This window comes from Mesorhizobium sp. M0037 (assembly GCF_040323635.1).
GTDB lineage: Bacteria > Pseudomonadota > Alphaproteobacteria > Rhizobiales > Rhizobiaceae > Mesorhizobium.
Genome location: NZ_JAMYVB010000007.1, coordinates 57672 through 254126 on the forward strand (window position 1 = coordinate 57672; position 196455 = coordinate 254126).

At 64.0% G+C, this 196455-nt stretch carries 175 protein-coding genes and 3 pseudogenes (1 of these 178 cut by a window edge); 84 read left to right on the top strand and 94 right to left on the bottom strand.

The features are described 5' to 3' along the window. Nucleotides 1-1242, bottom strand: the 5' portion of a protein-coding gene (locus NKJ78_RS13120; RefSeq protein ID WP_023699870.1) for a phytoene desaturase family protein. The gene continues 330 nt to the left of window position 1, outside the view; 1242 of the gene's 1572 nt are visible here — the first part of the coding sequence; the start codon lies at nt 1240-1242; its stop codon lies off the left edge, out of view. A 16-nt stretch (nt 1243-1258) separates the two neighbouring features. Then, nucleotides 1259-2050, bottom strand: a complete 792-nt coding sequence (locus NKJ78_RS13125; protein WP_023708108.1) for a cyclase family protein — start codon at nt 2048-2050, stop codon at nt 1259-1261. Between the two features lie 119 nt (nt 2051-2169). On the opposite strand from NKJ78_RS13125, the gene NKJ78_RS13130 reads away from it, so the two are divergent. The 14 genes and pseudogenes from NKJ78_RS13130 to NKJ78_RS13190 all read left to right on the top strand — a co-directional run bounded on the left by NKJ78_RS13130 (nt 2170) and on the right by NKJ78_RS13190 (nt 15873). Further along, the gene (locus tag NKJ78_RS13130; RefSeq protein WP_023699869.1) at nt 2170-3744 is read left to right on the top strand and encodes a phytoene desaturase family protein; all 1575 of its coding nucleotides are present in this window, start codon (nt 2170-2172) and stop codon (nt 3742-3744) included. Nucleotides 3745-3856: 112 nt separating this feature from the next. Beyond that, nucleotides 3857-5386, top strand: coding sequence for an ABC transporter substrate-binding protein (locus tag NKJ78_RS13135; protein ID WP_023686913.1), 1530 nt, complete (start codon nt 3857-3859; stop codon nt 5384-5386). Nucleotides 5387-5419: 33 nt separating this feature from the next. Continuing rightward, nucleotides 5420-5532, top strand: a pseudogene (locus NKJ78_RS30810) (endonuclease domain-containing protein); the annotation flags it as partial. A 42-nt stretch (nt 5533-5574) separates the two neighbouring features. Continuing rightward, complete coding sequence (locus NKJ78_RS13140) at nt 5575-6582, top strand: ABC transporter permease (RefSeq protein ID WP_023699867.1); 1008 nt, start codon at nt 5575-5577, stop codon at nt 6580-6582. After that, nucleotides 6575-7423, top strand: a complete 849-nt coding sequence (locus NKJ78_RS13145) for an ABC transporter permease (protein WP_023738332.1) — start codon at nt 6575-6577, stop codon at nt 7421-7423. The genes NKJ78_RS13140 and NKJ78_RS13145 overlap by 8 nt, the downstream gene beginning before the upstream one ends. Next, nucleotides 7420-8298, top strand: a complete 879-nt coding sequence (locus NKJ78_RS13150) for an ABC transporter ATP-binding protein (RefSeq protein WP_023686914.1) — start codon at nt 7420-7422, stop codon at nt 8296-8298. Before NKJ78_RS13145 ends, NKJ78_RS13150 begins: the two co-directional genes overlap by 4 nt. Continuing rightward, on the top strand, nt 8291-9121 hold the full coding sequence (locus NKJ78_RS13155) for an ATP-binding cassette domain-containing protein (RefSeq protein ID WP_023738333.1): 831 nt from the start codon (nt 8291-8293) through the stop codon (nt 9119-9121). The genes NKJ78_RS13150 and NKJ78_RS13155 overlap by 8 nt, the downstream gene beginning before the upstream one ends. A 77-nt stretch (nt 9122-9198) precedes the next feature. After that, a complete protein-coding gene (locus tag NKJ78_RS13160) occupies nt 9199-9798 on the top strand; it encodes a VOC family protein (protein ID WP_352562471.1) in 600 nt (199 codons plus the stop codon). 139 nt (nt 9799-9937) lie between these two features. After that, nucleotides 9938-12232: a bifunctional salicylyl-CoA 5-hydroxylase/oxidoreductase gene (locus NKJ78_RS13165; protein WP_352460191.1), complete on the top strand. Its 2295-nt coding sequence runs from the start codon at nt 9938-9940 to the stop codon at nt 12230-12232. After that, a complete protein-coding gene (locus NKJ78_RS13170; RefSeq protein ID WP_352460190.1) occupies nt 12229-13002 on the top strand; it encodes an SDR family NAD(P)-dependent oxidoreductase in 774 nt (257 codons plus the stop codon). The genes NKJ78_RS13165 and NKJ78_RS13170 overlap by 4 nt, the downstream gene beginning before the upstream one ends. Then, nucleotides 12996-13466, top strand: coding sequence for a MarR family winged helix-turn-helix transcriptional regulator (locus NKJ78_RS13175; RefSeq protein WP_023667803.1), 471 nt, complete (start codon nt 12996-12998; stop codon nt 13464-13466). The genes NKJ78_RS13170 and NKJ78_RS13175 overlap by 7 nt, the downstream gene beginning before the upstream one ends. Continuing rightward, the gene (locus NKJ78_RS13180; protein ID WP_352460189.1) at nt 13463-14275 is read left to right on the top strand and encodes an enoyl-CoA hydratase family protein; all 813 of its coding nucleotides are present in this window, start codon (nt 13463-13465) and stop codon (nt 14273-14275) included. Before NKJ78_RS13175 ends, NKJ78_RS13180 begins: the two co-directional genes overlap by 4 nt. Next, nucleotides 14275-15423 carry an acyl-CoA dehydrogenase family protein gene (locus NKJ78_RS13185; protein WP_352460188.1) on the top strand — a complete coding sequence of 383 codons (1149 nt, stop codon included), beginning with the start codon at nt 14275-14277 and terminating at the stop codon, nt 15421-15423. The genes NKJ78_RS13180 and NKJ78_RS13185 overlap by 1 nt, the downstream gene beginning before the upstream one ends. Nucleotides 15424-15477: 54 nt before the next feature. After that, nucleotides 15478-15873 (top strand): RidA family protein, encoded by a 396-nt coding sequence (locus NKJ78_RS13190; protein WP_023667806.1) that lies wholly within the window; start codon nt 15478-15480, stop codon nt 15871-15873. Nucleotides 15874-15896: 23 nt separating this feature from the next. Here NKJ78_RS13190 and NKJ78_RS13195 read toward each other — a convergent pair whose 3' ends face one another. Further along, entirely contained in the window at nt 15897-16988 is a 1092-nt protein-coding gene (locus tag NKJ78_RS13195; protein WP_352460204.1) for an LLM class flavin-dependent oxidoreductase, read from the bottom strand. A gap of 124 nt (nt 16989-17112) precedes the next feature. Between NKJ78_RS13195 and NKJ78_RS13200 the strand changes: the two genes are divergently transcribed. The 5 genes from NKJ78_RS13200 to NKJ78_RS13220 all read left to right on the top strand — a co-directional run bounded on the left by NKJ78_RS13200 (nt 17113) and on the right by NKJ78_RS13220 (nt 22245). After that, nucleotides 17113-17874, top strand: a complete 762-nt coding sequence (locus tag NKJ78_RS13200; protein WP_352460187.1) for an HpcH/HpaI aldolase family protein — start codon at nt 17113-17115, stop codon at nt 17872-17874. Nucleotides 17875-18029: 155 nt separating this feature from the next. Continuing rightward, nucleotides 18030-19229 carry a pyridoxal phosphate-dependent aminotransferase gene (locus NKJ78_RS13205; RefSeq protein ID WP_023667810.1) on the top strand — a complete coding sequence of 400 codons (1200 nt, stop codon included), beginning with the start codon at nt 18030-18032 and terminating at the stop codon, nt 19227-19229. Between the two features lie 76 nt (nt 19230-19305). Continuing rightward, a complete protein-coding gene (locus NKJ78_RS13210) occupies nt 19306-20103 on the top strand; it encodes an ABC transporter substrate-binding protein (protein ID WP_023682726.1) in 798 nt (265 codons plus the stop codon). A gap of 150 nt (nt 20104-20253) precedes the next feature. Beyond that, nucleotides 20254-20928: an amino acid ABC transporter permease gene (locus tag NKJ78_RS13215; RefSeq protein ID WP_023667812.1), complete on the top strand. Its 675-nt coding sequence runs from the start codon at nt 20254-20256 to the stop codon at nt 20926-20928. Nucleotides 20929-20973: 45 nt separating this feature from the next. Then, entirely contained in the window at nt 20974-22245 is a 1272-nt protein-coding gene (locus NKJ78_RS13220; RefSeq protein ID WP_023738339.1) for a cysteine desulfurase-like protein, read from the top strand. A gap of 8 nt (nt 22246-22253) precedes the next feature. On the opposite strand, the gene NKJ78_RS13225 is transcribed toward NKJ78_RS13220, so the two are convergent. From NKJ78_RS13225 to NKJ78_RS13235, 3 genes and pseudogenes are all read right to left on the bottom strand, one after another. Further along, on the bottom strand, nt 22254-24215 hold the full coding sequence (locus NKJ78_RS13225; RefSeq protein ID WP_023738340.1) for a 3-hydroxyacyl-CoA dehydrogenase NAD-binding domain-containing protein: 1962 nt from the start codon (nt 24213-24215) through the stop codon (nt 22254-22256). 223 nt (nt 24216-24438) lie between these two features. After that, a pseudogene (locus NKJ78_RS13230) lies at nt 24439-25415 on the bottom strand (UDP-glucuronic acid decarboxylase family protein). Between the two features lie 179 nt (nt 25416-25594). Beyond that, nucleotides 25595-25777 (bottom strand): hypothetical protein, encoded by a 183-nt coding sequence (locus NKJ78_RS13235; protein ID WP_023667816.1) that lies wholly within the window; start codon nt 25775-25777, stop codon nt 25595-25597. Nucleotides 25778-25879: 102 nt separating this feature from the next. Between NKJ78_RS13235 and NKJ78_RS13240 the strand changes: the two genes are divergently transcribed. Together NKJ78_RS13240 and NKJ78_RS13245 are read left to right on the top strand one after the other, a co-directional pair. Beyond that, nucleotides 25880-27160, top strand: coding sequence for a nucleotide sugar dehydrogenase (locus NKJ78_RS13240; protein ID WP_023738341.1), 1281 nt, complete (start codon nt 25880-25882; stop codon nt 27158-27160). Nucleotides 27161-27191: 31 nt separating this feature from the next. Beyond that, a complete protein-coding gene (locus NKJ78_RS13245; protein ID WP_032923735.1) occupies nt 27192-28211 on the top strand; it encodes an NAD-dependent epimerase in 1020 nt (339 codons plus the stop codon). 70 nt (nt 28212-28281) lie between these two features. Here NKJ78_RS13245 and NKJ78_RS13250 read toward each other — a convergent pair whose 3' ends face one another. After that, nucleotides 28282-29178, bottom strand: coding sequence for an AraC family transcriptional regulator (locus tag NKJ78_RS13250; RefSeq protein WP_023738343.1), 897 nt, complete (start codon nt 29176-29178; stop codon nt 28282-28284). Nucleotides 29179-29325: 147 nt separating this feature from the next. On the opposite strand from NKJ78_RS13250, the gene NKJ78_RS13255 reads away from it, so the two are divergent. After that, entirely contained in the window at nt 29326-30051 is a 726-nt protein-coding gene (locus tag NKJ78_RS13255) for an SDR family oxidoreductase (RefSeq protein ID WP_023682721.1), read from the top strand. Nucleotides 30052-30135: 84 nt separating this feature from the next. Here NKJ78_RS13255 and NKJ78_RS13260 read toward each other — a convergent pair whose 3' ends face one another. From NKJ78_RS13260 to NKJ78_RS13270, 3 genes are all read right to left on the bottom strand, one after another. Further along, nucleotides 30136-30366 carry a helix-turn-helix domain-containing protein gene (locus NKJ78_RS13260; protein WP_084014283.1) on the bottom strand — a complete coding sequence of 77 codons (231 nt, stop codon included), beginning with the start codon at nt 30364-30366 and terminating at the stop codon, nt 30136-30138. 22 nt (nt 30367-30388) lie between these two features. After that, nucleotides 30389-31135, bottom strand: a complete 747-nt coding sequence (locus NKJ78_RS13265; protein ID WP_023738344.1) for an IclR family transcriptional regulator — start codon at nt 31133-31135, stop codon at nt 30389-30391. A gap of 268 nt (nt 31136-31403) precedes the next feature. Continuing rightward, complete coding sequence (locus NKJ78_RS13270) at nt 31404-32273, bottom strand: helix-turn-helix domain-containing protein (protein WP_023738345.1); 870 nt, start codon at nt 32271-32273, stop codon at nt 31404-31406. 92 nt (nt 32274-32365) lie between these two features. Between NKJ78_RS13270 and NKJ78_RS13275 the strand changes: the two genes are divergently transcribed. After that, nucleotides 32366-33910 (top strand): 4-hydroxyphenylacetate 3-hydroxylase N-terminal domain-containing protein, encoded by a 1545-nt coding sequence (locus tag NKJ78_RS13275; protein ID WP_352460186.1) that lies wholly within the window; start codon nt 32366-32368, stop codon nt 33908-33910. 6 nt (nt 33911-33916) lie between these two features. Further along, nucleotides 33917-34426, top strand: coding sequence for a flavin reductase (locus tag NKJ78_RS13280; protein ID WP_023682716.1), 510 nt, complete (start codon nt 33917-33919; stop codon nt 34424-34426). Nucleotides 34427-34436: 10 nt separating this feature from the next. Here NKJ78_RS13280 and hpaR read toward each other — a convergent pair whose 3' ends face one another. After that, the gene (gene hpaR, locus NKJ78_RS13285) at nt 34437-34832 is read right to left on the bottom strand and encodes a homoprotocatechuate degradation operon regulator HpaR (RefSeq protein WP_023704722.1); all 396 of its coding nucleotides are present in this window, start codon (nt 34830-34832) and stop codon (nt 34437-34439) included. A gap of 201 nt (nt 34833-35033) precedes the next feature. Between hpaR and NKJ78_RS13290 the strand changes: the two genes are divergently transcribed. Genes NKJ78_RS13290 through hpaH form a run of 5 tightly spaced genes read left to right on the top strand, consistent with a single transcriptional unit; the run spans nt 35034 to nt 39652 of the window. Then, complete coding sequence (locus NKJ78_RS13290) at nt 35034-35420, top strand: 5-carboxymethyl-2-hydroxymuconate Delta-isomerase (protein WP_023818594.1); 387 nt, start codon at nt 35034-35036, stop codon at nt 35418-35420. Between the two features lie 11 nt (nt 35421-35431). Beyond that, nucleotides 35432-36949, top strand: coding sequence for a 5-carboxymethyl-2-hydroxymuconate semialdehyde dehydrogenase (hpaE, locus tag NKJ78_RS13295; RefSeq protein WP_352460185.1), 1518 nt, complete (start codon nt 35432-35434; stop codon nt 36947-36949). Nucleotides 36950-36963: 14 nt separating this feature from the next. Beyond that, nucleotides 36964-37944: a 3,4-dihydroxyphenylacetate 2,3-dioxygenase gene (hpaD, locus tag NKJ78_RS13300; protein ID WP_352460184.1), complete on the top strand. Its 981-nt coding sequence runs from the start codon at nt 36964-36966 to the stop codon at nt 37942-37944. 29 nt (nt 37945-37973) lie between these two features. Beyond that, entirely contained in the window at nt 37974-38849 is an 876-nt protein-coding gene (locus NKJ78_RS13305) for a fumarylacetoacetate hydrolase family protein (RefSeq protein WP_023682711.1), read from the top strand. Next, entirely contained in the window at nt 38843-39652 is an 810-nt protein-coding gene (hpaH, locus tag NKJ78_RS13310) for a 2-oxo-hept-4-ene-1,7-dioate hydratase (RefSeq protein WP_352460203.1), read from the top strand. Before NKJ78_RS13305 ends, hpaH begins: the two co-directional genes overlap by 7 nt. Nucleotides 39653-39669: 17 nt before the next feature. Here the strand turns inward: hpaH and NKJ78_RS13315 are convergent, their stop codons facing one another. Genes NKJ78_RS13315 through NKJ78_RS13345 form a run of 7 tightly spaced genes read right to left on the bottom strand, consistent with a single transcriptional unit; the run spans nt 39670 to nt 46120 of the window. Beyond that, a complete protein-coding gene (locus NKJ78_RS13315; RefSeq protein ID WP_023682709.1) occupies nt 39670-40701 on the bottom strand; it encodes a phosphotransferase enzyme family protein in 1032 nt (343 codons plus the stop codon). Further along, complete coding sequence (locus NKJ78_RS13320) at nt 40698-42005, bottom strand: aminotransferase class III-fold pyridoxal phosphate-dependent enzyme (RefSeq protein ID WP_352460183.1); 1308 nt, start codon at nt 42003-42005, stop codon at nt 40698-40700. Before NKJ78_RS13320 ends, NKJ78_RS13315 begins: the two co-directional genes overlap by 4 nt. A gap of 33 nt (nt 42006-42038) precedes the next feature. After that, complete coding sequence (locus NKJ78_RS13325; RefSeq protein WP_352460182.1) at nt 42039-43388, bottom strand: aminotransferase class III-fold pyridoxal phosphate-dependent enzyme; 1350 nt, start codon at nt 43386-43388, stop codon at nt 42039-42041. A gap of 20 nt (nt 43389-43408) precedes the next feature. Beyond that, nucleotides 43409-44071: an HAD family hydrolase gene (locus tag NKJ78_RS13330; protein WP_352460181.1), complete on the bottom strand. Its 663-nt coding sequence runs from the start codon at nt 44069-44071 to the stop codon at nt 43409-43411. Next, complete coding sequence (locus NKJ78_RS13335; RefSeq protein ID WP_027050168.1) at nt 44068-45351, bottom strand: Tm-1-like ATP-binding domain-containing protein; 1284 nt, start codon at nt 45349-45351, stop codon at nt 44068-44070. Before NKJ78_RS13335 ends, NKJ78_RS13330 begins: the two co-directional genes overlap by 4 nt. Further along, nucleotides 45351-45677, bottom strand: a complete 327-nt coding sequence (locus NKJ78_RS13340; protein WP_352460180.1) for an IclR family transcriptional regulator domain-containing protein — start codon at nt 45675-45677, stop codon at nt 45351-45353. The genes NKJ78_RS13335 and NKJ78_RS13340 overlap by 1 nt, the downstream gene beginning before the upstream one ends. Next, nucleotides 45674-46120, bottom strand: a complete 447-nt coding sequence (locus tag NKJ78_RS13345) for an IclR family transcriptional regulator (RefSeq protein WP_352460179.1) — start codon at nt 46118-46120, stop codon at nt 45674-45676. The genes NKJ78_RS13340 and NKJ78_RS13345 overlap by 4 nt, the downstream gene beginning before the upstream one ends. A 166-nt stretch (nt 46121-46286) precedes the next feature. On the opposite strand from NKJ78_RS13345, the pseudogene NKJ78_RS13350 reads away from it, so the two are divergent. The 3 genes and pseudogenes from NKJ78_RS13350 to NKJ78_RS13360 all read left to right on the top strand — a co-directional run bounded on the left by NKJ78_RS13350 (nt 46287) and on the right by NKJ78_RS13360 (nt 50486). After that, nucleotides 46287-47744, top strand: a pseudogene (locus tag NKJ78_RS13350) (APC family permease). 43 nt (nt 47745-47787) lie between these two features. Further along, nucleotides 47788-49002: a cytochrome P450 gene (locus tag NKJ78_RS13355; protein ID WP_031204603.1), complete on the top strand. Its 1215-nt coding sequence runs from the start codon at nt 47788-47790 to the stop codon at nt 49000-49002. Beyond that, entirely contained in the window at nt 48999-50486 is a 1488-nt protein-coding gene (locus tag NKJ78_RS13360) for an aldehyde dehydrogenase (protein WP_352460178.1), read from the top strand. Before NKJ78_RS13355 ends, NKJ78_RS13360 begins: the two co-directional genes overlap by 4 nt. A gap of 175 nt (nt 50487-50661) precedes the next feature. Here the strand turns inward: NKJ78_RS13360 and NKJ78_RS13365 are convergent, their stop codons facing one another. Further along, nucleotides 50662-52950: a mechanosensitive ion channel family protein gene (locus tag NKJ78_RS13365; RefSeq protein ID WP_352460177.1), complete on the bottom strand. Its 2289-nt coding sequence runs from the start codon at nt 52948-52950 to the stop codon at nt 50662-50664. Nucleotides 52951-53232: 282 nt separating this feature from the next. On the opposite strand from NKJ78_RS13365, the gene NKJ78_RS13370 reads away from it, so the two are divergent. The 8 genes from NKJ78_RS13370 (at nt 53233) to NKJ78_RS13405 (ending at nt 64163) form a co-directional block, all read left to right on the top strand. Then, nucleotides 53233-53835, top strand: a complete 603-nt coding sequence (locus tag NKJ78_RS13370; protein ID WP_352460176.1) for an ANTAR domain-containing response regulator — start codon at nt 53233-53235, stop codon at nt 53833-53835. A gap of 2 nt (nt 53836-53837) precedes the next feature. Beyond that, nucleotides 53838-55073: a CmpA/NrtA family ABC transporter substrate-binding protein gene (locus NKJ78_RS13375; RefSeq protein ID WP_352460202.1), complete on the top strand. Its 1236-nt coding sequence runs from the start codon at nt 53838-53840 to the stop codon at nt 55071-55073. 338 nt (nt 55074-55411) lie between these two features. After that, the gene (locus NKJ78_RS13380) at nt 55412-56740 is read left to right on the top strand and encodes a CmpA/NrtA family ABC transporter substrate-binding protein (protein ID WP_352460175.1); all 1329 of its coding nucleotides are present in this window, start codon (nt 55412-55414) and stop codon (nt 56738-56740) included. A 93-nt stretch (nt 56741-56833) separates the two neighbouring features. Next, the gene (gene ntrB / locus NKJ78_RS13385; RefSeq protein WP_352460174.1) at nt 56834-57724 is read left to right on the top strand and encodes a nitrate ABC transporter permease; all 891 of its coding nucleotides are present in this window, start codon (nt 56834-56836) and stop codon (nt 57722-57724) included. Between the two features lie 10 nt (nt 57725-57734). Next, complete coding sequence (locus tag NKJ78_RS13390; protein WP_352460173.1) at nt 57735-58532, top strand: ABC transporter ATP-binding protein; 798 nt, start codon at nt 57735-57737, stop codon at nt 58530-58532. Between the two features lie 4 nt (nt 58533-58536). After that, nucleotides 58537-60987 carry a nitrite reductase large subunit NirB gene (gene nirB, locus NKJ78_RS13395; RefSeq protein ID WP_352460172.1) on the top strand — a complete coding sequence of 817 codons (2451 nt, stop codon included), beginning with the start codon at nt 58537-58539 and terminating at the stop codon, nt 60985-60987. 5 nt (nt 60988-60992) lie between these two features. Then, the gene (gene nirD / locus NKJ78_RS13400; RefSeq protein ID WP_023686954.1) at nt 60993-61322 is read left to right on the top strand and encodes a nitrite reductase small subunit NirD; all 330 of its coding nucleotides are present in this window, start codon (nt 60993-60995) and stop codon (nt 61320-61322) included. Between the two features lie 3 nt (nt 61323-61325). Next, a complete protein-coding gene (locus NKJ78_RS13405; RefSeq protein WP_352562472.1) occupies nt 61326-64163 on the top strand; it encodes a molybdopterin-dependent oxidoreductase in 2838 nt (945 codons plus the stop codon). A 131-nt stretch (nt 64164-64294) separates the two neighbouring features. On the opposite strand, the gene NKJ78_RS13410 is transcribed toward NKJ78_RS13405, so the two are convergent. The 5 genes from NKJ78_RS13410 to NKJ78_RS13430 are packed head-to-tail and all read right to left on the bottom strand — an operon-like array spanning nt 64295 to nt 69018. Then, complete coding sequence (locus NKJ78_RS13410; RefSeq protein ID WP_023682692.1) at nt 64295-65590, bottom strand: NAD(P)/FAD-dependent oxidoreductase; 1296 nt, start codon at nt 65588-65590, stop codon at nt 64295-64297. After that, a complete protein-coding gene (locus NKJ78_RS13415) occupies nt 65587-66570 on the bottom strand; it encodes a branched-chain amino acid ABC transporter permease (RefSeq protein WP_023682691.1) in 984 nt (327 codons plus the stop codon). The genes NKJ78_RS13410 and NKJ78_RS13415 overlap by 4 nt, the downstream gene beginning before the upstream one ends. After that, the gene (locus NKJ78_RS13420) at nt 66567-67475 is read right to left on the bottom strand and encodes a branched-chain amino acid ABC transporter permease (protein ID WP_023745643.1); all 909 of its coding nucleotides are present in this window, start codon (nt 67473-67475) and stop codon (nt 66567-66569) included. The genes NKJ78_RS13415 and NKJ78_RS13420 overlap by 4 nt, the downstream gene beginning before the upstream one ends. Beyond that, complete coding sequence (locus tag NKJ78_RS13425; protein WP_352460170.1) at nt 67472-68221, bottom strand: branched-chain amino acid ABC transporter ATP-binding protein; 750 nt, start codon at nt 68219-68221, stop codon at nt 67472-67474. Before NKJ78_RS13425 ends, NKJ78_RS13420 begins: the two co-directional genes overlap by 4 nt. Continuing rightward, complete coding sequence (locus NKJ78_RS13430; RefSeq protein WP_352460169.1) at nt 68218-69018, bottom strand: ABC transporter ATP-binding protein; 801 nt, start codon at nt 69016-69018, stop codon at nt 68218-68220. The genes NKJ78_RS13425 and NKJ78_RS13430 overlap by 4 nt, the downstream gene beginning before the upstream one ends. Before the next feature lie 123 nt (nt 69019-69141). Between NKJ78_RS13430 and NKJ78_RS13435 the strand changes: the two genes are divergently transcribed. From NKJ78_RS13435 to NKJ78_RS13460, 6 genes are read left to right on the top strand one after another with little or no spacing between them, the layout of a single operon-like run. Then, complete coding sequence (locus NKJ78_RS13435; RefSeq protein ID WP_023686960.1) at nt 69142-69864, top strand: GntR family transcriptional regulator; 723 nt, start codon at nt 69142-69144, stop codon at nt 69862-69864. Nucleotide 69865: 1 nt separating this feature from the next. Further along, nucleotides 69866-70354 carry a DUF3830 family protein gene (locus tag NKJ78_RS13440; RefSeq protein ID WP_023738365.1) on the top strand — a complete coding sequence of 163 codons (489 nt, stop codon included), beginning with the start codon at nt 69866-69868 and terminating at the stop codon, nt 70352-70354. Beyond that, nucleotides 70355-70708, top strand: a complete 354-nt coding sequence (locus NKJ78_RS13445; RefSeq protein ID WP_023738366.1) for a TIGR04076 family protein — start codon at nt 70355-70357, stop codon at nt 70706-70708. Then, nucleotides 70705-71760, top strand: coding sequence for an aldo/keto reductase (locus NKJ78_RS13450; protein ID WP_352460168.1), 1056 nt, complete (start codon nt 70705-70707; stop codon nt 71758-71760). The genes NKJ78_RS13445 and NKJ78_RS13450 overlap by 4 nt, the downstream gene beginning before the upstream one ends. Then, on the top strand, nt 71757-72185 hold the full coding sequence (locus tag NKJ78_RS13455; RefSeq protein WP_023667860.1) for a hypothetical protein: 429 nt from the start codon (nt 71757-71759) through the stop codon (nt 72183-72185). Before NKJ78_RS13450 ends, NKJ78_RS13455 begins: the two co-directional genes overlap by 4 nt. A gap of 36 nt (nt 72186-72221) precedes the next feature. After that, nucleotides 72222-73481 carry an ABC transporter substrate-binding protein gene (locus NKJ78_RS13460; RefSeq protein WP_023692246.1) on the top strand — a complete coding sequence of 420 codons (1260 nt, stop codon included), beginning with the start codon at nt 72222-72224 and terminating at the stop codon, nt 73479-73481. A gap of 81 nt (nt 73482-73562) precedes the next feature. Here NKJ78_RS13460 and NKJ78_RS13465 read toward each other — a convergent pair whose 3' ends face one another. From NKJ78_RS13465 to NKJ78_RS13510, 10 genes are all read right to left on the bottom strand, one after another. Continuing rightward, nucleotides 73563-74582 (bottom strand): LacI family DNA-binding transcriptional regulator, encoded by a 1020-nt coding sequence (locus NKJ78_RS13465; protein WP_352460200.1) that lies wholly within the window; start codon nt 74580-74582, stop codon nt 73563-73565. Next, nucleotides 74579-75370, bottom strand: a complete 792-nt coding sequence (locus NKJ78_RS13470; RefSeq protein WP_023726283.1) for a transporter substrate-binding domain-containing protein — start codon at nt 75368-75370, stop codon at nt 74579-74581. The genes NKJ78_RS13465 and NKJ78_RS13470 overlap by 4 nt, the downstream gene beginning before the upstream one ends. A gap of 17 nt (nt 75371-75387) precedes the next feature. Then, complete coding sequence (locus tag NKJ78_RS13475) at nt 75388-76308, bottom strand: isoaspartyl peptidase/L-asparaginase (protein WP_352460167.1); 921 nt, start codon at nt 76306-76308, stop codon at nt 75388-75390. 2 nt (nt 76309-76310) lie between these two features. After that, the gene (locus NKJ78_RS13480; protein ID WP_023710015.1) at nt 76311-77045 is read right to left on the bottom strand and encodes an amino acid ABC transporter ATP-binding protein; all 735 of its coding nucleotides are present in this window, start codon (nt 77043-77045) and stop codon (nt 76311-76313) included. A gap of 1 nt (nt 77046) precedes the next feature. Beyond that, nucleotides 77047-77718 (bottom strand): amino acid ABC transporter permease, encoded by a 672-nt coding sequence (locus tag NKJ78_RS13485; RefSeq protein WP_023825949.1) that lies wholly within the window; start codon nt 77716-77718, stop codon nt 77047-77049. Then, nucleotides 77718-78389 (bottom strand): amino acid ABC transporter permease, encoded by a 672-nt coding sequence (locus NKJ78_RS13490; protein WP_352460166.1) that lies wholly within the window; start codon nt 78387-78389, stop codon nt 77718-77720. Before NKJ78_RS13490 ends, NKJ78_RS13485 begins: the two co-directional genes overlap by 1 nt. A 357-nt stretch (nt 78390-78746) precedes the next feature. Then, nucleotides 78747-79856, bottom strand: coding sequence for an alcohol dehydrogenase family protein (locus tag NKJ78_RS13495; protein ID WP_352460165.1), 1110 nt, complete (start codon nt 79854-79856; stop codon nt 78747-78749). A gap of 9 nt (nt 79857-79865) precedes the next feature. Further along, complete coding sequence (locus tag NKJ78_RS13500) at nt 79866-81245, bottom strand: aspartate aminotransferase family protein (protein ID WP_352460164.1); 1380 nt, start codon at nt 81243-81245, stop codon at nt 79866-79868. Nucleotides 81246-81275: 30 nt separating this feature from the next. Continuing rightward, nucleotides 81276-82769, bottom strand: a complete 1494-nt coding sequence (locus tag NKJ78_RS13505) for an NAD-dependent succinate-semialdehyde dehydrogenase (protein WP_352562474.1) — start codon at nt 82767-82769, stop codon at nt 81276-81278. A gap of 129 nt (nt 82770-82898) precedes the next feature. Further along, nucleotides 82899-83387 (bottom strand): Lrp/AsnC family transcriptional regulator, encoded by a 489-nt coding sequence (locus NKJ78_RS13510; protein WP_023686966.1) that lies wholly within the window; start codon nt 83385-83387, stop codon nt 82899-82901. An 82-nt stretch (nt 83388-83469) separates the two neighbouring features. On the opposite strand from NKJ78_RS13510, the gene ehuR reads away from it, so the two are divergent. The 10 genes from ehuR (at nt 83470) to doeB (ending at nt 93436) form a co-directional block, all read left to right on the top strand. Then, the gene (gene ehuR / locus NKJ78_RS13515) at nt 83470-84855 is read left to right on the top strand and encodes a MocR-like ectoine utilization transcription factor EhuR (RefSeq protein WP_023682676.1); all 1386 of its coding nucleotides are present in this window, start codon (nt 83470-83472) and stop codon (nt 84853-84855) included. A 123-nt stretch (nt 84856-84978) separates the two neighbouring features. Then, nucleotides 84979-85764 carry an ectoine/hydroxyectoine ABC transporter ATP-binding protein EhuA gene (gene ehuA / locus NKJ78_RS13520; RefSeq protein WP_352460162.1) on the top strand — a complete coding sequence of 262 codons (786 nt, stop codon included), beginning with the start codon at nt 84979-84981 and terminating at the stop codon, nt 85762-85764. A gap of 63 nt (nt 85765-85827) precedes the next feature. Then, on the top strand, nt 85828-86679 hold the full coding sequence (ehuB, locus tag NKJ78_RS13525) for an ectoine/hydroxyectoine ABC transporter substrate-binding protein EhuB (protein ID WP_023682674.1): 852 nt from the start codon (nt 85828-85830) through the stop codon (nt 86677-86679). Between the two features lie 206 nt (nt 86680-86885). Continuing rightward, the gene (ehuC, locus tag NKJ78_RS13530; protein ID WP_023738378.1) at nt 86886-87545 is read left to right on the top strand and encodes an ectoine/hydroxyectoine ABC transporter permease subunit EhuC; all 660 of its coding nucleotides are present in this window, start codon (nt 86886-86888) and stop codon (nt 87543-87545) included. After that, a complete protein-coding gene (gene ehuD, locus NKJ78_RS13535) occupies nt 87545-88204 on the top strand; it encodes an ectoine/hydroxyectoine ABC transporter permease subunit EhuD (RefSeq protein WP_023729203.1) in 660 nt (219 codons plus the stop codon). Before ehuC ends, ehuD begins: the two co-directional genes overlap by 1 nt. An 8-nt stretch (nt 88205-88212) precedes the next feature. Continuing rightward, nucleotides 88213-88992, top strand: coding sequence for an ectoine utilization protein EutA (gene eutA / locus NKJ78_RS13540; protein WP_023686971.1), 780 nt, complete (start codon nt 88213-88215; stop codon nt 88990-88992). Nucleotides 88993-88997: 5 nt separating this feature from the next. After that, nucleotides 88998-89984, top strand: a complete 987-nt coding sequence (eutB, locus tag NKJ78_RS13545) for a hydroxyectoine utilization dehydratase EutB (protein WP_352460161.1) — start codon at nt 88998-89000, stop codon at nt 89982-89984. Between the two features lie 232 nt (nt 89985-90216). Continuing rightward, nucleotides 90217-91209 (top strand): cyclodeaminase, encoded by a 993-nt coding sequence (locus NKJ78_RS13550; protein ID WP_352460160.1) that lies wholly within the window; start codon nt 90217-90219, stop codon nt 91207-91209. A 38-nt stretch (nt 91210-91247) separates the two neighbouring features. Then, the gene (gene doeA / locus NKJ78_RS13555) at nt 91248-92426 is read left to right on the top strand and encodes an ectoine hydrolase DoeA (protein ID WP_352460159.1); all 1179 of its coding nucleotides are present in this window, start codon (nt 91248-91250) and stop codon (nt 92424-92426) included. A 5-nt stretch (nt 92427-92431) separates the two neighbouring features. Beyond that, on the top strand, nt 92432-93436 hold the full coding sequence (gene doeB / locus NKJ78_RS13560; RefSeq protein WP_352460158.1) for a N(2)-acetyl-L-2,4-diaminobutanoate deacetylase DoeB: 1005 nt from the start codon (nt 92432-92434) through the stop codon (nt 93434-93436). A gap of 25 nt (nt 93437-93461) precedes the next feature. Here the strand turns inward: doeB and NKJ78_RS13565 are convergent, their stop codons facing one another. Both NKJ78_RS13565 and NKJ78_RS13570 read right to left on the bottom strand, forming a co-directional pair. Then, nucleotides 93462-94958, bottom strand: coding sequence for an aldehyde dehydrogenase family protein (locus NKJ78_RS13565; protein WP_352460157.1), 1497 nt, complete (start codon nt 94956-94958; stop codon nt 93462-93464). A gap of 529 nt (nt 94959-95487) precedes the next feature. Next, on the bottom strand, nt 95488-97005 hold the full coding sequence (locus NKJ78_RS13570; protein ID WP_352562475.1) for a winged helix-turn-helix domain-containing tetratricopeptide repeat protein: 1518 nt from the start codon (nt 97003-97005) through the stop codon (nt 95488-95490). Between the two features lie 255 nt (nt 97006-97260). On the opposite strand from NKJ78_RS13570, the gene NKJ78_RS13575 reads away from it, so the two are divergent. Both NKJ78_RS13575 and NKJ78_RS13580 read left to right on the top strand, forming a co-directional pair. Beyond that, the gene (locus NKJ78_RS13575) at nt 97261-97488 is read left to right on the top strand and encodes a DUF1127 domain-containing protein (protein ID WP_352460155.1); all 228 of its coding nucleotides are present in this window, start codon (nt 97261-97263) and stop codon (nt 97486-97488) included. Between the two features lie 102 nt (nt 97489-97590). After that, on the top strand, nt 97591-98772 hold the full coding sequence (locus NKJ78_RS13580) for an MFS transporter (RefSeq protein ID WP_352460154.1): 1182 nt from the start codon (nt 97591-97593) through the stop codon (nt 98770-98772). On the opposite strand, the gene NKJ78_RS13585 is transcribed toward NKJ78_RS13580, so the two are convergent. The 5 genes from NKJ78_RS13585 to NKJ78_RS13605 all read right to left on the bottom strand — a co-directional run bounded on the left by NKJ78_RS13585 (nt 98763) and on the right by NKJ78_RS13605 (nt 104528). Beyond that, nucleotides 98763-98960, bottom strand: a complete 198-nt coding sequence (locus tag NKJ78_RS13585; protein WP_352460153.1) for a hypothetical protein — start codon at nt 98958-98960, stop codon at nt 98763-98765. The genes NKJ78_RS13580 and NKJ78_RS13585 overlap by 10 nt on opposite strands. A gap of 147 nt (nt 98961-99107) precedes the next feature. Next, complete coding sequence (locus NKJ78_RS13590; protein ID WP_023667887.1) at nt 99108-99272, bottom strand: DUF3309 family protein; 165 nt, start codon at nt 99270-99272, stop codon at nt 99108-99110. A gap of 364 nt (nt 99273-99636) precedes the next feature. Continuing rightward, nucleotides 99637-101523: an ABC transporter ATP-binding protein gene (locus NKJ78_RS13595; protein ID WP_352562476.1), complete on the bottom strand. Its 1887-nt coding sequence runs from the start codon at nt 101521-101523 to the stop codon at nt 99637-99639. After that, entirely contained in the window at nt 101523-103385 is a 1863-nt protein-coding gene (locus NKJ78_RS13600) for an ABC transporter ATP-binding protein (RefSeq protein WP_352460152.1), read from the bottom strand. The genes NKJ78_RS13595 and NKJ78_RS13600 overlap by 1 nt, the downstream gene beginning before the upstream one ends. A 228-nt stretch (nt 103386-103613) precedes the next feature. Next, the gene (locus NKJ78_RS13605; RefSeq protein WP_352460151.1) at nt 103614-104528 is read right to left on the bottom strand and encodes a dihydrodipicolinate synthase family protein; all 915 of its coding nucleotides are present in this window, start codon (nt 104526-104528) and stop codon (nt 103614-103616) included. Nucleotides 104529-104792: 264 nt separating this feature from the next. Between NKJ78_RS13605 and NKJ78_RS13610 the strand changes: the two genes are divergently transcribed. Further along, nucleotides 104793-105725, top strand: a complete 933-nt coding sequence (locus NKJ78_RS13610) for a LysR family transcriptional regulator (protein WP_352460150.1) — start codon at nt 104793-104795, stop codon at nt 105723-105725. On the opposite strand, the gene NKJ78_RS13615 is transcribed toward NKJ78_RS13610, so the two are convergent. The 3 genes from NKJ78_RS13615 to NKJ78_RS13625 all read right to left on the bottom strand — a co-directional run bounded on the left by NKJ78_RS13615 (nt 105676) and on the right by NKJ78_RS13625 (nt 107867). Further along, nucleotides 105676-106407 (bottom strand): SDR family oxidoreductase, encoded by a 732-nt coding sequence (locus NKJ78_RS13615; protein WP_352460149.1) that lies wholly within the window; start codon nt 106405-106407, stop codon nt 105676-105678. The genes NKJ78_RS13610 and NKJ78_RS13615 overlap by 50 nt on opposite strands. 163 nt (nt 106408-106570) lie before the next feature. After that, nucleotides 106571-107179, bottom strand: coding sequence for an NAD(P)-dependent oxidoreductase (locus NKJ78_RS13620; RefSeq protein ID WP_352460148.1), 609 nt, complete (start codon nt 107177-107179; stop codon nt 106571-106573). A gap of 52 nt (nt 107180-107231) precedes the next feature. Then, nucleotides 107232-107867: a DsbA family protein gene (locus tag NKJ78_RS13625; RefSeq protein ID WP_352460147.1), complete on the bottom strand. Its 636-nt coding sequence runs from the start codon at nt 107865-107867 to the stop codon at nt 107232-107234. 102 nt (nt 107868-107969) lie between these two features. On the opposite strand from NKJ78_RS13625, the gene NKJ78_RS13630 reads away from it, so the two are divergent. From NKJ78_RS13630 to frp, 3 genes are all read left to right on the top strand, one after another. Then, complete coding sequence (locus NKJ78_RS13630; protein ID WP_023699792.1) at nt 107970-108881, top strand: LysR substrate-binding domain-containing protein; 912 nt, start codon at nt 107970-107972, stop codon at nt 108879-108881. Nucleotides 108882-108977: 96 nt separating this feature from the next. Next, on the top strand, nt 108978-109253 hold the full coding sequence (locus NKJ78_RS13635) for a hypothetical protein (RefSeq protein WP_023729215.1): 276 nt from the start codon (nt 108978-108980) through the stop codon (nt 109251-109253). A gap of 78 nt (nt 109254-109331) precedes the next feature. After that, a complete protein-coding gene (gene frp / locus NKJ78_RS13640; RefSeq protein ID WP_023738388.1) occupies nt 109332-109667 on the top strand; it encodes a fluorescence recovery protein in 336 nt (111 codons plus the stop codon). 77 nt (nt 109668-109744) lie between these two features. Here frp and NKJ78_RS13645 read toward each other — a convergent pair whose 3' ends face one another. From NKJ78_RS13645 to NKJ78_RS13685, 9 genes are all read right to left on the bottom strand, one after another. Next, nucleotides 109745-110773 (bottom strand): ROK family protein, encoded by a 1029-nt coding sequence (locus NKJ78_RS13645; RefSeq protein ID WP_023738389.1) that lies wholly within the window; start codon nt 110771-110773, stop codon nt 109745-109747. Then, entirely contained in the window at nt 110773-111498 is a 726-nt protein-coding gene (locus NKJ78_RS13650) for a ribulose-phosphate 3-epimerase (RefSeq protein WP_023714874.1), read from the bottom strand. The genes NKJ78_RS13645 and NKJ78_RS13650 overlap by 1 nt, the downstream gene beginning before the upstream one ends. A gap of 4 nt (nt 111499-111502) precedes the next feature. Continuing rightward, on the bottom strand, nt 111503-112324 hold the full coding sequence (locus NKJ78_RS13655; RefSeq protein WP_023738390.1) for a sugar phosphate isomerase/epimerase family protein: 822 nt from the start codon (nt 112322-112324) through the stop codon (nt 111503-111505). Between the two features lie 38 nt (nt 112325-112362). Beyond that, entirely contained in the window at nt 112363-113205 is an 843-nt protein-coding gene (locus NKJ78_RS13660; RefSeq protein ID WP_023726308.1) for a carbohydrate ABC transporter permease, read from the bottom strand. A 4-nt stretch (nt 113206-113209) separates the two neighbouring features. Then, on the bottom strand, nt 113210-114106 hold the full coding sequence (locus NKJ78_RS13665) for a carbohydrate ABC transporter permease (protein WP_352562477.1): 897 nt from the start codon (nt 114104-114106) through the stop codon (nt 113210-113212). A 139-nt stretch (nt 114107-114245) separates the two neighbouring features. Next, nucleotides 114246-115493 (bottom strand): ABC transporter substrate-binding protein, encoded by a 1248-nt coding sequence (locus tag NKJ78_RS13670; protein ID WP_352460146.1) that lies wholly within the window; start codon nt 115491-115493, stop codon nt 114246-114248. A 115-nt stretch (nt 115494-115608) separates the two neighbouring features. Continuing rightward, the gene (locus NKJ78_RS13675) at nt 115609-116754 is read right to left on the bottom strand and encodes an ABC transporter ATP-binding protein (RefSeq protein WP_023686996.1); all 1146 of its coding nucleotides are present in this window, start codon (nt 116752-116754) and stop codon (nt 115609-115611) included. A gap of 89 nt (nt 116755-116843) precedes the next feature. Then, the gene (locus NKJ78_RS13680) at nt 116844-117794 is read right to left on the bottom strand and encodes a PfkB family carbohydrate kinase (protein WP_023738393.1); all 951 of its coding nucleotides are present in this window, start codon (nt 117792-117794) and stop codon (nt 116844-116846) included. Nucleotides 117795-117797: 3 nt separating this feature from the next. Beyond that, a complete protein-coding gene (locus NKJ78_RS13685) occupies nt 117798-118598 on the bottom strand; it encodes a beta/alpha barrel domain-containing protein (RefSeq protein ID WP_023682642.1) in 801 nt (266 codons plus the stop codon). A gap of 162 nt (nt 118599-118760) precedes the next feature. Between NKJ78_RS13685 and NKJ78_RS13690 the strand changes: the two genes are divergently transcribed. The 3 genes from NKJ78_RS13690 to NKJ78_RS13700 all read left to right on the top strand — a co-directional run bounded on the left by NKJ78_RS13690 (nt 118761) and on the right by NKJ78_RS13700 (nt 121920). Continuing rightward, nucleotides 118761-119522 carry a DeoR/GlpR family DNA-binding transcription regulator gene (locus NKJ78_RS13690; RefSeq protein ID WP_023724284.1) on the top strand — a complete coding sequence of 254 codons (762 nt, stop codon included), beginning with the start codon at nt 118761-118763 and terminating at the stop codon, nt 119520-119522. Between the two features lie 254 nt (nt 119523-119776). Next, nucleotides 119777-120925 (top strand): Gfo/Idh/MocA family protein, encoded by a 1149-nt coding sequence (locus NKJ78_RS13695; RefSeq protein WP_023738394.1) that lies wholly within the window; start codon nt 119777-119779, stop codon nt 120923-120925. Between the two features lie 14 nt (nt 120926-120939). Then, nucleotides 120940-121920, top strand: a complete 981-nt coding sequence (locus tag NKJ78_RS13700) for an alpha/beta hydrolase (RefSeq protein WP_352460144.1) — start codon at nt 120940-120942, stop codon at nt 121918-121920. On the opposite strand, the gene NKJ78_RS13705 is transcribed toward NKJ78_RS13700, so the two are convergent. Then, on the bottom strand, nt 121908-122993 hold the full coding sequence (locus NKJ78_RS13705; protein WP_352562478.1) for a LacI family DNA-binding transcriptional regulator: 1086 nt from the start codon (nt 122991-122993) through the stop codon (nt 121908-121910). The genes NKJ78_RS13700 and NKJ78_RS13705 overlap by 13 nt on opposite strands. Nucleotides 122994-123219: 226 nt before the next feature. Here NKJ78_RS13705 and NKJ78_RS13710 point away from each other — a divergent pair, with 226 nt between their 5' ends. Then, nucleotides 123220-124605, top strand: a complete 1386-nt coding sequence (locus tag NKJ78_RS13710; RefSeq protein WP_352460810.1) for an FAD-binding oxidoreductase — start codon at nt 123220-123222, stop codon at nt 124603-124605. Between the two features lie 13 nt (nt 124606-124618). Here the strand turns inward: NKJ78_RS13710 and NKJ78_RS13715 are convergent, their stop codons facing one another. Further along, on the bottom strand, nt 124619-125263 hold the full coding sequence (locus tag NKJ78_RS13715) for a YjbE family putative metal transport protein (RefSeq protein WP_352460809.1): 645 nt from the start codon (nt 125261-125263) through the stop codon (nt 124619-124621). 257 nt (nt 125264-125520) lie between these two features. Between NKJ78_RS13715 and NKJ78_RS13720 the strand changes: the two genes are divergently transcribed. The 3 genes from NKJ78_RS13720 to NKJ78_RS13730 all read left to right on the top strand — a co-directional run bounded on the left by NKJ78_RS13720 (nt 125521) and on the right by NKJ78_RS13730 (nt 128709). Further along, a complete protein-coding gene (locus tag NKJ78_RS13720; protein ID WP_352460808.1) occupies nt 125521-126162 on the top strand; it encodes a ThuA domain-containing protein in 642 nt (213 codons plus the stop codon). A gap of 139 nt (nt 126163-126301) precedes the next feature. Further along, a complete protein-coding gene (locus tag NKJ78_RS13725; RefSeq protein ID WP_352460807.1) occupies nt 126302-127408 on the top strand; it encodes an OmpA family protein in 1107 nt (368 codons plus the stop codon). Between the two features lie 56 nt (nt 127409-127464). Next, a complete protein-coding gene (locus NKJ78_RS13730) occupies nt 127465-128709 on the top strand; it encodes a caspase family protein (RefSeq protein WP_352460812.1) in 1245 nt (414 codons plus the stop codon). 58 nt (nt 128710-128767) lie between these two features. Here NKJ78_RS13730 and NKJ78_RS13735 read toward each other — a convergent pair whose 3' ends face one another. Then, nucleotides 128768-129331 (bottom strand): DUF6931 family protein, encoded by a 564-nt coding sequence (locus tag NKJ78_RS13735; protein WP_352460806.1) that lies wholly within the window; start codon nt 129329-129331, stop codon nt 128768-128770. Between the two features lie 229 nt (nt 129332-129560). Here NKJ78_RS13735 and NKJ78_RS13740 point away from each other — a divergent pair, with 229 nt between their 5' ends. Then, nucleotides 129561-130097: an OmpA family protein gene (locus tag NKJ78_RS13740; protein ID WP_352460805.1), complete on the top strand. Its 537-nt coding sequence runs from the start codon at nt 129561-129563 to the stop codon at nt 130095-130097. A gap of 88 nt (nt 130098-130185) precedes the next feature. Here the strand turns inward: NKJ78_RS13740 and NKJ78_RS13745 are convergent, their stop codons facing one another. The 8 genes from NKJ78_RS13745 to tagH (NKJ78_RS13780) all read right to left on the bottom strand — a co-directional run bounded on the left by NKJ78_RS13745 (nt 130186) and on the right by tagH (NKJ78_RS13780) (nt 144572). Continuing rightward, nucleotides 130186-131841: a caspase family protein gene (locus NKJ78_RS13745; RefSeq protein ID WP_352460804.1), complete on the bottom strand. Its 1656-nt coding sequence runs from the start codon at nt 131839-131841 to the stop codon at nt 130186-130188. A 223-nt stretch (nt 131842-132064) separates the two neighbouring features. After that, a complete protein-coding gene (locus NKJ78_RS13750) occupies nt 132065-134461 on the bottom strand; it encodes a M23 family metallopeptidase (protein WP_023738402.1) in 2397 nt (798 codons plus the stop codon). Then, nucleotides 134458-134871 (bottom strand): DUF1036 domain-containing protein, encoded by a 414-nt coding sequence (locus NKJ78_RS13755; protein ID WP_023738403.1) that lies wholly within the window; start codon nt 134869-134871, stop codon nt 134458-134460. The genes NKJ78_RS13750 and NKJ78_RS13755 overlap by 4 nt, the downstream gene beginning before the upstream one ends. Before the next feature lie 59 nt (nt 134872-134930). Beyond that, a complete protein-coding gene (locus tag NKJ78_RS13760; RefSeq protein WP_023738404.1) occupies nt 134931-137342 on the bottom strand; it encodes a serine/threonine-protein kinase in 2412 nt (803 codons plus the stop codon). Next, complete coding sequence (locus NKJ78_RS13765; RefSeq protein ID WP_023692196.1) at nt 137339-138097, bottom strand: PP2C family protein-serine/threonine phosphatase; 759 nt, start codon at nt 138095-138097, stop codon at nt 137339-137341. Before NKJ78_RS13765 ends, NKJ78_RS13760 begins: the two co-directional genes overlap by 4 nt. A gap of 157 nt (nt 138098-138254) precedes the next feature. Beyond that, nucleotides 138255-141776, bottom strand: a complete 3522-nt coding sequence (gene tssM / locus NKJ78_RS13770) for a type VI secretion system membrane subunit TssM (protein WP_352460803.1) — start codon at nt 141774-141776, stop codon at nt 138255-138257. Further along, nucleotides 141773-143299 (bottom strand): type VI secretion system protein TssL, long form, encoded by a 1527-nt coding sequence (tssL, locus tag NKJ78_RS13775; protein WP_352460802.1) that lies wholly within the window; start codon nt 143297-143299, stop codon nt 141773-141775. Before tssL ends, tssM (NKJ78_RS13770) begins: the two co-directional genes overlap by 4 nt. A 250-nt stretch (nt 143300-143549) precedes the next feature. Beyond that, complete coding sequence (gene tagH, locus NKJ78_RS13780) at nt 143550-144572, bottom strand: type VI secretion system-associated FHA domain protein TagH (protein WP_352460801.1); 1023 nt, start codon at nt 144570-144572, stop codon at nt 143550-143552. 271 nt (nt 144573-144843) lie between these two features. Here tagH (NKJ78_RS13780) and NKJ78_RS13785 point away from each other — a divergent pair, with 271 nt between their 5' ends. The 3 genes from NKJ78_RS13785 to NKJ78_RS13795 are packed head-to-tail and all read left to right on the top strand — an operon-like array spanning nt 144844 to nt 148784. Beyond that, entirely contained in the window at nt 144844-147177 is a 2334-nt protein-coding gene (locus NKJ78_RS13785) for a type VI secretion system Vgr family protein (protein WP_352460800.1), read from the top strand. 7 nt (nt 147178-147184) lie between these two features. Next, nucleotides 147185-147610: a DUF6484 domain-containing protein gene (locus tag NKJ78_RS13790; protein ID WP_023682625.1), complete on the top strand. Its 426-nt coding sequence runs from the start codon at nt 147185-147187 to the stop codon at nt 147608-147610. A gap of 10 nt (nt 147611-147620) precedes the next feature. Further along, the gene (locus NKJ78_RS13795; RefSeq protein WP_023704807.1) at nt 147621-148784 is read left to right on the top strand and encodes a hypothetical protein; all 1164 of its coding nucleotides are present in this window, start codon (nt 147621-147623) and stop codon (nt 148782-148784) included. 33 nt (nt 148785-148817) lie between these two features. Here NKJ78_RS13795 and NKJ78_RS13800 read toward each other — a convergent pair whose 3' ends face one another. Genes NKJ78_RS13800 through tssA form a run of 18 tightly spaced genes read right to left on the bottom strand, consistent with a single transcriptional unit; the run spans nt 148818 to nt 168839 of the window. Beyond that, nucleotides 148818-149864, bottom strand: coding sequence for a hypothetical protein (locus NKJ78_RS13800; protein ID WP_023815183.1), 1047 nt, complete (start codon nt 149862-149864; stop codon nt 148818-148820). Next, nucleotides 149852-150943: a DUF2169 family type VI secretion system accessory protein gene (locus tag NKJ78_RS13805; RefSeq protein ID WP_023682622.1), complete on the bottom strand. Its 1092-nt coding sequence runs from the start codon at nt 150941-150943 to the stop codon at nt 149852-149854. The genes NKJ78_RS13800 and NKJ78_RS13805 overlap by 13 nt, the downstream gene beginning before the upstream one ends. Before the next feature lie 3 nt (nt 150944-150946). Then, nucleotides 150947-151426: a hypothetical protein gene (locus NKJ78_RS13810; protein WP_023682621.1), complete on the bottom strand. Its 480-nt coding sequence runs from the start codon at nt 151424-151426 to the stop codon at nt 150947-150949. A gap of 18 nt (nt 151427-151444) precedes the next feature. Then, the gene (locus NKJ78_RS13815; protein ID WP_023682620.1) at nt 151445-151894 is read right to left on the bottom strand and encodes a hypothetical protein; all 450 of its coding nucleotides are present in this window, start codon (nt 151892-151894) and stop codon (nt 151445-151447) included. 3 nt (nt 151895-151897) lie between these two features. Beyond that, entirely contained in the window at nt 151898-152764 is an 867-nt protein-coding gene (locus NKJ78_RS13820) for a DUF4150 domain-containing protein (RefSeq protein WP_023682619.1), read from the bottom strand. Nucleotides 152765-152769: 5 nt separating this feature from the next. Then, the gene (gene tagF / locus NKJ78_RS13825; protein WP_023682618.1) at nt 152770-153306 is read right to left on the bottom strand and encodes a type VI secretion system-associated protein TagF; all 537 of its coding nucleotides are present in this window, start codon (nt 153304-153306) and stop codon (nt 152770-152772) included. Then, nucleotides 153288-156827, bottom strand: coding sequence for a type VI secretion system membrane subunit TssM (tssM, locus tag NKJ78_RS13830; protein WP_352460799.1), 3540 nt, complete (start codon nt 156825-156827; stop codon nt 153288-153290). The genes tagF and tssM (NKJ78_RS13830) overlap by 19 nt, the downstream gene beginning before the upstream one ends. A 1-nt stretch (nt 156828) precedes the next feature. Continuing rightward, nucleotides 156829-158154, bottom strand: a complete 1326-nt coding sequence (gene icmH, locus NKJ78_RS13835) for a type IVB secretion system protein IcmH/DotU (protein WP_023815185.1) — start codon at nt 158152-158154, stop codon at nt 156829-156831. A 4-nt stretch (nt 158155-158158) separates the two neighbouring features. Beyond that, a complete protein-coding gene (gene tssK / locus NKJ78_RS13840) occupies nt 158159-159493 on the bottom strand; it encodes a type VI secretion system baseplate subunit TssK (protein ID WP_023709959.1) in 1335 nt (444 codons plus the stop codon). A gap of 58 nt (nt 159494-159551) precedes the next feature. Continuing rightward, nucleotides 159552-160004: a type VI secretion system lipoprotein TssJ gene (gene tssJ / locus NKJ78_RS13845; RefSeq protein ID WP_023804375.1), complete on the bottom strand. Its 453-nt coding sequence runs from the start codon at nt 160002-160004 to the stop codon at nt 159552-159554. 3 nt (nt 160005-160007) lie between these two features. Further along, on the bottom strand, nt 160008-161483 hold the full coding sequence (gene tagH, locus NKJ78_RS13850; protein ID WP_352460798.1) for a type VI secretion system-associated FHA domain protein TagH: 1476 nt from the start codon (nt 161481-161483) through the stop codon (nt 160008-160010). Continuing rightward, nucleotides 161483-162523 carry a type VI secretion system baseplate subunit TssG gene (gene tssG / locus NKJ78_RS13855; RefSeq protein ID WP_352460797.1) on the bottom strand — a complete coding sequence of 347 codons (1041 nt, stop codon included), beginning with the start codon at nt 162521-162523 and terminating at the stop codon, nt 161483-161485. Before tssG ends, tagH (NKJ78_RS13850) begins: the two co-directional genes overlap by 1 nt. After that, entirely contained in the window at nt 162487-164361 is a 1875-nt protein-coding gene (gene tssF / locus NKJ78_RS13860; RefSeq protein WP_352460796.1) for a type VI secretion system baseplate subunit TssF, read from the bottom strand. The genes tssG and tssF overlap by 37 nt, the downstream gene beginning before the upstream one ends. 3 nt (nt 164362-164364) lie before the next feature. Continuing rightward, the gene (gene tssE / locus NKJ78_RS13865) at nt 164365-165120 is read right to left on the bottom strand and encodes a type VI secretion system baseplate subunit TssE (protein ID WP_352460811.1); all 756 of its coding nucleotides are present in this window, start codon (nt 165118-165120) and stop codon (nt 164365-164367) included. After that, nucleotides 165107-165556, bottom strand: a complete 450-nt coding sequence (locus tag NKJ78_RS13870) for an Hcp family type VI secretion system effector (RefSeq protein WP_023673716.1) — start codon at nt 165554-165556, stop codon at nt 165107-165109. The genes tssE and NKJ78_RS13870 overlap by 14 nt, the downstream gene beginning before the upstream one ends. Before the next feature lie 52 nt (nt 165557-165608). Beyond that, a complete protein-coding gene (gene tssC, locus NKJ78_RS13875) occupies nt 165609-167114 on the bottom strand; it encodes a type VI secretion system contractile sheath large subunit (protein WP_023682611.1) in 1506 nt (501 codons plus the stop codon). Nucleotides 167115-167117: 3 nt separating this feature from the next. Further along, nucleotides 167118-167654, bottom strand: coding sequence for a type VI secretion system contractile sheath small subunit (gene tssB / locus NKJ78_RS13880; protein WP_023673718.1), 537 nt, complete (start codon nt 167652-167654; stop codon nt 167118-167120). 6 nt (nt 167655-167660) lie between these two features. Beyond that, nucleotides 167661-168839, bottom strand: coding sequence for a type VI secretion system protein TssA (tssA, locus tag NKJ78_RS13885; RefSeq protein WP_352460795.1), 1179 nt, complete (start codon nt 168837-168839; stop codon nt 167661-167663). A 324-nt stretch (nt 168840-169163) separates the two neighbouring features. Here tssA and tssH point away from each other — a divergent pair, with 324 nt between their 5' ends. Further along, nucleotides 169164-171983: a type VI secretion system ATPase TssH gene (gene tssH, locus NKJ78_RS13890; protein WP_352460794.1), complete on the top strand. Its 2820-nt coding sequence runs from the start codon at nt 169164-169166 to the stop codon at nt 171981-171983. On the opposite strand, the gene NKJ78_RS13895 is transcribed toward tssH, so the two are convergent. The 6 genes from NKJ78_RS13895 to NKJ78_RS13920 all read right to left on the bottom strand — a co-directional run bounded on the left by NKJ78_RS13895 (nt 171984) and on the right by NKJ78_RS13920 (nt 180049). Next, nucleotides 171984-173219 carry a VWA domain-containing protein gene (locus tag NKJ78_RS13895; RefSeq protein ID WP_352460793.1) on the bottom strand — a complete coding sequence of 412 codons (1236 nt, stop codon included), beginning with the start codon at nt 173217-173219 and terminating at the stop codon, nt 171984-171986. A 2-nt stretch (nt 173220-173221) separates the two neighbouring features. After that, nucleotides 173222-175474 (bottom strand): DUF5682 family protein, encoded by a 2253-nt coding sequence (locus tag NKJ78_RS13900; protein ID WP_352460791.1) that lies wholly within the window; start codon nt 175472-175474, stop codon nt 173222-173224. Between the two features lie 4 nt (nt 175475-175478). Beyond that, the gene (locus NKJ78_RS13905; RefSeq protein ID WP_023701533.1) at nt 175479-176558 is read right to left on the bottom strand and encodes an ATP-binding protein; all 1080 of its coding nucleotides are present in this window, start codon (nt 176556-176558) and stop codon (nt 175479-175481) included. A gap of 19 nt (nt 176559-176577) precedes the next feature. Then, the gene (locus NKJ78_RS13910; protein ID WP_352460790.1) at nt 176578-178011 is read right to left on the bottom strand and encodes a DUF5691 domain-containing protein; all 1434 of its coding nucleotides are present in this window, start codon (nt 178009-178011) and stop codon (nt 176578-176580) included. After that, the gene (locus tag NKJ78_RS13915; RefSeq protein WP_023709952.1) at nt 178008-179411 is read right to left on the bottom strand and encodes an SWIM zinc finger family protein; all 1404 of its coding nucleotides are present in this window, start codon (nt 179409-179411) and stop codon (nt 178008-178010) included. The genes NKJ78_RS13910 and NKJ78_RS13915 overlap by 4 nt, the downstream gene beginning before the upstream one ends. Nucleotides 179412-179509: 98 nt before the next feature. After that, the gene (locus NKJ78_RS13920; RefSeq protein ID WP_023687041.1) at nt 179510-180049 is read right to left on the bottom strand and encodes an Lrp/AsnC family transcriptional regulator; all 540 of its coding nucleotides are present in this window, start codon (nt 180047-180049) and stop codon (nt 179510-179512) included. A 48-nt stretch (nt 180050-180097) separates the two neighbouring features. Here NKJ78_RS13920 and NKJ78_RS13925 point away from each other — a divergent pair, with 48 nt between their 5' ends. Together NKJ78_RS13925 and NKJ78_RS13930 are read left to right on the top strand one after the other, a co-directional pair. Further along, nucleotides 180098-181276, top strand: coding sequence for an MFS transporter (locus NKJ78_RS13925; RefSeq protein WP_352460789.1), 1179 nt, complete (start codon nt 180098-180100; stop codon nt 181274-181276). Between the two features lie 60 nt (nt 181277-181336). After that, on the top strand, nt 181337-181756 hold the full coding sequence (locus tag NKJ78_RS13930) for a GNAT family N-acetyltransferase (protein ID WP_023668583.1): 420 nt from the start codon (nt 181337-181339) through the stop codon (nt 181754-181756). Here the strand turns inward: NKJ78_RS13930 and NKJ78_RS13935 are convergent. Continuing rightward, complete coding sequence (locus NKJ78_RS13935; protein WP_352460788.1) at nt 181753-182868, bottom strand: anhydro-N-acetylmuramic acid kinase; 1116 nt, start codon at nt 182866-182868, stop codon at nt 181753-181755. The two genes, NKJ78_RS13930 and NKJ78_RS13935, sit on opposite strands and share 4 nt — an antisense overlap. Nucleotides 182869-183082: 214 nt before the next feature. Here NKJ78_RS13935 and NKJ78_RS13940 point away from each other — a divergent pair, with 214 nt between their 5' ends. The 5 genes from NKJ78_RS13940 to NKJ78_RS13960 all read left to right on the top strand — a co-directional run bounded on the left by NKJ78_RS13940 (nt 183083) and on the right by NKJ78_RS13960 (nt 187845). After that, a complete protein-coding gene (locus NKJ78_RS13940; protein WP_352460787.1) occupies nt 183083-183766 on the top strand; it encodes an SDR family NAD(P)-dependent oxidoreductase in 684 nt (227 codons plus the stop codon). Nucleotides 183767-183938: 172 nt separating this feature from the next. Then, nucleotides 183939-184793, top strand: a complete 855-nt coding sequence (locus tag NKJ78_RS13945) for a MetQ/NlpA family lipoprotein (RefSeq protein ID WP_352562479.1) — start codon at nt 183939-183941, stop codon at nt 184791-184793. Nucleotides 184794-184876: 83 nt separating this feature from the next. After that, nucleotides 184877-185965: a methionine ABC transporter ATP-binding protein gene (locus NKJ78_RS13950; protein ID WP_023687042.1), complete on the top strand. Its 1089-nt coding sequence runs from the start codon at nt 184877-184879 to the stop codon at nt 185963-185965. Next, nucleotides 185946-186602 (top strand): methionine ABC transporter permease, encoded by a 657-nt coding sequence (locus NKJ78_RS13955; protein ID WP_023668578.1) that lies wholly within the window; start codon nt 185946-185948, stop codon nt 186600-186602. The genes NKJ78_RS13950 and NKJ78_RS13955 overlap by 20 nt, the downstream gene beginning before the upstream one ends. 136 nt (nt 186603-186738) lie before the next feature. Further along, nucleotides 186739-187845 carry an isopenicillin N synthase family dioxygenase gene (locus NKJ78_RS13960; RefSeq protein ID WP_023704826.1) on the top strand — a complete coding sequence of 369 codons (1107 nt, stop codon included), beginning with the start codon at nt 186739-186741 and terminating at the stop codon, nt 187843-187845. 160 nt (nt 187846-188005) lie between these two features. Here the strand turns inward: NKJ78_RS13960 and fba are convergent, their stop codons facing one another. The 3 genes from fba to mtnK form a co-directional block, all read right to left on the bottom strand. Next, the gene (gene fba / locus NKJ78_RS13965) at nt 188006-189070 is read right to left on the bottom strand and encodes a class II fructose-bisphosphate aldolase (RefSeq protein ID WP_023687044.1); all 1065 of its coding nucleotides are present in this window, start codon (nt 189068-189070) and stop codon (nt 188006-188008) included. A gap of 315 nt (nt 189071-189385) precedes the next feature. Continuing rightward, the gene (gene mtnA, locus NKJ78_RS13970) at nt 189386-190480 is read right to left on the bottom strand and encodes an S-methyl-5-thioribose-1-phosphate isomerase (protein WP_023668575.1); all 1095 of its coding nucleotides are present in this window, start codon (nt 190478-190480) and stop codon (nt 189386-189388) included. Beyond that, nucleotides 190477-191745, bottom strand: a complete 1269-nt coding sequence (mtnK, locus tag NKJ78_RS13975; protein ID WP_023704828.1) for an S-methyl-5-thioribose kinase — start codon at nt 191743-191745, stop codon at nt 190477-190479. Before mtnK ends, mtnA begins: the two co-directional genes overlap by 4 nt. A gap of 136 nt (nt 191746-191881) precedes the next feature. On the opposite strand from mtnK, the gene NKJ78_RS13980 reads away from it, so the two are divergent. The 3 genes from NKJ78_RS13980 (at nt 191882) to NKJ78_RS13990 (ending at nt 195562) form a co-directional block, all read left to right on the top strand. Continuing rightward, a complete protein-coding gene (locus NKJ78_RS13980; RefSeq protein WP_023738420.1) occupies nt 191882-193393 on the top strand; it encodes a sugar ABC transporter ATP-binding protein in 1512 nt (503 codons plus the stop codon). 74 nt (nt 193394-193467) lie between these two features. Continuing rightward, nucleotides 193468-194463 carry an ABC transporter permease gene (locus NKJ78_RS13985; protein ID WP_023668572.1) on the top strand — a complete coding sequence of 332 codons (996 nt, stop codon included), beginning with the start codon at nt 193468-193470 and terminating at the stop codon, nt 194461-194463. 46 nt (nt 194464-194509) lie between these two features. Further along, on the top strand, nt 194510-195562 hold the full coding sequence (locus NKJ78_RS13990) for a substrate-binding domain-containing protein (RefSeq protein ID WP_023692173.1): 1053 nt from the start codon (nt 194510-194512) through the stop codon (nt 195560-195562). Between the two features lie 69 nt (nt 195563-195631). Here NKJ78_RS13990 and NKJ78_RS13995 read toward each other — a convergent pair whose 3' ends face one another. Together NKJ78_RS13995 and NKJ78_RS14000 are read right to left on the bottom strand one after the other, a co-directional pair. Then, nucleotides 195632-195820 carry a type II toxin-antitoxin system RelE/ParE family toxin gene (locus tag NKJ78_RS13995; protein ID WP_348524242.1) on the bottom strand — a complete coding sequence of 63 codons (189 nt, stop codon included), beginning with the start codon at nt 195818-195820 and terminating at the stop codon, nt 195632-195634. Nucleotides 195821-195910: 90 nt separating this feature from the next. Continuing rightward, nucleotides 195911-196171 carry a ribbon-helix-helix domain-containing protein gene (locus NKJ78_RS14000; protein WP_023738422.1) on the bottom strand — a complete coding sequence of 87 codons (261 nt, stop codon included), beginning with the start codon at nt 196169-196171 and terminating at the stop codon, nt 195911-195913. Between the last annotated feature and the right edge of the window lie 284 nt (nt 196172-196455).

A 196455-nucleotide genomic window follows, 5' to 3' on the forward strand; every position in this document is an offset into this window, starting at 1 on the left:
CGGTGCATGCAGCGTGCCTGCGGCGTCGCCCTTGATGTGCCTGGGCGCCTCGGGCAGTTGCAGCCACAGGATCGCCTTGCCCTCCGGGCAGCGCGACGGATCGAGCGCATGCGGCTGGCCGACGCAGATGGTCGGCACTTCGGGCAGCATGCCGCGCGCCGCCTCGTTGCAGGCTTTCGAGACGCCATCGAGCCCCGGCGTCAGGTGCAACAATGCCACCTGGTCCAGGCCAGCACCGCGCCATGCCGGCGGCTTGTTCAGCGCATAGTGAATCTGGAAATTGCCTTTGCCGTAGCGATATTTCTGTGTCGCTTCGACATCGGCCTTGGGAGCCTCGCTGCCGAGCAACCGGTGGTAAAGCTGCGTCGGCGTGACCGAACAGATGACGCTCTTGTTTGCTGTAATCGTTTCGCCCGAGGCGAGCCGTACGCCGGTCGCGCGGCCACCGCTCTGGACGATCGAGGCGACATCGGCGACGGTACGGATGTCGCCACCACGTTCCCTTATCAGAGCTTCGAAGGCGGTGAGCAGGGTCTTCGCTCCACCCTTGACGATCGGCGCCCCGGCCGCTTCCAGCGCGAAGGCAATGACCTTGGCGATCTGCCCTGAGAAGGCGTCTTCCGGTCCGAGCCCGGCGTGCAGCACCCAGGGCGCCCACAGCGCGCGGATTGTCTCGGACCGATAGGTGCTTTCCAGCCAGCTGCGCGCCGGCACCAGTGCTTCGCCGAGAAAGGCGGCAAGGCCGCGTGGGCTGCGCCGCCAGGCATCGCCGGCCAGCAGTTTCGCCGTCGGATAGGACCACAGGCTGCCGCCGAGCAGGCCGAACAACAGGCCGGCATTGCGCTCGATGCCGCTGACATCGTCCGCATGCCGGTCGCCATCGTCGGCGGCAATCGCATTGATTGCCGCGACATTGGCGGCGCGGTTGGTGGTGAGCACTGCATGACTGCCGTCCGGCCGCAGCACGCCAGTTGGCGTGCCGGTGTGGCAGAATTCCAGCCCGTGCCTGGCGAGATCGCCGCCCAACGCCGCAAAAGCCGGCGAGGTGATGAACAGCACGAAGGTGGTTGCCATCACGTCATGGATAAAGCCGGGAGCGGTGATCTCCTCGGTACGCACGCAGCCGCCGATGCGGTCATTGCGCTCGAGGACGAGCACACGCGCCCCTTTGCCGCCGAGCATCGCCGCGCAGACCAGCGCGTTGATGCCGCTGCCAACGATGATGTGATCCGGCTGGCTCACCTTGGCGTGCTTTCACCTAGCCGTTGGATACAAGCGCCAGCGCGCGGATAGGGCTGCCGGTGCCATGCTCGATCTTGAGCGGTGCGGCGATCAGGATGGCGCCCTTTGGAGGCAACTGGTCGAGGTTGCAGAGGCTGGCGAGGCCATAGCGGTTCGCCTTGTGCATCAGCGTGTGGGCTGGAAATGGCGGCTCCATCCCGCCTGCCTTGCCGGCATCGGTGCCGATCGTCTCTGAGCCCCAGCCCTTGATATCCTTGCTGATCAGGAACTGGATGGCTTCGGCTGTCGGACCTGGCGTATGTGGGCCGGTTTCGTTGGCGTTGAGGAATTCGGCTTCCGAGCCATTGCGCTTATACCAGTCGGTGCGCATCACCACCCACTCCCCGGCGTTGATGGCGCCATGCTTGGCTTCCCACGCCTTGATGTGGTCGACGGTGAGCAGGAAGTCGTGGTCAGCGGCGGCTTCCTTCGAGCAGTCGATGACATTGACCGGACCAATGAAATTCTGCGCCGGAATGGTGTCGGTGGCGCCGTCCGGATAGTCCTTGCCGCTGATCCAATGCTGCGGCGCATCGAAATGCGTGCCCGAATGCTCCCCAAGCTTCAGCCAGTTCCATGCCCACCACGGGCCGTTCTTGTCATAACGGGAGATGTTATGGATCTCGACCTTTGGCGTGTCGACGGCAAGCTCCGGCGGCAGCTTGATAAGAGGCGTGTCGGGTCCGAGTTGCGCAGAGAGGTCGACCACCCTGATGGCGCCTGAAAGCAGCTGGCCGGCGACTTCGCCGAGGAGTTTTTGCGTGTCCATGGTCTGAAGTTCCCTCTTTCTGGTGAAGATCAAGGCTCGTCTCGGCCCTTAATATCCTACTAGACGAAAACATATGCATCTGCAATTATCTTTAAGCATAAAGGAAATGGGAACGGGGCGTGAGCGAGTTCGACGCCATCTTTGTCGGGGCGGGCCACAACAGTCTGGCATGCGCCGCGCATCTGGCGCTGAAAGGCTGGAAAACCGGGATTTTCGAGCGCAGCGCAGCAATCGGCGGTGCCGTCCAGACCCACGAATACACCCTCCCAGGGTTCCGGCACGATTTCGGTGCAATGAATCTGAGCCTGTTTGCCGGCTCCGCCTTCCACCGGAAATATGCAAATGAATTGAAAGCGCAGGGTCTTGAGTTCGCGCCGGTCGCCGACTGTTTCGCCAGCGCCTTTCCGGACGGACGCTGGTTCGGCGTCAGCAATGACTTGGAAAGGACTGCCACGCGGCTGGCCGCGTTCTCCGCCGCCGATGCCGCGACGTGGCGCAAGCTCGTTGCCGCCTTTCCTGCTGAGGCCGAGCATCTGTTCCGGCTGCTGGGATCGCCGATGAGTGCCCGCGCGCTTGCCGGCACCGCCTGGAACCTGTGGCGCAAGAAGGGCATGTCAGGCGCGCTCGATACCGGCCGGCTTTTGCTGTCGTCACCTCGCGCCTGGCTGGAGGAGACCTTCGAGTCGCCTTATGTGCGGGCAACGCTTGCCACCTGGGGCATGCATCTCGATTTCGCACCCGACATCGCCGGCGGCGCCGTGTTCCCCTATCTGGAATCGATCGCCAACCAGAGCTTTGGCATGGTGCTAGGCAAGGGCGGCGCCGACACGATCATCCGGGCGCTGGCAGGTATGGTCACCTCGGCGGGCGGCACGATCGTCACCGGGGCGGAAGTTGCCGAGATCACCGTTGCCGGCGGCAAGGCATCGGGCGTGCGACTCGCTTCAGGTGAGACACATACGGCCACCAAGGCAGTGATTGCCGGCGTCGCGCCCAGGGCGCTGACCGGCAAGTTGCTGCCCAACGGTTCCGGCGACGCCGGCTTCGACACGGCGATGCAGAAATTCAGGCACGCGCCGGGCACGATGATGATCCATCTGGCGCTCGACGACCTGCCCGATTGGCGCGCCGGCGCGGAGCTTCGGCAGTTCGCTTATGTGCATCTGTCGCCGTCGCTCGACGCGATGTCGCGCACCTATCAGCAGGCGATGGCGGGCATGCTGCCGGACGAACCGGTGCTGGTCGTCGGCCAGCCGACCGCGATCGATCCGTCGCGCGCGCCTCAGGGCAAGCATGTGCTGTGGGTGCAGGTGCGCATGCTGCCTGCCGAAATCCTGGGCGATGCGGCAGGCAGGATCGCGCCCGCGCATTGGGATCAGGTCAAGGATGCCTACGCCGAGCGCGTGCTCGACATCATCGAGATATACGCACCCGGACTGCGCCCGAAAATCCTCGGCCGTGCAGTGTTCTCGCCAATCGACCTCGGGCGTGAGAACCCCAATCTCGTCGGTGGCGACCAGGTCTGCGGCAGCCATCATCTGGCACAGAATTTCCTGTTCCGCCCGGCGCGCGGTTATGCCGGCTGGAACACGCCGGTCGGCAATCTGCATCTCATAGGCGCCGCGACATGGCCCGGCGCCGGCACCGGCGCGGCCTCCGGCTTCATGCTCGCGCAACAGCTTGGCGGGAGGTAGCTCGCAAGATTTCATGAAGGCGACGAGAGGCAAGGCGCTGCTGCCCACGAAGCCCGGATCGATAAACTGATAGTGCCGCGCAAAGACAACAAAACCAACAAGGGGAACGACCATGACAATCAACAGACGAGAATTGCTGGGATACAGTGCCGCGGCACTTGGGGTGGCGGCGATCGGCCTGCCTGAGATCGCCAAGGCGGCAGCGGGCGAGCTGACCATCGCCTATAACGTCAACCTGCCGTCCTGGGATCCGACCACCGGACCCTCGGCCGTCAACCCGACGATCCAGGGCCTCTACCAGTCGGTGTTCGACCAGTTCATTCCGCAAAAGCCGGACCTGTCCTTTGCGCCTGGCCTGCTCACCGAATGGGGCTGGAACGAGGATCGCACCAAGGTGACGATGACGGTGCGCGAAGGCGTGACCTGGCATGACGGCTCGCCCTTCACGCCCGAGGACGTGGTCTGGTCGCTGCAGCGGGCGGGCGACGAAAAGACCGGCAATCCGATCCAGTTCGTCTGGAAGAACGTCAACAATTTCAAGATCGACGGCAACAAGATCACCGGCGACGTCGTGCAGTTCGATCCGGTCTACTTTAAATGGATGTCGTTCCTGACCGGCTACATCCTGCCGAAGGCCTATTATGAGAAGGTCGGCGCCGAAGGTTTCGAGAAGGCGCCGATCGGCACCGGCCCTTACATGGTGGAAAAATTCGAGCGAAATGCTTTCCTCCGACTGAAGGCCAACCCGCACTATTGGGGCGACAAGCCGGCCTTCGAGAATGTGACGATCAAGTTCGTCACTGATGCGGCGAGCCGCGTTGCCGAAATCGAATCCGGTTCCTCGCAGGTGACGCTGGAGGTCCCCTATGAAGAGTATGACCGGCTAATCGCCAAGGACGGGCTTGCCGGCTCGTGCAAGCCCGTTTCCGACATCGGCATGATCTTCTTCAACGACATCGAAGCGATGCTGGACAAGAACGTCCGCCAGGCCGCCGTCATGGCTGTGGACAAGGAGCTTCTGGTCAAGCGGCTGCTGCGCGGCTATGGCCAACCGATCGCTACGCTGGAGACCCCGGAGTACACGGCCTTCGACGCCTCGATCAAGGTCGAGCACAATCCGGAAAAGGCCAAGGAGCTGCTCGCGGCTTCCGGCTATTCGCCGGAAAAACCGGTCAAGTTCACCATCCAGACGACCAAGGGCTTCAAGCCCAAGGATTATGAGATGATCCAGGCAATCGTCGGCATGTGGCGTAAGGTCGGCATCGAGGCGACGATCGAGGTCTACGAGATCGCCAAGCACTATGAACTGCGCGCCGCCGACAAGCTGGCGCCGGCCGCCTTCTACAATTGGGGCAACGCCATCGGCGACCCGACGACGTCGACGGGTTTTGCCATGTATGGGCCGAGCCCGCACTCGGTGTGGGACAGCCAGGATCTGATCGACATGATCAATCCGCTCTGGGGCGAGAAGGACGAGGCCAAGCGCATCGCCGGCTGGAAGGCTGTCGACAAGTATATCGCCGAGCAGGCCTATGTGCTGCCGCTGATTCAGTATGCGCAACCTATCGTGCATGCCAAGGGCGTCAACGTGGTGCAGCATGTGTCCGGCGCGCTGCTGCCGGCGCTGATGACCCCGGCCTGATATCGGCTTGTGGGCGCCACCCTTCGCTGAGCGGCCCCCTCATCCGGCCCTTCGGGCCACCTTCTCCCCGCTGGGGAGAAGAGACCAGCTCAGCTGTCCGTGACCTCTTCTCCCCTCGGGGAGAAGGTGGCCGCGAAGCGGACGAATGAGGGGGCTCTTCGTTAGAAACGCACTGGGCCAACACCAGAATGCTCCTGCAACGATTCCTGATCCGTCTGCTGACGATGCTGATCACGCTGTTCGGCGTGGCTGTCGTCGTCTTCGTCGTGATCCGCGTCGCGCCTGGTGACCCGATCGCCATGATGCTGCCCCCCGGTGCGACAGATGCCGACATCGACCGGCTGCGTGCACTCTACGGGCTCGACAAGACCATCGTGCAGCAATTCTTCATCTGGCTGTCCGGCGTCGTCAGGGGCGATTTCGGCACCTCGATTTCGCTCAGGCAAGATGTGCTCAGCCTCGTCTTCAACCGCTTGCCGGCAACGCTGGAACTCGCCATCGTCGCGCTGATCATGGCGGTTGGGCTCGGCGGCACGACGGCGATCCTCGGCGCCCGCGAACGTGGCACGGCGGTCGAAGCCGGCATCGATATCGCCAGCGGTGCCGCCCTTTCCATTCCCGATTTCCTGTGGGGCCTCGTGCTGATCCTTTTGTTTGGCGTGCTGGTGCCGATCTTCGACATTTCCGGCCGCGTGTCGCCGCAGCTCGATCTGCCCTTCGTCACCCAGTTCTATTTCTTCGAGAGCTTGCTTCGGCTGCGCCTCGACCTGACCTGGGATCTCCTGAAGCACATGCTGATGCCGGCTGTGGCGCTGGCGCTGCCGCTGGCCGCAATCATCGCGCAGTTGCTGAAACAGTCGCTGAAGGAAGTGCTGGACCTCGACTATGTCGTGCTGGCGCGGGTGAAGGGGTTTTCGGAAACGCAGGTTATCTTACGCGAGGCGCTGAAGAACGCTGCCTTGCCGACACTGACTCTCGTCGGCGTCCAGTTCACCTTCCTCATCGGCGGCACGGTCATCGTCGAGCGGCTGTTTTCCTACGAAGGGCTCGGTAACATGGCGATCGATGCCGTCATCAACCGCGACCTGCCGCTGATCCAAGGCATCGTGCTGGTGTTCGCGCTGCTGTTCGTGCTGATCAATCTTGGCGTCGACATGATGTACGCGCTGCTCAATCCGAGGCTGCGCCATGGATGAGGCACGCATCGCCTGGCGCGGACTGGGCCCGAGGCTGTGGCTGGCCGGCGGCTGGCTGCTGCTGGCGCTGCTGGCCGCGATCTTCGCGCCGCTGGTCGCACCGCAGGACCCGCTGGCGCAAGACCTGATGCTGGAACGGCTGCCGCCATTCTGGATGAGTGGTGCGGAATCAGGCTATTGGCTGGGCACCGACAGCCTCGGCCGCGATCTCCTCTCCCGGCTGATCTTCGGCGCCCGTATCGCCTTCATCGTCGCTTTCGCGGCGGCGATCGCCGCCTGCCTTGTTGGCTCGACGCTCGGACTGGTCGCCGGCTATTTCGGCGGCTGGGCCGACCGCATCATTTCACGCATCGTCGACGTCTGGATGGCATTCCCGCCGGTGCTGTTCGCCATCCTGCTGGTCGCGGTGCTCGGCACCGGCCTCAGTTCCGTCATCCTCGCCATCGTCATAATCGACTGGACGCGCTTTTGCCGGGTGATCCGCGCCGAAGCGATGGGCCAGTCGCGCATGGACTATGTCGAGAACGCCCGCATCGCCGGCTATGGCCGCATCGGCATCATGCTGCGCGAGGTGCTGCCCAATGTGGTGCCGTCGATCGTGGCACTGCTGTCGCTGGAGATGGGCATCGCCGTCATCGTCGAGTCCATCCTGTCCTTCGTCAATCTGTCGATCTCGACCGACGATCCGACCTGGGGCGGCATCATCGCCGAGGGCCGGCTGTCGATCCATCAGGCCTGGTGGGTGCTGGTGTTTCCGCTTGTAACGCTGATCCTCACCGTGCTGTCGTTCAGCCAGTTCGGTGAGGCGCTGAAGACACGCTTCGATCCGGTGCTGCGATGAGCGCTTGCCTGGATATTGCCAATCTGAGCGCCGTGCTGCCGAACGGCCAGCGCGTGCTGCGCTCGGTGTCGCTCTCCGTGCAGCCGGGTGAGGTGCGTGCTCTTGTTGGCGAGAGCGGCGCCGGCAAGACGATGATCGGCAAGGCGGTGCTCGGTGTGCTGCCGTCAAGCGTGCGCATCGTCGAAGGCGCCATGCAGCTCGAAGGCGAAGACCTCGGCAGGCTGCAGCCCAAGGCAAGGCGCACGCTGATCGGCGCTCGCACCGCGCTGATCCCGCAAGATCCGTTGACTGCGCTCAACCCGTCGCGCCGCATCGGTCCGCAGATGACTGACCGGCTGGTGCGCATTCTCGGCTGGAACGGTGACAAGGCGGACAAGCGTATCCGGCAATTGCTGGATGAGGTGCAGATCCGCGATCCCGACCGGGTGCTGAAATGCTATCCGCACGAGCTGTCCGGCGGCATGCGCCAGCGCGTGCTGATCGCCGCCGCCTTCGCCGCCGAGCCACGGCTGATCGTGGCCGACGAGCCGACAACCGCGCTCGACGTTACCGTGCAAAAGCAGATCCTGCGACTGATCGCCGAGCTGCAGCGCGAGCATGGCACCGCGATCCTGTTCGTCACCCACGATCTCGGCGTCGTTGCAAAGATCAGCCAGCAAGTGTCTGTGCTCTACGCCGGCAAGGTGGTGGAAGAGGCTGACACAGCCGCTCTCTTCGCCGCGCCTGAGCATCCCTATACGCGGGCATTGATGGCCGCTACGCCGCGCTACACGGATCCCTTTGCCTCGCTGAAGCCGGTGGATGAGACGGTGCTGGCAGGACTCGCTGCGGAGATCGCCGCCTCCGACCAGGCGTGGAGAGGGCCGCATGGTTGAGCCGCTGTTTTCCGTGCGCGGGCTGAAGGTGGCGCTAGCCGACATGACCCGCAAGCCGCTGATCGGGCGCGCGCCGCTGGCCGAGATTTTGAGAGGCCTGGATTTCGATTTGCCGAGGGGCTTGGTGACCGGCATCGTCGGTGAATCCGGGTCCGGAAAATCGACGCTCGGCCGCACGCTTGTCAGACTTCTGGAGCCGAGCGTCGGCAGCATCCATTTCGAGGGCCGCGATATCGCCCATCTGCCGGATGCCGAGCTGCGACCTCTGCGCCGCCACCTGCAGATGATCTTCCAGGATCCGATGTCGTCGCTCAACCCGCGTCGCACCATCGCCGGCATCATTGCCGCGCCGCTCAAGCAGAATGGGCTTGGCGACAGGCTCAAGGAACGCGTCGCCGAGGCATTGCATCGCGTCGGCCTGCCGCAAAGCTTCGCTAGTCGCTATCGTCATGAACTGTCGGGCGGGCAGCGCCAGCGCGTCGGAATTGCGCGCGCGTTGGCGCTTTCGCCGAAATTCGTGCTGGCCGACGAGATCGTCTCCGGCCTCGACGTATCGACGCAGGCGCAGATCCTCACCCTTTTGGAGAGACTGGCCGCGGAGATGGGGCTGACGGTCGCCTTCATCAGCCACGACCTGTCGGTCATCCGGCGGCTGTGCCAACAAGTGATCGTCATGCGCGAGGGCAGGATCGTCGAGGCGAGCGCCACCGATGCGCTGTTCGACAACCCCAGGGAGACCTACACGCGCGACCTGCTTGCCGCCATCCCACTGCCTGAGATCGACGCGGACTGGTTGCGGCCAGCAACGAAAGCGCCGGCATAGGACTGTTCACCCACCACGCCGAACAGCGGGCTTCGGACGTGCATGAGGGCAAAATCAGCCCGCGAACGGAGGGTAATATGAATTACGCAGCCCGCGGCACGATGCTTGCCGCGATCCTGTTCTGCTCGATGGGAACGGCTTCGGCCGATGCGATCCCCGGCATGCGCGGCCACGACCACACCGGCATCACGGTGCCCGACATGAAGCAGGCAGTCGACTTCTTCACCGAAGTCGTCGGCTGCAAGAAGGCGATGTCGTTCGGTCCGTTCGCCGATGACAAGGGCACCTTCATGCAGGATCTTATGGGCGTCGATCCGAAGGCTGTCATCGAGCAGGTCACCATGGTGCGTTGCGGTTATGGATCGAACATCGAGCTGTTCAAGTACACCGCGCCTGACCAGAAGGATTTGACTCCGAAGAACAGCGATATCGGCGGCTTCCACATTGCCATGTATGTCGATGATGTCGCCGCGGCGAAAGCCTATCTCGACAGCAAGGGGGTGAAGACGCGGATGGGTCCGCTGCCGGTCAAGGAAGGTCCGGCGGCCGGCCAGACCATCCTCTATTTCCAGGCGCCATGGGGATTGCAGCTGGAGGCGATCAGCTATCCCGATGGGATGGCCTATGAGAAGGGTGCCGAGACTGTGCTGTGGAGCCCGAAGAACCCGGACAAGTGATTTCCAGAGCGCTTGCGGGGCCAGCCCGCAGGCGCGCCACCCGTGTCCAGCAATCGTTCCAACATGAAACTTTAAGCTTGAAATATTTTGTCTCCGGCGCGATACTTAATATGCAGCAAGCGAAGAGGAGATCGCACGGATGAAGGTTGCGGTTCTCGGTGGCGGACCAGCCGGCCTCTACTTTGCCATTTCAATGAAGCTGCGGGACGCCGCCCACGAGATCACGGTGTTCGAGCGCAATCGCGCCGACGATACGTTCGGCTGGGGCGTCGTGCTGTCGGCCGAAACACTCGACAACCTTGCCAAAAACGACCCGGTCAGCGCTGTCTGGATCAAGAAGCATTTCGCCTATTGGGACGACATCGCCGTCATCCATGACGGCGTGCGCACGGTCTCGTCGGGCCACGGTTTCTGTGGCATCGGCCGCAAGCGGCTTCTGGTCCTGCTGCAGCGACGCGCGCGCGAACTTGGCGTGAGGCTGATGTTCGAGAGCGATATCGCCGACCCTCAGCCCTATATGGAGACGCATGATCTGGTCGTCGCCGCCGATGGGCTGAACTCAAGGGCGCGCAACACCTTCGTCGAAGTCTTCAAGCCCGACATCGACACCCGCAAATGCAAATTCGTCTGGCTCGGCACCAACCAGAAATTCGACGACGCCTTCACCTTCATCTTCGAGAAGACCGAGCATGGCTGGGTGTGGGCGCACGCCTATCAATTCGACAGCGAGACAGCGACCTTCATTGTCGAGTGCAGCGAACAGACCTGGGCTGCCTTCGGCTTCGGCGCCATGTCGCAGCAGGAATCCATCGCCGTCTGCGAGCGCATCTTTGAGAAACATCTCGGCGGCCACGCGCTGATGACCAATGCCAATCACATCAGAGGTTCGGCCTGGATCAATTTCCCGCGCGTGCTGTGCGAACGCTGGTCCTACAAGAACCTGGCTCTGATGGGCGACGCGGCGGCCTCGGCACATTTCTCGATCGGCTCCGGCACCAAGCTCGCATTGGAAAGCGCGGTGGCGCTGGCCGAATATGTCAAAACCGAACCGGACCTCGACGCCGCCTTCCGCAAGTATGAGGATGCGCGCCGCACCGAGGTGCTGAAGCTGCAGTCGGCGGCGCGCAATTCGCTGGAGTGGTTCGAGGAGGTCGAGCGCTATCTCGGCCTTGATCCGGTGCAGTTCAATTATTCGCTGCTGACCCGCTCGCAGCGCATCAGCCACGAGAATTTGCGGCTGCGCGATGCCAAATGGCTTGAAAGCGCCGAGGAATGGTTCCAGCGCCAGGCGGGGGCAGGCGGCAACAGGCAGCGCCGGGCGCCGATGTTCGCGCCGTTCAAGCTGCGCGACATGCAGCTCAACAACCGGGTCGTCGTTTCGCCGATGGCGCAGTACAAGGCCGTCGACGGCTGCCCGACCGACTGGCATTTCGCCCACTATGCCGAGCGTGCGAAGGGCGGCGCCGGGCTTGTCTATATCGAGATGACCTGCGTCAGCCCGGAAGGACGCATCACGCCCGGTTGTCCCGGCTTCTATGCGTCCGAACATGAGGTGGCGTGGAAGCGGCTGGTCGATTTCGTCCACACCGAGACCGAGGCTAAAATCTGCGCCCAGATCGGGCATTCCGGGGCCAAGGGCTCGACCCGTGTCGGCTGGGAGGGCACCGACGTGCCGCTCTCCTCGGGCAATTGGCCGGTCATGGCGGCCTCGGCGATTGCATGGTCGCCGCAAAACCAGGTGCCGAAAGCCATGGACCGCGCCGATATGGATTTGGTGCGCGACCAGTTCGTGGCCTCCACCGAAATGGCCGATCGTTGCGGCTTCGACATGCTGGAGATCCACGCCGCGCACGGCTATCTCCTGTCGTCCTTCATCACGCCGGTCACCAACCAGCGCACGGATGAGTATGGCGGTTCGCTGGAAAATCGCATGCGCTATCCCCTGGAAGTCTTCCATGCGGTGCGCGCCGCCTGGCCGGCGCGAAAGCCGATTTCGGTGCGCATTTCGGCCAATGATTGGGTCGGCATCGAGGGTGTGACGCCGGCCGATGCGGTGGAGATCGCGCGCATGCTGCACGAAGCCGGCGTCGACATCTGCGACGTCTCGGCAGGTCAGACCTCGATTGCCGCCAAGCCTGTCTATGGCCGCATGTTCCAGACACCATTCTCGGACCGCATCCGCAACGAGGTCGGCATGGCGACGATGGCGGTCGGCAACATCTATGAGCCGGACCATGTCAATTCGATCCTGATGGCAGGCCGCGCCGACCTGGTGGCCCTGGCACGGCCGCATCTCGCCGATCCCTACTGGACGCTGCATGCGGCCGTGACGCTCGGTGATCGTGGTGTCAAATGGCCGGATCCCTATCTGCCCGGACGCGACCAGATCTACCGGCTGGCCGAGCGCGATGCGGCGGCGGGGTTGAAAGTATGACGACGGCCTCGGCGATCCCCGGCAAGCATGCTTTGGTCACCGGCGGCGGCTCCGGCGTCGGCCGGGTCATCGCACTCGTGCTGGCCGAAGCCGGTATCGAGGTGACCATATGCGGGCGGCGCGAGGCCGAGCTTGCCAAGTTGGCCGGCGAGAACGACCGCATCCACGCCATGTCAGCCGATGTCACCGACGAGGCGGCGATGATTTCGCTCTACGCGCAAGCGGAAGCCGTGCGCGGCCCGTTCGAAATCGTCGTCGCCAATGCCGGCATGGCCGGCAGCACGCCGGCGCACAGGACCTCGCTTGCCGACTGGCAGCGGACGCTCGACGTCAATCTGACCGGCGCCTTCCTGACGGTGAAGCCGGCGCTGGCCGGCATGGCCGCACGCAAGGCGGGCCGGATCGTCTTCGTCGCCTCGACCGCAGGGCTGAAAGGCTACGCCTATGTCGCACCCTATGTGGCGGCCAAGCACGGCGTCGTCGGGCTGATGCGGGCGCTGGCCGCCGAGACGGCGAAATCCGGCGTGACCGTCAACGCCGTTTGCCCGGGCTTCGTAGAGACCGGCATGCTGGAGGAGTCCATTCAGCGCGTCGTCGAAAAGACCGGCCGCTCAGTCGAGCAGGCGCGGGCGAGCCTTGCCTCGACCAACCCGCAAGGCCGTTTCATCCAGCCGCAGGAAGTTGCCGCGGCGGTGCTCTGGCTGTGCGGCGATGCGGCTGCGTCGATTACCGGACAAGCAATTTCGATCTCAGGAGGCGAAACATGGTAGCCGGCCCATTGCCCGCGCCGTCGGGACCCGGCAAGGACCGGCTGCGTCTCTGGATCAGGCTGCTGCGCGCCTCGCGCACGATCGAAGCGGAGCTGCGCGAGCGCCTGAAGAAGGAATTCGATACGACGCTGCCGCGTTTCGACGTCATGGCCGCCCTCTACCGCGCGCCGGAAGGCATGCTGATGAGCGATCTGTCGCGCTTCCTGCTGGTATCCAACGGCAATGTCACCGGCATCGTCGACCGGCTGGTTTCGGAAGGGGTGGTCGCGCGCGCGCGCCGCAATGGCGATCGCCGCACATCCATGGTGCGACTGACCGACGAGGGTTCCAAATCTTTTGCCGCAATGGCCGCGGCGCATGAGGGTTGGATCGGAGAATTGCTGGCCAAGGTCAGCGAGGAGGATGCGCGCCGGCTGACCGGCATGCTGACCTCGTTCCGCAGCAACTGGGAGGGACGCGAATGAGTTCGATGGCCGGCCTCAAGCCGAAGCACTTCCTTTGGGAAGTCGAAGGCAGGATCGCCAGGGTGCGGCTCGACCGGCCGGAGCGCAAGAATCCGCTGACCTTCGACAGCTATGCGGAACTGCGCGACACGTTCCGCGATCTCGTCTATGCCGACGACGTCGACGCCGTGGTGTTCCTGCCCAATGGCGGCAATTTCTGCTCGGGCGGCGATGTCCACGACATTATCGGCCCCTTGGTCAATATGGACATGAAGGAGTTGCTCGCCTTCACCCGCATGACCGGCGATTTCGTCAAGGCGATGCTCAATTGCGGCAAGCCGATCATCGCGGCGGTCGACGGGGTCGCGGTCGGCGCCGGCGCCATCATCGCCATGAGCGCCGACATCCGCATCGCCACGCCGGAGGCCAAGACCGCTTTCCTGTTCACCCGCGTCGGCCTTGCCGGCTGCGACATGGGCGCCTGCGCGATCCTGCCGCGCATCATCGGCCAGGGCCGTGCCGCCGAATTGCTCTACACCGGCCGCACGATGACGGCAGCGGAAGGCGAGCGCTGGGGCTTCTACAACAGGCTGGTCGATGCCGCAGTGCTCGAGGCCGACGCGCTCGAGATGGCGGCGCGCATCGTCTCGGGTCCGACCTTCGCGCACGGCATCACCAAGACGCAGCTCAACCAGGAATGGTCGATGGGCCTCGACCAGGCGATCGAAGCGGAAGCGCAGGCGCAGGCGATCTGCATGCAGACGCGTGACTTCGAGCGCGCCTACAAGGCCTTCCTCGCCAAGGAGAAACCGGTGTTCGAGGGCAATTGATGGCTGACAAGAGTTTCCTCAACTGGCCGTTTTTCGAAGACCGGCATCGCGAACTCGCCGAACGCCTTGATGCCTGGTGCGCCAGGAACCTGCCCGTCGATCACCATGACGTCGATGCCGCCTGCCGCGAGCTGGTGGCGAAACTTGGCCGCGACGGCTGGTTGAAGCCGACGGCGCTCGATACCGACAATCCGGGACCGCTCGATGTCCGCACCTTGTGCATCACGCGCGAGACGCTGGCGCGCCATGACGGGCTGGCCGACTTCGCCTTCGCCATGCAGGGGCTCGGCACCGGCGCGCTCAGCCTGTTCGGCACGCCCGACCAGCAGCAATGGCTGGCAAAGACCAGGGCCGGCAAGACGATTTCCGCCTTCGCGCTTTCGGAGCCACGCTCCGGGTCGGATGTCGCCAACACCGAAATGATGGCGAGCCGCGATGGCGACTTCTATATCCTCAGCGGCGAGAAGACCTGGATTTCCAATGGCGGCATTGCCGATCTCTACGTCGTCTTTGCCCGCACCGCCGAGGCACCGGGTGCCAAGGGACTTTCCGCCTTTCTCATACCCGCTGATACCAAGGGGCTTGGCATTGCCGAGCGCCTTGAAGTGATCGCGCCGCATCCGCTGGCGCGGCTTTCCTTCGATCAGGTCCGGGTGCCGGCCTCGGCGCTGATCGGCAAACCGGGAGACGGCTTCCGCATCGCCATGTCGGTGCTTGACGTGTTCCGCTCCACGGTCGGCGCGGCGGCACTCGGCTTTGCCCGCCGGGCGCTGGACGAAAGCATCAGCAGGGTGGCCGAGCGCAAACTTTTCGGCGCTCCGATGGGAGAGCTGCAGATGGTGCAAGGCCATATCGCCGACATGGCGCTGGACATCGATGCCGCAGCGCTGCTGGTCTACCGCGCTGCCTGGACCAAGGACATGGGCGCGGCTCGTGTCACCCGCGAGGCGGCGATGGCCAAGCTGTTCGCCACCGACAAGGCGCAAGAGGTGATCGACAAGGCTGTGCAGCTGCATGGGGGGGACGGCGTCCGCAAGGGCCATATCGTCGAGAGCCTCTATCGCGAGATCCGCGCGCTACGCATCTACGAGGGCGCATCCGATGTGCAGAAGGTGGTGATCGCACGGCAGGTGATGGGCGCGGCCTGACAGCGACGTATTTGATTTTGAGATTTGGTTTTAAGAATACCGGGAGGCTTGAAAATGCATGAGATCCTGCAGCCGGAGGGCTGGGCGAAACCGGTCGGCTACGCCAACGGCATTGCTGCGCGCGGCAGGCTCGTCTTCGTGGGCGGACAGGTCGGCTGGAACGGGCAGTGCCAGTTCGAGACCGACGATTTCGCCGGCCAGGTGCGGCAGACGCTGCAAAACATCGTCGCCGTGCTGGCGGAAGCCGGCGCGGAGCCACGCCACATCACCGCGATGACCTGGTATTTCACCGACAAGGCCGAATATCTCGGCAACCTCAAGGGTATCGGCGAAGCCTATCGCGAGGTGATCGGCCGGCATTTTCCGGCGATGGCCGCCATGCAGGTGGTAGCGCTGGTGGAAGATCGCGCCAAAATCGAGATTCAGGCCACCGCCGTTATTCCGGATTAACGAATTCGTTATTCCCTGATTGATCAGCAGCGCAGCCCCGCCCGCTTCAGCAGCGGCAATACGTGGTCGCAGAAATAGGGCAGTTCCTGGGTGTAGTTGACGAAGGATAGCGCGATGCCCTGGTAGCCATGCCCGGCGATTGCCGCCATCTCGGCGGCAATCGTCTCTGGCGTTCCAACCAGCGGGTAGGTGCCGGCGCCGCCGGCGAAGCGCTGCCGGTAGCGGTCATAGGCATGCGGGTCATGCGACTGCGAGAACTCCTTCTTGCCGGCCATATGTGCACCGACCGCATCGTGGTCGGCCAGATCGACGGCATAGCGCGTGTAGTAGGCCTGCGCCTCTTCCATGGTTGGACGGCAGACGACATGCGCCACCGTGTAGACGCCAACGTTGCGGCCAACCTTGTCGGCCCGCTCGCTGATGTCGGCGACATGCTTGCCGGCATCGCTCATTTCCGAAAAGGTCGTGAACAGATAATCGCATCGGGCGGCGGCGAAATCGCGGCCCGGGCCACCGAAAGCCGCATTCATGGTCACCGGACGCGGCTGCTGCACACTGGCCGGCCGGCTCACCGCCTCCTTGAGGCGATAGTAGGTGCCCTCGTAGTCCAGAGGCTGGTCCGAGGCGTAAAGCTTTTCCAGGATTTCGATCCATTCGGCGGCCTGGTCGTAGCCCTTCTCAACCAAAGGCGTGCCGAACATGCCGAATTCCTTCGGGTTCCAACCGCAGACGATGTTGAGACCGGCGCGGCCATGGCTTATATGGTCGACAGTTGCCAGCGCCTTGGCGGCATAGAGCGGATGCACCAGCGGCACATGCACGGTCATGAACAGGCCGATCTGCTCGGTGGCCACCGCCAGGGCTGCCGCCCAGGTGAAGGTCTCGAACGACCATTCGCGCACCTTGTTGCGGCCGCCAAAGCCACGCCAGCGCGCGATCGGCAGCATAAATTCCAGCCCGGCGCGGTCGGCGATCTGCGCCGCCGTCAGATTGTCCTGCCAGCTTGCCGTCCAGCGTTCCGGCACATCGGTGATGGCCAGACCGCCATCGGCATTGGTCGAGAAGACGCCCAGCTTCAGTTTGTTCGGGCCGTGCAGGGGATGCGTTTTGATCATCATGGGAACTCGTGGCGGGAGACCGACACGCTAGGGCCGCGCAAAAATATTTCAAGCCTGAAATAGCTTCGCCTCGCCGCCGATTGCGGATATCAAATTCGGAGGGGAAAAAAGGGGGATGGATATGAGCGCGTTCCGTCAGAAGTGCATCGGCAAGACCAATCTCGTCGGCTCCTTCGCCGCTATTCCCCATCCCGTCGCCGTCGAAGTGATGGCGCTCACCGGCCTCGACTTCGTCTGCATCGACTGGGAACATGCCCAGATCGCGCGCGACACGATCGAAACCATGGTGCGCGCGGCCGACGTGCATCGCGTGCCGGCCATGGTGCGTGTTCTCGGTCATGCGCCGGAAGCTATCCAGGCGGCGCTCGACAGCGGCGCACAAGGCGTGCTCGTGCCGCGCGTCTCGACCGCTGCTCAGGCCGAGGCGGCGGTGAAAGCCTCGCGCTATCCGCCGCTGGGCGAGCGCGGCGTCGGGCCTGGCCGCGCGGCCGGCTATGGCTATCGCATTCCCGAATATCTGGCCGCGGCCAATGACAGGGTGGTCGTCGCGGTCCAGGTCGAGACATCGGAGGGGCTGGCCAACATCGAGGCGATCGCGGCCATAGACGGTATCGATGTGGTCTTCGTCGGCCCCGGCGATCTCTCCGTGTCGATCGATGCGATCGGGCCGAAAGGCGTGGACAAGCTCAATGAGGCGATCACAAGGATCATCCGCGCGACCGTCGCGCATGGCAGGACATCGGGCATATTTTGCGCCAGCCCACAGACGATCAGCCAGTGGGCCGCTATCGGCGCGAGCTTCTTCGTGCTGGCCAGCGATACGATGTTTCTTGGCGCCGGCGCTGCGGCCAACTGCACCGCTGCGCGCGCCGAGCTGCGGTAGACGGGCGGGATCGGGCAAGAACTTTTTAAGCTTAAAACTTTTTCCTTGAAAAGCGCAGCACATTGGATAGCATCCAAACTCGATGGCGACTGTCGTGCCGGTGGGGCTTGCCGGGCAGTCCGTCGCGGTGCTCCGGGTGGGAGGGGTTTCAGTCCTTGTCGTTCATACTGCCCCAGTCATCGTCCAGCGCGCGTTATGCTTTCGACGGCGTACGTGCCCAGATCCGTGACCTGCACACCGAAAACATTGCCAACCTTGCCGTGCGCGCCCGAGAACTGGGCGACGTGATCGCGCTCTGGTACGGCGAAGGCGACATGGTGACGCCCGCTTTCATCCGCGACGCGGCGAAGGCCGCCTTCGATGAAGGCCAGACGTTCTACGTCCCTAACATGCGTGGGCACCCCCTACTGAACGAGGCGCTGTCGGAATACCAAACGCGCATTCACGGGCGGACGATCCCGATTGCGCGCACCACGGTCACGCCCGGCGGCATGCAGGCGCTGTACCTGGCGCTGGAACTGCTGGTCGATACCGGCAGCAACGTCGTCTATGTCGCGCCGCAATGGCCCAACATCCACAACGCCATCCATCTGATCGGCGGCGAGCCAAGGCCGTTTTCGCTCGACTTCAAGGGCGACTGGCATCTCGATCTCGACCGGCTGTTCGCCACTTGCGATGCGCGCACACGCGCGATCTTCCTGTCGACGCCGTCCAACCCGACCGGCTGGACCGCGTCGCGCGAGGAGATGCAGGCGCTGCTCGACTTCAGTCGGCGCACCGGCATCTGGATCATCTCCGACGAGGTCTATGGCCGGCTCTATTTCGACGGCAATGTTGCTCCTTCCATCCTGCAGATCGCCGAGGATGGCGACCGGGTGCTGTCGGTCAACAGTTTTTCGAAGGCGTGGGCGATGACCGGCTGGCGCATCGGCTGGCTGACGCATCCGTCGGGGGTGGCCGACCAGCTTGGCGCCATGACGCAGTACATCAACAGCGGCACCGCCGCGCCTATCCAGGCAGGCGCTGTCGCCGCCATCCGCCAAGGCGAGCCGCTGGTCGAGGAGATCAGGCAGCGGATCAAAACCGGCCTCGACCTTGCCTATGACAGACTGGCCCAGATTCCCGGCATCATCCTGCCGACGAAACCGCGCGGAGGCATGTATGCCTTCTTTGCCATGGACGGCGAAAGCGACGCCCGGCAGGCCTGCGCCAGGATACTGGAGACGGCGCGCGTCGGGCTGGCTCCCGGCCACCTCTTTGGAAATTCGGCAGCGGCCTTCCTGCGGATGTGCGTGTGCCGTGAACGCGACCAGATAGCGACCGCGCTCGAGCGCATGGTCGCCGCCATGAATTGACGCCCCGCTGGGAGGTGGGACGGCAACAAACCGTGCGGGAGCAAACCCGCCCGATCACAACCAGAGGGAACACAAAATGAGCTTCACTCGTCGCAACCTGCTTCTTCTCGCCGCCACGATCGGCATCGCTGCCGGCCCGGCCACCGCCTTTGCCGCCGATGTGCTCAATGTCGGCGCCTACCCGACCAATCCGCCCTTCGAATACAAGAACGAGAGCGGCACTTTCGAGGGCTTTGAAGTCGACATCGTCAACGAAGCGGCCAAGCGTGCCGGCATGACCACCGACATTGCCGACCTCGGCTTCCAGGCGCTGTTCGCGGCTGTCAGTTCCAACCGCATCGATGTCGCGATCTCCTCGATCACCATCACGCCGGAGCGACTGAAAACGCTGTCCTTCACCCAGCCCTATTATGACTCCGACATGGGCATTGCGACGAAGACCGATAGCGCTGTTAACACCGAGGCCGACCTCAAGGGCAAGATCGTCGGCGTGCTTTCAGGCTCGACCGGCGAGACCTGGGTCAAGGCGCATCAGGAGGCTGACGGCTACAGCGACGTGAAGGGCTATGACACGCAGCAGAATCTTCTGCTCGACCTCAGCGCGGGCCGCGTGGACGCCGCCGTCAGCGATATTCCGGGCATGGAATACTCCTTCACCAAGATGAAGGACCTGAAGGTCAAGCAGCGCATCAAGACCGGCGAACAGTACGGCCTGATGATGAGCAAGGACCATCCGCTGCTCGGCAAGCTGAACGACGCGCTGACCGCGATGAAGAAGGACGGAACGCTGGCCGCGATCCACAAGAAGTGGTTCGGCAGCGACGCGCCAGCCGATTCCTCGACGGTCAAGGAAATGCCGCTGCCCAAGGCCTGACCGGCAATGCACTTAAATCGTGCCGGCTCCCAGGCCGGCACGATTCATTTCACGCTCCGGCGCCTGCTGCCACACGGATAGCCTCATCGGAGGCAAGGTCGATTGGTTTTAACTTGAGCATCCTTTGCTCTGGGGTTCGGGAACGCTCCCATGTCGCTGATCGACACCTTCTTCAATCCTGACGTGATCATGTCCAGCCTGCCGGCGCTGTTGCGTGGCTTCCTGAACACGCTGCTGCTCGGCATTTTGAGTATCGGCATCGGCATTCCCATTGGCCTGGGGATCAGCCTGTTGCGGCTCTATGCGCCGAAGCCGCTGCGCTGGCTGGCGGTCGGCTACACCGACATCTTCCGGGCCCTGCCGGTGCTGGTGGTGCTGATCCTGATCTATTATGCGCTGCCCTTCCTCGGCATCCGTCTGTCGTCCTGGGCCTCCGCCGTGACGGCGTTCGCCATCATCATGTCGGCCTATTCAGCAGAAGTGTTCCGCTCCGGCATTGAGAGCATTCCGAAAGGCCAATTCGAGGCAGCACAGGCGCTCGGCCTGCCTTTCCTTTTGACCTTGCGCAAGGTGGTGCTGCCGCAGGCGATCCGAGTCGTCATCCCGCCGATGACCAGCAATTGCGTCTCGATGTTCAAGGACACGTCGCTCGCTTCCACCGTTGCGCTGCCTGAACTGTTGAAGGAAGCGACCAACGCGCAATCGCTCTATGCCAATCCCTCGCCGCTGATCGGCGCCGCTTTGGTCTATCTCATCTTCCTCTGGCCCATGGTCCGCCTCGTCAGCCTGCTCGAAGACCGCTTCAAGACCGAGAAGACGCGCTGACCTCATCAACCGTCCCGCTTCCCAAGCCATTCGCAGGAGATACAGTTGAGCAATTCCCAAGCCGCCGGCGGCTTTCCGGTCGACACCATCCGCGCCATGTTTCCGGCCTTGCAGCGCGCCGGTGATTTCATCTTCATGGACAACGCCGCCGGCGCGCAGATCCCGCAGAGCGTGCTCGACGCGGTGACCAATCACCTGGTCTCGCACAATGTGCAGCGTGGTGGTCGCTATGGGCGCTCGGTCACGGTCGACCAATCGGTTGCGGATGCTCGGACGAGCGTGGCCTTGCTGATCAACGCCTACAGTCCGTCGGAAATCTGCTTCGGCATGAACGCCACCTCGTTCATTCGCCTGGTCAGCCTCGGCATCAGCCAGATGCTGGCCAAGGACACAGAGCGCGACGAGATCGTCATCACCGATATGGACCACGACGCCAACATCGCCACGTGGCTGGCGCTGGAGCCCGCCGGAGCCAAGTTCAAATGGTGGCGCATGCGCGAGGACGGCAACCTGCATGTCGACGACCTCAAGCCGCTGGTTTCCGATCGCACCCGTCTCGTCGCCTGCACGGTGACCGCGCATTCGATCGGCTCGATCGTCGACGTCGCTTCGGTGGCCGCGATCGCGCATGCGGCCGGCGCCGAAGTGTTCCTTGACTGCGTGCATTACGGACCGCACGGGCTGATCGACGTGCAGGCCTGGGACTGCGATTATCTCGTCTGCTCCGGCTACAAGAATTTCTCGCCGCATATGGGCTTTCTGTGGGGCCGCTTCGAAACGCTGAAGCGGCTGCCGACCTTCCGCGAGGATTTCATCCCCGACGAGCCGCCTTACAAGGTCGAGGCCGGCACCTTCATCTACGAGAACGTCTCAGGCATGGATGCCGCGGTGCAGTACCTGGAACTGATCGGCCGCAATCTGGCGCCCTCCAACAACCGCTCGCGGCGCGACAACATCGTTGCCGGCATGGGCGCCATCCGCGACTATGAAATGCTCCTGGCGCGCGAGATGCTCGCCGTGCTCAAGGGATGCAATGCCACGATCTACGGCGTCGCCGAGGAAGCCCGCATCAACGAACGCGTGCCGACATTCTGCTTCAACATCGGCAAGCTGTCGCCGCAGCGGATCGTCGAGGAAATGGCTGACATGCAGATCGGCATCCGCGACGGCCATATGTATGCGCCCCGGCTGATGAAGCGTCTCAACCTGTCGATGGACAGCGGCGCCATCCGCGCCTCGCTGGTTCATTACAACACGGTCGACGAGGTCAGGCGTTTCGGCGAAGCCCTGCGCGCCGTCATCGCCAAGCTGTCTTAGCTCGATCGTCAGATGTCTCCGGCGTGGAACATCGGCCCGCCCTTGTGGGCCGGGAAGCCATAGCCGTTGATCATCACCAGATCGACGTCGGAGGCACGCGCCGCGATGCCTTCGGCCAGCAGTGCCTTGCCCTCTTCGGCCATTGCCGCCAGTAAGCGCGTGACGATCTCATCGGACGAAAAGCGGCGCGGCACGATGCCGTTGGCCGCTCGCACGGCCTCGATCAGCGCCGTTACTTGCGGGTCGCTCCTGCGTTCGCCGTCCGAATAATCGTACCAGCCGCGCCCGGTCTTGCGGCCGAAGCGGCCGGCCTCGCACAGCCGGTCGGCGATTTCGACATAACGTGCTTGCGGATCGCGCATCGCCGCCTGTCGCTTGCGCCGCGCCCAGGCTATCTCCAGCCCAGCCATATCGTTGACCGCGAAGATCCCCATCGGGAAGCCCCAGGCCTCCAGCGCGGCATCCACCTCATCGGGTGCTGCGCCATCCTCCACCATGAACTCCGCCTCGCGGCGGTAGGCGGAATAGATGCGGTTGCCGATGAAACCCTCGGTAACGCCGCACACGACAGGCAGCTTGCCGAGCTTCCTGACGAAGGCGATCGCCGAGGCGAGCACATCGGGCGCCGTCGCCGCGCAATCCACCACTTCGGTGAGCCGCATGACGTTGGCCGGGGAGAAAAAATGCAGGCCGACGATCCGTTCGGGCCGGGCGGTTGCAGAGGCGATCTCGTCGGGGTTGAGGTAGCTGGTGTTGGTCGCAAGGATGGCGTCCGGGCGGACGATACGTTCGAGCTTCCGGAAGAGTTCGGTTTTTACCGCGAGATCGTCGAACACTGCCTCGATGACCAGATCGGCCTGCACCAGCCTGTCGGCTTCGCTGGCCGCTTCAAACCGGCTCAGCGCCTCCCTGCGCGCATGATCGGTGAGACGGCCGGATTGGACTGACTTGTCGAGAAGGCCGGCGATACGCGCGTATCCTTTTGCCGCGGCGTCGTCCGTCTGCTCGACGCCGATTACGCCATAGCCGGCATTCAAGGCCGAGACCGCGATGCCTGCACCCATCAGGCCGGTTCCGACGATACCGACGGTCTCGACCTTGCGAGGCGTGACACCCTCCAGCCTGTCGACTTTGCTGGCTTGCCTCTCGGCAAAGAAGACGTGGCGCAACGCTGCCGCTTCGCGAGAATCCCGGAGGCGCAGGAAGGTCGCGCGTTCGTCCGCAAGACCGTCCTCAAGTTTGGCCGTGGACGCAGCCTGGACCAATCTCACGGCTTCTGCAGGCGCGATCTGTCCACGGCTGCGGGAAAGCACCTTTCTTGCGGCTGCCGCTTCGGCTTCGGGTTGCGAGCGTGGGACGGAAAGCGCGCCCGTGCGCCGCAACGGTTGGCCAACGAGACGGCGGGCGACATCGAGCGCGCCTTCGGGAAGATCGTCGGCAATGGTATCGATCAGACCGAGAGCGAGCGCTTCGTCGGCATTTGCGGGCCGACCCGTGCCGATCAGGTCAATTGCGGCGACCGTGCCGATGAGGCGGGGCAGGCGTTGGGTTCCGCAGGCTCCAGGCACTAACCCGAGCTTGACCTCGGGCAGGCCGAAGCTGGCCGCCTTGCTGGCCACCCGATAGTGGCAGGCCAGCGCAATCTCGCAGCCGCCGCCGAGCGCCGCGCCGCCTACTGCCGCGACGACCGGTTTCGCGAAGCTCTCGATCGCTTCGATCACTTCAGGCAGTGTGGGCTCGATAGCGGGCTTGCCGAATTCCTTGATATCGGCGCCACCGATGAAGGTGCGTCCAATGGCGGTCAGCACCACGGCAGACACTTCATCCGACGCCGCACGCCCAAGCGCAGCCATCAGTCCGGCCCTGACATGGAGGGACAGCGCGTTGACCGGCGGATTTTCGATCGTGACGATGAGAACGCCATCGACGATCTTGCCTGTGACACTCTCGGAAAATCGTGCTGTGTTCATGGAGTTTTATTCCGGAACAACGGCAAATCTTCCTCCTCCTTCTGCTCTCCGCCAATGCCGGTGTCCCGGCTCGGACGGATGAAGCGCCATGGATTCTGCCAAATAACTTCAAGCTTAAAATAATTAGAATTCAAAAAACTTCAAGCCTACCGGAATCGACTGCAAAAGGCGTCGCTACCACGACGGTGATCGGTAGACCTGACGGTTGCACTGCGGTGCCGGGTCAAGGCGAGTTTGTGGAAACCTTCGGCAGCAGGGCTTTGAAATAGTCGATCGTCTGTTGCAACCCGGCTTCCAAAGTCACCGTCGGCTCCCAGCCGACAAGCCTTTTGGCAAGGGTGATATCGGGCTGGCGGTGCCGCGGATCGTCTTGCGGAAGATCGCGGTAAATTGTATCCGAACCTGATCCGGTCATCTGCGTCGTCAGTTCGGCCAAGCGCCTGATCGTTACTTCCCTTGGATTGCCGATGTTTACTGGACCGGTCACCTCCGGCCCCGTATCCATGAGGCGCAGCATGCCGCTCACCAGGTCGTCGACGTAGCAAAACGACCTTGTCTGTGAGCCGTCGCCGAAATGGTTATCGGTTCACCACGAAGCGCCTGCACGATGAAATTTGAGACAACCCTGCCGTCTGCCGGGTGCATGCGCGGCCCGAACGTATTGAAAATCCGCGCGACCTTGACCCACAAGCCATGTTGTCGGTGATAGTCGAAGAACAGCGTTTCGGCGCAGCGTTTGCCTTCATCGTAGCATGAGCGCGGCCCGATCGGGTTTACATTGCCCCAGTAACTCTCGGGCTGCGGATGCACAGACGCGTCACCATAGACCTCACTGGTGGAGGCCTGAAAGACTTTGCATTTCAGCCGCTTTGCCAATCCAAGAACATTGATGGCGCCGTGCACGGCGGTCTTGATCGTCTGAACCGGGTCGTACTGGTAGTGAACAGGCGAGGCCGGACACGCCAGGTTGTAAATCTCATCGACTTCGACGTAGAGCGGAAAGGTCACGTCATGGCGCATGAATTCGAAGCGGGGATGCTTGGCCAAATGGTCGATATTGCGCTTTGATCCGGTGAAAAGGTTGTCGACACACAAGATTTCGTCGCCTCGTTCCAACAGGCGGTCAATAAGATGCGAGCCGATAAACCCTGCGCCCCCGGTAACGAGAATGCGTCTGCGGCTGTCATAGAGTCTGGCCAATTTCTGCTCCCAGGCAAATGCTGATCGACCAGATATCGGTCGCCACACGCAGGATACGCCGTGTCCGCAGCCAATGCACAAGGACCAAACTGAAATTTCGCAGATCCGCTCGGTGCCGATGCGAATTCCGATCCCGGCATTTGGTTTGATCAGAAGGCACGATTGAGGCCGATAGTGGCCTATGGATTGGCAGCAGAGAATATCAGCCCTGTCGTCAGGGCCGCCGCTGCGTAGATGGCCGGCAGAACCTGACGGTTCACCCCAATCCGCAGCAGAGAGTGGCTCGAAACCCGGTCCTGCTGGATTTTATCCACAACATCGATGGCATCGGCGGATGGCAACATGAAAATGGCAACGACCATTTTTCGTGAGACATTCCTCTTCGCGATAGAGCATCGTTGAATTGGCCAACAGCCTGCCATACAAGCACGTCGGCTCAACAGGTGGCTCGAGGAACCCCACGGATGTCCGAACGCATTGCAGTTATCGGCCTGGGTTATGTCGGCCTGCCGGTAGCCATTGCCTTTGGGAAGGTTTTCCCCGGCACCATAGCTTTTGACATCAGCGAGCGTCGGATCGGGGAATTGCGTGGCGGCGTCGATCGTACGGGGGAAGTTGACGCAACGGCGCTCAAGGAGACCTCGATAGGGCTGACCACCGACCGGGAGATGTTGAAAGGCGCTACTTTCTTCATCGTCGCCGTGCCAACCCCTATCGACGCAAATCGCGCTCCCGATCTAGCTTCTTTGAAACTGGCGTCCGAACTCGTCGGCGAGGCGGTGAGCAAAGGCGCCGTCGTCGTTTTTGAGTCGACAGTCTATCCAGGTGTGACCGAAGATTTCTGTGGGCCGATCATCGAGCAGGTTTCCGGCCTGCGACATCCCCGCGACTTTGCCCTCGGCTATTCGCCCGAACGCGCCAACCCCGGCGATCGGGAACACTCGCTGCAAAAGATCGTCAAAGTCGTCTCCGGCGAGAATAGCGAGACGCTGGAGCGCGTCGCGAACGTTTATGGCCGTATCATCGATGCCGGCGTCTACCGCGCCCCGTCGATCAAGGTGGCCGAGGCAGCGAAGGTTATCGAGAACACCCAGCGCGATCTGAACATCGCGCTGATGAACGAACTGGCAATGATCTTCGAGCGGCTCGATATCCGGACGCAGGATGTTCTTGATGCTGCGTCGACGAAATGGAACTTCCTTCCCTTCAAACCGGGGTTCGTCGGCGGCCACTGCATCAGCGTCGATCCATATTATTTGACCGCCAAGGCCGAGGCCGAAGGTTACCATCCGCAGATCATCCTCGCCGGACGTCGCATCAATGACGGCATGGGGGCCTTCGTCGCCCAGCAGGTTGTCAAACGGCTGATTGGTTCTGACACGCCCGTCAAAGGGGCTTCTGTCGGCATTCTCGGGCTGACATTCAAGGAGGACGTGCCGGATTTGCGCAACAGCCGCGTTTTCGACATGGTCAAGGAACTAAGGCAGTTCGGAATTGTCCCCAAAGTCCATGATCCCCTTGCCGATGTCGAAACCGCTCGGCGTGATCACGGCGAAACAATCCTGCCGCTCGATGAGATAAACGATTTGCAGGCGCTTGTTCTGGCGGTGCCTCACAGGCAATATCTCACCAACGAAAGAGCGCGTCTTTTTCAAATGATCAGGCCGGGGGGGACACTGTTCGATGTCAAGTCGGCCATCAAGCCCAATGAAGTTCCCGACAACATAAAATACTGGAGCTTGTAAAGCTCGCCTGAAATTAACGCTAGGATATGCAGTGACATCAAGCAGGCCGATACTGATCACCGGTGCAGCCGGGTTCATAGGGTTTCATCTTTGCCTGAGGCTGCTTGCCGAAGGACGCCAGGTTATCGGCCTCGACTCCATGAACGAGTATTATGACGTCAGCCTGAAGCAGGCTCGTCTCGAGCGGCTGAAAGCGTTTTCGAATTTTTGTTTCGAGCATGCCGATCTCACGGAGCGGGACCGTATTTCGGAGCTCTTCCTCTCGGCCGCGCCGGAGGTTGTCGTCAATCTCGCGGCGCAAGCCGGCGTACGTTATTCGATCAGCAATCCGCACGCCTATGTGGAAAGCAACCTCAGCGGCTTTGTCAACATCCTGGAAGGATGCCGGCAGGCCTCCGTCGGCCATCTGGTCTATGCATCGTCGAGTTCGATTTATGGCGGCAGCACCCGCATGCCGTTTTCCGTGCACGATCCGGCGGACCATCCGCTCAGCCTTTACGCCGCAAGCAAGAAGGCGAACGAGCTGATGGCGCACACATACAGCCATCTGTTTCGACTGCCGACCACCGGGCTGCGTTTTTTCACCGTCTATGGTCCGTGGGGGCGGCCGGACATGGCGCTGTTCATCTTCGCCAAGGCTATCCTCGCCGGCGAGCCGATCGAGGTCTTCAACTATGGCAACATGCAGCGGGATTTCACCTATATCGACGACATTGTCGAAGGTATTATCCGCGTCATGCAGCAACCCGCGACAGCCAATCCTGAGTGGAAAAGTGTCGCGCCAGACCCAGCGACCAGCAACGCACCGTTCAGGATTCACAACATCGGCGGCAATTCGCCCGTTCAACTGAACCGATTGATCGAGGTGCTCGAAGACGCGCTGGGACGCAAGGCAAACCGCAACCTCAGGCCACTTCAGCCAGGCGACGTTCCGGCAACTTTCGCCAATGTCAGCTCGCTCGAGGAGGCGACCGGCTTCAAGCCCAAAATCCCGATCGAAATAGGGGTTCCGCGCTTTGTCGAATGGTACCGGGAGTTCTACCGATCATGATCGGACGCTTCGCCACCTGGAGGCGGCTGGCTCCTGACCAGCCATGGCTGGCGCATGCCGCTCGGAAAACTCAATAAGCCGCAGCCGAACTGGGTGTCGCCTGAAGGCGGTCAATATCTTTCCGGGGCGGCGCACCGAACAGGCGACGATATTCTCGGCTGAACTGCGAAGGGCTGTCATAGCCCACCGCGAACCCGGCCGTGCCTGCGTTTGCGCAGCCGGCAAGCATAATCCTTCGCGCCTCCTGCAGGCGCAGCTGCTTCTGGTATTCGAGCGGGGTCATGCGCGTAATCGCCTTGAAATGGGCATGAAGGGACGACGCGCTCATGCCTGATGCCGCCGCAATGTCTTCGATGCGCAGTTGTGCCTGGAAATGATTGCGGATCGTGGCGATGGCGCGGCTGACCTGGTTCAGGTGGCTGTCCACCGACGCCATCTGGCGAAGCGTGTCACCGTGCGGTCCGGTGAGGAGCCGGTAAAGGATTTCGCGTTCGATCAGCGGCGCCAGCACGGTGATGCTCTCGGGGCGATCGAGCAGCCTTACAAGCCGACAGGCGGCATCAATCAGGTCGGGGTCACTTGGATAGGCAGCTAACACCGGCAGATCCCTGCTGGGGGATGCACGTCCTTCTTTCACAAGCAGTTCGGCCAGCGCGGTGGAATCAAAATCTATCTTGCAACAGAGGTAGGGCGCCGCCGGGCTCGCCTCCAACACATGCCCGACCAGCGGCAGGTCGACCGAGACGAGCAGGTAGCTCGATGCGTCATAGACCACGCTCTGGTCGGCCAGCGAGACGCGCTTCGATCCTTGGGCGATTATGCAAAGCGACGCCTCGTAGACCGCAGGCACGGGTGCACTGGGCTGGTTGGCGCGAATGAGCGACAGCCGCGGCACCGCAGTGCCGGCCATGCCAGATTTCGGCGCAAAGCGGGTGATCAGCTCGGCGAGTTCATTGATTTTCTCCATGCCGCATAAATCTTCATGGCGCGAAATGTTGCAAGGCATTTTGAGTTCATTTGGAGGATCGTGCAAACTCTTTGGACGATCACGCTACCGCCCTTTGCCGGTTCGCCGCCATCTATCTCCCCGACACCGCAGCGAAAGGAAACGATCATGACGGGACTTAAAGACAAGGTTGTACTCATCACCGGCGCCTCCAGCGGCATCGGCGAAGCGACGGTTCGGGAACTTGCCGGTGCCGGCGCCAGACTGTTCATCGGGGCCCGCCGCACCGAGCGGCTCAAGGCGCTGGCCGCAGAAATAGGCAAAGGCGTCGCGTGGCGCGAACTCGACGTGACTGACGCGGCGAATTTCGACGCCTTTGCCGATGCCGCTCATGCCGAATTCGGGCAGATCGATGTGCTGGTCAACAATGCCGGCGTCATGCCGCTGTCGCCGCTTGCCGCGCTGAAGCGCGATGAGTGGTCTCGCATGATCAATGTCAACATCGGCGGCGTGCTGAACGGGATCGCCGCGGTGCTGCCGCGCTTCGTCGCCCAGAAGAATGGGCATATCGTCAATGTCGCCTCGGTCGGTGCGCATATCGTGCTGCCCACCGCGGCGGTCTATTGCGGCACGAAATATGCCGTCTGGGCAATCACCGAGGGGCTGCGGCAGGAGCATGACGACATCCGCGCCACGATCATCTCCCCCGGAGTGACCGCAACCGAACTGGGCGACGATATCAGCGATCCTCAGGTCGCCACGGCTCTGAAAGAATGGCGGCAGAAGTCGCTCACACCGGACGCCATTGCACGGGCGATCCGTTTTGCGCTTGATCAACCCGATGGCGTGGACGTCAACGAAGTGATCGTACGGCCAACCGCTGCCAATATGTAGAACTTGCTGCCGGATGCCGGCTTTCGGCGAGCTAGGGCGCTCTCCGAGATCCGGCAAACGGCCCACCCCTCAATGCACCCGCCCTCAGCCTCTGGCGCAACTTCCGCGGGCCACATCGTACCGGCTCTCGAACGCGCGCGAAAAATGCGCACTCGAATTGAACCCCCAAGCAAAGGCGATTTCCGAGATCGTGGGCGACGCTCGGGCGGGCGACAACAATTCTTCCTTGCTGCGCTCCAGCCGCCTGTCCCAGACGAAGCGTTCCGGTCTCGCGGCAAGGCCGGTGCGCCGCTGGGAACTTAACCCGCTAATCATCTCCCCTGCGACGGTAGAGATGTCAGGCTTCGCCGGCCAGGCGCGCTGAAATCAGCCGCGCCGCCTTGATCACCGCTTCGCCCTGGCTGGCCGCCATGCTGTCATCGGCGCGTGACACAGGCGAGGCCACCGCCAGAGTGCCTAAAGGACGGCCATCGGAGCCGAGGATTGCCGCGGCTATGCTGTGGACGCCTTCTTCATAGCCTTGGGAGCTCGAGGAATAGCCGCGCTTGGCGGCAAGCCGGATCGCCTTCATCAGCCTGTCGGGCTGCGTCACCGTGTGTGGCGTGAAGGTCGGCAACGGCTTGTCGACATAGGCCTCGGCCGCTTCCCGAGGCGAAGCGGCGAGAAAGGCGATGCCGGAGGCGGTGCCGTGCAAGGGCAGCACCTGGCCGACATCGACATTGACCCGGTTGGCCTTTGCCGACAGCTCGACATGGACCGTCAGCAGTGCGCCGGCGCTGAATTCCGACAGATGCACCGTCTCGCCGGTTTCCAGCGCCAGCTCGCGAACCACAGGTGCTGCCACGCGCACGAAGGGAAAATGCGCGTCGCGAAAGCGGGCCAGCCGCGACAGGCCGGCGCCGAGCCGGTAGCGGCGGCTTGCCGGCTCTTGTTCGATCAGGCGGTGGTCGGCCAGCGCCATCAGCAGGCGCCGCGCCGTCGCCTTGTCGAGGCCGGTTTTGCGGGCGAGCTCGGACAGGCCGATCTCCGGTTCGCCGAGCGTGAACTGCTCCAGCAGCGATATCGCTTTGCCGACTGTGCTCATCGTGCATCCTCAAGATACTTCGCATGGGACGAAAGCCAATCCACCTTGCAGTCCGCTCATAGCACATCAAACGGTGGTTCAAATAACGAACCGTTTGGAAGCGACAAAAAACACCAGCAAGTTTCGCGGCGACATCAATCTCGATGCGCCGCGCCGTGCGCGGGGTAATGCTGCGCGGCAACACCTATCAACAGGTGGATCAACTCGGCGGCGCTGCGCCTAGCCGGCGTGTCGGCCCAAACGCCTGATCCTGGCCGGCGCGGAAGCTTCAACTCTGCCCCAGCTGCGCGCGGCGCCAGGCGGCGGGCGCCTGGCCAACCCGCTCCCGGAAGAAGCGTGAGAAATAGGCCGGATCTTCGAAGCCGATTTCGTAGGCGATGTCCTCGACGGTGCGCACGGTGAACAGCAGCAAGCGCTTGGCCTCCAGCAACCGTCGCTCCCCCATGAGTCGCTTGACGCCGCTGCCAAGCACCGTATGGGCGGCCTTGTCGAGAAGATGCGGTGTCGTGGCCAGCGCCCCGGCGTAGCGGTCGACGGGCCAGTTGTCGCGGAAATGCGCATCGACCAGGCGGCGCAAGCCGCGCGCCAATGCAGCATCGGAAGAGCCAGTGGCATCCATTACCTCGGGACCAAGGCGCGCGATGTGCGAGAGCGCGACGGCAATCAGCGCCGGCAGGGTCTTGTCACTCCCGGCCTGCGCCTCGGCATATTCCGTGGCGATCATCTCCAGCACCGCCGCAAGCCTTTTCCACGCGACGTGCTGAGGAAGGCTATCGGCAAAGACCGGCCGGTCCAATGGCAGCAGGCTGTGAGCGGCTATTGCCGCAAGCGCATCATCGGCGACCGAAACGACGATGGCGTCGGTGCCGGGCCCGATCGAGAAGCCATGCACGATGGTGCTCGGCACGAAGCTGACGGCCGGTGCCGAAAAGTCCCAGGATTGGTCTTCGATGCGGTAGGTGCCGGAGCCGCTGGTCCAGTAGGTGATCTGGCCCATTTGCGGATGCTTGTGCGCGGCAACCTGGCCGAGATGAATATTGCCGCGCGCAAGCACCGTCTCGACATGCAGGAAGCCGACATCGAGCGGCCGCACCGGCTCGCCATAGACAAAGAAATCAGGAATGGAATTGAGGCTCATAGCGCCGGAAAAAGTCCAATCGGTTTTGCCGTTACGTCCTAACCGATCCTTGCCAGGAGCGCTAGAGTTGATGCCATAAGTGGAGGAACATCATGCGATCGGAAGACTTTCGTGCCGACAATGGGCGCCCGTTCACCGGGGCCGAGTATATGGGGAGCCTGCGCGACGGCCGCGAGGTCTACATCAACGGCGAGCGCATTGCCGATGTCACCACCCATCCGGCCATGCGCAATTCGGCGCGGTCGCTGGCGCGCCTCTATGATGCGCTGCACGATCCCAAGCGGCAGGGCACGCTGACCTCGCCTACCGATACCGGTTCGGGCGGCTACACCCACAAATATTTCCGCGTCGCCAAATCCTCCGGCGAACTCGCGGCCCAGCAGACCGCGATCGCCGAATGGTCACGCATGTCCTATGGCTGGATGGGCCGCACGCCCGATTACAAGGCGGCACTGATGAACACGCTCGGCGCCAATGCCGACTGGTACGGCCCGTTCAAGGACAATGCGCTCGCCTGGCACAAGCGTGCGCAGGAAGCCGTGCTGTTCATGAACCACGCCATCGTCAACCCGCCGATCGACCGCCACAAGCCGGCCGAACAGGTGAAGGATGTCTTCGTCCACATCACCAAGGAGACCGACGCCGGCATCTATGTCTCCGGCGCCAAGGTGGTGGCGACGTCCTCGGCGCTGACCCACTACAATTTCCTGGCGCAGAGTTCGGCGACGGTCACCGAAGATCCGTCGCTGTCGGTCATGTTCATCGTGCCGATGAATGCACCGGGGGTAAAGATGTTCTGCCGCGTCTCCTATGAGCAGACGGCCAACACGGCGGCGGCTCCGTTCGACTATCCGTTGTCGTCGCGCTTCGACGAGAACGATGCCATTCTGGTGCTCGACAATGTCTTCATCCCCTGGGAGGACGTGCTGGTGCTGCGCGACGCGCAGAAAATCCTGTCCTTCCATCCGGCTTCGGGCTTCATGCATGGCTATTGCTTCCAGGGCTGCACACGCTTTGCCGTCAAGCTCGACTTCCTCGCCGGCCTGCTGGCAAAGGCGCTGCGCGCCACCGGCGGCGATGCCTTCCGCGGCAACCAGGCGGCGCTGGGCGAGGTGATCGCGCTCAGGCACATGTTCTGGAGTTTCTCCAACGCCATGGCTTATAATCCGATCCCCTGGGCGAATGGCGCTGTCCTGCCCAACCTGGAAGCAGCCCTTGCCTACCGGACTTTCATGTCGGAAGCCTATCCGCGCGTCATCGACACGGTGCGCCGGGTGATCGCTTCTGGGTTGATCTACCTGCCGTCATCAGTGCGCGACTTCAACAATCCCGAGATCGACAAATACCTCGCGCAATATGTGCGCGGTTCCAACGACATGGGCCATGTCGAGCGCATCAAGATCATGAAACTGTTGTGGGACGCGACCGGCACCGAGTTCGGCGGCCGCCACGCGCTCTACGAACTCAACTATGCCGGTGCGCCGGAAGAGGTGCGGCTGCAGGTGCTGAAGGGCGCCGAACGCGGCGGCCGGCTGAAGGCCATGGAAGAACTGGTCGATACCTGCATGGCCGACTATGACGAGAATGGCTGGACGGGAGATACCTGGCTCAATCCGCTCGCTTCATCGGCTGGGTGATGTCAGATGGCCACGCAGATTTCGAAGGCCGATTTCCGCGACGCCATGGCAAGGGTCTGCGCGCCGGTCAACATCGTCACGACAGATGGCCCGGCCGGGCGCGGCGGCTTCACCGCCACCGCCATGTGCAGTGTGTCGGACGAACCTCCGACACTGCTGGTGTGCATGAACGGACGCTCGGCGCAGGCGGCCATGTTCCTCGCCAACCGGCGCTTCTGCGTCAACGTGCTGACGCATGACCATATGCACCTGGCCGGCAAGTTCGCCGGCGCGACCAGGGACATGGAGGCACGCTATTCGGCGGCGCGCTGGCAAACGCTGACCTCGGGGACGCCGGCGCTGTCCGATGCGATCGTCAATTTCGATTGCGAGATCGAGGATGTGCACATCGTCGGCACGCATAATGTCATGATCGGCCGCGTTATCGACGTCAGGCACGGCAGCGGCGGCTCGGCCTTGCTCTATGTCGACCGCAATTACACGCAGCCGACGCGGCTTGGCAGCTTTGGCGGCTGAGCCGCAGCAATCAGCTCTCGCCGGCGATCAGGCTCTCCAGCAGATCGAGCAATTGCTCGAGCCTCTCATGTCCGAAGCGCTGTTCGATGTCGCGGTAGATGACGAGGCGTTCCGGCGACAAGGCATCGATCAGGGCGGAACCCGCCGGGGCGATCGTCAGCACGACACGGCGGCCATCGCCTTCCGCCTTGTTGCGGGTGATGAATTTTCGGCCCTCGAGCGTCTTGATGATGCGTGTCAGGCTGGGCGGCAGCACCGAAGCGCGATCGGCAAGTTCCGTCGCCTCGACAGGGCCGGCCTCGCTCAGAACGCGCAGCACGCGCCATTGCTGTTCGGTCACATCATGCGCCGCCAGCATTGGACGAAACCGCGCCATCACCACTTCGCGGGCATGGAGCAGCGCCATCGGCAGAGAACGACGGGTGTTTTCAGGCAGCAAGAAGCAGCGTCCCCAATGATGCGGGCGGTCGGCGGGACCGCACGCCAAAACCTGACCTTTCCATCCCGTATCGTCGCCTCAACTTGGATGCAAGGCTTGACTTCAGTGATGCTGCATGTAATTAACGCGTTAACTACAGCAGTGGAACAATCCGGGGAACGAGACGCGGTGCCTCACTTTTCCATCGAGTATTCGGCCAACCTCGATGCCAAGGTCGACATGAGCGAATTGTGCGCGCTGGTGTTGCGCACCGTGCTCGGCACCGGGCTGTTTGAAACCGGCGCGGTGCGGGTGCGGGCCTTCCGCGCGGAGGCCTATGCGATCGCCGACAGCTTACCGGAAAACGCCTTTCTCGACATGTCGTTTCGCATTGGAACCGGCCGCAGTGCCGAGGACAAGAAACGAACCGGGGAGGCGGTCTTCTCCGCCGTGAGCGAATACCTCGCCCCCCTGTTCGAGACCCCGCATTTCGCTCTTTCCCTGGAGATCAGGGAAATCGATCCGGTCCTGAGCTGGAAGAAAAATGCAATCCACCCGCGACTGCGCGGCAAGTGACGGAAGCTGATATGTCCGACCTCGAAGGCAATCTGAAAAAGGCCGAGGCCTATCTGGCCCGTTTCAAGCGCGACGGCGTGCTGAACCAGATCGGCGGCGAAGCGGTGCCGGCAGTGGATGGCTCGACCTTCGAGACCATGTCGCCGGTCGATCTCAAGCCGCTGGCCAAGGTCGCGCGTGGCAGTGCCGCCGATATCGACTGCGCCGCCAAGGCGGCAAAGGCGGCGTTCCCGGCCTGGGCCGCCATGCCGGGCGACGGGCGCAAGAAGCTGCTGCACAAGATAGCCGATGCGATCGAAGCGCGCGCCGAGGAGATCGCCTTCGTCGAGTGCATGGACACCGGCCAGGCGCTGAAATTCATGGCCAAGGCCGCGCTGCGCGGCGCCGAGAATTTCCGCTTCTTCGCCGACCGCGCGCCGGAAGCGCGCGACGGCGAGACGCTGCGCACGACAGGCCAGGTCAACATCACCACGCGCGTGCCGATCGGCCCGGTCGGCATCATCACGCCGTGGAACACGCCGTTCATGCTGTCGACATGGAAGATCGCGCCGGCGCTGGCGGCAGGCTGCACCGTCGTCCACAAGCCGGCCGAATTTTCGCCGCTGACCGCTCGCCTGCTGGTAGAGATCGCCGAGGAGGCCGGCCTGCCGAAAGGCGTGTGGAACCTGGTCTTCGGCCTCGGCGAGCACGCCGGCAAGGCGCTGACCGAGCACCCTGACATCAAGGCGATCGGTTTTGTCGGTGAGAGCCGCACCGGCTCGATGATCATGAAACAAGGCGCCGATACGCTGAAGCGCGTGCATTTCGAACTGGGCGGGAAGAACCCGGTGATCGTCTTCGCCGACGCCGATCTCGAACGTGCGGCGGATGCGGCCGTGTTCATGATCTACTCGCTCAACGGCGAACGCTGCACCTCATCGTCGCGGCTTCTGGTCGAAGCATCGGTCTACGACACATTCACGGATCTGGTTGCGGAGAAGGCAAAGCGCATCAAGGTTGGCCATCCGCTCGATCCCAAAACGGTGGTTGGTCCGCTGATCCATCCGGTGCACGAGGAAAAGGTGCTTTCCTATATCGAGATCGGCAAATCGGAAGGCGCGGTGGTAGCCGCCGGCGGCGGCAAGTTCGCCGGTCCGGGCGGTGGCTGCTATGTCAGCCCGACGCTGTTTACCGGCGCCACCAACAGGATGCGCATTGCCCAGGAAGAGATTTTCGGGCCGGTGCTGACTGCCATTTCCTTCAAGGACGAGGCCGAAGCGCTGGCGCTGGCCAACGACACCCAATACGGCCTGACCGGCTATCTCTGGACGTCGGATGTTACCCGCGCCTTCCGCTTCACCGATGCGCTGGACGCCGGCATGATCTGGGTCAATTCGGAGAATGTGCGGCATTTGCCGACGCCGTTTGGCGGCGTCAAGAATTCCGGCATCGGCCGCGACGGCGGCGACCATTCCTTCGATTTCTACATGGAGACGAAGAACATCGCCTTCCCCACTTCAGCGCACGCGATCCAGAAACTCGGCGGCTGACCGGAGGACATCGCATGCCACTGCCCAAACCAAACCTCTATCCCGCCTTCAACATCGTGCGCCTCAGCCATGTCGAACTGGCGGTCACCGACCTTGCGAAATCCCGCGCCTTCTATGTCGACACGCTCGGCCTGCAAGTTACCGACGAGACATCGGACGCCATCTATCTAAGGGCCCTGGAAGAGCGCGGACACCACTGCATCGTGCTGAAGAGGGCCGGCAGTGCCGAAGCACGCGATCTCGGCTTCAAGGTTTTCTCGGATGAGGATCTCGACAAGGCCGAGCACTTCTTCAAGGCAGAAGGCCTGCCGGTCCAGTGGGTCGAGCGACCGTACCAGTCGCGCACCTTCCGCACCCGCGACCCGCACGGCATTCCGCTCGAGTTCTTTGCCCAAATGGAAAGGCTGCCGCCGATTCATCAGAAATATGCGCTCTACAAGGGCGTGAAGCCGCTGCGCATCGACCACTTCAACTGCTTCTCGCCCAATGTCGACGAGTCCGTCGCCTTCTACAACGAGCTTGGCTTCCGCGTCACCGAATACACCGAGGATGCCAGTAGCGGAAAGCTGTGGGCGGCCTGGACGCACCGCAAGGGCGGCGTCCACGACATCGCCTTCACCAACGGTGTGGGTCCGCGCCTGCATCACGTCGCCTTTTGGGTGCCGACACCGCTCAACATCATCGACCTGCTCGACCTGATGGCGACGACCGGTTACCTCGCAAACATCGAGCGCGGCCCAGGCCGGCACGGCATTTCCAACGCCTTCTTCCTCTATGTTCGCGATCCCGACAATCACCGCATCGAGATCTACTGCTCGGACTACCAGACGGTGGATCCGGATCTGGAGCCGATCAAGTGGGACCTCAAGGACCCGCAGCGCCAGACGCTGTGGGGCGCGCCCGCCCCGAAAAGCTGGTTCGAGGAGGGCAGCACCTTTGCCGGCGCGGCCGCACGCCAACCGGATTTGACGGCATCGCCGATCATCGCACCGTGACCACAGACGCGAACCTGACGGAGACCGGGATGACTGCACATGGGCGGCTCGCCACCTTCACCGTCGGCGGCAACACGCGCTATGGCGTGGTCACAGATAAGGGCGTCGTCGACCTGTCGGCGCGGCACAGCCAGTGGCCGACGCTGCGCGAAGTGATCGAGGCCGGCGTGCTACGGCGGCTGGCGGAAGAGGCCGAAGCCTACGCCGTCGATTTTCCAGTCGGCGCCATCGCTTATGAAATCCCTGTGCCGTCGCCGGAAAAGATCATCTGCGTCGGCGTCAACTACCCGGACCGCAACGAAGAGTACAAGGACGGCCAGGCCGCGCCTTCCAACCCATCGCTGTTCATCCGCTTCCCCCGCTCCTTCGTCGGCCACGACGCGCCGCTGGTGCGGCCGCCGGAATCGCCGCAGCTGGACTATGAGGGCGAGATCGTCATCGTCATCGGCAAGGGTGGACGACGCATCGCCGAGAGGGATGCGCTTGACCATATCGCGGCACTATCCCTGTGCAACGAAGGCACCATTCGCGATTGGGTACGGCACGCCAAGTTCAACGTCACGCAGGGCAAGAATTTCGACCGCACCGGCTCGCTCGGTCCGTGGCTGGTGCCGTTCACCGACGAGGCGCAGATTGCCGACATCGCGCTGACCACCCGCGTCAATGGCGAATTGCGCCAGCAGGACCGCACCAGCCGGATGATCTTCTCGTTCCGCAAGATCATCTCCTATGTCTCCACCTTCACCACGCTGGTGCCAGGCGATTTCATCGTCACCGGTACGCCGACCGGCGCCGGCGCCCGCTTCGACCCGCCGATCTGGCTGAAGCCGGGCGACGTGATCGAAGTCGAAGCCGACGGCATCGGCGTGCTCCGCAACGGCGTCGTCGACGAGGTAGCATCGTGACCCCCGAGCAAGCTGAAGATGCCGCGGCAAGGCTGTTCGAAGCCGAGCGTTCGCGCCGCCAGATCCGTCTGCTCAGCCTCGATTTTCCCGACGCGACGATAGAGGATGCCTATCGCGTCCAGGCAGCGCTGGTGAAACGCAAGACCGATGCCGGGCTGACCCCGAAGGGCTGGAAGATCGGCCTGACATCGAAGGCGATGCAATATGCGCTCGCCATCGACACGCCGGATTCGGGCGTGCTGTTCGACGACATGTTCTTCAACGACGGCGCGACGATACCCGTCGGCCGCTTCATCCAGCCGCGCGTCGAGGCCGAGATAGCCTTCGTCATGGAGGCGCCGCTGAGGGGCCCAGGCGTGACCATCTTCGACGTGCTCAACGCCACCGATTATATCACGCCGGCGCTCGAAATCCTCGACACGCGCATCGAACGCGTCAATGCCGAGACAAAGAAGGCGCGCACTTTCTTCGATACGATTTCCGACAACGCCGCCAATGCCGGCATTGTCATCGGCGGCCGGCCGCAACGACCCGATGAAGCCGATATGCGCTGGATCGGCGCCATCGTCTCGCGCAATGCGGAGGTCGAGGAGACCGGGCTTGGCGCCGGCGTGCTCAACCATCCGGCGATGGGCATTGCCTGGCTGGCGGACAGGCTCGCCCGCTACGGCATGTCCATCGCGGCCGGCGAGGTGGTGCTGTCCGGATCGTTTGTGCGCCCGGTCGAGGCGCGGCCCGGCGATACCATCGTCGCCGACTTCGGCAGCTCGGGAACGGTCAGTATCCATTTCGCCAAGAGCTGACGGCTCTCATCGGCTCGTCAGTTGGGCTGTTCGCCGCGCAGGTAGTCAATCACCACATCGGCTGCGATGGTCGACATCCGCAAGCCGACATCCCTGGTGATGTCGCCTTCGACGCGGCTTTGCACCCAGCCAAGAAACGCGAAGGCACGCAAGGCGGCGAATAGAGGCAATGCGGCGATGTCCTGCGGGATCAGCGCACGCTCTTCCTGGTAGCCGTCAAGCAAAGCGGTTTCGATCAGCGGGTAGATCGCCTCCTCGCGGTTCTGGTAGAGGGCGACGGCAAGGTCGTACATGTGCCAGCCATGGCCGCAATCGTCGAAATCGATGATGCGCACCGCGCTGTCATGGATGAGCACATTTTCGCGCACCAGATCGGCGTGGATGATGCCGAAATTGCGCGCGCTGCGCTCATGTTCCGACAGCGCCTTCACTGCCTTGTCGCGCGCCTGCAAGACCAGCGCGCGGCGAGGACCATCGAGAAAGGGCGAGGTCTCGAACCGGCCCCAGACCGGGTTCGCACCGAAGAAGCCGTCGAAGTCCCAGGCATGGCGGACGAAGCCCGCGGGCGGCGTCCACGAGGCAGTGACATTGTGCATATGGGCGATGGTCCGCCCGATCGCCGTGAAGATCTGGACCGACTGGTCGGGCGTGTAGACCAGTGGCACGCCGCGTGCGCCCACGGCGCGCCCCTCCAGCCAACTCAGGCAATCGGCCTGCCGGGGCTGCGCCGAGGTGGCCGTGCTGACAAGCACGAACGGATCGCCGGCCTGTGTTGCGACGCAAGACGGCGTGGCGACGCCGGCGGATTGCAGGAAGCCCATCCATTGCAGTTCCGAACGCAGCGCGGCGTCCGTGTGGTAGCCGAGCCGGTGGATGCGCATGGCTGCCGGCTGGCCGTCCGGCAGCCGCACGCGGAAGACGGCGTTCTCGCGGTGCTTCAGAAGTTCCGGCTCAGAATTGCGGGCGCCCCAATGTTCGAGCGCACGCTTGGCGAGCTCCGTGACATCGGCTGCCGTTTCGGGCTCGGATTGGGTGCAAACAGAATTCACGCCGGCACTCCGCCGACTTCACCCAGCACCTCGTCCAGCAGGCCGATCAGGAAATCGGCATTGTCGCGCGAGAACGGCATGGGCGGGCGGATCTTGAGCACATTGCCGTGGATGCCGGTCTTGCCCATCAGCACGCCGCGATGACGCATGCGGTTGGCGACCTGCTCGGCAATGTCGGGCGCCGGTTCGCGCGTGTCGCGGTCGTCGACCAGTTCGGCGCCGAAGAACAGTCCGGCGCCCCTGACCTCGCCGATGCACTCATGCCGGTCGGCCAGCGGGCGCAGCAGGCCGAGCGCATAGGCGCCGACGTCTTGCGCGTTGGCGACAAGGTTTTCCTGTTCGATGACGTCGAGGACGGCATTGGCGACCGCGCAGGAGACCGGGTTGCCGCCAAAGGTGTTGAAGTAGCGGAAAGCGTCGCGGAAGGTCGCCAGTATCTCCTTGGTGGTGACCACGGCCGCGATCGGATGGCCATTGCCCATCGGCTTGCCCATGGTGACGATGTCGGGGACGAAGCCGGCGCGCTGATGGCCCCAGAAATGGCTGCCGGTGCGGCCGAAGCCGGGCTGCACTTCGTCGGCGATGACCAGACCACCGGCTTCGCGCATGGCCCCCAAGGCGTCGTCGAAAAATCCGGTGGGCAGAGCCGGGAAACCTTCATTGGCGAGTTGCGGACACAAGATGATGCCAGACAGGCCAATGCCGTCCTGTGCCAGCGAAGCGATCGCTTGACGCACGGCGTCGCCGAAGGCCTTGCCATTGGCCATCGCATCGGGATGGCGATAGCTGTCGGGGGCCGGCACCAGCCTGACATGGGGGGCGCGGCCGCGGATCGGAGGCATGCGCGTGCTGAGCTGCGAAACCGCCGCCGTGTTGCCATGATAGGTGGCGTCGGTGGCGATGATGCCCATATTGCCGGAGGCGGCCTGCGCCATGCGCAGCGCTATGTCGTTGGCCTCGCTGCCGGTACAGGTCAGGATTGCGGTGGCGAGGCTTGCATCGAAGGTCGCCGTCAGCCGCTCGACATAGTCGAGAATTGCGGTGTGCAGATAGCGTGTGTGGGTGTTGAGCAGGCTTGCCTGACGGCACAAGGCCTCGACCACATGCGGGTGGCAATGGCCGACATGGGCGACGTTGTTGTAGGCATCGAGATACTTGCGGCCGTCGGCATCGTAGAGCCAGACGCCTTCGCCGCGCACCAGGTGCACGGGCTCGTCGTAGAACAATTGCGATTTCGCGCCGAGCAGGCGGGCACGCCGCTTGACGAGCGCTTCCTCGCTCGGGTTCTTCTCAGATTGGGTCATTGCGTACCAAACTCCATTGCGTCAGCGGGTCTATCAGGCCCTCGACAGACCTGCATCGATGGCCTCGCCGATCTTTGCCACGTCGGCGGCGCCGATGATCAGCGGCGGCGACAGGATGATGTTGTTGCCGGACACGCGCAGCATGACGCCGGCGTCATAAGTGGCTTCCGAAACCACGGCCATGGTCTTCTTGTCCACCGGCTTTTTCGTCGTGCGATCGGAGACCAGCTCTAGCGCAGCCATCAGGCCCTTGTACCTGATGTCGCCGACGATCGCGTGCTTGGCTTTTAGCCCCTCCAGCGTCGCCGCGAGCTCGATGCCGCGCGCGGCTGCGTTCTCGTCCAGGCGAAGCCGCTTGGTCTCGGCAAGTGCAGCCAGCCCTGCCGCGCAGCCGACAGGATGGCCGGAATAGGTATAGCCATGACCGATCGCCCCGAAGCTGGTCTTGTCGGCCTCGAAGACGTCGGCCACCTTGGCGCCGATCAAGGTGGCGCCGAGCGGGAAATAGCCCGAGGTGATCGCCTTGGCGATGGTCATAAAATCCGGCTTCACGCCGGATAGCCGCGAACCCGACCAGGCGCCGGTGCGACCGAAGCCCGTGACCACCTCGTCGGCGATCAGCAGGATTTCGTGGCGGTCGCATATCTCGCGGACCAGCGGCATGAAGCTGTCATGCGGAACGATGACGCCGCCGGCGCCGAGAACCGGCTCCATGATGAAGGCGGCAATGGTGTCGCCGCCCTGGAAGGCGATCTCGTCCTCCAGCGCTTTGGCGCACAGTTTGGCCAGCCGCGCCGGATCGGTCTCATCGAACGGATTGCGGAAGGTCCAGGGTGCGGGAATGTGGAAGACGCCGGGCATAAGCGGCTCATAGTTGCGGCGGAAATTGGCGTTGCCGTTGACTGACGCGCCACCGAAATGGGTACCGTGATAGCCCTTCTTCAGCGCGAGGAATTTTGTCCGGTCGCCCTGGCCGCGGATCTTCCAGTATTGGCGGGCGAGCCGCAGTGCGGTTTCGACCGAATCCGAGCCGCCCGAGGTGAAGAAGGTCCGCACCATGCCTTCCGGTTCGAACCATTCGCTGAGTTCGTAAGCGAGCTCGATCGACGGGCCGGTCGACGTGCCGCGAAACCCGGAATAGTAGGGCAGGGCGCTGAGCTGGTCGGCGATGGCCTTCTTGATCGGGTCGCAGGAGTAGCCGAGATTGACGTTCCACAGGCCGCCAACCGCATCGAGCACGGTGTTGCCGTTGATGTCGGTGACCATCACGCCTTCGCCTTTCATGATCACCTTTGGCGGGTTGGCCCGCATCTCGGCCGGGTGTGCCATCGGATGCCAGATCGGCTTGGCGTTTTTCTCGGTGAGGAAATTGATGTCGCGCATCGCAAGGCTCCGCAAATGTCTCAGGGGATGAGGTCGAAATGGCCGAGGGCCTCGGCATAGGAAAGTGCCGGCCGCGCGACGTCGAAATGAACGGTGCGCATGCCGGCGGCACGGCCGCCATCGACATTGCGCTGCTGGTCGTCAACGAACACACAGGCGCCGGCAGGCAGGCCGAGCGCCTCGGTCACCAAGGCATAGGCGCGCGGATCGGGCTTGAGGATGCGGGTATAGGTGGCGTCGACGATGGTGTCGAACAGCTCGAGCAGCGGCAGCCGCTGACGGAAGCCGGCGCCATAGAACAGATCTAGCTCGTTGGACAGGATCGCCAGGCGAAATCCCGCCGCATGCACGGTCCGGATTGCGCGGACGGCTTCGGGCCGCACGATCTTTTCCGGCTCGGCTCCGCGTGCGCGCTGGACGAATGTCTCCATCGCCTGCCAGTCCTCGCCGACGAGCCGGCCGACTTCGCTGGTGCGGGTGCGCCAATAATCGCGCTCGCTGATCTCGTCGGCCTGCATGGAGCGCCACAGCGGATCTGAATCCGGGTCGAACGGCCCGTACCATTGCAGCGTTCCCGGCGCGAGGCCGAGCGCCTGTTCGGTCAAGGCATGGGTCTCGAAAAGGGTCCGGGTGACGACGCCGCCGAAATCGAGGACGAGCGCCTGGGCAGGAACAGCGCTCACGCAGCCACACCCTTGGCCGGCATGCCGCGCGGGATGATGCCTTCCTCGACCCAGCGGTCGAAGATTTCGAGCGCCTTGCCGACGAACTCGTCGCTGTTGATGTGGGCGTCGATCTCGTGGAACTCGACGCCGGCGGGAATGGCCTTGCGCATCTCATCGGTGAACGCCGCGAGGGCTTCGGGTTCGTACAGCGGCTCGCCCTGCGCATCCCATTCCTGGATGCCGCCGGAGGGCAGGATGAAAGCGGAGCGCCCCTTCGACGCACCGAGTTTGGCGGCGATGGTCCTGGCGACTTCACGGCGGTCGTCGGCATCGACGGTGATCGAGGCGATCAACCTGTTATGAGCATGGAATGGCCGCTGCGCGAACTTTGTCGGCAGCGCCTGCCAGGTCGGCAAGTCGACCATGTCCACGGCGCCAGGGGCTGCGATCTGCGGAATGCCGCGGGCGCCGGCATTCTCCAGCCGGTCGGCGCCGGAGCTGACGACCGAGCCGGCAAGATGATTGGTGATCTCCTGCAGGCTGAAGTCGAACACCGCGCAGAAATGGTCCTGGCTGGCGATCGATTCGAAGGCCCGGCCGCCCATCCCGGTGGTGTGAAAGACCGCGACATCATAGCCGCGCCGCTCCAACGCCGGCTTCAGCGTCTTCATATAGCGCAGGCAACTGCTGCCCAGCGAAGTCATGCCGATCGTCGGTCCGACCGCCGGGGCCGAAGCACGGGATGCAAGCACGATCTTCGCCGCACCGACCACCGCGCCGCAGGCCTGGGAAAGGACCAGCTTGCAGATGGTGTTGAGGCCGTAGAGCCCGCCTGCCCACAGGATCATCATCAGGTCGGGCGCGACACGCTCGGGCGGAATGAGATGCGAGTAGGCGATGGTCGAGACGACGAATTTCGGCACGCCGAGCGGCAGGCACAGCGCGACATCGAGCGCCAAATCGGTTCCCATCGAACCGCCGATGGCGATGAAGGCGTCGATGTCGCCGCGCTGATGAAGCTGGCGCACGAGCTGAACGGCGCCGACGGCCATCAATGTCATGGCGGTGTTTTCATCGCCGCTCGAGACGATTTCGGCCATCGTCACACCAGCGGCCCGCGCAACGGCATGCTTGTCGTGATCGGGACTATAGGCGGGGTCGCCCAGCACGCTGACGTCCATCATCACGGCGCGGCCACCGGATGCCTCGATACACGCTTTCATGAACAGCAGTTCGTCGGTCTTGGTGTCGCCCGTGCCGATGACCAGGATGCGGGGCGTCGCCATATCTGCAGACATCAGGCCTGCCTCCTCAGGGTTTGCAGGTTTTCGCCATTGAGGCGCATCGAAATCTCCCGTGCCGCGGTCACAACCGCAAGCCCTCGTTCCACGATCGCAGCCGGTGTCGTCCTGGCCTTCGGGGCTGCCACCGCAATTGTCCCCAGCGCAAGTCCGTTGGCGGCGCCGATTGCAGCCGCGACGCCGATCACGCCGTCCTCATGGCCCTGGTCGCAGATCGAATAGCCGCGGTCGCGCGCCTCGCCGATCGACTTTGAAATGGCGGCCGGCTCGACGAGGGTATGATCGGTGAAGGCCTCAAGCGAACCTGTCAGGCATGCTTTCACGGTCGCGTTGTCGGCGAAGGCGAGATAGGCGATGCCGGAGCGGTGGAATGCAGCGGCAGAAGCTGGCCGACATCGATGTTCACCCGGTTTGCCCAGCTTGAATGCTCGACATGGACGGTGATCAGCCTGTCGACGCCGAATTCCGACAGATGCACCGTCTCGGTTGTCGAACCCGCCAAATCCTGCGCCACGGGAATTGCCGTTTGCAGGAACGGGAAGCAGGCTTCGCGGATACGCGCCAGCCGCGACAGGCCGGCGCCGAGGCGATAGTGCCGCGTGCCGGCATCCTGCTCGACGAAGCCATGGCCGCCAAGCGCCATCAGCAGCCGCCGCGTCGTCGCCTTGTCCAAGGCGCACCGCCGCGCGAGATCGGAAAGTCCGAGCTCGGGCTCGTCCGCCGTGAACAGCTCCAGAAGTGAAATCGCCTTGCCGACCGTACCCATCCAGCCTCCCGCTCGGATAGAAACTTAATGTGTGAATTAACTTGACAGGCATCCGCATTCTTTGCAAGTCTATATTCAAAATAAGGGTTCAAATAATGAACCAATGGCATTCAGGGAACAGGCCGAGCGGCCGCGAACCCAGGGGTTCGTAAGACTGGAGGGACAAATGTCAGCAGTTTCGGAACAGGTGCCCGCCAACAGGCTGCGCAAGAACAGTCTTGGCGTCGGCGCTATCACCTTCATGGTGATTTCGGCGGCGGCGCCGCTCACCGCGGTCGCCGGCGGCACGCCGCTCGGCATGCTTATGGGCAATGGGGCGGGCTTTGCCGGCACCTATCTTATCGTGACCGTGTTGCTGCTGCTGTTTGCGGTCGGCTACGTCGCCATGTCGCGCCATGTCGCGCCATGTCGGCAATGCCGGCGCCTTCTATGCCTATGCCGCGCGCGGGCTGGGCGGTTTTGCCGGCGGCGCAACCGCAATCATCGCGATCCTGTCCTACAACGCCATGCAGATCGGGGTCATGGGCCTGCTGGGGGCCGCGACCGCCGGCCTGTTCGCCGGCTGGGGCATCGACCTGCCCTGGTGGGTGTGGAGCTTCATCGCCGTTGCCATCGTCGCGGTGTTGGGCTACCGCCAGGTCGACCTGTCGGCCAAGATCCTGACGGTGCTGGTGCTGTGCGAATACATCGTTGTGCTGGTGCTAGACCTCGCCATCCTCAAGACCGGTGGCGACAGTGGTCTCTCTGCGGCGCCGTTCAGCTGGAGCCAGATCGTCAGCGGCTCGCCCGCCATCGCCATCCTGTTCTGTTTCGCCGCCTTCATCGGTTTCGAGGCGACGACGATCTACGCCGAGGAAGCCCGCGACCCCAGGTGACCATTCCGCGCGCCACCTATTTCTCCGTGCTGCTGATCGGCGTCTTCTACATGGTCACGGCCTGGCTGATGGCGGTCGGCGCCGGCGTCGACAAATTGTTGCCGGCACTGCAGGCGCTTCAGGATCCGACGACTTTCCTGTTCGGCCTGTCCGACCGCTACGCCGGAACCATGCTGTCGCACGCCATGGGCATCCTGTTCGTGTCGAGCCTGTTTGCCGGCGTGCTGGCGTTCCACAACGCGGTTGCCCGCTACATCTACGTCTCGGGCCGCGAGAAGCTGTTGCCTGAAGCGATCGGCGTGACGCATTCAGTGCACCAGAGCCCGCATGTCGCTTCCGTCATCCAGAGCGTGTTGGCAGCGATCGTCATCGGACTGTTCGCGATACTCGGCCTCGATCCGGTTCTGGCGCTGTTTTCCTGGCTGACCAATGTCGCGACGCTGGGAGTCATCGTGATGATGGCCGTGGCCTCGCTCGCCGTGGTGATGTACTTTCGCGCCAATCCGTCTGCCCAGGAAAACGCGCTGAAGACCACCATCCTGCCGGGGCTGACCTTCGTCGCCTTCGTCATCATCATCTACCTGATCGTCATTAATTTCGGTGGCCTGTCGGGCGCCAGCGGCTTCCTCGGCGTGTTGCTGCCGGGGCTGGTGCTGATTGCCGCGGTGGTCGGCCTGCTGCTTGCCGGTGCGTTGAAGAGCCGGGATCCGGTTGCCTTCGAAAATCTCGGCGTGCCGCTGAAGGACTAGGACAAAGGACAAGGGGGTAGCGCGTTCGGCGCCGCCCCTTTCCATGGCAAAGGGAGTACCGGCGTTGAGCTTTGCCGAGAGCATCACCGTTGAGGCGTTGGAAGCCGATCCGTATCCGATCTATGCGGAACTGCGGCGCAGCGCGCCTGTCGCTTTCGTGCCGGCGGTCAATCTCTGGTTCGTCACCCGCTGGAAGGACGTCGAGACCGTCGCAAAGTCACCCGACATCTTCTCCGCCGTCGTCGGTACGTCTCCGGTCGAACGCTCGTTCGGCAAGCCGACCATCCTGACCACCGACGGCGAAACGCATAGACAGCTACGCCAAGGCGTCGATCCGAAATACCGGCCGCGCACCGTCGCCGCCTATGCCGGCGATCTCGTACGGTCGATTGCCGAACCTTTTCTCGACCGGATCGCCGAACAAGGCTCCGCCGAGCTGATGGCGGATTATTTCGAGCCGGTGTCGACGCTCAGCCTGGCGCGCTCGCTGGGCCTTGCCGACATCGACATGGCGACGCTGCGCCGCTGGTTCTATGGCCTTGCGCAGGGTGCCATCAATTTCGAGAACGACCAAAAACGGCAAGAGATCGCCGACGCGATCAGCGCCGAGGTCGGCGTTGCCATCCGGCCGACTCTGGATAGACTTGCGCGCGCACCCGACGACTCGGCGCTGTCGCATATGCTGCATGACGGCATGCCGGAAGGCACGACGCGGCCGATCGATTTCTTGATGCCAAGCATCAAGGTCATCCTGCTTGGCGGCATGCAGGAGCCCGGACATGGTGCCGGTTCGATCCTCGCCGGCCTGCTTGCGCATCCCGAACAAGTGCGGCAGGTGCTCGCCGATCCCGAGACCTTTGTGCCCAGGGCTGTCGATGAAGGCTTGCGCTGGGTGGCGCCGATCGGAACCCAGACGCGGCAGACGACGCGGGCGGTCGAGCTTGGCGGCGTAACGATCCCTGCCGGCGCCGCGGTCGCTGCACTTGTCTCCTCGGCAAGCCGCGACGAGAGCCGCTTTGCCGATCCAGACCGCTTCGACATCAACCGCAGGGAAGGCAATCATGCCGCCTTCGGCTTTGGTCATCATTTCTGTTCGGGCCGGTTTTTCGCGCGCGAGCAGATGTGCCTTGCGTTAAGGCTGCTGCTCCTGCGCTTCCCCGATCTCAGCTTGGTGCCAGGCAAGGTGCCGGTGTTTCGCGGCTGGGAATTCCGCGCGCCAACCACGTTGTATGTTTCGCTGGGAGTCCGCCACCAATGATCAGCCAGAATGCCATCGACGCGCTGCGCAAGACGGAGATCGGCGAGCGGGGCTTGTTTATCGACGGCGTACAGGCCGCAGCGACGAGCGGCGCGACGCTGGCGGTGATTTCGCCGATCGACGGCCGCCCTTTTGCCAGCATCGCTGACGGCAATGCCGCCGACATCGATCGCGCGGTCCGATCGGCGCGAAAAGCATTCGAGAAGGGTTCATGGTCGCGCGCCGCCCCTGCCTTTCGCAAGAAGGTGCTGACGAAATTTGCCGAGCTGATCGAAGAACATGTCGACGAGCTGGCCGTGCTTGGCGTGCGCGACAACGGCACCGAGATCGGCATGGCCTACAAGGCCGAGCCACTGTCGGCGGCCGGCACCATCCGCTACTACGCCGAGGCGATCGACAAGGTCTATGGCGAAATCGCGCCGACGGCCGACAATGTGCTCGGGCTGATCCACAGGGAGCCACTCGGTGTCGTCGGCGTCATCGTGCCGTGGAACTTCCCGCTGATGATCGGCGCCTGGAAGATTGCGCCCGCACTGGCCACCGGCAACAGCGTCGTCGTCAAGCCGCCGGAGATTGCCTCGCTGACCTTGCTGCGGCTGGCCGAACTCGCAAGAGAGGCTGGACTTCCCGAAGGCGTGTTCAACGTCGTTACCGGTCATGGTGCTGTCGCCGGCGAAGCGCTTGGCCTGCATATGGATGTCGACGCCATCGCCTTTACCGGATCGGGGCCGGTCGGCCGGCGGCTGCTCGAATACTCCGCCCGTTCCAATTTGAAGCGGGTCTTCCTCGAGCTTGGCGGCAAGTCGCCCAACATCGTCTTTGCCGACGCTCCGGACCTGAAGCAGGCGGCGGTCGTCTCGGCCAACGGCATCTTTCGCAATTCAGGCCAGGTCTGCGTGGCGGGCTCGCGTCTGCTCGTCCAGTCGTCGGTCTATGATCTTTTCATGGACGAACTTGTCTCGGCAACCACGCGGCTCAAGGTCGGCGACCCGCTCGATCTCGCCAGCGATATCGGTGCGGTATCGAGCGCCGAACAGCTGGACAAGAATCTCGGCTTCGTCGCCATGGCGCAAGCCGAAGGCGCCCGTCTCGTCGCCGGTGGCGAACGGATACTGACCGAGACCGGCGGCAGCTACATCGCGCCGACGATCTTCGAGAACGTGACGCAAGAGATGCAGCTGGCGCGCGAGGAGGTGTTCGGACCGGTGCTCGGCGTGATGCGCTTCGAGACCGAGGAGGAGGCGGTGCATCTCGCCAACTCCACTGTCTACGGACTTGCCTCGGCGGTGTGGACCGCCAATCTTTCCACGGCCCATCGCATGGTGCGCGCCATCAACGCCGGTGTCGTCCACGTCAACACCTATGGCGGAGCCGATATCACCGTGCCGCTTGGCGGCGTCAAACAGTCCGGTTTCGGCCGTGACAAGTCGCTGCATGCGCTGGAGAAATTTGTCGACCTCAAGACCGCCTGGATTGCGCTCTGAGCCTCGCGGAAAGGCCAGCATATCTGCTCTTTTCGTCAAGCTTGGCCTCAGAACGCCACGCTGGTGCTGGTTGGCGGCGATCGCGTCGTCGCTATCGGCAGCTCGACTAGCGTGGTGTCGTGGGTCCAGGCATTGCGCGGAAAGCCGTGTTGCGACCGGCCGGTATCACAGCGTCCTACTCCGTTGTGCTCGCTTTTTTTCTGCGCCGATTGGTGTGCGACTGGGCGACGGCCATTCGTAATTCAGGTGTGATCTCCAAAGGCGCATTCTCTGTCCCATGCGGGTCTTGCAGCCCCTGGACGTGGACGGTCGGGAATGGGAGTTCGATGCCCTGCTCCTTGAAGGCCTGGCGGAGGCGCAAAAAGAACCTGCCTTTCATGCTGAAGGCGCCTCCAGGTCTGGTCGTGACCTTGACCCTCAAGACGATGCCGTACTCGCCGAACTCCTGCACCCCCTGCATCTTGATCGGTTCGATCACCCAGTGTTTGAACTCCGGATCTTCCGCCAGTTCCAGGCCAATTCGCTTGATCAGTTTGCGAGCAAAGTCGATATCGGTGTCATAGCCAACGGTGATGTTGAATTTGTCGGTGACCCAGTCACGGCTCTGGTTCTGCACGGCGCCGAGTTCGCCGAAAGGTATCGTGAACAGCGGACCACGATGGTGGCGCAGCTTCACCGAGCGCAGCGAAAAGCTCTCCACCGTACCCCTGTAGCTGCCCGATGAAATGTATTCGCCGACACGGAAAGCATCGTCGAGCAGATAAAACACGCCAGAGATCACGTCCTTGACGATGGTTTGCGCGCCAAAACCCACGGCGACGCCGACGACGCCGGCGCCGGCGATCAGCGGGCCGATCTGGATGCCGATCGAAGCGAGCATCATCAGCACCGCCATCACGATGATCACTGCTAGCAGAATGTTCTGGATGATCGGCAACAGCGTGTGCAGCCGCGCCTGATGCGGATCGAGGGTGAGGATGTCTTCTTCGCTCACCACCGCTTGCGGTATCGCCACGCCCAGCTTTCGTTCGATCAAGGCTTTGATGATCGACCAGCCGAAATCGGCAGCAAGGGCAATGACCACCACGTTGATCAAGCCGCGCAATATGAGCATGGTGGTCGTATCGCTGCCGCGCATGGATTGCATGTCCAGGCCCAGCACGCGTGCGAGAAGGTAAGCCGCCGCGAGGATGAAAATCATCCGGATACCGCGATCGATGACAGCGATCGTCACCGCCGGGATCGTCGGCCGGCCGACATCTTCCGAACCCGGCCGCAGGACGAAATTAACCCCGCGCTCCGTCAACACGATTGCCAGGGGCAGAAAGAAAGAGGCGAAGGTAAACCAAAAGAAGGTGTAGAGGCCGGCAATGCGTTCGAGGAACAGAACGACGAAATAAGCCGTCAACACCCATGTCACTGCCGTGTGGCCGCTGTGGCGCGCGCCGTCTCGCTGCGTTCTTGGCCGACGCCAAATGGCCAGCAGGAAGAGCAACAGCAGGATGAAATCGGCGCCGACGGACAGGACCATCATTCCGTCCTGGTCTATGCCGAGACCCGGCAAGAGGACAAACGCGGCGGCGAAGAAGGCGAAAACGCCGACGATCCGGGGCAGCCAATAAGCCCAATGGTCAGCAGCTCCGTTGGTGATCGGCAGGGCACGAACCTCGATGGCGTGCTCGACCTCCATGAAAGAAGGGACGAGCGTGGCCATCACGTATAGGCGCACAGCCCACGTAAAGACCGCAGCCATCAGAAATGTCAGCACAATCTCGCGGATGAGCGCTGGCCAGTCGAACAGCATGAACGCACCGGCGCTGCCCAGCGCGAACGAGCCGATCATCATGCTGGAATAAAGCGTGCGGCCGCCGATCTTCTTGGCCCGCCCGATGGGCGTATCTCTGGGTTGCGCGATGATCCAAAGACGAAATGGACGGGTGAGCTTGTATATTGCCCAGGTGAGCGCCAGGCCGGCAGCGATAAAGATCGCAATCAGCACCAATATGCTGACGGGGCCCTTGCTGGACATATCGTCCATTGTCTGGGCCCGGACGCGTGCGAACTGGCCCGGCAGTGTGGGCACGGTTCGCACGATTTTCTCGATGTGATGCTTGATCCGATCGAGCGTCGAGGATGCCATAGTATTCATCTGGCCCGGTGCGGCCACGGCGTCGGCCGGCGGAGCGCTAGTCTCGGCAGGCGCTTCCGTCGATCCTGCGCCCTGATTTCGTTGCTCGGCCACCCAGGCCTTCACCGACGGATCGTCGAGAAGCTCGAACAGCTGTTTGACCTTGTCGGGCGTGACGGCGGCCGGTGCTTGGGCCTGTGCCGGGCCAGCCAGCACGAGGGCGATCCCAAGGACGAACGGCCCGGCAATCAGGGCAAACTTCGTCGTCAGGCCTCCGAGACGCCGTGCCGGGCGCGCCAGCTTGCTGGCTCCCAATCGTCGATTCATGAGCAGCATCGTGCGGTAACCTTCCGGTCAGATCGGCGAGCAAGGACAGCTATGTCCGTCGTTGCCCCCACCTTTAACAAGCCGATGTTGCGGTGCAAGTCTCATCGCACCTAGACCGTTGGGTAGGGCGCCAGGCGATCGGCAAGGCTGTCATCACCAGCGCCAGCGTTGCGCTGCGTTCCTTGTCCCGACCACCTAGACCGGGTCGTTGTCGGTCGTCGGTTGCTCCGCGGCGGGAGCCTGTGACCATGCCGCATTGCACAATTTTGCGACCTTGCCCACAATGCACGCATGGTCCGCAGCTCACTCGCCGTCCTGGTCATCGACGAAAACCGTATCCGCGCCGCGATCATCGAGGCAGGTTTGCGCGAGGCCGGCCATGAGCGGGTCACCGTCATCCACGACGTGACCGGCATTGCGCGGCGCATTGCCGAGATCGAGCCGGACGTCATCGTCATCGACCTGGAAAACCCGAACCGCGACATGCTGGAAAACATGTTCCAGCTGTCGCGTGCGGTGAATCGGCCAATCGCCATGTTCGTCGACCGATCGGACCAGGCATCGATCGAAGCGGCGGTCGATGCCGGCGTTTCGGCCTACGTCGTCGACGGCCTCAGGCAAGAGCGCGTCAAGCCGATCCTGGACATGGCGGTCAGCCGCTTCAACGCTTTCTCGCGCATGGCGCGCGAGCTGGAAGAGGTTCGAGGGGAGCTTGAGAGCCGCAAGGTGATCGACCGTGCCAAGGGCATCCTGATGAAGTCGCGCGGCCTGACCGAAGAGGCCGCCTACACGCTGCTGCGCAAGACGGCGATGAACCAGAACCGCAAGATCGGCGACATTGCCCAGAGCCTGGTGACTGCCGCCGGGCTGCTCGGGCCGTCGGAGGACGAATGAGCATGAGCGCCGAGCACCAGATCACCGCCGGCTTCATGCCGCTCTTCGACAGTGCCGTGCTGGTTGCGGCGGGTGAGCTTGGATTTGCCGCACGCGAGGGCATCGATCTCACACTGCACCGCGAGACCTCCTGGGCCAACATCCGCGACCGCATCGCCATCGGCCATTTCCACCTGGCGCACATGCTGGGGCCGATGCCGCTCGCCTGCAATCTCGGGCTGACGCCGCTTGCTTCCGAGACCATCGTGCCGTTTTCGCTCGGGCTTGGCGGCAATTGCGTCACCATCTCCAACGCCGTCTGGGAAGGCATGGCGGCACACGGCGCCATACCCGATCTCGAGCCCGCGCGCGCGGGCGCAGCCCTTCGTGCCTTCATTCGCGAGCGCGCCGGGGCTGGCGGCGATCCGCTGCGCTTTGCCGTGGTGCACCCGCATTCGGGGCATAATTACGAACTGCGCTACTGGCTTGCCGGATGCGGCATCGATCCGGAGCGCGAGATCGAGATCGTCATCGTGCCGCCGCCCTTCATGGCCGATGCGCTGGCCGCCGGGCGGATCGACGGCTACTGCGTCGGCGAGCCCTGGAACAGCGCCTCGGTCGCTGCCGGCACCGGCCATATCGTCACCGTCAAGGCGCTGCTGTGGCGCAACAGTCCGGAGAAGGTGATCGGCGTGCGCAAGGCCTGGTCGCAGGAGAACCCGATCGCGCTGGCAGCATTGCTGCGCGCGCTGCATCATTCGGCGCGCTGGTGCCAGGATCGGGGCAACCACGCCGAACTGGCTGGTGTGATGGCTCAAGCTGGCTTCCTCGGCCTGCCACCAGCTGTCCAGATGCCGATCCTGACCGGCCATCTTGAACTGGGCGGCGGCGCCGAACTGGATGTCGACGACTTCTTCCTGCCCTTCGACAAGGCGGCGAACTTTCCGTGGAAGAGCCATGCGCTGTGGTTCTATACGCAGATGGTGCGCTGGGGGCATGTCGAGCACACGCCGGAAAACCTTGCTATCGCCCGTGACTGCTACCGTCCCGACCTCTACCGCTCGGCGCTAAAGCCGCTTGGCGTTGCACTTCCCGGCGCCAATGCGAAGGTCGAGGGCGCGCTTAAGGTCGCCACGGCTGTCGGTGCGACCGGGGCAGGCTTGGTGCTTGGGCCAGACGGCTTCTTCGACTGTCAGACCTTCGACCCCGACGAGATCGACGGCTATATAGCGCGCCAGAACGCTCGCGCGGAAGCCTGATCATTCTCGCGCCATTCTTGTGCATTGCACAAAAAATGTGCGTGCGATTGCTGTAGTGAACAATCTTTGATCTGCTTGCGATGTCGCCTCGCGTGCCGGCGTCTGGCGCGTAATGTTGATTTCATTTAGGTTTTTCGTTTCACCCAAAACTGGCACGGTTCCTGCTTTGAATTAGCCAGGCCCTTCGCGGGTCACGGAACAGGCGTCCAATGGCGGGCGCCACAGGCAAAGCTGCCGCTCAGGTCAACGACGCGATCCCGGATGTACGGACGCGCGAGGCCTGGACGGCGGCTTTTTTGTTTTGGGCCACTCGACGAAGCGTTCAACCGGAGATCACGATGAAAGAAAAAATAGGGAAATGGATCGGGACGGGAACATCGCTCAAGGATGTGACGCGCCGCGATTTTCTTGTCAGCAGCGCCATGACGGCCGGCCTGTTCGTGGCGGCCCGCAAGCTCTTCCCCTCGGGCGCCTATGCCGCCACGACCGCTCCGGAGGTCACCGGCGCCAAGCTCGGCTTCATCGCGCTGACCGACGCGGCGCCGCTGATGATCGCCAAGGAGAAGGGGCTGTTCGCCAAGTTCGGCATGCCCGACGTCGAGGTGCTCAAGCAGGCCTCCTGGGGCGCGACGCGCGACAATCTGATGCTCGGCGGCGAAGCCAACGGCATCGACGGCGCTCACATCCTGACGCCGCTGCCCTATCTCATGCACACCGGCAAGGTGACGCAGAACAACCAGCCGATGCCGATGGCTATCGTGGCGCGGCTCAACTACGACTGCCAGGGCATTTCGGTTGCGCAGGAATACGCCGGCACCGGTGTCGGCCTCGACGCCTCCAAGCTGAAGGACGCCTTCGCCGCCAAGAAGGCGGCCGGCAAGGAAATCAAGGCCGCCATGACGTTCCCGGGCGGCACGCATGATTTGTGGCTGCGCTATTGGCTGGCCGCCGGCGGCATCGATCCCGACAAGGACGTCTCGACCATCGTCGTGCCGCCGCCGCAGATGGTCGCCAACATGAAAGTCGGCAACATGGACGTGTTCTGCGTTGGCGAACCGTGGAACGAACAGCTCGTCCACCAAGGCGTTGGTTTCACCGCCGCCACCACCGGCGAACTGTGGAAGGGTCATCCCGAAAAGGCGCTCGGCCTCCGCGCCGAATTCATCGACAAATACCCGAACGCCACCAAGGCGATCGTGATGGCCGTCATGGAGGCCCAGCAATGGTGTGAGGCCACGGAGAACAAGGACGAGATGGCCGCCATCATCGGCAAGCGGCAATGGATGAACGTGCCTGTCGCCGACATTATCGGCCGCCTCAAGGGCGACATCAACTACGGCAATGGCCGCGTGGCCACCGGCACTGACCTCTACATGAAATTCTGGAAGGGTGGCGTCTCCTATCCCTACAAGAGCCACGACAGCTGGTTCCTCGCCGAAAACATCCGTTGGGGAAAATTCGCGCCGACCACCGACATCAAGACGCTGGTCGATCAGGTCAATCGCGAGGATATCTGGCGCGAGGCGGCGAAGGATCTCGGCCTTGCCGCAGCCGATATTCCGGCCTCGTCGTCTCGTGGCGTCGAGACATTCTTCGACGGCAAGATTTTCGACCCGGCCAACCCGTCGGCCTATCTCGACAGCCTGAAGATCAAGGCATCTGCTTGACCAGCGCAAACGGCGCGTTGCGCCGTTTGTCGCCCCCAGCGCAACGGCGCTTCGCCGTTGTCGCCCGCATCGACCCCGGAGTTATACCCAGACATGTCCATCCAAGCCATCGAGGAAACCACGGTGAAGGCGTTCCCCGCGAAGCCTGCCGCGGTCATCGCTTTCACCGCCAAAGCGCGGCGCCGCTTCGACCCGATCGCGATCGCCGGCAGGCTGGCCACCGCCCTGGTGCCGCCGGTCATCGTTATCGCCTTCATGCTGGTCGTGTGGCAGATCGCCTGCTCGTCGCCGACCGCCAGCCTGCCGCCGCCCAGCCAGGTGTGGAACGAGGCCTATGACCTGATCGCGCATCCGTTCTTCAACAACGGCCCGCAGGATATCGGCCTTGCGTGGCGGGTGCTGATCTCTCTGCAGCGCGTCGCCATCGGCTTCGGCCTGGCGGCGATCGTCGGTGTCGTGCTCGGCGCCCTGGTCGGCCAGTCGATCTGGGCCATGCGTGGCCTCGATCCGGTGTTCCAGATACTGCGCACCGTGCCGCCGCTGGCCTGGTTGCCGCTGTCGCTGGCTGCTTTCCGCGATTCCAGCCCGTCGGCGCTGTTCGTAATCTTCATCACCTCGATCTGGCCGATCATCATCAACACCGCCGTCGGCGTGCGAAACATTCCGGAAGACTACCGCAACGTCTCGCGCATCTTGCGGCTCAACCAGTTCGAATTCTTCGTCAAGATCATGGTTCCGGCCGCCGCACCCTACATCTTCACCGGCCTCAGAATCGGCATCGGCCTGTCCTGGCTCGCCATCGTCGCCGCCGAAATGCTGACCGGCGGCGTCGGCATCGGCTTCTTCATCTGGGACGCCTGGAACTCGTCGCGGCTGCCCGACATCATCGTCGCGCTCGCCTATATCGGCGTCACCGGCTTCTGCCTCGACCGCCTGGTCGCTGCGGTCGGCGCTTTCGTCACCCGCGGCACAACGGCAAAGTGAGGAGAGGGCGATGACGGCCTATCTGAAGCTCGACCATATCGACAAATCCTTTGCCCGCGGCGGTCAGGTCAGCGAGGTGCTCAAGGACATCAGGCTGACCATCGACAAGGGCGAATTCGTCTCCATCATCGGCCATTCCGGCTGTGGCAAGTCGACCTTGCTCAATCTGATCGCCGGGCTGACCAAGGTTTCCGCCGGCGCCGTGCTGCTTGAAAACAAGGAGGTCAACAGCCCCGGACCCGAGCGCGCCGTGGTGTTCCAGAACCACAGCCTGCTGCCATGGCTCACCGTCTACGAAAACATCAGCCTGGCGGTGTCGAAAGTCTTTGGCCGTTCCAAGAGCAGGACCGAGCGACATGACTGGATCATGCGCAATCTCGATCTCGTGCAGATGGCCCATGCCAAGGACAAGCGGCCGGCCGAAATATCGGGCGGCATGAAGCAGCGCGTCGGCATTGCCCGGGCGCTTGCCATGGAGCCGAAGATCCTGTTGCTCGACGAGCCGTTCGGGGCACTCGACGCGCTGACGCGCGCCCATCTGCAGGATGCGGTCATGGACATCCATTCCAGGCTCGGCTCGACGACGATCATGATCACCCACGATGTCGACGAGGCGGTGCTGTTGTCCGACCGCATCGTCATGATGACCAACGGTCCGGCGGCGACAATCGGCGAGGTGCTTGCGGTGCCGCTGCTGCGGCCGCGTCGACGCGTCGAACTCTCTTCCGACCGCACCTTCCTGCGCTGCCGCGAAGCGGTGCTGAAGTTCCTCTATGAACGCCACCGCTTCGTCGAAGCCGCGGAGTAACGCCATGACCGAAAAACTCGTCATTGTCGGCAACGGCATGGCCCCCGGGCGCATGCTGGAGCATCTGCTCGAACAGGCGCCGGGCCGCTACACCGTGACCATTTTCAACGCCGAGCCGCGGGTGAACTACGACCGCATCATGCTGTCGCCGGTTCTCTCCGGCGAAAAGGCCTATGAGGAAATCATCATCCACGGCGACGGCTGGTACATCGCCAACAACATCACCCTCTACAAAGGTCACAAGATCGTCGCCATCGACCGGGCGGCCAAGACAGTCACCTCCGATCACGGCGTCACCGAGCCTTACGACAAGCTCGTCATCGCCACCGGATCGGTGCCCTTTATCATTCCGGTGCCCGGCCATGATCTGCCGGGGGTGCTGACCTATCGCGACCTCGACGATGTTCAGGCCATGATGCTTGCCGCCCAGTCGCGCGCCAAGGCCGTGGTCATCGGCGGCGGCCTGCTCGGGCTGGAGGCGGCAGCAGGTTTGAACGCCCAAGGCATGGACGTCACCGTGCTGCATGTCATGCCGACATTGATGGAGCGTCAGCTCGATCCAGCCGCCGGCTATCTCCTGCAGCGCGCGGTGGAACAGCGCGGCATCAAGGTCATCACCAAGGCCAACACCCAGGCGATCACCGGCAACGGCAAGGTCGGGCAGGTGGAGCTTGCCGACGGCACTATTATCCCGGCAACGCTGGTGGTGATGGCGGTCGGCATCCGGCCGAATGCGGCGCTGGCCAGGGAGGCCGGCATAGCCGTCAATCGTGGTATTGTGGTCGATGCCGGCATGCGCAGCAACGACCCCGACATCTACGCGCTCGGCGAATGCGCCGAGGTCTACGGCCAGGTCTACGGGCTGGTCGCGCCGCTCTATGAGATGGCGCGCGTTGCCGCGAACCAGTTGGCCGGCAACGAGGCAGCGGCCTTCGTCCACATGGACACGCCGACCAAGCTCAAGGTCACCGGCATCGACCTGTTCTCGCTTGGCGACTTCGCCGAAGGCGAGGACCGCCAGGAGATCGTGTTGCGCGATGCCGCCGCCGGCGTCTACAAGCGCCTTGTCCTGAAAGACGACCGCATCATCGGCACCGTGCTTTATGGCGAGACGGCGGATGGGGCCTGGTTCAACGATCTCAAGAAGAAGCAGACCGACATATCGGAGATGCGCGACACGCTCATCTTCGGCCAGTCCTACCAGGGGGGTGCCCCGCTGGACCCTATGGCGGCCGTTGCAGCCTTGCCGGATGATGCGGAAATCTGCGGCTGCAACGGCGTTTGCAAGGGCAAGATCACTGGCGCGATCACGGCCAAGGGCCTGGCTTCGCTCGACGACGTGCGCGCCCACACCAAGGCATCGGCTTCCTGCGGTTCGTGCACCGGGCTGGTCGAGAAGCTGATGGTGCTGACCATCGGCGACAAATACAACCCGGCGGCCGTGCAACCGATGTGCGGCTGCACCACGCTCGGTCATGACGAGGTGCGCCGGCTGATCATCGCCAAGAGCCTGAAGACCATTCCCGCCGTCATGCAGGAGCTGGAATGGACGACCTCCTGCGGCTGCGCAAAATGTCGGCCGGCGCTCAACTACTACCTCGTCTGCGACTGGCCGAACGATTACGCCGACGACTATCAGTCGCGCTTCATCAACGAACGCGTCCACGCCAACATCCAGAAGGACGGCACCTATTCGGTGGTGCCGCGCATGTGGGGCGGCGTCACCAACGCCGCCGAACTGCGCGCCATCGCCGACGTCGTCGACAAGTTCGAGATACCGATGGTCAAGGTCACCGGCGGCCAGCGCATCGACATGCTGGGCATCCGCAAGGAGGATCTGCCGGCGGTGTGGGCCGATCTCGGCCAGGCCGGCTTCGTCTCAGGCCATGCTTACGCCAAGGGCCTGCGCACGGTGAAGACCTGTGTCGGCTCCGACTGGTGCCGCTTCGGCACGCAGGATTCGACCGGCCTCGGCATTCGCATCGAGAAATTCATGTGGGGCTCGTGGACCCCGGCCAAGGTTAAGATGGCGGTGTCGGGCTGTCCGCGTAACTGCGCCGAGGCGACCTGCAAGGATGTCGGCGTGATCTGTGTCGACAGTGGCTACGAGATCCATTTCGCCGGCGCCGCCGGCCTCGACATCAAGGGCACCGAAGTGCTTGGCCTAGTCAAGACCGAGGACGAGGCGCTGGAGCATATCGTGGCGCTGACGCAGATGTATCGCGAGCAGGGCCGCTATCTCGAGCGCATCTACAAATGGGCCAAGCGCATCGGCATCCCCGAGATCAAGCGCCAGATCATGGACGACGGTGCAAAGCGCAAGGCCTATTACGAGCGCTTCGTCTTCAGCCAGAAATTCGCCCAGGTCGACCCGTGGTCGGAACGCGTCTCCGGCAAGGACAAGCACGAGTTCCGGCCAATGGCTTCTGTCGGGTTTGCGCAGGCGGCGGAGTGATCAAAATGGACTGGATATCGATCGGCTCACTCTCCGACATCCCGCGGCGTGGCGCGCGCTGCGTCGACACACCCGAGGGTAAGATCGCCGTCTTCCGCACGCAGGACGATCAGGTCTACGCCATCGACGATCATTGCCCGCACAGAGGTGGGCCGCTGAGCCAAGGCATCGTCCACGGCACCGCCGTCACCTGTCCCTTGCACAATTGGGTCATCTCGCTGGAGACGGGCAAGGCGCTCGGCGCCGACGAGGGCGCCGTGCGCACCATTCCTGTGCGGATCGAGGGCGAGCTCCTGTTCATTGCGCTGAAAGCGCTGGCCAGCCGCGCGGCCTGAAGCATGGAACTGGGCGAAGCGCGCGAGGTGAGGACCACCTGCCCCTATTGCGGGGTGGGTTGCGGCGTGCTGGCGAAAGTCGCCGCGGACGGTGAAGTCAGCGTCCGCGGCGACCCCGACCATCCAGCGAACTTCGGCCGGCTCTGCTCCAAGGGCTCGGCCCTGGCCGAAACCATCGACCTCGACGGCAGGCTGCTCTACCCCGAAATCCACGGTCGCCGTGCCGGCTGGGACGAGGCGCTCGACCGCGTCGCTTCGACCTTTTCGCAAACCATCGCCGAGCACGGTCCTGACTCCGTCGCCTTCTATGTCTCCGGCCAGTTGCTGACCGAAGACTACTATGTCGCCAACAAGCTGATGAAGGGCTTCATCGGCTCGGCCAACATCGACACCAATTCGCGGCTATGCATGGCCTCCTCGGTTGCCGGCCACCGCCGCGCCTTCGGCTCCGACACCGTGCCCGGCACCTACGAGGATCTCGAGCTCGCCGACCTGATCGTGCTGGTCGGCTCCAATCTCGCCTGGTGCCATCCCGTGCTCTTCCAGCGCATCGCGGCGGCCCGGGAAAAACGACCGGAGATGAAGGTCGTGCTGGTCGACCCGCGCCGCACCATGACCGCTGATATCGCCGACATTCACCTGGCGATCGCGCCGGATGGCGACGTTGCTTTGTTCACTGGTCTGCTCGCCTGGCTCGGCCAGCACAACGCACTCGACCGCGCTTACATCACCGCCCACACGACCGGCTTCGGGCAAGCGCTCTTCGCTGCCTCGAAACTCGATCTTGCCGGCGTTGCCGCCGCCACCGGCTTGAGCGAAGAGGAGCTTGCCCGCTTCTATAGCCTGTTTGCCACCACCGCAAAGACAGTGACGGTCTACAGCCAAGGCGTGAACCAGTCGTCTTCGGGCACTGACAAGGTCAACGCCATCATCAACTGCCATCTCGCCACCGGCCGCATCGGCAAACCTGGGGCAGGACCGTTTTCAGTGACCGGCCAGCCCAACGCCATGGGCGGCCGCGAGGTCGGCGGCATGGCCAATATGCTGGCCGCCCATATGGAGATCGAAAACCCCGAGCACCGCGACCGCGTGCAGCGTTTCTGGAATGCGCCGGCCGTCGCCTCAAAGCCCGGTCTGAAGGCGGTCGAGATGTTTCAGGCGATCGCCGCTGGCCGCATCAAGGCATTGTGGATCATGGCCACCAACCCGGTCGATTCGATGCCGGACGCCGATGCCGTCGAGGCAGCGATCAAGGCTTGCCCGTTCGTCGTGGTGTCGGACGTGCTGGCGAGCACGGACACCGTGCGCCACGCTCATGTGCGGCTGCCTGCCGCCGCATGGGGCGAGAAGGACGGCACCGTGACCAATTCAGAGCGCCGCATCTCGCGCCAGCGCAGCTTTCTTGCGGTGCCTGGTGAGGCGCGGCCGGATTGGTTGATCGTCGCCGAGGTGGGCAAGCGGATGGGGTTTGACGAGGCGTTTTCCTATTCGTCGCCAGCGGAAATCTTCGCCGAACACGCCGCGCTGTCGGGGTTCGAGAATGACGGCGCACGGGATTTCGATATTGGTGGTTATGCTGGTGTTGATAAGGAGGCCTATGCAGCGCTTGAGCCTTTCCAATGGCCGGCGCCGAGCCCAGCCATCCCCCTCTGGCCTGCCGGCCATCTCCCCCGCAAGGGGGGAGATCAGCCGTCGCCTCGGCCTTCGCCAATTACCAACGATGCAGAAGATATGCCGGCGTCAAAGCTGCCAATCTCCCCCCTTGCGGGGGAGATGTCCGGCAGGAGAGAGGGGGGTGTTCAAGCGGGACTTGACCCTTCCAACACCCGCTTCTTCGCCAACGGCAATTTCTACAATCCCGACCGCAAGGCCCGCTTCATCGCCATTCGTCCCATCGTCGAGACACGCACCAGCCCGGACTATCCGCTGATCCTCAACACCGGCCGCGTTCGCGACCATTGGCACACAATGACCCGCACCGGCAAAAGCCCACGTCTCTCCCAGCACATGGCCGAGCCCTTCGTCGAGATCCACCCGGCGGATGCCACGCATCACGGCATTGGCGACGCCGACATCGTGCGCGTCTCCAGCCCGCGCGGCGATGTGCTGGTGCGCGCGCTGGTGACGGCACGCCAGCGCCAGGGGAGCGTGTTTGCGCCGATGCACTGGACTGACCAGTTTTCGGCAAAAGGCCGGCTCGACACGCTGACCGCGCCTCTGACCGATCCGGTTTCCGGTCAGCCTGCGCTGAAACATGTCGGCGCCCGCATCGAGAAGTTCGCCGCGAGAGCCTTCGGCTTCGCCGTGGTGCGCCGCAAGCCGGTGGCGGTCGCAGCAGATTACTGGGCCGTGGCCAAATGCAAGGGCGGCTGGCGGGTGGAGCTTGCCTTTGCTGACGACGACATCGACTGGGCTGGTTTTGCTGGTTCGCTTTTCGATGTTCCCGTAGCCGATACGCTCGCTTATCACGACCGCGATACCGGCCAGCATCGTATTGCTGCCTTCGACGACCAGCACCTCGCCGGGGCTTTGTTTATCGCGTCGGGACCGGTGGCGGTTTCGCGGGGTTGGGCGGCACAGCAACTCCAGGAGGTTCACACCAGCCAGCGCGAACGCTTCAGGATCGTCGCCGGTCGCGCCGGCGCCGATCGGCCCGATTCGGGCGCGACCGTCTGCTCCTGTTTCAGCGTCGGGGTCAACCAGATCGCGGCGGCAGTGGCAGCCGGGTGCGCGACAGTCGAAGCCATAGGCGGCGCCCTGAAGGCCGGCACCAATTGCGGCTCCTGCCGGTCCGAGATCCGGGCGGTCATCCAGGCCAATCGGGTTCAGGCTGCGGAGTAGATGCGGCTGGACGGGGAGGGGATCTGAAGATACCCTCTTGGGCCACCAAGGCCATCGATTGCGGAAGGTGGTGGCGGTCCTTTTCGGGCCGCTATGAGCGCGCCGGCAGGGGGATCACCTGGCTTGGCTGTCTAATCCAGCCGGTCGCGCAGGATGCTCCAGGGAAGCAGCATATTCGGCGCATAGCGCACGAGGCTGTGCAGCGGGATCGGCGCTGGCGGCGCGAAGGGGAGCGGCAGATATCGGGCGTCCGTTCCGCTCGCCCAGTCCGCCAGAACTTTGCCCATTGCCGTGGTCATGGCGATGCCGCGGCCGTTGCAGGCGAAGCCGGCGATCAGGCCCGGGCCGAGGTCGATGAGACGCGGCAGGAAATCCGGCACCACCGCCGCCACGCCTGTCCAGCTGTAGGCAAGCGGCGGCAGGTCAGGCAAATCGAGATGCCTGGCGAGCCGTCGCCAAATCGTTTGCGGCAAGCGCGTCTCGGCGCCGGCGCCGACGACATGCATGCCGCCGCTGATCAGCCGGTTCTGGCCATCGAAGCGGCAGGTAAAGAGATTGCGCCTGGTGTCGCCGACGCCCTGGCCGCCCGGCAGCAGGCGCGCTCGTATGGCGCGCGGCAGCGGCGCGGTGGCGATCTGGAAGATTTTCAGCGGGATATAGGTCCGCGCCAAGGTCGGGTTCAGCTCTCCACCATAGGCGTTGGTGGCGACCAAGACCTTGCCCGCTCGCACAGTGCCGGACGCCGTCTTCAAGGCCCAGCCATCCGGAGTGCGGTCGATGGAAGTGACACGCGTCTGCTCGAAGATGCGCGCTCCTGCCTTTTCCGCGGCATCTGCCAGGCCGCGTGCGTACTCGACCGGATTGAGGACACCGCCCGAGTTATCCATCCAACCGCCGGCGTAGCCGCCGATACCGGTGAGCGTCGTGACCGCCATGGCATCGAGCGCAACGGTCGGCCTGCCCCGCGCCGCCCATTGCTCGGCGCGCGATCGCGTCTTTTCCAGCGCGGCGGACGAATGCGCCGGCTGGATCCAACCATTCTGCACAGCGTCGCATTCGATGCCGTGCCTCTTGATCAGGCCGAAGACGAGATCAGCGCTGCCGGCGGCGAAGTCAACCAGGCGCCCGCCGCGCTCGGGTCCGAGTTCGGTGATGATGTCGTCTGGATCCCGCTTGGCGAAGTTCGGAACGACGAAGCCGGCATTCCGGCCGGTCGCACCCCAAGCGATGAATTCGGCTTCGAGGACCGCGACCGAAAGCCCTTTCTCAGAGGCATGCAATGCCGTCGACAGGCCGGAAAAGCCGCCGCCCACAATCGCGAGATCGACGTCGAGTCCGCCTTGCAGCGCGCCCCGGTCGCGGCGGTTGCGGCTGACGGCATGCCAGAGCGAAACGCCATACGCTTGCTGCCGGATCATGGCATTCATGATCCGGCCTCGTTCTCGTTGGCCGCCGCCTTTGTCTGTGTGCCGGGCTTCGGACGGCGCGGCCGGTCGCCGAACAATCCGTTAGGCCGGATCAGCAGGATGACGCAGAGCATGACGCCGATGGCGATGATCTGCAGTGAGGCCGCGCGTGCTTGCTGCTCGGGCGCAAACAGCACGCTGGTCAGCGTGCCCGACCCCGCCCATATCGCCCAGACCAGGATGCTGCCGGCAACGGCGCCGGCATTGCTGCCCGAGCCGCCGACGATCAGCATCACCCAGACCTGGAAGGTCAGGATCGGCAGATAGTTATCGGGCGCGATGAAGCCGGTGAAATGCGCCTGCAAAGCGCCGGCCAGCGCCATGATAGCGCCGCCGACGGCGAAGGCCTGGACGCGGTAGAAGCGCGCGCTCTTGCCCAGCGAAATCGCCGCTCGCTCGTCCTCGCGCAGCGCCTTGAGCACGCGGCCCCAGGGGCTGCGCGACAGGTGCTCCAGAGCGAGATAGGCGATCAGCGTCACAGCCGAAACGACGGCGAGGTTCGACAGGTTGAACAGCAGCGGCGTTTCGGCAAGGCCGCCGAACGGGCGCGGGATGAAACCGATGCCGAACGGGCCGCCGGTTGTTTTCTGCGCGTTGAGCGCGACCAGCTGCACGACGACGGCGACGCCGAAGGTGGTGATTGCCAGGTAGTCGGATCGCAGACGCAGCGTGGCCATGCCGGTAAGTGCTGCGGCGATACCGCCGACGACCATGGCGCCCGCCCAGCCGACCAGGATCGGCAGACCGAAGCCGCCGAAGCGCGCGGCATCGTCCGGGGTCGTCAGCAGCGCCGATGTATAGGCGCCGATGGCGACGAATCCGGCAAGGCCGACATTGAAAAGGCCAGTCAGCCCCCACTGCAGATTGAGCCCCAGTGTGACCAGCGAAAAGATCAGTGCGGTGGTCAGGAAGAAGGCGCCGTAGCCGAGCAGGTCCATCAGCGTTCCCTCACACCAAACAGGCCGATCGGCCGAACGAACAGCACCGCCATCAGGATGATGAAGGAGATTGCGGCGCGCCATTCGGCGCCGATCAGCTGCACCGCACCGGCTTCGGCAAGACCGATGATCAAGCCGCCGAGCACAGCGCCCGGAATGCTGCCGATGCCGCCGAGGATGGCTGCTGCAAACATCGGCAGCAGCATGTCGAAGCCCATGAACGGGCGGATCTGCACCAGAATGCCGATCATCACGCCGGCCACGCAGGCCAGCGCCCCGCCGATGATCCAGGTGACACGCACAACGGAGGCAACGTCGATACCGACGATGCGGGCCAGCGCTGCATTCTGGCTCAGCGCCTGCATGGAGCGGCCGGTCTGCGTGCGTGTCATCAACAGATGCACGCCGAGCACCAGCACTGCGGTCAGCAGCAGCAGCGCGATCTGATCGGGCGTGATGCGGATGCCGAAGCCGACCGGCATGGCGATCTGGATCGCCCGGCTGAAATAGGTCGGGCGTGAGCTGAAGGTGAATTCGAGCAGGCTGCGCAGCGCCATCGAGGCGCCGAAGCTCGCCATCACCACGATGATGGCTTGCCCCTGCGAACGCAGCCGCGAAAACAGCACCTTGTCGAGCAACAGCGCCAGCAGGGCGGTGAAAGTCATGCCGACAACCAGCGCAACCAGCAGCGGCCAGCCGAAAGACAGCGGTCCAATGGGCGCCACCTTGCCGAACATCGCGCCGATGGCGCTGACGACGGCGAGCGTCGCATAGGTTCCCCAGGCCATGAAGTCGCCATGGGCAAAATTCGAGAAGCGCAGGATCGAATAGGTCAGCGTCACGCCGATGGCGCCAAGTCCGATCATCGAGCCGGTCAGCAACCCATCGACGACAAATTGCAGGCTCATGCCGCGCCTTCCTTGCCGGCGTGAGACGGGCGTTGGCCGAGATAGAGTTCGGCGACGACAGGATCGTTCCACAATTCGGACGCCACACCCTCGTGCCGGTCCTTGCCTTCGACCAGCACATAGGCGCGGTCGCCGATGGCCAGCGCTGCCTTGGCGTTCTGTTCGACCAGCAGGATGGTGACGCCGGACCTGCGGATGCCGGCCAGCATCTCGAACACCATCGATACGAATTTCGGCGACAGGCCGGCCGACGGCTCGTCGAGCACCAGCACCTTGGGATGGACGATCAGCGCGCGTGCGACGGCGAGCATCTGCCGCTGTCCGCCCGACAGATTGCCGGCGGCGGTGCGGCGCTGGCGGACGAGGTCGGGGAAGGCCGCATACATTTCCTCGATGCGGGCAGGGATTTCGCGTCGCTCGAGGATGCCGCAGGCGACTTTCAGATTGTCCTCGACCGACATCAGCGGAAAGATGTTCTCCGTCTGCGGTACGAAGGCGAGGCCGAGCCGGACCATGGTGTGGGCGGGCGCGGCGGTTATGTCCTTGCCGTCCAGGAACACCGCGCCGCCGGTGATCGGGACAAGGCCGGCGATCGCCTTGATGAAGCTCGACTTGCCGGCGCCGTTGGGGCCGAGCACGACGACGATCTCCCCCTTGCTGACGGTGATCGAGGCGCCGCGCACGATCGGCACGCCAAGCTCATAGCCGGCTTCGAGGTTGCGCACGTCGAGGACGGTCTCGTTCATGTGGCGCCCCCGAGATAAGCCTCGATGACGCGCGGGTCGCGGGCGACTTCCTCTGCCGTGCCTTCGCTGAGCAACTGGCCGCTCGCCATGACCAGCACGCGGTGGCAGAGCCGCGTTACCATGTCGATATTGTGCTCGATCAGCAGGAAGGTGATGCCGCGCGCGTTGATGTCGCGGATACGGTCGATGATGATCTCGAGCAGCGTCGCGTTGACGCCGGCCGCCGGTTCGTCGAGCAGGATGATCGCCGGGTCGGCCATCATGACGCGGGCGAGTTCGAGCAGCTTGCGCTGGCCGCCGGAAAGCACGCGTGCCGGCTCGTGCGCGAGATGGGTGAGAGTGACCAACTCCAGCAGCTCGAGCGCCTTTGTCCTGGCAGCCCTTTCTTGTGCCGCGACCCGACAAGGCGTGACGAAGTTGGCGAGCAATTTTTCGCCGGCTTGGCCCTGCGCCGCCAGCATGATGTTTTCGATCAGCGTCAGATTGGGCAGGGGGCGCGGGATCTGGAAGGTGCGGCCAAGACCACGGCCGATACGCAGATGAGCGGCTTCGCCGGAGACGCGCGTGCCATTGAGCAGGATATCGCCGCTGGTTGGCAATATGCTGCCCGCCAACAGATCGAACATCGTCGTCTTGCCGGCGCCATTCGGCCCAATCAGGCCGAGGATTTCGCCCGCTTTGACATCAAACGAGACATCGTTGACGGCGACAAGGCCGCCAAAACGCCTGACGACGTTTCGTGCCGTCAGAACCGGCGCACGGGTCTCCTGCCGTTGGCGCTCCGCTGCATCGCTCATCAAACCCTCTGGCCGAAGACGATCGTTGTCGCCTCCTGATTTTGATTTGTGATCACACTTGCTTTGATCACGCTATTCGGCTTTAATTCCATTCGCAAGCCGAAAACGGGGCAAATGCCGGTAATGCAGAAGGCTGCCATCGAAAAGAACAACGAGACGATCGCAGCCCAGCTTACGCCGGTCGGCCGCGAGACCGTGCAGGATCGCGTCTATTCCGAGCTGCGCCGTGCTCTGATCGGTGGCCTTTTCGAGCCGAACCAGGTGCTGACCATCCGCGGTCTTGCCGATGCGCTGGTCACCTCGACCATGCCGGTACGCGAAGCGCTCGGCCGGCTGATCACGGAAAAGGCGCTGGAGGCGCTGCCCAACCGTTCCGTGCGCGTGCCGCCGATCACGCTGGAGCGCATCGACGACCTCCTGCGTGCCCGCTCCCTCATCGAAGGCGAAGCGATCGCGCTTGCCGCCAGGCGCATGAGCCCGCGCCAGATCGCATCGATCGAAGCCATGCTGGGCGAGTGGGACGAGATGCGGGCCCTGAAGCACAAGAAGGATATCGATCGCGAAGCGACGCTCAACCAGAGCTTCCATTTTGAGATCTACCGCTGCTGCGGCTCGGCTGTGCTGATCCCGATGATCGAAAGCCTCTGGCTTCAATCGGGTCCCTGCATCCGCGTCGCCATCTATGCCTTCTCCGAGGCAGGCGAGGTTGATACCGCCCACTATCATCGTCGAATTGTCGCGGCACTTGCCAAACAGGATGCGCAAGCGGCGCGCGAGGCGCTGGTAGCCGACATCAGCCGCCCCTTCGCCTTCCTGCGCGACAAACTTCAATCGGCGAAGGACTGACATGACCAAGCCCGCCATCGGCATCACAGAACCACGCTCGAAGCTTTCCGTGACGGCGCTGCTATTGCCCGAAAAGGCGCCGGAGAATGCCGCCTTCCTGCTGGCGTATCTGGCGCAGCCACGCATCATCCCAGGCATCCATGCGATGTGGACAGGACCGGAAATCTCGTGCCCGGTTCCGTCAGCCGATCTCCAGGGCCAGGCCTATGCCCAGCCTCTGCCACCGGAGAATGCAACGCTGACGCCGCAGCCCGGCGATATCGTGCTGTCCTATGTGCCGCCACGCGTGTGGGGCGGCAATCCCAATGCCATCTTCGATATCGGCCTGTACTACGGGCAGGGGGCGCGGCTGCTGTTCCCGATCGGCTGGCTGGCCGGTAGCGTGGTCGCGCACGTGCTTGCCGGAGAGCGCGATCAGTTTGCCGCCGCCTGCGGCGTCATCCGCCGCAACGGCGCCTGTGACATCACCTTCAGCCTGGTGGAGGCCTGAATGGCCGACGACAGTTTCGAACTCTTCGATCTGCGCGTCGAAGCGGTCATCCCCGAGGGCAGGCCGGTCTATTGCGGCGCCAGGGCCGGCGACTATTTCGAACTCAAGGGCGAAATGCTGTCGCTGCCGGCGGGGCAGGGTTTTTCGATTTATTCGATCTCCGCCGTGTTGCCGCTCCTGGCGGCAAAGCAGCGCCCGACGCATGCAAATGACTGGATGACCTCGGATGCCGAGATCGCCTGTCCCGATCCCAATTGCGCCAGCCGGCTCCGCATTGTCAGGATTGCCAAGCGGCGGTTCAGCCATGCCGAAACCACAGCGGTGCCGCTGCCGAAGGAGACCGACAAAAGATGAGCGCCAGGACGATCGAACTCAGCCCCGGCTATACGATCTCGCGCGTCATCCGCGGCGGCTGGCAGCTCGCCGGTGGCCACGGCGCCGTCGACCGCAACCAGGCGGTGACCGACCTGATCGCCACTTTCGATGCCGGCATCTGGACCTATGATTGCGCCGACATCTACACCGGCGTCGAGGAACTGATCGGCGCCGCGCGCCTGCGGCTGGCGCGCGATCGCGGTCTCGATGTTGCGGCCAGGATGAAGGTGCACACCAAGCTGGTGCCGGACCTCGAACGACTGGCAAGCATCAGCCGCGACTACATCAGGGGCATCGTCGATCAGTCGCTTCGCAGGCTGAAGACGGAGCGGATCGATCTCGTGCAGTTTCACTGGTGGGATTATGACCAGCCTCGTTACGTCGAGGCGATGGGTTGGCTCGACGAGCTTCGGCTGGAAGGCAAGGTGCGCAATCTCGGCACCACCAATTTCGATACGCCGAGGCTAGCCGAAATCCTCTCCGCGGGCATCCCGCTGGTCAGCCAGCAACTGCAATATTCAGTGCTCGACCAGCGGCCGGCAAACAGCCTTGCGGGTCTTGCCGCTAAGAACGGTGTCCGCTTCCTCTGCTACGGCTCGGTGGCCGGCGGCTTCCTCAGCGACAAATGGCTTGGCGTGGCCGAGCCCTCCACGCCGCTCGAAAACCGCTCGCTGGTCAAATACAAGCTGATCATCGACGACTTCGGCGGCTGGGAGCTGTTCCAGTCCCTGCTCAAGGCGCTGAAAGCGGTCGGCGATCGCCACGGCGTCGACATCGCCACCATCGCCTCGGCATGGGTGCTCGAGCAGCCGCAGGTCGCGGCCGTCATTGTCGGTGCGCGCAACCAGGCACATGCGCTGGCCAATACGAAAATCATGGACGTCGCGCTCGACGCCGACGATCGCGCGCGGATTGCTGCCGCCATCGCACAAGGCACCGGCCTCGCGGGCGATGTCTACACGCTGGAGCGCGACCGTCACGGCCGCCATGGCTCGATCATGCATTACAACCTCAATGCGGGGAAGAAATGAGCGGAGAGCCTTCCCTTTTTTCGCGTGCCAGCGCTGAAATCATCGACCTGCATCGCTTCTTCGTCGACTGGTTTGTCGCCGCGCGAGCCGACGCTGTGGAGTTCGGCCGCTTCGAGGCTGTCATGGGCGAAGGCCTCACCATGGTGGCGCCGAATGGCCAGATCCTCGATCGCGACGCGGTCGTAGATCATGTCCGGACAAGCCGCGCCACTTGCGACGACGGTTTTGCCATATCGATCGAGGACATCAGGCCGGGTTGGCAGGACGCGGACACGATCGTCATCTTCTACATCGAGGCGCAACTGCGCGCCGGCAAACACAGTCGCCGGCAGTCCAGTGCGGTCTTCACCACCAGTTCATCGGCACCAAACGGCGTCGAATGGCGGCATCTGCATGAGACCTGGCTGCAGGCGCCGGAAGGCTGAACAGGCAAAAGTTCAAACAAGAAAAGGGGAACGGCAATGAAGAAGACGATACTTCAAATCACCACAGCACTGGCTCTCGTGACGATGGCCGGCGCCGCACACGCAGCGGACTGCAAGATCACCGTCGGCCTGGTCATGGAGCTCACCGGTCCGGCCGGCGAATACGGCCAGGCCGGCGCGAAGTCCGTCGAAATGGCCTTCCGCGACATCAATGAAGCCGGTGGCGTACGCGGCTGCGATCTCGCAACCGACACGCGCGACAGCCAGAGCCAGGGCAATATCGCGGTCGATGCCGCGACCCAGCTGGTACAGGTCAAGAAGGTGCCGGTGATCATCGGCGGCATCATCTCCTCGGTGTCGATCCCGATTTTGACCTCGGTCACCGGGCCGGCCAAGATCGTGCAGGTGTCGCCGGCTTCGTCCTCGCCGACGCTGACCGCCCTTGGCCGCGACGGCAAGACCAACGGCATCTTCTTCCGCACCATCACGTCGGATGCGCTGCAAGGCGTGGCCGCCGCCAAATACGCCATCGACAAGGGCTTCAAGAAACTGTCGATCATCCATGTCAACAACGACTTCGGCGTCAACATGGTGGCCGAATTCTCGCGTGCCTACAAAGCGCTCGGCGGCACCATCGTCTCCGACACGCCCTATAATGAAAAGCAGTCGAGCTATGCTTCGGAAGTGACGGCGGCGATGGGAGGCGAGCCGGACGGACTCTACCTCGTCAGCACGCCGGTCGACGGCGCAACGGTCGCCCGCACCTGGATATCGCAGGGCGGCGTGCAGAAATTCCTGCTCAATGACGGCATGAACAGCCCGGACTTCATCGAATCCGTCGGCGCCGATTATCTGAAGGATGCCTATGGTACCTCTTCCGGCACCAGCCCGACGGCATCCACCGACTATTTCCTGAAAAACTACAAGGAGTTTTCGGGCATCGAACCGTCGAACCCGGCAGCCGACCGTTCCTATGATGCCGGCGCCATTGTCGGTCTCGCCATTGCCATTGCCGGCTCCGAGGATCCAGCCAAGATCAAGGATGCCATGTACAAGGCGGTCGATCCTGCCGGCACACCGATCTATGCCGGCAAGGACGAGTTCGCCAAGGCGCTCGGCCTGATCAAGGACGGCAAGCCGATCCGCTATGAAGGCGTCATCGGTCCGGTCAGCTTCGACAAATATGGCGACATCACCGGTCCGTTCCGGCTGTGGAAGATCGTCGACGGCAAGGTGACGACCGACGGTGAAATGACAACCGACGACGTCAACGCGCTGCAGGCGAAATTGCAGTAGGCGCCGGTACATTGTCCGGCGCGATCTCCGTTCGATCTCTGGGAGATCGACGCCGGACAAGCAGTCCAACATCGGCGCTAGTTACGCGGTCAAGCGCGAAATCAGCCGGGTCAATATAACGACAGGCGGCTGGCCGGGCATGAAGACCTGCGGATTGGAGAGGGCGCCGACGATATGACCCACATAGTCTGATTTGTCGTAGCCGATTGACGATATCGGGTAGGCGTCGAAATTGGTCAGGGACACATTGTCGAAGCCATAGAGGCGGAAGCGGCTGGGCCGGTTGTCGGGGAAATCCGCCCGGCAGACATCCAGAACACCCATGGCCATCGCGTCGGACATACAAAAGACCGCATCGGGACAGCCGCGTCCCGTCAGGCCGGCGGCTGCCGCATAGCCCGACTCGTAGGAATAGTCTCCCTGGACCGTCTGCAGCAGTTCAATTCCATGATGCCGGAACGCTTCGAGGTAGTGGCCGATGCGCAGCTGTTCGACCCGCGAGGACGAACGGCCGGTCAGCAGGCTGGCCGTGCGCGCGCGCTTGGCCGCCGCATCCGCCACGGCCTCGACGATGCCGACGCCTTCATCGGGAATGATTGTGGGTGACAGATCGTCATGCAGTCCGTTCAGCATGATGACCAGGTCCGAGCGAAACATGCGCCGCACCGTCGCTGCATCGGCAAAGTCGGAGAACACCACGGCGGCATCGACATGATAGGCAACGCCGTTGCGCAGAAAATCCTCGACCCCTTCCGCCGAGCCGATGCGGATGAGGATGACCTGCTTGCCGATCGACTGGATTGCGTCGAGCAGCCGGTCGAACAGGTCGAGATCTGAAAGGTCGTGAATGTGGTTGACCACGACGGCAACCAGATTGACGGTCTTGGTGGTCAGGCTTTGCGCCAGGAGATTGGGTTTGTAGCCGAGCTGCGCGGCGGCCTGCACGACACGTTCGCGTTTGTCCGCCGAGACCGGTCGCGGTCCGCTCGACAGCGCACGGCTGGCCGCGGCACGCGACACGCCTGCCAGCCGCGCGACATCGGCGATCGTTGCGACGGCGCCTCGAGTGTGCGCCGATCGGTTAACGGTAGTGGGTGTCACCACAGCGGGTTGAGCGCCGGCGGGTTGGAGTCCGGGCCCCACCACTTCTTGTAGGTCGTCTCATAGGTGCCCGACTGGATGAAGTCGGACACGAACATGTCGAGCCAGCGGACGAATTCGGGATCGCCCTTGGCGACCGCGATGCCGATCGGATCGTTGGAATAGAGGCCAGGCAGCGTCACCAGGCTCGGTGTCTTGGTTGCGAGGTAATCGAGCAGCGAGGAATCCTCGATCGCCGCATCGACGCGCTTCTGTTGCAGCTGCAGAACCCCGTCGGGCGCGAACTGGTCGACATAAACGAGCTCTGCGTCCGGCACGGCTGCCTTGAGGAAGGTTTCGCCCGTGGTGCCGCGGCCGACGACAACCTTCTTGCCCGCGAGCCCCTTGAGGTCGGTTATCCCGGCATCCTTCTGGACGATGACGCGCAGCCCGGCCCGGTTGTAGGGGATGGTGAAGTTGACGGTCTTGGCCCGCTCGAGCGTTGCCGAGGTGTTTGCGACCGCGACATCGATCTGTCCCGACACCAGCATGGAAATACGCGCATCGCCCGAGACGTCGACGAACTCGACCGGCACGCCGAGCTTTTGCGCCAGCAGCGTCGCGACATCGACATCGTAGCCGACAGGGTTGTTTTGTGCATCGCGAAAGCCGATCGGCTCGCCGCCGAGCGATACGCCGATGCGAATGGTGCCGCGTGAGCGGATGTCGTCAATCATGCCGGCAAGGGCTGGAAATGCCGAACCGGCCACGATGGCCAGCGCGGCGAAGGCACGCAGTACGGTCTTCATGGTTCCTCTCCTTATTTTCAAGTGACGCGTCTTGCCGCCCGCAATTCGGGTGCGGACATGGAATCCTTCCAGAGCCAGTAGCGGACCTCGCCCTCGCATCTGAAATTCACCACCTCGTGGTTCTGCTCGGCGTCGACGGCGTGGATGACCACTCCGGCCAGGAAGCCGGTGTCGAGTTCAGCCAGTTCCTCGACCGCCAGCGCGACCGCATCCGACAAGGATCGGCCAAGCTTCATGGCCAGCACGACGGTCCGTGCGGTGGCGCAGCGCATCGTCATCTCGCCGGTATGGGTGCACGCCGCCGCGCCATAGCGGCTGTCGGCGTAAAAGCCTGCGCCGGGAATGGGAGAATCGCCGAGCCGGCCCGGATATTTCCACGCCCAGCCCGAGGTCGAACTCGCGGCATGGACGCCGCGCCGCGCATCCGCCGACAGGAAGACGGTGGTGTCGCGGACCCGCTCGGGATCGGTGATAGTACGGCTGAGCGGCGCCAGATCGATATCGGGGAATTTCGCCAGCTGTTGCGGTGTGAGTTCCTGTTGCAGCCGCTCCCACCAGACGCGCTTGCTGTCCTCGAACAAGACTTCGTCTTCGGCAAAACCGATTTCGCTGGCAAAGCGCCGCGCCCCTTCGCCGGTCAGCATCACATGCGGCAGGCGCTTCATTACCTGCTGCGCCAGGGCAGCGACCGCCAAGGTCCTTGGCACGGCGCCGACTGAACCGACCTCTCTTGTATTGCCGTCCATGACGCCGGCGTCGAACTCCATCTCGCCCAGCATGTTCGGCCAGCCGCCATAACCGACGCTGCGAACCTTGACCTCTTTCTCCACCATGCCGATGCCGGCAACCATCGCGTCCAGGCTGACGGCGCCATCGCGCAGCATTTGCACCGAGGTTTCGAATCCCGGCCATGCTTCGTTGTTGGCTAACAGCAGCATTCCTAGTCCTTGCGCATCCTGGAGAGAAACTGCGCAACCCGCGGCTGCGCCCGGCCGCCGTCCGCGGCGAAGAAACGATCCGTTGGCAGATCGACCACCAGCCTGCCCTTGTCGAGGAAGACGATGCGGTTGGAAATCTCGCGCGCGAATTCGATCTCGTGGGTGACGAACAGCATCGTCGTGCCTTGCGCGGCGAGCTTTGCCAGGATGGCCAGCACCTCGGAAGTCATTTCCGGGTCGAGCGCGCTGGTCACTTCATCGAGCAGCAGATAGCGCGGCTGCATGGCGAGCGCCCGGCAGATGCCGACACGCTGGCGCTGCCCGCCCGACAACTGCGCCGGGTAGGCGTTGGCCCGATCGGCGAGGCCGACGGACTCGAGCAGCTTGCGCGCCAGCGCCTCGGCCTCAGGGCGCGGCATCTTCAGCACCTCGATCGGGGCGAGCGTAATGTTCTGAAGCGCGCTCATATGCGGATAGAGGTTGAACAGCTGGAAGACGGTGCCTGAGCGCTTGCGCGCCTCGGCCAGCTCCTTCGGCTTGCTGACATCGAAATCGTCGACCGTGATGCGGCCCGACTTCAGCTTTTCGAGGCCGTTGATGCAACGGATCAGTGTCGACTTGCCGGACCCCGACGACCCGAGGATCGAGACCACTTCGCCGGGCGCGATCGTCAGGTCGACGCCGTCCAGCACAGTGACCTCGCCGAACGCTTTGTGCACGTTTTCGATCTTGAGCATGTTAAAGCCCCCGCCAGGCGCTGTGCGCCCGCAGGCGGTTTTCAAGACGCTCGCCAAGCAGGGCGACCAGCTTTGCCGCGCCATAGTAGAGCAGCCCGACGACGGTCCAGACCGCGAACGGCTTCAAGGTTCGCATGTTGAGGATGTGGCCAATCTTGGTCAGGTCGACGACGCCGATGACAGAAATCAGCGACGTCACCTGAAGCTGGTTGACCAGCAGCGCGACGAGCGGGCCGACCGCGAAGGCGGCAGCCTGGGGCGAAACGATATGGCGCAGGACCTGCCACCGGGTCAGGCCGAAGACACGCGCGGCCTCGACCTGCTCGCGTTCGATCGACTCGATCGCCGAGACCGCGATGACATAGACGAATGCCGCGGTGTTCGCCGACAGAGTGATGGTCGCTGCGGTGACCGGCGTCACCCTTATATGCAACAGCGCCGGCAGGCCGAAGAACACCAGGAACAGCTGCACCAACACCGGCGAGTTCTTCAACAGCTCCGACAGGAAGGTGACGACCTGGGCCAGAACCGGCACACGGTAGAACCGCACCAACGCCCAGCTCAGGCCAATCAGCAGTCCGATCAGAGAGGTGACGAGAAACAGCGCGATGTTGGTGCCGAGACCTTGCGCCAGCAGGATCAGGTCGTAGGAGGTGAAGTCGCTGAACCGCATCAGTCGACCGCCTCCATCATGTCCCGATTGAGATGGCGGTGGAGCAGGGTGACGCCCAGCGAGACCAGATAGGTCAGGGCCGCATAGGCACAGAGCAGCACCACATAGACCTCGAAGGGCCGATAGGTCTGCGAGACCACGATCTGGGCCGAGCCGGTGAGCTCGTTGAGCGTGATGGTCGAGAGGATCGAGGACGTAAGGATCATGTTGATGAGCACGGATCCGAGCGGTCGCACGGAGGTGCGCAGCGCAATCGGCAGCACGATGCGGGTGAAGATCTTGCGCCTGGACAGGCCGCTCACTTCAGCGGCGTCGATGATGCCCTGGTCGATGGCGAGGATGCCGGCGCGAATGATGTCTGAGGCATAGGCGCCGCCGGCAATGGAAAGCGCCACGACGCCGGTGGTGAAGGCGTCGATGTAAATGCCGAGCTCGGGCAGGCCGTAATAGAAGAAGAACAGCTGGACGATGAACGGCACATTGCGGAAGAGATCGACATAGACGAAGGCGATCCGTCGAAGCAGTGCCGAGGCGGAGGTGCGTGCGATCGCCACCAACGCGCCCATGACGACGCTTCCTACCAGCGACAGCGCGCAAGCCGCGGCCGTGAGTTCGGCGCCGCGCGCCAGAAAACCCAGATTCGGGAGCAGAGTGGACAGATCGAAATGCACCGGCGGTCCCCAGTGAAACCGGTTTCACTCTTTTGGCTTTCGCCTCGTCTGTCAAGATGCAGGGTCTGGTTGCCGGCCTGTGGATTGCATTCGTTGCGATGATTCCGGTTCGCCTCATGCGCGCTATGTCTCAAGCGCCGGCAATTCGCCGCCGGCTTTCAGCTTGACGACGCCGCCTATGCCAGCCGCGCGTCGCCGCAAACCTTCGGCCATGGCGGATGGGGCGGCGCCCTCGGTTTTGCCGGTCCCGGCGCCGGCGTCGGATTCGGCTACGTCACCAACCCCATGCTGGGTTCGACGACTCCACGCCGCAAGGTGTTGATGATGCCGTTTACGACGAGCTCTGACGTAGGGGCGTTATGTGCGGATATTCGGGTTCCACATGGCGTCCGGCACGATCACCAGCTTGCCGACGAAATCCTTGGCGATGAAGTCGGCCTGCGCCTTGTGGAAATCGGACAGTTTGTAGACACCGCCGACCAGCGGCCGGATTTTCTTCGCTTCGATGTATCCAACGATGCGGCGGAAGTCGGCGCGCGTCCCCTGGCTCGATCCGTGCAGTTGCAGCTGCTTCAGATACATGGTCCGGAGATCGAGCTGCACAACCGGACCGGCAATCGCGCCGGCGGTGGTGTAGCGGCCTTCGGGCCTCAGGATGCGCAAGAGGTCGTTGAAGATCGCGCCGCCGACGAGATCGGCGACCACATCGATCGGCTGGCCGCCAGTGGCTTCATTCACGGCGGCGGGAAGATCGGCAACCCCACGGGTAATAACCGCTTCGGCGCCGATGTCGCGCACCGCCTGCTCCTTGCCCTTGCCGACGACGGCGTAGGGAATGGCGCCGCGCGCCCGCGCCAGCTGCACGATGCCGGAACCGACGCCGCCCGAGGCGCCGGTGACCAGCACGCGTTCGCCGGCTTTCAGCCCGGCGCGCTCCAGCATCTGTTCGCCGGTGAGGTAGGCGCAGCAGAAGGTGGCGAGTTCGACGTCGCTCATGTCAGTATCGACGAAATGCGCATTCTCGCCCGGCACCGTCTGGTACTCGGCGTACCCGCCGTCGCGACCGTGGCCCATATAGTCAATGTCGGCGAGGGAATCGTCGTCGCGGTTGTAGATCGAAAAATCGACCATTATCCGTTCGCCGATACGGCCCGGGGAAACGCCTTCGCCGACGGCAGCGATGGTGCCGACCGTGTCGGTCCCCTGGATGCGCGGGAAGGTAAGCGTGTTGCCTTGCCGCCGCCACGTCGACACGGCGGCAGCGTCCTCCTCCGTGCCATAGGCGCCCTGGCGTACCCAGACATCGGTGTTGTTCATACCGCAAGCGCTGACCTTAACCAGCACCTCGCCGGCGGCAGGCACAGGCACTTTCACATCGCTGCGATAGACGAGCTTTTCCGGTCCGCCATGCCCGGTGAGCAGCACGGCGGCCATGGTGGCGGGGAGGGTCTTGGTCATGGCATTCATGGGTCGATCTCAGAGATTGGAAAACACGCTGTTGACGGCATCGGCGGTTTTCGAAACGACGATGTCGGCTTCCTCACGCGTCAGGCAGAGCGGCGGCGCGAAGCCTAGTATGTCGCCCTGCGGCATGGCGCGGCCGATGACGCCGCTGGCGGCAAGTGCTGTCGCCACTTGCGGCCCGATCTTGAGCGAGGCGTCGAAGAACACCCGGTCGTCCTTGTCGGCGACAAATTCGACCGCCGCCAGCATGCCATCGCCGCGCACGTCGCCGACGTGTCTGTGCCCGCCGACAGCCTTGGTCAGTTCGGCGCGGAAATAAGCGCCGGTCTCACCGGCGTTCGTCACCAGGTTCAGTTCGTCGATCAGTTCGAGATTGGCGACACCTGCGGCGACGCAGATCGGATGCGCGGCATAGGTCCAGCCATGGCCGAGCGAGCCAAGCTTGTCGGAGCCCTGCACCAGCACCTGCCACATCTTGTCGGCAACGATGACGCCCGACAGCGGTGCATAGGCCGAGGTCAGGCCCTTGGCGATGGTGATCAGGTCCGGCTTGATGCCGTAATGGTCGGAGCCGAACATGGTGCCCAGACGGCCAAAGCCCGTCACCACCTCGTCGGCGACCAGCAGCACGTCATATTTCTTCAGCACCGCCTGGATTTTCTCCCAGTAGCGGGCCGGCGGCGGCACGATGCCGCCAGTACCGAGGATCGGCTCGCCGATGAAGGCGGCGACGGTTTCGGGACCTTCGGCCAGGATCATCTCTTCAAGCTTGTCGGCGCAATGCTGCGAGAACTGCTCCTCGCGCATCGAGCGGTCGGCGCGGCGGAAATAGTAGGGCGCTTCGGTGTGCAGGACCGGCGCGCGCGGCAGGTCGAAGGCGTTGTGGAACAGGTCGAGCCCGGTCAGTGATCCCGTCATCACGCCCGAACCGTGATAGCCGCGCCAGCGCGAGATGATCTTCTTCTTCTCCGGCCGCCCAAGCACGTTGTTGTAGTACCAGATCAGCTTGATGTTGGTTTCGTTGGCGTCCGAACCGGAGAGCCCGAAATAGACCCTGCTCATGCCCTTCGGCGCGCGGTCGATGATCATCTTGGCCAGCGTGATCGAGGCCTCGGTGCCGTGGCCGACATAGGCATGATAGTAGGCGAGGTTTTTCGCCTGGGTGGCGATGGCATCCGCGATCTTTTGGCGGCCATAGCCGACATTGACGCAATAGAGACCGGCAAAGGCATCGATGCTCTTCTTGCCATTGTTGTCCCAGACGGTGACGCCTTCACCGCCGGCCATGATGCGGGTCGGGCTCTCGCCTCGCGCATGCGTGCCCATATGGGTCGAAGGATGGAAGAAATGGTCGCGATCCCAGGCGTTGAGTTCGTTGGACTGGTTGAGCATTTTTGACTCCTTGAGGGATGGCCGGACGGACTATGCGACGTCCAGGCAGAGGTACTTCAGATCGGTGAAAGCTTCGAGCCCATGGCGCGAGCCTTCGCGACCGATGCCGGATTGCTTGACGCCGCCGAAGGGGATCGGCGCGCCGGTGATCTTGACGCGGTTGATAGCGACCATGCCGTAGTCGAGCGCGCGGCCCAGGCGCTGCTGGCGGGCGCCGTTCTCGGTAACGACATAGGCAACCAGGCCATATTCTGTGGCGTTGGCACGGGCGATCACTTCGTCCTCACTGTCGAACGGCGTGACGGCGGCGACCGGCCCAAAGGTCTCCTCGCGCATGATCAGCGCTTCGTCGCTGACATCGGCCAGCAGCGTCGGCTGGTAGAACAGCGGCCCGGCCTGATGCCGCTTGCCGCCGGTGAGACAGCGCGCGCCACGAGCGATGGCATCGGCGACCTGCTCTTCGACCTTTGCGACGGCACGCTCATGCATCAGCGGCCCGATGTCGATCTTGTCGGTAAGGCCGTTGCCGGTGCGCAGCGCCTCGATACGCCTGGCAAAAGCGGCACAGAAGCGATCGTAGATCGGGCGCTGGACGTAGATGCGGTTGGCGGCGAGGCAGTCCTGGCCGGAGGTGGCGAATTTGGCATCGATGGCGATGCTCACCGCCTTGTCCAGATCGGTGTCGGCAAAGACGATCAGCGGCGCGTGGCCCCCAAGCTCCATCACCAGCCGCTTCATCGTCGGCGCGCTCTGTGCCGCGATCAACCGGCCGATCTCCGTCGAGCCGGTAAAGCTCATGGCGCGGACGCGCGGGTCTTCGCACATGCGGCCGACGATGGTTGCAGCCCTTCCGGTGATGACGTTGAAGACACCGGCGGGGATGCCGGCGCGCTCGCCAAGTTCCGCCAGCGCCAGCGCCGACAGCGGCGTCTCGGATGAAGGATGCGCGACGATGGTGCAGCCGGCGGCAAGGGCGGCCGCCGCCTTGCGGGTCAGCATCGCCGCCGGAAAATTCCAAGGCGTGACGACGCCGACGACTCCGAGCGGCTCGCGCCTCACCATCATCTCGGCATTCGGCAGATGGCTGGTGACGCCCTCGGCATTGAGGCGCTTTGCCTCTTCGGCATACCATTCGACGAAAGAGGCGGCATAGTCGATTTCGCCGAGCGATTCCTGCAGCGGCTTGCCCTGTTCCAAAGTCATCAGCAGGGCAAGGTCGTCTTTCGCCGCGATGATCAGCTCGAACCATTTTCGCAGAATTCTCGACCGCTCCTGCGGCAGCAGTGACCGCCAAGCCGGGAAGGCACGCGCGGCGGCACCGATTGCCCTTGTCGTTTGCTGCGCATCGAGCGCGGCGACAAACGCGACCGTCGCGCCTGTGGCCGGATCGGTGACTTCAAAGCTTTCGGCCGCTTCGCTCGCGGTCCAATGCCCATCGACATAGGCAAGCTCGCGCAGCAGCCGGCGGTCGGAGAGGCGGTCGAGCGCCTCATGGCGATGCGAGCGGGCAAAATGCGCGGACATGGTCGAGGCCTCCCGGATCGGACGATGCGGGAAGACTATCGGTCACATGCAGACAGAGAGACTGTTTCGACGCCCTGAAGGAGAGAGAGTCTCTCTATTGTGCCGTCCCGACAGACATTCTCTCCGGGCTTATGCCGACGCCGGCAGCAGGTCGGCTATCGGCAGCACGATTTCGTCCTTCACCGTCTTGGTGACGATGTAGGTGAAGTAGCGGTCGATGCCGATCTCGCGCTCCAGCAGGTCGTCGACCAGCCGCTGATAGGCGTCGATGTCGCGCGTCATCACCTTGACCACATAGTCGACGCCGCCGCCCACCGACCAGCAGGCGACGATTTCGGGGATGTCGCGGATGACGCGTTCGAAGCGGTCGAAATCGGCCTGGCGATGGCTGGCCAGCGTCACCTCCATCAACACGGTGGCGACCGGCGCCACCACGCGCATGGCGATCCTGGCGTGGTAGCCCGAGACGATGCCTGCCTTCTCCAGCTTGCGCAGCCGCATCCAGCACGGCGTCGGCGACAGCCCGACCTGTTCGGCCAGCGCCAGCTTGGTGATGCGCCCGTCGCGCTGGATGGCGTCGAGTATCCTGAGGTCGACCGCGTCGAGTTTCGATGTCATCGGCGTCCGCTTTTTGTCGGCATCACCATGACGGCGCATTATTTCGATTGTCAATTGCACTGATTTCGATCTCTATTAAGTCATGACATCATGGCAACCCGACCCTGCGCTCATCCGCCGGCCAGCCTATCAAACGCTGGCCGACCAGTTCGCCCGCGCCATTCATGACGGGCGGCTGGCCAACGGCGCGCGGCTTCCAACGCATCGAAGGCTGGCAGACGATTTAAAACTGTCGGTGCAGACGGTCAGCCGCGCCTACGAAGAACTGATCCGGCGCGGCCTGATTTCGGGCGAGATCGGCCGTGGCAGCTTTGTCCAGACGCAGCGCCGCGACCCGGAGCCGCCCTATCTGCCGGAGCGCCTCGGCGAGGTCATCGATCTGTCAATCCTGAAGCCGGTCTGCGAGCCGATGCATTTGGAGCGGCTGAAGCAGGCGCTGGGCTGGCTGGCCGAAAACCTGCCATCCAGTTCGGCGTTGTCGTTCCGGCCCAACATGGTGTTCCCGCGTCACCGCGCGGTGGCTGTCGAATGGCTGAAACTGTGTGGGCTCGACACCTCCGCACAGAATATCAGCCTGACCAATGGCGCGACCGCCGGGATGACCGTGGCGCTGATGAGCGTTGCGCCGCCGGGATCGACTGTCGCCACCGAGGCCATCGGCCACCACACGCTGGTGCCGCTGGCGCGCTATCTCGGCTTCAACCTGGAAGGCCTGCCGATCGACGGCAATGGCCTGATCCCGGAGGCGTTGGACGAGGTCTGCCGGCTCACCGACATTCGCGCGGTATTCGTGCAACCGTCGGTGATCAACCCGACGGCGACGCTGATGGACGCTCGGCGGCGCGAAGAGATCGCCGCGGTCGCGCGCAAGCACGACATCGCCATCATCGAGAACGATGTGCTCGGTCCGCTGATCGAGGACCGGCCGCCGCCGGTCGCCGCCTTTGCGCCGGAGCGCACGCTCTACGTCACTTCCTTCACCAAGATCACCGTACCTGGCCTGCGCATCGGCTATCTCGCGGCGCCCGACCGCTATGTCGCCGCCGTTGCCAACCGGCATCTGGTGTCGAACTGGATGGCGACGCCGCTGGTGGCCGAGATCGCCACCAAATGGGTGACCGACGGCACGGCGATGGAACTCGTTCGCTGGCAGCGCGCGGCATTGCGCCGCCGCCAGGACATCGCAGCCGAGGTGCTGGGCGGGGTTGGTTATCGCGCCAGGCGCGACGGGCTGCATGTCTGGTTGCAACTGCCCGCGGACCGTGCCGAGGAAAGCTTCGTCGCCCAGGCCCGCCTGCAAGGCGTGGCGATCGCGCCCGGCACCTCCTTCCGCATCTCGGATGCGCCCTGGCATCCGGCGGTGCGCATCTCGCTCGGCTCGACCACCGAGGGGGAACTGCGCGCCGGCCTCGGCGTTGTCACCAAGTTGCTGCTTGGCGATCCGGAGCATCTGCTGCTCGCAATCTAAGCGGGAATTGCTCTGGAATCATGCAGTGCCGGAAATATTGTCATGATTTTATTTTCCCAATTGACATGATTTGGCGCGTTCCGCATCGTTAAGGGCACAGGCTTCTCCAGCAGGGGAAATTCATTGTCCTCACCCATCATCAAGGTCGACGCCATTTCGAAGAGCTTCGGCTCGTTCAAGGTACTGGACGGCCTGTCGATGCAGGTCATGCCCGGCGAGAAGCTGGCGCTGATCGGCCCGTCCGGCTCGGGCAAGACGACGATCCTGCGAATCCTGATGACGCTGGAGAAGATCGACGGCGGCCATATCCAGATCGATGGCGAGCAGCTCTATCACATGGAGCGCAACGGCCAGCTGCTGCCCGCCGACGAGCGGCACCTGACCAAGATGCGGCAGAAGATCGGCATGGTCTTCCAGCTGTTCAATCTGTTTCCGCACAAATGCGTCATGGATAACGTCACGCTGGCGCCGATGCTGACCAAGGGCACGCCTCGCGCCGCCGCTGAAAAGCGGGCCATGGAACTGCTCGACATGGTCGGCATGGCCGACAAGGCGAAGTCGATGCCGACGCAGCTGTCCGGCGGCCAGAAGCAGCGCGTGGCGATTGCCCGTGCGCTGGCATTGTCGCCGAAGATCATGCTGTTCGACGAGGTGACGTCGGCCCTCGATCCGGAGCTGGTCGAGGAGGTGATGAATGTCATGCGCAAGCTCGCCGCAGAGACCGACATGACCATGCTGCTGGTCACCCACGAGATGGGCTTTGCCCACGACTTCGCCGACCGCGTGCTGTTCTTCGACCGCGGCAAGATCGTCGAAGAGGGCAAACCAGACGAGATTTTCCGCCATCCAAAGCAGGAGCGCACGCAAGGCTTCCTGAAGAAGATCATCGCGGCCGGACATCGTGTCTGACCGCTTTGCGGGGCGGAAGACCGCCCCAGACAAAACCAAGAAGACAACAAGGAGTTGGGAACAATGAAGAAACTTGGCATTCTGGCCGGCGTCGCCGGTCTCGCACTGACGGCGGTGCTCGCCGCGTCGAGCACCGGTTCGGCCGATGACAGCAAGCTCGAGCAATTGAAGGCACAGGGCTTTGCCCGCGTCGCCATCGCCAACGAGCCGCCCTATACTGCGGTCGCTGCCGACGGCAAGGTTTCGGGTGCGGCGCCCGACGTGGCGCGCGAGGTCTTCAAGCGCCTCGGTGTTGCCGACATCGTCGCTTCCATTTCGGAGTATGGCGCGATGATCCCCGGCCTGCAGGCCGGCCGCTTCGACGTCGTCACCGCCGGCCTGTTCATGAAGCCGGAGCGTTGCGCGGCGGTCGTCTATTCCGAGCCGGTGCTGTGCGACGCCGAGGCGATGTTGGTGAAGAAGGGCAATCCGAAGGGCTTCAAGAGCTACGAGGACGTCGCCAAGGACACGTCGGCCACCATCGGCGCGCCGGGCGGCGGCACCGAGGAGAAGCTGGCGCTCAACGCCGGCGTGCCGCGCGAGCGCGTCATCGTCGTGCCGGACGGCCAGAGCGGCCTGAAGATGCTGCAGGACGGTCGCATCGATGCCTATTCGCTTCCCGTCCTGTCGATCAACGACCTCGTCAAGAAAGCCAACGATCCGAACCTCGAAGTCATCGCCCCGGTGGTCGGCGCGCCGGTCTATTGCGACGGCGCCGCCTTCAAGAAAGGCGATGAGGCCCTGCGCGATGCCTTCGATGTCGAGCTCGCCAAGCTGAAGAAATCCGGCGAGTTCGCCAAGATCATCGAGCCCTACGGCTTCTCGGCCGCAGCCGCGATGTCGACCACGCGGGACAAGCTCTGCGCGGCGAAATAGCGCCGTTTTTGCCTTCTCCCTGTTCACGGGGAGAAGGTGGCCCGAAAGGCCGGATGAGGGGCGGCGCCAGGTTCTGAGAATTTAGCGCTGCCCCTCATCTGCCTGCCCGTCCTCCGCAGCAGCTGCGCTGCAGCTTCGGAGGGTGGACTGGCATCTTCTCTCCGTGAACGGGGAGAAGGAAGCTAACCGCCAACGTTGGAACCCGAATGACCCAGTGGTCCGGCTACCTCGGCCTCATATTGCAGGGAGCGCTTGTCACCATCGAGCTGACGCTGATGGGGTCGGTGCTCGCCCTGATCATGGCCTTCCTCGCCGGCATGGGCCGCGTGTCGCGCTTCTTTGCGCTGCGCTGGCTGGCCACCGCCTATATAGAATTCTTCCGCGGCACCTCGATCTTCGTGCAGCTGTTTTTTGCCTATTTCGTGTTGCCGTTGATCGGCCTCGAACTGACCCCGCTGCAGGCGGGCGTGCTGGCGCTGGGCCTCAATGTCGGCGCCTATGCGGCCGAGGTGGTACGCGGCGCCATCCAGTCGGTCGGCCGCGAACAATATGAAACCTGCATCGCGCTCAACCTCGGCCGCTGGCAAGGCATGCGCCACGTCATCCTGCCGCAGGCGCTACTGGTCATGCTGCCGACCTTCGGCAACAATGCCATCGAACTGCTCAAGGCGACCTCCGTGGTGTCGCTGATCTCGCTCGCCGATCTCACCTTTCAGGCGCAGGTCGTGCGCTCGCAGACCGGCAACACGCTGGCGCCGTTCACCACCATCCTGATCATCTATTTCGCCCTGGCGCTGATCATCTCCTGGGGCGTGCGTTCTCTGGAACGCCGCATGGCGCGCGGCCTCGACGGGGTGCGCGTCTGATGGATTGGGATTGGAACTTCGTTTGGGAAATCCTGCCAACGCTGATCCAGGGCGTGAAGATCACCATCCTGGCGACGCTGCTCGGCTCGGTGCTGGCCGCGATTGTGGGTCTGGGCATCGCGCTGGCGCGACGCTCGCCCAACAAGGTCCTGTCACGCAGCATCGGCTGGGCGGCCGAATTCATCCGCGGCACGCCACTTCTGGTGCAACTTTATTTCATCTTCTATGTCCTGCCGGATTTCGGCATCCTTTTGCCGCCCTTGGTCGCCGGCGTCATCGGGCTCGGCCTGCACTACGGCACCTACACGGCGGAAGTTTATCGCGCCGGCATCGACAACGTGCCGCGCGGCCAGTGGGAGGCGGCCAAGGCCTGCAATCTGAGCGCCACGCAGACCTGGACCAACATCATCATTCCGCAAGCGATCCCACCGATGATCCCGGCTTTGGCCAACTATTTCATCGCCATGTTCAAGGAGACGCCGCTCCTATCGGCGATCACCGTGCTGGAGCTGATGAACCAGGCCAAGAGCGTCGCCAACACCTACTACCGCTACATTGAGCCGATCACGCTGGTCGGCGCTTTCTTCCTCGTCATCAGCCTCTTCTCGGTCGTGCTGCTGCGCTGGCTGGAACATCGCTACGGCAAGATCGAAAGGTAATTCTCAAGATGAAACCGCTGCCCGAAATCAGGCTGATGCCGACAAGGCCGGCGCTCGATGCGCGCCCGCTGGAAAAGCGCGTCGGCCTGATCATCCTTGCCACCGACCACACCAGCGAACCGGATTTCCGCCGCATGGTGGCGAGCGAGCGGGTCGGCGTCTATGTCGCGCGCATTCCCTACAAGAATCCGACGACGCCGGAAAACCTTCGCAAGATGCAGCCGGAGCTGGCGGCGGGCGCCGCGCTGATCCTGCCAGACGAGCCGCTCGACGCGATCTGCTACTCCTGCACCTCGGCCTCGGTGGTGATTGGCGACGCTGAAATCGAGGCCGCGATCCAGTCTGCCAAGCCGGGTGTTCCCGTCGTCACGCCGCCGATGGCCGGCGTGCGCGGGCTGCAGGCGCTGGGCGCGAAAAAGATCAGCATCCTCACCCCTTACACCGTCGAAACCTCCAGGCCGATGGCGACGTATTTCGGCGAGCGCGGCTTTGAGATCGTCAGCTTCACCTGCCTCGGCTTCGAGGATGATCGCGAGATGGCGCGCATTGCGCCGGCAGCGATCGTCGATCTCGCACGCGAGGCGACGCATGCGCAGGCCGATGCACTGTTCGTGTCCTGCACCGCATTGCGCGGAGCGCTCGCGGTTCCCGGCATGGAACAGGCGATCGACCGCCCGGTCGTCACCAGCAATCAGGCCAGCGCCTGGAATTGTTTGCGGTTGTGTGGCGACGGGACGTCGCATCCCGAATTTGGCCGTCTGATGACGCTGCCTTTGCCGCGCGATTGACGATCATGACGACAGTCACCCTTAACGATATTCGTGCCGCCCGGGAGCGAATTGCCGGCAAAATCGAACGCACGCCGACAGGGTTATCTCACAGCCTTTCCGAACGACTGGGCATCCCCGTCCACCTCAAGCTTGAACACCGCCAGACCACCGGCAGCTTCAAGCTGCGCGGCGCCTCGAATGCCGTTACTTCGCTGAGCGCCGAGGAGAAGGCGCGCGGCGTGGTCGCGGCGTCGACCGGCAATCATGGCCGTGCGCTGGCCCATGCCGCGAAGCTCGAAGGCATGCGTGCGGTGATCTGCATGTCGCGACTGGTGCCGGGCAACAAGCTCGACGAAATCCGTCGGCTTGGCGCGGATGTCCGCATCATCGGCAACAGTCAGGACGAGGCGCAGCAGGAGGTCGAACGGCTGGTGGCGCAGGAGGGACTGGTGATGCTGCCGCCCTTCGACCACCCGGCCATCATCGCTGGGCAGGGCACGCTTGGACTGGAGATGATCGAGCAGGTCCCGGATGCCGCTCTCGTCCTCGTCCAGCTTTCCGGTGGCGGCTTGGCCTCGGGCATCGCCGCAGCTATCAAAGGCACTAGCCCCAGGACAAAAGTGATCGGCGTTTCGATGGAACGTGGCGCTGCGATGAAGGCCAGCCTCGACGCCGGCCGGCCGGTCGAGGTTGAAGAACTGCCGACACTGGCGGATTCGCTCGGCGGCGGCATCGGTCTCGACAACCGGCTGACCTTCGCCATGTGCCGCGATCTGCTCGACGACGTGATCCTGCTCACCGAGGACGAGATCGCCGCCGGCATCCGACATGCCTATGAACAAGAGCGCGAGATCGTCGAAGGCGCCGGTGCGGTCGGCATCGCTGCGCTACTCGCCGGCAAGGTCAAGGCGACCGGGCCGGTGGTCGTTCTTCTCTCGGGCCGCAATATCGACATGAACACGCATCGCAAGATCGTCTGCGGTGACGCAATCGCGGAGCGCGCGGCATGAAAACTCTCCCACGCCGAATTCCCGCCCACCCCCCTCTGTCCTGCCGCACATCTCCCCCGCAAGGGGGGAGATCGGCAGCTTCGATGCGGTCGCTGTTCTTGCTGCGCTGGAGATTGGCGAAGGCAGGAGTGCAGTCCAATCTCCCCCCTTGCGGGGGAGATGGCCGGCAGGCCAGAGGGGGGTGTGACGGAACACTATCCTTCGTGGTGCGCGCTAGTACGGAGCGCGACACATGAGTCCGATGACCATCCTCACCGAGAAGGAACTGCGCACAATCGTGACGCTCGATCTCGACGCTGTCGCCTGTGTCGAAGACGCTTTCCGCGCGCTCGCCACATTGCCGGTGGCGATGCCGCCGATTCTGCGGTTGGACATTCACGAGCAGCGCGGCGAGGTCGATGTGAAGTCGGCCTATGTGCCTGGAATAGACGGTTTCGCCGTTAAGATAAGCTCCGGCTTCTTCGACAATCCGAAGCTCGGTCTGCCCAGCGGGGGCGGCATGATGGTGTTGCTCTCGGCAAGAACCGGTGTGGTCGAGGCGCTGCTGCTGGACAATGGCTATCTCACAGATGTCCGCACCGCTGCTGCCGGCGCCGTCGCGGCGAAGCATCTGTCGCGGCCGGATTCGTCCGTCGCCGCAATCTTCGGCGCCGGCGTGCAAGCCGGGCTGCAACTCGAAGCGCTCATGTTGGTGCGGCCGATCGCCGAGGCACGTATCTGGGCGCGCGATGCCGTCAAGGCGGAGGCGGCCGCAGGCGCGCTGCGCGAAAAACTTGGCGTCCTCGTGCGCGCCGAGCCGGATGCAGCCAAAGCAACCATCGGCGCCGACATCATCGTCACCACCACGCCGTCGACCGAGCCGCTGATCAAGGCCGGCTTTGTCGTTGCCGGGCAGCACATCACCGCCATGGGCTCGGATGCCGAACACAAGAACGAGATCGCGCCGGCGATCCTGCGCATGGCCGATCTCTATGTCGCCGACAGCGCCAAGCAGACACGGCGTCTGGGAGAACTGCATCACGCCATCGCATCGGGCGTGATGGGAGCCGATGCCGATGTCACCGAACTCGGCCAGATCATCGCCGGCGAACGGCACGGAAGGCGCTCACCCAGCGATATCACCATTGCCGACCTCACCGGCACCGGCGTGCAGGATACGGCGATCGCCACGCTCGCTCGCGACCGGGCGCGGGCGGCCAATGCCGGAACCATTTTTGAAAGCTGATGCTGGCCGCAAGGCCCAACAAACGAGGACCAAGAACAATGCAGCCGAACCTGAAATTCTCGCGTGGCGAATTTGCGGATCGCCTCGCCAAGACGCGAAAAGCCATGGAGGGGAAAGGCGTCGATCTGCTTGTCATCAGCGACCCCTCCAACATGGCCTGGCTGACCGGCTACGATGGCTGGTCGTTCTATGTGCACCAAGCAGTGATTGTGCCCCCATCGGGCGAGCCGGTCTGGTACGGCCGCGGCCAGGATGCCAATGGCGCCAAGCGCACCGCCTATCTCGCGCATGACAACATCGTCGGCTATGCCGACCACTACGTGCAGTCGACCGAGCGCCACCCGATGGATTTTTTGGCCAGAGTGCTCAGTGATCGCGGCTGGGGCAAGCTGACCATCGGCGTCGAGATGGACAATTACTGGTTCTCGGCCGCCGCCTTCGCCGCGTTGCAGAAGCACCTGCCCAACGCCCGCTTCGTCGACGCGACAGCGCTGGTCAACTGGCAGCGCGCCGTGAAGAGTTCAACCGAGATCGACTATATGCGCAAGGCGGCTCGGATCGTCGAAGCCATGCACCAGCGCATCGTCGACAAGATCGAAGTAGGCATGCGCAAATGCGATCTGGTCGCCGAGATCTACGATGCCGGCACGCGCGGTGTCGATGGCGTCGGCGGCGACTATCCGGCGATCGTGCCGCTGCTGCCGTCGGGCGCCGACGCCTCGGCGCCGCATCTCACCTGGGACGACCAGCCGATGAAGTCGGGCGAGGGCACCTTCTTCGAGATCGCCGGCTGCTACAACCGCTACCATTGCCCGCTGTCGCGCACCGTCTTTCTCGGCAAGCCGACACAGGAATTCCTCGATGCCGAGAAGGCGACACTGGAAGGCATGGAGGCGGGGCTGGCGGCGGCAAAGCCCGGCAATGCCTGTGAGGACATCGCCAACGCCTTTTTCGCCGTGTTGAAGAAATATGGCATCGTCAAGGACAACCGCACCGGCTATTCCATCGGTCTCTCCTATCCGCCGGATTGGGGCGAACGCACCATGAGCCTGCGCCCCGGCGACCGCACCGAACTCAAGCCTGGCATGACCTTCCATTTCATGACCGGTCTCTGGCTGGAGACCATGGGACTGGAAATCACCGAATCCATCCTGATCACCGAAACCGGTGTAGAGTGCCTCGCCAATGTACCGCGCAAACTGGTGGTGAAGAATTGAGCCCGATGCCTAGCCTTCGCCCATCCCCGATCGCCCCGACCGTCGATTTCGACAAGGACGGCGTGCAACATGGTTTCCTGCGCCTGCCCTACAGCCGCGACGACTCGGCGTGGGGCTCGGTGATGATCCCGATCTGCGTCATCCGCAACGGCAAGGGGCCGACTGCCCTGCTCACCGGCGGCAATCATGGCGACGAGTATGAGGGGCCGCTGGCGCTCTACGATCTCGCCCGCACGCTCGATCCCAAACAGGTCAGCGGCACGGTGATCATCGTGCCGGCGATGAACTATCCGGCCTTTCGCGCCGGCACCCGGACATCGCCGATCGACAAGGGCAATATGAACCGCAGCTTTCCCGGCCGTCCCGACGGCACGGTGACGGAAAAGATCGCCGACTATTTCCAGCGCGAATTGCTGCCCCGCGCCGACCTCGTCTTCGACTTCCACTCCGGTGGCAAGACACTGGATTTCGTGCCCTTCTGTGCCGCCCACACGGTGCCCGACAAGGCGCTGGAGCAGAAAGCCTTCGATGCGGTCGCGGCGTTCTCTGCCCCGTTCTCGATGCGCATGATCGAGATCGACTCCGTCGGCATGTACGACACGGCGGCGGAGGAAATGGGCAAGGTCTTCGTCAGCACCGAGCTTGGCGGCGGCGGCACCTCGCGCGCACAGACTGTGCGGATCGCGCGGCGCGGCATCAGCAATGTGCTGCGCCATGCCGGCATTGTTGATGGTGCGGTCGAGAAGGGCAGAACTCAGTGGCTCGACATGCCGTCAGGCGATTGTTTCTCCTTCGCCGAGGAGGACGGCATGATCGAAACCATGGTCGATCTCGGCGAGCCTGTGAAAGAAGGCTCGGTGCTGGCGCGCATCCATTCCACCGGCCGCACTGGCATCGCCCCGCAGGAGATCAAGGCAAAAATGTCCGGCATGCTGGCTGCGCGGCATTTCCCCGGCCTGGTCAAAGCCGGTGACTGCGCGGCCGTCCTGGCCGTTTTGGTTTCATCGTGATTTCGCATAGAACGCTGCGCGAATATCAGTCGGTCTGGATCCAGACCGACTTGGTCTCCAGATACTCGTGCAGATGCTCGATGCCGCCCTCGCGGCCATAGCCGGACATCTTCATGCCGCCGAACGGCACCGCCGGGTCGATGGCATGGTACATGTTGACCCAGACAGAGCCGGCCTTGACGCGGTGCGCAAGCTTGTGGGCGGTGCCCAGATGCGTGGTGAAGATGCCGGCGGCCAGGCCATAGGGCGTCGCATTGGCGCGCGCCACCGCTTCGTCGAGCGTGTCGAAGGGCATCGCCGAAATCACCGGGCCGAAAATCTCCTCGCGCGCGATGGTCATCTGGTCCGACACGGCGCCGAAGACCGTCGGCGCAATGAAGTTGCCGCCATCGTAGAGCTCGCCGGTCAGCCGCGAGCCACCGGCGACCAGTTCGGCGCCTTCGTCGCTGCCGGCCCTGATATAGCCCTCCACCTTGCCTGCCTGCCTGGCATTGATGAGCGGTCCGATTTCCGTCTCTGCCTCGATGCCATGGCCGATCCGCAGTCTGCCGGCGAAATCGGCGAGCCGGCGGACGAACTCGTCATGGATTTCGCGCGCCACGAACAGCCGCGAGCCGGCAATGCAGATCTGGCCCGAATGCACGAACACCGCCATCGCCGCGATCGGAACAGCCTTGTCGATGTCGGCGTCGCGGCAGACGATGATCGGCGACTTGCCGCCGAGCTCCAGCGAAACGCGCTTGAGGTTAGCCACGGCTGCCCGCGCGATGGCCTGGCCGGTCAGCGTCGATCCGGTGAAAACGATCTTGTTGACGTCTGGATGTTCGGCGAGCCGCGCACCGGCTTCGGCCCCGGTGCCGGTGACGACGTTGACGACGCCGTCGGGCACGCCGGCTTCCTGCATCAGTTGCGCGATCAGCAGCGGCGTCAGCGACGCATCCTCGGACGGTTTCAGCACGATGGTGCAGCCTGTCGCCAGCGCCGGCGCGATCTTCCAGATCGAGGCGGCGGTCGGCGCGTTCCAGGGAATGATCGCACCAACGACGCCCACCGGCTCGCGCCGGGTGAAGGTGACGATCTCGCCGGGAATCGAATTGTCGATAGCCTCGCCATGCAGCGCCGTCGCCATGCCGGCATAGAAGCGCAGCATGCCGATGACGCGGCGCCGGTTGGCGAGCGTGCGCGTGACCGGCAGCCCCATGTCCAGCGTGTCGGAAACGCTGAGCTCTTCCCAATGCGTCTCGAACAGATCGGCGATCCTGAGCAGCACGCACTGCCGCTCGTAGGGTGAGAATTTGGACCATGGGCCTTCGAAGGCCGCGCGCGCGGCGGCCACCGCCACGTCGATATCGGCAGCCCCGCCCCGCGGCACTGTCGCCAGCACCTCGCCTGTTGCCGGATTGAGTGCCTGCATGCCCTGGCCGGACTGCGCCGCGACCCACTTGCCGCCAATGAACATCGGTCGGAATTCGCCATGGTACAACGCCGTGGCCTTCGCCTTCGGGTCGAAGTTCAGCGTCATCTTTTCCTCCTCGCAATTCCGTGGCGACTATTACTCCCGCCGCCGGCCTCAAACAAGGAAAGCTAAAGGGCGCTCAGATAATCAGGTTGTGCGGACTTCCCGATCACGCCAGCCGCTAGAGCGTGATCCAGAAAAGTGGGAAACGGTTTTCGGAAAAGATCATGCTTCGACAAACGGCATCTAGAAAATCATCCGGCATCTAGAAAAATCGCGAGTTGTCGGAGCGCGTCGCTGAAAGCTCAACGAGGCAAGCCGATCATTGCCCACGGCGACCGCGATGCCGGCATTGCAGACGAGAGCGCAATCAGGCAGTCGCCAGCCGCCACCCAGCGCTCACCCGTGGCCGGATCGATCGTGGCCGTTCCAGCCGGCTTCACCGTGACAGAGGTTTCGCGCGCCGCTTCGCTGCAATCGCTGTTGGATGACTGCACGCGGAAGCAAGATCGGTCGAGCGGCCTCGCGACTTGCAAACATTGACAGATTGAGCCGCAACCGACGGTGCCTGGCATCGATCGAGCACGCCGGTCCGTCACTCCGGAAGGCCGGCCTTTCGGAAGCCATCGACGAAATGGTCGAGCGTGGCCGTGTCGCGGAACGGCTCCGTCTCGACCCAGTGGCGGGTGGTGAAATGTGGGTTCGCGACAAGGAAAAGGTCGACCTCGGCGCGCGCCTCATCGATCCGGCCGAGTTGCGCAAGGCTTGCCGCAAGGAAACGGCGCGAGCTTGTCCGATACGTCTCGTCCCGGCGCGTCGTCTCGACCGCGGCTTCATAGTCGCGCGCCGCATATTGCGCCTGGCCGAGCGTCAGGTAGTACCAGCTTGCCGGAAACGGGTTCAGCCGGAACGCCTTGCCGATGTAGTCGAGGCCGTCCTCGACGCGCCCGGCCAGGACCGCGATGTCGGACAATGTCGCCCAGGCATCGGCCTCGTTCGGGTCGAGTTCGAACGCCTTGGCAAATCCCACATCCGCTTCGTCGAATCTGCGCTCATAGGCAAGCAGGTTGGCAAGCACCCAGTGGCAGCCGGCATCGTTGGGATCGATCGCCACAGCCTTGCGCGCCAGTTCCAGGGCAAGGCCGCGGGCAGGCTCAATGGGCTCTCCCCAATGCACCCATCCCATCCAGTGGTTCATGGCAAGCCAGCGATAGGCTTCGGCATAGTCCGGATCGAGCGCAAGCGCGCGCGTCAGCAACAGATGCGCTTCGCGCGCCGTCTCCGGCGAGACGTCGATCAGGTTGCGGGCTCGCACGCACAGATCGTAGGCCTCGAGATTTCGGGGCCGGTTGCGCGGCAGCGGCGCGCGCAGCCGGCCAAGCAGCGCCTCGACGATCTTGGCCGTCACCTCGTCCTGAACGGCAAAGATATCTTCCAGGCCGCGATCGAAGCGGTCTGCCCACAAATGCTCGCCGCTCAGCGCGTCGACCAGCTGGGCGTTGATGCGCACGCGCCCGGCGGCGCGTCTGGCGCTGCCCTCCAAGAGATAGCGCACGCCAAGTTCCCTGGCGACCTCGCGCACATCCACCGCCTTGCCCTTGTAGGCAAAGGTCGAGTTGCGCGCGATGACGAACAGGCCGCCGATCCTCGACAGGTCGGTGATCAGGTCTTCGGTCAACCCGTCGGCGAAGGCTTCCTGCTCGGGGTCGTTGCTGAAATTGGCAAAGGGCAGCACGGCTATCGACGGTTTGGCGGGCAGCGGCAAAGCCTGTCGCTTCTCGTCGCCGAGCTGTTCGATGGCGCCGGCGAAGCGATAGCCGACGCGCGGAACGGTCGATATCCATTCTCCGCCGTTCGTGGCCGGACCCAGCAGCTTGCGCAATTGCGCAATCTGGACGGTGAGGTTGCCTTCCTCAACGGCGGTGCCTGGCCATGCCGCATCCATCAACTCGGCCTTGGCCACGATCTCGCCGGGCCGGGCGACGAGCGCCGCCAGCAGCTGCAGTCCGCGGTGGCCGGCGGCTACGGGAACTTGGTCCCGAAGGAGCGTTCCCGCACCCGGATCAAGCACGAACGGACCAAAGGCAAAGCGCGATCCCTGCATAACGCGCATCTATAGAGCAATTCCAGGAAAGGTGTGAAGGCGGTTTTCCCACGGGAAAGCGCGGCGGAGCGCTTCACGGACGTATGGCCTCAAAACAAAGAGTTGAGCACCTCGCCGTTTCCATGAAACGGCGAGGTGCTCTAGCCAGTTTGGAACTTTTGAGAACTATTTGGCCGGGCTTAATTACGGCGCCGTCCGCATGCGGCAGAGTTCAACCTCTTGCAAGCCGAGGGCTGTCGCCCGTTAAACCGAATGGAGGTTGCCATGAACGATACCCTTGCTTCTGCTCGTGCAGCCTGGCCGGAAAAGGCGGTGTCGCCTCGCCCGCATCTGACGAGCCCGCTGGGCATGATCGCGGCCTGGCGCGAGCGGATACGCTTTCGCTGGGACCTCAAGCAGATGGCGGAGGCCAATCCGCACCTGATCGACGATATCGGTCTGACCAGACGCCAGGTCGAGGCCGAAATCGTAAAACGCTTCTGGCAAGTGTGAGTTGATGTCGCGGATAAGACCCGACCGCCTGTTTGGGCGTGCCGCGGCACTTTGCCGGCATTTGCCCTTGCCGGAACGTGCCGATCCTGCTTCGAAGTCGGCATGAGCGCCGAAGACGCGACGTCACCGCCGGAGAACCACATCGCATGGGCCGCGATGGCCGGCATCATCGCGACAGTTACGGTGTTCGCCATAGCACAGGGGCTGACGTATCCGCTGCTCAGCTTCATCCTGGAACGGCAAGGGACGACACCGGGCCTTATCGGCCTCTCGGCCGCGATGACGCCTCTGGGTTTCATTATATCGTCGCTCTTCACGCCGGCGCTGGTCCGGCGGGTGGGCGCGGCGCGCTTTGCGGTTGTGTGTTCGATCCTGGCAGCAACCGTCCTGATCGCGATTGCCTGGACGCAGGATGTATGGGCCTGGATGCCGTTGCGCTTCCTGCTCGGCTTCTTTGCCAATCCGCTCTACGTGATCAGTGAAACCTGGCTGGTCTCGATCACACCCGCCGCACGCCGAGGCCGCATCATGGGCCTATACTCCTCCATCGTTTCCGCCGGCTTTGGCCTCGGCCCGCTGTCGCTAGGCTTGGTCGGCACGCAAGGATGGCCACCCTTCATCATCGGCAGCGCGGCCTTCCTTGTCTGCGGCCTGATCGTGCTTGCCGTCGCGCCACGCCTGCCCGACATGCCGCGTGAGGGCGAAGCGGTGTCGGTCGGCGGCTTCTTCGCGCTGGCGCCGCTGCTCTTGTTCGCAGTCTTCACGGCTGCGGCCTTCGAGCAAGTCCTGCTTTCGCTGTTCGCGGTCTACGGTGCCGCGCTCGGCAGCACTGAGCAGCGCATCGCTTCGCTCATCACCTGTTTTATCGCCGGCAATGCCGTGCTGCAGGTCGTGCTTGGGCGCGCCGCCGAACGGTTTGGCTCGAAGCCGATGATGCTGTTCTGTGTCCTGGCTTGCCTGGCCGGTTGCCTGCTGTTGCCATTGCTCTTCGCTACATGGCTTATCTGGCCGCTCTTCTTCGTTTGGGGCGGTGTCTCGTTCGGGATCTACACGCTGTCACTGATCCAGCTCGGCGAGCGTTTCACCGGTCAAGCCTTGATCGCCGGCAATGCCGCCTTTGCGTTCGTATGGGGCGTAGGCGGCATCGTCGGCTCCCCGGTGGCCGGGCTGGCGATGCAACTGACCGGACATCAGGGACTGCCATCGTCGCTTGCCATCCTGTGCTGCGTGCTGGTGGTGTTTCTGCTGGCGGAACTACGGCGGGTTGACCGCGTTCAGGCGTAAGGCGTGCCTGCCATTGCTGCCTTCGGGCCGATGCTGCCCTTGTCGACAAGAGCGAGAAAGGCCGAACCCGCCTCGTCGCCGTCCTGGGTTTCTGGAAGCGTCCGATCCGCCTCGATGAACGCCACGGCCGCCAGGCGGGTGTCGGGGTCTGCAGTATTACGCCCGGCGCCTTCGGATAGTGCCACCATTAGGATATCCCAGCTCGTCGCGTTCGCTCGCGCCGACGCCGGCCCAGTGTTTCCGGACCAGCAATGTCTTCAGCTGCCATGCCTTCAAACCTCAATGTCAGGCGAAAACGCGGCCGCCGTAGAACTCGGCGGCCGCCAATGGCGACGCTATATTCGCCCGAGAACAACCAGAATGATCACGATGATCAGCACCAGCCCGAGGCCACCGCCGCCATAGTAACCAGTGCCGTAGAACGGGCCGCCGCCGAGGCCGCTGAAGCCGCCGAGCAACGCGATGATCAGGATGATAATAAGAATGGTACCCAGGCCCATATGCCGTCTCCTTCGCTGCCGCGCCGTTCACGGCGCGGCTCGAAGAACTAAACTCCTAGCAAGCCTTCCTGTTCCCCGGCGATTTTCATCCGACGGCTAAGGAACGAAAGCCATCATCACGGCGTTTGCTGAGGTTCAGGCGCAAACTGAGCGTGCATGGCGCGCTGGGCGGCGCGTAGAATTCAGAATTTAGGGAGGATCGCCCTCAAGGCGACCGGCGGCTCGTCCACCCGAACACGCCGGCAGGCGTGACGCCGGGCTTACGCTGGAAGGCGAGCTGAAACGTGTCGACATCTGAAGCCGAATTGGTCGACGACGAGTTTTGGCCCCGCACCATTTCCAGTCGAGCTGAACCGGCAGCAGCTCACGTCGCCTTGCCGGCCGGCGCGCCTATGTCTTCCTCGGCAATATCGTCGAACGATGCGTAGTTCATGTTGTAGAGCCTGGCATAGAGGCCCTTGGCCGCCATCAGCTGCTCGTGGTTGCCGCTTTCGACGATCTCGCCGTTCTGTAAAACGATGATGCGGTCGGCGCCGCGTATGGTCGCCAGCCGATGGGCGATGACCAGGCCGGTGCGCCCCTCCAGCAGCGTGACCAGCGCTTTCTGGATCAGCATCTCGTTGTAGGAATCGATGCTCGCCGTGGCCTCGTCGAGCACCAGGATTTTTGCGTCGGCGACCAGCGCCCGGGCGAAACTGATCAGCTGGCGCTGGCCGAGGGACAGATTGCCGCCGCGCTGTTCGAGCTCGGTGTCGTAGCCATCGGGCAAATGCTTGATGAAGTCGTGCGCGCCGACGGCCTGCGCGGCGCGCACCACCTCCTCGCGGGTAGCCGATGTCTTGTGGTAGCGGATGTTCTCCAGCACCGTGCCGGAAAAAAGGAACGGCTCCTGCAACACCATCGCCACCTGGTCGCCGAGCGAATCCTGCGTCACGTCGCGCACGTCGTGGCCGCCGACCCGCACCTCGCCCGACCAGACATCATAGAAGCGGTGCACCAGCGCCATGCAGCTCGACTTGCCCGAACCGGTCGGGCCGACGAGCGCAACCGTCTCGCCCGGATTGACGCGGAAGGAGATGTTTTTCAGCACCGGCTGGTTCTGCCGGTAGCCGAAGGTGACGTTCCTGAACTCGACCGAACCGTCCATGTCGCGCGTCAGCGCCACCGCGCCTTGTCTGTCGCTGACATCGACCGGCACGTCCAGCACTTCGGAGATGCGTTGGCCCGACGCCATTGCGCGCTGCATGACACTGTACTGCATGGTGAGCGAGCGGATCGGGTCGAAGAAGCGCTGGATGTAGAACAGGAACGCCACCATGACGCCGATGTCGAGGCTGTGCGACAGCACCATCGAACCGCCGACGACGATGACCGTCGCCATCGCAATGCCGGTCAGCGTGTCGACGATCGGCACCATCACCTGCGCATATTTGGCCGAGGTCAGGTGAGCCCTGAGATTGGCCAGCACCTTCTCGTCATAGAGGTCGAAATTGACGTGCTGGCGTTCGAGACTCTGCACCGTGCGCACGCCATGGATGCCTTCGGCCAGCGCGCCATTGGCGATCGAGTTGGTCTCATGCGCGGCCATGAAGGCGACCTTGGCACGCGGCAGCCAGAACAGGCGCACGATGAACAACGCCGGCATGGTCGACAGCGTCAGCAGACCGAGCCGGAAATCGAGCCACAACAGAACGCTGACGATGCCGAACAGCAGCACGATGTCGCCCACCGACATCACCGAGGTCTCGAGGAATTCCTGCATGGAATTGACGTCGCCCTGCAGGCGCGACATCAGCCGTCCCACTTCGGTCTTGTCCATGAAGCTCAGCGACACACGCTGCAGATGGCTGAACATGGAGCGGCGCAAATCCGACAGCACATTCTCGGCCACCTTGCCGACGACGCTTTCCTGGATATAGCTGGCGGCATAGTTGATCAGGATGATCAGGGTGAAGGCACCGATCGCCCAGTTCATGACGGAGCTGTCGGCCTTGCCCGCCGCCATGCCGTGGTCGATGGCGTAACGGATGACCAGCGGGATCGCCAATTGCGTCAGCGTGAACACCAGCACGGCGGCCACCGAGATGAAGATCCGGCCCTGATACGGTTTCACGAAGCTCAAGATGCGGCGCACGATACGCGGATCGTAGACCTTGCCGAAGACCTCTTCCTCGTCGCGGTGCGAACCGACGACGGCCCTGGTGGGCCGCCGGCTGGTGTCTTCCTTCTGGTCGTCGTTCTGTGTCGACATTATGCGGCTCCCACCGCCACCGGCAAATCGTCGTCCGGCCGCAGCTGCAGGTCGTAAAGCGCGCGGTAGCGTCCGCCGAGCGCCAGCAATTCCTGGTGCGTGCCGCGCTCGGCGATGCGGCCATTCTCGACGAACAGGATCTGGTCGGCATGCATCAGCGAGCTCAGCCGGTGCGAGATGATCAGCGTCACGCGGTCCTTGGCGAAACGCTTCATCGCGGTGCGGATTCGCTGCTCGGTGCCGGCGTCGACAGCCGCGGTGGAATCGTCGAAGACCAGAACCGAAGGCCGCAGGATCAGCGTGCGGGCGATGGTCAGGCGCTGCCGCTGGCCGCCGGAAAGCGATGAGCCGCGCTCGCCCACGACCGTGGTGTAGCCGGCCGGAAGCCCGATGATGTAATTGTGCAGCTGGGCGTATTCAGCCGCCTGCCCGATGCGGGTCTCGCGCGCCCAGGGATTGCCATAGGCGATGTTGTTTTCGATCGAGGTGGTGAACAGGAAGGCGTCCTGCTGCACGACGCCGACCGCCTTGCGCAGCGATTGCAGCGTCACCTCGCGGATATCCTGTCCGTCGATGGTGATCGCGCCCGACGTGACGTCGTAGAAGCGCGGGATCAGATGCGCGATGGTCGACTTGCCGCCGCCAGGCGGGCCGACAATGCCGACGGTCTCGCCGGACCTGGCCTCGAAGGAAATGCCCGACAGCGCCGGCCGGCCGCCGGCGCCCGCGTAGCGGAAGCCGACATTGTCGAAGCGCAGCACGCCTTCGGTGACCACGAGATCCTTGGCATCAGGCGCATCCTCGATGTCAAGTTCGGCGTCAAGCAGTTCGAACAGCCTTGTGCCGCAGGTCGAGGCGCGGGCGAACGAGTTGACCATCAGCCCGAGCTGGCGCACCGGCATCTGCAGGATGGTCATGAAGGTGAGGAACTGCGCCAGCGTGCCGACGCTGATCTGGCCCGCGATCACCTTCTGGCCACCGAACCACAGCACCAGGCCCATGGCAGCCAGGAAGGAAAAATTCATGGCGCTGGTGTTGGAGACGCGGATGTCGACGCGCTGGTCGGCAAGCTCCAGCGCCGACTTCTTGGCGCGGTCGAATTTTTCCAGCTCATGCCGCTGCGCCGCAAAGGCGCGCACGACGCGGATTCCGCCGAGGTTCTCGTCCATCACCCGGCTCAGCACTGACAGCCGCTCCTGCAGCGTCAGCCAGGTGCTGCGCAGCCTGAGCTGTGTGACCGAGGAGCGCCAGGCGACGAACGGCACGAAACTCAGACTGAGCAGCCCGAGCTCGAGATCGGTGCTGATCAGGAGATAGGAGCCGACGCCGATCAGCACGCCGAGCAGCACCACGCGCAATATGCCGGTGGAAAAGAACATGCGCACGCCGTCGAGGTCGAGCAGGCCAAGCGTAATCAGGTCGCCGGTATGCACCCGGTCATGGAAGGAAAAGCTCAGCCGCTGGATCTTCTCGTAGAAGGCCAGGCGCAACTCATAGCCGGTGCGGTGGCCAACGGCCTCGCCATAATAATTCTGCGCCATGGTGAAGAGGCCGCGCAGAATGCTGACGACGAGCAAGGTGATCGCCGTCGTCCACAGCGCCTGCTCAGCCGCCGCGCCGCCGCCTCCAGCCATCACGCCTTGCGCCTGGTCGATGGCGTGGCCGAGCAGGCGCGGGATGAACAGCTGCAGCGTCGCGGCAATGAAGGTCGAGGCGATGGTGATCGCAACTTGCCAGGGATGGCGCAGCGTCATGCGCACGATGCGCAACAGCGTGCTGAGGCCCTTGCCCCAGGACGCCTCCGCCACATGGGCAAACGATTTGCCGCGCTTCGCCGCGCCGCTGGTTGCGTCCCTTGCCAAGGAAATATCCAATCCGGTCCGGACATTAGCCCAGACGAATGAAGAAGACTCAGTTTCAGATGCCGCGATGGTACGCCTCCATTTTGACCGTTCAAGGGCCAATGGCGGTATCGCACTGTGCCTGAAAGAGGCTGATCGTCCGCGGCTGCCTAAGCCCGAGTCGGCGTTAGAAGCGGCTGGTCGTCACTTTAGGCCGATTGAAAAGATGCGAGCATGCACCAGCCACCATCATGCCCGACCTCGACCAATATGGTCCGCCGCGGGACCGAGCGCAGTGAGCAGCGCCTTGCCGCTTTCCAGCGTCGCATTCTCATGCGGCGCGCGCAGGTTGAGCCAGCGTTTGTCGCCGGAGCGCACCGCCAGCACGGCCTTCATTGCCGGGATCAGGCCTGCATCCTGGATCACCTTGCGGAACGCCCTGATCGCGGCGTCCGCTTCCGTGACGTCTTGGCCAGCGATCGTCGCGTCGTAGAGGGCGCGGATGGCCGCAGCGTTGAGATTGACGGTCGCGGAGATACAGCCCGCAGCACCACTGGCGAGCCCCTTGGTCAGTTGCGCCTCCGAGCTGGGGAACACCGCGACGTCGGGTGCGGCGGCAATCACCGCCGCCGTGTTGTTCCAGTCGCCGGCGCTATCCTTGTAGGCGACGACCGTCTCTGGAAACGCCGCGCTCAACCGGGCGGTCAGGGCAGGGCTTACCGGCACGCCGGAGTTCTGCGGGATGTGGTAGAGGATCATCTTCAGCGCCGGGTTGGCCACCCTTTCGATCAGCTCGCTGTAGTAGCGCGCCTGGCCATCGTCCCCGGCGGCCGTGTAGAAGAACGATGGCAGCACCATCACGGCGGCGCAGCCGAGGCCGACCGCGTGCTTCGACAGTTCGACGGTTTCGGGCAGTGCGGTGACGCCGGTGCCGGGCATCATGCGCCCCGGCGAAATGCCTGATGCAACCAGCCATTCCAGCGCCTGCATGCGCTCGTCGAGCGAGAGCGACAGTGCCTCGCCCGTGGTGCCGAACGGCGACAGCAAATGGGCGCCCTGGCCCAGCACCCATTTGGCATGTGAGATCCACAGGTCACGGGCAATGCGGCCATCGTTCTCGAACGGCGTCAGGATCGGGGCGATGGTTCCTTGCGGGCGGGGCATGTCGGTCCTTCCATCGGTGCTGGAAATCAGCTTGGCATAGAGCATACGTACGATGCGATCTGCCAGAGGCGATCTCTTGGGCCACCGCGCCGGCCGTGGGAAAACTTGCGGGTCATTGCCGCGAAATTCTGGCCCTTCGGTCTGCCGCAACCAGATGACGCCGGCGTCAATGGGTTGCAAATGGACCGGGGTTGCAAATGGACCAGGGTTGCAAGTGGACCAGCCAAGCCCGAAATGTCGAACAGAGACAGATCCGGAAACGGCATGCACCCACGATTGCTCAAGACCTTCCTCGCCGTGGCGCGGCACCGCAACATCACCCGCGCAGCGCGGGAGGTTCATCTGGCGCAGTCGAGCGTCAGCGACCAGATCCAGTCGCTGGAAAGCGAACTTGGTGTCGTCCTCTTCATCCGCTCGCGCCACGGCCTCGACCTGACGACGGCCGGCGACGCGCTGAAACCCTATGCGGAAGAGATTCTGCAACTGGCGGAGGAGGCGCGTATTGCCGTCGAGGCAACGACGGGAATGACCGCCGGAACGGTTACGGTCGGCGCGCTGGAGACGATTGCCACCGTCAGACTTCCGCAATGGCTGGCGGCCTTTCGAGGCGACCACCCGGAGATCGGTCTGCGGCTGAAAATCGCCGGCAGCGATGCCCTGCTGCGGCAGCTCGAAGAGAGCGAGATCGACGTCGCCTTCTGTTTCGACAAGGGCGGTCTGGACGAACGTCTGGCCCGGCGCACGATATTGGCCGAGCCGCTGGTCCTTGTCGCATCAGCTGAGCATGCGGCCGCATCGCGACAGAACGACCTGGCCGCGCTCGCCGCGATGAGTTTCGTGGTGACGGAAACCGGATGCGTCTACCGGCATCTGTTCGACACTGCCTTTGCCGAGATTGCAGCGCCAGAACTTGCCGCCGAAGTCGGCAGCATCGGCGCCATTGGGGGCCTGGTGGCGACTGGTGTCGGCGTGAGCCTGGTGCCGCGGCTGGCCGTTGCCGACGCGCTCGATCGCGGCGAGATCGTCGAATTGCCATGGCCGGGTCCGGCCCGCACGGCGTCGCTGGTCATGATCTGGCGCCGCCGGCGCGTCCAGCCGCCGGCGCTGAAACTGCTGCTGGCGGCCGCGGCCAGGAATTTCGCTGCGCTCAGATCAGCCGGTGACCGCCCTCGACATGCAGAACCGTCCCTGTCGTAAAACCGTTGCCCATCAGAAAGGCGATGGCATCGGCAATGTCGTCCGGCTGTCCGACGCGGCCGACCGGCAGGCGCCTGGCCATTGCATCGAGCGTCTCGTCCTTCTTGTCGCCGGCCACAAAACTCCAGATCGGCGTGTCGACCCAGCCCGGCGAGACGGCGTTGACACGGACCGGCGCCAGCTCGACCGCCAGCGCCCGCACCAACCCTTCCAGCGCAGCGTTGACAGCGGCAACGACCGAGCCGCGCGCCGCCGGCCGGTAGGCGGCAATGCCTGAGGTGAAGGTGATGGAGCCGTTGGCCGAAAGCTGCGGCGCGCCATGCTTGGCGAGCAGCAGCGGCCCGTAGAATTTGCTTTCGACGACCCGCTGCGCCGCCTTCAGGTCGACTGAAGGCAATAGCTCATAGGCGCCTTCGATGTCGGCGGCGGTGCTGACAATATGGTCGAGCCGGCCAGTTCGCTTGAACAGGTCAGCGACCTGATCCTCCCTGGCGATATCGGCCGCGACGGCGCTCAAAGCGGAAGGGTTCTGCAGCGCCTCGCCGGCACGCTTGAGCCTGGCTTCACTGCGGCTGACGATGATGACTTCGGCGCCTGAGTCCAGGCACCGCCTTGCCAACGCCAGCCCCATTCCGGAGCTGCCGCCAATGATAGCGATTTTCGATTTTGCGATGTCTGCCATGTTTCCGTTCCTGTCCTGAACCGCTCCGGCGAGAGTCGCAGACCGGCGGCAGGAGTGGAAACGGAAGAAAGCGATAGTGCCATCGGAGGCTCCGATGGCACTATCGCCGATAGGAACCGACGCGGGCCGCTCCGTCGAGTGCCCGCCTGTCAATGAAGTGCGCTCAGTAGCCGACCGTAAAGCGCTGCTTGATATGCGCCGGCTTTTCGATCTCGTCGGCCATGACGATGGCGTAGTCCTCGAAGGAAATGCTGCTGCCCTTGTCGGACGTCAGCAGCGTGTCCTTGCCGATGCGGTATTTGCCGGTCCGCTCGCCGGCGACGAACAGCGCCGAAGGCGACAGCAAGGTCCAGTCGAGATCGTCGACCGTCCGCAGCGTGTCGAGGAAGTCGGCGCCCTTCTGCGCCTCGGCCTTGTAGATATCAGGGAAGGTCGGCGTGTCGACCAGGCGCTTGCCGGGCGCAACCTCAAGGCTGCCGGCGCCGCCGACGACGAGGTAGCGTTTGACGCCGGAAGCACGCACGGCTGCGACGAGCGTATCGGGATCGCTGTCGAGGAAATGCACCGAGGAGATCACCGCGTCATGACCCTTGATCAGGGCGGCAATGCCATCCTTGTCGAAGACGTCGCCCTTCTTGGCAGTCACGCCCGGAAGTGCCGCGATCTTGTCTGGATGCCGGGCAATGGCGGTGATGCTGTGACCGCGATCGGAGAGTTCCTTAAGCAGGCGCGAGCCGACCTGGCCGGACGCGCCGATAAGTGCGATTTTCATGGGGATTTTCCTTTCGTCTGGGGAGAATTTCGTCTGGGGAGAATTTCTGGGACTACGCCGCCTCGATGTGAGCGACGAGATTGTCGTAGCTGCCGAACAGCGCGTTGGCGCCGATCAGGCGCGGCGCCGTTTGGCCGATCACCGCGAGCGCGGGAACGCCATTGGCATGCAGCCGCTGGAACAATGTCCGCCCGCGGCTGACCAGGTCGTCATGCTTCGCCAGAAACGCCTGCGTCGGCGCTTTCAAAAGCGTTGCCGCGTCGCTCATGCCGGCGTCGGCCAGTACCGCGGCGACGCCGTCAACCGTCACAATATCGCGGCCGTCGACATAGCGGGCATGCTGGATCGCCTTCAGTGCCGCAAGTCGCTGGCGCCAGTCGTCCAGTCCGGCGGCGTTGATGCCCATGGTGGCAGCGGAAGAATCGAGCAAGGTGCCGCTGACATTGAGCACATTGTCGAGATAGGCCTGGCTGAAGCGCTGTCCGCTCAGCCGTGCGATGCGCTGGTCATTGTCCCAGGCATGGGCGGCGAAGCCTGCATCCAGCGGCCGCGCGCCGGCACCGGAGAAAAGCCCCACCGGCAGCAGTTCGAGCGCGGTCCCGGCGGCCAGTCGATCCAGCATCGGCGTGGCGCCATAGCACCAACCGCAGAGCGGGTCGAAAAGATAGGTTAGGGTTACATTGGTCATGGCGGCCTCATTCTGTTGCCCGATAGATGACAGCTGGACGGCTTGCGAAAAATAGCGATCAATCATACAAACTGTCTGATGAAATCGGACAATGAGCGGCCTGTGACCGAACTCCTCAATCTCAACCGGCTCGTCTACTTCGCCACCGTGGTGGAGACCGGCTCGTTCACGGCCGCTGCCGACCGTCTCGATGTTGCCAAGGCTGTGGTCAGCCATCAGGTCGGCAAGCTCGAAGAAGAGCTTGGCGCTACGCTGTTGCGGCGCACGACCCGGCGCGTGACGGCGACCGAAGAGGGTCGTCTGTTCTATGACCGGACCGCGATCATCCTGCGCGAGGCGGAGGCAGCCTATGGCGACATTTCGCAGCGAGCGGCGCAGCCGACGGGGACGCTGCGGCTGACGGCGCCGCTCGATTATGGCGAGAAGGTGGTGGCGCCGACCATCGCCGCCTACATCAGAAAATACCCGAAAATGCGGGTCGAGACGATCTTCGACGATGCGGTCAGCAACCTGGTCGACGAGCAGATCGATCTTGGCATCCGCGTCGGCTGGCTTGCCGATTCCAGCAATCTGGCGCGGCGGCTGGGCAGCCTGCAGCAATTCGTCGTCGCCAGCCCGGAACTGGCCGCCAGGCTGCCTGGGGAAGCCAGCCCCAGGCAGGCGAAGTCGCTGCCCTGGGTCGGCAACGCCCAGTTGCGCGGGGTCGGCCAATGGCTGTTCTCGAGGGGCACGGAAACGGTGCTGGCCGAACTCAACCCCGTCGTCAGCTGCGACAAGACACCAGGCGTGCTGTCCTGCGTGCTGGCCGGCATCGGCCTCGGCATCTTTCCGGATTACAGTGTCGCCGACGACATTGCGCGCGGCCGGCTGGTGCGGGTGTTCGCGGACTGGACCTTGCCGTCCGGTGGCATCCATGCCGTCTTCCCGCCGGCGCGCTTCAGGCCGGCCAAGGTGCGCGCTTTCGTCGACCTCCTGGTTGCAGCCGAACGGCGGCGCGCGCGCAGTGCGGGCTGATTTCGGCACCGGCCGGCAATGCCGGCGAGGGAACCTTTGTTCGGCAGGCGCTTTTGGATATGCTGCGATTCCGAACCGTCAGAAGGGGTACTGCCGATGACCACCAAGATCTTTGCGACCTGCATGCTCGCTCTCGCTGTCGGCTGCAGCCTGTCCACAGCGGCTGTCGCCAAGGACAAGCATCGCCATCGTCAGCCAGAACCCGAACGCTACGTCCCCGCCCATCGCGACCTCATCTACGCCCTGTTCGGCGGCCCGCGCTACTATGACAAAATGCTGATCACCACGGCGGCCGGCCCGTGCTCTTACGACCGGGTCGGGCCGGACGCGAATGCGCTGAACAAGGTCAACGATCACCATTGCGGAAAGTAGATTGGTCCCAACGGCGGGGTTGTCCTGCGTCGCAGGTTTTACCGGCTGACGCCGCCGCGAACACGATAGAGACAGTCGATGACCGCTGGTGAGAAATGGTCTCCGTCCGAAAAGAAAGTCGCCCGCACTGCCCATGACGCAGCGCTGAAGGTGACGCTCGACAAGACGTTGGCTGAACTCAAGAGCAGGGCCCACGTTGCGGCAACGCCTTCCGAAATATGGGATGTCGAAGACTTTCTGCGGCAGCAGCGACGGAAGATCGACCAGATGTTCGCCTATCGGTATTCACAGCTAATACAGGTCTTCGCCAATCTCATCCGGCAAGGCTATCTCGAGGAGAATCTCCTTGTTGGCTTGTCGGAAGACAAGCGGCAAACGATCCGAAAATACGCCAGCTGGAATCGCGAAGGGTAGGGGTCCTCTTCGGGGACCTTGGCGCTGCATTCAAACTGGACCATTCACCATCTTCGCGCGCGCCGCGCAGCTCGAGTTCAGCCATGGCGTGCCTCCGTGGCATCGGCGGTCGCGCCTCTGTCCTTGTCGTCCTGCGCCATCGCCAGCGGCGCACCCGGTTCGCCTTCCCACAGGATCAGGCTGGCGGCGCCGATCAGCCCGGCGCGGTCGCCGAGTTCAGCCTGCACGATCGGCACGTCGCGATAGGCCGGCATCGCCCGCTGCTGGATGACCGCTCTGATCGACGGTGCCAGAAGGTCGAACCCGTTGGAAAGGCCGCCACCCATGACAATCAGATCGGGCGAATAGAGATGCAAGAGATTGGTGAAGCCGATGCCCAGCCATTGTGCTTCCGCCTCGACCAGTTCGAGAGCGTTGGCGTCGCCGGCCTTGGCAGCCTCTACGACATGCCTGGCCGAGACGTCGCCGTCATTTGACAGCCGTCGTAAGAGCGAGCCGTCGCCCGGCGCGGTCAGTCGCGTGGCGCGGCGGCCGAGCGCGGTTCCGGACGCAACGGCCTCGAAGCAGCCGATGGCGCCGCAAAAGCAGCGGTCGCCTTCACCGGTGATGGTCATGTGGCCGATCTCGGCCGCCAGTCCGCGCCTGCCGTGATAGATGTGGCCATCGGCGACGACGCCGCCGCCAATGCCGGTGGACACAGTCACGAACACCAGCGATCCGCTGCCACGTCCGGCGCCAAAACGCCATTCGCCGAGCGCCGCCGCATTGGCGTCGTTTTCCAGCCGCACCGGCAGCCCGAAATGCCGCCCCAGAATGTCGATCAGCGGCACATCATGCCAGCCGGCCAGCGTTGGCGGCGCAATGACGATCCCCGCCTTGGGGTCGAGTGGCCCCGGCGCACCGACGCCGATGCCGGCGACGTTTGCCTGCGGGTGTTCCCTGAGGAGCGTGCCTGCCAGAGCGACGATCTGGCTGATCACCGCCTCCGATCCCGCACCGGCAAGCGTCGGCGCCGAAGCATGAGCGACGATACGGCCATCGCTCTCGACCAGCGCACCGCGCAGCGCCGTGCCACCGAGATCGAAGGCGAGCGCAAGCTTGGTCATCAGGCGGCGACCTCCAGCCCGTGCAGCCAGGCCATGCGCCGGGCAAGGTCGGGATCGCCGAAGGCCAGCGAGCCCAGCACCACGGTCTCCGCACCTGCGGCGCGCAGCAGCGGCACGGTCTCGTGGCGGATGCCGCCATCGGCGGCAAGCACGATGTCGGCCTCGCGGCCGGCTTTGCGCATCAGCGCGCGCGCCTCGATCAGGCGCGGACACGCCTGCTCCGACAGGCTCTGGCCCTTGACGCCGATGGAGGTGCCGAGCAGCGTCACGAACGCCACTTCCGCCAGGAAGGGCGTGACGGCCGCGACCGGTGTTTCCAGCCGCAGTACCACGCCGGCCTCGGCCCCGAGTTCATGCGCCAGTTTCACGGCGCGCAGGCCGGTCTCGCCGTTTTCGGCGTGCACGCTGATCAGGTCGGCGCCGGCCTCGATGAACTGGCGCGTCTGTTCTTCGACGATCTCGGCTTCGACCATCAAATGGACATGGATCGGCTTCGCGGTGAGCTTGGCGATGCGCGCCACCAGGTCCGGGAAGAACAGGAAGCCAGGGGTGAAGCGGGCGTCGGCGACGTCGATATGATGGACATCGGCATGGGTCTCGATGCGCTTCAAATCGCGCTCCATGTTGGCGAGGTCGGCCGACCACAGCGAGAACTCGCCGATCAGCCGGTTGCGCGGCAGGGCAGCGATCGCGGCGGGGCCGGACAGGGGCTTGTTCGTCGTCATCGTCTCAGGCTCCGTAGCCGCGCATTGTCTGGCGGTTGGTTTTGACGGCGCCGGCAGGGTCGGCGGCGGCCGTTTCGGATTCTTCCTCCAGCACCAGCCAGCCGTTGAAATTGGGTGCAGCACCAGCGATCTCGATCACTTTGGCCGTGTCACAGACGCCCTTGCCGAGCATCGCCCAGGTTCCATTCGCGTCGACATCCTTCAGATGCACATAGCGGATGCGGTCGCGATAAGTGGTGAGCGTATCCGCCATGTCCTGGCCACCGCGCAAGATGTGGCCGGTGTCGGGCACCCAGCCCACCAGCGAGGCGTCGAGCAGCCCGAAGATGCGGTCGTAGTCGGCGCGGTCGAACAGCAGCGTGTTGTGATGCGAGCTTGGATGCACCGCGACCTGGACGCCGGCCTCGCGCCCGAGCTCGCCGGCTTTGTTGTAGACCTCGGCGGCGATGGCAAACTTGTCGTCGCGCGGCCCGTCGGAAACGATCGTGGCCGAGCCCATCGACACCAGCGCGCCGGGAAAGGCGGCGGCGAAGTCGATCCAGCGTTTGGCGGTCTCGAGGTCGGCGCCGATCTCATCCCTGAGCGTGAAACCGCTCTTGGAGCCGAAGGCGAAGGAGACGAGCGTCAGCCCGGATGACTTCAGCGCGGCGCCGAACTCCGTTGGCTTGCCGGCATAGCGGCCGATCATCGTGTCGGTGATCTCGATGCCGGCATAGCCGCCATCGGCGATCGCCTTGAGCAGATCGTCCGGGCCGCCGGCGAAGCGGTCGCCCAGCATTTCCCAGGTAAAGGTCTGGCAGCCGACTTTCAGGTCTTTCACGGTCATCCTTTCATTCCTTGATTCCACCTCGTTGGAGGGACATCCTACTTGACTGAGCCTGCGGTCATGCCGGCGAGGAAGAACCTCTGGGCAACCAGGTAGATGACCAGGAGCGGCAGCGAGCCGAGCACGCTCATCGCCATCATCTGGTTCCATTCGAAGGCGTGTTGCCCCATCAACAACTGGATGCCGATCGGGACGGTGCGCATGGACGTCGACTTCGTCAGTGTCAGCGCAAAGAGAAATTCGTTCCAGCACAACAGGAAGGTGTAGACCGACGTCGCCACGATACCAGGCAGTGAAATCGGAACGATCACCCGCCACAGTGCGGTCCAACTGGTGCCGCCGTCGACAGCCACCGCTTCATCGAGGTCGCGCGGCAAGGTGTTCAGATATCCCGTCATCAGCAGGATCGCATAGGGCAGCGTGAACACCAGGTAAGTCAGGATCAGCGCGACATAGGTGTCGAAGATGCCATACGAGACGACCAGCCCGAAGAACGGGATCAAAAGCGTGATCGGCGGGATCGTCTGCGTGCTGATGATGAGCGTGTTGAGGCTGCCCTTGCCGCGGAAATTGAAACGGCTGAACCCATAGGCCGCCAGCAAGGCGATCAGCACCGTCAGCACGGTCACTGCTCCGGCGACGAAGTAGCTGTTGAAGAAGAAGCGCAGCTTTACCGGATCACCAAGGATGGCCGCATACGCTTCCAGCGTGAAGGCCTTCGGCAGGACGGTTGGCGGCAGGGCAAAGATTTCGGTGTTCGACTTGAACGAGCTGCTCAGCATCCAGTAGATCGGGAAGGCCGCGAAAAAGAGCCCTGCGGCAAGCGCGACATGGAGCGCGGCGGTGATCAGCCTGTCTTTCGGCGTGTGCCTTTTCCTCATGTGACTACCGAGCCTTTTGATAGCGGATGTAGAACAGCGTCAGGCCGAGAGAGATCAGCAGGATGACCACGGCGCTCGCCGAGGCCTGCGACAGGTTGTAGCTCGAAAACGCCAGCTTGTACGTGTAGGTGCTGAGGACCTCGGTCGAGTAGATCGGACCGCCACCCGTCGTTATCCAGATCAATGGAAAGACCTGCATGGTCCAGATGAAGTCGAGCAGCGAGATGCTGATGATGATCGGCATCAGCTGCGGAATGGTGATGAAGATCAGCTTCTGGTAGGCCTTCGCGCCGTCGATATCGGCGGCCTCGTAGAAATCCTTGGGAATGCCCTGCAAGCCTGCGAGCAGGCCGACCATGAAAAGCGGGTAGCCCGCCCAGATGTTGGCGAAGGTGACGGCGTGCAGCGCGGTCGCGGGCGACGAAAACCACTCGACCTTGGAACCGATGATGCCCATCTGCATGAGAACGCTGTTGACGACACCGTTCGGCTCAAGCAGCAGGCGCCAGATCACCGCGATAATCACCGCGGTGAACAGCCAGGGCAGTATGTAGAGCACGCGCAGAATGTTGCGCAGCGTAGGATTGATGCGGTCGCTGTTCAGCATGAGTGCGAAGAGCATGCCGATGGTCATATGGAAGACGACACTCATGCAGGTGAAGTGGAGCGTGTGCCACAGCGAGGCCCAGAACACCGGATCGGCAAAGATCGCCTGGTAGTGTTTCAATCCGGCAAAGGACGGGTCGCGACGCAGCACCGCGCTGTTCTGGAACGAATAGCCAATCACCGTCACCATCGGCAGCAGCATCAGCAGGCCGATTATGAGGAGCGAGGGTGACAGATAGAGATAGGGTGCGACCGCTCGTTTCAGTCGATGGTGGGAGCGCTTCTGCCGAGTCATGTGCCACCCCTGGGGTATGCCTTCAAGAGGAAGGTGCGCTTCGCAAACAGGTCCATCTCAAGTTGCCGATCCGTTGTTGACGGGTGGCCTGGCCGAGGCCGGGCCACCCGGCGGAAGATAGCAAACGGGAACAGGCAGCTCAGAATTTCTCCACCCAGCCCTTTTGAGCGTTGGCTGCGGCTTGTTCCGGAGACTGCTCGCCGGCGAGCATCTTCTGGGCTTCCACATCGAACTTGGTCATCAGGTCTTCGGCCACCGGCAGCCCCGTGAACTCGTTGGCGAGATAGCCGGTCTTGAAGATTTCGAAAGCCTTGGCGAAAGCCTTGTCCGAGGTCACGAAATCGGGCTTGGCGTTGACGTTGCCCGGGAAGGCGTTTGCAAGCGACACGAGCTTGGCATTCACCTTCTCGCTCATCAGATATTGGACGAGCTTCCAGGCTTCATCCTGATGTTTCGAGGCGGCGGAGATGCCGATGCCCCAGGAGGCGTAGGGAAGGCCGCGCTTGCCGCTGTAGTCCGCCACGACCGGGACCGGGATCAGGTCGAAGTTCAGCTTGGGATTGCGTTTGCGGATGAGGTTCACATGCGCAAGCGAGTCGATCATCATTCCGACCCGATCGTTGACGAATTCCTCGACCTTCTCCTGCTCGGTCTTGGTGGCAATGCCGGGCGAGATGACGCCGGCGTCGTTCAGCGATTTGACGAAGGTGAGCATATCGACCACCGGCTTGCCCTCGAGAGCCGGCTTGCCTTCAACCATCATCGATTGGCCCGAGGCCCAGACCCACGACATCAGGTCGTTCTGGACACCGGACGGCGTTTGCAGCGACAAGGGCAGCACCCAGCCATACTGGTTCTTGTCGGCGTGGGTCATCTTCTTGGCGGCTTCGAGAAACTCCGCGCGGGTCGACGGCAGCTTGGTCACGCCTGCCTGGGCGGCGAGGTCCAGATTGACGAAGACCGGATAGACGAACGAAGCCACGGGAAACATCACCGCCTTGCCGTCCACCTTGATGATATCCGCGACCTGGGTCTTGTCGAACCCGCTCGCATCCATCATCGGGTTCATGTCGGCCAGCGCACCCTGCGCGTTCAGATTGTTCACCCAGGCGCCGTCGAGACCGACGACGTCGCTGAGCGTTCCGGTTGCGGCGCCGACCGAGATCTGGTCTCGCGTGGTCGCATAGGGACCGCTGACCAGCGTCACCTTGATGCCGGGGTTTGCAGCCTCGAAGTCGTTCATGATTGCCCTGAGCGAGCCGCCCGGCAATTCGGGCTCCCACCATTGGGTGAATTCCAGCGTCGTGTCCGCCATGGCGCCGGTTGCACCAAGCAACCATGCGGCCGCGGCTATTTTCAGCATCGCGGGTCGTATCCGAAACATCATTTTCTCCTCCTTCTTCAAGATCGGCCGCACAATGCGGACGGTCGTCTGTTCATTCAGAAGCCTTCTTGTATCTTCCGCAGGCACCTCGCTCCCGCCCGCGGTCTTCCGCAGATCTTCAGATCGCCAGATGCGTTTCGGGATCGAAGAAATGGAACTTGGCATCATCCACGGCCAACCGGATTTCCGAGCCGGAGCGGACGGCGCTGATCGGCTCGAACCTCGCCACCGCGTTCGACGCCAGGCCGAAATCGTCCACCGCATCCGGATCGCCGGAGTCCACCCGGACAGCGTCGATGTTCATGTGGACGATCTGTTCGGAGCCGAGTTCCTCGATCGAGGTCACCCTGGCCGGTATCGTCTGATACTTGCGACCGGATTCAAGGCTGCTGTCATAAAGATCCTCCGGTCTGATCCCGAACACGACCTTGCGCCCCGCATACGACCTCAAGGCCGGCCTGCGCACGAAGGCTGCATCCTGCAGCCGGACGGCGAAGTCGCGAAAAGCGAGCTCGCCGCCCTTCAGGGTCGCCTCGAAAAGGTTCATCGAAGGAGAGCCGATGAAGCCGGCAACGAAGGCGTTAACCGGCGATTCATAGAGCCTCTTGGGTGTGTCGACCTGCTGCAGCACACCGCCTTTCAACACCGCGACTCTGTCGCCCATCGTCATCGCTTCGATCTGATCGTGGGTCACGTAAATGGTCGTGACGCCGAGCTGCTTTTGCAGGCTGGTGATTTCGGCGCGCATTTGCACACGCAGTTTCGCATCCAGATTGGAAAGCGGCTCGTCCATGAGAAAGGCGGCCGGCTCGCGCACCATGGCGCGGCCCATGGCAACCCGTTGACGCTGCCCGCCTGACAGGTTCGCGGGTTTGCTGTCCAGCAAAGACGTCAGCTGAAGAGTTTTGGCGATCTCGTCCACGCGCTTCTTGCGCTCGGCCTTCGGCTTGCCTGCCAGCCGCATCGAAAAGGCGATGTTTTCGGATACCGTCATATGCGGGTAGAGCGCGTAGCTCTGGAACACCATCGCGATGTCGCGGTCCTTGGGCGGCATGTCGACGACGTCGACCCCGCCGATCCGAAGGCTGCCGCTGGTGATGTCTTCCAACCCCGCGATCATTCGCAACGCCGTGGATTTGCCGCAGCCGGAAGGCCCGACGAGGATCAAGAACTCGCCGTCCTTGACCGACAGGTTCAACTGGTCGATTGCGCGAAAACTGTTCCCGTAGGTTTTGCAGATCTTCTCAAGAATGACTTCTGCCATATTCCTCCCTCCACAAGTATAAGCCCTGATTTTTATGATTCTCCTGGGCTTGTGTTCGCCTGCGAAATGTTTCGTCGGATCGTTTCAGGTCATGCTCCAGCATCCACATGCGCATTTTTCAGGTCGACTGCTGACGGCGCGTTCGCCGATGCCAGGAGTTGCGTGACCTGGTCCTCGGTCGGAAGCGCCTCGCGCCCGCCACGCCCCGTTATCGAAACGGCCGCCGCCGCGGCCGCGAATGCGATCCGGCCCGCAGTGTCGGCTCCGCGCGTCAACGCATGGGCATAGGCGCCATGAAAGCAGTCACCCGCGCCTGTGGAGTCGACGACCGCAACCCGGTGCGGGGGCAGGTGCCAGAGACCTGTCTCTTCACGGCCGCGATAGTACACACCCCTGCCTCCATCGGTCAGAACCACGGCGGATCGCGATGGCAACCACAAGGCATCGAGCATCTCGGCAGGCGATCGGCGCCCCGTGGCAGTCCGTGCAAAGCTAAGTGGAAGAATGAGATGGTCGCAGAGCGCGATCAGCCGCTCCGTGGCGGGGCCGCTGCTCCATTCGATATCGCCGAGGATCGCAAGGCCGAGATCGCGAGCCCGAGCCACGACATCCAGCGACCCGGTCGCATAGCTATCGACGATCAGGACGGTTGCGCGGCTGAGGATATCGTCCGGAAAGTCCGGAGCGGTGCCCAGCATCGCATCGTCGTCATACGCGATGAACCTTTCCCCGTCCGAGCCGACGGTGATCCGCGAGTGCACCGGGCGCGCGTCGGGATGGCGCGGCGCGAATGCGGTTTCAATACCGCTCGCCACGAGATCGAGCAGAACGGCGTCGTCCGCGGCACTGGCCAGCCATCCGACGAACCCGGCGGTTCCGCCGAGCCGCGCGACGGCGGCCAGCGCCGTCGCGACATTTCCCCCGAAGGCGCGGGTACTTTGCAGAACCTTACCCTTGCCCGCCGACAATGGCTGATCGACGTAGACGATGTCGTCTATCGCAATAGCGCCGAAGCCGAGGATCGAGGAGATGGTGGGCATCGTTCAGGCACCCGCCTTCGCCAAGGCGTCTTGCGCCGAAAGGCCGTCATGGATGACGCCGCGAAAGGCAAGCGCTGCCTTCTCCGGATCGCCGTGCCCCCAGAGATTGCGGCCGACCACGGCGCCGTGCGCGCCGGCACGGATGGCGTCCGCCGTCTGCTGAAGCGCGCCGAGCAGCGTATCGGTCTTTGGACCGCCCGCGATGACAACCGGCACCGGGCAGGTCCGGACGGTCTCCCGGAACGACTCGAAATCGCCGGTGTAGCCGATTTTGATCACGTCGACGCCGGACTCGTAACCGATGCGCGCCGCATAGGCGATCTCGTCGGGGGTGAAGACGATCTTTGCCCCGTCGGTGAAATCGCGAGGGTAGATATGCGCCACCACGGGCATGCCGTAGCGGGCCGCCGCATTCACCGAATCGGTCAGCCAGCGTATGTATTTGCCCTCCGTCGCGCCGCGCACCGGAATGGCCACGGCCAACGCATCGGCCCCCGCGCGCACCGCGTCCTCGGGCGTTGCGATCAACTCGCTGATGCGATCGTCCGCAGTGAAGCAGCCCGCCTGAATCACCAGGGAAGCTTTGCCCGCATATTGCGGCCACAGATGGCGCGCGGTGCCAGGCTGGATGCTGACGTAGTCGGGTTTGCCCGCCATGACGCGTGCGAGCGCACCCGGCAGGTCGGCAAGGCCGCCTTTGCGCACGTCGCCATAGCCGACGAAGTGGTCGACCGCGCCGCCAAAAAGGTTCCCCGATGGATGCGAGAAGAGGCGCGCGAGGCGCACCTTGGTTCCTAGGCTCATGAGTCCAAAATTCCCTGATCGGTTGATTTAAAAATGCTCGATCCAGTGTTTCCGAAAGAAAAAAGAAAAACAATCTTTCGAAAGCTTTCGAATCTCCATATTTTCGGTAAGGTGAGCCAAGGCCGGCGCGATTGCTCGGCGCAGGCAGGCAAGGGCAGGGCAATGTTGTCGGAGCAGAGACGCCAATCGATCCTGGGCGAGGTGCAACGCAGCGGACAGGTTCGCATCAAGGACCTGTCGGACGGGTTTGGCGTGTCGGAGGTCACGGTGCGCTCCGACCTCGAAATACTGGACCGCAAGGGACTGCTGACCAAGACCCGTGGAGGGGCGGTGACCCGGACCACCGATTCGACGACGGCCGCGTTCGCGCGGCGGATGCAAACGAACCTCGACGCAAAGAAGCGCATCGCCCGGGCGGCGCTCGACCTTTTCGAGCACAACCAGTCGGTCATCTTCGACGGTGGCTCGACCTTGATGCAGCTTGCCATGCAGTTACCGCCGCTCAGCAATGTCGTGGTCGCGGCCACGGCCATGAATATCGTGCAGCATCTTATGCATCGTCCCGGGCTCGACGTTCATATGATCGGCGGCCGGGTCTATCCCGACACGGTGAGCACGCTGATCACCGATGCCGATACGGCTCTCGGCGGCCTGGTAGCGCATCAGGTCTTTGTTGGAGCGCATGCGATAGACTCGTCACTGGATGTGGTCGACGTGAACGAAGACATGGCGCGAACGAAGCGAAACCTCGTTCGCATGGCCCGGCGCGTTGTCCTGCTCGCCGATTCGAGCAAATGGGGCGTCAGCGGGACGTCCAAGGCATTTTCGCTGTCGGCCGTCGATGTGGTGATCACCGACGATGGCCTGCCCGGTCCAATACGCAGCGAGCTTGATAGGATCGGGGCCAAGGTGATCTATGCCTGAACCCATCCCGGTCTCTGATGCGCGACGGAAAGCGCGCATGACCCACGGGCTTCGCAGCGGCCGTCGGCCGTTTTTCATGCCGGTCATGTTCTCCTCCTTGCGCTGGCGGCCTCCCAGTGCACGCCAGAATTCTCATAAGCTCTATAAAAATTTTACGCGCGTCAACATTTAAAGTCCTGTATAGCGGATTGCGGGGGGTCGTGGGAACTGCAACGGTTGCGCAGCATGCCCTTGGCTTGAGAGGAAAGCTGGAAATGCACGGAAAATCAGAGACAAAGCTCGGCATCGGTGTCATCGGCTGCGGCAACATCTCGATGACCTATCTGCGCAATGCAGCGCTCTTCGGTGGTGTCGAGCTACGCGCCTGCGCCGACATTTCCGCTGACATGGCTGAGCTGCGCGCCAGGGAATACGGCATCCGCGCCCTGGGCGTTGACGCGCTGCTGGCCGACCCCGATATCGACCTCGTGCTGAACCTGACAATCCCGGCGGCGCATTTCGACATTTCGTTGTCAGCGCTCTCGGCGGGCAAGCATGTCTTCACCGAAAAGCCGCTGGCAACCTCTGCCGCCGACGGCCGCCGCCTTGTCGCCGAGGCCGCGAAGCGCGGCCTGCTGATCGGCTCGGCGCCGGACACATTCCTGGGTGCAGCCGGCCGCCGCGCGCGCCGACTGATGGATGACGGCGCGATCGGCAAGCCGGTGACCGGCACCGCTTTCATGATGGGACGGGGCATGGAGCACTGGCATCCCAATCCGCAATTCTATTATCAGCCCGGCGGCGGTCCGGTGTTCGACATGGGTCCCTATTACCTGACCGTGCTGGTCAATCTGCTCGGGCCGGTCGAGCGCGTCATGGCGATGGCGACGCGCGGCCAGGAGGAGAGGCTGATCACGGCCGACGGGCCGTTCAAGAACACGACATTCAAGGTCGGCACGCCGACCAACATAATGTCGCTGCTCGAATTCCGCTCGGGCGCCACCGTCACCTTCGGCGCCTCATGGGATGTTTTCAAACACTCCAACCATCCCATTGAACTGCACGGCACCGAAGGCTCGCTCAGGCTGCCCGACCCCGACACGTTCGGCGGCACCGTTTCGCTGTCGGAGCGTGGCGCCGACTGGGTCGATTTCGCCAGCGACAGCGAACTCTACGGCGCCCGCAACTGGCCCTATTCCGCGCCCGACCGCGCCAATTACCGCATGCTCGGCGTCGCCGATCTGGCGGGCGCGCTGGCCACGGGCAGAAAGCCGCGCGCCTCCGGTGAGCTGGCGCTGCATGTGCTTGAGATCATGGAGGCGATCCTGGCTTCGGGCGAAAGCCGTGGCTCGGTTGCCATCAACGGCACGGTCGACCAGCCGCCGCTGCTTGGCGAAGAGGAAGCGGCAACCCTGCTTGCCTGACGGGAGGTTCGTCCGTGACATCGCCACCGTCCCTGCCGACACTCGATCCGGAGGCCCGGCATGTGCTCGAGCTCGGCAGCCAAGCCGGTGCGCCGCCGTTCGAAACGGGAACGCCAGAACAGGCGCGCCGTGCCTATAATGAAGGCTTCCCAAACCTGCAAGGCGAGCGCGAGCTGGTCGCGTCGATCAGCGAGCGCATCATTGCAGGACCCGGCGGTCCGCTGAGGCTCAGGATCTATCGCGGGCAGGGCGCGCCTTCGGCAGGCGCTCCGGCGCTGCTTTATCTCCATGGCGGCGGCTGGGTAATCGGCAATCTCGACTCGCATGACGAGATCTGCCGCTGGTTCGCCAACGAGGCGGGCGCAGTCGTCGTTTCCGTCGACTACCGGCTTGCGCCGGAACACAAATTCCCGGCGGCAATAGAGGATTGCCGCGCAACGCTCAACTTCATGCAAAGCGCGGCGGACGAACTCGGCATCGACGCTGCCCGCATCGCGGTTGCCGGCGACAGCGCGGGCGGCAATCTCGCCACGGTGCTCGGCCTGCTCACGCGGGGGGACAAAAATCCGCCGGCAGCGCAGCTGCTGTTTTATCCCAACACCGATGCCGGGCAGACGACGGACAGCTATCGCCGCTTCGCCATAGGCTTTGGCCTGACCGCCTCGACCATGGCCTGGTTCCGCGACCATTATATCCGCAATGCCGCCGACATCGGCGACTGGCGTACCTCACCGCTGAAGGCGGAAAGCCTCGCCGGTGCGCCGCCCACCTTCATCGCCATCGCCGGTCACGACATCCTCGCCGACGAAGGCGAGGCCTATGCCAGGCGTCTGCAGCAGGCCGGCGTGCCGGTCGTGCTGGAACACTGGCCCGGTCAGATCCACGGCTTCGTCTCGATGGGCCGTCACGGCCCGGCAGCGAGACAGGCGGTTGCCGCCGCCATTGCCGCGTGGCGAAGCTTCGATCCTGCCTTTGGAAAGGCTCAAGCGGACTGACGCATCACCAGGGCGGCGTCGAGGCTGACCTTCGGCGCGACGTTTGCCCTATCCTCGTTGAGCAAAGCGAGCAGTGTCTCGACGCTGCGCCCCGCCATGGCGGCAAAATCCTGCGCGATGGTGGTCAGTGGGGGGCAGGTGTAGCGGCTCAGCGGATGGTCGTCATGGGCGGCGATACGCAGGTCGCAATCGGCCTTGCGGCCGATCTTCAGCCCTTTCGCGAAGGCTGCCGCCATCACGCCGAAGGCCAGGCGGTCATTCGCACACAGTATGGTCTTGCCGGGCAGACCCCCGGTCTTGCCGGGCAGCCCCCCGGTCTTGGGGGGCGGGCCTCTGGGGTTTCCCGGCAGGCCGCTGGCCCCGAGCATCTGTTCCATCTGCTCGTAGCCGATGCGCTCGAAATCCCATGTGTAGTCTCGGGTGTTGCCGATAACCACCGGGTCCTGGCCAAGCTGATGCATCGCGGCGACGTAACTGTTCAGGCGCTCCGGCGAATTGTGATTGACATGCGGGATGTCGAAATAGACCGGGGGGTCGCCGGAGCGGCAGAGATAGTCGACGATGGTCGAGACGCTCTGGGCATTGTTGTTGCCGACAAAGGGCGTGCCGCCTTCGAGATAGGTATCGAAATAGACGACCGGCATTGTCTGGGTCAGCTTCTCCAGCGTGCGCCGGTCCGAGCACAAGCCGAGCGGCGCGATCAGCGCGCCCGAAACTTTCAGCGACAGGATGGTACGTGTCGCCTCCATTTCGAGCTCGGTCGAGCCATGCGAGGAGATGACGATCGGCCAGTAGCCCTCGTCGCGCAGCCGAAGTTCGATACGGCTGACCATTTCGGAATAGAAGGGGTCGGTGACCGTCGGTACGACAATGCCGATGGCGCGGGTGCGCTTGCGGTTGAGGTTGCGGGCAAACAGATTGGGCTGGTAGTCGGACGACCGCAACGCCTCTTCGATGCGCTTGCGCGTTGCCGGCTTGACGCTGGTCGGATCGTCGAAATATTTCGACAGCGTCGGCCTGGAAACACCGCAGGAGCGGGCGAAATCCTCCATCGTCTTGTGCGTCATTGGCATTCAATCCTCGTCTGGCACGCGCCAGAACCTCGGTCATCCCTTGACGCTGCCCACGGTCCTGCAGCCGGCGCGTCTGCCACGCAACGGCAGACGAAATTTACAGGAAACGTCAGTGGGTTCAACGCGCAATGACAGATTATACCGTGCGTAAATTTGTTCAATTGACGCGAAAATTGTCGCGCATCAAAGTCTCGGTCACAAAGAGCGCTGAAACAGTCCAGGCACCATGACACAACAGATCGATCGGCTTCTTTCCCAGCTTTATCGTCGGCTCGATGCCGCCGCGGTTGTGATCGGCGATGCTATCGATCCGCGCTACAGCGACGACCTCTCCGGCAAGGGCGGCGGCCAGCCCGAACTGGTCTTGCGTCCGCGCAACGCCGCCGACGTCGCCGAAATCCTGCGCCTATGCAGTGGTATCGGCCAGAAGCTGGTCGTCCATGGCGGCCGCACCGGGCTGGCCGGCGGCGCGCGCGTGCAGCCGGGCGAAGCGGTGCTGTCGCTGGAGCGCATGACCGCGGTCGAAGCGCCCGACGGCGCCGCGGCAACCATCATCGCGGAAGCCGGCGCGCCGCTGCAAATGGTGCAGGAAGCGGCCGATGCGTCCGGCCTGATGTTCGGCGTCGATATCGGCGCGCGCGGCACGGCGACGGTCGGCGGCAACATCGCCACCAATGCTGGCGGCATTCGCGTGCTGCGCTACGGCATGTACCGCGCCCAGGTGCTGGGGCTGGAGGCCGTGCTTGCCGACGGCTCGATCCTGACTTCGTTGCGTGGCCTGGCCAAGGACAATTCGGGATACGATCTCAACCAGCTTTTCATTGGCAGCGAAGGCTCGCTGGGCGTGGTTACTCGCGCCTGTCTGCGGCTGCATCCCAAGCCCGCCACCGAGGTTGCCGCCTTTTGCGCCCTTGGCTCGCTGGAGGCGGCGATTGCGTTGCTGGGGTTGCTCAAGCAGCGGCTCGGGCCCTTGCTTTCGGCCTATGAGGTAAACTTCTCGCCGCTCTACGGCGCCATGATTGCCGGCATGGCCGCGCCGGCGCCGCTGCCTGTCGGCGCGCCCGTCTATGTGCTGGCCGAGATCCAGGGCAGCCAGGCCGAGCTGGACGGCGAGCGTTTCGCTTCGGTGCTGATGCAGGCGGTCGAGGACGGCATCGTCGACGACGTGGTCGTCTCGCAGTCGCCACGCGAATTCCGTGCGCTATGGGATGTGCGCGAAGAGGCTAACCGATTCCTGTTTGCGATCGAGGGAATGCTCGGCGTCGACATTAGCATCCCGTTGGCGGCCATGGCGGATTTCCTGCGCAACGCCGAATCCGCGATCCACGCCGTCGACAGCCGCGCCGAGATCTACGTCTTCGGCCATCTCGGCGACGGCAATCTGCACTATCAGGTCGACACCACGGAACCGGCGGCCGCCTATGAGATCATCTATCGCGGCGTGGCGGCATGCGGTGGCGCCGTCTCGGCCGAGCACGGCATCGGCCTCGACAAGAAGAAATGGCTGAACCTCGTGCGCAGCGACGCCGAACTATCAGCCATGCGCCGGCTGAAGGTGGCGTTCGATCCGCACAACATTCTCAACCCAGGGCGGATTTTCGATATCATTTGATCGCCGGGAGGATCTAGCTTGCAACTGGCGAGAGCAGCGCGTGGAAGTCGACCGTTCTCATCTGCTCGACGCCGTCCAGAGTCATATTTCCCGCGACATAGACGATGATTGCCAGACCGAGCCAGCCGATCCAGCGATACTTGGCAAGCAGCGCCGCCACCAGCGTCGAGGCGACCGCCATCAGAACCACCGACAGGATGAGACCGAACACCAGCGCATTCATGTCGTGGGCGGCGGCGCCCGCCACTGCCAGCACATTGTCCAGCGACATCGAGACATCGGCGACGACGATCTGCAGGATCGCGGTGCGCAGCGCCTTGGCCGGCCGCGCCGTCGCAAGTGCTGCGGCTTCATTGTCGACGTCCTCGCCGTCGCCGGCCGAGCGCAACTCCTGGAACATGTTCCAGCACACCCAGAACAAAAGCATGCCGCCGACCAGCATGATCCCAGGAATTTCAAGCAGCTGCACCGCGATCACGGCAAAGACGATGCGGATCACCGCCGCCGCGGCAATGCCGGCGACGATCGCCTTCTGCCGCAACGCCTTGGCAAGGCCTGCGGCCGCCATGCCGATCACCACGACATTGTCGCCAGACAGCACAAGGTTGATGGTGATGACTTCCAGATAAGCGGCGACAGTCGTCTGGTCGAAACTCATAGAGCGGTCTCCCCGGAAGGCTCCGGCTGGTTGCGGCGGATCGGACCGATGTCTGCGCAAACGCGAAGACAGCTGATTTGAGTGCAGCCCGGCATTGAAACAAGACGCCAGCGCGGCCAATCGGTCCTCATCCACGGAATTCATCGCCGGGTCGTGATTTCCGACCAGAAATGCCCGCCCCAGAATGCCCATCATGGAAGGGAAGACAAAAGCGTTCCGCTTGCCTATCAATATTGCCGACCAAAGGAGAGACGAGCATGAGCAAGACGGCACTGATTTTCTGGGGCGGATGGGAGGGTCACACGCCGGCCCGCAGCGCCGCTGTCGTCAGCGAGATATTGACCCGGCATGGCTTCGAGGTGCGGACAGAAGAGGGCACATCGGCGCTTGCCGATCCGCAGCTCCCGGCCATCGATCTGATCGTGCCGGTGATCACCATGTCGACGATCGATAAACCGGAGCTGCAAAACCTCACGGCCGCCGTCAGCGGCGGAACCGGCCTTGCCGGGTTCCACGGCACCATGGGCGACAGTTTTCGCAACGAGCCGGCCTATCAGTTCATGACCGGCGGCCAATGGGTCGCGCACCCCGGCGACATCATCCACTACCGTGTCGACATCATCAGCGACGATCCGATCGTCAGGGGTATCGAGGGTTTCGCCTACCATTCCGAGCAGTATTACATGCATGTCGACCCGAGCAACGAGGTGCTGGCGACGACGACGTTCAGCGGTGAGCATCTCGACTTCATCGACGGCGTCGTCATGCCCGTGGTCTGGAAGCGCCGCTACGGCAAGGGCCGCGTCTTCTTCAGCGGGCTCGGCCACACCGCGGATGAGTTTTCCGTGCCGCAAATGCGCACCATCTTCGAGCGTGGGGTGCTGTGGGCCAGCCGGTAACCGGGGCCTGTCCGAGCATGCAACGGCGATATCACGCCTCCGCTACTCGCTAAGCCGCGGCTAACGCTCTATGCTGGCTGAGGTCACGGCGTTCGACCGCCGTCATCGCAACTGAAATGTGTTGTCACGGGGGACATGCATGTTCGGGGTCGTCGGATTAGTAAGGCATGGAAAGTGGTCGCAGCGCTGGCGTCCGCCCGCTCTGGTGGTCGTGGTGTTCGGTCTGTTGCTGCTTGCGCCGCAGGCGGCCAACGCGCAGCTGAACTGGACGCTCGATCCGGCGAATTCGACACTCACCTATCAATCGGTGAAGAAGAACACCATTGTCGAAACCAACAAGATCAGGAACCTCTCGGGCACGCTGACATCGGATGGCGCCGCCAAGGTCACGTTCGACCTCAACTCGGTCGACACCGGCATCGACCTTCGCAATGTCCGCATGCGCTTCCTGTTCTTCGAAACCTTTAAATTCCCGACGGCGGAAGTGACGGCGAAAGTCGATCCCGCCGCTTTTGCCGATCTCGCCACCAAACGGCGCATGAGCGCGCATATCCCGTTTCGCCTGAGCCTGCACGGCGTCGACAAGGACCTTGAGGCCGATGTAGTGGTCACCATGATCACCGACAGCATGGTGTCGATCGCCTCGGAGGCGCCGGTCGCCGTGCATGTCGAGGATTTCGGCCTGTTGCCCAACATCGAAAAACTCCAGCAGGCGGCCAATGTCAGCAGCATCGTCCCGACGGCTTCGGTGTCGTTCGACTTCGTCTTCACCGCTGATGGGGCCAAGCCGGCGGCGGCGCCTGCCGTCGCCGCCGCAGCCCCAGCCGATGCCGGGCCGGTCGCCACAGATGCAGGCAAGACGTCCTTCAGCGACGATGAATGCCTGAACAGGTTCGAGGTGCTGTCGCGCACCGGCGCCGTCTATTTTCGCCCAGCCAGCGCTCGGCTCGATGAAAAGAGCCGCCCACTGCTGGCCGAGGTGGTCGGCGTCGTCGGCAAATGTCCGAAACTGAAGGTCGAGGTTTCGGGCCATACCGATTCCGACGGCTCGCCGACGGCCAACAAGAACCTGTCGGAACGGCGCGCCAAGGCGGTCGCCGACGCGATCATCGCTGCGGGCATTCCATCGGCGCAGATCACGGCTTCCGGCTATGGCGAGGAAAAGCCGGTGGCGCCGAACGATACGCCGAAGAACAAGGCGCTGAACCGGCGGATCGAGTTCTCCGCCACGCCGCTCTCCAACTGAGCCGGTCCTTAACTGAGAAGGCCCGTCAACCGAAAAGGAATCCGGTGCGTTTGGACATGATTGCAAGTTGCGGCAACTTCATGCGCGGCATCGGCCTCGCCGTGCTGGCGCTTGCGTTGACCATGACCATTACCATGACCGCGGCCAGTGCCGAACGCCGCATCGCCCTGGTGCTCGGCAATTCCCATTACCGGAACGCGCCGGTGCTGCCCAATCCGGTGAACGATGCGCAGGCAATGTCCGATCGCCTGAAGGGGCTGGGCTTCGAAATCGTCTCCGGCCTCGATCTCACCAAGGCGCAGACGCAGGAAAAGATCGCGCAATTCGCGCGGCAGGTGCGTGGCGCCGATATCGCGCTGTTCTTCTATGCCGGTCATGGCCTGCAGGTCTCGGGCAGGAATTACCTGCTGCCTGTCGATGCGGCGCTGGAGGACGAGACCTCGCTCGACTTCGAAGCCGTGCAGGTGGACTTCATCCTGCGGCAGATGTCGCGCGAGACCAGCATCAGGCTGGTGTTCCTCGACGCCTGCCGCGACAACCCGCTCGCCGATGTGCTTGCCAAGGAGACTGGCGGCGACAGCACGGCAAGCAGCGGCCTTGCCGAAATACCGATCGAGAATGGCGGCGCCGGCACGCTGGTCGCCTTCGCTGCCAGTCCCAACCAGCTCGCCTATGACGGACCGGGCGAGCACTCGCCATTTTCGGCGGCGCTGCTTGCCCATATCGGCGAGGTCAACGTCTCGATCACCGAAGCGATGAACCGGGTTACGTCGGATGTGTTCAAGGCCACAGCCGGACGCCAGCGGCCCTGGATCAACGTTTCGCTGACCACCGATGTCGTGCTTCACAAGGTCGATCTCAAGGCGCCGCTGATCGTCGGCGATTCCGGCGCGGCTGCGCCCGAAGGCGATACGCAGGCGCGCACCGGCGCGGCCGCCAATCCGCCGGGTACGGACGCCGGCGAGCAGGCGCTGGAACAGCTGCGTGAGGAAATTCCGAAGCTGGGCTCGGACGCGCCAGTCCTTTTCGACGTTCCGGTCAATTTCGGCGACCCGGCGATCGACGGCAAGAGCATCGCCCAACTCATCCAGGGCAAGCCGCACTTCAGTCCGGTCGAGGGCCTGGAAAAGTCCGTCTGGGACAACCAGTGCAGCAACTGTCATCAATGGACCGAGGAGCGGCTGTGCGACCAGGCCAAGACCTACGTCACCAATGATGTCTCGGTGTTGCGCCTGCAACACCCGCTGGGCACGCGCTTCAAGGTGGCACTCGGCAAATGGGCGCAAAACGGCTGCAAATGAGACCGCCAACAATGGGTTGGATCAGATTTCAATGAAATCTCATCACGATCCAGAGCAATCAGGCTCGGCGCAGCGCCTCGGTTTCGGCCAGATGGATGCCCATCTCGACAAAGGCGGTGAGCACGGAGAAACGGTCCGCCACCGCAACCCGCGCCAGTCCGGCCAGTATGCCGGCATTGACGGCATGCGCAGCCGGCAGCGGCCGCAGCCTCGACCCGTTGGTCTGCGGCGTCAGGCCATTGATGTGCCGTTGCGCCGCTAGCGCGATCCAGCCGGCAGGCGTGTGCTGCTGCGTCATCGCCGCCCCGGCGACAGCCTCCCGGCGGCTTGCATTGTTGGGGTCGCCGACCCACTCCTGGATCAGTGCCAGCGTTGCGAGGTCCTGCTCTTCGAGCAGCTCGGTCAGATGCCCCAGGCACTCATGGCCCCACCAGATTGCGGCCCGGTCAGGCAGGAGATAGGCGCAAAAGGTAATCGCTTCCTCGGGGATGCGCCCGGCCATCAGCCGGCGGCAGAACTCGAGCGAGGGTTGGTCGGTCGGAACGGCCGTCATGTCCCGGGCGACAGCCGTGGTCGCGGCGAAGAGATCGCGTGCGGTCTGGAATCGAAGCCCGTTGACCATCGCTGCTGTTATCCTCCCCAAGCCCTCACTCAACCCGCCTGCGAGGCGCGGGTCAAGTCTGTCGACCACCACATGTCCATGACGTTGTTCACAGACAAACGCCTCACGGTTTGGTATATTCCACAGCCGACCGTGATCTCGACAGATCATTGTCGAACAGGAAGAGTTGGCCCGGATCCATGGATCGGGCCTGAGTGAAAATCGGATGCTCGAAACGGGAGTAACCGTTATGCAGCGGCACATTTTAGTCTTGGCATTGGCGACCGTGCTTTTCTCGACCCACGTCTATGCCGACCCACTTCAGAGATCGGAAGACATTGTGAAGTTCTTTGCCGGCGCGATCGATCACGGCGCGGCACGCGGGATTTGTGTCGGCACCGAGGACGAGTGCAAGAGCAAGACCAGCCAGAAAGAAAAGCCCCCGGAGAAGACCGGCCTCGATATGCTGATCAATTTCAGCCTGGATTCGTCCGAGCTCGACGCCAAGGCGCGCAGCGAACTCGACGAATTCGCCAAGGCGCTGAAGGACGATCGGCTGAGCAAGCTGTCCTTCGTCGTCGAAGGCTATACCGACGCATCCGGCTCGGCGACCTACAATGAAGGCCTGTCGCAGCGCAGGGCGCAATCGGTCACCGCCTTCCTCGAATCCAACGGCATCGAATCCACCCGCATCAAGGCGGTCGGTCTCGGCGAGGCCAATCCACGCAATCCCGATCCCTACGATCCCGTCAACCGGCGGGTCGAGATGCGGATCAAGGCGCAGTAGCTTCGCCGGCTGCGTCTTCCGGCCGTCGTCAAACACAACGCCGCGCGTCCAACGGACACGCGGCGTTTTTATTGTTTGACATGATCGATCAGTTCTTGAGCACGCCGCCGACCGCTACGCCGGTGCCGAAGATCAGCGCCTTGGTCAGGAAATCATTATTGTCCCGCGGCGGCGGCTCATCCTCGCGCACGACCTCGCGGTTGCGCCTTTTCTGCACGAACTGCTGTTGTCGGCGCGGCTTCTGGGCGTACTGCTTCTTGCGTGGCTTTTCCGCCACCGGCTTCAGCGTGCGGGCCTTCTGCACCACCTGTTTTTTCGGCTTGTCCACGCCGGCCTGGTCGGCCTCATGCTTGGCACGCACGGCCTCCATCATCGGATCCGTCTGGATAACCAGGAACGCCAGTTGCTCGCGCGTCAGGAAAGTGGTCGGAGGCAGCCCGTTCCCCTCTTGCCAGTCGCCGATCGCTTGCCGGGTCTTGGCGCCGATATTTCCGTCGACGCGGCCAAGCTCGTTGCCCAGCGCCTCGACGCGCAATTGCAGGTCGATGCGGCCCTGGCGATCGAGACCGATCGCGTTCTCCGTCGCCTCGGTGCCCAGCACCTTCTTCATGTCGTCCGAAATGCCTACCGAGGTGCGCACGGCAGAACCCGAGTTCGCTTCTTCGGCAGCAAGCGCGGCGACTTCCCGTTCCTGGGCTTTCGGATCGTTCAGCGCATCGATGTTGAGCCGCGCCACCGTGGCGAAGCGGCCATTCGGGAACTGTTCGAGATAGGCTTCGTAGAATGGCGCGGTGTTGCGCTTCGAGGCCTCGTCCCAAAGCCGCTGCTCGACTTCCCACGAAGGCGGTTCGCTGGTGACGAGAGCGGGGGCGGCCGCTGCCGCGGCGTTCGCGTCATCGGCGGCCGGTTTTGCCACCGGCACGGCTTCGGCGGCCGGTTTGCCAAGGAAAACCTCGCGGCCCAGCGATGCGTTGTGCCATGGCCGCTGGCGGCCTTGCGTGGTCTCGGCCACTTCGCCGCGCACCCGCGTCAGCGCGCTCTGGATCTCGACGCCGGGTTCGGTCAGGTGCCTGGCGAGCGCGGTCGAGTAGGGGCTGTCGACGCCGTTGCCGTCAAAGGCGATGGCGCCCGGGTCGGTGGCATAGGCAATCAGGATGCCGCCGGTGCCGACGCCCTCTGATTTAGGGTCGATCGGCGCCAGGCCGGTGCCCAGCGCGGTGGAGCGGGTCTTCGGCATCGCGGCCGCCAGTGTGCGTGCCAGCGGATTGTCGCGGCAGGCATCGAGGATGATGACGCCGACCGCCGGGTCGGGTGGCAATGCGGCCATGAGGTCGTCGATCTGGACGGTGCGGGTCTTGAGATAGGCAGGTGACGTCAATTCGGCGTCGACCGGGATCAAAAAGTTCTTGCCGTCCACCTGCATGCCGTGGCCGGCATAGAAGATGACGGCGAGGTCGGCATCGTAGGACCGCTCGGTGAATTTGCTGATCAGGCTGTGCATGCCGGCATTGTCCTGGTCGACGCCCTCGATCACCTCGAAGCCGGCATTGCGCAGCGTCGATGCGATGAGATGCGCGTCATTGGCCGGATTGGGCAACTCGACGGCATGGACGTATTTGCTGTTGCCGATGACCAGCGCGACGCGTTTGACGCCACCGGCATCCGGCGCCGCCGCCTGGACGGTGCCAAGCGCGGTCAGCACTAACAGAACAATTCCGCTCAAAAGGACGGCAAACGCTTTCATGGGATCGGCCCTCCGCCCCAATGGGGCGCGTTATTGATGGCTGCGCATGCTAAATTTCACCAGCGACTGTATCGCTTCTGCCAAAATGGCTGTTGGGCGTATGTGATCCCAGCCACAGTTTTGGTTCACAAGGACCCAAAAACCTTCCCAAATATCCGCAAACATACCATTCGCCGGCCTCAGAACCAATCGGCTTGGCGAAAGCCGGGGCAAACTGCCAGCTCTAGCCCGGCTCAAGCGTATTTTGGATGGAGCCGACCAGTGCCGTTATCGCCTCCTTGTATTTTTCGAACTCCGGCGATGTCTGGCGGACTTCCGTCGTCGTCTGCTGGCCCGCATCGGTGGTGGCGGGCGTCGGCAATTTGCGGCCCATCTTCCGTTCCGCCCAGTCGACGACGTAGCTAGCGGTCTTGCCGGTAAGAAATGGGTTGGCCTGGATAACGGACGATCCGAGCACGGCGCTCAACTGCGCCGATCCTGGCGACGCCAGCACCTGATGGGCGCCTTCCATGCCGAGGAAATGGCAGAGATAGAGCCGGCCGGCGGTGATCTGGTGGCCACGCGCCTTGAGATAGGCTTCGCCCTCGCGCGCCAGATTGCGCACCATCTCACGCGAGATGGTGGCGTCGTAGCGCAGCGCCAGCAGATCGGCCGTCGACAGCGATCGCGCGAGTTCGGGACGATAGGTGTTCATCATCCGGATCCAGGTCTTGGATATGAACTGGCCGGCGCCTGTCGCCGAAGACAGCGGGTTCTTGGCCCGCGCGCTACCGCCCGATTCGACGTGGACGATACGGTCGGTCAGCGTTTCGACGGCGGGATCGCTGGAAGTGACGGCGATTGCAGCGGTCACTGTTCCGAGCGGATCGATCGCCTGACCGCTCTGATAGAGTTCGAAATGCAAATGTGGCCCGGTCGACAGGCCGGTGGTGCCGATATAGCCGATAATGTCGCCGGCCTTCACCTTGGTGCCGACACCGCTGGCAATGGCGAATTTCGACATATGCGCGTAGCGCGTCTCGCGGCCGCCGCCATGGGCGATCTTGACCACATTGCCGTAGCCGCCGCCGTCGCCCTGGAAGATGATCTCGCCGTCGAAGGCTGCTGCGATCGGGGTCCCCACGGGTGCTGCCCAGTCGACGCCCTTGTGGATGCGAACAACGCCCAGGATCGGATGCTTGCGCGGCCCGAAGGTCGACGTCATGACACCGTTGACCGGCGTCACCATGCCGTTGGCCACCGTCAGCGAGCGCACCTGGTCATCGCCCGAGACGCAGGAAAACTGGCCGTCGCCCTGCTGGAAAACGAAACAATCCAAGCTCTTTTGCGTGCCTTGGATACCGACATAGAGCACCCGTCCGTCGGTCTCGTTCTTGCCGCGCGGCGTCTGCGAATAGATCAGCACAAGGCGCTGGTCCTCGCTGGCGAAAGCATCCAGATCCTGTCCGCGCGACAGATACATAATGGCTTCGCCGATGATGCCGCTCGGCACATTGTTGCGGGCCGCCGTCGAGTAGATCGCGTCGAGCAGGCGGTATTGCCGTTTCTGCGTGCCTTCGGTCTCGGCGCCCGAATAATTGAACAGGTCCTCGCGCACCCACGGGTCGACGCCCGACACGAAGGCGCCCGCCGCGTTGCGTGTCAGCGTGCCGACAAAGACGTTCCTGGCGTAGATCGAAACCTGCATCAGCGACATCGTCGTGGTCTCGCGCGTCGGCCTGAAGCCGCGCATCGCCACGACATAACCAGGCTGCAGGCCGTCCTTGTCGAACAGCGCCTTCAGCGCCTCGCCGGCAAGCTTTGCGTCGTCGGCGGAAAAATGCGCATCGAGCGCCACGCTGTCCAGGCTGCGGTCGTTGAGGATTTTCACGAAAATGTCCTCGGTCGCCTCGAAGCGCTGGTATTCCGAGCTGACGGTGGCAACGCTGGTGTTGTTTTCGACCGGTGTCTTCTGAAAGGCGGGGAGTGCTGCTTCGCCCTCATCGATGGTCTCGCCCCAGCCGGCCTCGGGGTCATCGGCCGCCGCCGATGCACCCGGAGCGACCTGCGGGTCAGGAGCTGGGCCGGAGGCCGCCGGAGCCCCGTCCGCGCCGGGCGATGGTTGAAGATCGTTCTGCAGGTCATTCTGCGGATCGTTGGGTTCGGCGGGTGGCGCGACCGCGGTCTTCCGCTGCGCCTGAAAGAAAGCGAAATCCTCTTGCGTCGACGGGATCGTCGTCATGAATTTTTCGCTGGCGCTCAGCATCACGTCGGAGAGAACCATGATCTGAGGGGAGATGCCGGCCTGGTCGAGCTCCGTCGGGCGCGGCATCCCGCGGCTCTTGGCGGCGCCGGCCTCCGGCGCCAGTGTGATCCACATCGGGTCGCCGGCAAGGTCGATGATGGCCGGCACATAGACCGATGCGTCGGCCGGTACGTCGTCCGAGCCTTCGACGGCGTGCAGTTCCTCGTCCTCGTCGCCGAACGACCAGTAGTCGGCGGTAAGATAGAAGCCGGTGGCAATCGCGGCGAGGACGATTGTCGCCAGGCCAGCCGCCAGCCCGAGCCAGTTCCTGCGCCTGCGCAGCGCGGCGCGCGCCTGCTTCTTTGCCTTGAAGCTGGTGTCGATGCTGTGCGTCACGGCGCGCTTCCGGTCAGGAAGAAGGTCCAGCGCCCCTGTTCCTGGGTGTCGACTTCGAGAAACTTCGCCGCGATATGGCCGCGCTGCCAGCATTCATCGATGCCGCGGATCGAGAACCGCCGCCGCTCGATGCACATGTCGGTGGAGCCTGCCAGAATGGCGTGGCCGAACACATCCGTCGCGTAGATGTAGATGTAGCGGTTGGTCAGCTCCTCGCGAATGACGTTGACGCATTGATTGGCGCCGATGGTCCACCAGCCATCGGTCTGGTCGGCATCGTCGATCTTCTGACCTACGGCAAGATTGACGACGTCGAGCGTCTGGTTGCAGACGGTGAATTCGGCGCGCGCCTGCCCAGTGGAAAGAAGCGCCAGCAACAGCGTCGCAACCGCGCTCGCGGCGAGCTTCACCCGCACATTCCGGGCAAGCAGGACGGGATCTCGGCGACGGCGTTGCATCGGCGTCGGTGCTAGCCGCCGAGGCGGAAATATTTGGCGGTCGCCGAAAATGCCGAACTCCTGGCGCCGATCTCGTCGAGTATCCTGGGCAACAGCACCGAGGCCGGCGTCGGCGTTGTGAAGTCCGCCGCCTTAATGTCCTGCGGCCCGGTGATCACCATGATGATCTGCGGCAACGCCTTGCCTGCCGCCTTGTCGGCGGCGCCGAGCCCGATCGGGATCGAGAAGGTCGCCTTGTCGGCTTGTACGACAACATGGTCGTCGAGGTTGAAGGCGATGCCCCTGTGGTCGATCAGGAACACGCTCGACACCAGCCCGCCATGCGTCACCAGCGTGCCGTCGATCGGCGAGCCGTCCGGCACCGATGTCTGGTCGAGGACAAGCTGCGGCCTGTCGGCCGTGCTCGCGCCCATGAAACGCAGGAAGCCGGTGATCCCGCATTGCGGGGGCTGGATAAGGCGGACGCTGATATCCGGCTCGACATGGAACTTCGCCTGGAATTCCCCAAGCAACTGTTCGAAGGGTGGCACCGACGTGCCGAAGCCCTCGATCGCGACACCCTTGTCGGTGGCCGACGTCACCGTCGCATAAAAACAGTCACCACCATTGAAGGCGCGTACCCAGGTGGCCCGCTCCGCGGCCGCATCGGCCGGTGGCGGCACCTCCGGCTTGGGCACGTTCATGGCAATTTCGGGCTCTGCCGGCTTGTCGGCCTGCTCACCGCTGGCGATATCGGGCTGGCTTGGCTTGGGCTCCGCGGTCGATTCAGGCGCCTGCGTGTCCGGCTTGGGCGCCTGCGCGGCCGGTTCAGGGGCCTGCGCCTTGGGCTCGGGCGCTTGAGCGGTGGGTTCCGGCGCCGGTGCTGTGGGCGTGGGTGCCTCGGCCGTCGGTTCAGGTGTTTGCGTGGCCGGCGCTGTCGCCTTGGGCTCTACCGGCGGACTGACAGGCTCGGGGTTCTTCGCGGCATCGGACTGTGACGGGCCGGATGGCGGTTGCAGCGCGACGGTCTTGTCGGTTGGTGCGGCCGGCAGCGGGGCCGTAGCGCTCGACGCGACTGGCGGCGTCGGCTGCGGCTCGACCGGCGCTTTGGCCTGATCTTCAGCCGGAGTCTCCGCTGGTTGCGGCTTTGGCACCGTCTTCTCGACCGGCGCAGTGTCCGGAACGGGCTTGTCAGCGACGATCGGCTTTGTCAGTTCGGGTTGGAGCGGCTTGCCGGTGTCGGCGACGCGAGGCCGGTCTCCGAATCCCACGATACTCGATGCATAGAGCCCTCCAAGCGATACCACGGCCACCGCCGACAGCACCGCGATCGTCAGATTTCTGCCTGTAGTAGCACGCTTCGGTGGTGTGCTTGCTCGCTTGGGAGTTTCAGCAGCCGGTTTCGGCTGCGACAGGTGCGCCGGGCGCACGTGCGGCACGAAAGACGGCTCCGCCGTGCCGCTTGGCGGGGCCGAACCGAAGCCTTGGGCCGGCGAGTCCCCGACCTTCGAGACAGGCCCTGCGGTCTGCCCGGTTCGCGGCAGGCCGGGCCGGGGCGCGAGCGATGCCGGCGGCAAGGTCGCGTCGCTGTCGTCGCGCGTCAACCGGGCGATTTCGGCCATGCTGGCCGGTCGATCATCCGGGTCAGGCTGCAGCATCGCTTCGACAATGTCCCTGAAATCGGCATCGATGCCGGAGAGATCAGGGACGGTCCGCCGTTTTTCGACGATCTCGTATTGCGAGCCGCCCATGTCGATCGGCTTGCCGCGCAGCGCCGCCGCCAGCACCAGCCCCAGGCTGTAGATGTCGGACTGTTCGCTGACCTCGCCGCCATAGAGCCCGAGCTGCTCGGGGGAGACGTAATTGTATTTTCCGGCAAACTTGCCGCCGATCAGCGTCTCGCCACCGACCGCGGCCGATCGCGCAATGCCGAAATCGATGATCTTTGCCCGCTCGACCCGGCCGCCCGGCAGGATGATGTTGTCGGGCGACAGATCGCGGTGGATGGCGCCGGCCTGGTGCACGGCGCTCAGGCCCGAGGCCAGCCGGTGGCACAGTTTGCGCACATCCGGAGTCGCCATCGCCCCGCCGCGCATGACGTCGTACAGCGACTGGCCGTCGACGAATTCCATCGCCAGATAGGGCCGCCCGATGCCGGGATCTATGGTGAAGACGTGGTAGCGCACGACCGCGTCATGCGACAGATGGTTGAGGATCGAGGCTTCCTTGCGAAACAGCGACAGGATCGTCTGGTCGCGGGCGAATTCCGGCAGCACGATCTTGATCGCGACATGATCGCCGGTCTGGATGTTGTGGCCGCGATAGACTTCGCCCATGCCGCCCGACGCGATGCGTTCGTCGAGCTCGTAGATGCCGCTGAGCTGCGTGCCGACGCTGGTATCCGCCATGTTGGGCAATAGCCGAGTCTTGTCGTCGGAGCTCATCGGTCGCGGCCTTCTGCTCGGGACAGGCCATTGCCTTTGTCTCTGATCTTGACCAGAACGATGGTGACGTTGTCCGTGCCGCCGCGCTCAAGCACCATGGAAAGCAGCTTTTCGCAGGCAGCCTGCGGCGCTGCCGAGAGCACTGCAGCCGCAATCTCCGCGTCACTGACATGCGCCGTCAGGCCGTCCGTGCTGAGGATGAAAATGTCGCCGGCAAGGGTCTCTCCCTGCTGGAAGTCGATGGCGATTTCATCGTTGACGCCGATGGCGCGGGTGATGACGTTGCGGCGCGGCCAGTTCTCCGCTTCGGCCGCGCTGATCGCGCCGCTGTCGAGCAGTTCCTGGACCTCGGTGTGGTCGCGCGAAATCTGCGAGATCGCGGCGTTGCGCACGAGATAGACGCGGCTGTCGCCCGACCACAGGCAGGCGAACCTGCCGTCCATGGCCAGCAGTGCGGCAACGGTGGAGCCGATGGTCACGCCGCGTGAGCGCGAAATCCGGCGGATCTCGGCATGCGCCCGGTTCAGCCGATCCTCAAAGCGGGCGCGCAGATCCGGCGCCGAACTGGCGATGCCGATCGTCGCCAGATGCTCGACAATGCTTGCCGAAGCGACTTCTCCGGCCTCGTGCCCGCCCATGCCGTCGGCCACCACCCAGAGGCCGATCCGCGGCTCGACCAGGAAGCTGTCCTCATTGTGGTCACGCACGCAGCCCTTGTGGCTCACGCCGTAGCTCTCAAAGGCGGCATCGTTCACTTGCCTACGCTCCGCAACGCCTTGGCTGACGTGCCTGGCCAGTCTGCCACAGCCCCATTCATTAGAGTATCGAAATCTAAGCCGCTGATGACGGACCGTGTGGTGCCGCCGCTGTCTCTGCGTCCTGCAATCGCTGGTCCTGCCATGCAATTCCCCATCAGAAAGCCTTCGGACAGCTGAACGCGGAAAGCGCCGGCAGCGTGAATGGGTTGCCGTCCTCCCCGGTCTTGATCGTGTAGGCGACATCCCGTCCGCCGATGACGAAATGCGCTTCGAGACTATCGCCATTGGCGGTGACCTGCCCCTTGTCCAGCAATCGTTTCAAAGCCCAGGGACCGTCGAACTTGATTGCGGACTCGCGGCCTGGCAGCTCCGGCGTCAGGCTGAGACTGGCCGAACCGGTCTTGCCCGGCCACGGAATCAGGCCCGGCGTGTTGCCGGCTTGGGTGGCCTGCAGCACCTGGCCGTCGATATTGAGCAGCGCCATGTCGGCATCGCCATGCAGCGACAGCGGCGTGAAGGTGATGTTGATCGACGGCACCGGCCCGCCGAGCGGAAAGAAAGCCGCGCGGATTTGTGCCGCGAGCTGAAAGTTCTTCAGCGTCGATTTCGCCAGATTGCGGCCGAACCTGGTGTCCTGTTTCCAGTCCCAGTCCTGGCCGCTCATGTCGACCAGCGACGCCAGGTTCTGCGCGAAGAACCGGTCGAGAACCCCGCCCGGAGAAAACAATCTGGCAAAATCCGCCATGGCGACATCGTCGGTGCCGGCGGGGGCAAATGGAAAGCGCCCGGCAATCACCTCCTCGCACGGACGGCCGACGGTCTCCTCCAGCATCTCGTTGAGACGCGTGGTCGATGTTTCGGCGACGGTGCCCTCGAAATCGTCCGCCGCCGCGCTCACCATCCTGGCCAGCGCCTTCGGCAGCCGCGAAGCATTGGCGCGCAACGTCGAGATCTGCAGCTGCAGATTGGCGTTGGCCTGGTCCGTCTGGGCGGGGACATCGGCGGCCAGCCGCACGCTCTGATAGATTTCGCGGAAATTCTGGGTGAGGGCGTCGAGCGGCCGCTGCCCCGGCGCCCCGGCCACCAAAGCCTGGAAAGACCGGAACTGGGCTTCGATGTTGGCGCCGGGATCCTGGTTCTGGGTGTTGACAAAGGCGGCCCCGGCCCGGCTCTGCGATTTGCGCGCCGCAAGCTCGATGCCGATGCGGGCGAGGCCCTTGGCGCGCGCGGCGATTTCCTGGTCGCTGTCTTGAGACGGCGCAGCCGGATTGCGCTCTTGCGTCAAAGCTGTTTCGCGCGCGATGGCCTCGAACAGCTGCATCAGCGGTGAGGTCGGTGATCCCGCTGCGGACAGCGCCAGATATTGCGGTTTGTCGGCGGCCATTGGCTTGAACTTCAACCTGTCGAGCACCTCGTTCCACGCCGCCGCAAAACTCTTGCCGTAGCGGTCGAGAAGTTCCGGGCCGAGCTTGAGCAATTCCTGGTCGAAGCCGCCTTGCTCGCCGCTCGAACCGATCACCCATTGATCGTCGACCAGCGCCTGCGCGCTCTTGGCAAGTTGCGCCAGATAGAAGTCGAAGCCGGCATGGGTGTAGAGACCGGGGACGCGAAGGCCGGCGAGATCGTTTCCGTCATTGCGCTCGAACAGCATCGGCGCTTCCGGGCCGGCTTGCGAGGCCACCGAAAAATCGTCCAGCGCCGCCGCATAGGTGGCCGACTGGATGAGAGCGGTGGCGCGATCGGCAAGGCTCATGCGGCCGAGCGAGCGCTGGGCGGATTCGACCAGCGTGCGGTTGAGTTCGAACGAGGGATCCTGGTCGTTGTCGAGCGCCAGCATGGCGCGCAAATGCTTCTCCAGTTGCGCCCGGCCGTCGCGATTGTGGGCGCCGGGATAGCGGTTCTGTTCCCAGTCCAGTTTCAGCCAGGTGACGACCAGTTCGTCATCCACTTTCGGCGCCTTGCCGCCTAGCATCAGGTAAATCTTCAGCGGCTCGTACAGCGCCATCGGATCGGCCATCCTGGCCTCGATCGTGCGTTCGAGCTGGAACAGCAGGCGCGAGCGGAACATGCGCTCCAGCCCTTGCCGGTAGGCAGTCTCGGAAGCCGAAAGGATACGCTCACGCTGGCTGAGGCCGAACGTCGCCGTGGCCGGGGTGGGCTGGTCTCTCGTATCGTAGCCGGCCGGCAGGCCGCGCAGCGCATCGAGCGCGCCGATGACGGTTTCGAGGTCGGCATCCAACACCGTCGTGCTGGCCAGCAGCGGCGCGGCTGTCGCGCGGTATTGGCCTGCCGCCTGGCCGGTCGCGGCGACCAGCGATTTGTTGGTCGTAAAGCTCAGGCCGAGAACGCCAAGCGCGGCGATCGCTATGGCCGCGATCGCTGTCAGGCCGGCGTAGCGGGCGATCGCAACGCGCCTGTCGGCCGCCCTGTCATAGGACACCCAGCCAGACTCGGCGAAAATGACGCGGCTCAACAGATCGTGCAGGAAGAAGCTTTTGCCGGTGCCGGAAAGATGCGCCTGGGCATTCCTGCCGAAACTGCGGCCTATGCTGCCCAGCAACTGGTCGATCGGCGTGCCTTCCTGCGTGCCGGAAGAAAAATACAGGCCGCGCAGGGGGGCGTTCAGCTGCTTGCGCGTCGGCTCGAAAACGCCCTCGAGGAAATTCACGATCCGGCCTTTCAGCGCACCGAGCTGCGCGGCGAAGCCGAAAATGGCGATGCGCGCGACCGGATCGGTCTCCGCCTGCAGCCGCTCGCTCATCTCTTCGGTCAGGCGCTTCACCAGCGCGTCGAATTCGGCTGGCGCTTCTGCGATCATGTTCAGGCCGCGCTCGGCGGTCTGGAAGGTCGCGCCCCACACCTTGCGCCGGCGTGCTTCGTCGAAACCGCCGAAATATTCCATGAATCCGGAGACCAGGTCGGCCTTGGTGAACAGCACGTAGACGGGAAAGCGGACCTTCAGGACCTCGTGGAGTTCCTGCAGGCGGCTGCGGATCTCGGCGTCACGGGCCGCCTGCTCTCCGTCCGCCATCAGATCGGCAAGGCTGATCGCCAGGATGACGCCATTGATCGGCTGACGCGTCCGGTGCCGCTTGAGCAGCGACAGGAACGCCAGCCAGCTTTTGCTGTCGGTCCGTGCATGGGAATCCTGCGTCGTGTAGCGCCCGGCCGTGTCGATCAGCACCGCCTCGTCGGTGAACCACCAGTCGCAATTGCGCGTACCGCCGACACCCGCCACCGGCTGCGCCTGGCCCGACCCGGCAAGCGGAAAGTTCAGGCCGGAATTGACCAGCGCGGTGGTCTTGCCGGCGCCCGGCGGGCCGATGACGATGTACCAGGGGACGTCGTAGAGGAAGTTGCGCTTGCCGCTCGACTGCCTGAGCGTCGCGACTGCTTCGTTCATGCGAGCTTCCAGCACCTTTGCATCGCTGCCGTCATCCTCGGCGCTGGCCATGGCGGCCTCCAGCGCCTTCTGCGCCTTGCGCCTGCGCCGGAACCGGACTGCGTAGATGATCGCCACCGTTCCGACGACGATGCCGATGATCGCTGCCCGCAGCCAGATGGGATCCAACGGCCGGGCGCCGGCGAAGCGGATCAACGGGCCCGCGAACCAGACCGCGGCGGCAAAGCCGGCCAGCGCGAGCGCGCTGAAGATGCGCAGCAGCCAGCCGGTCACAGCGTCTCCTCCCGCGGGATCATCACATCGACACGGCGGTTTTTGGCCCGGCCCTCCGGCGTTGCATTGTCGGCGATGGGTTCGTCCTCGCCCTTGCCTTCGACCTTAGTCCGCGACGGATCGCTGAAATGCGCGGCGATCATCTTTTCGACCGACTGGGCGCGGGCGACGGAGAGGTCGAAATTCGATTTGAAGGCGCTGGTCTTCTTCGGCTTGACGTTGTCGGTGTGGCCGACGATCCGGATCGGCCCGCGCTCCGCATCGAGAGCCGCCGCGATGCTGGCGGCCACCGGCTCGAACTCCGGCTTGACCTCGGCTCGTCCCGACTGGAACAGCAGGGCGTTGCTGATTTCCACGATGATGAAATCACCCTTGGTGCCGACGCTGACGCCGCGGCCTTCGATCTCCTTGGCCAAGGCAGTGCGGATGCGATCGACCTGCGCAATCGTCGTTGGCGCTGCGACGACTTTCACCTCCTCGGTCAGCGGCACGAAACCGGTGCGCTCGATGGTGACCGGCGTCGCCGGATTGAGCGCCAGCAACTCGCCGGCAACAGCCTCGCCATCATTGGTGATGAGGACCCGCAGCGTGAAAAAGGCTGCGGTCAAAGCCGCCGCGCTTGCAGCGGCTATGGCCCAGAGCGGAACCCGCCTGGAGCCTTGCGCTGATGTGACCGACAAGCCTTGCCAGCGCGGCGAGATGTCGTCGTCACCGGGGACGCGGAAATAGGCTGATGTCTCGTAGACGTCGCGGCGGACCCGTTCGAGGCTCTCGCGCGGCTGGCCGCGATACTGGCCTTCGAAGCCAAGCGACAGGCAGACATGCATCAGCTCGATGAGATTGCGATGAGGTTCCGGCGTCGCCAGCACCGTGTTCAGCGCCTGGAAAAAACCGGCGCCGGTGGGTCTGACCTGGAAGAAGCGCTGCAGCATGGCGTCCTGCGCCCACGCATCCCGGCTGGAACCGGGCAGATTGGCGACGATATCGTCGGCGGTTTCGCAAAGCACATAGCTGGCGATGCGCGCATCCTCTTCCGAGGTATCGGTCCTGGCGATCTTGCGGTCGAAATCCTCGATCAGGCCGGCGACATGCTGCGCCAGCGGCTCGGCCGGTCTTTCGACAGCCATCAGCCGCAGATGCCCAAGCAGTATCAGCAAGGGCGCCGCGGCAGCGACGATCGGGTTGGCCGCGCCATAATCGACGGCATCGCTGGCGCCGAGCAGCGCATCCCATGGCGGTTTCCCCGCCGTCCCGGCTGAGCCGTGAACGGGCGGATCGGCCGGCGCGTTGGCGAAGGGCGTTCCCTGATAGATCACCGTCCCCGTGACGTCGGACGGCGGCTGGCGGCCGGCGTTGGGATCGAAAACCGTGGGTTCCGGGACGCTGGCAGGGGCGATCACCGTACTGCCGGGGGCCGGCGCATCGCGGGCGAGAACCGTCTTTTGCTTGCGGCCGGGATTGGGGCGGCTGGGGCGGATGACGGTTTTGCCGGTCGGATCGAAAGGATCATCCTTCGAGCTCATCGCCGATCCCTGCCTCTACGCCCGCGCGCCGCGACGCACAGCGCCATGTCCGCGCAAACGCGGACCGCAGGACGCTATCTCGCCGTGACATGACATGTGCCGCAGACCCCCGAGGTCGACCAACCGTACCCGCGTGCTCAATCGTCGTATGTGATCGTAGTCTCAGAAGGTTGCGATGGAAACCCGGCGCAATTTTGGTGGCCGGCCCGTGCTCGGGTCGCCTTCACGGTGTCTTCAGCGGTGCGCGGGCTTAGCCCTTGCCGGTCTTCGGTTTGGCGGCCTTGGCATAGGCTTCACTGAAATAGGTGAGGAATATGTCCAGCATGCCATTCTCGTGCGCTTCCTCCTTGGCCCGCCAGGTCGCGACCAGCGCGTCCCAGGCGCGCGTTTTCTTCGAGGCAAAGGAGGATGGCGGCAGTTTTTTCGCAATCGCCTCGGGCGACAGATCGTCAAGCAACCGCGACAGCGCTGCCTGCATGGCGGCGAAGGTGGCGAATTCATGTGTTTTGAGGTCGTGGAAAGCGTCTTCGATGCTGTGCCTGGCATCGAGATAGCCGGCCCTGCGCCGCGCGAACATGATGTCGAGGATTTCGTCTGTCCCGGGCACGAACTTTAGCGGATTGTTGTCGGCGGAATTGATCATGGTCCGGTCGCTGGTCTTGGCCAGGACTTTTGCAGCGGCGCGCGCCTTCAACAGCAACACCAGCTCGTCGACGACGATGCGCAGCACCGCGCCGATCTCGCCGGCTACCTCCTGCGGTTGGCGCAGCAAAAGCACCTCTGGCGGAATGCCGGCGCCGGCGGCAATCGCGCGCAGGATCTCGTCGGCTTGCTGCGGCCGGCTGGAGACCGAAGCGGGTGGCGCGGTCGGTGACCGTGGCGATGCGACATGGTCTGGAAAGGATCCGGCAACGGGCATCTGCCGTTGCGTCGAACCATGGCCACCGAAGGCTAGGTTCCCGTCATCGATCGACACCGAGACGATATAGCGGCCGATCCGGAGCCGGTCACCTTGCGCCAACCGATGCGGGCCGGTCAGGCGCTGGCTCGACCCGTTGACGAATGTGCCGTTGCGCGAGACGTCGTGGAGAAAAAAGGCGCCGCCTTCGTAGCGGATTTCGCAATGTCGGCCGGAGATGAACTTGTCCGGATCGGGCAAGGTCCAGGCGCAGTTCTCCCGCCCGATCTCGAAGCCGCGGTCGCGCGATGCGTAGCCGGGCGGCAGCCCGGCAGGCAGGACATCGACATTGCTGATCTGCAGACTGATGAACATGCGCTATGGACCGTCGACCGCTGCCGTTTCCATTGATCCGATGTGCCACAGTCTAGCAGCTTGCGGGCACAGCGGGAGAGCGGCGTTTCACACTGGCGAAAGCGGCGCAAACAGCAACGGCCTGCCGCTTGTCCTCTTTGGTCTGCCATAGAACATGTGGTAGGCTCAACATGGCTTGGGTGGCAAGTTGCGAAATATCCCTGAACGTGAGGTCGTTAACACAAGAAGGGCTTCGAACCTGCCACACTAGCGCTCAGGAGGGGCACGACCCATGCCGAGTGAACAACGCGCCGCGCTTGTGCAGACGCCGGTCGGCGCCGAGCTGTTGACCTTTACGCATCTCGTCGGCCGCGACGAGATCAGCCGCTGCCTTGCCTACACCGTTGGATTTGTTTCGACCAATGCCGATATCGACCCGCTGAAGATGCTGGGCGGCGCCGTTTCGATCGAAGGCGAGGCCGACCCCAAGCGCTGGTTCAGCGGCCTCATCGCCGAGTTTCGCCTTACCCGCATCGAAGATCGGCTGGCTCACTACGAGGCGGTTGTCAGGCCGTGGCTGTGGTTCCTCGGCAATACCACCGACTGCCGCATTTTCCAGGACAAGACTGCCGTCGAGATCGTGGAGGAGATCTTCTCCAAATATGGCGGCATCGCCAAGTTCGAGAAGCGCTTGCAAGGCTCCTATCCGCCGCGCGAATATTGCGTGCAGTACGACGAGAGCGACCTCGATTTCGTGCAGCGGCTGCTCGAGCACGAAGGCATAATGTACTTCTTCGAGCATGCCGAGGGCGAGCACACGCTGATCCTGGCCGACGCCATGAGCAAGCTGAAGCCAGCGCCGGGCTATGAGACGGTGCTCTATCAGTTCGAAGGGCAGGGCTCGCGCCGCGACGTCGAGTACATCACCGACTGGATTCCAGGCAGCGCGGTGCGCCCCGGCGCCTATGCCCACACCGACTATGACTTCGAAAAACCCGCCGCCGATTTGATGGCGAAGTCGGCGCAGCCCTTCGGCCACAAGCAGGCCGCCGGCGAGAACTATCGCCACCCCGGCGCGCATCTGGAAGTCGGGCGCGGCGACAGCCTGGCGGCGATCAGGCGCGAAGAAATCCAGGCGCCGCATATGCGCATTGCCGCTGTCGGCACCGTGCGCGGCCTGTTCTCCGGCTGCACCTTCAAGCTCGACGGCTTTCCGCGCGACGACCAGAACAAGGAGTATCTGGTGATCAGCGCCGAGTACCGGCTGTTCGATCCGGGCTATCGCGCCGGCGTCGACACCGATGGCGAGAATTTCAAGGTGGTGCTCGGTGTGGCGCCGACCTCAGTTGCTTATCGGCCGCCGCGCATCACGCCAAGGCCGATCATGCGCGGGCCGCAGACGGCGACGGTCGTCGGTCCGTCCGGCGAGGAGATCTTCACCGACAAATATGCCAGGGTGAAGGTGCAGTTCCACTGGGACCGCCTCGGCAAGAAGGACCAGAAGAGCTCCTGCTTCGTGCGGGTGTCGCAGACCTGGGCCGGAAGCGGCTGGGGCTTCATCCAGATCCCGCGCATCGGCCAGGAAGTGATCGTCGATTTCATCGAAGGCAATCCGGACCTGCCGATCATCACCGGCCGGGTCTACAACGCCTCGCAGATGCCGCCCTACGGACTGCCTGGCAACGCCACGCAGTCCGGCTGGAAGTCCAACTCGTCGAAGGGCGGTGGCGGCTACAACGAACTGATGTTCGAGGACAAGGCCGGCTCGGAGCTGGTCAACTTCCAGGCGCAGAAGGACCACCACCTTCTGATCAAGAATGATCGCCAGAAGCTGGTCCAGCACGACCAGTCCGACCGCATCGACCACGACGCCAAGCACTCCGTCGGCCACAACCTCGACGAGGACGTCGGCAACAACAAGACGGTCAAGGTCGGCGTCGACCAGACGACCAATATCGGGTCGAACGACACCGAGACGGTGGGCAAGAACCGCTCACTGACGGTGGGGGTCGATGAGACGATCAACATCGGCTCGAACTCCACGGAGACCATAGGTGCCAACCACACCCAGACGGTTGCAATCGTCCAGACAGTGACCGTTGGCGCGGCCCGGGTCGATTCGGTCGGAGCATCCGAGACCCGAACTGTGGGCGGTCCGCAGACGAACACGATCGGTGCGACGCGGTCGGTCACCGTAGGTGCTGCGCAGAGCCACGATATCGGCGCGGCTGATAGCTGGAACATCGCGGCGGCGCAAAGCGTCAATGTTGGCGCCGATCAGAGTTTCACCATCGGCGGGGCACAGTCGTCGCAGATCGGCAAGGGCAGGTCGGCAAAAATCGCTGCGGACGACGCAACCGATGTCGGCGGCGGGCACGCGCTCAAGGTCGGCAAAGGCAGCGGAATCCAGATAGCCGAAGACAGTGTGATCAAGGTCGGCAAGAATCTGATGATCGAGGCGGCCGACTCGATCACGCTCAAATGCGGTTCGGCCTCGATCACGATGAAAAAGGATGGCACCATTGTCGCTGATGGGAAGGATATTACCCTCAAGGGCAGCGGCAAGATCACCGTCAAGGCCGACGGCGAGGTGATCGTCAAGGGCAGCACGATCAACAACAATTGAGGGCATCATCATGGAAGTGCTGGAGCGTATCGACGGCGTCGTGATCGGCCTGCTGATCGGCTTCCAAGGCGGGGCGCCGCTGGTTGTCTTCGTCGGCAATCCGCGCGAGACCGCGATAGCGGCGCGCAGCCTGACGGAGCTGGACGTTTCGGCCGTCGGATCCGAACTGGCTTTGCTCTTCGAGGGCGGCGACCCGGCGCGGCCGCTGGTGGTCGGGCGCATCGTCGATCCTGCGCCCCGCGGCAGGAGCCTCGAAGTCGTCCGCGACGGCGAACGTGTCGTCATCAACGGCGATGAGCGCATTGAACTGCGCTGCGGCCTGGCATCGATCATTCTGGAGAAGAATGGACGCGTGACCATTCGTGGCACCCAGTTGACCAGCCAGGCCAGTGGCACCAACCGCATCCGCGGCGGGGCCGTGCATCTTAACTGAGGCATTGCCGATGCACAGCATCGCGACCATTGCGGCGATCGTGGACCAACACGCCGAGGACGCGGCGTTCCTGTGGCTTCGACGTCGTCTGGAGATCGACGGTCCAATCCTCGACGAGACCGATATCGGCCGCATCGACCAGCGTCTCGAAGCCAATCTCGAAGGGCTCATGGCAGCCGGCAAGGCCGGTTGGGAAGCTGCTCAAGCGCGCTTCGCCGACTACGCCGAACCGGGCGAGATTTTCGTGCTTGGCACTCTGGCAATGCGTTGGAGCGATGCCAAATTGGTGACCTCTGCAATCGACGCGGGCGCAAGCCTAGGTGACGCCGGCATATCGAGCCTGTCTGCCGCGATCGCGCGCACGCCGGGCGAAAACCTGCGCCCGTTCGTGGCGCAGTGGCTGGACACGCGCGACGCGCGGCTGCGCTGTCTTGGGCTATCTGCGCTCTGGCATCATCGCGTCGATCCGGGACAGCGCCTGCATGATCTGGCCAGCCATTCCAATGCGAACGTGCGTTGGCGCGCCGTCCGGCTCGCCGGCGTGCTCAGGCGGCGCGACCTGCTTCCGGAAGTCCTGGCTGGGCTTGACGGCGAGACAACGAAAGAACGTCTTGCGGCCGCCTTCGCTGCTTGCCTGCTTGGCGAGGCTCGGTCCGCGCACTCGGTGATCGACAAGATCGTGCTGACGGAGACGGACCATGCGCAGGCGGCGATCGAGTTGCGCCTGCTGACGACGCCGCCGAAGGCCGGCAAGGCCTGGCTGCAATCACGTCTCGGACAGCCTGTCTTGCGCATCGCGGCCACGGCATCGATCGGGCTGCTCGGCGACCAAGCGGTGGTGCCGTGGCTGATCGAGAAGATGCGCGAGCCGGAACTGGCATCCGCAGCGGGTGCAGCACTTCGCGATCTGTTCGAGGTGGACTTCGGCGACACCGACCTTTTCGTTGCCGATCCAGCTGTTCTTGGCGAGGGCTTTGCCCAACTCGACGACAGCTCGCTGCCGGCCGCCGATCGCGTCGAAGCATGGTGGGACGAAGGGCGCGGCGGGCGCAACCATCGTCTGTTCCGTTCGATGCGCAGGCTCAGGGTGGATGCGTTGCGCGCGGCAATCGCCACGCCCGAGGCGCCGCTGGCAGACTGGCGCAGGACACGCAAGTTCCCGGCGTGGATGTGATCGCTTTCGCCGAGGGAAGGCTTGTCCCTCCGTTCAGCGTTGGCGGAGGTCGGTAAGCGCGATCGCCGACCGGTTGCCACCCTCGGATGCAAGCTCGCAGGCTGCGACGCGGCCCGGCGCGTAACCGCTTATAAAACTGTCGGCCGCCAGCATCAGAACAAGTGCCGCACTAGCGGCTCCAATGTCACCGACCGTCATCGCAGGGTAGGCTGTCGGGAATATCTCGCGGTGCGTGCGGTAGAATCGCGAGCGACCGACCAGTTGTTCGAGCCCGCTGTACCGTTCCCCGTTTCCATTGCTGACAAGGAACTCGATATCGGGTTCCTTGGGTCCGGACCCGCTGAAGGCAGCAAGCAGCGAAGCCACCATCGCACGGCCTTGACTCTGGCGTTCGGAAAGAACGCTGTCGATCTCTTGAGCCAGGCCCGCCCCGCAAATCATTGCAGCCGGCCCGCTCCCCGGCGCTCGCGTCAGGCGCACGAAGACAGCGCCCTCGCCAGGGACTGCCCCTTGAGCATTGTTTTCGGATTTCAGACGATTGGCTCGCATCAAGCGCGCAATGTCGGTCCCGTTGACGAGGCTGTCCACACCACCCAGCAGCACCTGCGCGACGGTCCCGGATTCTAGCATGTCGCCGGCATAGTCGAGCAGTCCGGCGCTGGCTGCGGCACCGCCGTCAAATACGCGCGAGCCGGCATTGAAGCGCAGGCCGCATCGCTCGAAAATGGCATTCAAAAGGCGCCCCCGCTCGACCTCTTCATACGCCGGATGGTCGCGGAAACTCTCCGGCAGCGCGAGCAGAACAGCGGTGTGGTCCGGCGTTGCCTTGTTGTCGAGCATCGCCTCCTTGAGAGCGCGGGCGCCCATGCTGGCGAGCCATACCCCGTCATTGCGTCGCAGGCCCGCCTTGGCTGGAATGCGTGCCACGATCTGTGTGGTGGGAAACGGCTCTGAAAGAGGCACCTCCTGAAATGCTGACAGGTTGGCGCGAATGGCTGAGATGGTCTGGCGCGCGTTCAATCCAGCAGGCGTGACGGCGCCACCAACCGAGATGTAGAGCGGCCGCTTCACGGCTGCCACGCCGAGCGATCGCGCAGGGCCCCGTCGCCGCCGAGAAGATTGAGATAGAGTTTTCGCTTGCGGCGCGCATTGATCCAAACAGGAGAAATGTGGCCGAAGGCGATTTCCCGCAGCGCCGGCACGTTGCGCCGGATTACCACTGCCAAACGAGCCTTAAGGGTCACGCGCTTCAAGTCAGGCTCGATGAGCACGGTGTCAGGCTTGAACGCGTTTTCTTCTACACGATCGTCATAAATGAGCCGAAGCGGGGCCGTGATGCGCGGCAGGCGGAAATCCCATCTGCCCGAAGCCGTCATGCCGATCACCGTGATATCCTCGCCGTTGCCGATGCCGGCCATCTGCTGATCGGCTGGGGCGCACATATAATGCCGCGTGTCGAAGTCTTTGGGAGCGAGCGGCCATTGGGATTCGAGCCAAGCCTTGTCGTAGGTTCCGGCGAAAGCCAGGCGCGGTTGCCAGCCCCGGCCAATCGTCCCGAATCCCGCCGGCCTCAGGGATTCCCCAGGTCGGGCTTGCGCTTCGCCCGGATACATGACGTTGGGCGCCTCGGTTCTGACCGCAGGATCTGCAGACCGGGCGTTATGGTACCCCACGCCGACTGGATTGCGCTGGTCCGTGCGCAAGTCTTCCAAAGTGCCGCCATAGGTGCGTTCATAGACGATCGGCATGGTCCGGAAAGGCGCCGGTGCGCTGTAGCCGCCGGAGTCGTAGATCCGGTCCCCGACGACCTGCAATACCTTGCGGATCGAGTTACCGACACGCAGGCCAACCTGCATCTCGCGTACCGGCCTTCCATCCGGCGCGTGCGCGACGCCATTCACGATCACCTCGGCGCCAGGCTTGACGGGCGCGATGTCCGCTTCGTAGCGGGTCGATGAAAGGGCCGGATCGCCAAAAGGCTCATCGCCAAAGATCACCGGCACCTGTTCGGCCGCTGGCTGGAATTCCTTTCCTTCATCCGTCGCCGTGAAACTTGCCGATAGCATGACAATCAGAGTTTCTTGGCCGTCAGCATTCAATTGGACGTGCGTCGCGGCGGCGAAGGGTGTCCTGTTTTCCAGCCAGACATCGAAGGCCATCGTTCAGCACCACCGGCCGTTTTCATCAAGCCCGATCGGCCAATAGGGCATGGCCGTCAGCAGTTCTACATATTCCTTGTTGCCTTCATCGACGACCCATTGCAGCAGGAACACCTCAGGCGCGAGGCGGTCGGCCGCGGGCAGCGTTTCCCCCACCGCAACGCATCGCAGCCAGTATTCCCGCACGAGCCACACCACCGCCGGATGATTCGCCGGGCCGGCCGCTGCATCATCCAGCTGGGCCGTGATCGCTTGATTGACGGTCAGGCCGCCATCGACCAGTTCGTCGAGGCCAGCTTCCCAGATCTCGGAAGCCACCTCGAACGTCTCCTGCAAGTCAGCGAGGTAGGCCTTGAACAGGGACCTATAGGCAGCAGAGGCCTCGCGGCGCGAAAGGCGGATTCCATGATCGGGACCGACAACGTCCTGGGGTGCGTTGAGAAGCCGGTTCAGGCCGAGTTCGACACTATGATCAATCCGCATTGCCATCTTCTTCTAGCCTCAGCACATTTCGAGAGATGGATCCTCGCCGATCGGGACATAGACGAAGTACTTGAAGTACTTGAATAGTTCCGTGTCGTATTCGGACATCATTTCGACCAGCAGCAGATTGGGCGGCACGGGACCGCTGGCGTCCGCTTCGTCGCCATCCTCACCCCAGTTCGATTCATCGTCCTCGTCGTCATCATCGGTCTGTCGGGCGTACCGTTCAAGGTTCAGGCCGTGAACCTTGAAGTAGTGCTTGCGGTAGATCGCCAGAATCCGTGGATGGGCCACCAGCCCGGCGGGCCAATGCAGATTGGCTATGTTCTCACCGGAGGCGTTCAGGCGCTGCTGCAGTGCGCCCCACCATTCCTCGATCGCCGGCATGACGGCGTGGAGCTCTGCGGTCCACGCATCGATTATCGCCGTATAGTCAGCGTCGAGATCGGCAAAACCCGTTGCACTCATCGCCTAGATCCCCCGAGCGTTCATGAACTTCCTAATCGCCTTGTTGTCCACCTTCGACTGCCGGCCCGGCTGGCTGTTGCTGTGGCTGGAGCAATGCGGCCTGACGTAAAGCGCTTTCATCGCATCCTTGAAGCCTTGTGGGACGATCTCTATATTGCATCCACCCGCGTACCACGCTGCCTTCTGCGTCGGCTGGTGATCGGCGATCAGCGGGGCTTCCTTCCCCGAAATTTGCCGGTTGACCTTGGCCTCCAGTCGCTTGATCGCGGTCTTGTTCTTGCCGGTCGTGCGTTTCTTCAACCTGTCAAGGTTACGTTTGCATTCCCAGCATGGCCGGTTCTGAACCTTGGCTTTCTGCGGGCCTGTTGGCTGGGTGTAATGATCGTCGTAGCAATAATCGGTCGTGCATTTCTTCTTCTCTTTCACCAGAAGAGCATTGCGGAAGTTGACCAAGGCGGCGGTATCGATGGTGTTCGGGAGTGGACTTGCCGTGTTCTGCTCCATGGTGTCGCCATGGCGGCAGACACCCTTACCCTCCACCTTGACGACGAACGACCAGAGCTTGAACACTCCCTTGCCCTTGATCTTGTGCGTTATGACCCCCGCGCCGAGGCCTTGGGTGGCCGGCTCGTTGCCGGTGCTGGTCGCAACCTCCGACGAGCTTTCGAGCGCGGTCGGATTGCCTTCGATCTTGACGCTCTTACTGCCTTTGGTGAGATCGCTGGAAGACAGCATGTTGACGTATGGAACCGGAACCGGGCCTGCCGGCGGGGAAGGCGGGCTCAAGCACACATCTCCCGGCGCCACGCCCTTGCCGCCGCTTCCTTTGTGGAAGAAGCCCATGCCTTCAGCAAAGACTGTGCTGCCCATCAGAGCTATTCCGTCTCAGGGCGCGGGGCGCGCATTTTCGGCAGGGCGTTGGCCGCCAGGTCGTGAATATCCGAGAACGCGAACTCATGCACCGACCAGTCGTCGAGCCAGAAGCCAATCCGGTTCGGATCGCCATGGCTGTTGCTGGGCGCGGCAAGGTTGGCCAAGCCTTCGGCTATCCAGGACTGCGTCCTCTGCAATTCGACCGCTTCATCAACGATTGACGCAACGCCGTCGAACCATGCATCGTCAGGTGCCGGTGTAGCCCCAATCCCGATGATCGCGAACGGATAGCGGCGTCCCACGCGGTCCTCGCTCATGCGCCATGCGCCGGCACAGGGCCGGTCGCCGAAAATGCCGCTCTTGACGATGAAGCGCCAAACACGCGAATCCAATTCCCCCTCGTCTGGCCTCTCGCGCAACTCCATCGACATCCAGCGGTCCCAGCGGTCGATGAAGGTCCGCGGCAGGTTTACGGCAACGAAATCTCCGGTCGCCGGAATCTTGCCGAAGAAGCCGATGTTCAGATCTGCGGCGGACATGAGAATTTCTTGAACATCTGGAGGTTGTAGGGATTTTCGACACTCGCCGCCTTGAGCTTGAAATCGGCGTACATGCCTTTCGTCCCCAGCCGCAGGCTGTAGACATCGGACAGCGACGTCCCGGTGAAGCGGCCGCCTCGCAGCATCCTCAGCCATGCCCAGCTGCCGGTCTCGTTGAGCATGATTTCGGGCGAGCCGTCGATCGGCTGGAAAGCGAGCGAGATGACGCCGGTGCCGTCCTTGCCGGGCCACGTCATCGGCTGAGGCCGCGTCGCATTGTTGAAATAGACCAGGTTCTGGCCATCGAGGTTGAGGGTGACGCGGGTCACGTTGGGCGACAGGTCGGTCGGCTCGAGCGTGAAGGCCATCACCGGGCCCTGACCGCCGGGAAAGAGATCGTCGCGGATGCGCCGCGCCTGCTCGAAGGCGGCGAGCGCCGATGGGTCGAGGCCGAAATCGGCACGCCATTTCCAAGGCTGCGCCGAGGTGTCGACATAGCCGATCAGATGGTCGTTGATGAAGCCGTCGATCATCCCTGCCGGTCCGAACAGGCGGGCGAAGTCGCGCACGTTGACGTCGACGGCACTGTCGGGGCTGAACGGATAGCGGTCGTTGAGCGCGGCCTGGCAGAAGGGCAGGATGTCGGCGCGCCAGATGGCGTTGAGCTCGGAGGCCACGGCCTTCTGCGTCAACCCGCTGGTGTCGCCGGCAATGCCGCTCAGCCAGGTGTTGACCGGGTCGGGCAGGATTTGCGCCTGGCGGGCGACGGCGCCGGTCAGTTCGGCAAGCCCGCCCTGTTTCTTGATCGCGTCCTGCGGGTCGGGATTGGCGGTCACCGTCTGCAGCACGTTGGACAGCGCCGTCAGCGCGACGACCGCGGCATCGAGCGCCGGCGGCTGGCCGTCGACCTCGGCAATCGTGCTCTTGAGCGGCTTGAAGTGTTCGGCCACCAACGTGCCGGTCAGGTCGACTTCGCTGGCCGATCCTGCGCGCGGCAACAGCTTGGCGCCGGTCTTGACGATCTTGCCCAGTTTGCCGAGCTTGCCCAGCAGTTTCGAGCCGCCCTTCGCCGCCGCCTTGTCGTCACCGGCCGGCGCGTCGTCCGAGCGGGTGAGGTCGACCTCCTGGACCACCGCCGTCAACAGCCGCTTCAACGCGGAATCGGCACTGGAAAGGTCTTTCAGATTCTCGCTGGCAATGTTGAGGTCGCTGAGCGGCGCCAGCCGCATGTCGCGCAAAAAACTGTCCCACTGCGCGATATAGTCGTCATAGTAGAGCTTCAGGATATCTTCCGACAGCGCCGACACCGACGTCTCGGAATTTTCCGAGCAGCCGCCGGCAAACACGGCGCGGTCGAGTGCCGCCTGGGCGGCGACATCCTCGACCCGGTCGAGGATCGCATCGTGGAAGCCGTCATAGGTGAAGGCGCCTGATATGCCGACGCGCAGCGTCTTGTCGGAGCGTCGCGAAAACACCTTGGCGCCGTTCGGCCCGGCGAAATTGGCGGGGATCCATTCCTTCAATCCGGCCACCGCCGGATCGGCCAGCAATTGCTTGTAGGCCCGCGCCGGCAGCGAGATCGTGCAGACCGTTTTCAGCGCTTCGGCGACCAGCGCCTGGTCGGGCGCGATGTAGCTGTCGTCGACCGCCATGCGCCGGATCGCGGCCAACTGGTGTTCTTCCGCATCGGCGGTCGGGAAGGGCGCGGCCGGCGCGAATTCGGGCAGGTCGTTCACCCACCAATTCTCGACGAAGTCGGAGTCCATCTGAGACAGGCCGGTCATCATGCGGTAGGTCTTGAGTGCGCCCAGCATGAAGTCCGGATCGCGGATCTGCCGCCACATGGTCGCTTCGAGCAGCGCCACCATCCGCGGCTCCAGCACGTTGCGCAGAGCGTGGTCATAGGTGTCGGTCTGCGCCCGCATCATCTCGGCCGAAGCCGATGGTCCGAGCAGGTCCTGCGCCTTGTTCGGAGGCGCAGTCCTGGCATTGACGACTTCGTCCATGGCGGTCAGGGCAACGTCCATCGCCGGCTGCAGCACCGAGGCGGGCGTCGCCGCGGTCGACGTCAGCGGCGCCTGCAGCGCTTCGAACTGGCCGGCTTGCGCGGCGATGGCGTTGCGATTGTCGTAGTAGGACCAGGTGAACAGGCCGCCGGCGAGTATGGCCGCAGCCGCGCAGGCAGCGGCGGCACCGCGCCAGATCCAGCTGCGGCGGCGCTGCGCCAGCGGATCGAAGGTGCCGAGCCCGGCCTCCTTGAAGATCACCTCGGTCAAAAGGTTCTTGAGGAAGAAGCTGCGCTTCTCGAAACGCTGCGCCGGCATCGAGCGTCGTGCCGGCAGGCCGAAGGAGGAGGCGAGCGCCGCGGTCAGCCGGTCGATTGGCGCGCCTTCCTGGGTGGCCGAGGTCAGATAGAGGCCGCGCAGCCAGGCCGCCTCCTCGTAGCGGCTCTCGCCGAACATCGCCTCGACCAGCACCTGGATCGGCTCGGACAGGCTTTGCAGCTGTGCGGGAAAGCGGAAGATCTCGGCCCGTTCGGCCAGCTTGTCCTCGTCTTCCAGCCGCGGCACCAACCGCTTTTCCAGCTCCCTCGACAGCGTCGTGATTTCGCCCGCGATCGTCTTGGCGTCGACGCGTGCATCGAGCGGGAAGGTCGTCCCCCATACCTGTTCGCGCGCCGCCGTCGACAGGCCGCTGAAGAAGGCCTCGAAGCCTCTGATCAGATCGGCCTTGGTCAGCATGAGATAGACCGGCAAGCGGATTTCCAGCCGCTCCTCGAGCTCGGCCAAGCGCCTGCGGATCTTGCGGCCATGCGCCTTGACGGCTTCGTCGCCCTCGGACAGCGCGTCGATCCCAAGCGCAACGATGACGCCGTTGAGCGCACGACGGCCACGATGCTTCTTCAACAGATCGAGGAAACCCAGCCATTCCACGGCGTCGACCTCGGGCTGGCTTTCCTGCTGGACATAGCGCCCGGCGGTGTCGATCATCACTGCGTTTTCGGAGAAGAACCAGTCGCAGTTGCGGGTACCGCCGATGCCCTGCAGATCGTCGGTGAGGTCGATCGGAAAGTTGAGGCCGGATTGGCGCAAGGCCGTCGTCTTGCCGGTCGCCGGCGGGCCGACGATCACATACCACGGCATCTCGCGCAGGAACTTGCGGCCGCCGAGCTTGCGGCGCTTCAGCTCGACCATGACGTCCTGGAATTTGGCGCCGACCGCTGCGACGTTTTCCTCGCCGGGGCTGAGCCGCTTTTCCTCGACAGGTGCGGAAATCTCGGCGACGAACATGCGGTTGGCGCGGATCGCGCGGCGCTGGGCGACGATCAGCCAGATCAGCCAGAAGATCACCAGAAGCGCGATGATGACGATGCGCACCGTCTCCGACGCCATCGGCACATAGTCGCCGACCCGTACGATCGGGCCGAACACCCAGATGATCAGCGACAGCAGCGCCAGACCGATCAGCGTCCACAGGAAACGCGATGTCAGGACCGCCCAGAGGAAGCGCAGGATGAACATGTCACAGCCTCTTCTCGACCAGCACTTCGACGCGGCGGTTCAAGGCCCGGCCTTCGCGTGTGCCGTCGTCGGCCACCGGATCGGTGGCGGCCCGGCCTTCGGAGCGCACGCGCTCCTTCGGCACGCCGTTCTGAATCAGGATATCGGCAATTTCCGCGGCGCGGGCTTCCGACAGCCGCTGGTTGGTGGACAGTGGGTTGGTCTTTTGCAAGGGAACGCCGTCGGTGTGGCCGACCACGGTGATATCGCCGATCAGCTCCTGGTTCTCGAGGATCACCTTGGCGACCGAGGCGATGAGCGGATCGAAGCCGTCTGTCAGCTGCGCGCGCGACGACTGGAAGAGTTCGGGATTGGAGGCCTGGATGACCAGCCGCGCCAGCGACACGCTCTCCGTGCCGCTCAGCGCTCTCTTGAGCTCGTCCGGCGCCGCCGCCTGGAATTCCGGCAGCAGCGCGAAATCGACCGCCACCGGCGGCGGCGCGTCGACCTTCGGCGAAGCGCGGGTTACATCCGTACGCGTCGGCGGCGGCAGTGCGCGCACCAGCGCCGAAAGCTCGACCGCCTGGCTGCTCAGGCTCATCGACAGGCCGATATGGATGGCGGTGGCGATCACCGCCGCCGCCGCAACCATCACCCAGATCGGCACGATGAAGCGCTGCGGTTCGTCGGAGGCGATCACGCCCTTCCAGTTGGGCGACAGCGGCGCGCCTTCGGCGTCGCTGTCGCGCAGGAAACGCGCTGCAGCCACCCGCACCGCATTGAGCGAACGGTCGCCGGAGCGGCCCGGCACTCGATATTTGCCGCGGAAGCCGAGCGCCATGCAATGATACTGCAACTCCAGCATTTCGCGGTCGCGATTGGGATGGCGTTCAAGCTCTTCGAGCCGGGCGAAGAACTGCGCGCCGGCATCGACGTCGCCGCGCAGCATCACCACCAGCGGCTGGCGTGGCCAGGCGCTGGCTCCGCCCCACGGCGTATTCAGCGCCAGATCATCGAGCAACGCAGCCACCAGCCACGCGGCCTGGTCGGCGCGCTCGAGCGAGGAGCCCTGCGCCATGGTGGTGTCGCGGCAGCGCACAAGTTCGTCGAGCAGCCTGGTGCGCAGGGCTTCCGGGTTCTCCGGCGGCTGCGCGTTTTCCAGTTCGGGTGCAAACTCCAGCAGCGGCGAGAACGCATTGACGAGCACGTTCGGATGCGCGCGCGCGGAGCGCTTCGCGGTGACGCCCGACGCCGGCAGCGGCATGGCGCGCGGCGTCGGCGCTCCGCTCAGGCGGATGCGCGTCCGCTCCCGATCCTCGGACAGTCCGAACGGATCGTCCCTGCTCATCATCTCACCTGTTGACCGAGTAGCAGTCGACCTGCGGTTCGCTGGGCAGCACGCCCGAAACACCGATCACAAAACCCGGCGCTTCGAGCAGCGAGGCCCAGTGCTCGCTTTTCTGGTCCAGTTCGAGACACAGCCGGTCGCCGTCATAGGGAATTTCGCGCGGCTGCGAATGAAGGGGCTTCAGCGGAATGCCGGGCAGGCGTGATTTCCACAGCCCTTCGAATTCGCTGGCCGAGCCGACCGTCGCCTGGTTGACGAAAATCTTGCGCAAGGCATCCTCCGACAGTTCGGAGCCGATCCGCACCACGATGCGGCTCGCCACCAGAAGTTTCGGGTTGTCGATGCGGATCTTCCACACATTGGTGGCATGGCGCATGACCGGCAGGGCGCGCGATTTCGGCTCAATGTAGCGCAGGCTGAGGATCAGCGAACGCAGCGCGTCGGCCAGCGCCGAATAGGCCGGGCCTGGCGCCATGTGGTCGTAGACAGGCAGTTCGCCGAGCCGCCTTGCGCTCGAACCGTAGGTCGCCATCGAGCCGGCAAGGCCGGCAAGTTCCATGTAGACCTCAGCCGGATGGAAAACGTCCTGCGCCAGCATGTGCGCCAGCCGCGGCCGCGCGGCGTTGACCAGGTTCAGGATCAGAAGGTCTTCGACGCTGCGCCCGGGGCCGCCCAGCACCATCTTGCCATGCGCCTCGGCGATCTGGTCGAGGCCGGTGACCACTTCCTGCAGCAGGCGGCTGTACCAGGAGGCCGCGCCGATGACCAAGGTCGGCGGCAGGAAGGTGTCGTCGAGCGCCACGCCGCCATCGGCGCGCACGCCCTTGAGCTCGGCCACCGGCAGCGCGGTGTAACCGCCGACGGCCGTGCCCGGCGCCAGCAACAGCGCCTGCGGCCGCGCAATCTCGATTTCCTCGGGGTCGGAGCCGCCATGCACGGCGTCGCGCACCGAGACGATCCGGCCGCGATAGCGTGCGCCTGACGGCTCGGCGTGAGCCGGGTCGAAGCCGACGCCGCCGGGCGGTTCGAGCGGCAGTGCGATCAGCACTGGCCCCGCGCCCATCTCCGGCGTCACCGCCAGCGGCCGCGGCGCATCCATCGTCTCAGGGATCGCGAACGGCGTCCCGTCGGGAAAGATGCCGCGCGCCGAAAGCACCGAGATCTGGCCGGCATCGAGCTGTGCCTGATCGAGCGTCAACGTTCGAAAGCCGAACGTATGCAGATGCCCGGCCTGCAAGGCGCCGCGCACCGTCGCTTCGAAGAAGCGGTCCTGTTGCTGGAAATGCTGGGTGCGAAGGAAAAGCCCCTCCGACCACAGCACCCTGTTTGCATCGCTCATGCCGGCACTCTCTGCTTCCTGCTCATCACCTTGGCGCGGCTTTGCGGACCCGCCGCCGCTAGGCGGAAATGCCGCCGCTGCCGAGCTTCACATTGACGGTGAATTTCGATCCCGACGAAACCGATTTGGTGGTACGCCAGTTGCGTCCGGTGGGTTCCCTGATCAGCGCGACGAAGCCGAGTGCTGCCACTTCCGGCTCGACCGTGATGGTCTTCGATGCGGTCTTGCCGGGTCCGACGGAAATCGTATCGGAGCCGATGAGATCGCCGCCAAGTGCCGCGCCGGCGCCGCCCTGCAGGGCGAAGTAGTCGGCCGAATTGAAAGCGCCGGTGCTCTTCAGGCGCAGGATCATTACAGTCACCGGTCTGTCGCCGCCGCCCGGTCCGGGGTTCATGCCGGCGCCGCCGGCGAGGTTTACGGTGATGACGGATGGTTTCGGCGGGCCGCTCTGGCAAGCAGTCAGCAGTCCCGTCGCTCCGATGGCAAAAATAAATTCGCGTCTGTCGATCATGTCTCAGTCCTCCTCATATGCATCACGAAAATCAGCGCCGATCTCGCCCAGAAAACGCGTCTCGGCGCTGTGAGCGATTTCACGGTGGCGTTTCTGGTACAATTCCCAGAGCTTGGCGCCGCGCCCGCCGGTCAGCAGATTGCCGATCGCCGAACTTGACTTCAGTTCCTGCTCGATTGCCGCCGGATCGAAGCGGTCGATCATGCGCTTGAGCGCGCCTTGCACGCCGCGCCAGGCACGAACGTGGTGCTGCGCCAGATCGCGCACCGCGTCCTTGATCGCCGCTTCGGCGCCGAGGAAACCGGGGCTGCGCTCGGCCAGCATGGTCACCAGCGCATCGTCGACCGAGGGCAGGAATTTGAGCGGGTTGACCTCGGACGCGCCAACCACGGTCTGGGCGACGCGGGCGTTGCCCTTCTCTTCGGCGCGCTTGCGCAAAAGCTGCATCAACCCTTCCATCATCAGTCGGTATTCGCGGCCGAACTTCTCCATGTCGGCCACCGGATCGCTGCCGGGAAAATCGGCCTCGTCCATGCCCATGCCGCGCAGGAAAGCGGCGCGCAATTCCGCGTCCGCCTGTCCGGCCGACGGCCGCGCCGCAGCTTGCCGGACAGGCGCGCGTGGTGGCGGTGGAGGCGGGGCTGGCGGTGGCCGCTGTGGCGATGGCTCGGCCGCGCGGACCGGCAGATCCCACGGCGCCGGGGCAGGCGAGGGCGCATCGATTGCGCCGCCATCCGTCGCGCCTGCGTCGAGACTGGTGGACTCGGCCGGGCCAAAACCAAACCCGTCATCGTAGGCCGGCGGCTTCTCGGAACTGGATCTGCTCGGCTCTCGCGACAGCGGTGCGGAATCGAGGCCGAAGGGATCGTCGAACAGCGGCTTGCCAACACCCTTGTCGGGGGCGGTCTCGGGCGCAGGCGTCGCCACCGGGTCGAGGCTGAATGGATCATCGAACGCCTGCGAGCTGCGTTCATCCGCACGCGCGAACGCCCCGGGCACCGGCTTTTCGAACGGATCGGGCAGGTCGGCAGGGCGTGGCCGTCCCGGCTCTTCTTGGGTCGTGGACGAAAAGAAATCGTCGCCACCGAGACTGACCGGCGCCCGCGACGCCACCGGCTTGCTGGCGGGCATCGAAGGCCTCAAGGCCGGCGCCTCGGTCTTCGCCGTCTGCAAATCGACGCACACCACATAGTCGCCCAGCCGCAGCCGCATGCCGCTTTGCAGCCGCTCGGTATTTCCCGCGCCGAGTGGGCTGCTGGCATCGTCGATGAACAGCCCGCTGCTGGAAGTATCGGTGACGAAATAGCCGCCCTGCTTGCTGGTGATCTTGCAGTGGGCGCGCGAGACGAACATGTCGGGATCGATGATCTGCCAGTCGGCGTCGGCGCTGCGGCCGATCACCAGCTCACCCTCGTCCAGCCGCGCCTGCCGCGTGACTTGCGCGCGGGGTCCCTGTTCGAGCGTCAGCAGCAGGCTCATCAGGCAACCTCTTCCCGCCAGCCGACGATGGTGCGCAGCCGCATGTCTTCGGCATCGCCTCGCGCAGGGTTGCGCGCCAGCCAGGTGGTGCGGGCAAGCTGGACGGTTCCAAGCTTCGCCGGCGGCACTGCCTTTGCCGCAAGCACGATCCTGAGATCGACATCGATGGTCTCGCCGATCAGGTCGCGCACCGCCTGCTTCAACAGCTTCAGCCGCTCGCCGCCGGGCAGGAACGCCTTGTAGTCGATATAGCTGAGCGCACCGATGCGCAGTTCGATTCGGCTTTGCCGGCTGAAGCTGCGCGGGCCGATGGTGGCGCTGCGGCCGAGTGTGGCATAGCTGCCGGCCAGCCGGCTCTGCAGCGCCTTGGGAATGGTCATCCAGGCGCCGACGAATTCCTTCAGCACCACCGGAACCTTGAAGGCTTCGGCCAGGAACAGGGTCAGCCGTTCGGGACCGTCGACCTGGCTGGCGAGCGAGGCGGCCTGGCGAAGCTTTACCGCATCGAGTTCGGCGTCCTGCGTGCCCGGCAGCCCAATGCCGGCCATGGCTTCCAGCATCGAACGGACGCGGCCGCCGACACCGCGTTCGACCTGCACGGCCGGATGCGCATCCGCCCAGGCGCGATAATAAAGCGCGATCATCCGGTGCTGCAGGATGTTGACGAAATCGACGAAGGTCGTGTCGCTCGTCTGCCGCGCCTCGGCGCCCGCATACCAGCGCTGCGAAAGCCGATCGAGCACCCAGCGCGTCAGATGCAGCGGCATCGGCCCTTCAGGCCCGAGCAGGCCGAGATTGTTGACCGTCACCCGCGCCGGCGAATTGTCGGTCGGCTCGCGGAAATCCACAACGTCCTGCACCGCGAAGGACAGCCGCACATTCTGGCCGAGCCTTGCCGGCTCGCGGTCCGGCCGGCCGGAATGGCCGAACAGGCCGCCTTGCCGCTCGAGCCGGCGCAGCAGTTCGAAGAAGTCGAAACTCTCGGACAGGGTTGCGGCTCGCTCTAGATGAGGTAGCGATTGCCGGGCGTCATCGGCCATGGCACATCCTCCTGTTTCTGGAGCAATCGCGTGCGCGTGCGCACGAACCCGTTTATTCCGGCATGACGGGCAAACAGCCGCGACAGCAGCCCCGACATCAGCAAGGTGCTCTGCCCAGCCAGCACCGACTGGTCGACATGCAGCGTCACCTCCGTGCCGCGGCCGAAGCACATCGGCCCTTCGATCGCCAGCCTTTCGATCACCGCGCGCGAATCGATGCGCACGATCGAGCGTACATTGCGGGCAAGCCCGGGATCGCCGCGTTCGGCATAGAGATCGAGCAGCGCATGCAGCGGATCGACGCCGCGGCCTTCCTTGGCCAGGCTGAGGAAGTTCAGCGCCAGCTGCGAGACCAGCCGCCAGGCCAGGTCGTCGGCGCGCGACTCGCTGTCGGCGCCGGTCGGCAGCGCTGCCGGGATGGCCGGCTGCGGCGAACGCAGCGCGCCGAGCAGCCTGACCGATTCCACCGGGTCGCCCGCTTCCAGCGTCAGCGTTGGCGTGTCGTCGAGGATGGCAAGATCGCGGTTTGTGCACAGTGCCACGACGTCGACGCGCTTGAGCGGCCGGTTGGCCTGACTGTTGACTGGGCGCGAAACCGCCAGGAAGACGTCGTCGCCGGCATAGGAGGTCCGCGTCACGCCCTGGCGCCGCTCGTCCTCGGTCGGCCGGCGCGGCCGCCGCTCCGTCGAATAGACCCAGCCGCTGCCGCGATTTTGCCCAAGGCTGAAGAGTTCCGGTATCTCCGCGTCGGGTCCCTCGGCATCGGCGTCTTCGACGCGGATGACGCGGTAGATTTCAAAGTCGCGCGCCCGCGTGCGGTCGGCATGCAGCACCTGGCGCGTCCTGCGCTGGTCGAGCTCGACGATGTTGCACTCGCGCTCGAAGAGATTGATGATCGGGGTGGCGAAGAGATCGAAATCCGCCGGCGTCAGATCGGCGAGTTCGGGCACCGGACGCCGGAACAGGAAGATGATTTCGAGCCCGGCCTGGCATTTGCGCACGACCGGCAGCAAGCCGGTGACGCGCCCATAATGGAAGCGCTCGGGCATCATGAAATATTCGCGCAGCAGGCGGTAGCCTTCGAAGGTCGGCCGCGTGCGCGGCATCAGCGCCTCGGCATCGGCAATGCCGACCATCTCCGGAGGCGGTAGCGGCGACAATGGATTGGTCTTGCCTTCCGGTCGAGCGCCGACACCAGAGCAGACTCCGAAGATGGCGTCGAAGATCAGCGGCGCCTTGGTGCGGTTGGCGAAATAGAAGTCGAGCCGGTCGAGCGCCAGTTCGTCGAGCTTGCCTTTGCCGGTCCGCGCCAGCGTGATGCGAAGTGCCGCTTCGCCGGCCTTGCCGGCGATCGGGCCGATGCCGGCGGCGGCAAGCGCGCTGCGGTCCTGGAAATAGCCGACCGAACTGATCGCGATCGGAAACAGCGTCATGTCCTGCGCGGTGGTGAAGGTGCAGCGTGTCGACAGGCCGGCCTGCAAGCTGGAGACCAGCCGCGTGCCGCGCTTGACGACATGGCCGGCAAGCATCGTCTGCACCTGCTGGCCGGGCTTCAGCACCACCATGGCGGTTGCCGGCGCCGGTGTGACCAGATCGGGGTAAAGCACGTCGAGGATGCTGCGCGAGAACCGCGAGCGCTCGGCATCCACCTTCAGCCGCGTGCGCGCGGCAAGGAAGGCGACGCCGTCGAGCAGTCGCTCGACATAAGGATCGGGACACGGCACCGTATCCAGCGACAAATTGCGGGCAACCGCCGGATGCATGTCGGCGAACTCCGCCGCCAGCCCGCGTATGTGGGACAGTTCCTCCTCGTAATATTCTACGAAGACCCGGTCCATCTCTCAGGCTTCCCTGAACTCGGTGCGCGCCAGTCCGTTGTCGAGATTGATCGTCGTGCGCAGGCGCATGCGCTCGGGCGTCGGCGTCATGATCAGCACGGCGTCAATCTCGATCTTCAGGCCGGTCTTGTCGCCGAGGTTGACCGTGACTTTCGTCGCGCTCTCCTTCAGCCGCGGCTCGAATGTGGCGAGCACGGCGCGGATCTCGCGTGCCAGAACATCGCGATCGAAGTCGCGCGACGACCGGCCGGAGAAGGACGGCACGCCATAATTGACAACGCTGCGGCGCACCTCCGGAAAGTCGGCCAGCGATGTCGGACTGTCGGTCATCTGCTCGGCCTCGAGATCGGATAGCAGCGGCGCGGATTCGAAACGCTCGGTGTTGAACAGCGCCTCGATGTCGCGCCGCACGGCCTCGCGCAGCACATCGGGCGACACCACGATGCCCCGGCTTTCAAGGTCGCCGCGATGCCGGTTCTGAAACGCCAGCCGATGCAGCCGGCGTTTCTGATCGGGGTTCAGCGCGTCGTCGGCGTCGATGCGCCGCGGCCCGTCCGCCAGCAGCTCGTCCAGATGCTCTGCGCCAAGCTCCTCCTGCAGAGCCTGCCTGAGCCCGTCTATCTCCGAGCTCAGGCCCGGCAGGTCGTTGACGAGGCGGTCCCACAGCGAAGGCTGTACCGCCTCGCGCTTGGCCCGTGAACCGCCCGCCTGTACCTTGTCGGCGGCAGGGCGCTTTGCTCGCCCCTCACTTGCCGACATAGACATCCATTTCGGCTTCGTCATTGTCGTCATAGACGAACTTGATCTTCTTGTAGGCGAAGGAGACTTCCTCCTGGATCAGGTCGGCTTCATCATCGGCCTGCGACATGTCGTATTCCATGATCGAGGCGTCGGTCAGGGTAACGACCAGATAGTCCTTGCTCTCGCCGTCGATGGTCCGCCGCGCGGAGAATTTTACCTCGTCCAGCGCCTTGTTTTCGAACAGGGCCTTGGCCAGATAGGGTGAGGCCTTGTCATAGTGCTTGGTGAACTTGATCATGCCCATCGACACGCGGCCTCGGCGCGAGAGGGAATTGGGGTCGTAGGGCGCGACCATCTTGTAATCGACGCCATGGATTTCGATCTCGTCGTCATGGCCGTCGCGCGTGCTGGGCCCCTTGATATCCGGAACTTTCAGAAAACCGTCGATCTTCATTGTGGGCATTTTCGTTCTCCACCGCTTTCAAACAAAGGTTTGGTTGCTGCAATCAGGTCTTCACGGAGGGCAATTCCGACACCAGCCTGAGTGAGGCGTTGATGCCCTCCAGCTGGTAGTGCGGGCGCAGATAGAAGCGGGCGTTGTAGTAGCCCGGCCGGCCCTCCACGCTGTCGACCTGCACCTCGGCGGCGGCAAGCGGACGCTTGGCGCGCGCCTTGTCGTCGGCGAAGGCCGGGTTGGCCAGCACGTACCGGTTGATCCATTCGGTCAACCAGATCTGCATGTCGGTGCGTTCCTTGAACGAGCCGACCTTGTCGCGCGCAATCGCCTTGAGGTAGTGGGCGAAGCGCGAGACCGGGAACAGATAGGGCAGGTTGGCGGAGAGCCGCTCGTTGGACTGGGCGTCGGGGTCGACCAGGCGGCCGGCCCGCGTCTCGTCATCCTGCAGCGAATGGGCGCCGATAAAGGCCGCGAGATCGGTGTTCTTGCGGTGCAGGATCGGCATCAGCCCGAGCTTGGCCAGTTCCGCCTCGCGCCGGTCGTCGATAGCGACTTCCGTCGGGCATTTCATCGCGATCGAGCCGTCATCGGTCGGGAAGGAGTGCACCGGCAGGTTAAGCACAGTGCCGCCATTTTCGACGCCGCGGATCTGGGTGCCCCAGCCATAGAGCTTGTGGCTGCGGTTGATGTTGACGCCCATCGGGAAGGCAGCGTTCATCCAGACATATTTGTTGTGATCGCCCTGCACTTCCTCCTCGAAGGAGAAGCCCTTGACCGGGACTGTCTCCGAGCCGTAGGGCAGCCGCGCCAGCACGCGCGGCATGGTCAGCCCGATATAGCGCGCATCCTCGCTCTCGCGCAGCGATTGCCACGAGGCGTAGGCCGGGTTGGAGACGATCTGCTGCAGGTCCTGCGGGTTGGGCAGTTCCTGCCAGCTGTCCATGCGGAACAGCCGTGGCGAGGCGGCGGCGATGAACGGCGTGTGCGCCGAGGCGCAGATGCCGGAGATGTTGCGCAACAGGCCGACGTCGCGCGGGTGGTTGGAGAACTCGTAGGCGCCGATGACGCAGCCGATCGGTTCGCCGCCGAGCATCGAATACTCGTCGGTGTAGACCTTCTTGAAGATCGGGCTCTGGTCCCACATCTGGCCTTCATAGTCTTCGAGCGTATCGGCCAGCTGCTCCTTGGAAATGTTCATCACCCGGATCTTCAGCTTCTGATCCGTCTCGGTGTTATTGATGAGATACCAGAGGCCGCGCCAGGTGCCTTCCATCTGCCGCACTTCCGGCGCGTGCAGGATTTCGTTGACCTGGGTCGTCAGCATCTTGTCGATGCCGGCGATCAACGACTTGATCGACTTGATCGAGTTGGACGAAATCGTCGTCGTCTCGGAGCGCGACTGCGCCGCCAGAGCCAGGTTGCGAACCAGCTGCTGCAGCTTCTCGCTGTCGTCCTTCTTGACCTTGAAGTCCTTCTCCAAGAGCTGGCTGAATTCGCCGAGATCGACGGCCTCGGCCTCGGCGACGGATGCTGCGGTCTTTTGCTGTTCGGCCATGATCTATTCCTCACCCTTGTCGTCGGACAGCGCCTGGGCGGCGATCTGGCCAAGCAGCGGCTGGTTGTTCAGCAATTGGGCGATGCGCTTTTCGGCATCGACGCGGCCGTCCATGAAGCCGAGCAGCTCCTCGAGCTGGCGCCGCATCTTGAGGATTTCGGCCAATTGCGGGACCTGTTCGGCGATCTTGTCGGGGGCGAAATCGCCCATCTTGGTGAAGGTCAGGTCGAGCGCCAGTTCTTCGTCGCGCTCCTGTCCCTCGGCCTGCGGCAGCGTGTTCTTCACCCGCGCCTTGACCCTGGGCCCCAGCGCTTCCATGAATTTGGGGAAGCGGTTGGCATCGGTCTCGACAAAGGAACGGTCGAGCACCGTCTTGGACGCTTCCCTGGTCTGCGATGCGCCCGACAGGTCGGCCATCACGCCCATGACGAACGGCAGTTCGATCGTCGTCGGGCTGCCGTAGGTTTCGACATCGTAGGCGATCTGCACGCGCGGGGCGCGATTTCGCTCGATGACCTTCGCTTTGCTTTCGGCTGGCATGTGTTGCTACCTTTCATCCTTCTGGGCAGTCTTCTTGGCGTCGGGAACGCCGGCGAGCAGCCGGAATTCCTTGAGCCCCGACGGGGCGAGGTCTTCCATCAGTTCAACGAAATCCATGTGCACCATTCTGCGCACCCGGCGGGCGAGATGCGGGATCGGGCTCGACGGCTCGGTGCGGTCGTAGAACGCGACCACAAGGTCGAGGCACTTCACCACATCGTCGCGCGAGGAAATCCTGTCCGGGAGCCCCGCACCGGTCTCCGCGTAGCTTGCCATCGTCTCGGCTCCATGACCGTTTCTGACCGGCGCGGCCGGGCTTGCCGGGGGCGCAGCCGGGCTGGCAGCCCCCTTCGTCGCTGCCTCTTCCGTGGTCTCGACCGCCGTGTTGCGTTCCAGCGTCGTCAGCACGCGCTGCAAAAATCGTTTCAGGTCCGGGACGGCAGCCCCGTTGCTGTCAAGACGGGCATTCAGGGCCGTATCGACCGCGTCGAGCGCCTCGATCGCTGCGTGCGCCCCGGCGATGAGCGCTGTCATCTGTTCACCGGCTTGGTCCTGATGGGCGGCACAACCGCTGCCCACCCGGTTCAGGAGCTGTCCGTGCGCGCTGACCAGCGCTGCCTTCTCCGTGGCATTCAATCCCGACGCCGCTTCCTGAAGCATGACGCGATCGTCGAGCGCACCCTGTTCGAGATCGCGTCCACTGATCGGCCCGATGGGACGCGGCGCGAAGAAGACCATCTGCCTGAGGTTCGCCAGCAGGCCTTCCTGGCCGTTCTGCAGGTCGGCCAGCGCGTTGAGGCGGCGCAAGGCGGCCTCGCGTGGTTGGGGGCTGGCCCGCAGCGCCGGGTGCATCGTCTCCCAATGCGTCTCGAAGGTCCTTGCAATCAGGGTCAGGCCCTGTGCCAGTCCGGCCAATCCCTCTTCATTGGCCAGCGCCCGGGCGACAATGACAAGCAGGCGCAGGTCGCGGCCATGCGAACGCAACTCCTCGGCCTTGCCGAGCACGGCAGGCCAGTCGACCGGAATGGTCGATTGCGCGGCTGGCTTGTTGCGCCCGTCATGGACGACCTTGACCTGCGGCTCCGTGAGCCGCTCCAGCTCATGAAAAGCCGGATCGTTGCGCAAGTCTTCGCCTGACGGATTTTCACCGTCCAGCGGAGCAAGCCAGAGTGCGAGATCGATCACAGATACCCCCGGCGACCGGCTCTAAAACCGTACGTGACCCAACGTTAGCACACGGTTGCATATTCCCACAATTCGCCATCCGCTCAAAAGTTAACGAGCGCTAATGAATGTCGGTGCAACTGCGTCTCGGATAGCGCAATTCATGGCGTGCTTGGCCAACCTCGTATGTGAAGCGCATCGCATAGGATTAGAAAAAATCGTGGTTGTCTGCATTTGGCGGCGCGGGACTCTCCACAAAGGGAAAAGGCCGGCTGCATCAAGCGCTTTGTCAAGCGGCTGCTTATGTGGCAGGCTGTCGACGGGCAGATTGCAGGAGCACGTTCGATGGAACAGCGCCGGTCGTCGCAGGGGTTCAAACGCAAGGAACTGGTTGGCAAGCTCAATCCGGTCTGCCTGCGCGCCTTCAAGGCCGCCGCCGACAGCGCCAAGCTGCGCGGCAATCCTTACGTCGAACTCGTCCATTTCATAGAACAACTGGTGCTGTCCGAGCGTTCGGATGTGCAGATGATCATTGCCGATGCCGGCGTCGATGCCAGCCGGCTTACCAGCGAAATGACCCGCGCCGTCGACAAGCTGCCCTACGGCGCCACCTCGATCGAGGAATTTTCCGACCACATCTTTCACGCCATCCAGGAGGCCTGGAACCTGGCGACGCTGGAATTCGGCATGGAGGAGGTCCGCAGCGCCCATATCGTGCTCGCCTGCCTGAAGACGCCGGTGCTGGAAGGCCTGGTGGCGAAGATCAGCGGCGAATTCGACAAGATCGACGCCGACGGGGTCATCGCCCGCTTTGCCGAGGTGGTGGACGGTTCGCTCGAAGCCGGCGCCACGGCAGCAGTGGCTCCCACCGCGGAGGCGCCGCGGCGAGCTCCGGGCGGGGACTCCGCGCTGGCCAAATACGCCACAGACCTCACCCAGCGCGCCCATGACGGCAAGATCGACCCGGTTGTCGGCCGAGACCCGGAGATCCGGCAGATCATCGATATCCTGATGCGGCGCCGGCAGAACAACCCGATCCTGACCGGCGAGGCCGGTGTCGGCAAGACCGCGGTGGTCGAGGGGTTTGCCCTGCGCATCGCCCAGGGCGACGTGCCGCCGCCCCTGCAGGGCATCAGCGTGCTTATGCTCGACGTCGGCCTGATGCAGGCCGGCGCCAGCGTCAAGGGCGAGTTCGAGAAGCGCCTGAAGGCGGTGATCGACGAAGTTCAGTCATCCGAGACGCCGGTCATCCTGTTCATCGACGAGGCGCACACGCTGATCGGCGCCGGTGGTGCCGCCGGAACCGGCGATGCCGCCAATCTCTTGAAGCCGGCGCTGGCGCGCGGCGAATTGCGCACCATCGCCGCAACCACCTGGGCCGAGTACAAGCAGCACATCGAAAAGGACCCGGCGCTGACCCGCCGTTTCCAGGTGGTCAAGATCGATGAGCCGTCGGAAGCGGTCGCTGTGCTCATGCTGCGCGGTGTAGCCGGCGTGCTCGAACAGCATCACGAAGTGCAGATCCTGGACGAGGCGATCGAGGCGGCGGTCGGCCTGTCGCATCGTTACATCCCGGCGCGGCAATTGCCCGACAAGGCGGTCAGCCTGCTCGACACGGCTTGCGCCAGGGTGGCGATCTCGCAGCATGCGACGCCGGCCGAGGTCGAGGACATTTTGCGGCGCCGCCAGGCGCTGGAAGTCGAAAGCGGCATCATCGGCCGCGAGGCCGCGATCGGCATCGAAGTAACTGACCGGCAGGCGCGGGTCGAGGCCGGGCTCACTGAGGCCGGGACCATGCTCGCCGCCGCCGAGGAGCGCTGGGAGCGCGAAAAGGCGCTGGTTGCCGAGATCCTCGAACTGCGCGCGCGGCTGCGCGGCGACGGCGTCCCGCTCGATGCGGTGGCGACAACCGAGGCCGATGCCGAACCAGCAGCGCCGGACGAAGAAAAGACCAAGGTACCGAAGGCCGAGACGCCCAAGGCTGAACCGCCCAAGGCCGAAACGTCCAAGCTTGAAAAGCGGAAGGCCAAAGCGTCCGAGACCGAAGCGCCGGCGGCCGAAGCTGCGCCGTCAGATCCTGTCGCCGATCTGGCGCGGCTGCGTGAACTCATGGCCGAGCTTGCCACCGCGCAAGGCGAGACGCCGCTGATCCTGCCGTCGGTCGACCGCAATGCGGTCGCTGCCGTGGTCCAGGACTGGACCGGCATCCCGACGGGACGGATGCTGTCCAGCCAGACCGAAAAGGCGCTCAAGCTGGCCACCACGCTGTCCGAACGTGTCGTCGGCCAGGATCACGCCATGGAGATGATTGCCAAGCGCGTGCAGACCAGCCGCGCCGGGCTCGGAGCGCCGGAAAAGCCGGTCGGCGTGTTCCTGCTCTGCGGCCCCTCGGGAGTCGGCAAGACCGAGACGGCCCTGGCGCTGGCCGAGACGCTCTATGGCGGCGAGCAGAACCTGATCTCGATCAACATGTCCGAATTCCAGGAGGCGCACACCGTCTCGACGCTCAAGGGCGCACCGCCCGGCTATGTCGGCTACGGCAAGGGTGGCATTCTCACCGAGGCCGTGCGCCGAAAACCCTATTCGGTGATCCTGCTCGACGAGGTCGAGAAGGCCCATCCCGACGTCCACGAGATCTTTTTCCAGGTCTTCGACAAGGGCATGATGGATGACAGCGAGGGAAGGCGCATCGACTTCAAGAACACGCTGATCCTGCTGACATCGAATGTCGGCTCCGAAGTCATCATGGAGCGGACGCAAAACGGCACGGTGAGGGCGGGGCTCGACGGCCTCGATGCAGCCTTGCGCGCTCCACTGCTGAAAGTCTTTCCGGCAGCGTTCCTCGGCCGCGTCGTGACCATCCCTTACTATCCGCTCTCGGATTCGATGATCGAGGCCATCACGCGCCATCAGTTCGGCAAGATCGCGCGACGGCTGCGCGCCAGCCACGACGCCGAACTGGTGATCGGCGACGGCGTCATGGCGCTGGTCAAGGCGCGCTGCACCGAAATCGAGTCCGGTGGCCGCATGATCGACGCCATCCTAACCAACACGCTGTTGCCGGAACTCAGCCGCGGCGTGCTGAACCGGTCGCTCGACGGCGAGAAGATGACCAAGGTGACGGTCAGCGCTTCGGCCGACGGATTTGCCTATTCGTTCGAATAGTCAGGCCTGACTGCTCGGCTCCGTCTCGGCGCGGATCAGCTTGATGTCGGCGCCGGCTGCCCAGGCGCCGATATCCTCGCGCCGCAGCGCCGCCGCCATCATGTCGGGAAACAGGTCCGGCGTGCAGGCGAAGACCGGTATGCCAAGTGCCGCGACCGAAGCCGACATCGCCGGATCATAGCCCGGCCGGCCCTGATCGGTCAGCGCCAGCAGCACGACGACATTGACGCCGGACCGGACCAGCGCCGCAAGCCGCCGCAGCAAGTCCTGGCCGTTGCCGCCCTCATAGAGGTCGGTGATCAGCACGAAGTGGGATTTGGTCGGCCGCTCGATGCGGTCGGCGCAATAGGCGACCGCCTGGTTGATGTCGGTGCCGCCGCCGAGCTGCACGCCAAACAGCACCTCGACCGGGTCGCTGAGCTCTTCGGTCAGGTCGACGATGGCCGTGTCGAAACAGACCAGCTTGGTGCGCACGACCGGCAGCGACGCCATCACCGCGGCGAAAATCGAGGCGTAGATCACCGAGCTCGCCATCGAGCCGGACTGGTCGACGCACAGCACCACTTCGTCGAGATCGACCAGCCGGCGTTGCTTGCGCATGAAGCCGACCAGTTTTTCCGGCACGACGGTTTTGTGCTCAGGCTGGTAGTGGCGAAGATTGGCCGAGATGGTGCGCGGCCAGTCGATGTCGCGTTGGCGCGGCCGGTTGGTGCGTCGGGACTTGTCGAGCGCGCCACGGATCGCCTCGGCGGTCTTCTGCTCCAGCCGCTGCATCAGCTTGGCAACGATGTCGGCGATGATGGTGCGGGCGATGTCCTTGGTCTTGGGCGGCATCACCGAACGCAGCGAGATCAGGTCGGCGACGAGGTTGACGTCGGCCTCGATCGCCTTGAGGAATTCCGGCTCCATCAGCATCTGCTTCAGGTTCAGCCGCTCAAAGGCATCCTTCTGGACGATCTGGACCACCTGGGCGGGAAAGAAGGAGCGGATATCGCCCATCCATTGCGCCACGCGTGGCGCCGAGCGGCCGAGCCCGCCGCGCCGCTTGCGCGGGTCGGCATCGGCATTGGCGCCGTCGCCGTAAAGCGCATCGAGCGCCGAAGACAGTTTTTTGTCATCACTGGAAAGGGCGGAGGAAGCCTCGTCATCGGCGCCGATCGCCAGCCGCCAGCGGCGCTCGCGCCCGCTATCGGAGGATGCTGGGCCGGGTTCGGGCACTTCGGCTTCGTCATCCATTGTCACACTCCGCCCGCCAGCAATGGCCCAAGCCGCTCCAGGTGACGGCGCCAGCCCTCGCCGCCATCCGGCGCCGGCGTCAGGCCGGCCGGCAACCTTGCGGTGCGGCCGAGCACGGCCTCGATCAACCGCCGCCGCTCCATCGAGTCCAGATTGGAGAAGACGCGGCGCAGCAACGGAAGATGCGCGATGAAAGCGTCCTCGCCTAGCGATTTAAGCCACCCATCGACGGCGCCGCGCAGGCCCTCGTCGTAGATCAGCCGCTGGCCGGCAGTGCTGAAGAAACCTTCGAAGAACCCCGCTGCCTGGGCGACCGGCGTCCCCGGCGACAGCCTGCGTCCGAGCAGCCCGGCGGCGTCCTCTGCCGACAGTTGGCCGGCTTCATAGAGCAGATGCGCGGCGCAGCCGGCGAGCAGCGCCGTCGAGCGCGGACCTTCCAGCACGCCGGTCAGGCCGTTGCGCCATGCATCGAGCACGTCTTCGCCGGGCTCGACCAGCCGGATCGCCGTGTCGGCCTTGCGCACAGCACCGACCAGCGTGGTGGCGGCCTGCTCGTCCAGGTCGCGCACCGCATAGGGCAGCGCGATCGCGCCCTCGACGATCAACCGTTCCAACAAACCGGACAGCCGGTTGGTTTCGGTCTTGCGCGCCTCGCCGTAACGGATGATGTCGGCAAGCGGCGGCACCGAGGCCAGCATCTCCAGGCATTCGCTGCTGTGCGCTGCGCGCGCCTCCAACGCTACAAGGCCGGCGCTCGCGGCCTCCGACAGATCCGCCGTAATGGCGCTCTGGACAAGGGCGGCAAGCGTGTCGAGGCTCGCGGCCGCACCGAGCATCTGGATCAGGCGGCCATTGGCGGCCTTTTCGATAGTCGGGCCGTAGATCAGGTTCTCGACCAGGCGCACGGCATATTCCGGCTCCCAGGCCAGCGTCCATTTTTCGCGAAAGGTGCCGCGGCTGCGGCCGGCGTCGGCCAGCCTGCCCCATTGCACGCCAAGCACGTTCAGCCGGTGCAGCAATGTCGAACGAAACAGTCCGCTTTCGCTGCGCAGATCGACCGACAGCTCGCGTTCCAGCGCCTCCGGCTTCAGCCGCGCCGCCTTCTGGTTGCGCTGCAGGTCCTCGATCAGCGGCGCCAGCGGCGTGTCGGGCGGAATCTCGCCGACATCCGCGCCCAAAAGCAGCTCGGCCTCGACCAGCGCCCACAGCACCGCTTCGCCGTTGAACAGCGCCGCGATCGCGGCATCGCGCAATTCCTCGAAGCCGGGCTTCGGCCGCTCGCGAATGGCAGCCAGTGTGCGCGCAAGCCGCTCGGCCTCGATCAGCGACGCGGTCGACACCAGATGGCCCTTCGCCCGCAGCACCGCCGCGATCGTCGCCAGCCACAGCGTCGCGGCGTCGCGCCGCCCTCGTGTGCGCCACAGATGCTTGCACCAGCCGGGCGCGACGACGCCAGCGCCATAACCATAGCCCAGCGCAAGACGCGGCCCGGTCCATGGCGCCCATGTCATGATGCTTTTGCGCCGGGCAATTCCCTTGATCAGCGCCTGGTCGTTCTTCTGCGTGTGCGCGGCCTGCAGGGCCGGCACATGCCATGCGCCGCAGACGACGGCGATCGGTCCGGCGAATTCCTTGCGCGCGGCGGCGATTTCCAATCGCATATGCGCTTCACGCTTGGCCTCGAACGGCGCGATCGCACCTTCGCCGTCGCGCAGCGTCGTCATCGCATCGGTGATGGCAGCGAAGATTGGACCCGGCTGCGGATTCTGCTCGATAATGTCGGCCCACCAGCTTTCGCCATCTTCATAGCCGGCGGCCGCAGCCAGCGTGCCGATCGGGTCGCGATGCGATGCGGGCTCGCCATCCTCACCGGTTTCGTCCTTGGGTTCGGGCTTGTCGGCGTCAGCCGTTTTCTCGGTGTCGTCGGTTGCCGGTGCCGCGAACCGTGCCGATGACGGCAGGTCGATGAACCGCAATGCCGCCTTGTTCTCCACCGCCCACACCGCCGCCTGGTATTCCGGCGAGAACTCGGCGAACGGCCAGAAACTTGTCGCGGCCGGATCGTCCTCGGGGTAGCAGAGCAGCGCCACCGGCGGCTGCATCTGCGGGCGCGCCAGCAATGGCAGCAGGGCGGACGCGTCGCTCGGCCCTTCGATCAGCACCGCGACCGGCTGCAAGTCCCGCAGCGCCTGCACCAGGCTGTCGGCGGAGCCCGGCCCGTGATGGCGGATGCCGAAATAGGCGACGTCGCTCATGACCTCAGATCGCTGCGTTCAGCGCCGCGTAATAGCCGGCATAGTCCGGCCGCTTCTTGAGCACCGTTTCGAGATATTCCTCCAGCACCACCTTGTCCTGCACCGGGTCCTTGACGATGGCGCCGACAAGGCTGGCGGCGAGGCCTTCGGCGCCGAGCTTGCCGCTGTCGAACCACGCCGCCTGGCTGAGGCCGCCGACCATGGTGGCGATCGCCTCGGCGGTCGAGAGCGAACCCGAAGGCGTCTTCAGCGTCACCTTGCCGTCGGCGGTTGCGCCCGAGCGCAGCTCGCGGAAAATGGTCAACACTCGAGCGATCTCCTCGCCGACATTTTTCGGCACCGGCAGGTCGAGCCCGCCGGCCATCTCGTCGACCCGCTTGGAGACGATCGCCACCTCTTCCGCCATGTCCTCGGGCAGCGGCAGCACCACCACATTGAAGCGGCGTTTCAGCGCCGAGGACAGCTCGTTGACGCCCTTGTCGCGGTTGTTTGCGGTGGCGATGATGTTGAAGCCGCGCTGGGCATAGAGCGACGTGTTGAGTTCCGGGATCGGCATCATCTTTTCCGACAGCACGGTGATCAGCGTATCCTGTACATCGGAGCCCATGCGCGTCAACTCTTCCAGGCGGCATAGCTTGCCGCTCTCCATGGCGCGGTAGAGCGGCGTCGGCACCAGCGCCTCCTGGCTCGGCCCTTTGGCCAAAAGCTGCGCATAGTTCCAGCCGTAGCGGATCTGGTTCTCGTCGGTGCCGGCCGTGCACTGCACGATCAGCGTCGAGTTGCCCATGATGGCGGCGGCCAGATGTTCCGACACCCAGGACTTGGCGGTGCCGGGAACGCCGAGCAACAGCAGCGCGCGGTCGGTAGCGAGTGTCGCCACCGCGGTTTCCATCAGCCGGCGGCGGCCAACATATTTCGGCGATATCACGGTGCCGTCGCTTGCCTTGCCGCCGAGCAGATAGGTCAGCACGGCCTTCGGCGACAGGCTCCATCCGGCCGGCTTCTGGCGTTCGTCATTGCGCGCCAGCGCCTGCAGTTCAGCGGCATAGGCCTGCTCGACAGGGAGGCGGATGGCTGCGTTCATGGTGCTGTTCTCCGGATTGTCATGTGTTGGTTCCCGTCAGGGCCGCGTTGAGGCGCAGGAAAGCGAGCGAGGCTGCCGCCGGCGGCATGCCAGCCGCAACGACATGCTCGATCAATTTTTCCGCTGTCGCCGCAGTGGCCAGAAAGCCCATCGTTTCCAGCAGGTCGTCGGCGGTTCGCTTCATAGCGTCATCATCGCGGGCGACAGCCGAACGCAATGCCGCCAAGCCCTGGCCGTTCGTCAGGTCGGGCCATTCCAGCCAGTTGGCTTCGAAGCCCTCGGCAAGGGTGAGCGCGCCAATATACTGCGGCGTATCTTTCAGGATCAGTCTGACCAGGACACGCTTCCTGCGGCTATCCAGGCGCGGTGTCAGGTGCAGCACGAATAGTGCCGGCTTGCCTCCCCCGGCGACTAGTGTGTCGGCCATCTGCGTTACGGCAGCGTCGCTGCCCGACGCTGCGACCATTCGTGAGATCTGGATGTCCGCATTTTTGTCGGCACCGAATTGCCAGGCTGCAATGAAATCGGGTTCGCTGACCCCAAATCGGGAAGCGAGGTCGACCAGGTTGCAGGTCTCGAACAATTCGGCGCGGCGCTTTTCCTGCGCCGGCGATTTGAGCTTTGCCGGCGTGTAGGTGGTGCGGCGGCGGATGAAGCCGGATTTGCCTTCTGCGATGAAGGCCGCAAGTTCGGCAACGGGATCGTCGGCACCGCCACCAACACGACCGTGCTCGCCCAACCTCGCCAGCAGCCGGCTCGCCAGTTCCTGCACCTTGCCGGAGCGGTCAGTGGCCAGGCTTTTCAGGAACGGCGCGTCCGTGGGCGTCAGGTTGAAATGCATGAGTTCGATGAGCGCCAGCCGGACTTCAGCCGGCTCGCCCGTCGCCTTGGCTTCCATCAGGCTGCGGGCCGTGGCCGGATCGCGACGGCGCATCTCGGCCAACGCGATACGGCGCGCGGCGGGGTAAAAGTCATCCCAGTTCTGCGCCGTCAGCTGCTCCTGCGGGGCAATCTTCAGCCCCTCGACGCTGGCCTGCCAGTCGATCCACGGCGCATAGATGTCAGGGCTGTTCTGGTCTGATGCCGACGGCATCCAGTCCATCGGATGCAGCACGTAGCCGCGGCTGGCGACGAGCGTCGCGACGCGCGACTTGCGCCGCGCATCGGCGGCGTTCTTCAGGGCCGCCCGCAACAGCGGCCGCAACCGCTCCGGCAGCAGTGGCAGGCCAAGCCTCGGCAGCGGCGGGCGCCGCTTCAGCGTCTTCGGCGCCGACGGCCGCAGGCCGACATCGAGCGCCTGCGCCGCGATCGCCAGCAGACGTCGCTCCCGTTCGTCCGGGCTTGCGCCACGCGCGATCTCCTTCCATGCGGTTGGCGCCAGATCGAACGCGGTTCCGCCGGTGATCCAGCAGTCGCGCATCGTCGCCAGGCCGGTTAGTTCGAGCTCGTTCATGACAGATCGAGCCTCCCGAAGCCGCTTTGCGCGGCCAGCAGATCGAGCCGCGCGCCGTTCCAAAGCGCTGCCGTGGCCGCGAGGTCGAGGCCAAGCACGGTCTGATCGACGGTCCCGCTAACAGGCAGGGCGATCCCTTGCGGGTCGTGCGCCGCTTGCCACCAGGCGGTGCCGCGCTCATCGAGCAGGATCGCGCCGGCAGGCAGCATCAGCGGGCTATCGGTCGACCAGGGCGCTGCGTCCTGGTGCGCCGCATGCGCCGCGAGCGGGTCCTTGACAGCGTCGAGGCCGAAATCCGGCCAGGCGCCCGACACGACGTCGCCCTTGCGCTCCGCCACCAAGGCCCGCAGTGGCTGGCGCGACGGGTAGAATACCAGGCGGGCGTGGAACCGGTCACCGGGCGTGAACGCCGCCGAGCGGCGGCCGGCCGAAGCCGGAAAGAAATCGAGCAGCAGCCCAAACTGCGGCGTCGGGCTTTTCAGATCGAGCAGCCAGGTCGAATGGCTGACGAGACCGTCGCGGCGGGTCTCGATCTTCTCGCCGACGACCTCCCAATGGCTGTCGACCTGCTTCGCGTCGGGACTGGACAGAACCTGGTCGCGGGTTTCGGACGCCGACACCAGTCGCTTCAGCTCGGGATCGTCGGGCGCCGAGCGCCAGGCTTTGGCCAGCAGCACCAGCTTGCCGAGTTCGCGGATCGCCGCGTCCGGCCGTTCCTCGCTGCGCAGCGCCATTAGCCGGGCCGGGATTTCGTCGATGCGTCCGGCAAGCGCCGTCGCCTTCATGTCGACAAGCCGCGCGGCAATGCGGCGGCAGCGCTCGCTGCTGGCGTCGGCAAAGGCGGAAAGGCCGAGCCGCAGCTGGTCGGCAATCCACTGGTCGAGTTCGTCCAGCGCGCCTGCCACCGCGGTGCGCGTATCTTCCGCCCGCTTGCGCTGCGCCGTCTCGCGGCGCTCCGTCGCGGCGGCGTCATCGACGGTGCTTTCCTCCGCCTGCGAGGCCTCGCCAATGCTCTTGCCAGACGCGCCCCTGCCAGGCTTTGCGTCGACCGGCGGGGGCGCAGTCTTCCTGCGCCGGCCAAGCCAGTCATTGACCCATTCCGGCGTTGTTTCGGCTGATGTGAAGCTGGCCGGCGCCGTGGCGGCGATCCACATCAGCGCCAGCGTGTGCTTGCAGGGAAATTTTCGCGACGGGCAGGTGCATTTGTAGCCGTGGTCGCCGGTGTCGACGACGGTGCGATAGGGGTTGGATCCCGAGCCCTGGCATTCGCCCCAGATCAGCGCCTGCTGCTCGTTCTTCTCCAGCCGCGGCCAGTTCGAGCGCTTGGTGAGCTTCGAGGCGGCGCTTAGCGACGCCTGATCGGGGGCCAGCGCCTCGATGGTTTTCAGTTCGAATTCCAAGCCGCGCCTCTCGTCACCCCAAATCAATGCCTGGCATCAATATAGGGTGCCGTTTGTGAAGGATTGTTGTGGCCCCGGCAAGACGAAGATAGCGCAGATCAGTACAACGGCGTGGCCATATGCCGGGGCGTCGGCCATTGCGCCGTGATCTCGGGCTGCACCGGGCGCTCGAGATAGGTCGACAGCACGACATAGCTTCGCGTCGAGGTGACGCCGGGCGTTTCGTAGAGACGCGCCAGCAGGCCTTCGAGCGCCCTGGTGTCCTCGGTGCGGACCTTCAGAAGCATGCAGGTGTCGCCGGCCACCGAATGGATTTCCTCGACCTCAGGATATTGGGAGACGGCCATCAGCTCCGGTGTCTTGCCCCAGCCCTTGGTATCGATATGCACGAAGGTGAGCAGCGGCTTCTTCACCGCCTTCGGGTCGATGATCACAGCGGTGCCGCGGATGGCGCCGCTGCGCCGCAGGCGCTTGACCCGCTCATGCGCCGCAGGCGGCGAAAGGCAGACGCGTTCGCCAAGTTCGGCGTAGCTGATCGTCGCATCCTCGACCAGCACGCCTAATATTTTTCGGTCGATTGCGTCGAGCTCGCGGGGAGCTACCTTGTTCTGCAGAACCCCATCTGTTTCTTCGTCCATATCGAAATTCCTTGTTGTCGCGGAATTCAGTTCGGCCATTATGACCCGATGACGAACGCGCATCAAGCTGCAACGCTCCATCAGCCGATCCCGGCGCTGGCCTACCTCCTGACCGGCTGCATCGCCGTCATGGGCTCGAACTCGCTGGTCCTGGGTCCAATTGCTCCGGCAGTCGCCGCATCCTTCGGCACCAGCGTGCCGGCGGTGATGGCCGCGTCGGCTGCCTTCGGTCTCGGCACTTCCGCCAGCGCTTTGTTCCTCGCCCGCTATATCGACGGCGTCGGCGCCCGCCGCATGCTGCAGGGCGCTCTGCTGTTGCTGGCGGTCGGGCTTCTCGCCAGCGCGCTGGCGCCGACGGTGATCATGCTGGTCGCGGCCCAGGCCGTCGCCGGCATCGCCGCCGGCGTCGCCATGCCGGCCATCTATGCCAGTGCAGCGGCAATTGCGCCGCCCGGCCGCGAAAGCGGCACGATCGGCGTCGTGCTGACCGGCTGGACGGTCTCCATGGTGGCCGGCGTGTCGCTGTCGGCCGTGCTTGCCGATCTCGTGCACTGGCGCGCCGTCTTCGCCGCCGTCGCGGTGCTTTCCGCCATTGCGCTTGCTGCCTTGTCGATGACCTCGCTCAGCGACGTCAGGAAGAGCGGCCCGGCGCCGTCGCCGTTCGTTGCGCTGGCCATTCCGGGGATCGTGCCGCTGCTCATCGCCTGCACCGCCTTCATGACCGCTTTTTACGGCGTGTACGGCTATCTCGGCGATCATCTGCACCAGGATCTGGGCGAGCCCGTCAGCGCCAATGCGCTGGCCGCGCTCGCCTATGGCGCCGGCTTCGGCGCCGCGGCCTTCCTCGACGGCGTCATCGACCGCATCGGCGCGCGGCGCGTCATGCCCTTCGCCTATCTGCTGGTCGCCGTCGTCTATGTCGCCATCGCGCTCGCAAGCAGTAATTTCGTGCTGATCCTGGCTATGATCGCCATATGGGGCCTTGCCAATCATTTCGGCCTGAACGTGCTGGTGATGCGCCTTACCGCGCTCGATCCGTCGCGCCGTGGCACCATCATGGGCCTGAACAGTTCGGTCACCTACCTCGCCGTCTTCATCGGCACCACCAGCTTCGGGCCGCTTTATTCATCGTTCGGCTTTGCCATCTGCGCGATCGTCGCCGCCGTGCTGATGCTGGTTGCGGCAGCAGCGGGGTCATGGCGGTCGCCTCCGCCCATCAAGCCGTAAAGCTTGCGTCCTCATCCCGTCCTTCGCTAGAGCTTGGCTTGCCATGCGAGCCCCGCCCGGATGAAGACGACGCTTGAAACCACTGCCGACCCCTCGTCAGACGACCTCGCCTTCCTGGCCGAGCGGCTGACGGCGTTCAATGACGGCGATGTCGGCCCCTCCGGCCGCAAGCCGATCGCGGTCTTCGTTCGTGACGAGCACGGCGCTGTCGTCGCCGGCATTTCGGGATACACCGCCTGGGGCTGGCTCTATGTGCAATGGCTGTGGGTCGACGAACGCCTGCGCGGCCAGCATATGGCCGGCGACATGCTGGACGCTGCCGAGCGCGAAGCAGTCGCCCGGGGCTGCCAGAACGCCTGGATCGACACGTTCAATCCGACAGCGGCCAAAGTCTATGAGCGGCAAGGCTACCGGCGTTTCGGCGAGCTGCCTGACTTTCCCATCGGCCGCAGCCGCATCTTCCTGCAGAAGAAGCTCTAACCTGCCAGCCGCCCGCCTTGCATCGGCCGCGGCACGCCGGTGGTGCTGGGAAAGCTGATCGGCAGGCCGCGCAGCACGCGCACGGCAAGGAAGGCAAAGCATTCGGCCTCCACCGCATCGCCTTTCCAGCCCAGTGTCTCGGCCTGCACCACCTCGACGTTGGCGCGCCTCGCCAGCATCGCCATCATCGTCGGGTTGCGGCGGCCGCCGCCACTGACCGCTAGGCGCTTCGGCCGGCGCGGCAACAAATCGAGCGCCTTGCCGACGGCCGAGACGGTGAAGGCCGTCAGCGTCGCCGCCCCATCCTCTGCGCTGAGGCCGTCGGCCATGGCGGCGCCGAAGTCGAAACGGTCGAGCGATTTCGGATAGGGCTTGGTCAGATACGGATGCTGGAGCAATTTGGCCAGCCGCGCTTCATCGACGGTGCCGGCCGCGCCCAGTGCGCCGTCGCGGTCCATCTCGCCGAGGCCGTTTGCCTTGATGAAATCGTTGAGCGGCGCGTTGGCCGGGCCAGTGTCGAAGGCGACGATGTTGTCCTTGCCGTCCCACCAAGTGACGTTGCCGACACCGCCGAGATTGAGCACAGCGGTGTCCCCGCTGGCGTCGGCTTCCCTCAAAAGCGCCGCGTGGTAGGCAGCCGCCAGCGGTGCGCCCTGGCCGCCGGCGCGCACATCGTCCGAGCGGAAATCATAGGCGACCTTGGCGCCCAAAATGGAATGCATCAGCGCGCCATCGCCCAACTGGCGCGTATCGCCGCGCCGCCCGGGTTGCGGGGCACGATGCAGCACGGTTTGGCCGTGAAAACCGACCACGCCGATATCGCCCATGGTCAGGCCGTAGCTTTCGACAAGGTCCTTCACCGCCGCCGACTGCGCCCGCGTCAGCGCCTCCTCGGCTTCGGCAAAGATCGCCGGCTCCGGCCCGTCGAAATTCCACACCCGGGCCTGACGCAGCGTCTCCTCCAGCAAGGCACGGATCGCTGCGGGGTAGGGGGCCAGCGTATAGGTGCCGAAATCGGCGATCCGCTCTCCATCGGTCTTGATCAGCGCCACGTCGATATTGCCGTCAAGCACGGTGCCGGTCATCAGGCCGACGGCCCAGATTGGTTCCACGGTCGACTCCCTTGCGACACCGTTTGCGATTCCAACGCAATCACCTGTCGGACGGATTGTCTCGCCAGGCAAGACCCTGGCCGCGGTCGATTGCTCCGAACCTGCCGGCAGAGTTTTTCACCGAACAGCGAAAATCGAGCAACGCCGTTCTTGCCTCTTGCCGTTCAAGACGCCAGCTATGGAACAAGCACATCAATCGCCAGGGAGAAACGGCATGGCATCCGAAGTCGCAGTGATCGCGGGCGCGGGCGCGGGCCTGAGCGGCTCGCTGGCCCGTCTTCTCACCAAGGAAGGCTTCCGCGTGGTGCTGGCCGCCCGCAACACGGCCAAGCTCGCGGCGCTGGTCGGGGAAACCGGCGCACTGGCCGTCGAAACCGACGTCGCCGACCCGGCCTCCGTCGCCGGCCTGTTCGACACCGCCGACAAGCAAGGTCCGCTGGCGCTTGCGGTCTTCAACGCCAGCGGCCGCACGCGCGGCCCGATCGCCGAGGTCGAACCCGATGCGGTCAAACAGGCGCTGCTGGTTGGCGCCTATGGCGGCTTCCTGGTCGGCCAGCAGGCGGCGCGGCGGCTGCTTTCGCGCGGCTCCGGCTCGATCCTGTTCACCGGCGCTTCGGCCAGCACCAAGGGCTTTCCCAACTCCGCCGGCTTTGCCATGCCGAAATTCGGCCTGCGCGGTCTGGCTCAGTCGATGGCGCGCGAACTCTTCCCGAAGAACATCCATGTCGCCCATTTCATTATCGACGGCCAGATCGAGCCGGTCGGGACGAAGCCCGAGCGACCGGACAGCCAGCTGTCGCCCGATGCGATCGCGCAGACCTATCTCGCGACCCATCGCCAGCATCGCAGCGCCTGGAGCTTCGAGGTCGAGCTGCGGCCCTTTGTCGAGACATTCTGACCGGTCCGGCGTGACCGTTCTCGCAATTGCGAAATCTTTGAGAGAATATTCCCGGCTTCGTGTTTGAGAAGAAATGCGGTTCTTTGATCCGGCAAGCAGCATTGCCGATGATGTCGTCAAGGCTTGGTATTCCACCTCGCCGCAATGACTTCAGGATTACGAGGGATCGACAATGTCCGAACGCGGAAACGCTTCCAGCTCTCTTCTTTTTTCAGCCATCAGCCGGCGAGCTGCCCTTGCGGCACTTTTTGCCTCGGCCGTCACGCTTGCCGGTCTGGCTCAGCCGACGCCGTCCTTCGCCGAGGACAAGAAGTCTATCAAGGTCGGCATCATCAGCGGCGAGGATGAGGATGTCTGGCGCGTCGTCGTCGCCCAGGCCGCCGAAAAAGGCCTGACCGTCGACACCGTGGTGTTCAACGACTACACCCAGCCCAACGAGGCGCTCGAGCGCGGCGAGATCGACGCCAACGCCTTCCAGCACCAGCCCTATCTCGACAACCAGATCAAGACCCAAGGGTACCACATCGTGCGCGTCGGCTACACCGGCGTCTGGCCGATCGGCCTCTACTCCAAGAAATACACCAAGGTTGCCGACCTGCCCGAAGGCGCCGTCATCGGCCTGCCCAACGACCCCTCGAATGAGGGTCGCGCGTTGCGCGTTCTGCAGAACGAAGGCGTGATCAAGCTGAAGGACGGCACCGGCATCCTGGCGACTACCGCCGACATTGCCGAGAACCCTAAGAAGGTCGTCATCAAGGAACTGGATGCCGGCATTGTCGGGCGTTCGGTCGAGGATCTCGATGCGGCCGTCGTCAACACCGACTGGGCGCTGAAGAGCGGTCTCGGCCCGGATAACCGCATCGCCCAGGAGCCGGTGGCCGACAACCCCTACCGCAACTTCATCGCCGTCAAATCCGGCAACGAGAACGAGGGCTGGGTAAAGACGCTGGTCGCGTCCTACCAGAACGAGAAGGTCAAGGCCGAGTTCGACAAGGTCTACAAGGGCACCGGGATCAGCGCCTATTGATCGGCGCCTGGTTGTCAGGAGCAGGCGACCCGCTGTTGAGCGGGCCGCCGTCGCATTTGTCGAGCGTCGAAACGGACAGTGAGATGAACCAGCACGTCACGGCCGAAGCATCCGGTCCGGTCAATATATCGGCCGGGCAGGAAGATGTCGTACGCCTGGTCGACCTCAAGCGCCGCTTCGGCGCGACACCTGCGCTCGACGGCGTCTCGCTGACGGTGCGCAAGGGCGAGATCCTCGGCATCATCGGCCGCAGCGGCGCCGGCAAGTCGACGCTGATCCGCTGCCTCAACGGGCTGGAGCGGCCGGACTCCGGCGACGTCTTCATCGAGGGCCGCGAGATCGGCCGGCTCGGCGAGCGTGAATTGCAGCCGCTGCGGCGTCGCATCGGCATGATCTTCCAGCACTTCAATCTGCTGTCGGCCAAGACCGTGGAGGACAATGTCGCGCTGCCGCTGAAGATCGAGGGCCGCCCAAAGGCCGAACGGCTGGCGCGCGCCGCCGAATTGCTCGACCTCGTCGGCCTGTCGGAGAAGGCGAAGGCCTATCCGTCCTCGCTGTCGGGCGGCCAGAAGCAGCGCGTCGGCATCGCCAGGGCGCTGGCCGCGCGGCCGGCGCTGCTGCTGTCCGACGAGGCGACCTCAGCGCTCGATCCGGAGACGACGCGCTCCATCCTGGCCTTGCTGAAAGACATCAACCGGCAGCTCGGCCTCACCATCCTGCTCATCACCCACGAGATGGAGGTGATCCGCTCGATCGCCGACCGCGTCGCGGTGATCGATGCCGGGCGCATCGTCGAACAAGGCCCGGTGTGGTCGGTCTTTGCCGAGCCGCGTTCCGAAATCACCAGGAGCCTGCTCGGCGGCATCCGCCCGCAACTGCCGGCCGAGATTGCCGGCCGGCTTGCTCCCGGAGGCGGCGCCGAGCTCATCCTCAGGGTCGACGTCGCCGGTGAGGCCGCGCGCGGTCCGCTGCTGTCCGATCTTGCGGTGGCCGTGCCGGGACGGTTCCGCCTCGTCCATGGTGGCATCGACCATGTCCAGCAGCAGCCGGTCGGCACGCTGTTCCTTGCGGTCGCGGGCAACGATCCGAAACATCTGTCCAAAGTAATCGCATTCCTGAAGGCCCGCGACGCACGGGTGGAGGTGCTTGGCCATGTCGCCGGTTCTGTTTGAACTTCTGCTGCGCTCGATCTGGGAGACGGTCCTGATGACGGCGGCATCGGGCCTTATCTCGCTCGTCTTCGGGCTGCCGCTCGGCCTGGCATTGATTGCCACCGAGCGCGGCGGCATTGCCGAAAGCCTGTGGGTGAACCGCGCGCTCGGCGCCGTCATCAACGGCTTCCGCTCGGTGCCTTTCATCATCCTTCTGGTGGCGCTGATCCCGGTGACGCGGCTGATCGTCGGCACCTCGATCGGCACCTGGGCGGCGATCGTGCCGTTGTCGATTGCGGCGACGCCCTACTATGCCCGCATCGCCGAAGTGTCGCTGCGCGAGGTCGATCGCGGCCTGATCGAGGCGGCACGCGCCATGGGCGGCAATCGCTGGACGATCATCCGCGAGGTGCTGGTGCCCGAAGCATTGCCCGGCATCGTCGCCGGTTTCACGGTGACGCTGGTAACGCTGATCGGCGCCTCGGCCATGGCCGGCGCCATCGGTGCCGGCGGGCTTGGCGACCTCGCCATCCGCTACGGCTACCAGCGTTTTGAGACCAGCGTCATGGTCGCCGTGGTCATTGTGCTGATCATCCTCGTTTGCGGCATCCAGTGGGTCGGCGACCGGCTGGTCGCCAGGCTGGACCGGCGCGGATGAGCGCCACGAACGTTATTTGCCGGCAGGCTGCCAAACGCAGCGCCGGCTTTCTCTATCGGCGCCGAGATTGGATTGCGCGTTGCTTTGATCGGACCGGCCTGCGTGCCACCGTGACAGCGGAACAAGGAGCTTGACCATGCCCAGGATCGTACCCGTGCTTGATCTCGGCCGCCTCGAGCAGGGCGCTTCGGAACGGCGAACGTTTCTCTTCGACCTGCGCACGGCCGCGCGCGATGTCGGCTTCTTCTATTTGACCGGCCACGGCATATCGGCTGCGGATACCGCAGAAGTGCTCGACGCGTCGCGCCGCTTCTTTGCCCTGCCGGAAGCCGACAAACTGGCAATTGAAATGGTCAAGTCCTCGCAGTTCCGCGGCTACACGCGCGCCGGCGGCGAGCTGACCAAAGGCAAGGCCGACTGGCGCGAACAGCTCGACATCGGCGTCGAACGCGCGGCCATCGAACAAGGCCCCGGCGTGCCCGCCTGGACGCGGCTGCAAGGGCCCAACCAGTGGCCGGCCACGCTGCCCGAGCTGAAGCCGGCGCTGCTCGCATGGCAGGCCAAGGCGACCGCGGTGGCGATCCGGCTGCTTAGGGCCTTCGCTTTGTCGCTCGACCAGGCCGAGGACGCCTTCGATCCGATCTACCGGGCCGAGCCCAACCATCGCATGAAGATCGTGCGCTACCCCGGCCGCGACGCCACCGGCGACAACCAGGGCGTCGGCGCGCACAAGGATGGCGGTTTCCTGACGCTTCTGCTGCAGGACGAGAACAAGGGGCTGCAGGTCGAATATGACGGCGCCTGGGTCGACGTCGATCCGCTGCCCGACACGCTGGTGGTCAACATCGGCGAACTGCTCGAACTGGCGTCGAACGGCTATCTCCGGGCGACAGTCCACCGTGTGGTGACACCGCCGGCCGGCGTCGAGCGCGTCTCGGTCCCGTTCTTCTTCAGCGCCCGGCTCGACGCCACGATTCCGCTGCTCGACCTGCCCGAGGATGTAGCGGCCGAGGCGCGGGGGCCGGCCAGCGATCCCGACAACCCGCTGTTTCGCAATGTCGGCACCAATGTGCTGAAGAGCCGCCTGCGCTCGCATCCCGACGTGGCGCGCCGGCACTATGCCGATCTTCTGGAAACCGACGCCTCACCGGCTGAAATCTTTCAAAACGAGAACGAAATTTCCGAATCTCGCGTTGTTTTAGAAAGCCGTTCGTCGCCATATGCGGCGAATACGCGCATATAGGAATTATCGTTCGGCGGTTTCCTCCCATTCCACCGAGCGGTGTTCCCCTCTGAAGGTTCTTGACCTTCTTTTGGCCGGGCCGCTTTCGCGCCCGGCCTTTTTTATGTCAATAGCTCTTCTTTCTTCCCCACAAGGGAGAAGGAAGAGGCGCCAGGGGACTTCACCCAAACTTCGGATCAAGGCTCCCCGACTTGTAGCGCTTGGCCATCTCGGCCACCGGCAGCGGCTTGATCTTCTGCGCGTTGCCGGCGGTGCCGAACTGCTCGAAGCGCTCCTTGCACAGCTTGCGCATCGCAGCCATGGCCGGCGTCAAATATTTGCGCGGATCGAACTCCGACGGGTTTTCGGTAAGCACCTTGCGGATGGCGCCGGTCAGCGCCATGCGGTTGTCGGTGTCGATGTTGATCTTGCGCACGCCGTGCTTGATGCCGCGCTGGATCTCTTCCACCGGCACGCCCCAGGTCGGCTTCATCTGGCCGCCATATCTATTGATGATTTCCTGCAGGTCCTCGGGCACTGAGGACGAGCCGTGCATCACCAGATGCATGTTGGGCAGGCGGCGGTGGATTTCCTCGATGACGTTCATCGCCAGCACCGCGCCGTCTGGCTTGCGCGAAAATTTGTAGGCGCCGTGGCTGGTGCCCATGGCGACTGCCAGCGCATCGACATGGGTGTCCTTGACGAACTCGACCGCCTGTTCCGGATCGGTCAAGAGCTGGTCGTGGCTGATGGCGCCTTCGACGCCGTGGCCGTCCTCCTGCTCGCCGCCGCCGCTCTCAAGCGAACCGAGCACACCGATCTCGCCTTCCACCGACACGCCGCCCCAATGCGCCATGTCGACGACGCGCCGGGTGATGCCGGAATTGTAGGCATAGTCGGCCGGCGTCTTGCCGTCCTCTTTCAGCGAGCCGTCCATCATGACAGAGGTGAAGCCGTACTGGATGGCGGTGACGCAGGTGGCTTCGTTGTTGCCGTGGTCGAGATGCATGCAGACCGGAATGTCGGGGTGGATTTCGACCAGCGCGTCGATCAGCTTGGCCAGCACCACATCATTGGCGTAGGCGCGGGCGCCGCGGCTGGCCTGCAGGATGACCGGCGACTTGGTCTCCTCGGCCGCCTCCATGATGGCGAGGCCCTGTTCCATATTGTTCATGTTGAAAGCGGGTACGCCGTAGCCGTACTCGGCGGCGTGATCGAGCAATTGTCTCAGTGTTATGCGAGCCACCCAATAGTCTCCCGTATCTGGTTTCAAGCGCAACGTCGCGGGCCGGCCGATTGCCGGCCTAGATGCTTCTGGCCGGATTTCGCCAGAACCGCAACCGTCAGCGGCCATCGAGGCCGCAATTCTTGTTGCAGGGCTGAAATCCGGTAGCCAGCCGGTGAGGCGCTAATCTCCCCCATTGAGGGGGAGATGGCCGGCAGGCCAGAGGGGGTCGGTTCGACTGGAGCGCTAGCATCATCTGTCGGTGCTGGGAGGTCGCGTCAGGACGCGCCGACCCCTCTGTCGCCTTTGGCGACATCTCCCCCTCAAGGGGGGAGATTATCCGCGTTCGGGGAACATCGCCTTCAACCCTTCGCGCGAAGCCTTGGCCACACCGCGCTCGGTGATCAGCCCCGTCACCAGCCGTGCCGGCGTCACATCGAACGCCGGATTGGCCGCCGGCGTCGCTTCGGGCGAAACCCGAACCTGCGCGATCTTGCCGTCCGCCGTCTTGCCCCAGACCAGCGACACCTCGTCACCGGAGCGTTCCTCGATCGGGATTTCGGTGAGGCCATCACCCACTGTCCAGTCGATGGTCGGCGAGGGCAGAGCGACGTAGAAGGGCACCTCATTATCGGAGGCGGCGAGCGCCTTGAGATAGGTGCCGATCTTGTTGCAGACGTCGCCATTGGCCGTGGTGCGGTCGGTGCCCACGATCACCATGTCGACCGCGCCACGCTGCATCAGATGGCCGCCGGCATTGTCGACGATCAGCGTGTGCGGCACGCCGTGGCCGGCCATCTCCCAGGCGGTCAGCTGGGCGCCCTGGTTGCGCGGGCGCGTCTCGTCGACATAGACATGGACCGGAATGCCGGCCTCGACGGCGAGATAGATCGGCGACGTGGCGGTGCCGTAATCGACCGTCGCCAGCCAACCGGCGTTGCAATGGGTGAGGATGTTGACCGGCTCGCCCGGCTTCTTGCGTGCCGCGATCTCCTTGATGATGGCAAGCCCGTTCTCGCCGATGGCGCGATTGAGATCGACATCCTCGTCGGCGATTTCCGCGGCGCGCTTATAGGCCGCCTCCGCGCGCTGTCCCAATACGATCGGCCTGAGGAACCGCCGCATCTCGTCCAGTGCCCAGCGTAGATTGATCGCAGTCGGCCGCGTCTTGTGCAGCGTCTCCCAGACCGCGTCGAGCGCTTCGTCAGACGGATCGTCCGCCATCTGGATGGCGACGCCGTAGGCCGCGGTGACGCCGATCAGCGGCGCGCCACGAACCCACATGTCACGGATCGCGGTGGCGATGCCGGCAACGCTCCCGATCGTCTCGACCCGGAACTCGTGCGGCAGCCAGCGCTGGTCGATGATCTCGACCGAACGCTGGTCGTCGCTCAGCCAGATGGTGCGGTAGTGGCGCTCGCCGACGTTCAAATCCTGCTCTCCCGTTCGATCAAAGCGGCCAGATTATTGACCTCGTCCATGCCGTGAATCTGGCGCCGGTTGACGGCGATGTGACGGCCGAATTTCAGCGCCTTGGCCTCGCAGGAGGCTCGCAGATCCTCGTCCTCGATGGTCTCGAAATCGGCATTGTGGGCGAGGCCGAGGATGCGCCGGTGCACCTCGATGCCGGCAAAGCCCAAGAGGTCGGTCCAGATCTGGTGCAGCACATGGTCGAGCGCCTGCTCCGAGGCGAGAATGTCGCCCTGATCCTCGAACAGGCTCTTCTGGTAAAGCATGCCGGTGCGCTCGGTGCGCCATAGATGCGAGAACTCGGCGCGGAACACCGTCCAGGTGTCATTGGTCACCCCGAGCAGATAGGCACGCATGGCGTCACGCTTGCCCTTGTGTTCATGGCCGCGCTGCGAGAAGTAGGACATCCAGAAATTGGCGAGCAGCATGCCGACGTCGAAGGCCATCGGACCGTAGAAGGCGAATTCCGGATCGATCATCCGCGTCTCGGTGTCGGTGACCATGATCGAGCCCGAATGCAGGTCGCCATGCAGCAGCGTCTCGGCATTGGCGGCGAAGATATGCTTCAGCCGCTGCGCTTCGACCTTGAGGTCGCGGTCGGCACGCAGTTCGGCAACCAGGCCGTCCAGTTGCGGCGACGTATGCCGGTTCAGCTTGGCATCGAAATATGGGTCGGAAAACACCAGGTCTTCGGTGATGCCGCAGAGCTCGACATTGTCGGCAAACAGCGCCAGGTCGGCCTTGCGGTCCTTGGTGGGCATGGAGAGATCAGAGCCGCGGAACAAAGTGCGGGCCATGAACAGGCCGATGTCGCGGGCGATATTTGGCAACTCGCGGCCGTCGATCAGGGCGCGGCGCAGGATGATGTGCGGCGGCGCCAGATATTCCATGATGATCAGCGCCTGGGCTTCGTCAAAATGGAGGATCGCCGGCACCGAGCCCGGCGCGCGCGCCTCTTGCCGCGTCAGCGCGTGATACTCGAAGAAGGAGCGTTTGAGCGGCAACGGCCAGCTGTCGCCGACGAGGCGAACATAGGGCAGGGCCTGCTTGACCACGGCCGCACCCGAGCCGCCTTCGACGATGAAGACGAGGTTCAGATTGCCGTCGCCGACCTCGCGCACCTTCCAAGGGCCCTTGCCGATTTTGGCGCACAGCGCTTCGTTCGTACCGAGGCGCGTTGCAAGCGTCTCCACCGACAGTGCTTCAAACGGCAATTTCGCAGTCATCCTCACCCTCCCGCTTGCTCGCTCCAATCATAGTGGAGCGATGGCGGTGAGGCCAAGCTAGGAAGCTGACTGGCAATTGTCAATCGAGTTGACAATTGATGACGTAGCCCATAGCGTCATCTTCAGGGAGGAACGAATGGGCAATGATGCCGTGTTCCGCGTGGACGGGCTGAGGAAATCCTTCGGCCATATCGAGGTGCTTGGCGGCGTCTCGCTCGAACTGCATGCCGGTGAGATTACCGTGCTGATGGGCGCCAACGGCGCCGGCAAGTCCACCCTCGTCAAGATCATCAGCGGCGTCTACGACCATGACGGCGGCATCATGCACCTCGCTGGCGGCAACTTTGTGCCGAACACGCCGGCAGAGGCGATCCGCGCCGGTGTCGTTACCGTGCACCAAAACATCAATGACGGCGTCGTCGCCGATCTCGATGTCGCCACCAATCTGACGCTCGACCGGCTGAGCGGCAAGGGCGCGCCGCTGCTGTTCAACCCCGGCCGGGTGCGCCGCGAAGCCAAAGCGGTGGCCGACCGCATGGGGCTCGCCATCGACCTCAAGGCCCGCATCAGCGACCTGTCGCTGGCCGATCGCCAGATGGTGGCCATCGCGCGCGCCATGGCGCACCAGCCGAAAGTGCTGATCCTCGACGAGCCGACCTCGTCGCTGTCCAGCGCCGAGGCCGACCGGCTGTTTGCGCTGCTCGACCGCTTGCGCGAGCAGGGCGTCGCCATCCTCTACATCTCGCATCGCATGTCGGATATCAGGCGGCTGGCCGACCGCATCGTCTCGATGCGCGATGGCGTCATCTCAGGCGTCTTCGACAGCAAGCCTCTCGACTATGAGGGCGCCGTTAACGCCATGCTCGGCCGCAAGATCCATCTTGACCGCATCGAAGCCAGGAGTTCTGCCGAGCCGATCCTGACCGTCGATGCCTTCCGCATCGCCCCTGGTGCCCGGCCATTCTCGCTGACTCTCGGCGACGGCGAGGTCGTTGCCATTACCGGCCTCGTCGGCGTCGGCAAGACAGCGCTCGCCGAGACGCTGTTCGGCCTGCGCAAGCCGCTGTCCGGTACGATGACTTTATATGGCAAGCCCTATGCGCCTGGGTCGACGGGCGAAGCCATCGCCGCCGGCGTGTTTCTGGTCGCCAAGGACCGTGGCGAAAACGGCATCGTCGGCGGCTTCAACATCCAGGAAAACATCAGCCTGCCCTTCCACAAGCGCATGTCGCGCTTTTCAGTTCTCAAACGCGGCCTTGAACGCACTATTGCCCGCCGGCAGATCGAGGATCTCGGCATCGTCTGCCGCTCGGAGAAGGACGACATGACCACTCTGTCGGGCGGCAACCAGCAGAAGGTGATGGTGGCCCGCTGGATGGCGCAGGACGCCCGATTGTTCATTCTCGACGAACCGTTCCAGGGCGTCGATATCTCCGCCAGGCGCGACATCGCCGCCAAGCTGAGGGCCAGCGCCAATGGCCGCGCCACGCTGCTGTTCGTCACCGAACTCGACGAGGCACTGGAGACGGCCGATCGCATATTGGTGATGTCCGAGCAGACCATCGTCGGCGAACACCGCAACGCCGATGTCGATCTCGACCGTCTGCTGGCCGAAGTCGCGGGCGGGCCGTTGCACAGTGCGGCCTGAGCCACGATGATTGAAGAACTGAGGGTTGGAATGGAGTGCACGGGTTTGAGTTGGGTATTGACGGCGGGCGCTGAATGACGCTGCGCGATTACGCTATCCGCTACGGGTTCATCGTGCTTCTGTTCGGGCTGATCGCGTATTTCGCCATCGCCGCCGACGGGTTCGTCTCGCCGCAAAGTGCCGTCTTCATTTTCCAGTCGGTCGCCATCACCGGCGTGCTGGCGCTGGGCGTCACCGCCACACTGGTTGTCGGCGGCTTCGATCTCTCGATCGGCTCGGTCGCCACATCGGCCATGATGGCGGCTGCCTATGTCATGGTGGTGCTGGAGCAGAACGTTGTCGTCGCTGTCCTCATCTGCCTGCTCATCGGCGCCCTTGTCGGCCTCATCAATGGCTGGCTGATCGTCTATATGCGCGTGCCCGATCTGCTGGCGACGCTCGGCATGATGTTCCTGCTCGTCGGCCTCCAGCGCATCCCGACTGAAGGACGCTCCATCGCCACCGGTATGACAATGCCGGACGGCTCGGTCGCCAACGGCAAATTCTCCGACGCCTTCCTGGCGCTCGGCCGCCACCGCTTCGACTTCTTCATCCCGAACCTCATTCCGGTCTCGGTGGTCGTGCTGATCGTGCTCGCCGTGCTGATCTGGTTCTTCCTCGAATACACACGCTTCGGCCGCATGATGTATGCCGTGGGCAGCAATGAACGGGCCGCCGAACTCGCCGGCGCGCCTGTCAAGGCATACAAAATCTGGGCCTACGTCATTTCAGGAGTTTTTGCCTCGATCGGCGGGATTTTGCTGGCCGCACGGCTTGGACGCGGTGACATCGCGTCGGGTAATAATCTGCTGCTCGATGCGGTTGCCGCGGCGCTGATCGGCTACGCGGTGCTCGGCGCCGCCAAGCCGAACGCCTTCGGCACCGCCATCGGCGCGCTGTTCGTCGGCATCCTGCTGCAAGGCCTGACGATGATGAACGCGCCTTACTACACGCAGGATTTCGTCAAGGGCGTGGTTCTCGTCGTCGCCCTTGTCTTTACCTTCGCCCTTTCCGGCCGGGGCAGGAGATAGAATGGCTGCCGGGACAGTTTTGGGTTCAACAAACGGAGGAAAGAACGTGAACATCACAAGAAGACTTTTGGGGAAGGTCGCGCTCGGATTGGCCGGCGCAACAATGCTGATGCAGGTCCCGGCCTTTGCCGCCGACAAGCCGGCGCCGTTCGACAAGCCCGGCGTCAAGATCGCGCTGGTGCGCTATCTCTCGACCGGCGATTTCTTCCAGGCCTATCTCTCGGGCGTCGAGTCCCAGTCCAAGGCGCTCGGCATCGATCTGCGCGTGCTCGACAGCCGCCAGGACGCCGCCCTTCAATCCGACATGGTCGACCAGGCCATCGCACTCGGCGTGCAGGGCATCATCATCCAGCACGGCCTGACGGAATCGATGAAGGACGCCGCCCAGCGCGCGGTCGATGCCGGCATCAAGGTCGTCGCCTTCGACGTCAATGTCGAAAACCCCAAGATCCCGCAGATCGAACAGTCCGACAAGGACCTTGCGCGCCTGGCGCTCGAGCAGGCGGTCAAGGACAATGGCGAGAGCTGGAACGCCGGCTATGTCTATGTCGCTGGCATCGCGCCGCTCGACCGCCGCAACGAGACCTGGGTCGACGTGAAGAAGAAACATGCCGGCATCAAGGAAGTCGCGATGTTCGGCACGCTCGACAACCCGATCGCCAACTCGGTCGCCAACCAGGCGCGCTCGGTGCTGCAGGCGCATCCCGACATCAATGTGATGTTCGCGCCCTATGACGAGTTCGCCAAGGGTGTGAAGATCGCCGTCGACGAGGCGGGGCTGAACAAGAAGATCAAGATCTACTCCGCCGACATCTCTACCTCGGACATCGCGGCCATGCGCGAGACTGACAGCGCCTGGGCCGCCACCGCCGCCACCAACCCTGCCGTCGTCGGCCAGGTCTCGGTGCGCGCGCTGGCGCAGCTGCTCGCCGGTGAAGATCCCGGCCACAACGTCATCGTGCCGCCGACGCTGATCACCCAGAAGGACCTGATCGACAAGGACATCAAGAACATGGAGGACCTGTCGGCCAAGCTGCCGCAATTCGCCCATGCCGATGTCGCCATGCCGGCCTGGATGCCGAACCCGAACGCGAAGTAGGATCGGTCGTCTGATAGATGCGAAGGGCGGCATGGGCCGCTCTTTTCATTTGATCGTAAGCCTGCCGGCCTACAACCAATGGTCTGGATCGCGCATCCCGTGGACAATCGCCACAGCGATAACACCATCGGGCTGCGGCTCGTAGATGATGATATAACGGCCTTCGACGAGCACGCGGGCCGTTGCGCTTAACTCGGGCCGTGCGCAGCCCATCTTGGGGTGCTGCGCCGCCAGCTCCAGTCTTTCGAAAATGCGCATCAACAGTCTGTCTGCTGCCTTTCATTGTCGGCGGCGATGGTGTGCCAGATGTCTCGCAAATCCTGCGAAGCGCGCGGTGTGAGCCTATAGCTAGCCACGGGCGCGGCGTTCTGCCTTCAGGCTGTCGATGAACTCGGTGGGGTCGACAGCCACCGGCTTGCCGCTGCCCATCCCGTCGGCATAGGCCCGCTTCAAGTGCTGGAGTTCGAGCGTGCGCAATTCCTCGCGCTGCTCCCATAAGCGCAGGGCGTCGCGGACAATCTCGCTGTTGGAAGCATAACCGCCACCTTCGATAGCGCTTTGCAGGCGAGCTATCTGCTGCGCGGTAAGGGATATGGTGAGGGTGCGCATAGGTTCGTTTTTCATACCCACATTATAATGCATCCAACAAGATCTAACAATATCTGTTAGGAATCTGCCCCTGCATCATGACCGCCCGACGCGCACCAGCCACCGCGCCGTCCTCGCCATGCAGGCGTGCAGCACCGGAAGGTTGTGTGCGTCAAGTTCTGCAAAATGGGGCGGCCATGATGCTGGTCATGCGGCTTGACGCAGAGCGAGCTTCTTGTGCTCGCGCAGGTCGTCCATGTTGATGTATCGGTTGGCCTCCATCCAGTTTTCATTGGTCTCGACGG

Coding starts and splice junctions, on each gene's coding strand:
- NKJ78_RS13125 (WP_023708108.1), bottom strand. CDS start 2,050: ATGGACACGCAAAAACTCCTCGGCGAAGTCGCCGGCCAGCTGCTTTCA.
- NKJ78_RS13135 (WP_023686913.1), top strand. CDS start 3,857: ATGACAATCAACAGACGAGAATTGCTGGGATACAGTGCCGCGGCACTT.
- NKJ78_RS13140 (WP_023699867.1), top strand. CDS start 5,575: ATGCTCCTGCAACGATTCCTGATCCGTCTGCTGACGATGCTGATCACG.
- NKJ78_RS13145 (WP_023738332.1), top strand. CDS start 6,575: ATGGATGAGGCACGCATCGCCTGGCGCGGACTGGGCCCGAGGCTGTGG.
- NKJ78_RS13150 (WP_023686914.1), top strand. CDS start 7,420: ATGAGCGCTTGCCTGGATATTGCCAATCTGAGCGCCGTGCTGCCGAAC.
- NKJ78_RS13155 (WP_023738333.1), top strand. CDS start 8,291: ATGGTTGAGCCGCTGTTTTCCGTGCGCGGGCTGAAGGTGGCGCTAGCC.
- NKJ78_RS13160 (WP_352562471.1), top strand. CDS start 9,199: ATGAATTACGCAGCCCGCGGCACGATGCTTGCCGCGATCCTGTTCTGC.
- NKJ78_RS13165 (WP_352460191.1), top strand. CDS start 9,938: ATGAAGGTTGCGGTTCTCGGTGGCGGACCAGCCGGCCTCTACTTTGCC.
- NKJ78_RS13170 (WP_352460190.1), top strand. CDS start 12,229: ATGACGACGGCCTCGGCGATCCCCGGCAAGCATGCTTTGGTCACCGGC.
- NKJ78_RS13175 (WP_023667803.1), top strand. CDS start 12,996: ATGGTAGCCGGCCCATTGCCCGCGCCGTCGGGACCCGGCAAGGACCGG.
- NKJ78_RS13180 (WP_352460189.1), top strand. CDS start 13,463: ATGAGTTCGATGGCCGGCCTCAAGCCGAAGCACTTCCTTTGGGAAGTC.
- NKJ78_RS13185 (WP_352460188.1), top strand. CDS start 14,275: ATGGCTGACAAGAGTTTCCTCAACTGGCCGTTTTTCGAAGACCGGCAT.
- NKJ78_RS13190 (WP_023667806.1), top strand. CDS start 15,478: ATGCATGAGATCCTGCAGCCGGAGGGCTGGGCGAAACCGGTCGGCTAC.
- NKJ78_RS13195 (WP_352460204.1), bottom strand. CDS start 16,988: ATGATCAAAACGCATCCCCTGCACGGCCCGAACAAACTGAAGCTGGGC.
- NKJ78_RS13200 (WP_352460187.1), top strand. CDS start 17,113: ATGAGCGCGTTCCGTCAGAAGTGCATCGGCAAGACCAATCTCGTCGGC.
- NKJ78_RS13210 (WP_023682726.1), top strand. CDS start 19,306: ATGAGCTTCACTCGTCGCAACCTGCTTCTTCTCGCCGCCACGATCGGC.
- NKJ78_RS13215 (WP_023667812.1), top strand. CDS start 20,254: ATGTCGCTGATCGACACCTTCTTCAATCCTGACGTGATCATGTCCAGC.
- NKJ78_RS13225 (WP_023738340.1), bottom strand. CDS start 24,215: ATGAACACAGCACGATTTTCCGAGAGTGTCACAGGCAAGATCGTCGAT.
- NKJ78_RS13235 (WP_023667816.1), bottom strand. CDS start 25,777: ATGGTCGTTGCCATTTTCATGTTGCCATCCGCCGATGCCATCGATGTT.
- NKJ78_RS13240 (WP_023738341.1), top strand. CDS start 25,880: ATGTCCGAACGCATTGCAGTTATCGGCCTGGGTTATGTCGGCCTGCCG.
- NKJ78_RS13250 (WP_023738343.1), bottom strand. CDS start 29,178: ATGGAGAAAATCAATGAACTCGCCGAGCTGATCACCCGCTTTGCGCCG.
- NKJ78_RS13255 (WP_023682721.1), top strand. CDS start 29,326: ATGACGGGACTTAAAGACAAGGTTGTACTCATCACCGGCGCCTCCAGC.
- NKJ78_RS13260 (WP_084014283.1), bottom strand. CDS start 30,366: ATGATTAGCGGGTTAAGTTCCCAGCGGCGCACCGGCCTTGCCGCGAGA.
- NKJ78_RS13265 (WP_023738344.1), bottom strand. CDS start 31,135: ATGAGCACAGTCGGCAAAGCGATATCGCTGCTGGAGCAGTTCACGCTC.
- NKJ78_RS13270 (WP_023738345.1), bottom strand. CDS start 32,273: ATGAGCCTCAATTCCATTCCTGATTTCTTTGTCTATGGCGAGCCGGTG.
- NKJ78_RS13275 (WP_352460186.1), top strand. CDS start 32,366: ATGCGATCGGAAGACTTTCGTGCCGACAATGGGCGCCCGTTCACCGGG.
- NKJ78_RS13280 (WP_023682716.1), top strand. CDS start 33,917: ATGGCCACGCAGATTTCGAAGGCCGATTTCCGCGACGCCATGGCAAGG.
- hpaR (WP_023704722.1), bottom strand. CDS start 34,832: ATGGCGCTGCTCCATGCCCGCGAAGTGGTGATGGCGCGGTTTCGTCCA.
- hpaE (WP_352460185.1), top strand. CDS start 35,432: ATGTCCGACCTCGAAGGCAATCTGAAAAAGGCCGAGGCCTATCTGGCC.
- hpaD (WP_352460184.1), top strand. CDS start 36,964: ATGCCACTGCCCAAACCAAACCTCTATCCCGCCTTCAACATCGTGCGC.
- NKJ78_RS13305 (WP_023682711.1), top strand. CDS start 37,974: ATGACTGCACATGGGCGGCTCGCCACCTTCACCGTCGGCGGCAACACG.
- NKJ78_RS13320 (WP_352460183.1), bottom strand. CDS start 42,005: ATGACCCAATCTGAGAAGAACCCGAGCGAGGAAGCGCTCGTCAAGCGG.
- NKJ78_RS13325 (WP_352460182.1), bottom strand. CDS start 43,388: ATGCGCGACATCAATTTCCTCACCGAGAAAAACGCCAAGCCGATCTGG.
- NKJ78_RS13335 (WP_027050168.1), bottom strand. CDS start 45,351: ATGTCTGCAGATATGGCGACGCCCCGCATCCTGGTCATCGGCACGGGC.
- NKJ78_RS13345 (WP_352460179.1), bottom strand. CDS start 46,120: ATGGGTACGGTCGGCAAGGCGATTTCACTTCTGGAGCTGTTCACGGCG.
- NKJ78_RS13355 (WP_031204603.1), top strand. CDS start 47,788: ATGGCAAAGGGAGTACCGGCGTTGAGCTTTGCCGAGAGCATCACCGTT.
- NKJ78_RS13360 (WP_352460178.1), top strand. CDS start 48,999: ATGATCAGCCAGAATGCCATCGACGCGCTGCGCAAGACGGAGATCGGC.
- NKJ78_RS13365 (WP_352460177.1), bottom strand. CDS start 52,950: ATGCTGCTCATGAATCGACGATTGGGAGCCAGCAAGCTGGCGCGCCCG.
- NKJ78_RS13370 (WP_352460176.1), top strand. CDS start 53,233: ATGGTCCGCAGCTCACTCGCCGTCCTGGTCATCGACGAAAACCGTATC.
- NKJ78_RS13375 (WP_352460202.1), top strand. CDS start 53,838: ATGAGCGCCGAGCACCAGATCACCGCCGGCTTCATGCCGCTCTTCGAC.
- NKJ78_RS13380 (WP_352460175.1), top strand. CDS start 55,412: ATGAAAGAAAAAATAGGGAAATGGATCGGGACGGGAACATCGCTCAAG.
- ntrB (WP_352460174.1), top strand. CDS start 56,834: ATGTCCATCCAAGCCATCGAGGAAACCACGGTGAAGGCGTTCCCCGCG.
- NKJ78_RS13390 (WP_352460173.1), top strand. CDS start 57,735: ATGACGGCCTATCTGAAGCTCGACCATATCGACAAATCCTTTGCCCGC.
- nirB (WP_352460172.1), top strand. CDS start 58,537: ATGACCGAAAAACTCGTCATTGTCGGCAACGGCATGGCCCCCGGGCGC.
- nirD (WP_023686954.1), top strand. CDS start 60,993: ATGGACTGGATATCGATCGGCTCACTCTCCGACATCCCGCGGCGTGGC.
- NKJ78_RS13405 (WP_352562472.1), top strand. CDS start 61,326: ATGGAACTGGGCGAAGCGCGCGAGGTGAGGACCACCTGCCCCTATTGC.
- NKJ78_RS13410 (WP_023682692.1), bottom strand. CDS start 65,590: ATGAATGCCATGATCCGGCAGCAAGCGTATGGCGTTTCGCTCTGGCAT.
- NKJ78_RS13420 (WP_023745643.1), bottom strand. CDS start 67,475: ATGAGCCTGCAATTTGTCGTCGATGGGTTGCTGACCGGCTCGATGATC.
- NKJ78_RS13425 (WP_352460170.1), bottom strand. CDS start 68,221: ATGAACGAGACCGTCCTCGACGTGCGCAACCTCGAAGCCGGCTATGAG.
- NKJ78_RS13430 (WP_352460169.1), bottom strand. CDS start 69,018: ATGAGCGATGCAGCGGAGCGCCAACGGCAGGAGACCCGTGCGCCGGTT.
- NKJ78_RS13435 (WP_023686960.1), top strand. CDS start 69,142: ATGCAGAAGGCTGCCATCGAAAAGAACAACGAGACGATCGCAGCCCAG.
- NKJ78_RS13440 (WP_023738365.1), top strand. CDS start 69,866: ATGACCAAGCCCGCCATCGGCATCACAGAACCACGCTCGAAGCTTTCC.
- NKJ78_RS13445 (WP_023738366.1), top strand. CDS start 70,355: ATGGCCGACGACAGTTTCGAACTCTTCGATCTGCGCGTCGAAGCGGTC.
- NKJ78_RS13450 (WP_352460168.1), top strand. CDS start 70,705: ATGAGCGCCAGGACGATCGAACTCAGCCCCGGCTATACGATCTCGCGC.
- NKJ78_RS13455 (WP_023667860.1), top strand. CDS start 71,757: ATGAGCGGAGAGCCTTCCCTTTTTTCGCGTGCCAGCGCTGAAATCATC.
- NKJ78_RS13460 (WP_023692246.1), top strand. CDS start 72,222: ATGAAGAAGACGATACTTCAAATCACCACAGCACTGGCTCTCGTGACG.
- NKJ78_RS13470 (WP_023726283.1), bottom strand. CDS start 75,370: ATGAAGACCGTACTGCGTGCCTTCGCCGCGCTGGCCATCGTGGCCGGT.
- NKJ78_RS13475 (WP_352460167.1), bottom strand. CDS start 76,308: ATGCTGCTGTTAGCCAACAACGAAGCATGGCCGGGATTCGAAACCTCG.
- NKJ78_RS13480 (WP_023710015.1), bottom strand. CDS start 77,045: ATGCTCAAGATCGAAAACGTGCACAAAGCGTTCGGCGAGGTCACTGTG.
- NKJ78_RS13485 (WP_023825949.1), bottom strand. CDS start 77,718: ATGCGGTTCAGCGACTTCACCTCCTACGACCTGATCCTGCTGGCGCAA.
- NKJ78_RS13495 (WP_352460165.1), bottom strand. CDS start 79,856: ATGAATGCCATGACCAAGACCCTCCCCGCCACCATGGCCGCCGTGCTG.
- NKJ78_RS13500 (WP_352460164.1), bottom strand. CDS start 81,245: ATGCTCAACCAGTCCAACGAACTCAACGCCTGGGATCGCGACCATTTC.
- NKJ78_RS13505 (WP_352562474.1), bottom strand. CDS start 82,769: ATGTCCGCGCATTTTGCCCGCTCGCATCGCCATGAGGCGCTCGACCGC.
- NKJ78_RS13510 (WP_023686966.1), bottom strand. CDS start 83,387: ATGACATCGAAACTCGACGCGGTCGACCTCAGGATACTCGACGCCATC.
- ehuR (WP_023682676.1), top strand. CDS start 83,470: ATGACATCATGGCAACCCGACCCTGCGCTCATCCGCCGGCCAGCCTAT.
- ehuB (WP_023682674.1), top strand. CDS start 85,828: ATGAAGAAACTTGGCATTCTGGCCGGCGTCGCCGGTCTCGCACTGACG.
- ehuC (WP_023738378.1), top strand. CDS start 86,886: ATGACCCAGTGGTCCGGCTACCTCGGCCTCATATTGCAGGGAGCGCTT.
- ehuD (WP_023729203.1), top strand. CDS start 87,545: ATGGATTGGGATTGGAACTTCGTTTGGGAAATCCTGCCAACGCTGATC.
- eutA (WP_023686971.1), top strand. CDS start 88,213: ATGAAACCGCTGCCCGAAATCAGGCTGATGCCGACAAGGCCGGCGCTC.
- eutB (WP_352460161.1), top strand. CDS start 88,998: ATGACGACAGTCACCCTTAACGATATTCGTGCCGCCCGGGAGCGAATT.
- NKJ78_RS13550 (WP_352460160.1), top strand. CDS start 90,217: ATGAGTCCGATGACCATCCTCACCGAGAAGGAACTGCGCACAATCGTG.
- doeA (WP_352460159.1), top strand. CDS start 91,248: ATGCAGCCGAACCTGAAATTCTCGCGTGGCGAATTTGCGGATCGCCTC.
- doeB (WP_352460158.1), top strand. CDS start 92,432: ATGCCTAGCCTTCGCCCATCCCCGATCGCCCCGACCGTCGATTTCGAC.
- NKJ78_RS13565 (WP_352460157.1), bottom strand. CDS start 94,958: ATGACGCTGAACTTCGACCCGAAGGCGAAGGCCACGGCGTTGTACCAT.
- NKJ78_RS13570 (WP_352562475.1), bottom strand. CDS start 97,005: ATGCGCGTTATGCAGGGATCGCGCTTTGCCTTTGGTCCGTTCGTGCTT.
- NKJ78_RS13575 (WP_352460155.1), top strand. CDS start 97,261: ATGAACGATACCCTTGCTTCTGCTCGTGCAGCCTGGCCGGAAAAGGCG.
- NKJ78_RS13580 (WP_352460154.1), top strand. CDS start 97,591: ATGAGCGCCGAAGACGCGACGTCACCGCCGGAGAACCACATCGCATGG.
- NKJ78_RS13585 (WP_352460153.1), bottom strand. CDS start 98,960: ATGGTGGCACTATCCGAAGGCGCCGGGCGTAATACTGCAGACCCCGAC.
- NKJ78_RS13590 (WP_023667887.1), bottom strand. CDS start 99,272: ATGGGCCTGGGTACCATTCTTATTATCATCCTGATCATCGCGTTGCTC.
- NKJ78_RS13595 (WP_352562476.1), bottom strand. CDS start 101,523: ATGTCGACACAGAACGACGACCAGAAGGAAGACACCAGCCGGCGGCCC.
- NKJ78_RS13605 (WP_352460151.1), bottom strand. CDS start 104,528: ATGCCCCGCCCGCAAGGAACCATCGCCCCGATCCTGACGCCGTTCGAG.
- NKJ78_RS13610 (WP_352460150.1), top strand. CDS start 104,793: ATGCACCCACGATTGCTCAAGACCTTCCTCGCCGTGGCGCGGCACCGC.
- NKJ78_RS13615 (WP_352460149.1), bottom strand. CDS start 106,407: ATGGCAGACATCGCAAAATCGAAAATCGCTATCATTGGCGGCAGCTCC.
- NKJ78_RS13620 (WP_352460148.1), bottom strand. CDS start 107,179: ATGAAAATCGCACTTATCGGCGCGTCCGGCCAGGTCGGCTCGCGCCTG.
- NKJ78_RS13625 (WP_352460147.1), bottom strand. CDS start 107,867: ATGACCAATGTAACCCTAACCTATCTTTTCGACCCGCTCTGCGGTTGG.
- NKJ78_RS13635 (WP_023729215.1), top strand. CDS start 108,978: ATGACCACCAAGATCTTTGCGACCTGCATGCTCGCTCTCGCTGTCGGC.
- frp (WP_023738388.1), top strand. CDS start 109,332: ATGACCGCTGGTGAGAAATGGTCTCCGTCCGAAAAGAAAGTCGCCCGC.
- NKJ78_RS13645 (WP_023738389.1), bottom strand. CDS start 110,773: ATGACCAAGCTTGCGCTCGCCTTCGATCTCGGTGGCACGGCGCTGCGC.
- NKJ78_RS13650 (WP_023714874.1), bottom strand. CDS start 111,498: ATGACGACGAACAAGCCCCTGTCCGGCCCCGCCGCGATCGCTGCCCTG.
- NKJ78_RS13655 (WP_023738390.1), bottom strand. CDS start 112,324: ATGACCGTGAAAGACCTGAAAGTCGGCTGCCAGACCTTTACCTGGGAA.
- NKJ78_RS13660 (WP_023726308.1), bottom strand. CDS start 113,205: ATGAGGAAAAGGCACACGCCGAAAGACAGGCTGATCACCGCCGCGCTC.
- NKJ78_RS13665 (WP_352562477.1), bottom strand. CDS start 114,106: ATGACTCGGCAGAAGCGCTCCCACCATCGACTGAAACGAGCGGTCGCA.
- NKJ78_RS13670 (WP_352460146.1), bottom strand. CDS start 115,493: ATGATGTTTCGGATACGACCCGCGATGCTGAAAATAGCCGCGGCCGCA.
- NKJ78_RS13675 (WP_023686996.1), bottom strand. CDS start 116,754: ATGGCAGAAGTCATTCTTGAGAAGATCTGCAAAACCTACGGGAACAGT.
- NKJ78_RS13680 (WP_023738393.1), bottom strand. CDS start 117,794: ATGCCCACCATCTCCTCGATCCTCGGCTTCGGCGCTATTGCGATAGAC.
- NKJ78_RS13685 (WP_023682642.1), bottom strand. CDS start 118,598: ATGAGCCTAGGAACCAAGGTGCGCCTCGCGCGCCTCTTCTCGCATCCA.
- NKJ78_RS13690 (WP_023724284.1), top strand. CDS start 118,761: ATGTTGTCGGAGCAGAGACGCCAATCGATCCTGGGCGAGGTGCAACGC.
- NKJ78_RS13695 (WP_023738394.1), top strand. CDS start 119,777: ATGCACGGAAAATCAGAGACAAAGCTCGGCATCGGTGTCATCGGCTGC.
- NKJ78_RS13705 (WP_352562478.1), bottom strand. CDS start 122,993: ATGCCAATGACGCACAAGACGATGGAGGATTTCGCCCGCTCCTGCGGT.
- NKJ78_RS13710 (WP_352460810.1), top strand. CDS start 123,220: ATGACACAACAGATCGATCGGCTTCTTTCCCAGCTTTATCGTCGGCTC.
- NKJ78_RS13715 (WP_352460809.1), bottom strand. CDS start 125,263: ATGAGTTTCGACCAGACGACTGTCGCCGCTTATCTGGAAGTCATCACC.
- NKJ78_RS13720 (WP_352460808.1), top strand. CDS start 125,521: ATGAGCAAGACGGCACTGATTTTCTGGGGCGGATGGGAGGGTCACACG.
- NKJ78_RS13725 (WP_352460807.1), top strand. CDS start 126,302: ATGTTCGGGGTCGTCGGATTAGTAAGGCATGGAAAGTGGTCGCAGCGC.
- NKJ78_RS13730 (WP_352460812.1), top strand. CDS start 127,465: ATGATTGCAAGTTGCGGCAACTTCATGCGCGGCATCGGCCTCGCCGTG.
- NKJ78_RS13735 (WP_352460806.1), bottom strand. CDS start 129,331: ATGGTCAACGGGCTTCGATTCCAGACCGCACGCGATCTCTTCGCCGCG.
- NKJ78_RS13740 (WP_352460805.1), top strand. CDS start 129,561: ATGCAGCGGCACATTTTAGTCTTGGCATTGGCGACCGTGCTTTTCTCG.
- NKJ78_RS13745 (WP_352460804.1), bottom strand. CDS start 131,841: ATGAAAGCGTTTGCCGTCCTTTTGAGCGGAATTGTTCTGTTAGTGCTG.
- NKJ78_RS13760 (WP_023738404.1), bottom strand. CDS start 137,342: ATGAGCTCCGACGACAAGACTCGGCTATTGCCCAACATGGCGGATACC.
- tssL (WP_352460802.1), bottom strand. CDS start 143,299: ATGAGCTCGAAGGATGATCCTTTCGATCCGACCGGCAAAACCGTCATC.
- tagH (WP_352460801.1), bottom strand. CDS start 144,572: ATGTTCATCAGTCTGCAGATCAGCAATGTCGATGTCCTGCCTGCCGGG.
- NKJ78_RS13785 (WP_352460800.1), top strand. CDS start 144,844: ATGCCGAGTGAACAACGCGCCGCGCTTGTGCAGACGCCGGTCGGCGCC.
- NKJ78_RS13795 (WP_023704807.1), top strand. CDS start 147,621: ATGCACAGCATCGCGACCATTGCGGCGATCGTGGACCAACACGCCGAG.
- NKJ78_RS13805 (WP_023682622.1), bottom strand. CDS start 150,943: ATGGCCTTCGATGTCTGGCTGGAAAACAGGACACCCTTCGCCGCCGCG.
- NKJ78_RS13810 (WP_023682621.1), bottom strand. CDS start 151,426: ATGCGGATTGATCATAGTGTCGAACTCGGCCTGAACCGGCTTCTCAAC.
- NKJ78_RS13815 (WP_023682620.1), bottom strand. CDS start 151,894: ATGAGTGCAACGGGTTTTGCCGATCTCGACGCTGACTATACGGCGATA.
- NKJ78_RS13820 (WP_023682619.1), bottom strand. CDS start 152,764: ATGGGCAGCACAGTCTTTGCTGAAGGCATGGGCTTCTTCCACAAAGGA.
- tagF (WP_023682618.1), bottom strand. CDS start 153,306: ATGTCCGCCGCAGATCTGAACATCGGCTTCTTCGGCAAGATTCCGGCG.
- tssM (WP_352460799.1), bottom strand. CDS start 156,827: ATGTTCATCCTGCGCTTCCTCTGGGCGGTCCTGACATCGCGTTTCCTG.
- icmH (WP_023815185.1), bottom strand. CDS start 158,154: ATGAGCAGGGACGATCCGTTCGGACTGTCCGAGGATCGGGAGCGGACG.
- tssK (WP_023709959.1), bottom strand. CDS start 159,493: ATGAGCGATGCAAACAGGGTGCTGTGGTCGGAGGGGCTTTTCCTTCGC.
- tssJ (WP_023804375.1), bottom strand. CDS start 160,004: ATGATCGACAGACGCGAATTTATTTTTGCCATCGGAGCGACGGGACTG.
- tagH (WP_352460798.1), bottom strand. CDS start 161,483: ATGAGCCTGCTGCTGACGCTCGAACAGGGACCCCGCGCGCAAGTCACG.
- tssG (WP_352460797.1), bottom strand. CDS start 162,523: ATGGCCGATGACGCCCGGCAATCGCTACCTCATCTAGAGCGAGCCGCA.
- tssF (WP_352460796.1), bottom strand. CDS start 164,361: ATGGACCGGGTCTTCGTAGAATATTACGAGGAGGAACTGTCCCACATA.
- tssE (WP_352460811.1), bottom strand. CDS start 165,120: ATGTCGGCAAGTGAGGGGCGAGCAAAGCGCCCTGCCGCCGACAAGGTA.
- NKJ78_RS13870 (WP_023673716.1), bottom strand. CDS start 165,556: ATGAAGATCGACGGTTTTCTGAAAGTTCCGGATATCAAGGGGCCCAGC.
- tssC (WP_023682611.1), bottom strand. CDS start 167,114: ATGGCCGAACAGCAAAAGACCGCAGCATCCGTCGCCGAGGCCGAGGCC.
- tssB (WP_023673718.1), bottom strand. CDS start 167,654: ATGCCAGCCGAAAGCAAAGCGAAGGTCATCGAGCGAAATCGCGCCCCG.
- tssH (WP_352460794.1), top strand. CDS start 169,164: ATGGAACAGCGCCGGTCGTCGCAGGGGTTCAAACGCAAGGAACTGGTT.
- NKJ78_RS13895 (WP_352460793.1), bottom strand. CDS start 173,219: ATGGATGACGAAGCCGAAGTGCCCGAACCCGGCCCAGCATCCTCCGAT.
- NKJ78_RS13900 (WP_352460791.1), bottom strand. CDS start 175,474: ATGAGCGACGTCGCCTATTTCGGCATCCGCCATCACGGGCCGGGCTCC.
- NKJ78_RS13905 (WP_023701533.1), bottom strand. CDS start 176,558: ATGAACGCAGCCATCCGCCTCCCTGTCGAGCAGGCCTATGCCGCTGAA.
- NKJ78_RS13910 (WP_352460790.1), bottom strand. CDS start 178,011: ATGAACGAGCTCGAACTAACCGGCCTGGCGACGATGCGCGACTGCTGG.
- NKJ78_RS13920 (WP_023687041.1), bottom strand. CDS start 180,049: ATGGACGAAGAAACAGATGGGGTTCTGCAGAACAAGGTAGCTCCCCGC.
- NKJ78_RS13925 (WP_352460789.1), top strand. CDS start 180,098: ATGACGAACGCGCATCAAGCTGCAACGCTCCATCAGCCGATCCCGGCG.
- NKJ78_RS13930 (WP_023668583.1), top strand. CDS start 181,337: ATGAAGACGACGCTTGAAACCACTGCCGACCCCTCGTCAGACGACCTC.
- NKJ78_RS13940 (WP_352460787.1), top strand. CDS start 183,083: ATGGCATCCGAAGTCGCAGTGATCGCGGGCGCGGGCGCGGGCCTGAGC.
- NKJ78_RS13945 (WP_352562479.1), top strand. CDS start 183,939: ATGTCCGAACGCGGAAACGCTTCCAGCTCTCTTCTTTTTTCAGCCATC.
- NKJ78_RS13950 (WP_023687042.1), top strand. CDS start 184,877: ATGAACCAGCACGTCACGGCCGAAGCATCCGGTCCGGTCAATATATCG.
- NKJ78_RS13955 (WP_023668578.1), top strand. CDS start 185,946: ATGTCGCCGGTTCTGTTTGAACTTCTGCTGCGCTCGATCTGGGAGACG.
- NKJ78_RS13960 (WP_023704826.1), top strand. CDS start 186,739: ATGCCCAGGATCGTACCCGTGCTTGATCTCGGCCGCCTCGAGCAGGGC.
- mtnK (WP_023704828.1), bottom strand. CDS start 191,745: ATGACTGCGAAATTGCCGTTTGAAGCACTGTCGGTGGAGACGCTTGCA.
- NKJ78_RS13980 (WP_023738420.1), top strand. CDS start 191,882: ATGGGCAATGATGCCGTGTTCCGCGTGGACGGGCTGAGGAAATCCTTC.
- NKJ78_RS13985 (WP_023668572.1), top strand. CDS start 193,468: ATGACGCTGCGCGATTACGCTATCCGCTACGGGTTCATCGTGCTTCTG.
- NKJ78_RS13995 (WP_348524242.1), bottom strand. CDS start 195,820: ATGCGCATTTTCGAAAGACTGGAGCTGGCGGCGCAGCACCCCAAGATG.
- NKJ78_RS14000 (WP_023738422.1), bottom strand. CDS start 196,171: ATGCGCACCCTCACCATATCCCTTACCGCGCAGCAGATAGCTCGCCTG.